We start from the raw sequence: 230686 nt of genomic DNA, 5'->3' as shown, positions 1-230686 counted from the left end.
GGCGTCGGCGAGGGCGTCCCTTTCGGTCACCTCTCCGAGTTCCTCGACAATTCCGGTGAACATCGGACCAGGTTAATGACTAGTCCCGAGAACCCGCACCCCACTCGTTCCCCGACGCGCTCCCGGGCACCCTCTACGATGCAGGGTATGCAGACCCCCGGACGTCACTGCCGTCTCTTCGCCGTCCTCGCCGCCCTGGGCATCGCCGCCTCCCTGGTTGCCGGCTGCTCGTCGGGCTCCAAGCAGAGCGGCGGCCCACTCCCCGACGCGGCGACTCTGGTCAAGCAGGCCACCGATGCCACCAAGAACGTCAAGAGTGCGCACCTGGTGTTGACGGTGAAAGGCAAGATTCCGGGGTTGTCCCTCAAGACGCTGACCGGTGACCTGACCACGACGCCGAACACCGCGGCGAAAGGAAACGCCACGATCACGCTCGGTGGGTCCGATATCGATGCCGACTTCGTGGTCGCCGACGGAAATCTGTTTGCCACCCTCACCCCGAACAAGTGGAGCGATTTCGGTCCGGCCGCCGATATCTACGACCCGTCGCAGATCCTGAACCCCGACGTCGGCCTGGCCAACGTACTGGCGAACTTCACCGACGCCAAGGCCGAGGGCCGCGACACCATCAACGGCCAGAGCGCCGTCCGCATCAACGGAAAGGTTTCGGCCGCGGCGGTGAATCAGATTGCCCCGCCGTTCAATGCGACGCAACCGGTGCCGGCCACCGTCTGGATCCAGGAAACCGGCGATCACCAGCTGGTGCAGGCCATGTTGGACAAGGGGTCGGGCAATTCCGTCCAGATGACCTTGTCGAATTGGGGCGAGCAGGTCCAGGTCACCAAGCCTCAGGTCAGCTGATGACGATGCGGGCAGGACGCCGAGTCGCAATCAGCGCGGGCAGCCTCGCGGTGCTGCTGGGTGCCCTCGACACCTATGTCGTCGTCACCATCATGCGCGACATCATGAATGACGTCGGCATCCCGGTTAACCAGCTGCAGCGGATCACCTGGATCGTCACGATGTACCTGCTGGGCTACATCGCCGCGATGCCGCTGCTGGGCCGGGCTTCCGATCGGTTCGGCCGCAAGCTGCTGCTGCAGGTCAGCCTGGCGCTGTTCATGGTGGGTTCGGTGGTCACCGCTCTGGCCGGGCACTGGGGCGATTTCCACCTGCTGATCGCCGGCCGGACGATACAGGGTTTGGCCAGCGGCGCGCTGTTGCCGGTCACGCTTGCTCTGGGCGCCGATTTGTGGGCGCAGCGCACCCGCGCCGGCGTGCTGGGCGGCATCGGTGCCGCACAGGAACTCGGCAGCGTGCTGGGCCCGTTGTACGGCATCTTCATCGTCTGGCTGTTCCGCGAGTGGCAATACGTGTTCTGGATCAACGTCCCGCTGACCCTGATCGCCATGGCGATGATCCATTTCAGCCTGCCGTCGCACGACCGCAGCGCCAATCCCGAGAAGGTCGACATCGTCGGTGGTGTGCTGCTGGCGATCGCGCTGGGGCTTGCGGTCATCGGGCTGTACAACCCCGAACCCGACGGCAAACAGGTGCTACCGAGCTATGGCTTGCCCTTGGTGATCGGCGCGATCGTTACCGCGGTGGTTTTTGTGATCTGGGAGCGCTTTGCGCGCACCCGGCTGATCGAACCCGCCGGGGTGCACTTCCGGCCGTTCCTTTCGGCGCTGGGTGCTTCCGTCGCGGCCGGCGCGGCGCTGATGGTGACCCTGGTCGATGTCGAACTGTTCGGTCAGGGCGTGCTGCAGATGGACCAGACTCAAGCGGCCGGGCTGCTGCTGTGGTTCCTGATCGCCCTGCCGATAGGGGCGCTGGCGGGCGGCTGGATCGCCACCAGGGCGGGCGACCGTGCGACGACGTTCGTCGGACTGCTCATCGCGGCGTATGGCTACTGGCTTATTTCGCACTGGCGAGTCGGCTTGCTCGACCAAAAGCACAACATCTTCGGATGGGTAACCCTGCCGGCAATGCGCGCCGACCTGCTGGTCGCGGGGCTGGGACTGGGCCTGGTGATCGGGCCGTTGTCGTCGGCCACCCTGCGGGTTGTCCCGGCCGCCCAGCACGGCATCGCCTCGGCGGCGGTGGTGGTGGCCCGGATGACCGGCATGCTGATCGGCGTGGCCGCGCTGAGCGCCTGGGGCTTGTACCGGTTCAACCAGATCCTGGCCGGCCTGTCGGCCGCGATCCCGCCCAACGCCACCCTGCTGGAACGCCTGGCCGCGCAGGGACACATGTACGTGCATGCGTTCGCGTTGATGTACGGCGACATATTCAAGGTCACCGCCGTCGTCTGTGTGGCGGGAGCGCTGCTGGGTCTCCTGGTCAGCGGCCGCAAGGAGCATGCGGACGAACCGGAAGTCCCCGAGCAACAGGCCGTCGCGCCTCAAAGCGCCTAGCGCGCCACCAGGCTGAGCAGCAGATCCGGGCCCACCTGCTCGACGCTGTCGAACTGCCACCGCAACGCGTGCGCGATGCTGGACACCCCCACGTCGTCGACCGCGCTGACGGGGCCGCCCAGCAGGATCGGCGCGACATAGGCCAGGATCCGGTTGATCGCCCCGGCCCGCAAGAAGGCACCCGCCAGCGTGGGGCCACCCTCCAGCATCACGTCGGTGCGGTCCGACAGTGCCCTGAGCACCTCCACGGGCTCATGGGTGCGGATCACCATGGTGCGCGAATCGTCGTTGAGAACTTTTGCTTCCGGCGGCACGTCACGCATGCCCACCACCACACGCAGCGGTTGGCGCTCGGCCAGCGAACCGTCGGGCAATCGGGCGGTCAGGGCCGGATCGTCGGCCAAAACGGTGCCGGTGCCGACGATGATCGCGTCGGCGATGGCCCGGCGGCGATGCAGGTCGGCGCGCGCCGCCTCGCTCGAGATCCATTGGCTGGATCCGTCCGCGGCGGCGCTGCGGCCATCGATACTGGTGGCGTATTTCCACGTCACATGCGGCAACCCGGTCCGCTGCTTGTGCAGCCACTCCCGCAGCGGTCCCGCCATCACCTCGTTGGCGAGGATGCCGGATCGCACCTGCACACCGGCCGCTTTGAGCCGTCCCGACCCGCCGCCGGCGATCGCGTTTGGGTCATCGACGGCGTAGATCACCGTGCCCACCCTGGCTTCGATGAGGGCGTTCACGCAGGGCGGCGTCTTGCCGAAATGGTTGCACGGCTCGAGGGTGACCACCGCGATGCCGCCCGCCGCTAACCGACCGGCCCGGCGCAGCGCCATCACCTCGGCGTGGTCACCGCCGGCGGGCTGGGTGGCGCCCACCCCAACGACGCGGCCGTCGGGGTCCACGATCACGGCGCCGACCGGCGGGTTCGGATAAGTGCTGCCCTTGACCCGGTTGGCTTGCTCGATGGCCAGCCGCATCGCGGCATCGACGCTGTTGACCGACTGCGGCTGGTCCTGCGGCTGGTTCATGGGCGTAGATGCGCTGACGCGGCACCGGCCTGGCGCCGGAGTGCCTCCACCGCGGCCTGCGGGTCGGCCGCACCGTAGACCGCCGATCCGGCGACAAAACAGTCGACACCGGCCTCGGCGGCCTGTTCGATCGTGTCCTCGTTGATACCGCCGTCGATCTCCACCAGGATCGTCAACTCACCCGCATCGACCATCTTGCGCACGGTACGCACCTTGCTGAGCACCTCGGGGATGAAACTCTGGCCACCGAAGCCGGGCTCGACCGACATCACCAGGAAAGTATCGAAGTGCCGCAGGACCTCGAGATAGGGCTCCAGCGGTGTCCCCGGCTTGATGCTGAGCCCCGCTTTGGCACCCGCGGCGCGGATGTCGCGAGCCACCGCGATCGGATTGTCGGTCGCCTCGGCGTGGAAGGTGACGTTGTAGGCGCCCGCTTCGGCGTACGGCGGTGCCCACCGGTCGGGGTTGTCGATCATCAGGTGACAGTCCATCGGGATGCTGGTGGCGGCCAGCAGGCTCTGCACCACCGGCAGGCCGATCGTCAAGTTCGGCACGAAGTGGCCGTCCATCACGTCGACGTGCAACCAGTCGGCACCCGGCACCGCGGCCGCTTCGTTGGCCAGCCGGGCGAAATCGGCGGCCAGGATCGACGGCGCAATCAACGGACCCCCCGTGCTGCGAGCCATGAGCGACAGACTACTGGCGGCGCAGCGCGGCGGCGAACATGGCGTCGGTGCCGTGGCGGTGCGGCCAAAGTTGTACCTGGGGACCATCGCCAAGACCTTCGACGACCGGCTCGAACAACGGCCGGGTATCCAGCGCGGACACCGGATGACGGCGCAGCGCGTCGGCGATGACCCCGACGGTTTCGGCCAGGTGCGGCGAGCAGGTGGCATAGAGCACCACGCCGCCGGGCCGCGTCAGCGCGATCGCGGCCGCCAGCAGCTCACGTTGCAGCTTGACCAGCGCCCCCACATCGGCCGGCTGACGCCGCCAGCGGGCTTCCGGCCGACGACGCAAGGCACCCAGCCCGGTACAGGGAGCGTCGAGGAGCACCCGGTCGAAGATTGGCTGCAGATCGGTGTGCCGCCCGTCGATCCGCAACACGTCGACCCTCAGCCCCCGGGTGTTGTCGGCTACCAGGTCCGCGCGGTGCGGCGACGGCTCGACCGCGGTGATCCGGGCCCCGGATCGCGCGCCTAGCGCGGCCAGCAGCGCGGTCTTGCCGCCCGGCCCGGCACACAGGTCCAGCCAACGTCCGGTGTCGCCGTCGACCGGGGCCAGCGTCAGCGCCCGCGCCACCAATTGGCTGCCCTCGTCCTGGACCAGGGCCCGGCCCTCGCGCACCGGCGCCAGCCGTGCGGGGTCACCGCCCGGCAGGTACACCGCGTACGGCGAATACCGGCCGACGGTGCCGTGCACGGCGTGCGCCAATTCGGTGGCGGTCAGCGCCCCGGGGCGCGCCGCCAGATGCACCTGCGGCCGTTGGTCGTCGCTGGCCAGCAACGCGTCAAGTTCTGTGGCCGCCGCGCCCAGCGCGTCGGCGAAGGCCTGGGCGATCCAGCGTGGGTGGGCGTGCACGAACGCGGTGTGCCCGATCGGATCTCGCGCCGGGTCGGGGGCCAACTCGTCCACCCAGGAGCGCTCGTCTCGCGCGGCGACGGTGCGCAGCACGCCGTTGACGAAACCCGCTCGCGCCGAGTCGAATTCGATGCCGGCCGCATCGACGGTGGTGGACACCGCGGCGTGGGCGCCGACCCGGGTGCGCAGCAGCTGGTAAACGCCGAGCCGGAGCAGGTCGAGCAGGGCCGGATCGATCGCCCCCGGCGAGCGTCCGGCGGCCGCACCGATGACCGCGTCCAGTAGGCCCCGGGTGCGGCAGGCGCCGTAGGCCAGCTCGGTGGCGAACGCGGCGTCGCGGCCGGTGATACCGCGTTCACGCAGCAGGGCGGGCAGCACCAGGTTTACGAAGGCGTCGCGCTCGGTGACCGCCCGCAGCGCGTCGAACGCCGCGCGACGCGCCGGGTCCAGCCGTTTGCGGCGCGGCTCGTATGACTTACGGGTCATGACGCCCGTGCGTCGGGGCCGAGGCGGGCACCACGCGCCCAGTCCGCAGCGTTCATCGGTTTCTTTCCGGGCGGCTGAATCTGGCCCAGCCGCACCGGTTCCGAGCCGGTACCGATCCATACGCTCCGGCGGTCGACGTGAATACCGCCGGGCGGCAAGCGTTCTGGTGACCCCGAATCGAGCTGTACCGGTCCGAGTTTGACCCGCAGGTCACCGATGAGCGTCCAGGCGCCCGGGTTGGGCGTGACCGCACGGATCCGGCGTTCGACGACCGGCGCCGGCAGGTCCCAGCGCACCCGGGCCCGCTCCACCGTGATTTTCGGCGCAATACTGATCCCCTCCGCCGGTTGCGGTCGAGGCGTCAATGTTCCGTCGGCAATGCCGTCCAGCGTGGTCGCCAGCAGCGCCGCCCCCGAAATCGCCAGTCGCTCAAGCAGATCGCCGGCGGTATCGGCCGGGTGGATCGTCTCGGTGACGACTCCGTACACCGGTCCGGAGTCCAAACTCGGCTCGATCAGGAACGTGGTGGCTCCGGTGATCGTGTCCCCCGCGGCGATCGCGGCCTGTACCGGTGCCGCGCCGCGCCAAGCCGGCAGCAGCGAGAAATGCAGGTTCACCCAGCCACGCGGGGGCACGGCGAGCAGCGGGTCGCCGAGCAGCGCGCCGTAAGCCACCACCGCACAGCATTCCGGCGCCAACTCCGACAGTTCGGCGACGAACTCTGGCGAGTTCGGCCGCGCGGGCCGCAACAAGGGAATGCCGCGGTCGAGCGCCTCGCGGGCCACCGGCGACGGCTGCGGCTTGCCCTGCCGGCCGGAGGCGGCGTCGGGCCGGCTCAGCACCGCGATCACCTCGTGGCGGGGGGAGTCGAACAGGCGACGCAGGGCGGGCAGCGCGGGCTCGGGGGTGCCGGCGAAGATGAGACGCACCGACCCAGTCTAGGAACGTGACACGCACCACATGCCCAACCGAGCCCGCACGATGGACATGTACAGTTGCAAATGCATACTGTTTTCAGTGGGCATTTTCTAACTCAGCCGAAGGCCGGACCCGAACTTCCCACGCGCCGACGACGACGAGGTCGAGTAGCGCAGCCCCTTTCCCCCACATCTGTAGGAGATCCGATGACTCTCGACACGTCGATCCGCGAAGATCAAACGCTCGCCGCCACGCATCGCGCGATGTGGGCGCTGGGCGACTACGCCCTGATGGCCGAGGAGGTGATGGCCCCGCTCGGCCCAATCCTGGTCGCCGCCACGGGCATTGGACCGGGCGTTCGGGTGCTCGACGTCGCCGCCGGCTCGGGCAACATCTCGCTTCCCGCCGCCAAGACCGGGGCGACGGTTGTTTCCACCGACCTGACACCGGAACTGCTGCAGCGGTCGGCGGCCAGGGCCACCGAGCTGGGGTTGACACTGGACTACCAGGAAGCCAACGCGCAAGCCCTGCCGTTTGGCAACGACGAGTTCGACACCGTCATCTCGGCGATCGGTGTGATGTTCGCGCCGGATCACCAATGCGCGGCCGACGAGTTGGTGCGGGTCTGCCGCCCGGGCGGGACGATCGGCGTTATCAGCTGGACATCGGAAGGATTCTTCGGCAGGATGCTGGCCACCATCAGGCCATACCGGCCAAGCCTGTCGGCGGCGCTGCCCCCCTCGGCGCTGTGGGGACGGGAGGCCTACGTCAGCGGGCTGCTGGGCGATCGAGTCACCGGCGTCACGATGGAGCGCGGACTGCTCGAGGTCAACCGGTTCGACACCGCCCAGGCCGTGCACGACTACTTCAAGGAACATTACGGCCCGACGATCGAAGCCTACGCAAACATCGGTGACAACTCGGTGTTGGCAGCAGAGCTCGACAGACAGCTCGTCGAACTCGCCGAGGAATACCTGATGGGCGGCGTCATGCAATGGGAGTACCTGCTTCTCACCGCGCAAAAGCGATGAGTCAGACCCCCTGATCTCAGTGAGTCCGGCCCAGTTCTGAGTTCAGGGACGCCGAGCCCGTGCCGGGCCGCCGCATCGGCTTGGCACGGGCTCGTTCCGCGATCGGCGAGCTTTAGATGGCGTCCACCTCGACGTGCGCGTCCGGCTCACCGCCGGCGACGGTGAACGCCGTCAGGGCACGCACCAAACCGTGACGTTCCGGCCGGGGCATCTTTTCCACGATGCGCGCGATCTCGGCGCGCCGGTGGGCGGTGACCTGCCGGACGACGTCTCGTCCGCGCTTGGTCAGCGCCGCGAGCAATTCGCGCCGAGACGTCGGGTGCGGTAGGCGGTCGATCAACCCGGCGCTGACCAGCCGGTCGACCATGCGTCCGGTGGCCGACGGCTGCACACCCAGCAGGGTTGCCAGCGTGGCCAGGTTCACCGGACCGCGGTTGGACAGGATCACCAGGGTTCGGAATTGCGGGATGGTGATGTTTTCGTCGACTTGGGCAATCGAGTGAGCCGAGATCGCTACCAGCAATCGGGACGCTGTTAATAAAGCATCGGTGATCGCGTCCAGTGATTCGCTGGCTGCCGTCGCATTCTCCACCGCCATAATTTGGGCCCCCTTCCCCGGACCTCGTCCCGGCCGTGAACTTCGTCGTCGCACAACACGGGATATAGCTAGGAAAGTGTAACAGCCACAATGGTAGACATTGATTATTTCCTACGTATACTGTCGTCCAGCGGGCATGATCGGAACGGGTTAGTCGCAATTTCCTGCCCCGCGCCGCCGACGACGACGTCGAAGTTAAAAGCCCCTCTTTTTAACTTGTGCAGGAGATCTGATGGCTATCGACACGCCCATCAGCGAGCGCCAGGCACCGGCGACCACGCATCGGGACATGTGGGCGCTCGGCGACTACGCGGTCATCGCCGATGAGGTCCTGGCGCCTCTCGGTCCAATCCTGGTCTCCACCAGCGGTATTCGTCCCGGCGACCGCGTGCTTGACGTGGCCGCCGGCTCGGGCAACGTGGCGATCCACGCGGCGATGGCGGGCGCCCATGTCATTGCCAGCGACCTGACACCGGAACTGTTGCGCCGAGCCCAAGGCAGGGCCGCGGCGGCGGGTCTCGAGCTCGGCTGGCGGGAAGCCAACGCCGAAGCCCTACCGTTCGGCGCCGCCGAGTTCGACGCGGTCCTCTCGGCGATCGGAGTGATGTTCGCGCCGCGTCAGCAGCGCGCTGCCGACGAGCTGGCCCGGGTGTGTCGTCGCGGTGGCAAGATTGCCGCGATCAGCTGGACACCCGAAGGCTTCTATGGCCAGATGTTGTCCACCATCAGGCCGTACCGTCCGACCTTGCCGGCGGGAGCACCCCCGGAGGTGTGGTGGGGACGCGAAGACCACGTGACTGACCTGTTTCGCGACCACGTCACCGACGTGCGCACTCAGCGCGGCTCGTTGCGGGTGGACCGATTCGGCTCCGCCGAACAGTGCCGCGACTATTTCAAGAGCTACTACGGCCCGGTCATCAATGCCTACCGCAACATCGCCGACGACGCGGAGCTCGTTACCACACTCGACGCCGACCTGGCCGAACTCAGCCGTAAGTACCTGAAGGACGGCGTCATGGAGTGGGAATACCTGATTTTCACGGCTCGGAAGGCGTGATAACAGCGGTCAGCCCCCGGTCAGCCAATGTGCAGCGGGTCGACCTGTACCCGGACCGGCTGGTGGGCTTGCCGGGCACTGAGCACACCGATGCCGCGCCGCAGGCTTGCAGCCAGCTGAAGGCCCTGCTCACGGCGGACCCGCACCAACATCCTGGTCACCCGCGTATCGGCGGGCGTGCCGGCCGGGCGGCGGACGCCCGGCGGCAGATCCACCGGGCCAAGCAGCTCCGCGCCGTCGGGCAACCGGGCCTCCTCCAACAGAGCGGTCACGTTGCCGGCGGGGCCATCTAGGGTTGCAACGTGCACACTCGGCGGCAGGCCGACCTCGGTGCGCGCCACCAGGTCGGCCTCCGCGTGACCCGCCGGATCCCACCGGATCAGCGATTGCACCGTCGGGATCGACGATTCCGCGACCACGGTCACCACGCCGCCCTGGCCGCGCGCCCGCACCAGCGCGGCCGCGCTCATCCAGCGCCACAGGGTGTCCTCGGCCGCCCGTAGGTCTTGTCGGCCCAACAGCGCCCACGTATCCAGCAGCAGCGCCGCCCCGTACCCTCCCGACGCGCGGGGTTCAGCCCCCGGCGTGGCGACCACAAGCGCCGGGCGGGCGGCGACCTCGGCCACAATGGCGTCGCCCGCCGAGGTAACCACGGCCGTACCCGGGAACGCCCTGCCGAGCTCTTCGGCAGTGCGTCGGGCCCCGACGACCACGGCACGCACGGCATCCGAACCGCAGCGCGCGCACCGTATCGTCGGATCCACGCGGCCGCACCAGCGGCAGAGCATGCCGGGCGCGCCGCGGTCCACCATCGACAACGGACCCGTGCAGCGCCTGCAGCGGGCGATCGCGCGGCAGCGCCCGCAGGCCAGCGAAGGAATGTACCCGCGCCGGGGCACCTGCACCAGCACCGGCGCCCCGGCCTCTAGCGCCGAGCGGGCGGCGCGCAGCGCGATGGACGGCAGTCGCGCCGTGCGGGCCGCCGGGTCGCGTTCGTCGGCGTATCCGCTGTCGTCGAGGGCGACCACCCGCGGGGTGCGGGCGCGCACCACCTGCCGAACCGCGACTATGTCGTGCGCCCAGCCGCTGCGCACCAGAGCGTGCGCTTCGGCGGTCCGGGCGTAGCCTCCGATCAGCACCGCGCACCGGGCTTGATGGGCGCGCAGCATGGCCACCTCCCGGGCGTGCGGATAGGGGGCCCGCGGCTCGGCCAGGCTGTCGTCGGCATCAGACCAGACCATGACCAGGCCCAGGTCACTCAGCGGCGCGAACACCGCACTGCGGGTGCCGATCACCAGCCGCGCGCTCCCCCGCAACGCCGCCAGCCAACGCCGATACCGCGCGGCCGGCCCCAGGCCCGCCGACAGTGCCACCACGCTCGGCTCGTCGAAACAGGTCGTCGCGGCCTGCCACAGCGTCTCCAGATCCCGCTGATCGGGCACGATCGCCAATGCGGTGCGCCCCGCCCGTACGGTTTGCGCGGCGGCCTCGGCGAATCGGTCCGCCCACCGCTCGCCCGGCAGCGCCTGCCAGACGGCCCGGGCCGCCCGCGCCTCGGCCAGCGCGGTCAGGAACTGACCACCGCGGCCGTAAACCTCCCAGCCGGACGGGTCGACCGGCGCTGGAAGCGACGGGACCGACCGGTCTGGAGCCGCCGTGATTTCCCGCTCCACTTTGGCGTGCCGCGGCGGCACGGCCAGGCGCAACACGTCCGGGCGGGTCCCCGCGTAGCGCGCCGCCACCGCGTCCACCAGTCGGCGGATTTCCGGGGTGAGCACAGGTTCGGCGGACACGACGCGATCCAGCCAGCCGAGCTTTCCGGGGTGATCGGTGTCGTGGCGGCGCTCCAGCACAAACCCCTCGACCAGCCGGCCATGGAACCGCACCCGCACCCGAACCCCCGGCTGGGCATCGTCGGACTGCTCGGGGGACACCAAGTAGTCGAACTCGCGATCCAGGTGCGGCACGGACAGCATCGGCAGCACCCGCGCGATCGGTTCGACTTCGATAGGGGATGGACCGCGAGATACGCTGCTAGACAACATGTTTGCTTCCAGGACGTCGAGTGTGAAAGCGCACCGTACCCGAGGCCGCCGACGATTAGCCTTCGGCGGCCTCGGGCTCGGTAACGGGGACCCCGTTCGTGTCCTCGCGGCCGAAGAAGAATCCGGCCGTGATCAGGATTTCGGCGGCGGCGTACGACCACCAGATCGGCACCGCCAGCGCCTCGTTGCCCAGGATGAACCGGCTGATCGCGATCATCGAGTCCGACGCCGCGAAACACAGCGCGCCCACGGCGGTCCATATCGTCGGCAGCCGCGCCAGCAGCGCGGTGCATACCATCGCGGACAGGACGACGATGTAGACCGTCACCGGGATCGTCAGGTTGTCCCGGCCCAGGTGGGGCCAGAACAACGCGAGCAGCGACGCGGATGCCAAGCACATCAGGACGACAGCAGCGATGCGCGCGCCAGACGGCACCGACCTTACCGCGTGGGGCAGCAGTGCGCCCAGAAAACACAAGTGCGCCAACAGGAATGAGGCCAGGCCCAAGACGAACGACTGTGTCCACCATGGGATCGCCAACAGCCAGTCGCCGCTGGCCGACAACAACAGCGCAAGCACCAGCCACAGCCGCTCGCGAACAATCGGGTGCGCCATCGCGGCCAATGCCAGCAGCACCGCCATGGAGGCCTTGAACGGCGGCTGCAGAACCCAGTGCCCGGTCAGCTCCGTCCCCGGCGGCGAGCGCAACGCGATCACGGTCAGGTACACGCCGTAGGCGAGTCCCGCCCAACAGGCGACCACCCAACCACCGGCCACCAAGCGGGGTGCGTACGGTACCTCCATGCCCAGTTTGGACAACACCGCCGACGAGAAACCCGCTATCGACCCCATCCTGCTGAAGGTACTGGATGCGGTTCCGTTTCGGCTATCCACCGAGGACGGAATCGACGCGGTGCGCCAGCGGTTGCGCGACCTGCCGAGGCGGTCGGTGCACCCCGAGTTGCGGGTCGAGGACCGATCGATCGACGGGCCCGCCGGCGCCATCGGCATCCGAATCTATTGGCCACCAACCGATTCCGGTCGAACCAAGCCGCCGGTGCTGCTGTATTTCCACGGCGGCGGCTTCGTCATGGGTGACCTCGACACCCACGACGGCTCCGCCCGCCAGCATGCCGTCGGCGCGGACGCCCTAGTGGTATCCGTCGACTACCGGCTCGCGCCCGAGCACCCCTACCCCGCTGCCATCGAAGACGCTTGGGCCGCAACGCTATGGGTCGCGCAACACGGCCGCGAGATGGGAGCGGACCCCACCCGGTTGGCCGTCGCCGGGGATTCGGCGGGCGGCACGATCGCCGCGGTGATCGCTCAGCGAGCCCGTGACTGTGCCGGACCGCCAATCGCGTACCAGCTGTTGTGGTATCCCTCCACGATGTGGGACCAATCGCTGCCATCGTTCACCGAGAACGCCACCGCGCTGATCCTTGACACCAAGGCCATTGCCGCGTTCTCCCGTTGGTACGCGGGCGAAATCGACTTGTCCGATCCGCCGGCGGGCATGGCGCCGGGCCGGGCGGGGAACCTGGCCGACCTGCCGCCCGCCTACATCGGCGTGGCGGGTCACGACCCGCTGCGCGACGATGGCATCCGGTACGGCGAGCTGCTGGCCGCCGCCGGCGTTCCCGTCGAGCTGCACAACGCCGAGACGATGGTGCACGGCTACGTCGGCTACGCCGGCGTGGTGCCCGCGGCCACCGCCGCGCTGGATCGCGGGCTGGCGGCATTGCGTGCCGCGCTACACGGGCAGCGGCACGGTGCGTACGGTGTGCCCATGACGGACCAGCCCACCGCCCGCCCCGGCATCGATCCCGTCCTCAAGACGTTGCTCGATACCTTTCCGCTGACCTTCACCGCGGCCGACGGCGTGGAGGTCGCACGCGCGCGCCTCCGCCAGCTGAAGCCGCCCCCGGAGATGCTGCCGGACCTGCGGGTCGAGGAACGGACCGTGGGGCACGGCGAGCTCACCGACATTCCGGTCCGGATCTACTGGCCGCCTTCCCCCGCCGACACCGGCGTGCCCGTGGTCGTCTTTTACCACGGCGGCGGCTGGTCGCTGGGCGACCTGGACACCCACGACCCGGTCGCCCGCGCGCACGCCGTCGGCGCGGAGGCCATCGTGGTGTCCGTCGACTACCGGCTCGCCCCCGAGCATCCGTACCCGGCCGGGATCGAGGACAGCTGGGCGGCGTTGCGCTGGGTCGGCGAGAACGCTGCCGAACTGGGCGGTGACCCGAACCGGATCGCCGTCGCAGGTGATTCCGCCGGCGGCAACATCGCGGCGGTCATGACGCTGTTGGCCCGCGACACCGGTGGACCGGAATTGGCCTTCCAGTTGCTGTGGTACCCGTCGGTCACGGGTGACCTGTCGCTGCCGTCGTTCACAGAGAACGCCAACGCGCCAATCCTGGACCGCGACGTCATCGACGCGTTCCTGGGCTGGTACGTGCCGGGCATCGACATCACCGACGACCCCGCGACGCTGCCTGCCACCCTGTGCCCGATCAACGCCGCCGACCTGTCGGGTCTGCCGCCGGCTTTCATCGGCACCGCGGAACACGACCCGCTGCGCGATGACGGAGCCCGCTACGCCGAACTGCTGGGCGCCGCCGGGGTTCCGGCAGAGCTGAGCAACGAGCCGAGCATGGTGCACGGCTACGTCAACTTCGCCCTGGTGGTGCCCGCCGCCGCCGAGGCCACCAACCGCGGCTTGGCGGCCCTGCGGAAGGCATTGCACTCCTAAGGGTCGCGCCCGGCCGGCCTGAATCGTCGCCCGCGGCCGTCCGGGCCGGACGTCTGATGTATGATGTGGTGTATGAAGCGGACCAACATCTACCTCGACGAGGAGCAGACGGCAAGCCTGGACAAGTTGGCCGCACAAGAAGGCGTCTCGCGCGCCGAGTTGATCCGTCGACTGCTGAACCGCACCCTCGCCAGCACCGACAGCGATCTGGCGTCGGACCTCAAGGCGATCAACGATTCCTTCGGTACGCTCCGCGACCTGGAGCCGCCAGTGCGCCGCTCCGGTAGCCGCGAGGAGCACCTCGCTCGGGTGTGGCGCGCTACCTCATGATCCTTGTCGACTCCGATGTGCTGATCGCGCATTTGCGGGGTGTCGCCGCGGCTCGCGATTGGCTTGTCAGCGCTCGGGAGGACGGACCCCTGGCGATCAGCGTGGTCTCGATCGCCGAACTCATTGGCGGCATGCGGACCGTCGAACGACGCGAGGTGTGGCGCCTGCTTGCATCGTTTCGGGCGGAGCCGGTGACCGAGATCATCGCGCGCCGCGCCGGCGACATGATGCGCCGATATCGCCTCAGCCACAACCGGATTGGACTTGGCGACTATCTCATCGCCGCTACGGCCGACGTCGAGGGCCTGCAATTGGCAACGCTCAACGTGCGGCATTTCCCTATGTTGCGGCCTTTACAACCACCGTTTGCGACGACGCCGGGGACATGACAGTCGGCGGTCGCACGGTCACTGCGAGTTGGCGTCAACAAATGCGGCCACGTGATCGACGAATCGTTGGAGATCGACCAGGTTTTCGAGTCGGCCGATGACGATGTCGTCCGAAACCTGGATATATTCGTGCACGAGGACGTTTCGAAATCCGATGGCCTTGCGCATCGCGTCCGCGAGATCGGCGGCGAGAACTCCGTGACTCCCGAGCAGCCGCATCACGTCGCCATTGTCCGACGGAGGTCCCCAGCCTTGCGTCGAGCAAATATGCTGCCCGATATCGATGCAGGCCTCGATTGCCGTAACGAAGGTGTATTTGACGCCGCGCAGCCAGATCGGATCAGCTCGGCGAATGGGGTCGGCCAGGGATTCGCGCCGCAAGATCGCCAAGTCGTCGGTAATAGCACGAAGCAGCCTAAGGATACGAGTCTCATCGACCATGGCGCACCGCGTCCGTGAACTCTCGGTGAGCCCGGTTGATCCGTGGCAGTTCGTCGAGGTAGATCTTGCGGGTTGTCGCCTCCCAAACCACGCGGGCCTCCCGATCGGTCTCGAAGAGGAGCGACCCGTGCAGCGCAATCCGGCCCGCTATCTCGAGGGGAGCGTCATCGAGCACAAGCAGGTCGACGCCCGATGGCAGCAGTATCTCGAACGCTTGCGGCGCTCGCCCACCGAAGTACGCGGCAATGTCGATGTCGGACGTTGGTCGCGCAGTGCCTGTTGCTCGGCTGCCGTGCAGATAGGCGAACACAGCGCCTCGACGCTGCAACGCCTCGATGGCCTCGGTGGTCCGCGTCGCGACGTCGGTCATGTGCGAAATTCTCTCATCACCGGAGGAACAGCGGCGGTCCTGGCGCACCTGGTGCCGATGGCCCGACGGCCTTCCCGGCTGAGCCGACGCTACGTCCGGCGGCAATACGCGCTGGGCGCAACGCCATACCAGCGTTTGAACGCGTGCGAGAACGTCGAGACCTCGGTGTAGCCCAGCCGGGTGGACACTTCCTCCACGGTCAGCCCGACGTTGCGCAGCAAGTCGACGGCCACCGCCGAGCGCGCTTCGTTCAGCAACGCCCGAAAAGACGTGCCTTCCTCGGCAAGGCGGCGCCGCAGCGTCCGCGGATGAACGGCCAGCTCGGCGGCAACGTCGGGCAGCGTTGGGAAGCAACCGGAGTCGCGGAATAGCTTGGTGCGTACCAGCGCGGTGATGCCCCGGCGTTGCTCGTTGCGCTGCATCAGCACGTCGCACTGCGCGATGCACATCTCCAACGTGTGGCGATCGGCTTGCGGCAACGGCTCGTCGAACATCGCGCGGGGGAAGTGCAGTCGGTTGTGCGCGCGACCGAATGCGACGTCATGCACCGGCACGAGCTCAAGCAGCGGGCGCAGCAGTTCCTCGTCGATCGCAAGTTCCGCCGATACCTGATCGGCATACTTCTCGGCCACCGGCAGCGTGAAACTTGTTGTGGTCGCCATGATTCCGGCTATGTCGCGCTCGATGAAAAAACCCCGCACATCGGCAGGCAGGTGGCTGGCGTCCAGTTCGACCAGGCAGTCGTCGGCGGTCTCGAACAACGTGATGCCGACGTGCATGGTGGTCAGCGCGAAATAGCGCATGGCGATGGTGAGCAATTCGCGAAGGGTGGCACACGACATCACGGCAAACCCGAACAACCCGAAGTGGGTGAGCGTGAACCGACTGCCCACGTCGATCCCGATACCGGGGTCGATCGGCAGCCGGTTCAGCAGCCTGCGCACGGCCACGATCTCGTCGGACGCACTGACCAAGACATCGGGGTCGTCGAGGTCGGCCGGCACGATCGAGGTGCCCGTCAGCACATCGCTGGTCGAGACTCCGCGCTCATTGGCCACCTCGCACAGCACCCGGGTGGCATACACCGGATGCCTCACCTCGGCCTGCGGCAGCAGATGCTCCATGGGCTGTCCCAAACTCCCAACTCTGTGTCCCATTGTCTCATTACCGGCCACCCGCGTCATCCATACAGTGGAGGCATGGCCACTCTGACCGCCGGGCGGCCCCGCAGCGGACCGGCCAGACGGCTGAGCACCTGGACGATGACACGGGAAGCCCTCACCATCGGATTCGACGCCGGCGACGGCTTCCTGGGCCGGCTGCGCGGCACTGATATCGCCCGATTTCGTTGTGGTGGAAGGCGTTTCGTCTCGATCAGCCATCCCGACTACGTCGACCATGTGCTGTACGAGGGGCGGCTGAAATACGTCAAGTCCGACGAGTACGGGCCGATCCGGGCCACCGCCGGCCTCAACCTGCTCACCGACGAGGGCGATTCGTGGGCCAGCCACCGCGGCGTACTGAACCCGAGCTTCGCCCGGCGCCACCTCATCGGGCTCGTCGACCTGATGATCGACCCGATCACGGATGTCACCGCCGGACTGGTGGCCGGCACCCGGTTCGACATGCACGCCACGATGGTCGAGGCGACGCTGCGCGTCGTCGCCAATGCCCTGTTCAGCCAGGACTTCGGGGCGTTGATCGACAGCATGAACGACCTCGCGACGCGCGGACTGCGGCGTGCGGAAAAACTGGAGCGACTTGGGCTGTGGGGCCTGATGCCGCAGCCGGTTTACGACGCGCTGGTCTGGTGCACCTACGCGGGTGTGCACCTGCCACCGCCGCTACGCGAAATGCAGGAGATCACGCTGACGCTCGACCGTGCGGTCAACTCGGTGATCGATCAACGGCTGGCGCGGCCCATCGATACCGCTGACCTGCTCAACGTGTTGCTGCACGCCGACGGCGGAACATGGCCACGCCAGCGGGTCCGCGACGAGGCGCTGACCTTCATGCTTGCCGGCCATGAAACCACCGCCAACGCCATGTCCTGGTTCTGGTATCTGCTAGCGCTGCACCCCCAGGCTCGTGATCGCATGCTCGCCGAGGTGGACGAGGCGCTGGGGGCGCGCCGCCCGACCGTCGACGACCTGGGCAGGTTGCCGTGGACCACCGCCTGCCTGCGGGAGTCGCAGCGTTACTTCTCGTCGGTGTGGGTGCTGGCGCGCGAGGCCATCGACGACGATGTCATCGGAGGTCCATCGACGGCTCACCACATTCGTCGCGGCACCACCGTCGTCATCCCGATCCACCACATCCATCACGACCCCCGCTGGTGGCCCGAGCCGGAACGATTCGATCCCGGCCGGTTCTTGCACGGCGCCAAGGACCGTCCCCGCTCGGCGTATCTGCCGTTCGGAGGCGGTCGGCGCGTCTGCATCGGACAAAGCTTCGCACTCATGGAAATGGTGCTGATGGCGGCAATCATGAGTCAGCACTTCACCTTCGACCTCGCGCTCGACCACCCCGTCGAACTGGAGGCGACATTGACCCTGCGGCCCAAGCACGGACTGCACCTGATAGCGAAGAACCGCAGATGAGCAGTGATTACCACACACTGATCGTCGGTGCCGGATTCTCCGGCATCGGCGCCGCGATCAAGCTAGACCAGGCGGGATTCGGGGACTACCTCGTCGTCGAAGCCGGCGACGGTGTTGGTGGCACCTGGCACTGGAACACCTATCCCGGTATCGCCGTGGACATTCCGTCGTTCTCCTATCAGTTCTCCTTCGAGCAGAGTCCGCATTGGTCGCGGACCTACGCGCCCGGGCACGAATTGAAGGCCTACGCCGAACACTGCGTCGACAAGTACGGCATCCGATCGCGAATCCGGTTGGGCACCAAGGTGCTAAGCGCCGAGTTCGACGACGAGCAGAGTCTGTGGCGCGTGCACACGGACCCCGGTGGCGACATCACCGCCAGGTTCCTGATCAGCGCGTGTGGCGTCCTCACGGTGCCGAACCTGCCCGACATCGACGGAGTGGACTCGTTCGACGGCGTCACCATGCACACCGCGCGCTGGGATCACGCCCAGGACCTGACCGGCAAGCGCGTCGGGATCATCGGCACGGGCGCTTCGGCCGTCCAGATCATTCCGGAGATCGCGCCAATTGTTAAGCGCCTCACCGTGTTTCAGCGAACCCCGATCTGGTGCTTCCCCAAGCTCGACGCCCCACTGCCCAAGGCCGCTCGCTGGGCGATGCGGATTCCGGGCGGCAAGGCCGTCCAGCGGCTGCTCAGCCAGGCCTTCGTGGAGGCCACCTTCCCGATCGCGGCGCACTACTTCACGGCGTTTCCGCTGGCCAGGCGAATGGAGTCGGCGGGACGGGCCTATCTGCGTCAGCAGGTCCACGACCCGGTGGTGCGCGAGCAGCTCACCCCGCGCTATGCGGTGGGCTGTAAGCGGCCCGGCTTCCACAACACCTACCTGGCGACTTTCAATCGGGGCAACGTGCACCTCGTCACCGAGCCGATCGACAAGATCACCCCCACCGCGGTGGCCACCAGCGACGGCACCAACCACGAGATCGACGTACTGATATTGGCGACCGGCTTCAAGGTGATGGACACCGACAACGTCCCCACCTATGCCGTCACCGGAAGCGGTGGCCGGTCCCTGAGCCGTTTCTGGGACGAGCATCGACTGCAGGCATATGAGGGCGTCAGCGTTCCCGGTTACCCGAACTTTTTCACCGTGTTCGGTCCGTACGGCTACGTCGGCTCGTCGTATTTCGCGCTCATCGAGACCCAAACCCACCACATCGTGCGATGCCTGAAACGGGCCCGGCGTACTGGTGCAACCCGGGTCGAGGTGACCGAGGAAGCCAACGCCCGCTATTTCGCCGAGATGATGCGCCGCCGCTACCGCCAGGTCTTCTGGCAGGACAGCTGCCGCCTCGCCAACAGCTACTACTTCGACAAGAACGGCGACGTCCCGTTGCGCCCCACCACGACGGTCGAGGCCTATTGGCGCAGTCGGCGTTTCGATCTCGACGACTACCGCTTCAGCTCATAGCGCGAGCAGCCCGGCGCGAGCAGACGCAAAAGCACCCCATTTCGGGCCGAAATGGGGGCTTTTGTGTCTGCTCGCCGGGAACTAGACCGAAGTTGCGACGGGTTCTGACGCGGAAGTGTGATGTGACCTGACGTTTCGGGTGTTGAAGCCCTGGTGTTTGTAGTCAGAATACTGGTGTGTTGTGTTGATGATCGTCGCGGTAGGTCGGTTACGATGCTTGGTATGCCGCGCAACATGGGGAAAGTCCACGTAGTCAGAGTCAAGAAGACTCATGTGGATAAGCAGGGGCGGCGGCGTGACTACGAATCGGTGTATCTGCGCCGCACGTTTCGCGACGGCGCCAAAGTGCGGAACGAGACGGTGGCCAACCTGTCGATGCTGCCGGCGGCCTCGATCACCGCGCTGGAGGCGACGCTGAAGGGGCAGGCCCTGATCCCGGCGGGCAGCGAGTTCACCAAGACCCGCTCGCTGCCGCACGGGCATGTGGCCGCGGTGTCGGCGATGGCGCATCGGCTCGGGTTTCCCGCGCTGCTGGGCCCGGCCTGCCGGTCACGCGATGTGGTGTTCGCGTTGATCATCTCGCGGGTGATCCGCCCAGCGTCAAGCTGTCCACCCTGTCACGGTGGCCCGATACCACGTTGGGTGTCGATCTGGACGTGGCGGGGGCGTCGACCGACGAGATCTACGCGGCGATGGACTGGCTGGCGCACCGCCAAGATGCGATCGAGCGCAAACTGGCCGCCAAACACCTGAGCCCGCAAGCAAACCCGCATCGGATGGCGTTGTTTGACCTGACCAGTTCGTGGGTGACCGGGCGGTGTTGTGAGCTGGCCGCGCACGGGTATTCCCGCGACGGCAAGAAGGGCTGCGCGCAGATCGAGTACGGGTGCTCACCGACCCCGGCGGACGGCCGGTGGCGGTGCGGGTGGTGCGCGGGGATACCGCCGACCCGGTCGCGTTCACCGAGATCGTCGCCGAACTGCCCGCCACCTTCGGCCTCACCGACCTGGTGCTGGTGGGTGATCGCGGCATGATCACCTCCGCGCGCATCGGCATGCTGCGCGAACTCAACGACAACCCGACGCCCCAACCGATTTCGGGTGGATCACCGCGCTGCGGGCACCGGCGATCGCCAAACTCGCCCGTGACGACGGGCCACTGCAGATGACCCTGTTCGACACCCAGGACCTGGCCGAGATCGTCCACCCCGACTACCCCGACGAACGGCTCATCGCCTGCCGCAACCCCGCTCTGGCGGCCGAGCGTGCCCGCAAACGCCGCGATCTACTGGACGCCACCGACAAAGAGCTCGCCCGGATCAAGGACCGGGTGGACCGCGGCACCTTGTCCGGCGCCGCCGAGATCGGCAAAGCCCTCGGCAAAGTCAGCGGAAAATACAAGGTGGACAAGCACTTTGTCACCACCATCACCGACACCAGCTTCACCTTCGCACGCAACCAGGCGGCCATCGACGCCGAAGCCGCCCTGGATGGCATCTACGTGCTACGCACCAGCGTTGACCCCGACACCCTCGATGCGGCCGGCGTCGTCGCCGGCTACAAGAACCTGGCCAATATCGAACGCGACTTTCGCATCATCAAAGCCGACGACCTGGATCTGCGACCCATCTATCACCGTCTCGATCAGCGCGTGCGCGCGCGTGCTGATCTGCCTGCTGGCCTGCTACCTCGTCTGGCACCTACGCAGGCCTGGGCGCCGCTGACCTTCACCGACGAAACACCACCGGCGCGCGACAACCCGGTCGCGCCCGCGCAACGCTCCGCCGCCGCCAACGCGAAAGCCTCGACAAAACACGACGCCGACGGCAACCCGCTACGCAGCTTCCGCGGCCTGCTCGACCATCTCGGCACCCTCACCCGCGACCGCATCCGCTACCACGACACCGACATCGAAATCGACAAACTCACCGAACCCACCCCCGACCAACGCCGCGCCTTCGACCTCATCGACACCACCATTCCCCTCACCATCGCCGCGTAGCCAGAACAAACACCCACCCGAACCGGCAAAACCCCAGGTAAACCCAAGAAATCACCTAACCCAACAGTCGCAACTTCGGACTAGATGGCGCGCTTGAGGTCGTCGACCTTGTTCAGCTGCTCCCACGGCAGTTCGACGTCGGTGCGGCCGAAATGGCCGTAGGCGGCGGTCTGGGCGTAGATCGGCCGCAGCAGGTTAAGGTCGCGGATGATCGCACCGGGCCGCAGGTCGAACACCTCACCGATGGCCTTCTCGATCTTGATTGGGTCCTCCGTCTCGGTCCCGAAGGTCTCGACGAACAGGCCGACCGGCGCGGCTTTGCCGATGGCGTAAGCCACCTGCACCTCGACCCGTTCCGCCAGCCCCGCGGCGACCACGTTCTTGGCCACCCAGCGCATCGCGTAGGCCGCCGAGCGGTCCACCTTGGACGGATCCTTGCCGGAGAAGGCGCCGCCGCCGTGACGGGCCCAGCCGCCATAGGTGTCGACGATGATCTTGCGGCCGGTGAGCCCCGCGTCACCCATCGGCCCGCCCAGGACGAACTTCCCGGTCGGGTTCACCAGCACCCGCACCGACGAGGCATCCAGGGTCTCGTGGGCCAGATCGTCGAGCACCGTGTTGAGAACCTTTTCCCGGATGTCGGGGTCCAGCGTTTTGTCCAGGTCGATATCGGCCGCGTGCTGGGTGGAGACGACCACGGTGTCCAGCCGCACCGGGATGTTGTCCTCGTAGGCGATGGTGACTTGTGTCTTACCGTCGGGACGCAGGTAGGGCAGCACCCCGTTCTTGCGGACCTCGGTCAGCCGCCGCGACAGTCGGTGGGCCAGCGCGATGGGCAGCGGCATCAGCTCCGGGGTGTCGTTGATCGCGTAGCCGAACATCAGGCCCTGGTCACCGGCGCCCTGAGAGTCCAGCGGATCGGCCGCGCCCTCGACGCGCGCCTCGTGGGCGGTGTCGACGCCCTGGGCGATGTCGGGCGACTGCGCCCCGATGCCGATGTTCACCCCGCACGAGGCGCCGTCGAAACCCTTCTCCGAGGAGTCGTAGCCGATCTCCAGGATGCGCTTGCGCACGGTGTTGGTGATGTCGGCGAACGCCGCCTTTGCCGACGTCGTCACCTCACCCACCACGTGCACCTGCCCGGTGGTCACCAGTGTCTCGACCGCGACACGTGAGCGGGGATCCTCCGCCAGCAGCGCGTCAAGGACCGAGTCGCTGATCGCGTCACAGATCTTGTCGGGATGTCCCTCTGTCACCGACTCACTGGTGAACAGCCGACCCTTTTCGCTCACTACACTTCATCCTTCCAATAATTAGTTAACCGAATTATAGCCTCGGGCAACAATCTCGGCACGTCCACTCAGGCCAGCGATCGCCCAGCACCTGCCCAGGAGCCGTACAGACCCGGGACCGCTGATCCGCTACCCGCTCCCCCCATCGAGGAACGCGACGATTGCATCAACGATACGGCTCGCCATCAGCGTCTTCGAGCCATGCTGCAACGCCGACTCGGTGCCGTCGGACGCCAGCAGCCAGCCATCGTTGCTGTCCACCTCGAAGGCCCTCCCATCGCCCACGGCGTTGACGACCAACAGGTCGCAGCCCTTGCTGCGCAGCTTCGCCCGGGCGTGGAACAGCACATCGCCGTTGGCGTCGCCCGTCTCGGCGGCAAACCCCACAATGGCCCGCATGTTGGGCAGCTGCCCGTGGGCACGCGCTTGGACCGCCCGGGCCAGCACGTCGTCGTTGCGGACGAGCTCGATCGTCGGTTCCGCTGAGTCTTGGGAGCCCTTCTTGATCTTCGCGACGGCGACCTGGGCGGGCCGAAAGTCGGCGACGGCCGCCGCCATTACCAGCACGTGGGCCTCGGGGGCGTGCTTGGACACCGCTTCGGCGAGCTGCTGTGCCGAGCTGACACGCACCACGTGGACGCCGGCGGGGTCGATGAGCCCGGCGGTGTGTCCAGCGATCAGCGTGACGTCCGCGCCGCGCTGGGCCGCGACTCGGGCGACCGCGTAGCCCTGCTTGCCGGAGCTGCGGTTGCCGATGAAGCGCACCGGATCGATCGGTTCGCGGGTGCCCCCGGCGGTCACCAGCAGCTTGCGGCCGGCAAGGTCGTAGGGCAGCGCGTCGTGCCGCTCCAGGAGCAGGTGGGCAAGCGTGGTGATCTCCTCGGCCTCGGGCAATCTGCCGGCCCCGCTGTCGGTGCCGGTGAGCCGCCCTGACGCGGGCTCGAGGACCACCGCCCCGCGGCGGCGCAGCGTGGCCACATTGTCGACGGTGGCCGGATGCAACCACATCTCGGTGTGCATCGCGGGGGCAAACATCACCGGACATCGGACCGTGAGCAGGGTTGCGGTCAGCAGATCGTCGGCCCGGCCGGCCACGGCCCGGGCCAGCAGGTCGGCAGTGGCCGGCGCCACCACGACCAGGTCGGCCTGTTGGCCCAGGTGAACATGGGGCACTTCGGGAACGTCGTCAAAGACGCCGGTGCGCACCGGCTGGCCGGAGAGCGCCTCAAAGGTGGCGGCCCCGACGAAGCGCAACGCGGATTCGGTAGGGATCACCCGGACCTGGTGGCCTGCCTCGGCGAGCTGACGGACGACCGTGCACGCCTTGTACGCGGCGATGCCTCCGGAGACGCCGACTATGACCTGTTTGGGGATCCGCTTGCCGTCCACAGCGCGCCCGGCCCTGCCGTTACTCGCCCTCGGTGTGTTCGAGCAGATCGGCGTGGATCTCGCGCAGCGCGATGGACAGCGGCTTTTCCTGCAGCCCGGGCTCGACCAGCGGGCCCACGTATTCGAGGATGCCCTCGCCTAGCTGGTTGTAGTAGTCGTTGATCTGGCGGGCCCGCTTGGCCGCGTAGATGACCAGGGCGTACTTGCTCGAGACGCGGTCCAGCAACTCGTCGATGGGCGGGTTGGTGATGCCCAGTGGGGTGTCGTAGGCGCCTGCTCCACCTGTTGCAGGATCGAATTGATCGACGACGGGGACGGCGGTCAGCGACGCGTCGGGCTGCGGGATGCTCACTTAAGACAATCTCCTGGCGGCGTAGAGCGGTTGAAAGCGACTGAGAACTTGAGGAGTCACAGCGCCGGTCACGAGGGGCCGGGCGCCGTTCCCACCAGCAACGATACCAATTCGGCGCACGCAGACTCCAATCGGCGATTCACCACGACCTCGTCGAAGTCGTCCTGAGCGGCCAGTTCGACGCGCGCGGTGTCGAGGCGGCGGCGAATAACCTCGGGCGTCTCCGTCCCGCGGCCGATCAGCCTGGCCTTGAGGTCCTCCCAGCTCGGGGGGGCCAGAAACACGGTGATGGCTTCGGGCATTGCCTTCTTGACCGCCCTGGCTCCGGCCAGATCCACCTCGATCAGCACCGGAATACCGGCCGCGACGGCGTCCCGCACCGGCTGCGCCAGGGTACCCGATCGGTGCAGCCCGCCGTGGATCTCGGCCCACTCCAGCAGGGCACCCTGGTCGATCAGTTCCTGGAAACGAGCGGCGCTGACGAAGTGGTAGTCGACGCCGTCGACCTCGTCCGGCCGCGGCGCCCGCGTCGTGGCCGAGACGCTGAAGTGCAGGTTAGGGATCCGGTCCCGCAGGCACCGCACCACGGTCGACTTGCCGACCGCCGAGGGACCGGACAGCACCACCACACGTCCGGCAGCCGCTGGCCGACGGCGTGCCGCATGGTGGTGGTCCGGCCCCCCGCCGGCGCTCACAGGCCCTTCGGCCTGCATTGTCGGCTCGCGGGTCGGCGAGTTAGGCGGAGCCGAATTTTTCCAGCAGGGCCTTGCGCTGACGGTCGCCGAGGCCACGCAGCCGGCGGGTCGGCGCGATTTCCAGCTCGGTCATGATTTCCTGCGCCTTGACCTTGCCCACCTTCGGCAACGCCTCAAGCAGCGCAGACACCTTCATCTTGCCCAAGACGTCGTCGCTCTCGGCGTCCTTGAGCACCTGGGTGAGGTTGGTGCCGCCGCGCTTGAGCCGATCTTTGAGCTCTGCTCTCGCTCGACGTGCGGCAGCAGCCTTCTCCAACGCGGCCGCGCGCTGCTCGTCGGTCAACTGGGGAAGGGCCACGATTCCTCCGTCTCTCATCGATGGCGATCGATCGTTTCGTGTCTTGGCCGGGTACTCCAGCCAGCGCAGACGACCGTACTCACGCTTCCTGACGAAATCTAACCCAGCCCCCTGGTTTCTGCGATAAATGCCCAGCGTGGACCCCGCATGCGGCTCGGCCAACGGGCCGCCGAGTGGTACCGACGGCGGCTGGATATGGCGCCGTGTGGACGACGAAAAGTTTAGCTCGTGGACACGGATTACCCTGTCTAACAGGGGTTTTCGGCTCGCGGCTGGAGCTCGGCTCGGAGGTGCCGGGCCGCTGCCGGTGGCGGCGGCGGGCATCCGCGTATCGTCGTGACGCGGACCACGCATTTTTCATCGCGTGTCGCGCGTGTCGCGCTATTCGGCAGCGCCGTGCCGGTTGCGGCCGATGACGCAGGTGGAGATGCAATGCGGTCCCTTTGCCGTCGTGTCTTTGATGAGCACCGAGGCCGCCCGTGAGTTGACGCTGCAGCCCGCCAGCGTCGCGGTGGCAGTCGTCAGGGTCGCAATGACGGGTGGTAGCTATTCCCGAACTGTGTGCTGATCGAATTCCGTCTACCCCGCGGCCAGGTAGGCGACGGCGTCAAGCATCCGTTGGCCCGCCGCCCGTAGCTCCGATACGGCGGGGCCTGCCCGCAACACCTCGCGCGACGCCGCTGGCAACAGCTGGCCCGGCGCAGCCCCGCCCAGGCCACCAAGCGCCTCAGGGCGCCCACCCTGCGCCCCGACCCCGGGCACCAACACTGGTCCGTTCAAGGCGCCGAGATCGGGCGGCTGAAAGGCCGTCGCACCCACCACCACGCCGACGGATCCGGGCTCTCCCGGACCAGTGGTCTGGCCGGCAGTCCGGTTGATCACCGCGGCCTGGTCGACGATCTGCTGGGCGACGCTGCGGTCGTCGAAGCGGGCCTGCTGCACGGTCGCACCCTCCGGGTTGGAGGTTGCCGCCAACACGAACACCCCCCGGTCATGTGCCACCGCGGTCTCGATCAGCGGCCGCAGCGACCCGAACCCCAGATAGGGCGAGGCGGTCACCGCGTCGGCGGCCAGCGGTGAATCACCCGCCCAGGCGGCGGCGTACGCCGCCATCGTCGAGCCGATGTCCCCGCGCTTGGCATCGGCCAGCACCAGCACGCCGGCGGCGCGCAGCGCGGCCATGGTGCGTTCCAGCACCGCATACCCGGCGGCGCCGTAGGACTCGAAGAAGGCCACCTGAGGCTTGACGACGGCGAAACCGGCATACGCCTCGATGCAGATGTCGCAGAAGGCGGCCAGCCCGTCCGGCGTGACCGGCAGGTCCCAGGCCCGCAGCAGCTCGGGGTGCGGGTCGATGCCCAGACACAGCGGCCCGCGGCGGGCTTTCGCATCGGCCAGCCGAACGCCGAACCCGGTCACGGCTCCCCTCGATCGGCCGGGCCCCGCGCACCGATGGCGCTGTGCAACTCCTGCAGCGACCGCACCCCGATGTCGCCGCGGATTCCCGCCTCGATGCCCTGGACCGCCGCCGACGCTCCCTGGACCGTCGTCACGCAGGGGATGTTGACGGCCACCGCGGCCGAGCGGATCTCGTAGCCGTCTATGCGTGGGCCGGAGTTGCCGTATGGCGTATTGATCACCATGTCGACCTCACCGGCCCGAATCGCGTCGACCGCGGAAGCCGCGGGGCGACCCGGCTGCGGGGGCTCGAAGTGCTTGCGAACCTCGTCACAGGGAATTCCATTGCGGCGCAACATCTCCGCGGTGCCCTCCGTGGCCAGAACCTTGAACCCGAGGTCGGCCAGCCGCTTGACGGGAAACACCAATGATCGCTTGTCGCGGTTGGCGACCGACACGAACACAGTGCCCCGGGCCGGCAGCGAGCCATAAGCGGCGGTCTGGCTCTTGGCGAACGCACTGCCGAAATCACGGTCGATGCCCATGACCTCGCCGGTCGATTTCATCTCCGGGCCAAGCAGGGAATCGATGGCCGCCCCGTCGGCGCCGCGGAAGCGGTGAAACGGCAACACCGCCTCCTTGACCGCGATCGGGGCGTGAGGCGCCGCACTGGCGCCGTCCCCGGACGCTGCCAGCATTCCCTCTTCCCGCAGCTGAGAAATCTTGGTGCCCAACATGATCCGGGCGCATGCCTTGGCAAGCGGGATCGCGGTGGCCTTCGAGACGAAGGGCACCGTGCGGCTGGCCCGCGGGTTGGCCTCCAAGACGTAGAGCACGTCGTCCTTCAGCGCGTATTGCACGTTGAGCAGGCCCACCACGCCGATGCCATGGGCGATCGCCTCCGTCGCCCGGCGGACCTTCTCGATGTCACTGCGGCCCAGCGTCACCGGCGGCAGCGCGCAGGCCGAGTCGCCGGAATGGATGCCGGCCTCCTCGATGTGCTCCATGATGCCGCCGATGTAGATCTCGGCGCCGTCGCACAACGCGTCGACGTCGATCTCCACCGCGTCCTCGAGAAAACGGTCGACGAGCACGGGGTGTTCGGGGGATAGCTCGGTGGCGCGGGTGATGTAGCCCTTCAGCGTCTCCTCGTCGTAGACGATCTCCATGCCACGACCGCCGAGCACATATGACGGCCGCACCAGCACCGGATAGCCGATGTCCGCGGCGATGCGGCGCGCCTGCTCGAACGTCGTTGCCGTGCCGTACTTCGGCGCCGGCAGTCCGGCGGCGCTCAGCACGTCGCCGAAGGCGCCGCGGTCCTCGGCCAGGTCGATGGCCTCGGGCGAGGTGCCCACGATCGGGACGCCGGCATCGGCAAGGCGCTGCGCCAGTCCGAGCGGGGTCTGGCCGCCGAGTTGCACGATGACTCCCGCGACGCCCGGTCCCGTGCCCGCTGATTGCGCTTCGGCGCGGAACACCTCGAGGACATCCTCGAACGTCAGCGGCTCGAAGTACAGCCGGTCGGCGGTGTCGTAGTCGGTGGACACCGTCTCCGGGTTGCAGTTGACCATGACGGTCTCGAAACCGGCCTGGCTCAACGTGGTTGCCGCGTGCACGCAGCTGTAGTCGAATTCGATGCCCTGCCCGATCCGGTTGGGGCCGGACCCCAGGATCAGCACTTTGGGCTTCTCGGTCTGCGGAGCCACCTCGGTCTCGGCCGCGGGGTCGAGTTCGTAGCTGCTGTAGTGATAGGGCGTCTTGGCCTCGAACTCGGCCGCACAGGTGTCCACCGTCTTGTACACCGGGTGAATGCCGAGTCGTTCCCGCAGCGATCGCACACCGTCTTCGCCGGCCAATTCCGGTCTTAAAGCCGCGATCTGGCGGTCCGACAGTCCGCTGTGCTTGCCGCGCCGAAGCAGGTCGGCGTCCAGTACCGGGGCGGCGACCAGCTCGGCACGCAGCCTGACCAGCTCGTCGATCTGTGCGACGAACCACGGGTCAATGCCGGTCACCTCGGCGACCCGTTCCACCGACGCGCTCAGCCGCAGCGCCAGCTCGATGTCGTAGAGCCGGCCTTCGCTCGGGGTCTGCAGCCGCCCGAGGACCTCCTGGACCCCGCCCTCGGGGTCAGGGGCCGTCCAGAACCCGGCACGAGTGGTCTCCAGGGACCGCATCACCTTGCCGAGCGCCTCGACGAAGTTGCGGCCCAACGACATTGCCTCGCCGACGGATTTCATCGTGGTGGTCAGCGTGGGATCGGCGCCGGGGAATTTCTCGAACGCGAAACGCGGCGCCTTGACCACGACGTAGTCGAGCGTGGGCTCGAAGCAGGCCGGCGTTTGCATGGTGATGTCGTTGACGATCTCGTCCAGGGTGTAGCCGATGGCCAGCTTGGCGGCGATCTTGGCGATCGGAAAGCCGGTGGCCTTGGATGCCAGCGCACTTGACCGCGACACCCGCGGGTTCATCTCGACGACAATGAGCCGCCCGGTTTTCGGATGTACCGCGAACTGGATGTTGCAGCCGCCGGTGTCCACCCCAACCTCACGCAGGATCGCCATGGCGAGGTCGCGCATCCGCTGGTATTCCCGGTCGGTCAGCGTCATGGCCGGCGCAACGGTGACCGAGTCGCCGGTGTGTACGCCCATCGGGTCGATGTTCTCGATCGAGCACACCACCACCACGTTGTCGTGGCGGTCACGCATCAGCTCGAGTTCGAATTCCTTCCAGCCGAAGATCGATTCCTCGATCAGCACGTTGGCGCTGGGGCTGGCGGCCAGCCCGGCGCCGGCCATCCGGTCGACCTCCGCGGCCGAGCGCGCCATGCCCGAGCCCAGTCCGCCCATGGTGAAGCTGGGCCTCACCACCACCGGAAGGCCCAGTTCGGCGACCGTTTCGCGCACCTCGTCCATGGTGAAACACACTCGGCTGCGGGCGGATTCACCGCCGACCTTGGCGACGATGTCCTTGAACCGCTGCCTGTCCTCGCCGCGCTGGATGGCGTCGAAATCCGCGCCGATCAGCTCGACGCCGTACTTTCCCAGGGTCCCGTTCTGGTACAGCGCGACCGCGGTATTCAGCGCCGTCTGCCCACCCAGTGTGCCCAGCAAAGCGTCGATCCTGTTGCCGCGCTCGGCCTGCTGGGCGATCACCCGCTCCACGAACGCCGGCGTGATGGGCTCGACATAGGTGTGGTCGGCGAATTCCGGGTCGGTCATGATCGTGGCCGGGTTGGAGTTGACCAGGCTGACCTGAAGTCCCTCCGCGCGTAGCACCCGGCATGCCTGGGTGCCGGAGTAGTCGAACTCGCAGGCCTGCCCGATGACGATCGGCCCCGAGCCGATCACCAGCACGTGGTTGAGGTCGGTGCGACGGGGCACTAGCGACCCCGCGCCATCAGGTCGACGAACTGGTCGAACAGGTACTCCGCGTCGTGGGGGCCCGCCGCGGCCTCCGGGTGGTATTGCACCGAAAATGCCCGCCCGTCAGCGAGTTTGACGCCTTCGACGACCCCGTCGTTGGCGCAGGTGTGGCTGACGACGGCCGGGCCGAACGGCGTGTCGAAGCGCTGGCCGGCCTCCCCGTCCAGGGCGAAGCCATGGTTCTGTGCGGTCACCGCGACCCGCCCGGTCGCGTGGTCGATGACCGGGACGTTAATTCCGCGGTGACCGAACACCATCTTGTAGGTCGACAGGCCCAGCGCCCGGCCCAGGATCTGATTGCCGAAACAGATGCCGAACAATGGAATTCCGGCGCTCAGCACCTCCCGGGTGAGCGCGACGACGTGGTCGGCGGTGGCCGGGTCGCCGGGGCCGTTGGACAAGAACACGCCGTGTGGCTTGATGTCGGCGATCTGCTCGAAGGTCGCCGACGCCGGCAGGACGTGGCTGCGGATGCCGCGGCGGGCGAAGTTGCGCGGTGTGTTGGTCTTGATCCCGAGATCCAGGGCCGCCACCGTAAATCGTTGTGGCCCCTCGGGTTCGACGACATATGCCTGCGCAGTGCTGACCTCGCCGGCCAAATCGGCGCCCAGCATCGACTGCTGGGACCGCACCCGCTCGAGCAACGTTGCTGGGTCGGCCAGCGCCGCCCCGGAGAACACGCCCGCCTTCATCGAGCCGCGGCTGCGCAGGTGGCGCACCACGGCCCGGGTGTCGATGCCGGCGATCCCCACGATGTGCTGACGGATGAGTTCACCCTCCAGCGTTCCGGTGGCACGCCAGCTGGAGGCCCGCGGCGACGGATCACGCACCGCGTAGCCGGCGACCCAGATCCGCTCACCCCGGCTCTCGGCGTCCTCGCCGTTCCAGCCGGTGTTGCCGATCTGCGGCGCCGTGGCCACCACGATCTGGCGGTGATAACTGGGATCGGTCAGCGTCTCCTGGTAGCCGGACATGCCCGTGGAAAACACGGCTTCGCCGAGCGTCTGGCCGATCGCGCCGAACGGCGTCCCGGTGAAGACGCGGCCGTCCTCAAGCACCAGTAGCGCCTTGCTCACGCAGCCTCCTGAAGCCAACCGTCGTATTCGTCGCGGTCGTTCGCCCGAAACCCGGTGTCGATCTCCACGCCGGACGGCAGCCGCCATCGGATCGCGAGTAGCCCGCTGCGGGCCACCACCTTGCCGGCGATGCCGCGTTCCATGCGGATGGCGGAGATCGACTCCTCGGGAATCCAAATCGGCTGAGCCCGCACGCGTTCCACCATGATTCCCTCGGGATAGCGGATGAGCACCGCCCTGCTACGGTACCCAAGGTCGCCCGCGGTGACCCGATCGTTCCATTCCGGCGACAGCGTGCAACCACAGTAGAGTCCGCGGGTGGTGGCACTGGCCGAGCCGAGGGTGTCGGGCACGTCGGGCAACGCGCCGATCAGCTCCTCCTGCCGCTGCGCCCGACGCCGCCCACCGCGCATCATCAGCCGGATCAGCACCGCGATCACCGCCACCAGCGCCGCCGCGTAGATCAGCGATCCCACCAGCGTGCCGGAGTTCATGCCGGGCACTTCCCATCCCGTGCGGTGACCTTCCCGCGCAGCAGGGTCGCGGTCACGGTGGCGGGCAGGGTCATCGACTCGTACGGGGTGTTGGCCGACCGGCTCGCCAATTCGGTCCCGGCGACCGTCCAGGTGGCGTCGGGGTCCACCACCGCCAGGTTGGCCGGCTCCCCCACGTCCAGCGGCCGGCCATGATCGGGCAATCCCACGATGCGCGCCGGGTTTTCGCTCATCACCCGGGCGACATCGCGCCAGGTCAACAGGCCCGGCACCACCATCGTCTGCACCACCACCGACAACGCGGTCTGCAACCCCAGCATGCCGGGGCGCGCCGCACAGAATTCGACGCATTTTTCGTGTTCGGCGTGCGGGGCGTGATCGGTGGCCACACAGTCGATGATCCCTTCGGCCAGCGCTTGCCGCAGCGCAATCGCGTCGGCGGCCTCGCGTAGCGGCGGGTTGACCCGGTTCACCCCGTCATAGCCGACCAGCCGGCTGTCGTCGAGCAGCAGGTGGTGCGGGGTGACCTCGGCGGTAATCGAAATACCTTGCCCCTTAGCCCATTTCAGGATCTCGACGGTGCCCGCGGCCGACGCGTGGCAGATATGCACCCGGGCGCCGGCATCGCGGGCGAGCAGCGCGTCACGGGCGACGATCGATTCCTCGGCGGCCCTTGGCCATCCCGCGAGCCCCAGCCTGGCGGCCGTGGGCCCCTCGTGCGCGACGGCCCCGACGGTCAGCCTGGGCTCCTCGGCGTGCTGGGCGATCAGCACCCCCAGTCCGGTGGCGTATTCCAGGGCGCGGCGCATCACCAACGGGTCGTGCACGCAGACGCCGTCGTCGGAGAACATGCGCACCTGGGCGGCGCCGGCGTTCATCATGCCCATCTCGGTGAGCTCGGTTCCGGCCAGTCCGACGGTGACCGCGCCGACCGGGTGCACGTCGACCAGGCCGACCTGCTGGCCGCGGTGCCAGACGTGGTCGGTGACCACCGGGCTGTCGGCCACCGGGTTGGTGTTGGGCATCGCGAACACCGCAGTGTAGCCGCCCAAAGCCGCTGCCGCCGAACCTGTTTCGATGTCCTCGGCGTATTCGCGGCCGGGTTCGCGCAGGTGGGCGTGCAGGTCGACGAACCCCGGCAGCAGCACGTGTCCGGTGGCGTCGATCACGTCGGCAGTGTCGGGGATGGCGAGCGCGGGGCCAATGTTGGCGATCTGGCCCTCATAGCCGGGACTGTCGACGAGCACGTCGACCCGCTCCCCCTCGCCGTACAACCGCACACCGCGGATCAACACCGTCATGCCGCAACCTCTTCAGCGCCGATGAGCACATGGAACAACACCGCCATGCGCACATGGACGCCGTTGGAAACCTGTTGTAGCACAGCAGATTGCGACGAGTCGGCGACCGAGGATGCGATCTCCATGCCGCGCACCATCGGACCTGGGTGCAGCACCACGGCATGGCCGGGAAGCATCGCCTGACGCCGATCGGAAAGCCCGTAACGAACTGAGTACTCGCGCACCGACGGGAAGAACCCACCGTTCATCCGCTCGGCCTGCACCCGCAGCATCAGCACAGCGTCGGCGGCGGGCAATTCGGCGTCGAGGTCGTAGGAGACGGTGGCCGGCCAGCGGGCCACCCCGACCGGCAGCAGTGTCGGCGGCGCCACCAGCACCACCTCGGCACCCAGGGTGTCCAGCAGCATGACGTTGGAGCGCGCGACGCGGCTGTGCAGGATGTCGCCGACGATGACGATGCGCCGGCCTTCGATGCCGCCGAGCCGTTGCCGGATGGTCAGCGCGTCCAGCAGCGCCTGGGTCGGGTGCTCATGGGTGCCGTCACCGGCGTTGATCACCGACGGGCCGTGGTCTTTCACACACGTCCATTCGGCGAGCAGGTGCGCGGCCCCGGACGCGGGATGCCGGATGATCAGCGCGTCAGCGCCCGCCGCGCGCAGCGTCAGCGCGGTATCGCGCAGCGACTCTCCTTTGCCGACCGACGATCCGGCGGCGCTGACGTTGACGACGTCGGCGCTCATCCACTTGCCGGCCACCTCGAACGACACCCGGGTGCGGGTGGAGTTCTCGTAGAACATCGTGACGACGGTGCGACCGCGCAGCGTCGGCAGTTTCTTGATCTCGCGACCCACCAACGCCTGCGCGAAGCGGTCGGCGTCGTCGAGGATGGCGGTTGCGTCGTCGCGGCTCAAATCGCCGGCAGCCAGCAGATGCCGCGTCATCGGGAGATCACCACGCCGTCGCGGCCGTCGTGCTCGCGCAGCCGCACCTGCACGCTCTCGCTGCGCGAGGTCGGCACGTTCTTGCCTACATAGTCGGCGCGCAATGGCAGTTCCCGGTGGCCGCGGTCGACCAGGACCGCCAATTGCACGGCCCGCGGCCGGCCCACGTCGCGCAGCGCGTCCAGGGCCGAGCGCACCGACCGCCCGGAGTACAGCACGTCGTCGACGAGGATCACCAGCGCGTCGTCGATCCCGCCGACCGGGATCGAGGTCGTCTCCAGGGGCCGCGGCGGCTTGATCATCAGATCGTCGCGGTACAGGGTGATGTCCAGCGCGCCATGGCCGACCTGGATGCCGCTGTATTCGCCGATATTGGTTGCCAGGCGATTCGCCAGGGTCACGCCGCGCGTCGGAATGCCCAGCAGCACGACCCGCGGCGCATCCGGCCCGTCCAGCGCGGTCTTCTCGATGATCTGGTGCGCAATGCGAGAAATGGTGCGGCTGACGTCGGCCGCGGACATCAACTCCCTGCCGGTGGCAGCACCCATGCGAGACATGCTTTGTTGACGGACCTCCTTCTCCGCCTCTCGGGACGGGTCGTTAAAGGATGTCGGTTGCCCGGCAGCGTAGCACTTGCTCGCCGCCGGGCTGGCAGTGCGGTCGCCGTGTCGGAAAGACGTGCTATAGTCGAACACATGTTCGATATAGGTGGGCTTGCGGCCGTCGATTCCCACGACGACGAGGCGGCCCTGGTTGCGCGGATCGCCGAGCTGGAGCGGGTGAAATCGGCCGCCGCCGCAGGTCAGGCGCGCGCCGCTGTGGCGCTGGATGCGCGGCGTCGCTCCAATGAGGCCAACGCCGGAGTGCCTGCGGCCCAGCGCGGCCGTGGGCTGGCCAGTGAGATCGCACTGGCGCGGCAAGATTCCCCGGCTCGAGGCGGCAGGCATCTCGGATTCGCGAAGGCGCTGGTATACGAGATGCCGCACACGCTTGCCGCGCTCGAAGTTGGGCGGTTGTCGGAATGGCGGGCGACGCTGATCGTCCGGGAGTCGGCTTGCTTGGACGTCGACGATCGCCGCGCGCTGGACGCCGAGCTATGCGCCGACGGGTCGAAGCTGGCCGGGATGGGTGACGCGCGGATCGCCGCGGCGGCCCGGGCAATCGCCTACCGGCTCAACGCCCAGGCCGTGGTCGACCGGGCCGCGAAGGCCGAATCCGAACGCACGGTCACAATTCGGCCGGCCCCCGACACGATGACCTGGGTGACGGCGCTACTTCCGATGGCCCAAGGTGTGTCGGTGTACGCGGCCCTCAAGCGGGCCGCCGACGCCACGTTCGATGGCCGCACACGTGGCCAGGTGATGGCCGACACGTTGATCGAACGCGTTACCGGCCGGCCAGCCGATGTCGCTCAACCGGTGGCGGTCAACCTGGTCCTCTCCGACGAAACGCTGCTGGGTGGCAGCGACGCGACCGCTGTGGTCGACGGGTATGGCCCGATCCCGGCCGCCGTGGCCCGCAACCTGGTGAGCGACGCGGTCGCCGATGCCCGGTCGCGGGCCACGCTGCGCCGGCTCTACCGTCATCCGCGCTCGGGCGCCTTGGTGGCTATGGAGTCGCGGACGCGCCGCTTCCCGAAGGGCCTGGCGGCATTCATCGGGTTGCGTGATCAGGGCTGTCGCACCCCCTACTGCGACGCCCCAATCCGCCACCGTGACCACGCCAAGCCGCATCATCGCGGCGGTCCGACGACCGCGGCAAACGGGCTTGGATCGTGCGAGCGATGCAACTACGTCAAGGAGTCACCCGGCTGGCGCGTCAGCACCGCCACAGACGAAAGCGGACGGCACACAGCCGAATTCACGACACCCACCGGTATGTGCTACCACTCCACGGCGCCGCCATTACCCGGGCCGTTCGAGATATACGTCAGTGATGTCGAGACCAGGATCGGCGTCGCGCTCGCCGAACTTCACGCGGCCTAAGCTGGCGAGCATGACAGGCATCGATTTCGGTGCGCCGGAAACTCGACGGCACGGAGGTCGAGATGGCGTTCTGGTACGTCCGCGCGCAACGGCGTTAGTCGGCGGGGTCACGGCCCTGGCGACCCTCGTGCGCCCAGGCGAGGAGATCCGGCGGGGCCAGCCGGTTGATGCGATCGTAGTAGCGCCGGTAGACGGCGTCGGTGAAACATTCGCGCCATTCTCCGTGGCCACCGCCCCGGAAGAAGCGCTCATCGCTGCGCCAGATGCCTTCGGTGGAATTGGGGGCGAATTCGGTTGCGCGAGCCCGCATTGCGCCCAGCGTGGCGTGCTGCGCCAGCTCCGCGGCGCGATCGTGACCGATGGCAAAGCCGAGCGCCGCGGCCAGGCGGACCAGCTCGCCCGTGAGGTCGCGCTGGTAGTCGCCGAAGTGGAACATGGCCACGTTGGGCAGGTGGCGTCGGTCCCAGAACGTGCCGAAGTGGTGGAGGATGTTGGCGAGCGAGCCCATCGGCCTGGCGGGTGGCAGGAATCCCTGAGGCGGCATCGCCGGCCCCTCCATCCAGTCCCGGAACGCGCCGGCCAGGCTGCGGCGGGGGGGAACCTCGGCAAAGGCGGCGTGCAGGCTCCGCATCCGGTCCAGGTTCATGTTGTCCCATTGGTGCAGCTCCGACATCGCGGCATCGCGCGGATCACGTCCCACGCCTATGTAGGTGACGCGATCGTCGAGCAGCAGGCCGTCCAGTGGCGTGTGGGTCTTGATGAACCGGCGGTGATCCTGCGCGTTAAGCGTGGCGACGACCTCCTCGATCGGCCGCATGTTCGCGTCGAGCCACGGCGACACCGTCGACAGTGGCCCCGGCAAGTCCGGCCCGTCGAAGACGAGCAGAGACACCAGGCGCTGGGTCCAGGTCACGCCGCACTTCGACGGCGCGGAGATGACGATGTCGCCCTCCCTCAACTGACACGCGTCCCAACGCAGGCTGTCGCTCATCCACGAGCGGTACACCACGCGGTGGCTCACCCCGGCACCCCTTCGCTGGCGGGTTCGTGACCCCGGCGGCCCTCGTGAGCCCAGGCGAGAAGGTCCGGCCCGGCCAGTTCGGCCGCGCGGCCGGGGTATCGCCGGTGCTCGGCCTCGGTGAAGATCTGGCGCCACTCCCCGCGACCACCGGCTCGGAAGAAGGGATCGTTTTTGGTCCGCTCCTTCCCAGGCCGGACGCCGTGGGGGGCTTCGGGGGCGAGTTCCGCGGCGCGAGCCCGCATGGCGTCTAGCGTGGCGTGCCGGGCCAGCGCCTCGGCACGATCGCGACCCAGGTCGACACTGAGGGCCGCGGCGAGACGGACGAGTTCGCCCACCAGGTCCACCCGGTAGTCGGCGTAGTGGAACATCGCGACGTTGGGCAGGTGGCGGCGGGACCAGACCGAGCCGTAGTGATGCAGGATCGTCGCCAACGACGCGATTCCCTGGGTGGGCCTGATCGGCCCCTCCATCCATTTGCGGAGCACGTCGAGCGGGCTGTATTCGCCGACGAAGTCGAGACCCGGCGGGGCGAATCGCTCGCCGCGCGGCCCCGCGGCCTCGTGCAGGGCCCGCATCCGGTCCCGGTCCAAGAGCATCGAAACCGCGGCATCGCGCGGATCGCGGCCCACCCCGATGTAGGTGACGCGATCGTCGAGCACCAGGCCGTCGAGCGGCGTGTGGGTCTTGATGAATCGGCGGTGTTGCTGGGCGTCGAGGGCGGCGACGACTTCCTCGATGGGCGCGGCGGTCAGATCGAGCCACGGCGAGATCAGCTGCATCGGCCCCGGCAGGTGAGGGCCATCGAAGACGAGCAGGGACACCAGCCGCTGTGTCCAGGTGGTGCCGCATTTCGGCGGCGCGGAGATGACGATGTCACCCTCGCGCAAGGCCAGCGCGTCCCACCGCAGGTTGTCGCTCATCCACGAGCGGTACTCGACCCGGCCAGCGGCTGAGGAGTTCATGGCCGTCGGATGATGTCGAACAGCATCCCCTCGACGGTGACGCCCGGCGCGAACGCGAACGCCACACCCGTCGAGATGGCCTTCGTCGACTCTGCCTGCCGCACCATCATTTCCAGCACAAAGATCAGCGATACGCTGAGCATGTTGCCGAAGCCCGCCAGCACGTCCCAGCTGCGCGCCGCCCGTTCCGGGGGGATCGCCAGCGACCGCAGCGATTCCTCGATGATTCTGGGGCCGCCCGGATGGATCGCCCACAGGTCGATGTCAGACTTTTGTAATCCGTTGTCATGCAGCATCTCTGTCACGACCGGATCGACACCGGCGTAGATATATTCGGGAAGGTTCTCGGACAGCTCGCAGGTGATGCCGTTGTGGTTGACGCCCAGCACGATGCCGTCCTCGGCGTCGTCGAGCAGCCGGCTGAAACTACTGCGGATCACCACCTTGCCCGGCTCGAGTTTCTCGTGAACCCGGCCGGCGCCGATCACCATCGCCGCGCACCCGTCGCCGAACAGGCTGTGCGTGACGACATCGTTGACGTCGTCGGCGAAAACCGCGTTCACCGAACATAACTCGATGCCCACCACCATCGCCTTCATGCCCGGGTAGGCACGAACATAGCTCGTGGCCAGGCGGATGGCGTTCATCGCGGCCGCGCATCCCATGAAGTTGATCACGACACGCGAGATCGACCGCGACAGGCCGAGTTCCTTGACGATCGCCAGATCCACACCCGGAGCGATGAATCCGGTGCTGGTCACGAACACCAGCAACCCGACCTCGTCCACCCCGTACGGAAGGCCGGCCAGCGCACGCCCGCCCACCTCGACCGCCAGCGGAACCGCGTGCCGGTAGTACAGGTTCATTCGATCGCGGATCGTTCCCCGGTTCCGCCGGAACGTGTCGAACTCGGGATCGAGCGGGTCAACCGCCATCCGGCGGGTGGTGATCCGCGTCTTTCGATAAATCCGCGGAATCCGTTGCCGCTGCCCGGGATCGCGGAACAACGAGGCGACCCGGGCAGCGGCATCGGCCTGATCGACAACGCGGCGCGGCGCACCCGTCGCAATGCTTTCAATCACCGCCACTGTGGTGGGCGGGGCCGGCGGCAACTGGGTGAGGTCGTAGTGCGGCTCATCGCCGGCCGGGCACAGGGCGCCGCCCTCAAAAGGGGTGTTCATACCGACCCGATTCCCACGAACCCCGAAAGCACGTAATTGACAATCGATTTCCACGCTGCGGGCGAGCAATGTTCGCGGATGAAGCCCCAATTCCGCTCTTTGGCCTGGCGGGAAGGCGACAACAGATACGTCCGACACAGCTTGGGCAGCCGATCGGCGACGAAACTCTTTGCGGGAAGCCACTCGACGCCGAATTTCGCCGCCTCTTCCCGCAACACGTCCTCGGTAACGATATTGGCGAATCCGCTGCGCTGAAACGGCAGCACGTGGTGGACCCGGTGCGAACTCAGGCCGGCCGACAGGAAGCAATCGACGTAGCGGTTCCCCACCACGATCAGGTCGTTGGAGTGCTCGAGTTGATCGATGCCCCAGTCGGCGCCGACGGCGCCCTGATCGGTGCCGTCCTCGAACTCATGGCTCGCGACGACCATGAAGGTGCTGACCCACAGTGTCGCGACGAATTGCAGTGCCCAGGCCCAGAAGTCACCGGCGAGCACGAAGGCAACCAGCTCGCCCACCAGGAGCAGGTGCACGCCCGACGACCCGAGAAAGTGACCAAGCGCCCCACGCCAGCTTCCATAGGTCTTCTCGACGCCCACCTTGCGCGTGATTCGCCAAACGTCGACGATCCGGATGGCCATGCCGCTGAGCATGTGGCCGAACTTGTGAACGGTATGCACGGGAACCCGATACAACCGCGGCAGCCGCATCATCATCGTGAACACGTTCTTCTTGATGTCGACATCGCTGTGGGTATACGGATGGTGCAGCAGGGCGTGCCCGTCGGCGGTGACCAAGGCCAGCGCCACATAGTTCAGGTCGAAGGCGTTGTCGAGCACCCTGTTGATCCCCCGCTGCCGGCGGTGCAACGCGTAATGACCAAACCCCGCCAGGGAACTGCGCAGCAGGACCATCGCGATCACGAAGACCGGCAGCGGCATCCACCGGGATTCGGCGAGCCGCACACCCTGAACCGCGAGATAGCCAATGGCCAGCAGCGCGGCGACGATGTTGAAGAGCGTGTCCATGCGCTTGATCCGCGCGGCCAGCGCCGGCTCGTTCAGTCGCGCCTTGACCCGGTGCAGCAGGTCGTTGTCGTCGTCGAATCGGTACGCGGGCGTGTCCCGCCAGCTGTTGAAGCCGTCTTTGAAAAGGAAAGGCGGTGCGTTGTGTTTGGGATGGATGTCCCGCGGTGTTGCGTCGCGGCCCAACGCGTACCGGCGCTGCAGGATTCGTTCGATCTTCGCCGGGTCGCGATGGTAGGACCCGACGATGGTGGTGATGTCACGGTTTCTGGTGCGTCCGATGAAGAAGGCGCCGCCGGGATGCCTGGTGATCCAGTCACTCAGGTCGTACGCCCGTCCGTTGTAGACCCATACGTCTGACACCGGTGGTCCACCGGGAGGAGCGGGGCGTGGACTCCAATCGCGCTCCTGGACTTCCGGGAGGTCGTTAGTCATTGGCAGCTCCAGGTGTGATCGGGTGAGGTCCGGCGCTCCGTCCGGACCGGGCCCAATGGTGGGGCGGCACCCTTGGCGAATTCTCAACGGATTTCGCCGGACGAGAACCGGCCACGAGGCTGCTCCCGGCCCCCCGTGCATCTGGGCCGGCTCTCGATCCGAAGTTCGCCGCCTGCCTACCCGGGATTGGGGATGTTGACGGGCTGTCCCCACGCCGACAGGGTGATCGTGACGTGGCCCTGGTCCTTGTCGACCACCATCCGCACCAGGTTCGGGTCGGGTCCGCGCGAAGGCGCCCCGGGCGTAGCGGTTGGGCTGGCACCCGCTGCGTTCACGTCAACGATGTACAGGGCGATCGGGAGGGTTCCCCCGCCCTTGCCCAACCCAGGCACCACGGGATCGATCACCGCCGCGTCGATGGTTCCGGTCACCTTGACGGCGGCAACGCCGTTGATGGTTTCGTTGCCGGCCACCTGCGGGCTTTGCACCTTGCCGACAACAGCGCCCAATCCCTTGTCCTTGGACAGCACGACGCCGGGGTCGTAGATCCTCTGCGCCGGTCCCATGGGGGTGTACGTGCCGTCGTCGTTCTTGGTGTACATGGTCTTGTTGGTGACCACGAACTGCTTGGCGACCGCCGGGGTGTTGGGCTGCAACCTGACGTTGGCGTTGCCGACCGCCCGTCCGCCCTGGTCCTGCGGCTGGTTGGTCACGTCGGCGTCAACGCTCTCCATCGGGAGGGTGGTGATGTTGTCGGTCGACAGCACGACGTGAAGCGAATGCAGGGCCGTGGTCGCCTTGGAGCAGTCCTGCACGAGTTGCGCGGCTTGTGACGACGGCGCGCCCGACGTCGGGCTCGCCGGGGAGGAAGTCCCAGATGCCCCGGGCGTCTGGGATGTCGCCGTTGACGATTTTTTCCCGCACCCGGTGACGAACATTGCGAACAGCGCTGCCGCGATCAGGATCGCGACAGGCACCGGGTGCCGGCGGCGGGAGACAGGCCGGTGGGAGGTGTGCGGTGGTGAGATCAAGCCATGCATGGCCAACCTTTGGGTGAGTTATCCAACCGGTGGTGAGGGGCAGCCGCTGGCTGCCCTCGTGGCACGACGTGGACGAAGCTGGCCAAGCCAAGCCCCGTTCCATGGTTGCGGGTCTCGGTGACTGCTCACCCGCACCCTGGATCACGAGCAACGACAGCACCGTCCAACGCCGTCGCTGCCCCTCACAGCATGTTCCCCAGATCGCCTTCGCCGGAGAGCGCGACAGTAACACGCGACACCGTGCGCAAGAAGCCCTTTCGCGCAACCAGCGAACCTGCCGGTGAGCAACGGGAGGCTAACCTGAATCGGGTGAGGCTCGAAGGCAATCAGGCGGGCATCCGCGAGGTCTGCGACGCCGGCCTGCTCGCAGGCGCGGTGACGGTGGTCTGGCAGCGCGGAGAAGTGTTGCAGGTCAACGAGATCGGATACCGAGACGTCGACGCGGGCCTGCCCATGCAACGAGACACGCTTTTTCGCATCGCGTCGATGACCAAGCCGGTCACGGTGGCGGCGGCCATGAGCCTGGTCGACGAGGGCAAGCTGGCGCTGCACGATCCGATTGCGCGCTGGGCGCCGGAGCTGGCGGACGCGCGGGTGCTGGACGACCCCGGCGGCCCGCTGGAGGAGACGCATCCCGCGCGGCGGGCCATCCTGGTCGAGGATCTGCTCACCCACACCAGCGGCCTGGCCTACAGCTTTTCGGCGTCCGGGCCGATCTCGCGGGCGTACATGCGGCTGCCGTTCGGCCAGGGCCCCGACGCCTGGCTGGCCGAACTTGGCGCCCTCCCGCTGGTGCACCAGCCCGGCGACCGGGTGACCTATAGCCACGCCATCGACGTGCTGGGCGTCATCGTGGCCCGCATCGAGGACAAGCCGTTCCATCAGGTCCTCGACGAGCGGGTGCTAGGTCCGGCAGGCATGACCGACACCGGCTTCTTCGTGTCGGGCGACGCGCGGCAACGCGCGGCCACCATGTACCGGCTCGACGACGAGGACCGGCTGCGCCACGACGTGATGGGCCCGCCCCACGTCACGCCGCCGTCGTTCTGCAACGCCGGCGGCGGGTTGTGGTCGACCGCCGACGATTACCTGCGGTTCGTGCGGATGCTGCTGGGCGACGGGTCTGTTGACGGTGTTCGGGTGTTGTCGCCGGAGTCGGCGCGGCTGATGCGCACCGACCGGCTGACCGGCGAGCAGAAGCGGCACAACTTCCTGGGGGCACCGTTCTGGGTCGGCCGTGGGTTCGGGTTCAACCTGTCGGTGGTGACCGATCCGGCGAAGTCCGCACCGTTGTTCGGGCCGGGCGGGCTCGGAACATTCAGCTGGCCCGGCGCGTATGGGACGTGGTGGCAGGCCGATCCGGCGGCGGACCTGATCCTGCTGTATCTGATCCAGCATTGTCCCGACCTGTCCGTGGACGCCGCCACCGCCGTCGCGGGTAACCCGGGGTTGGCGAAACTGCGGACGGCACAACCGAAGTTCGTGCGCCGCACCTATCGCGCGCTTGGGCTGTAGCCGTGGGACGGCGCCACCATGATCGGCCACCCACCTGACCACATGACCGGGCCGCGGCTGCTGCTGCACCCACCCAGGCTCGACGACGCCGACGCGCTCTACGCGACGGTGGCCCGCGATCCCGAGGTCACGCGGTATCTGCTGTGGACCCCGCACCCCGACGTCGCGGAAACACGGCGGGTGATCACCGAGCTTTTCAATATCTCTGACGAGGAGCGGACCTGGCTCATCGCGCCGCGCGACGGCGACGACGTCGTCGGCCTCATCAGCTGCCGGCGTCGGGCACGCCACTCCGTCGAACTTGGTTACTGCCTGGGCCGGACGTGGTGGGGCATGGGCTTCATGTCCGAAGCGCTCACCCTACTGCTGGCCGAGCTGGCCGCCGACACCGAGGTGTACCGGGTCTGGGCGACCTGCCACGTCGACAACGAGCGGTCTGCTCACCTGCTGCAGCGGTCCGGATTCGCGTTGGAGGGCCGGCTCAACCGCTACGCCGTCTACCCGACCATGGGTCCCGACCCTGTGACAGCCTGCTCTACGCCAAGATCCTGCGGTAGTCCTCGGTGATCGTCACGTGGTCGACGTCGGCATCACACCCGAACCGTCAACCGCAGAGCCCGAATCCGTCGGATCAGAGGACGCCGAAAACTCACCGATCCGCGCCTGACAACCTCGCGGATGGCCCTCCGAAGTCGCCTGCCGGAAACTCGTGTGCATGGCGGGGCTGGGGTGATTCTCGATGCGGCTCGCGTGCAATACCACGCCAGCCGCCTCGGCGAACTACTCCGAAAAGTGTTGGAATCGTGCAATTATGGGCATGGTCACATCTTGGGACGGTCAAGAACTTGCCAGGGCGGAGGTCCGCGATGTCGTATCTAATCGCCACGCCGGACGTAGTGACGACAGCAGCGGCACATGTGGCGGATATCGGCTCGTCGATCAGGGCGGCGAACCTGGTGGCGTTGGCTCCCACCAGCACGCTGATGGCTGCCGCTGGTGACGAAGTATCGGCGGCGATTGCATCGCTGTTTTCCGGCCACGCCCAGGAATACCAGGCGATCGGTGCGCGGGCGGCGGTGTTTCATGAGCAATTTGTGCAGGCACTGAGTGCCGCCAGCGGGGCGTATGCGGCCGCGGAGGCGGCCAATGCCAGCCCGCTGCAGACCCTCGCCGAGAACGTTCTGGGTGTGATCAATGCGCCCACGAACCTCGTGCTGGGGCGTCCGTTGATCGGCGACGGGACCAACGGGACGCCCGGCACCGGGCAAGCCGGTGGGGCCGGCGGGATCCTGTGGGGCAATGGCGGCGCGGGTGGGTCGGGTGCGCCGGGCCGGACGGGAGGGCCCGGCGGCAATGCCGGGTTGATCGGTAACGGTGGAGTCGGCGGCGCCGGCGGCATCGGAGGCGGGGCCGGCGGCACCGGCGGCACGGGCGGGTGGTTGCTGGGCAATGGCGGGGCCGGCGGTGTGGGAGGGGTCGGCACAGGAACCATCGCCGGCGGGACCGGTGGGTTCGGCGGTCGGGCCTTGTCCGTGTTCGGCAGCCCGGGCGCCACCGGCGCCCCGGGGGGCCACGAAAACGTGCTGTACCTGTCTCAACAACAGGCGCTCGCGCTGTTCATGGCTGCACCAGACGCGAATTTCCTGTTGATCGGCACGGACGGCACGAATCTGAGCAAAATCCTGGCCGACCCGCTTGGCACCCCGAACTTCCACGCGCTGATGCAGCAAAGCGTCACCTCCGCGTCCACCATCGTCGGGCACACCACCATCTCCAACCCCTCGTGGACGACCATGCAGACCGGAGTGTGGAGCGAGACGGCTGGCGTGACCAACAACGTCTTCACCCCCTGGACGTACGACACATGGCCGACCGTGTACAACTTCCTCGAGAACACCTATGGCGACCAAGTCGACACCACGGTCATCGCTAACTGGCAAGTCATAACCCAAATCGCCGGCGCCGGCTCGAACCCCGCCGACCACATCGAATTCGTTCCGCAGGTCGCCGGCGACACGAACTGGATAGCGACACAGAACCTGGTCGGGCAGAAGTCTCAGGCCGCGATTCTGGCCGCCGATCCAAACAAAGGCAACCTCATCTTCTCGTACTTCGTGGGTGTCGATAACAACGCGCACATGTACGGCGGCGATTCGCCGCAGGTGCAGCTGGCCATTCGGAACATGGACTATAACCTTGGTTCCCAGACCGCAGGCGGTGGCGGCCTGTTGGGAGCGGTATACGACTGGGAGACCATGCACCCCGGCGAGCAATTTTCCACGCTCGTGGTCACCGACCATGGTGAAATCGGGCCCAACGAGTTCGGCCGCGGTCACGGCTTCCAATCACCCCGTGAGACAGCGACATTCCTCATCTTCGATCAGGCCTACAACGATGCGAGAGATGGGTATATCAACAACTCATGGCAAATCGTCAGTACGACGCCAACAATTATGGATCAATTCGGTATTCCGCCGATGCCGTATATGCAGGGTGCGCCCCTGACGGACCCCAGCTTCAACAGCACCTACGTTGATCCCGGCGCCAACCTGTTCACTGTGCTCAGCGCCGATTTCGCCGCACAGGGTTATCCCGATCCCGTGACCAACGCGAGGCTGGTGTCGCGCACGATCGCGGCCACGATTCCCTACCTGGTGTACGAGCAGGTGAACGGCATCGTCGATGCGGTGCCCAGCTTCTTACAGGTACCGGTCTCGTGGATCGGCGCCGGCGTCTACCAGGCGGTCAATATCCCCGCGCAGATCTGGATCCGGCTCACCGGCGTGACCGGCAACCAAATCATCCCGCCGGTATTCAACCCATTCCTCACCTAGGAGCGTGCCGGGGTCCGGCGGTGCCCGACCCCGGGTGAGGTGTTCATTCTGCGCTGAGCGCGACGAGTCGCGATATCGCGGCGCCGTGGATGCAGTTTGGGCACCCTGGATGCAGACTCGTGCGTCAGACGCCCGGGAAACGACGGGCCGCTCAGCTGATCGCTAGGCTCGGGCGCATGCCAAAACCGATCGTCCTGATCAGCGGCGCGGGTATCGCGGGGCCCGCCCTCGCGTACTGGCTCAGCCGGAGCGGCCACGACGTGGTCGTGGTCGAGATCGCCGACGGCATCCGCCCGGGCGGCCAGACCGTCGACCTGCGGGGCGCGGGGCGGGCGGTGGTCGAGCGCATGGGGCTGCTGGACCAGATGCGTGACCGGAGCCTGGACCAGCGCGGTATCGCCTGGGTGGACGCCGACGGACGGCGTCGCGCCGAGATGCCGGTTACGGCCTTTCACGGCAACGGCGTGGTCAGCCGACTGGAGATCCTGCGCGGCGACCTGGCCGATGTGCTGTACCAGGCGAGCGCCGCCGACGCCGACTACCGGTTCGGCACTCGGATCACGGAGCTGGTGCAGGAAGACGGCGAAGTCGTGGCGACGTTGTCCGACGGCACCGCGTTGCGCGCCGATCTCGTGGTGGGCGCGGACGGGCCGCATTCGACCGTGCGACGGCTGGTCTTCGGGCCCGAGGAGAGCTTCGTGCGGCCGCTGGGCGGCTACAACGCCTGGTTCAGCGCGCCCGATACCGTCGGCCTGGACGGCTGGTATCTGATGTACCAGGCGCCCGGCGGTCTGAACGCGTCCATGCGCCCGTCGCATGACCCGGCGATCGCCAAGGCGGGATTGGCGTTTCGCTCGGAACCACTGAGCTACGACCGCGGTGACCTCGACGCCCAGCGCGATCTGCTGGCCGCCCGATTCGCCGGTGCCGGTTGGCATTCCGATGCGCTGGTCGCCACCGCTCGCGAGGCCGACGACTTCTACTTCGACGCGTTCACCCAGGTTCACATGGAGGGCTGGTCGTCCGGGCGCGTCACGCTGGTCGGGGACGCCGGCTACTGCGCGTCCCCGCTCAGCGGCATGGGCACCAGCCTGGCTCTGGTCGGCGCCTACGTGTTGGCCGGTGAGTTGACTGCGGGGCAGCCGGCGGCCGCTTTGGACCGCTACCAGACGGTGATGCGGCCCTACGTGGACCGCTGCCAGAAGCTGCCCAACGGCATCGACGGCTATCTGCCCAAGTCCGCCACCGACATCCGCGTCAACGCGCTGGTGATGAAGTACATGCAGCGCTGGCCGTTTCGGCCGTTCGCCGAACGGAAGTGGTTCACCACGGCCGACGCCGTCGAGCTGCCCGACTACCCGGCTTCGCGTCCCAGCGCCCGCCGGGAGTAGGGGTCACCCGGTCAGGCAACCAGCCGAGCCAGGGTGCGCCACCGGCGATGGCGATGCCGAAACATCAGCCGGATGAAGGCGCGCGTTGGCAAACCCCGCAACCCGTCGTCGGTTTCCACCTCGTCGGTGTACCGACAGCTGTGCTCATCGATGGGGGTGAACGTCAGCCGGTGGTTCCAGGTGCGGACCGGTCCCCCGTGTTCGTTTGTGTAGATCTCGGTGTCGTCCAGCTCCTTCACGGTCAAATGATGTTTCCAGGCGGGGACGAACCCGAACCACCACAGTCGGGTCGAACCTTGCGTGCCGACATCGATGTGATCGGGGAAGTTGAGGCTTCGCATTTGGATGACCGGCGAAAGGAGGTATTTCAGCACGTCCGGCTTGCGCGCCAACGCGCACGCCGCCTGCGCCGAGATGGGCAGCTCCGTGGTTAGGGTTACCTTACTCACTCGCCCATCATGATCGAGGCCGCGCGGAGCCCGCAACAGGTCGGTGTCCAGAAGCGCCAGGTCCGTCCGTGCTCCCAATTCCTAGCCTTTGATGGTCGCCATGAAATCGTCGAACTCGTCGTCGGTGAGGTCGGCGCCGCCACCGAGACTCGGGGCCTGCCTTGGCCAGTTCGGCGCCGAGGTCAGCTGTTGTGGGGGTCAGCCAGGATGCGGGCAGCTCTTGTGCCTCGATGGACGGCGCCTCGAGGCCTTTCAGCTGCCCTTTCGGGTCCGACCGACCGGCACCCGCCGCTCGCACTCTGTGATTGATCAAATGTGCAACCCCCGCGGGTTCTGGCACGTGATCAAGATTGAACCGATGCCCGACATCGTCGACGACACGGAAACGACCGCTCCTGAGATCGACAGCCTCCAACCTCCCGGTTACCACCACATCGGCTGCGGTGATGTCGGTGGCGGCAGGTTGCCAGACCTCGGCACGCAACTTCGCCGTGGCAATCGTGACGGGCTGTCGACCACGTCTGGTCAGCTCCACCGCGGGCGCCGAACTCAGCAGGGCGGCGACGACCTTCCTCGTGCTCTCCGCGATCAGGTCCGTCATCCAGGGTGGGCGGATGTTGGCTGCGACGCCGTCGATGATCTCCCAAAATCTCGCATCGATCTCAGCGGACGCCGTCAGGTCGAGATCCAGTTCGTCAACCGGTCCGCGCGCGAACTGCAATCGGGTGCTGCCGGCCGCAAGACCAACCAGTCGCATCGAAGTGATGGAGGTAACCGCCTCGGCCGTGCGACCCGAGCCAGGACTTGCTAGGAGGTCACGACCGATTCGCAGGGTCAACTCTTGGAGTCCCTCTACGAGGTTGGCCAGTGTTGCGAGCGATACTTCACCGGCTGGCATATCGCTACCGATCAGCCGTAATTCGAACTCGTGCGCCATCCTCTCGTCCACCTCCTCTTTCGCCCTTTCTCACTATCCCAGCTTCTGGCCCGCTGCGACCTCAGTCAGCTAACTGCGGGTGTTAGTAACCGCGCAACGACGTTCCTCACAGGCCGTCGAAGAAGTCTTCGTCGAGTCGCAAGAGTTCGACCTTTTGCACAGTCTGAACACCAACCCCATACCGCACCAACAGCTCGGCCAGCCGCCCGCCGTCGATGAGCTCGATCCGGGCGTTGATCCGCTCCGCCTCCTCGCGGGCGCCGCGGGAGAACGATGACGTGGTGATGTAGACGCCTCGATCGCCCTGCTTGCCTAGCAGGGCACCGGCGAACTCATGGATCTTCGGACGGCCAATCGTTTGGTCAACCGCATACCGCTTCGCCTGCACGTAGATGCGATCGAGCCCGAGCGGGTCCTGGCTGATGATTCCGTCGACGCCGGCATCGCCGGAAGCGCTCGTCCGTTCGGCCGCACCGGCTCGCCCGTAGCCCATCGCCTCCAGGAGCCTGATCACCAGGTCTTCAAATCCGGTGGGCGACAGCGCGAGTGCCTTCTTAAGGATTTCGCCCTCAACTGCTGCCCGGTTCTCAGCGAGTGCGGCGTCGATGAGATCCTCCGGCGAGACTTGCTCCTCTCCCGCGAGACGGTTCTTGTGTGCCGCCTCGGTTGACTGTTTGGCATTCATTCGCTCGCGAAAAGCGATGTACGACGGGAACTCCCGCAAGATCTTCACGTCGACGCGATCGGGATGCGAGTTCAGGACTTGACGGCCCGCGTCACTGAGTTGGACGTGGCCGCGGGTGGGGCGGTCGAGCAGCCCTGCTTGTGACATGTGGGTGAGCGACCAGTTCACTCTGTCGTACATCGTCTTCTGGCGGCCGCTCGGCAACATCTGGGCCCGCTCGTCATCCGACAGACCGAACTCATCCGACATGGCCGCGATGACATCCTTGGTCGACTTGGCTTGTCCGTCAGCGAGATACGCGAGAATGGGCCGCATCAGGGTCTGGAAGTCAGGGATCGTCATGACAGGCCACTCCCGCAAACTAGATGAGCTGCTTGTTGTCCTGGACCAACAATCCGGCATCGGCGAGCTGATGGTCGATCAGCACACGTGCGCACTGCTCGGCGGCACGTCGGTCTTTCGGGTCGTTGCTCGCAGCCGATAAGCGTAAATGGCGGGTCGGGGCTTACCAGGCTTATTCGCCGCGCTCCGTGTGGAGCCGCCGCGCACCAACTGCTGCAGGTCCGGCCACGAGCAAACTCGCGGGTCCAGCAAGCAACTTCGGGATCACACCGCTGGTGGCTCAATCCTCTCGATCGTGGTCATCCGGTCGATGGACCGGTCGAAGGACGCGACCTTGCCAATCCCGGTGCTCTCGGCGCAGGCGACGAGGTACGCCTCCGCGAAGGCGATCCGTTCGCTCTCGTAGACCTCGATCGTGCGCAGGAGAAGGGCCGAGTCCACGCAGAGCATCGAGTCGAAGCCGACGAGCGACCGCATCGCTTGAGCAATCTGGTCGCGGGGCGTTTCGTAGAACGATTCCAACGCGTACACCGTTTCGGCGACGACCAGGTCGGTCAGGAGTAACTCAGGCTCGGCTTCGAGGTAGGCAGTCGCGCGTGCGGCCATCTCCGGCGGGTGGCCCGTCAGGTGTCGGACGAGGACGTTCGTGTCGACGAACGCGCTCAACGCCGACCCGCAGCCCGATTCGTCCTGGTGCGGCGGATCACCTCGTCCCAGGCGACATTGCGTTTGGCCGCCGGTATGCGGATCGTGCCGGCCAGGGCGAGGAAGTCCGGTGTGCGGGCAAGCACCGCTCGGTTGCCCGCGATCCGGAAGACGACCTGATCCCCCTCCGTCAACCCAAGCGCATCACGCACCGCTTTGGGGACCGTCACCTGCCCTTTCGACGTCATCTTGGCCGCAGCATCCATCGGGGCGCCTTACTTTCAGAAAAAAGCAAGGATACCTCCGGCGATACGTTGGCCCGAGTGCCTGCTGCACCCGTACCCTCACAAGCTGTGGAGCTGCTCGTCGCCGCCAACCCCGACGAAGGCTCGCGACTGCCCTACCTGATCCGGGTGCCGGTGGGTGCCGGGCTGGTGTTCGCCACGTCGGACGTATGGCCGCGAACCAAGGCGTTGTACTGCCACCGGCTCGACATCGCCGAGTGGCCCGCCGACCCCGTCCTGGTCGACCGGGTCGAGCTGCGCAGCTGCAGCCGCCGGGGCGCGGCTATCGACGTGGTCGCCGCGCGCTCCCGAGAGAACCGATCGCAACTGGTGCACACCATGGCCCGCGGCCGCCAGGTGGTGTTCTGGCAGAGCCCCAAAACGCGAAGGCAGTCCCGGCCCGGTGTGCGGACCCCCACCGCTCGAGCCGCCGGCATCCCTGAGCTCGACATCGTCGTCGACGCCCACGAACGCTACCCGTACACCTTCGCCGACAAGCCCGCGACGACAACGCGTGAAGCACTCCCCTGTGGTGACTACGGGCTGAAAGTAGCTGGGCAACTCGTCGCAGCGGTCGAGCGAAAGGCGCTGTCGGACTTGGCCTCCGGTGTGCTGACCGGCCGGCTGAAGTACCAACTCACCGAGCTCGCCGCGCTGCCGCGGGCCGCCGTCGTCGTCGAGGACCGCTATTCGGAGATCTTCGCGCTTACCTACGCCCGGCCGGCAGCAGTGGCCGATGGACTGGCCGAATTACAGATCAGCTTTCCCAGCGTGCCGATTGTCTTTTGCCAGACCCGCAAGCTGGCCCAGGAGTACACCTACCGCTACCTCGCCGCGGCGCACGCGTGGTCCGTTGACAACGACGACGCCGCAACGGTTTTCGAGTCGGCTCCGCAAGCCGAGCCCAACAGCGCCGAGCTGCGCGCGTGGGCGAAAACAGTAGGCCTGCCGGTGTCCGACCGCGGGCGGCTGCGCCCGGAGATTCTGCAGGCCTGGCGGGCCGCGCATCACCGGTGACTAACCGCACCTCGCGGTCGTTGAGAGGTCCCTAACGCAGGGAGCCGGGCGGCGCGAGCCACCGCGACGGCTGACCCGTGATCGACGCGATGATGCCATAGTCGTGGTCGTCGTGCAGGATCGGCAACTGGGCGCCTCGGCGGCGGCCGCGATCACAAGGTCGACCGGCTTGACACCGAGGTGGTGGCCGGCCGCCGCCAGTTCGACCTGCACTTCGCGCGCCCGAGCCAGCACGCGGCGGCCGATCGGGCACTGGAGCAGCTGCCGAGGTGGCGTGACTGCAGGATGACGCGATCGCGGTTACGCGCACTCCGGAGCAACTCGAGACATATGACGTCACAGGTGGCGACGAGCCCTCTGCGGGCCGACTCGTCGAACACCTCGAGGAGACGCGCATCATTGCGGGACTTGCTCCAGGCACTCGTATCGACGAGGTGAGCTTGAATGAGGGGGAAGTCAGCGACGAGCGGATCGGCGCCCTGCCGCGTCGGTGACGTCGAAATCGCGCAAAGTAAATTCTTCCAAGGCTGCCCGCCTTACAACGGCCTTACAACGGCTGCCATTGCCGCGTTGATTGTTTCGGTTATTCCGCGAGTACCGAGAATCAACCGAGCCTTATGCCGCCCCTGCATCTCGTTTGCTCATTCACGATATCGCCTTGGACGTTTACAATGCATCGCTCGACAATGCGATTTGATGTCTGCGCTTAAGGCCGGGCCGCGGCGCGGTAGCCAGCGAGCCAACGCCCGGCATACGTCGACAACGATACCGCCGCAACGCTTTCCGATACGTCTAACGGTAAGGGTTGCCGGTGTTCGGTCGGGTGCGCACGATGCGCATCAATGTTGAGCTACAGCAGCTCAACGAGCCCGGCCGGTGCCGCATCGGCCAGGACCGCGTCGAAAGTAAGCAGCCGGCCACCGTATCTTGCGGCCAATGCAATCAGATGACGGTCCGTAACAATACGGTGAGTCGAAACAGCCGCGCGATCGCCACCCTCGCCCACCACCAACGGCACGTCGTCGGGCCAAAACGCGTGGCCCGGAAGCCTCCTCAGCGCCTCCAGTTGTGCGATAGCGGTCGCCGGTGTCGTCGACACCTGCATCAGCCTGCGATTGCTCGAAATGCGAACGAATCCCAGTTCGGTGATCGGCGTTGTGGCCCATCCACTCGACGAAGACCGCGTGAACCATTCCCGCGCCGCCACGTGGTGAGCGTGGTTGCGCCAGCTCAACGCGATCAGCACATTCACGTCGAGCAGTGCGGTCACACATCTTCCTCGAGTGCGCGGGCGACATCTTCGTCGGTGATGACCGGTGCATCCGATGGAACGTCGAAGACCGGAAACCCGTCGATCTCGACCATTCCGACCGGCCGCAGCGACCTACGCGCCAGCTCAGAAATCACCGCGCCGACCGACCGGCCCTCCGCCCGTGCGATGTCACGCGCATCTTCGAGGACATCGTCATCAATTTGCAAAGTGGTGCGCATGGCATCATGGTAGCGCCGGAGGTCACGCGTCTTCGGCAACAGCCCCCACGACGCGGTCGCCATTCAAGGTGGATGCATCCCGCGGTACCTCGAAGGCCGGCAGCGCTTTACCTGCCGCGGTGACGGCATTCCGCTGGGCTTCCAGCCGCTTCAGCGCCTCCTGGGTGAACACCGACAATCCGAGTTCGTGGTTGTAGCCGTGGATCTCTTTGACGTCGAGCTGGGCCAGGAAGTAGACGATCTCCTTGGAGACCACCTGACCCGGGACCAGCACCGGGAAGCCCGGCGGGTACGGCACCACAAAAGTGGTGGACACCAACGTCTTTCCCTCGGCGAGCCGCCGTCCGGCCATGCCGATCAGCACGTACTCGCGATCCGCCTCTTCGTAGCCGGCGTAGAAGGCCGACCGCATGTCGCCGAACACGCAGGCGTCTTCCGGGCGGAACGCAACGTCGAACTCGCTGAAGTCGGGCAGGTGCGGCAGGTCCTGGGTGATCTCCTCAACACGGCGCTGGTGCAGGGCCCAGTCGGCCGCGCTGGCCGCATTCTTGGTCCGATCGAAGTCGGTGGCAACCCGGCGCAGCACGTCGAGCAGATAGTGCACGCTCGACCAGGTGACGCCGATGGTGAAGATCAACAGCACGCTGTTGATCGACGTCTTGTTGATCTGGATGCCGAACCGCTCCATCAGGATCTTTTCGCGGAAGTCGTATCCGTTCATTCCGGTCGCCCCGATGAACAGGGTGACCCGCGTCGCGTCCAGCACGAACTGATCGGACCGCCACGCCTCGTTCCACTCGGCCAGGGCACCCTGCCTGACCTGACGGTACGAGCTGACGGCCGAGGCCCGGAACTCCTCGGGCACCAAATCGGACTCGTCAAGGATGCGGAACCACTTGCTGATCAACTTGTCTTTGCGGACGCGGTGGCGGAAGACCAGCGCCATGTCGTAGACCTGCCGGACCAGTTGGAATCCCTCGATGTCGACCTGCCGGCGCGCCAGGTCCAGCGACGCGAGAAGTTGCTGGTTCGGCGACGTCGAGGTGTGGGTCAAAAACGCCTCACCGAACGCGTCGCGGGCAAGCGCGTTGAAATCCTGGTCGCGGACGTGGATCATCGACGCCTGCCGCAGCGCCGACAGCGACTTGTGGGTGGAGTGCGTCGCGTACACCCGCACCCGCGCGCGGCTGGGGTCGGGCAGCAGCCGGCGGTCGAGCCACTCCGAGCGGTCGACCCCTTCCATCGATGCGGCCCAATCGCGGTATTCCTCGGCGTATTCCGGGGACGCCAACATCTTCTCGAGATGCTCGGCGGCCACCATCGCGGTCCGCTGCCGGGCCCACGGCACGGCGGTGGCAAACGCGTACCACGCCTCGTCCCACAAAAAGCAGATGTCCGGCTTGATCGCCAGCACCTCCTCCATCACCCGCCGCGGGTTGTAGACGACGCCGTCGAAGGTGCAGTTGGTCAGCAGCAGCATGCGCACCTTGTGCAGCTGCCCGGCCGCGTCCAGGTCCAGCAGCGCCTTCTTGATCGTGCGCAGCGATACCGCCCCGTAGATCGCGAACTGGGGCAACGGATAAGCATCCAGGTACAACGGGTAGGCGCCGGCCAGCACCAGGCCGTAGTGGTGCGACTTGTGGCAGTTGCGGTCGATCAGGACGATGTCGCCCGGCCGGGTCAGCGACTGCACAACGATCTTGTTCGCGGTTGACGTGCCGTTGGTGACGAAGTAGGTGTGGTCGGCGTTCCAGGTGACCGCGGCCTTGTCCATCGCCTTCTTGATGTTGCCGTGCGGGTCCAGCAGCGAGTCCAGGCCACCGGAGGTGGTCGAGGTCTCGGCCATGAAGATGTTGCGGCCGTAGAACTCCCCCATGTCCTGCAGCGATTTGGAGTTGAAGATGCTGGCGCCACGCGCCACGGGAAGAGCGTGAAATTGGCCGACCGGCGCCGCCGCATACGCGCGCAAGGCGTCGAAAAATGGTGTGGCGAACCGGTTCCGGAGCCCGGCGAGCACCGTGCTGTGCAGGTCGGTGACGTCGTTGAGCCGGTAGAACGTGCGGTCGTAGACGTCGGGCTCGTCGCCGTCGCCGGCCGCGATCGACTCGTCGGTGAGCAGATACAGGTCGATGTGCGGGCGCAGCTCCCTGATCCACTCACCGCATTCGATCCAGTCGTGGGCGCCCTCGATGGAGACCACGTCCTCGTTGGCGCCCAGCAACGTGTTCATCAGCGGCAGCCGGTCACGGGACCGCAGCGGCAGGTCGTGGCGGATGATCGCGGCCTGGATCTCGCCGTTGAGCGCGACGGCGGTGATGGCGTCCTCGACGCTGGGGGCCACCAGGAGCTCGAACTGGACATCGTCGGACGGGTTGTGCAGCGCCCGAAGCTGTTCGCACAGGCAGTCGGGAGCCGTGGCGGGCGCATCGTCGGCGAGCAGCACGGTGTAGAACTGCTGCTGTTTGGCCTGGGCCACCAGCTCCTGGTCGGCCAACGGCGCAGAAGTGTCGAAAAGCGCTGTGCGGTCGCCATATTCACTCAGCAGGCGGACGGCCAGCGACACCTCCTCGGTGAGCCGCACCGTGGACTTGCTCTCCAGGTGTGCCCGGAACGCCGCCAGATTCTCCGCGCCGGGATACAGCCAGTACCGCTCGTAGGCGCCGATGCGGTCCATCAGCCGCTTCACCTTGGCCATGTCGTGGGCGGTGTCCAGCCCGGCGAGGTCGACCTCGGCGAGGTGACGGCATGCGTCGTCGAGCAGATTCCACGTGTCGATGCGGGTGTACGAAGGATTGGCGACTGCCGCCAGCGCGGAGACGCGAAGCCGTCGCGGGCGGGCCTTGTCTCGAGTCATGTCGTCACCTTCTTCTGGTGCGGGTGGCCACCGTCAGTGCGGCTCATAATTATCGCGCGCGAGACGGAATCCGGGGCCCTGGACGGTGTCGGAATCACGCGACATGTCCGGCGCGCTGCCTTGGCGCATGCTGACACCCGCCATGCAGGGCGTCGGGCGGGGCGCGCTACCACGGTATGGTCGCGGATTTCGCATACGGCGAAGGTGGTGTTGTCCGACATCCCAATGCCACAGTAGATGTTTGCAGACGGCGATTGTAAGCACTCATCCATGTTGAGGAGTCGAGTTATCTCCCGCCGTCCCTGCCGCGTTGTTCTTCGTCGGAATCGACGGGGCTGGTGAGTCCTACGCCGTGTGCGTGATCGACCAAGCAGGCAAGGTCGTGGCTCGCTTCACCATCGACCATTCCGCGGACGGGATCGCCACCCTGATTCGACGATTAGCGAAATACGCTGCGGCGGAGGATATTCCGATCGCAATCGAACGCCCGAGCGGGCGGCTGGTGGACCTGCTGCTGGAGGCTGGACACTCGGTCGTGCCAATCAGCCCGAACGCGATCAAGACCTGGCGTAAGTGCGCGGTCCTCTCCGACGCCGAGGCCGACGCCGCCGACGCGGAAGTCATCGCCGAATACCTGCGGCTGCGCCACCTGGGCCCAGCCTTACTGATGCGGATCGAGGCGCCCCAGCCGGCGGACATCCCGAAAGCAATGAGCCATCGCGGACCCGTTGGCTACGGCAATCCGTTCATCCCGTTCTGGCCTAACAGCTGCCCAGCGGTACCGCCGCCGCCGCCGTTGCCCGTGGTCGTGCTGATCCCGGCGTTGCCGCCGTTACCTCCGTTGCCGATCAGCCATGCGTTGCCGCCGCTGCCGCCGTCACCGCCGACGCTACCCGATGTGATCCCACCCCGACCGCCAGCCCCGCCGTCACCGCCGTCACCGATTAACCCGGCCTTGCCGCCGGCACCGCCGGCCCCACCGAAGGTGGCGCCGGTGGTGCTGGAATGCCCGGCGGTCCCCCCGGCCCCGCCGCTGCCCCCGGTGCCGAAGAACATGCCGGCGTTGCCGCCCGCCCCGCCGGCCCCGCCATTGCCACCGAACAAAGACTGGGCGCTCCCCCCGGCCCCGCCGCTGCCCCCGGTGCCGAAGAACATGGCGGCGTTGCCGCCCGCCCCGCCGGCCCCACCGGTCCCGTCAGTGCCAATGCCCCACCCGCCGGCGCCGCCGGCACCGCCGTTGCCGAGGAGCATGCCGGCGTTGCCACCGGCCCCTCCGTCTCCGGCGGTACCGCCGGAGACACCGAACCCGCCGGTGCCACCGGCACCGCCCGCGCCGAACAGCATGCCGCCGGCCCCACCAGCCCCACCGGTAGCGCCAAACCCGCCAGTGCCACCGGCACCGCCCGCGCCGAACAGCATGCCGCCGGCCCCACCAGCCCCACCGGTAGCGCCAAACCCGCCAGTGCCACCGGCACCGCCCGCGCCGAACAGCATGCCGGCGCCACCAGCCCCGCCGACCCCACCGGTGGGGCCGGGCCCGCCGTTGCCACCCGTCCCGCCCACGCCAAGCAGCCCGCCGACGCCACCTGCCCCACCGGCCCCACCGATGTCGAGGCTGCTGCGCCCGCCCATGCCGCCGGCGCCGCCGTTGCCGAACAGCCCGCCGGCCCCGCCGTTTCCGCCGGCCCCGCCGTTTCCAGAGGTTGAGTTGCCGCCGGCGCCACCGGCCCCGCCGTTGCCGAACAGCCCGGCGGCCCCGCCGTTCCCGCCTTCTTGGCCGGACCCGCCGGACCCGCCCGCCCCGCCATTGCCGATCAATATCCCGCCGTCCCCGCCGTTTGCTCCAGTTCCCGGGGCCCCGTTGGCGCCGTTGCCGATCAGCGGGCGCCCCACCAGTGCAAGGGTGGGCGCATTCACCGCGTTCAGCAGATTCTGCTCGGCGTTAACGGCCTCGGCGATGGCATACGAGCCCGCACCTGCGGTCAATGCCTGCACGAACTGGTCATGAAACGTCGCCGCTTGGGCGCTCAGCGCCTGATACCCCTGAGCGTGCGCGCCGAACAACGCCGCGATAGCCGCCGATACCTCATCGGCGCCCGCGGCAAGCACCGTCGTCGTGGGGGTTAGCGCGGCCGCGTTGGCGGCGCCGACCGTCGAACCAATCCTCGCCAAATCCATAGCTGCCGCCGCCACTAGCCCGGATTTTTCGCGAAACTGTGCGTGACACGGTGTTGAGTTAGCGAAAGTGCCTGTCCTGCAATGGATAATGAGGTTTCTTCAAGTCGTCAGTATCCAGCGGGGAGGCACTTTCTAAGTGAACGGTAGCGCAGCGGGTCCGCGGGTGAAAGTATCAGCCGACGGTGCCGGTGTCGTGTCGCATGCCGGGGTGGGCATGCTGCGGGAGGTCGCCGATCTGACCGGGCTGTCGTCGCAGGTCACAGCCGTGTTGGCCGATACCTACCGGGGGCCGTGGATGCATGCACCCGGGGTGGTGTTCGCTGATCTGGCCGCGGCGGTGGCCGACGGCGCGGACTGCATCGATTCGGTCGGCGCATTGTGGGGTGACCGCCAGCAGGCGTTCGGGCCGGTGGCCTCGACGAGCACGCTGTGGCGGTTGGTTGATGAGCGCATCGACGCCGCGCATCTGCCGGGGATTCGGGCGGCCCGCGCGCATGCCCGCGCCCAGGCGTGGGCGGCCGGGGCGGCCCCCGAGCACGGTGGGTGGCTGCACCTGGATGTCGATGCCACCATCTGCGTTGATCATTCCGACAACAAGGAAAACGCGGCAGCGACCTGGAAGAAAACCTTCGGATTCCACCCGCTGCTGGTGTTTTTGGACCGTCCCGACATCGCCGCCGGGGAGGCCTTGGCCGGGTTGCTGCGCGCAGGCAACGCCGGCTCGAACACCACCGCCGACCACATCACCGTTCTTGAGCAGGCGCTGGAATCGCTACCGGCGGCCTACCGTCCCGACCCGGACAACCCCGACGGGCCGGCGGTGTTGATCCGCTCGGATTCGGCCGGGGCCACCTACGGGTTCGCCGCGGCCTGCCGTACCGCGCACGTGGGGTTCTCCTTGGGCGCGGTCATCGACTCCCGCGTGCAAAACGCTGTCGAGATCCTCAACGACGCCGATGCCTGGTATCCGGCCATCGACACCGACGGCGCCATCCGCGACGGCGCCTGGGTCGCCGAGGCCACCGATCTGGTGGATCTGTCGGCTTGGCCGGCCGGCACGCGGTTGGTCCTACGCAAGGAGCGCCCGCACCCCGGCGCCCAGTTGCGGTTCACCGATTCTGACGGCCACCGGGTCACCGGGTTTCTCACCGACACCGCCGACGGGGCCATCCCCGGCCAGCTGGCCGGCCTGGAGTTGCGCCACCGCCAACACGCCCGGGTGGAAGACCGCATCCGCCAAGCCAAAGCCACCGGCCTGCGGAATCTACCGTTCAGTGCTTTTGACGCCAATGCCGCCTGGCTTGAAATCGTCCTGGCAGCCACCGATCTGATCGCCTGGACCAAACTGATCGGCTTCACCGAGGACCCGGACCTGGCGCGCTGCGAGATCGCCGCCTTCCGCTACCGGGTGCTGCACGTGGCCGCCCGCATCACCCGCGGCGCCCGCCAGGTTCGCCTGCGCATCGACGCCACCTGGCGCTGGGCCAAGGCCATCACCGCCGCCTGGATTCGCATCCGCGCCGCCTTCACCTAACCACCCGACCTCCCTGACCCGACCAGACGAAAGACCCCGGCCCCCAGGAAGCCCGCCCACCGGCACGACAGCCGGCGACCTGTCGCACCCACCTGCCAGAATCGGCGTCACCAGCCGGCCAGAACCCCGCTCACACCCCACCCATCAAGCAGCGCGAAAAATCGAGGCTAGTTCTGGCGCCGCAATCACAAACGACATCTGACATCCCTCTCAACACGACACAACGCATACCGACTGCCGATTGCCTAGTCACCAACGGGAAGTGCGGCACGCCGCATCATCTCGTGATCCGGGGCCAACATATCCCAGGTTTCCACCGACTGCTCCGCTTTTCGCTCGCCCGCCACCACTAATCGATTTCCCGAACTCCGGGGACTTTGATAGCGGTTCGGTGGACATGATCGTCATTACGCACAACGAATACGACAGACTCGGCGGTTTCGTGGTCGAATGCGCCATTCGGCGCATGTGGGGAGGCCGTTGATTTGGCGGCACTGCTTGCCAGCTTCGATCATTCCCGCGGCGCAACGGGCGCATCGCCGTCTGCCCGTCGCACCGTGTTTGACATTGCGGGCGGGGCTGCCGCAGATCGAGGTCATCGACTCGATGCTGTTAGTCGACCACAGCGTGCAGACCCGGGCTGGCGGCGCACCGACGCGCGGCACGGTGCGCGTGTCGTTGCGGCTTTCGCGCGGGCTGGCCACCGCCACGGAGGGTACAGTCGAGCTCAGTGGCCAAACGCCAGCAGCGCCGTCCCGGCCTCCGGTGCCGGATGCGCGGGTCTCGAGGTCGCCCGTCATCTCGCGCCGCCTGCGGAGCCGGTCCCGGTGCACCGGGAAGGCGAGTTCGTTGTCGCCACGGTCATCGCGTATTCAAATCTGTTGCCCACCTTGGATATTGCGGCCAAAACCATCTGGGCCGCGGAGCCGCACTGACCGCGGCTCGGCCACCGTGGTAGGGCCGCAATGGGCTCGGCGCTGCTGTGTATCACCGAGGCCTGCAACAGACCATTCCGTCAAGCACTCACCACCTTCGCCGACAACAGCCGCCACGAAAGCCTCTGAGCGGCAAACATCTACAACGCGGCACGAAGGCAAAGACCACATGCTGTACACATCCTGGCGCTAGCCTGGACGCGCGGTCATCTGGCGCTGCCGGCAAGACCGCATCCCCTATGACCCGACCACCACGGTGCCGCGGGCAAATTCACCCTAACCGCATCTCCCTCTCTGGCAGGGTTAGTTGAGACAGCATGGTTCGAAAATATCTGACCAGGTATTGAGCGGCGTGCCTCAGCTAGTTTGAGCGCGTGGCCGGTGGTGGTGCCTCAGCTAGTTTGAGCGCGTAGCCGGGGAGGCTTGCCTGATGTGGAGGGCAAGATCGACATGGCCGCGAGACGGCAGGTAACAAACAAACTGCAGGCCCAGTACCGCAGAGCCTTGAGGGCAGACAAGAGCAAGATCTTGGATCGGGTGGTGGCTACTACGGGGATGGGCCGCTCGACAGCTCGCCGGATGCTGACCGGCCCGGGATTGCCGGACCCGGCAGTGCCGGCCGATGGGCGCAGGCTGCGGCCGCGTGGCTTCAGCGACGATGCCAGGGCGCTGCTGGAGCACGTGTGGGCGTTGATGGGCATGCCGTGCGGCAAGTACCTGGTTGTGATGCTCGGGTTGTGGCTGCCGCTACTTTCCGAGGCCGGTGATCTTGACCGGCCGTTTGCCACCGAGCGGGCATTGGCTGAGTTGAAAGCGATGAGCGCGGCGACCGTGGACCGCTACCTCAAACCCGCCCGGGACCGGATGCGCATCAAGGGCATCACGACGACCAAACCCTCACCGCTGCTGCGTAACTCGATCACTATCCGAACCTGCGCTGAGGAGGCGCCAGAGGCGCCGGGGGTGATTGAGGCCGACACCGTGGCGCACTGCGGTCCGACACTGATCGGCGAGTTCTGTCGACCGTCACGTAATTCCCCAGGGCTGCCGTCACGGAATTCCCCAGGTGCGGGCCTCGATGGTATGTGTACCGTGCCCGCGGTGGCGTTGTCTAGCTGACGCTGCGTCCGGGCCGTTTGCGGGGCCGGTAGCTGGGTCCGTCCATGAGGATCTGGTAGCTGCTGTTGATGATCCTGTCGAGTAGCGATTCGGCGACGACCGGGTTCGGGAATAGGCCGTACCAGTCGTTGGGGGCGCGGTTGGAGGTCAAGATCAGCGGCTTGCCGCTGACCGCGCGTTCGTTGATTAGCTCGTAGAGGTCGTCGGCGTGCATGGTCGTGTGCTCGCGCATCGCAAAATCATCAAGAATCAACACGAGCGGTTTGGTGTATTCGCGGATGCGTTGGCTAACTGCGGTCGGCGTGCCCGCCGGCGAGGTCGGCGAGCATCCGAGAGGTTTTGGCGAAACGGACGTCGCCGCCGCGTCGGGCTACAGCATGCCCGAGTGCTTGTGCCACATGGGTTTTGCCTACCCCAACGGGTCCGTAGAGGATGACCGACTCGCCGGCGTCGAGCCAGCGCAGCGCGGCCAGGTCGCGCAGTATGGCGGCGGGCAGTTTCGGGTTGGCGGAGAAGTCGAAGGATTCGAAGGTGGCTTGTTCTTCGAACTTCGCGCGGCGGATGCGCCGTGTCAGGGCGGCCGATTCGCGGCGGGCGATCTCGTCCTCGCACAGTGCTTGCAGGAATTCGAGGTGCCCGAAGTCGCCGTTGCGGGTCTGGGCTAGCCGGGCGTCGAGGGTGTCAAGCATGCCCGACAGTTTCAGAGTGCGCAGCGCGTTGCGCAGCGCGGGGTCACAAATACCCATGAAGTCGTGTTCTCCTTGTGAAATAGCTTATGTGGGTTGTGATTCGGTCAGATTCCGGGACCCGGGTGACTTTCAGCCGACTCCGCCGGTGTCGCCGGTGGCGAACTGGTCGGGGCCACGCAGGAACGCCGCGGTAGTGGCGGCGGCGCCGGTGGCCGGTTCGGCGGTGGTGGCGTCGTGTTCGGTGCCGGCGGCCAGGATGCCCTTGATGGTCCGATACGCCGGGTCGCCGACGGCGATCGCGCAGGCGCAGGCGGCTTCGAGCCGATCACAGCCGTGCTTGTCGCGCAGCCCGAGCACTCCTTGCGCCGAGCGCAGGTGGTGGATCGCGTTGTCGCGCATGAATTCGGCGATCACCGCTTCGCAGGCGGGGCCGACCTGGGCGGCGGTGTGCCGACACCAGGTGGGGTTTTCATCGCGAAGGCGACCTTCTCCGGCGGGTAGTGGGAGAAGTCGGTGGAGCGCCCGAGGCCCGCCGCACATGGGTGGCGACGACCTCGTTGTGGGCAAAGATCTGCACGATGTCACCGGCGGTGCGGGCGTGCAGGCGCCGCCCGATCAGCCGCCATGGCACGCTGTAGAGGGCCTTGCCGACCTTGAGGTGCGTATCGACCCCCACGGTGCCGATAGACCAGGTGGTGAGTTCGAACGCGTGGCGCGGCAACGGTTTCAACGTATCGGCCTCGATCGCTTCGAACACCCGCAGCGGCTGGCCGCCGTCGAGGGCCCGTGAATGTCGTAGCCCGGCCACCTCCCGGCTCCACCGGGCCGCCTCGCCCTGCATCTGAGCCAGCGAGGTGAACTCGCGGCCCCGCCAGAACGAATCCCGCACATACGGCATCGGCCGCTCGACACGAGGTTTGTCCTTGGGCTTGAACGCCCGGGCCGGGTCGATCAAGCAGTCGTAGTGGGCGGCCAGCTCGGCGTAGGTGCGGTTGATCTTCGGGTCATATAGGTCGGGCTTGTCCACCCCGGTCTTGAGGTTGTCGCACACCAGCCGGGCCGGAATACCATTGAAGAATTCGAATGCCTCGACATGGCAAGTGCACCAGGTGGTTTGGTCCATCCTGACCACAGGGCGAACGAACAGGTGCCGCGAGCACGACAGCACCATGACAAACGCCCACACTGCGACTCGCTTGGCTGTGGCCGGGTTCAGCCACATTCCTAACCGGCCGTAGTCGATCTGCGCTTCGCTGCCCGGCGGCACTTCGCCGCGCGGCACGCTCACCCGAGCACGAGCCACCTCATCGGCGAAATTCATTGCCACCCAACGCCGCACAGAGGACTCCGACACGTCGACCTGATGGTCGTCACGTAGCCGCTGCGCGATCGTGGCGACCGTAACATCGGCGTGCAGCCAGTCCTGATCCGGTCGCTATGCCGGTCGATCAACGGCCACGTCGATGCCCGCGCGCCGCGATCATCCAGTCCGGGAAACCACTGCGCGATCCGCGCCGCCCACTGCTCGGCGCTCAGCGGTTCTCCGCCTGGGCCAATGCCCTCGGCGACCGCCGGGGCCAGATACTTGCGGATCGTCTTACGATCCATCCCCAGCGACTGCCACAACTGCACCTGTGAGCGACCAGCCTGCCAATGCGTGTACAACTCGATCAGATCGAACATCTCGATATCTCTCCTCGCCATCAGTGCCCCTTCGTCCGCCGTACTCCGACGGATCAAGAGCGAACATGTGTGCGAGGCCCACACCCGGCAGACACACCGCCCAGGGTGGGGAATTACCTGACAGCCAGGGTGGGGAATTCCGTGACGGACAACCCCTCAAACCTGGGGAATTGCGTGACCGCTGACAAGTTCGCCCGCACTCTGACGATGACTGATCTGGTGACCGGTTGGACCGAGAACTGCTCGATCCGCAACAATGCGTCGAAGTGGATCATGGAGGGCATCGAGCAGCTGCAGGGGTGCTTCCCATTCGCGATGGTGATTTTCGACTCAGACTGCGGTTCAGAGTTCATCAATCATGACGTCGCTGCCTGGCTGCAGGCCCGCGACATCGCCCAGACCCGCTCACGGCCATACCAGAAGAACGACCAGGCCCATGTGGAGTCCAAGAACAACCACGTGGTACGCAAACACGCGTTCTACTGGCGCTATGACACCGCGCAAGAGCTCGAGTTGCTCAACCGGTTGTGGCAGCTGGTGTCGTTGCGTCTGAACTTCTTCACCCCGACAAGAAGGCCGTCGGGTACACCACCACCGCACAGGGCCGCCGCACACGGATCTATGACAAGCCGGCCACCCCGTGGCAACGCTTACAGGCATCAGGAGTGCTTGACACCCAACACCTTTCGGCTATAGCCGCCCGCATCAAGGGAATCAACCCCGCCGAGCTGACCCGGCAGATCAACGCCATCCAGATGCAGCTGCTCGACCTGACCAAGGACAAGACCGAGACCCTGGCCGCCGACCGTCACCTCGACCTGCAAGCATTGCAACCGTCAATCAGCCGATTGGCCAAGACGAAGTAATGCAAGCCCCCCACGCGCTCACAATGCCTGAGGCACCAGCCACTACTTCGCGCTCACTTTTGTGTGAGGCACCTCGTTGAGGGCAAGTAAGGATTGCAACGAACAATGACCGCGACTTTGACCGAGGTCCGGACCTGTAGCACCGATGATGAAGGAGTGGGAACCTATTCGACCGTTGGGCCACGGGCGGATCGTCCCCGGCGGCGCACCTTCACCCCGGAGTACAAGGCGGCCATCGTGGCTGAGTACGACGCAATGACCGAGCCGGGTGCGCGGGGTGCGCTGCTTCGGCGTGAGGGCCTGTACTCGTCGCACATCGTGGAGTGGCGGCGAGCGCGCGACGCGGGCGCGTTGGACGGGCTTGCCCGGTCAGGCGGTCGGGGCAGCAAGGACCGCGACAAGGCTGAGATCGAACGACTACGCAAGCGGGCCGAACGGGCCGAGGCCGAGCTCGAACGCACCAGGGCCGCACTGGATCTGGCGGGAAAAGCACACGCGCTCTTGGAGACGCTCTCCGAGAGCACGGGCACGCGGCCCGGGTCGAAGAAGTGATCGCACAGTTGCTGCCCGAGGTGGAGCGGCTAACCTCCACCGCGCAGGCGTGCGCGCTTTTGGGCAAGCCACGCGCGAGCCTGTACCGACAACGCAACCGCTCTGCTGGCCCACGCCGCAAACCCGGGCCGGCGGGACCGCCGCCCAACGCGCTCGACGCCGTTGGGCGCACGCAGATCCTCACGGTGTTGTGCCAGCCGCACTTTGCTGACAAGGCGGTCGCGCAGGTGTGGGCCGAGCTGCTCGACGAGGGCGTCTACCTGTGCTCGCAGTCCACGATGTACCGGATTGATCCTGCGTGCGCACAACATGACCCGCGAACGGCGGCGGGTAGCCACACACCCGCCGCGGGTCAAACCCGAGCTGGTCGCCCACCAACCCAACGACGTGTGGTCGTGGGACATCACCAAGCTGGCGGGGCCGGTGCGCGCGGAGTTCTACCAGCTCTATGTGATGCTGGACATCTTCAGCCGCTACCCCGTCGGCTGGCGCGTGGAACACCACGAGGACGCCGACATCGCCCAGGACTGGATGGCCGAGCTGACCGCGCTACACGGGCGGCCCGGCGCGATCCACGCCGACCGGGGCTCGGCGATGACGTCGAAGAACGTCGCCCAGCTGCTAATCGACCTCGGCGTGGCGCGCAGCCACTCGCGCCCACGGGTGTCAAACGACAACCCGTTCAGCGAATCCCAGTTCAAAACGCTGAAGTACCGCAACGATTTTCCCGAACGGTTCGACTCGATCGAGCACGCCCGCACCTGGTGCAAAGACTTCTTCGACTACCTGCGCCACGAGCACCGCCATTCCGCGCTCGGCCTGCACACACCGGCCTCGGTGTACTTCGGCACCGCAGCCCACATCCAAGCCGCACGCGCCCGGGTCATGGCCGAAGCCTACGCCGCCAACCCCAACCGGTTTAGCAGCCCACCACAGCCCCCGAAACTACCAACCGCCGCATGGATCAACCCACCGACCCCACAACCGAAAATAGTGTCCACATAGTGAGACGCTGTCTCAAACACCTTGACAGCTACCGCCCGCTACCTGAGGTTGATAGAGGGAATGTCATGCCGGCACACCAGCTTTCGGACAGCTAACAGTGTGACGCACCGCGCTCATCGCGCGATCATTTTGCCCAGGTCGATCCCGGCCGGGTCAGTCGTCGGCCTCGTCGTCGCTGTCGATGATCCGCCGATTGCCGCGAGTACTCCGATTGCTCCGGTTTCCGAGGGGACTCTCCCCCCAACGCAGCATCGGCAACTGCGGAAGCTCCCAGCGGCGCCCCGGCAGATCGGTGACATCGCTGAGCGATCTGACGACGCCCTGGGTCAGGCCCATGATGGCGGCCATCACCGGCAACAGCGGCTGCAGCGGCTTTGCCGCCGTGCGAACGGTGCTGATCCGGCGCGCCAGGATCAGGCGTTCGATCGAGTGATACAGCCAGGCGCCGACGCCGAGTGCGTAGATCGCCAGCACCGACGCGACGATGGCCCACCCGAACGCGGCGCACACCACGGCACCGAGCACCACCGTCGCAGCCAGCCAGGCGGCGATCACGACACGCAGCTCGAGCCGGGTCATGATGCGTTGCCTCGCACGGCCTGGGCCGCCGCACGGATCTGCGGCGTCACCAGCATGACCTGGCCCAGCACACCGTTGACGAAGCCCGGCGAGTCGTCGGTGGACAGCTCCTTGGCCAGCTCGACGGCCTCGTCGACGGCAACCGGCCCCGGCACATCGTCGGCGTGCAGCAGCTCCCACACCGCGACCCGCAGAATGGCGCGGTCCACCGCGGGCAGCCGGTCCAGCGTCCAGCCCTGCAGGTGCGAGGCGATCAGGTCGTCGATGTGCGCGGCGTCCTCAGCGACCCCTTTGGCCACCGCGACGGTATACGGGTGCAGCGGCGCCACGTCCGGCTTGGCTTCGGCCAGTGTGGTGCGGACGTCGACCACCTCGGCCGGGCTCATGCCTCGGGCCTCGGCTTCGAACAACAGGTCCACGGCGCGCTTGCGGGCCTGATGGCGTCCCTTGACCGGCTTGGACATGGTCATGCACGGCCCAGGTAGCTGCCGTCGCGTGAATCCACCTTCAGCTTGTCCCCGGTGTTGATGAACAGCGGCACCTGGATCTGCGCGCCGGTCTGCAGGGTGGCCGGCTTGGTGCCCGCGCTGGACCGGTCGCCCTGCAGACCCGGCTCGGTGTGGGTCACCTCGAGTTCGACGGTCACCGGCAGCTCGATGTACAGTGGCGCGCCGTTGTGGAACGCCACCTGCACCGGCATGCCCTCCAGCAGGAACCGCGCGGCGTCGCCGACCAGGGACTCCGGCAGCGGGTGCTGCTCGTAGTCCTCGCTGTCCATGAACACGAAGTCCGAGCCGTCGCGGTACAAGAACGTGGTGTCGCGCCGGTCGACGGTGGCGGTGTCCACCTTCACCCCGGCGTTGTACGTCTTGTCGACGACCTTTCCCGACAGCACGTTCTTGAGCTTGGTACGCACGAACGCCGGCCCTTTGCCGGGTTTGACGTGCTGGAACTCGATGATCGTCCACAGCTGCCCGTCGATTACCAGGACAAGTCCGTTTTTGAAGTCAGCAGTGGTCGCCACGGTCTCCTAAATCTCCTACAGGATGGCCAGTTCCTTCGAGAACCGGGTCAACAATTCCGCGGTCTGCCCGGTGGTTTTCGAGGCCCCATTGGCTACCGCCAGAGTGTCCTCGATGCGGACACCGCCGCGGCCGGGTAAATAGACGCCGGGCTCCACCGTCACGACGGAGCCCGCAAGTAGTGTACCGGCGGATGTCGCTCCGATGCCCGGCGCTTCATGTATCTGCAGGCCAACGCCGTGTCCCAGGCCGTGGCCGAAGTTCTCGCCGTAGCCCGCGTCGGTGATCAGCTGGCGCGCCGCGGCGTCCACGTCGCACAGCTCGGCACCCGGCCGCAGCGCCTCACGCCCGGCCCGTTGCGCCTCGGCGACCAGTTCATAGATCTCCAGCTGCCAGTCGGCGGCCTTGCCCAGCACGAACGTACGCGTCATGTCGGAGTGATAGCCGGCAACCAGCGCACCGAAGTCGATCTTGACGAAGTCCCCGGTTTGCAGCACCGCGTCGGTCGGCCGGTGGTGCGGGATCGCCGAATTCGGGCCGGCGGCCACGATAGTCTCGAACGACACCCCGTCGGCGCCGTGGTCGAGCATCAAGGACTCCAGCTCACGGCCCACCTCGCGTTCGGTCCGGCCCGGCCGCAGGCCGCCCCGCGCCACCAGGTCGGTGAGCGCGGCGTCGGCCGCCTCACACGCCAGCCGCAGCAACGCCAACTCACCGGCGTCTTTGACCTCACGCAACGCCTCGACCGTCCCGGACGCCCGCACCAGCTCGCTGTCCTGGCCTGCCAGCGCGGCCGACAGCGCGTCGAGGCCGTCGACGGTGACCACATGGCTCTCGAAGCCGAGCTTGCGCACGCCGGCCGCGGCCGCCCGGCCGGCCAGGCAACGGCCGCAGGCTCGTTCGATGGCGACCTCGAGCCCTGGTGCTTGCTGCGCGGCCTGGGTGCGGTACCGGCCGTCGGTGGCCAAAATGGCCTCGCGTTCGTCGGCGAACACCAGCAACGCGCCGTTGGACCCGGTGAAACCGGATAGATAGCGAACGTTTATCAGGTCCGTGACCAGCATCGCGTCCAGCCCGGAGTTACCGATTTGCGCTTTGAGATTGTCTCGACGCTGGGAATGTGTCACGCCCCTTGACGCTACTCGCTACGCTTTTCCCTCATGACTAACTGGATGCTGCGCGGACTGGCGTTCGCTGCCGCGATGGTCGTTGTCCGTTTGTTTCAGGGGGCGCTGATCAATGCGTGGCAGACGCAGGCCGGGTTAATCAGCGTGGTGCTGCTGTTGATCTTCGTTCTCGGGGTGATCGTGTGGGGTGTGCTCGACGGCCGCGCCGACGCTTCGGCGAACCCGGATCCGGACCGCCGGCAAGATCTGGCGATGACCTGGCTGCTGGCCGGCCTGGTGGCCGGGGCGATCAGCGGCGCTGTGTCCCTGCTCATTTCGCTGTTCTACAAGGGGATCTACGTGGGTGGGCTGATCAACGAGCTCACCACGTTCGCGGCCTTCACCGCGCTCGTGGTTTTCCTGCCCGCGATCGTCGGGGTTTCTATCGGCCGGTGGCAGGTGGACCGGCAGCTCGCGAAGGTGCCGGTCAGACACCACGGGCTCGCTGCTGAGCACGAACGGGCCGACACCGACGTGTTCACCGCCGTCCGCGGCGGCGAGGCCGCCGCGGCCCAGCACGAGGAACGGACCGCGGCGGTGGCCACGGCCGAGCGTGAGGCAACCACCGAGACGATCCCCACGGCCGAGCCCGAGGCACCGACCGAGGTGATCCGCACGACGGATGCCGAGCAGACAAAGCCCGACACACCGAAGAAGGACTAAGCCTCGAAAGCCCCGGCCAGGTAGCGCAGGGCGAGCAGGTAGCCGTCGATCCCCAGCCCCGCGATGACGCCCGTCGCGACCGGGCTGATGTAGGAATGACGCCGAAACTCCTCGCGCGCATACACATTGGAGATGTGTACCTCGATCAGGGGTGCGCTCAATTCGGCACACGCGTCGCGCAGCGCCACCGATGTGTGCGTCAGGCCACCGGCATTGAGGATCACGGGTTCGCGGGCATCGGCGGCCAGATGGATCCAATCCAGCAGTTGGGCTTCGCTGTCGCTTTGCCGCACAACAGCTTTCAGTCCGAGTAAGGCGGCCTCACGGGCTATCAGAGCCGCCAGCTGCTCGTGCGTGGTGCTGCCGTAGACCGCGGGCTCGCGCCGGCCCAGCCTACCCAGGTTGGGGCCGTTGATGACATGCACCTGTGTCATGAGGCATCGAGTCCGGTGTAGGCGGCCGCCAGCAGCGATGGGTCCGGTCCCACCAACCGGCCGGGCTTGGCCAGCCCGTCGAGGACCACGAACCGCAGCACGCCGGCGCGGGTTTTCTTGTCTGCGGCCATGATTTCCAGCAGCTGCGGCAGCGCGTCGGCGTCGTAGCTGACCGGCAGGCCGAGCGAGGTCAGGATGGTCCGATGTCGCCGCGCGGTGGCGTCGTCGAGCCGCCCGGCGAGCCTGGCGAGCTCGGCGGCGAACACCAGTCCCACCGACACCGCGGCGCCGTGGCGCCACTGGTACCGCTCCCGACGCTCGATCGCGTGCCCCAAAGTGTGGCCATAGTTGAGAATTTCGCGCAGCTCCGATTCCTTCTCGTCGGCGGCGACGACCTCGGCCTTGACGGTGACCGCGCGCCGGATTAGCTCGGGCAGCACGTCACCGCTCGGGTCCAGCGCCGCCTGCGGGTCGGCCTCGATGAGGTCCAGGATCACCGGGTCGGCGATGAACCCCGCCTTGACCACCTCGGCCATCCCGGAGACGATCTCGTTGCGCGGCAACGTTTCCAGCGTCACCAGGTCGGCCAGGACGGCGAGGGGCTGGTGAAACGCGCCGACCAGGTTTTTGCCCGCGTCGGTGTTGATGCCGGTCTTGCCGCCGACGGCCGCGTCGACCATGCCGAGCAGCGTGGTGGGCACGTGCACGATCTCCACCCCGCGCAGCCAGGTGGCCGCCGCGAAACCGGCGACGTCGGTGGCGGCCCCGCCGCCGAGGCTGACCAGGGCGTCCTTGCGGCCAATTCCGATGCGGCCCAACACTTCCCAGATGAATCCGACGACGGGCAGGTCCTTGCCGGCCTCGGCGTCGGGGATTTCGATGCGGTGTGCGTCGACACCTTTGCCGGCCAAGTGGCTTCGGATCGCCTCGGCGGTCTGCGTCAGCACCGGCTGATGGAGGATCGCGACCTTGTGCCGGCTGGCAAGCAGTTCATCCAGCTCGTTCAAGAGTCCCCTGCCGATCACCACCGGGTACGGCGGATCGACGGCGACCTGCACGGTGACCGGTGCGGTGATATCCGTCATTTGGCGGCCTGGGCGGGGGTGGGGGTCTGCAGCCGCGACACGATGTAGCGCACCACCGCCCCCGGGTTGCGGCGGTTGGTGTCGACCCGCATGGTCGCCACCCGCCGGTACAGCGGCACCCGTTTGGACATCAAAGCGCGGTATTTCTCGGCGCGGTCGGGGCCGGCCAGCAGCGGCCGCACGGTGTTGCCGCCGGTGCGGCGCACCCCCTCTGCCGCACTGATTTCCAGGTAGATGACGGTGTGGCCGGCCAGCGCCGCGCGCACCCCGGGGCTGGTGACCGCGCCACCACCGAGCGACAGGATGCCGTCGTGGTCGGCCAATGCCGCCCGCACCACGCGCTCCTCGATGCGGCGGAACTCCGTTTCCCCGTCGGTGGCGAAGATATCGGCGATGCTGCGTCCGGTCTGCTGCTCGATCGCCACGTCGGTGTCGAGCAGGCTGACCCCGAGCGCCTTGGACAGCCTGCGGCCGATGGTGGACTTGCCGGAGCCCGGCAGGCCGACGAGTACGGCTTTGGGTGCCATTATGCGGTGCCCCGGCCCGCCGGCGTTTCCCGGGCGGCGACCGCGCGCTGATAGGCCTCGATGTTGCGGCGGGTCTCGGCCAGCGAATCGCCGCCGAACTTCTCCAGCGCCGCGCGGGCCAGCACCAGGGCCACCATCGTCTCGACCACGACCCCGGCGGCCGGCACCGCGCACACGTCGGAGCGCTGGTGGATGGCGACGGCCTGGTCACCGGTCGCCATGTCGACGGTGGCCAGCGCGCGAGGCACGGTGGAGATCGGCTTCATCGCCGCGCGCACCCGCAGCGGCTGCCCGTTGGTCATGCCGCCTTCGAGACCTCCGGCCCGGTTCGTCGAGCGCACCACGCCGTCGGGCCCGGGGTACATCTCGTCGTGGGCGCGGCTGCCGCGGCGGCGCGCCGTCTCGAAACCGTCGCCGATCTCCACACCCTTGATCGCCTGGACGCCCATGACGGCGGCGGCCAGCTGGCTGTCGAGCCGGTTGTCGCCGCTGGTGAAGGAGCCCAGCCCCACCGGCAGGCCCATCGCCACGACCTCGACGACGCCGCCCAGCGTGTCGCCGTCCTTCTTGGCCGCCTCGATCTCGGCGATCATGGCTTGTTCGGCGGCCTTGTCGAAGGCGCGAACGGGGCTGGCGTCGATTTTGGGGAGGTCCTCGGGTTGTGGCGGTGGACCGTCGTAGGGGGCCGAGGGGCCGATCGCGATGACGTGGGAGAGCACCTCGACGCCCAGCGCCTGCTTGAGGAAGTGCCGCGCGATGGTTCCGGCGGCGACGCGCGCGGCGGTCTCGCGGGCGCTGGCCCGCTCCAGCACGGGCCGGGCGTCGTCGAACCCGTATTTGAGCATGCCCGCGTAGTCGGCGTGGCCCGGTCGCGGCCGGGTGAGCGGGGCATTGCGCGCTGAATGTTCGAGCTCGGCCGGGTCGACCGGGTCGGCGGCCATCACGGTCTCCCACTTGGGCCACTCGGTGTTGCCGATCTCGACGGCGATGGGCCCGCCCAGCGTGACGCCGTGGCGTATCCCGGACAGCACCGTCACCGCGTCGCGCTCGAACGCCATGCGGGCGCCGCGGCCGTAGCCCAGCCGGCGGCGGGCCAGCTGAGCGGAGATGTCGGCGGAGGTGACGTGCACGCCGGCGACCATGCCTTCGACCACGGCCACCAGCGCACGCCCGTGCGACTCCCCGGCGGTGATCCAGCGCAACACCCGACCATCTTCCCATGGCGGCCATGATCGCCGTGCCAGCGCGGTCAGGCATGGCTATATCGTCGGCGTATGTCTAGACGTACAACGATCGACATCGATGACGTACTGCTGGCCCGAGCGCAGGCCGCGCTCGGTACCACCGGCCTCAAGGACACGGTCGATGCCGCCTTGCGGGCGGCGGTGCGGCAGTCGGCACGCGCTCGGCTCGCGGCGCGAATCGCCTCGGGTGTGGGTATCGATCGGTCCGAAGCACTGCTCGCGCAGACGCGCTGCGCGCGGTGACGTTGTACTGCGTCGACATGAGCGCGTGACATCGCGCGGCGAGGCCTGAAGTCGCGAACCGATGGCTGGCGGCCCTGTCCGGGGATCGGGTCGGCATCTGCGACCAAGTGCGGTTGGAAGTTCTCTACTCGGCGAGGTCCGCCACCGACTACGACGCGCTCGCCGACGAACTCGACGGGTTAGCCCGGATCCCGATCGACGCCGAAACCTTCGCTCGCGCATACCAAGTCCAGCGTGAACTCGCCCATGTCGGCGGTCTGCGTCATCGCAGCGTGAAGATCGCGGACCTGATCATCGCCGCGGCGGCCGAACTCTCGGGCACCGTCGAGTGGCATTACGACGAGGACTTTGACCGGATCGCGGCGATCACCGGCCAGCGCACGGAGTGGATTGTGCCGCGCGGAACCGTTCCTGATTGGTGAGCAGGAGGAGTCCTGTGCGGCCCGAACGGTGTTGGCCGCTGATGGTGGGTGTTCTCTGGTGGACCGGCATGCCTCGTCGTCGTTGTGGGCGTGGCGGTGAGCCAGAACTGCGGCACCGTCGTGTGGTTCCCGGTGGCTGGTCAGGTCTGGCCGGTGGAGTGCCCGCACGCATCCGCTGTTGGGTGCGGGGTCCTGCCGGCCGACGCCTGATCGGATTGCCGAGTCCACGTCTGCCGATCGCGGCCGCCGCACCGTGATGCACGGTCACAGCGGCCGGGTTGGAAGTCTGCTGTTGTAAGGGTTTACGCCAATGCTGGCGGCCCCACAGGCTGGTGTAGGCCGGATCGACACCGATTACTGCGATGCCGCGGCGGGTGGCCATCGAGGTGAGCCGGTCCCGGAAACGCCGAGTCGGGATACCCGCGACGGCGCGCCGCAGCCGCTTCCCACGCTGCCCGCGGCCCAGTGTTTCGCGTCCGGTGGCGCGGGCATCGGTGAAATCGAGGTTCTCCACCGCGACTGCGCTGCAGTTGTGGTGCACGGCAAGGTCGAGCAGCGCGGTAATCGCGGCTCTAACCCGCCCATCGCGGCGCGTAGCGGGTAAACCGGCGGTGTCGACGGGAATCGTGACGGGTGCACCGACCGGGTTGCCTGAGCAGTCCAGGACACACGCGGCGAGGTGATCGGCGTTGAGGTCCACCAGCACCGGCCCGGCGCGCAGCTCCTCGAGCGTGGGCGCCGGGCGTGGTGGTCCAGGAGGCGTCCAGATACCAGCGGCCTTTCGCCGGGTTGAAGGTGATGTCATAACGAACCGCCCGCCGGCCGGCCACCCGATCAGCCCACTCCTGGCAGCGATGGCCGAACGCCACCGGTGCGGCGATGTGCAGATGCGTACCGAACCGGTCCACCAGGGCGGCCGGGACTTTGATCCGCAACTGGCCCGACTCGTCGACGCGGATCGTCTCATTACCCGCGGCCTTGCCCGTCTCGCCGTCGGCGGTCAGGAACATGCGGGCGGCGGTCCAGCGGTCCCGCCACTGCTGCTCGCTCATCTCGGCCGCGTCGAGATGTTGGCGGTGTGCCACAACCTGTTACCGCCGACGGTGATCGACGGGCGGCCCGCCGCCAGGTCCGCCTCGGCCACCGCCAGCCGCGTCCGCAGTGTGGCCAGCCGGCGGGTCTTGGAGAACCGCTGCGCCGCACTGGCATATCCACGCACCGGGCGCCGGGACTGGCGGCGCGGACCGCCAACCACGTCGGCTGGGGCGGCGACCTCACCCGGGCGCAGCGCACACCGGGATTCCAGCACGCCGATCGCGGCCCGCACATCGGTGACCTCAGCGGTTAGGGCTCGCATGCCGAGCTGGTACTGGTCTTCGACGGCGCGGGTGATCGCACCGGCCCACCGCGACGACGCCACCACCGTGATCGCCTGCTTACGCTCGGCCCGCCACCGGCCGTGCTGCTTGCGATCCATGCGGCCCAACGTGATCCGGTGCGCGAGCTCGCGGCGATACACCGAACCCAAAAACACCCCGATCGCACCCAGCGCCGCGGCTTCCTCCCCGGTCAGGTGCAGCCGGGTGCGCACCCGAACACCAGCCGGGCCCGCAGCCACCACCGGATCCCCGATCCGACGCAACTGCTTACCCACGCCGCATCACCAGTTCCAATGCCGCATCAGGTCTTTCACCGAGAACCGCAGCTCCACGCCGTGCTCGTCGGCCATCGCCCGCACGTCGGCCTCAGTAAGGTTCAGGCCGTCTTTGAGCGCGTAGAACATCGACTGCTCGACGTGCCGCATGAACAGCGGGTGCGCAGCACACCAGCGTCGGACCTGTCGTTGGGCGGCGTCGCGTCGCCGCTTCTTCTTCGGCGGCATCGACTTGTAGGCGTGCGCGCGGTGCGCGTTCTGCGCGGTCTTATACCCGTATCCTTGAGCGTCATCCACGATGCCGCCGGTCGCTGCGTCGACGATGACGTATCGCCTCTTGAACCGGTCCGACAGTGCAGCACTGACGACAACCTTCACCGATCCCGCAGCGGGCAGGTCACTCATGTGCCGCATCATCCACCCGGCCACCGACAAGCGCGGCCGGCCCGATATCGCGCTGCGCGCAGCCGACCGCTTTGAGCGCACGGTTTCGCGCACCGCGGCGGCCATACAGTCGCGCACAGAACGAGGTCAGCACCTCCACCATGTCGCGCACCAGATCGTCGTCTACCTCACCGGCGTCGAGCACCACCAGCCGGCGACCGTGCGCCGAAAGCGCCGCTTCCACCAGTTCAGTGTTCATCCGGCCCAGCCGATCCCGATGCTCGACCACCACAACGGTCACCTTCGGGTCGGCCAACAATCGCCTGACTTTCGCCCGCGACCCATTCATCCCGGACCCGACCTCGGCCTCCACCCGCACCACCGTCCCGCCCGCCTCAGCGGCCCAGGCTGTCAGCCGAGCGACCTGACGATCCAAGTCCGACTTCTGATCATGCGACGACACCCGCGCGTACAGACCGAACGCGGCCGCCGGCGCCGATCCTGCAGGCGCATCCGGTGACACCAGCACCGTGCGCTCATTCACCCGCACCGCCGGAACCGGCAACGTCCCCTCCCGAAACCACCGGTACACCGTCTGTGGATGCACACCCTGAGCACGCGCCCACTCCGTCAAATTCACACCACCAGCGTACTCACTCGAACGTTCATACGCTCACTATCGCTCAGTATCTCGCAAGCAGTTCTAAACCCTGAAACGGGCGTTGATTGCGTCGCGAGATCGGCTGACGCGCATTGACTTTCCCAAAGGGCGTGGCCGGAGTGTCCGGCCGGCGCCGGCGGGTTCCAGGCGGGACCGTCACGGCCTCACGCGAAGCTGCCGGCTCGCTCGTTCGCGATCGCGTCCAGCACCTCCCGCACTGGCCACGTCGAATCAGGTCCAAGGGCCGTCAGTTTCCCAGGCTGGGGTTCGTCCCGACGAGCCAGCGCTCAGCGGCCTCGGTTGTATAGAGGCGTACCAGGAGCAACTCGGCCAAGCGCCGCTGCGAGCCGAAGTCACGGCTCAGCGCGGTGAGCTTTTCCGCCATCGACACAGGCACGATTCGACGTCAACGCCACGCAATGCGTTGCGCGGCCATTTCTTCGTAGCTGAACACTCGCAGTCCTGATGATGCCCGTCACACGAACACCAGCCCCACCGCACCCACCGTGGCCAGGCACATCGACGGGCCGTGCGGCACCGTGGCGGCGCCGCCGATTAACCGGGCAACCACGCCGCACAGCGCGGTCAGCAGCGGCGCGGCCAGCGCCGCCAGCAGCCACACCTCGACGCCGAAGCACCCGGTGAGCCCGCCCAGGCCGATGGCCAGCTTTACGTCGCCGGCTCCCATCGCCGCCGGCGCCACCAGGTGCACCAGCAGGTACACCCCGGTCAGCGCGGCCGCGCCGGCCAGTGCCGGCACGCAAAGGCCGGTGCAGGCGGCCACCAGCAGGATCACAACAGCGCCGGGCAGCGTCAGCGCGTTGGGCAATCGGCGCTGCCGGAGGTCGTAGATGCTCAGTGCCGCGAGCCAGACCGAGACCAGCCCGGCTATACCAATCCACATGCGCGGCAGGCTAATCCAATGCCGCCACCATCGCCGCTCGCGGAGCGGGTAGCCCTGTGAATTGTTCGACTTGCGCAAACGCCTGGTGCAGCAGCATCTGCAGGCCGCTGACCACCCGGCCTCCGGTCGCGGTCACGGCGGCGGCCAGCGGGGTGGGCCAGGGGTCGTAGATGGCGTCCAGCAGCACCGGGATCCCGGCGAAGATGCCGGCATACCGAGACGCCACGTCGGCGGGGATCGTGCTGATCAACACCGCCCCGGCCGCCACCTCGTCCGCCAGCCCGGGGCTATCGAGACCGCAGAACCGCGTCGCCACCCCCACTCGGGTTCCGAGGTCCACCAATCGAGCCGCCTTCTCCGGGTTGCGGGCCACCACGGTGATCCCGGCGACGCCGAGTTCGGCCAGCCCGACGACCGCCGCCGGCGCGGTGCCGCCCGACCCGAGCACCACCGCGCGTCCCGAAACCACACCGAGGGCCCCGGTCACGCCGTCGATGTCGGTGTTGTCGGCCCGCCACCCATCCGGGGTGCGCACCAGGGTGTTGGCCGACCCGACCAGTTCGGCGCGCGGGGTCCGCTCGTCGGCGAACCGCAGGGCGGCGAACTTGCCCGGCATGGTCACCGACGCGCCGACCCACTCCGGCCCGAACCCGCCGACCACGGCCGGCAGCTCCTCGGCGCCGCATTCGATGCGTTCGTAGGTCCAGTCATCCAGGCCCAGTGCGCGGTAGGCCGCCAGGTGCAGTTGCGGGGAACGGGAATGCGCGATCGGCGAGCCCAGGACGGCCGCCTTTCTACCGCGCGGAGTCGAGGACACCGTTGTGCTTGGCCAGCTCGATATTGGCCAGATGCTGCTGATAGTCCCTGGTGAACAGCGTCGTCCCCTGGGCGTCGATGGTGACGAAGTACAGCCAGTCCCCCGGCTCGGGATGCTCGGCGGCGCGCAGCGCGTCGACCCCGGGCGAGCAGATCGCGGTGGCCGGCAGCCCATGGGCGACGTAGGTGTTCCAGGGCGTCCGCTGGGCCCGATCGGCGTCGCTGGTGGCCACCTCCCGGCGGTCCAGCGGATAGTTCACGGTCGAATCGAACTCCAGCGTGCGGTGCTCGTGCAGGCGGTTGTAGATCACCTGCGCCACCTTCGGGAAGTCCTGCGGGTTGGCTTCCTGCTGGACCAGCGACGCCACCACCAGGATGTCGTAGGGCGAGACGCCCATGGATTGCGCGGTGTCCACCAACCCGGACTTCATGTACTCGACCGCGCCGGCGCGGATCAGGTTCGCCAGGATGCTCTGCGCCGACGCCGACGGATCGACGTTGAACGTCCCCGGTGCGATGAGGCCCTCGATCCGGCGGTGGTCGTTGGCCAGCTCGGTCACCGGCTCAACCGCCCAGGGCGGCACCGCCAACGTCGCGGGGGTGCTGGTGCTCGCCACCTTGCGCAGGTCGTCGACCGAAACGCAACGCCGGTTGCCGTCGAGATCCACACAGGTGGCCCGCGATATCAGGGAGAATATGCCGGGATTCACCTTGTTGGTCTTCATGTCGGTGGTGTCGTCGAGCTGACGCCCTTCCGGGATGACCAGCTTTCCCACCCGGTTGTTCGGGTCGGACAGCCGCGCGACCGCGGCGGCCGCCGGGATTTCGGTTCGCATCCGGTAGAAGCCGGGTTGGATGGACGAGATCACCTCGTTGCCATGCGCGGCGTCGACGAACGCCCGCACGGTCTTGACCACCCCCTGGTTGTGCAGGGTCTCCCCGACCGCGGTGGTCGAGTCGCCGTCGTGCACCTGAATCACGATGTCGCGCTTGCCGTTGCCCGTGTAGTCCTCACCGTGCCCGAACACCGTCGGCCAGAGTCTGGCGCCCACGAAGACGGCCGCCACCACGGCCACGCCGAGCAGCCCGAGTGCCGCCCGGGCCGCGAAGCGCCGCCGCCGACGGCGCCGTTGTGCCCGGCGCTGCCTGGCCCGATCGATGCGGCTCATCCGGTGCCGGGCCGGCCCGACGGCCTCAGGCTCGGCCCGTCGGCGCCGCCCGCCGTCAACCATCGGTGGCCCCTCGAGCCGCCGCCGCGCGGCGCTGATCGAGCCAGCCCTGCAGGATCGCCACCGCCGCGGCCTGGTCGATCACCGCGCGTTGCTCCTTGGCCCGCACACCCGCCGCGCGCAGCGATCGCTGCGCGCTCACGGTGGTCAGCCGCTCGTCGGCAAGCCGGACCGGTGTGGGAGCAATCCGCTCTGCCAGCGCCTCGGCCAGCTCGATCGCGTCTTGCGCCGACGGGCCGATGCGGTCGGCCAGGGTGCGCGGCAGTCCGACGATCACCTCGACGGCCTCCATGTCGGAGGCCAACGCGGCCAGCCTGCGCAGATGCTTGCCGGACCGGTCGCGTCGCACGGTTTCCAGCGGGGTGGCGAGGATGCCGTCCGGATCGCTGGACGCCACCCCGATGCGCACCTTGCCGACGTCGATGCCGAGGCTTCTTCCGCGTCTAGGTCCCCGCTGTTTCGGATCCACTCAACCGACCCGCGCTATCACGGCGATCTCGGAGCGGACCGCATCGAGCGCGGCGTCGATACCCGTCGGATCCTTTCCCGATCCCTGCGCCAGGTCCGCCTTGCCACCGCCCCGGCCGTCGAGAGCCGCGGAAAGCTGCTTGATCAGGTCGTCGGCGCGAATCCCGAGATCCTGGGCGGCCGGATTGGCCGCGACCGCGTACGGCACGGTTTTGCCTTCCGAACTCGACGAGATCAGCGCGACCACCGCGGGATCGCTACCGAGCTTGCCGCGAATGTCGCCGACCAGCGACCGCAGGTCGGCGGCCGTCATCCCGCCCGCCATTCGCTGCGCCACCACGCGGACGTTACCGATGTGCTGCGCTCCCGCGGCGGCGTTCACCGCGGCCGCCCGAGCGCTCGCCAGCCGGGCGCGTTCGAGTTCCTTCTCCGCGGCCCGCAGGCGCTCCACCAGATTGGCCACCCGCGCGGGCACCTCGTCGGACGGCACCTTCAGCGATGACGCCAGCCCGGCCATCAGCGCGCGTTCCTTGGCCAGGTGACGGAACGAGTCCAGCCCGACGTAGGCCTCCACCCGGCGCACCCCGGAGCCGATCGACGATTCGCCCAGGATCGTCACCGGGCCGATCTGCGCCGTGTTACTCACATGGGTGCCGCCGCACAGCTCCAGGGAGAAGGGTCCGCCCATCTCCACCACCCGCACCTGGTCGGGGTAGCTCTCGCCGAACAGCGCCATCGCGCCCATCGCCTTGGCCCTGTCGAGCTGCTCGGTGAAGGTGTGCACCTCGAAGTCGGCCTGTACCGCCTCGTTGGTCACCTCCTCGATCCGGGTGCGCTGGTCCTCGGTCAGCGGCCCCTGCCAGTTGAAGTCGAACCGCAGATAGCCCGGCCGGTTCAGCGACCCGGCCTGAACCGCGTTGGGCCCCAACACTTGTCGCAACGCAGCGTGCACCATGTGAGTGCCCGAGTGCCCTTGCGTGGCGCCCCGGCGCCACTGCGGGTTCACCGCCGCGACCACGGTGTCGCCCTCGACGAATTCCCCGGACTCCACGTTGACCCGGTGCACGTGGAGGGTTTTGGCGATCTTCTGCACGTCGGTGACCGCCGCCCGCGCGCTCCCGCCGGCGCCGGTCCCGCTGATGGTGCCCTCGTCGGCGATCTGCCCGCCCGACTCGGCGTAGAGCGGGGTGCGGTCCAGCACAAGCTCGACACGGTCGGCTCCGTCGGTACCGTGCGCGACCACCGGGACCCGCTTGCCGTCGACGAAGATGCCCAAAATCCTTGCCTCGGAGGTCAACTCGTCGAAACCGGTGAACTCGGTGGGGCCGGCGTCGACCAGCTCGCGGTATGCGCTCAGGTCGGCGTGTGCGTGCTTGCGCGCGGCGGCGTCGGCCTTGGCGCGACGGCGCTGCGCGGCCATCAGCTCCCGGAAGCCGAGTTCGTCGACCTGCAGGCCGGCCTCCGCGGCCATCTCGAGCGTGAGCTCGATCGGGAAGCCGTAGGTGTCGTGCAGGGTGAAGGCGTCCGAACCGGAAACCACCGTGGCGCCCGCCGCCTTGGTGGCCCCGGCCACCTCCTCGAACAGCTTCGAACCCGACGCCAGCGTGCGGTTAAACGCGGTCTCCTCGGCAACCGCGATGCGCCTGATCCGGTCGAAATCGGCGACGAGTTCGGGATACGACGGGCCCATCGCGTCACGCACCGTGGCCATCAGGTCACCCACGATCGGGCCCTCGATGCCCAGCAGCTTGGCCGAGCGGATCACCCGGCGCAGCAGCCGGCGCAGCACGTAACCGCGTCCGTCGTTGCCGGGGCTGACGCCGTCGCCGATCAGGATCGCCGCCGTGCGGCTGTGGTCGGCAATGACGCGGTAGCGGACGTCGTCTTCGTGGTTGCCGACGTCATACGGGCGCGGGGCGGCGGCTGCCACGGTGTCGATGACCGGCCTGAGCAGGTCGGTTTCGTAGACGTTGTGCACGCCCTGGAGCACGAACGCGACCCGTTCGACGCCCATGCCGGTGTCGATGTTCTTGCGCGGCAACGGCCCAAGGATCTCGAAGTCGGTCTTGCCGGTGCCCTCGCCGCGTTCGCTCTGCATGAACACCAGGTTCCACAGCTCGACGTAGCGGTCCTCGTTGGCTATCGGGCCGCCGCCCACGCCGAACTCTTCCCCGCGGTCGTAGTAGATCTCCGATGACGGCCCGCACGGCCCGGGGATGCCCATCGACCAGTAGTTGTCTGCCATGCCGCGGCGCTGGATCCGGTCGGCCGGCAGGCCGGCGATCTCCTGCCACAGCCGCACGGCCTCGTCGTCGTCGAAATAGACCGTCGTCCAGATTCTTTCGGGGTCCAGGCCGTAGCCGCCGTCCTCGAGGCTGTTGGTCAGCAGGGTCCACGCCAGCTCGATGGCCCCGCGCTTGAAGTAGTCGCCGAAGGAGAAGTTGCCGGCCATCTGGAAGAAGGTGTTGTGCCGGGTGGTGACACCCACCTCGTCGATGTCGGGGGTCCGGATGCACTTCTGGATACTGGTGGCCGTCGCGTACGGCGGCGTGCGCTGGCCCAGGAAGAACGGGACGAACTGGACCATGCCGGCGTTGACGAACAACAGGTTGGGGTCGTCGAGGATCACCGAGGCGCTCGGCACCTCGGTGTGGCCCGCCTTCACGAAATGATCAAGGAACCGCTTCCTGATCTCGTGTGTTTGCACTGTTCGCTTTCCTTAGTTTCCTGGCTTGTCGTAATTCGAAGTCAATTCCCAGCCTATTCGCCGGGCTGCTGGAAGGCTGTCCAAAGGCGTGAACTTAACCCGCTACGAAACTCAAACGCACCAACCGCCGCGGATTATCCCGGTTGAGGTCGACCAGAACGACGCTTTGCCAGGTGCCCAGCAGCGGTTCGCCGCCGGCGACCGGCACCGTCACCGACGGCGCGACGATGGCCGGCAACACATGATCGGCACCGTGACCGTGGGAGCCGTGCGCGTGCCGGTAGCGGTCGTCGCGCGGCAACAGCCGCTCCAGGGCGTCGACAAGGTCCTCGTCGGAACCGGCGCCGGTCTCGATGATCGCGACCCCCGCCGTCGCGTGCGGGACGAACACGTTGCACAGGCCGTCACCGTGCGTCGCGCAGAACGCGCGCACCGCATCGGTGAGATCGACGATGCGGCGACGCGCGGTGTCCACGTCCAGCACATCGGTATCCACCCGCCCAGCCTACGGTGGGGTGGCTGCGAGTTCCCAGGACCGGCCTATTGATTGTGACGGCGAACACCCTATCGCGAGGGCCGACCGATGCGGGATCGATGCGCCGAGATATTCGGCGGGCCGGCAAGTGTCGAAGAATGGGAGATCGCGGCGCTGCATCGCGACCACCGCTCGGCCGAGGGCGCGGGTGCGCGGGCGACCTGGGTCACAGTGCCGCCGGACCGGGTAGACCAAGGCGTCGACTACTACAAGTCGTCCGTGCTGCCCCGGCTAGCGGGCGCCGACGGGTTCCGCAGCGCCAGCCTGATGGCCGACCGCGGGTCCGGACGTGCCGTGTCTTGCACGACGTTCGACACCCGGGACGCGATGGAACGCAACCGGGATCAGATAGCAGCGCTCAAGGCCGCGTCGATGCCGGATTCGGGCACCGAGGAACTCGGCGATTGCGAGTTCGAGCTGGCGCTGGCGCACCTGAGGGTGCCCGAGCTGGTGTAATCGAATCTCCTGCGGTACCGGCCGAGTCAGGCTTTCGGCCGGTGCCGTTTCTTGCGTTCTTGCGACCATTGCCACGGCTATCCAGTAGGAGGAAGGTATTTGGTGAACCGGTGGCGCCACCGGGGCGCTGCCCCGACATGAGGAGGGGGTTGGTCGTGTACGCACGCTCTACAACCATCCAGGCGGAACCGCTGTCGGTCGATATCGGAATTGCGCATGTCCGCGATGTGGTCATGCCCGCGCTCCAGGGGATCGAGGGGTATGTCGGGCTGTCGCTATTGGTCGACCGGCAGTCCGGCACCTGCATCGCCACCAGTGCCTGGGACACCCTGCAGGCGATGCGCGCCAGCGCCGAGCGGGTGGCTCCCATCCGTGACCGGGCCGCGATGATGTTCTCCGGCAACGCGCGCGTCGAAGAATGGGAAATCGCCTTGCTGCATAGGGACCACCGGTCGCACGAGGGGGCATGCGTGCGGGCCACCTGGCTCAAGGTGGTGCCGGATCAAATCGAGCGATCCCTCAACTTCTACCGGATGTCCGTGCTTCCCGAGCTGGAGGCTCTCGACGGGTTCTGCAGCGCCAGCCTGATGGTGGACCATCCGGCATGCCGGCGTGCGGTGTCGTGCTCGACGTTCGACAGCATGGACGCGATGGCGCGAAACCGGGACCGCGCGACCGAGTTGCGCAGCAGGCGCGTGCGGGAGTTGGGGGCCGAGGTGCTCGACGTGGCCGAATTCGAGCTGTCGATCGCCCACCTGCGGGTGCCCGAGCTGGTCTAAGCCCGGCGACGATGCGCGCCGCGAAGCGGCGGGAGATGGCGGTGCCGCCCGCTCGGGGAGAGCCGGGCTGTCAACCCTCTTGCCGGGCCAAGATCAACGGAGGAAGGTAGTGGGTGCACCGGTGGCGCCGCCGGGGCGCCGCCCTGACAGGTGAGGGGGTGGATCGTGTACGCACGCTCTACCACGATTCAGGCGAATCCCACGGACATCGATGCGGGGATTGCACACGTTCGCGATGTCGTCCTGCCCGCACTTCAGCAAGTTGACGGGTGTGTGGGCGTATCGCTGCTGGTCGACCGGCAATCGGGCAGGTGTATCGCCACCAGCGCCTGGGAATCCGAGGAGGCGATGCGCGCAAGCGCCGACCGGGTTCGGCCGATACGGGACCGGGCCGCGGAGATGTTCGGGGGCACGCCAACCGTCGAAGAGTGGGAGCTCGGGGTGCTGCACCGCGACCACCCGTCACGCGAGGGCGCATGCGCGCGGGCCACATGGGTCAAGGGCGACCCGGCTCTGGCGGACCAGAACATCGAGTACTACAAGACGTCCGTGCTGCCTGAGTTGGAAGCCCTCGAGGGATTCTGCAGCGCCAGCCTGATGATCGACCGTGCGTCGGGTCGCGCCGTGTCCTGCGCGGCGTTCGACAGCCGCGAAGCGATGGAGCGGAACAGGGAGCAATCGGGCGCGCTCAAGCGGGCGAAAATCCAGGAAGCGGGCGTCGAGGAACTCGACGAGTGCGAGTTTGACCTGGCCCTCGCTCACCTGCGGGCACCCGAGCTGGTCTGACCGGGATCGAGGCGATGGACCGGCCGACGGGCCGTCGGCCGGCAATGCCTTATCTTCACTGTCGTCCCCGTTTCTTGCGGATGATGGCCCGCAGCCGTTCCAGCCGTCCGACGATCTCCCGCTCGCCGCCGCGACCGGTGGGCCGGTAGTAGTCCACGTCTACCAGCTCATCCGGCGGATACTGTTGCGCCACAACGCCATCCGGGTCGTCGTGGGAGTACTTGTAGCCCCGCGCGTGGCCCAGCGCCGCGGCACCCGAATAGTGCCCGTCGCGCAGGTGAGCCGGCACCAGCCCGGCCTTGCCCGCCTTGATGTCGGCCATCGCCGCGCCGAGGGCCGTCGTGACGGCGTTCGACTTCGGCGCGGTGGCCAGGTGGACGGTGGCATGCGCCAGCGTCAGCTGAGCCTCGGGCATGCCGATCAGCTGTACGGTCTGGGCGGCGGCGACGGCGGTCTGCAGCGCGGTGGGATCGGCCATGCCGATGTCCTCGCTGGCCAGGATCATCAGCCGGCGCGCGATGAACCGCGGATCCTCGCCGGCGACGAGCATGCGGGCCAGGTAATGCAGCGCGGCGTCGACGTCGGAGCCGCGCACCGATTTGATGAACGCGCTGATGACGTCGTAGTGCTGGTCGCCGTCGCGGTCGTAGCGGACCGCGGCCCTGTCCAGGGACTGCTCGATGGTCTCGACGCTGACGTGTTCGCCGGCTTCGGACGCAACCTCCAGCGCGGTCAGGGCCCGGCGGGCGTCGCCGGCCGCCAATTGCACCAGCAGGTCGACGGCCTCCGGTTTCACCTCGACCCGCCCGCCCAGGCCGCGGGGGTCAACGATGGCGCGCTGCACCACCGTGCGGACGTCGTCGGCCGTCAGCGGCCGCAGCTGCAGGATCAACGATCGCGACAACAGTGGGGCCACCACCGAAAAGGACGGGTTCTCGGTGGTGGCCGCCACCAGCAACACCACCCGGTTCTCCACCGCCGAAAGCAGGGCGTCCTGTTGGGTCTTGGAAAACCGGTGCACTTCGTCGATGAACAGCACCGTCTGCTCACGCGCGAGGAGCGCTTGCCTCGCGATGTCTATCACCGCGCGAACTTCCTTGACGCCGGCCGACAATGCCGATAGCGCCTCGAAACGGCGGCCGGTCGCCCGCGAGATCAGCGCGGCCAGCGTCGTCTTGCCGCTTCCGGGTGGGCCGTAGAGGATGACCGACGCCACGCCCGAGCCCTCGACCAGGCGGCGCAGCGGAGAACCGGGTGCCAGCAGGTGATCCTGCCCTACCACTTCGTCCAGCGATGCCGGACGCATCCGCACCGCCAGCGGTGCCGCCGCGGACACGCCCAGATCAGGGCCGGTCTTCGGTGCGCCGGGCAGGTCGAACAGACCGTCGGACACGGCTTCAGGCATACCACGCGGCCCGGACACGCGCGCCCATCCGCGCGCCGTGGCCCGATATTTGTTAAGTTCCGGTTTGCTTAGTTCTGCGCGCGTACCGACTAAAAACTAGGACGGCCATGAGCCAGCCCCCGGAGTACCCAGGCAATCCAGCCGACGCCCAAGGCGGCAACCAAGCCCCCCAGGGCTACCCGCCTCCCCGTCATGGCGCGCCTCCCCCGCCGCCTCCCCCGCCCCCGGGCTATGGCCCACCGCCCGGCGGCTACCCCCCACCCCCCGGCCCACCTCCGGGGGGCTACGCGCCGCCCGGTTACACCCCGCCTCCCCCGCCCCCCGGTTATGGCCCACCGCCCGGCGGCTACCCGCCGCAGCCGGGATTCGGCGCCCCGCCGACGCCCGGGTTCAACGTGGGGGACGCGATCAGTTGGGCGTGGAGCCGGTTCACCCAGAACGCGGCGACACTCATCGTTCCGGTCCTGGCATATGTGCTGGTGATAGCCGCCGTGATCGGTGTGATGATCGGACTGGTCACCGTCTTCTCGAGCACTTCGACCACCACCTATACCGACGCCTATGGCAACACCTATGAATCGGTGCACGGGTCCATTGGCCCCGTGGGGGTCATCGTCATGGTCCTTGGCTACCTCGCCCTGTTCGTCGTGGCGGTCTACATGCACGCCGGGATTACGACGGGCTGCCTTGACATTGCCGACGGAAGGCCGGTGACTATCGGGACGTTTTTCAGGCCGCGCAATCTGGGCCTGGTGCTCGTCACGGCGCTGCTGCTCGTCATCGGCACCACGATCGGGACCGTTTTGTGCGTCATCCCCGGGCTCATCTTCGGCTTCCTGGCCCAGTTCGCCATCGCATTCGCCGTCGACCGATCCACGTCGCCCGTCGACTCCATCAAGGCCAGCTTCACGACGGCCAGGTCGAACATCGGCGGCACCCTGCTGTCGTGGCTGGTGCAGTATGCGGCGGTGCTGATCGGCGAATTGCTGTGCTTTGTCGGCATGCTGGTTGGCATTCCGGTCGCCGCGCTCATCCAGATCTACACCTACCGCAAGCTGTCGGGCGGCCAGGTCGTCGAGCTGGCCCAGCCCGCCCCACCGGTCGGCATCCCGCCGGGACCACCGCCGCCGCCACCACCACCGGGCCCGCAGATGGCGTAACTCGCCGCCGACAATTCGGAGCGCTGCGACCCGCTGACTCTTGTGATGAGATCAGCGGTAATGAGTATCAAAGTTGCGCTGGAGCACCGCACCAGCTACTCCTTTGACCGGCTGGTCCGGGTGTATCCGCACATCGTGCGGCTGCGCCCGGCGCCGCACTCACGCACGCCCATCGAGGCCTACTCGCTGCGCATCGAGCCCGCCGACCACTTCATCAACTGGCAGCAGGACGCGGTGGGCAACTTCCTGGCCCGGCTGGTCTTTCCGAACCCGATGCGCCAGTTGACCATTACGGTCGGGCTCATCGCCGACCTCAAGGTGATCAACCCATTCGACTTCTTCGTCGAGGACTGGGCTGAGACCTGGCAGCCCACCGGGTTGACCTACCCCAAGGAGCTGGCCGACGACCTGGAACCGTACCTGCGGCCCGTCGACGAGAACGGCCCGGACTCTGGGCCCGGCGAGCTCGTGCGGGCATGGGTGCGCAACTTCACGGTGCCCGATAACACGCGCACCATCGACTTCCTGGTCGCGCTCAATCGCGCCATCAACGCCGACGTCGGCTACAGCGTGCGCATGGAGCCCGGCGTCCAGACTCCGGATTTCACCCTGCGCACCGGCGTCGGCTCGTGCCGGGATTCGGCGTGGCTGCTGGTGTCGATCCTGCGCCAGCTGGGGCTGGCCGCCCGGTTCGTGTCCGGGTACCTGGTGCAGCTGGCATCCGACGTCGAGGCGCTCGACGGGCCGTCCGGGCCCGCCGCCGACTTCACCGACCTGCACGCGTGGGCCGAGGCGTACATCCCCGGTGCGGGCTGGATCGGGCTGGACCCGACGTCGGGGCTGCTCGCCGGGGAGGGACACATCCCGCTGGCGGCCACGCCGCACCCGGGGACTGCGGCACCCATCAGCGGCGGCACCGATATCTGCAACACGGTGCTGGAATTCTCCAACACCGTCACCCGCGTCCACGAAGACCCGCGCGTCACGTTGCCCTACACCGATGCGGCGTGGGCGACGATCTGCGAGGTTGGGCGGCGTGTCGACGAGCGGCTGGCCGCCGGGGACGTCCGGCTGACGGTCGGCGGCGAGCCGACGTTTGTGTCGGTGGACAACCAGGTGGCCGAGGAGTGGCGCACGGCCGCCGACGGTCCACACAAGCGCCAGCGGGCGTCCGACCTAGCCGCCCGGTTGAAGGCCAAGTGGGCTCCGCACGGGCTGATCCAGCGCGGGCAGGGCAGGTGGTATCCGGGAGAGCCGTTGCCGCGCTGGCAGATTGCGCTGTACTGGCGCACCGACGGCCGCCCGCTGTGGAACGACGACACGCTGCTGGCCGACCCTTGGCGCACTGGACCCGCCGGTGCCCCCGTCGACAACACGGCGGCCCACCGGGTGCTCGCCGGGATCGCCGACGGCCTGGGGTTGCCGCGCTCGCAGGTGCGCCCGGCCTACGAGGACCCGCTGGCCCGGCTGGCGGCCGGCGTGCGTTTGCCTCATGGCGACCCGGTGGAATCGGCGAACGATCTCGTCGGCGAAACACCCGCCGGCCGCGCGGCGCTGCTGGCGCGCCTCGACGAATCCATCACGGACCCAGCAGCTTTCGTGCTGCCGCTGCACCGCCGCGACGACGGCAGCGGCTGGGCCAGCGCGGACTGGCGGCTGCGCCGCGGCCGGATCGTGTTGCTCGAGGGTGATTCACCGGCCGGTCTGCGACTGCCGCTGGATTCGATCAGCTGGCGACCGGCACGGGCATCGTTTCACGTCGACCCGGTGAGCGTGGGCTATACGCTGGCCGCGGGACCCGACGCGCTTGAGGCGGTGGACGCGGTGCTGGAGGACCCCGCGACCGCGCCGACGACCGCGCTGGTCGCCGAGGTTCGCGATGGGCTGCTGTACATGTTCATCCCGCCCACCGAGGCGCTCGAACACTTCGTCGACCTCATCGGCCGCGTCGAGGCTGCGGCCGCGCAGGCCGGCTGTCCGGTCGTGATCGAGGGCTACGGCCCGCCGGCCGACCCGCGGCTGAAGTCGACGACCATCACGCCCGACCCCGGCGTCATCGAGGTCAACATCGCACCCACCGCGAGTTTCGAAGAGCAGAAGCAACAACTGGAAACCCTCTATGCGCAGGCTCGGCTGGCCCGACTGTCGACGGAGTCGTTCGACGTCGACGGCACACACGGCGGCACCGGCGGGGGCAACCACATCACGCTCGGCGGCGTCACGCCCGCGGACTCGCCACTGCTGCGGCGCCCGGACCTGCTGGTGTCGCTGCTGACCTACTGGCAGCGGCACCCGTCGCTGTCCTATCTGTTCGCCGGGCGGTTCGTCGGCACCACGTCGCAGGCGCCGCGGGTCGACGAGGGCCGCGACGAGGCGCTCTACGAGCTGGAGATCGCGTTCGCCGAGATCGCCCGGCTGTCTGGATCTTCTGGGGAGGGCCGCCCCCGACCCTGGGTGACCGACCGCGCGCTGCGCCACCTGCTCACCGACATCACCGGCAACACCCATCGCGCCGAGTTCTGCATCGACAAGCTCTACAGCCCCGAAGGCCCGCGCGGCAGGCTCGGCCTGCTGGAGCTGCGCGCGTTCGAGATGCCGCCACACCTGCGCATGGCGATGGTGCAGTCGCTGCTGGTGCGTTCCCTGGTGGCGTGGTTCTGGGACGAGCCGCTGCGCGCACCGTTGATCCGGCACGGCGACAATTTGCACGGGCGATACCTGTTGCCGCACTTCCTAATTCATGACATCGCCGAGGTGGCCGCCGACCTGCGCGCGCACGGCATCGCCTTCGAGACCAGCTGGCTGGACCCGTTCACCGAATTCCGCTTTCCGCGCATCGGCACCGCGGTCTTCGACGGGGTGGAGATCGAGCTACGCGGAGCGATCGAGCCGTGGAACACCCTCGGCGAGGAGTCCACCGCCACCGGCACCGCCCGCTACGTCGACTCCTCGGTCGAGCGCCTCCAGGTTCGCATCATCGGCGCCGACCGCCACCGCTACGTGGTGACCTGCAACGGCCACCCGGTGCCGTTGTTGGCCACCGACAACCCCGACATCCACGTCGGCGGGGTGCGGTTCAAGGCCTGGCAGCCGCCCAGCGCGCTGCACCCGACGATCACCACCGACGGCCCGTTGCAGTTCGAGCTGATCGACCTCACCGCCGGAACGTCGCGCGGCGGCTGCACCTACCACGTCGCCCATCCCGGCGGGCGCGCCTACGACGAGCCACCCGTCAACGCCGTCGAGGCCGAGGCCCGCCGCGCCCGCCGCTTCGAGGCCACCGGCTTCACGCCGGGCAGGCTCGACCTGTCCGACATCCGGGAGAAGCAGGCCCGGATATTCACCGACATCGGCGCGCCGGGCATTCTCGACCTGCGACGCGTGCGTACCGTTCTGCAGTGATGGCACTCCTTACCAGCGGATCCTCGGCGGCCGGCACCGGCCGCTACGACGTCGACCGGCTGCTGGCCGGATACCGGGCCGCGCGCGCCCAGGAAGCGCTGTTCGACCTGCGTGACGGCCCGGGAATCGGCTACGACGAATTCGTCGACGAAGACGGTGACGTGCGGCCGGCCTGGAGCGAGCTGGCCGACGCGATCGCGGAGCGGGGCCGGGCCGGGCTGGACCGGTTGCGCTCGGTGGTGCACGGCCTGATCGACCACGACGGCATCACCTACACCGGGGTCGATGCCAGCCGGGACCCCTCCGCCGACGGGCATGGCGTGGAGCCCGGGCCCTGGATCCTGGACACGTTGCCGGTCGTGGTCTCCGCGGCCGATTGGGAGGTGCTGGAGGCCGGGCTGGTACAGCGCTCGCGCCTGCTCGATGCCGTACTCGCCGACCTGTACGGGCCCCGCAGCCTGCTGACGGAGGGCATCCTGCCGCCCGAGCTGCTGTTCGCCCATCGCGGCTATGTGCGGGCCGCCAACGGAGTCGAGGTGCCCGGGCATCACCAGCTGTTCATGCACGCCTGTGACGTCAGCCGGCTGTCGGACGGCGGCTTTCAGGTCAACGCCGACTGGACGCAGGCGCCCTCGGGCGCCGGCTACGCGCTGGCCGACCGGCGCGTTGTCGCGCACGCGATTCCCGACCTCTACGAGCGGATCGGGCCGCGCCCGACGACGCCGTTCGCCCAGGCGCTGCGGCTGGCACTGATCGACGCGGCACCCGACGTCGCCCAAGACCCGGTGGTGGTCGTGCTCAGCCCGGGCATCTACTCGGAGACCGCCTTCGATCAGGCGTATCTGGCGACGCTGCTGGGCTTCCCGCTGGTGGAAAGCGCGGATCTGGTGGTACGCGACGGCAAGCTGTGGATGCGCTCGCTGGGCACGCTGAAACGCGTCGACGTCGTCTTGCGCAGGGTCGACGCGGACTACGCGGACCCGCTGGACCTGCGCGCGGACTCCCGGCTCGGCGTCGTCGGTTTGGTGGAGGCACAACACCGCGGGACGGTGACCGTCGTCAACACGCTGGGCAGCGGCATCCTGGAAAGCGCTGGCCTGTTGCGATTCCTGCCCGAGCTGGCCGAGCGCCTGCTCGGCGAAGAACCGCTGCTGCGCACCGCGCCGGTGTACTGGGGCGGCATCGCCAGCGAACGGGCACACCTGCTAGCCAACCTCTCGTCGCTGTTGATCAAGCCCGCCATCGGCGGGGAAACCCTTGTCGGGCCGACACTTTCGTCCGCGCAGCTGGCCGAACTGGCCGCGCGCATCGAAACCATGCCCTGGCAGTGGGTCGGCCAGGAACTGCCGCAGTTCTCGTCCGCACCCACCGACCATGCCCCCTCCGATCAGGCCCCCGTGTTGTCGTCGGCCGGCGTCGGCATGCGGTTGTTCACCGTTGCCCAACGCGGCGGCTATGCGCCGATGATCGGCGGCCTCGGCTACGTGCTGGCGCCCGGACCCGCGGCATATACATTGAAAACCGTTGCGGCTAAGGATGTTTGGGTGCGTCCGACGGAACGTGCGCGGGCCGAGGCGGTGACGCTGCACGTTGTGGAGCCATCGGTTGCACCGCCGGTGAAGACGGGCGCGGGGACCTGGGGCGTCAGCTCGCCGCGTGTGCTGTCCGACCTGTTCTGGATGGGGCGCTATGGCGAGCGCGCGGAGAACATGGCGCGGCTGCTGATCGTCGCCCGCGAGCGCTACCACGTCTTCCGCCACTATCAGCACACCGAGGAAAGCGAGTGCGTGCCGGTGCTGATGGCCGCACTGGGCCGAATCACCGGGACCGACACCGGAACCGCCCATGACCACGGCGAGATGATCGCCGTCGCTCCCTCGATGCTGTGGGCAATGACCGTGGACCCGAATCGGCCGGGATCCCTGGTTCAATCGGTGGAGGGGCTGGCGCTGGCCGCCCGGGCGGTGCGCGACCAGTTGTCCAACGACACCTGGATGGTGCTGGCCGACGTGGAGCGCGCGGTCGCGCACAAGACCGACCCGCCGGAGTCGCTGGCGGAGGCCGACGCCCTGCTCGCGTCGGCCCAGGCGCAGACCTTGGCCGGGATGCTGACCCTGTCCGGGGTGGCCAGCGAGTCGATGGTGCAGGACGTCGGCTGGACGATGATGGACATCGGCAAACGCATCGAGCGCGGCCTCTGGCTCACCGTCTTGCTGCAGGCCACGCTCACCGACGTGCGCAGCGCCGCCGCCGAGCAATCCATCATCGAATCCACCCTGGTGGCGTGCGAGTCCTCGGTCATCTACCGGCGCCGCACCGCGGGCCAGGTCAGCATCGCGGCCGTGACCGAGCTGATGCTGTTCGACGCGCAGAACCCGCGGTCTTTGGCGTATCAGCTGGAACGGCTGCGGGCCGACCTGCGGGACCTGCCCGGCTCGTCGGGGTCGTCGCGTCCGGAGCGGATGGCGGACGAGATCAACACCCGCCTGCGCCGATCCTCCCCCGCCGAGCTGGAAGAGGTCGACGCCGACGGGCGCCGCGCGGAGTTGGCGGATCTGCTCGCGGCGATCCACACCGCGCTGCGTGACCTGGCCGATGTCCTCACCGCGACGCAGCTGGCGCTGCCCGGCGGCATGCAACCGCTGTGGGGCCCCGAGGAACGTCGGGTGATGCCGGCCTAGCCGGCTTACGGGGAACCGGCGCCGCCGGCGCCGCCGTCGCCGCCGAAACCACCGACCCGTCCCCAGGGGCCCATCCCCGCGGCGCCCGGATCGCCGTCGCCGCCGGGGTTGCCGCTAGAGCCGACGCCGCCGGTCCCGCCGGTGCCACCCGTGCCGCCTGTGCCACCGATGGAGCCATCGTGGTCGTCACTGCCGCCGAGGCCGCCGACCCCTCCTTCGCCGCCCTGGCCGCCGGCGCCACCCGTGCCGAGCGAGTTGAAACCTCCCGTGCCACCTTGGCCGCCTTGGCCGCCCTCGCCGCCGTCCCCGGGGTTGGTGGGGCTCATCCAGCCGTCGCCGCCGTTGCCGCCGACGCCGCCTTGACCACCCTCAGCGGCGGCGCGACCGGCGAATTTGGTGCTGCCGCCTTGGCCGCCGACGCCGCCGGTGCCGCCGGTGCCGCCTAGGCCGCCGCTACCACCGGTGCCGCCAGTGCCGATCGCGCCGCCGGCACCGCCGGTCCCGCCATTGCCACCGTAGCCACCCGGGGTGGCGACGTTGGTTCCGTCGTCGCTATGGCCGAGGCCGCCGGCGCCGCCGGTTCCGCCTTGGCCGCCGCGGCCACCGCTGCCGTTGGTGCCGCCGTCGGTGGCCGCGCCACCGTCGCCGCCGGCGCCGCCTTGTCCACCCGGGCCACCGGTGAAGCCGAAATCGAACGGGTTCTCAGCGTCGGCGCCGTTACCGCCTTGGCCACCTTGGCCGCCGGTGCCGCCGACTCCGCCGGTGCCGCCACGGCCCACCGCGCCGCCGTCGGTCCCGACGCCACCCACACCGGCGGCGCCGCCGGTGCCGCCCTGCCCGCCCGCCGCGCCGCCGCCCGGACTGGTGCTGGTGCCGGTGTTGGCGCCACCGGCCCCGCCGGTGCCGCCCTGACCGCCCACGCCCCCTTGGCCGCCGGCCCCGCCGCCGACCCCACCGATGCCGGCGCCACCGGCCCCGCCCTGGCCGCCGGCCCCACCCATGCCGCCCGGGGAACCCTGGGTGGGCGCGGTCGGGTCGTCGTGACCAACCAAGCCGGTGGCGCCCATCCCGCCGGTGCCGCCGGTCCCGCCCACCCCGCCGGCGCCGTTGGCGCCGGTGTGGCCGGCGGACCCGAACAATCCACCGGCGCCGCCGTCACCGCCGGCCCCGGCGCTGCCGCCGACTCCACCGGTACCACCCGCCCCAGCGGGTGCATCGATGTGCACGCCCGCGCCACCGGTTCCCCCGATCCCGCCAGCGCCGCCAACGCCGCCGACACCGCCAGCACCGCCAGCGCCAAACAGCCCACCGGCGCCTAACGGCCCCGCATGGGCTCCGCCGACGCCGCCGGCCCCGCCAGCCCCGCCGGCAAACCCCGTACCGCCGGCAATGCCCGTGCTGCCCGCGATGCCCGCGCCCCCGATGCCACCGTCGCCGCCAGCGCCCCCGGCCCCGCCAGACCAACCCACCAATGCCCTACTGACTCCGCCGGCACCGCCAGCCCCGCCAGCGCCGCCGGCCATGCCCGTCGCGCCGGCCCCGCCGGCCCCGCCGCGCCCGCCGGCCCCGCCATTGCCGCCCAGCAGCCCGCCGGCCCCGCCGGCCCCGCCGGCCCCGCCGGCCTGGCCCGCGGCACCCGCGCCGCCAGCACCACCGGCCCCGCCCGAGCCAAACAGGCCGGCGGACCCTCCGTGCCCGCCAACCCGACCGGTCGCGCCGGACCCACCGTTGCCGCCGTTGCCAATCAGGATGCCGCCGGGTCCGCCGGCCTGCCCCGTCCCCGGCGCCCCGTTGGCGCCGTTGCCGATCAGCGGGCGGCCCAACAACGCCAGGGTGGGCGCATTGATCGCGTTGAGCAGGTTCTGCTCGACGTTAACGGCCTCCGCGCTGGCGTACGCGTTCGCGCCGGCAGCCAACACCCGCACAAACTGGTCATGGAAAGCCACCGACTGCGCGCTGAGCGCCTGAAAGTCCCGCGCATAGCTGCCAAACAGCCGCGCGATCGCCGCCGACACTTCGTCGCTACCGGCGGCCAGTATCTCCGTCGTCGAGGCGGCCGCCGCCGAGTTAGCCGCCCTGATCGTCGACGCGATCCCGGTCAACTCGGCCGACGCTGCCGTCAACGCCTCGGGCGCAGCGATCACAAATGACGACACCTGCGGCTCCCATCACATCACTCGGGCCGGCCGCTGATCGGCGCGCCCCAACCGGCAAGGCCAGGCTATGTAATCCGAATATCGGCTTCTAGCAGAAGATTTCGAACGGAATCTTGCGCAATCCGCAACTACGCGCCGGGTGCCGCGGACCCGCTCGCGGCGGCGGCCACCTCGTCGACGACGGTGTGGATGAACCGCATCTTGTCCAACACGGCGACCGGCAGCACGAACGGGTAGAGGTCGTCGTGGCCCATCGAGCGGTTCACCATGTTCAGTGACCACGACAGCGGCAGCCACGTATCGATGATGGCGGGAAAAGCGCTGGGGCCCAACGCCGGCCGATCGAAGGTCGCCGACGCCGGTGCCAGGCCACACCAGGCGCAAGTGTCCAGGGCGTCGCGGATGTGTAAGTAGTGGGCGAACGTCTCGGCCCAGTCCTCGCTCGCGTGCATGGTCGCATACGACGACACGAATCGCTGCGGCCAATCCTCGGGCGGCCCGTCGCGGTAGTGCCGCTCCAGCGCGTCGGAGTAGTCGGCGAAGGGGTCGCCGAACAGCTCGTTGAACCTGGCCAGGTAGTCGCTGGACGGGGCGATCAGCCGGTAAAAGTAGTAGTGCCCGATCTCGTGGCGGAAATGCCCCAGCAGCGTCCGGTACGGCTCGTCCATCTCGACGCGCAACTGCTCGCGGTGGACGTCGTCGCCCTCGGCCAAATCCAGTGTGATGACACCGTTTTCGTGGCCGGTCAGCACGTCCTCATGCGCGCTGGACAGCAGGCGGAATCCCAGTCCGTAGCCCGGGTCCTGGTCGCGTCCGACGATCGGCAGCTTCAGCTCGTGCAGCTCGGCGACCAGGCGCCGCTTGGCCGCCTCGGCCCGGGCGAACGCCGCCAGGCCGGCGCTATCGGCATCGTTGGGCCGCTGCAGCGTCAACGCGCATGACGTGCACAGTCCGCCCGGCTGACCCACCGGGACCAGCCAGTTGCATTCGGCGAGATGAAGATTGGCGCATAGTTGAAAGTCGCCAGCGGCCACGGCGCCGGCGTGCTCGCCGCCACCGATCACCAGCAGGGCCATCTGGTCCAGGGAGAATCCCAGCGCGCTGCCGCAGGCCAGGCACGCCGAGTTCTCGAACGTCAGGCGCTGGCCACAGGTGGGGCAGTGGAAGTCACGCATGCAAGAAGTCGCCGTCAAGAGGGCCTGAGTAGGGCACGACGTCGACACCCACGTCGATCACGCTGTGCTCCGAGTTGGTGTAGATGATGCCGCGCAGCGGCGGCACGTCCGCGTAGTCGCGGCCACGCCCCACGGCGATGTACCGCTGGTCGACCAGCTGGTCATTGGTGGGATCAAGCCCCAGCCACTCGAACTGACCGGGCTCTTGCGGCGTCCACACCGTGGCCCAGGCGTGGGTGGCGTCGATGCCGATCATCCGATCCTTTCCGGGTGGCGGGTCGGTGGCCAGATAACCGGACACGTAGCAGGCCGCCAAACCGTTGGCTCGCAGGCAGGCGATGGCCAGCCGCGCAAAGTCTTGACATACCCCCTCCCGCGCCGCCAGAACCTCGTTGACCCCGGTGGAAATGGTCGTGGACCCCGAGCGGTAGGTGAAGTCGGTGTAGATCCGCGACGCGAGATCGCGCAGCACCTCGACCAACGGTCGCCCGGGCACGAAGCTGGGGGCCGCGTACTGACGCACTTCGTCGGTGATCTCAGGCGGGTTCAGGTCCAGGGTGAACTCGGTCGCCAATACTCCCTTCAGGCCGGCCGGGCGGGCCGCCTCCCACGGCTCCAAGGCCGGCCCGCTGGTGTAGAGCCCGGGGGCCGGCGGATCCACGTCGACGACGGAGTCGCTGGTGACCGTCAGGGTGCGATGCGGCGCGGTGACATGGAAATAGGAGCTGATGTTGCCGTAACTGTCGCGGCTGGTGGAAATGTCGGCGGGCGTCGGGTCGATCGTCAATCGGTGGGCGATACAACGCTGCCGCAGCGAGTCGCGGGGCGTGAGAAACCCGCGGCCGTAGGAGCTTGTCACGGTGTCGGAGTAGCGGTATTCGGTGCGGTGCGTGACGCGAAAGCGGTGAGTGGCCGGGGCATCGGGCACGTCGTCGAACGGCAACGACAACCTCCTGATGTCTATTGCGGTACCAAGCGCACCTTATCCGGCGCACAATCGACGCGTGGCCACGTGGGACGACGTCGCCCGCATCGTTGGTGAGCTGCCGCTGACCGTGGAGCGGTCACCGCACGACTGGCGGGTCGGCAAGAAAGTGATCGCATGGGAGCGGCCGCTGCGCAAATCCGACCGTGAAGCCCTGGCGGCGCGCGGGATGGAGCCGCCGACCGGCGACATCCTCGGCGTCCGGGTGTCCGATGAGGGCGTCAAATTCGCGCTGATCGCCGACGAGCCCGGGGTGTATTTCACCACGCCGCACTTCGAGGGCTACCCGGCGGTGCTGGTCAAACTGGCCGAGATTGACGTCATCGAGCTCGAGGAGCTGGTCACCGAGGCCTGGCTGACCCAGGCGCCGAAGAAGCTGGTCCAGGAGTTTCTCGCCGGGTCACCGTGACCGGCGAGCAGACGCACAAGACCCCAATTTCGGCACGAAATGGGGTGCTCCTGACCTATCCGTGGGTTGATGGGTTGGAAGTTTCTTCTTGCTCCCTTCCGCGATAGTTGCTCGTTGGCGCTGCCTGCGTGGGAGGTGTCCATGTGGAGCCCCCCGAGCGCAGCGAGGCGGAACGACATGGACACCGACGCGCGGGTGGCGCAGAATCGGCGACGTTGCGGAAGGGGCCCGCCAGGGGTGCCCTGGTGGGGTGTTAGCCGCGGCCGGGCAGTGTGGGGCGGTGGCCGCCGAGGGCGAGCATGGCCAGCGCGATCAGTGCGGCGGGGTTGTGAAACCCGAACGCGACGCGGGTCAGGACCCGGATTTTGGTGTTGGTGGATTCGATCAGTCCCTGGGACAGGCCGTGGTCGAGGGCGGCGTCGATGGCCTGGCGGTGGCGCACGATGCGGCCGGCCAGCTCGACGAATACCGGGATGCGGCAGCGCCGCGCCCAGGAGATCCACCGGTCCAGGGCCTGTTTGCCTTCCTCGCCCTTGACCGAAAACACGTGCCGTAGGCCCTCTTTGAGCAGATAGGCACGGTATAGCCGGGGATCGGTCTTGGCGATCCAGGCCAGTTTGGCGGTTTGACGTTCGCTGAGGTCTTCGGGGTTTTTCCACAGCGCATAGCGGGCACCCTTGAGCCGCCGTGCCCGCTCATGACCCGGCCGCGGCGCGGTGTTCTTGGCGGGCCGGCCACGGCCCCATTTGGCCTCGGTACGCGCCAGCGTCCGCGCGTCATTCCAGGCCCGGCGCCGCTCGGCGTCCAGGGCCTCGGTGGCCCAGGCCACCACGTGAAACGGATCGGCGCAACGGATCGCGGCCGGGCAACGCTCGGCGACGACGTCGGCGATCCAGTCCGCCGCATCGGCGGACACATGGGTGATCTGCGCGGCCCGGTCGGCACCCAGCGCGTCGAAGAAGCGCCGCAGGGTGGCGGTGTCGCGTCGGGCGCGGCCCAGATCAGGTGGCCGCTGTCGTGGTCGACCACCACCGTCAAATACTTGTGGTGGCGTTTGTAGGCAATCTCGTCAATGCCGATACGACGCAGATTGGCGAACCGATCGACGGTCTTTTCGGTGTCGGCCCACACCCGGGCCACGACTGCCCCCACGGTGCGCCAGGCGATTCGCATCAGTTCGCACACCGCGGTTTTCGAGCAGGCCACCGCCAGCCAGGCCACCGTGTCATCAAAGGCAAACGTGTCCAGCATGGTGACGCGCCCACGGCACCATCACCACGGTCGGCCCATGGGCGGGGCAATTCACCCGCGGCGCCTCGGCCTCCAAAAACACCCGGATCGTGCCCAAGTCCAAGCCCCGCCACCGCCGCGGTCCCTCACCCCGGTCATACCAGGGCGCCTTGCGTTGACAGCGGCCACAGCGGCCCGACATACCGCTGCGCGAGCGCACCCGCGCCACCACCAACTCCGCGCCATCGCCGTCTTCAGCGAACTCGATGTCCTCGATTACCGTGCGGCGGTCGACACCAAGCAGCGCACGCCATAGCCTCACATTGCGCACGTCGTTGCTGGCTCCTTTGGTTTCGGACCCTTCACAAGCCAGAAACCTTAAGCCACAACGGCGTGCGCCCCTACTTCGCTGCTATCCACCCACGGAACTGTCAGAAGAGCCCGAAATTGGGGCTTTTACGTCTGCTCGCGAGCCTTGGCGTCTATTCCGGACTCCTTGCGCTGCTGGGCGGTGATCGGCGCGGGCGCATCGGTCAGCGGGTCGACGCCGCCGCCGGTCTTGGGGAACGCGATCACCTCGCGGATCGAGTCCATCCCGGCCAGCAGCGCGACGGCCCGGTCCCATCCGAACGCGATCCCGCCGTGCGGAGGCGCGCCAAACATGAACGCCTCCAACAGAAATCCGAACTTCTCCTCCGCCTCGGCCTGGTCCAGACCCATCACCGCGAACACCCGCTCCTGGATGTCGCGGCGGTGGATACGCACCGACCCGCCGCCGATCTCGTGGCCGTTGCAGACGATGTCGTACGCGTCGGCCAGCACGCTGCCGGGATCGGATTCGATGCGGTCCGCCCACTCTGGCTTCGGCGCGGTGAACGCGTGGTGCACCGCGGTCCACGCCCCCGACCCGACCGCGACGTCACCGGCGGCCGTCGCCTCCTCGGCCGGCTCGAACAGCGGCGGGTCCACCACCCAGACGAACGACCACGCATCCGGGTCGATCATGTCAAGCCGACGGGCGATCTCGATGCGGGCCGCGCCCAGCAACGCCCGCGAGGACTTCGGCGGACCCGCCGAGAAGAAGATGCAGTCCCCGGGCTGGGCCCCGACATGCGCGGCCAGGCCGGCGCGTTCGCCGTCGGTGAGGTTCTTGGCCACGGGGCCACCCAGAGTGCCGTCGTCATCCACCAGGACGTAGGCCAGTCCCCGGTGCCCGCGCTGTTTGGCCCACTCCTGCCAGCCGTCCAGCGTGCGCCGCGGCTGCGACGCCCCGCCGGGCATCACCACCGCGCCGACATACGGCGCCTGGAACACACGAAATGTGGTGTCCTTGAAGAACTCCGCGCATTCGACGAGCTCGAGGCCGAACCGCATGTCGGGCTTGTCGGTCCCGAATCGGCGCATGGCTTCGGCGTAGCCGATCCGCGGGATCGGCGTCGGGATCTCATAGCCGATCAGCGCCCACAGCTCGGTCAGGATCTCTTCGGAAATCGCGATGATGTCCTCGGCGTCGACGAAGCTCATCTCGATGTCGAGCTGGGTGAATTCGGGCTGGCGGTCGGCGCGGAAATCCTCGTCGCGGTAGCACCGGGCGATCTGGTAGTAGCGCTCCATCCCGGCCACCATGAGCAGCTGCTTGAACAGCTGCGGGCTCTGCGGCAGCGCGTAGAACGAACCGGGGTGCAGCCGGGCCGGCACCAGAAAGTCGCGCGCGCCTTCCGGCGTCGAGCGGGTGATCGTCGGCGTCTCGATCTCGACGAAGTTGTGGCGCTCCAGCACCGCCCGTGCGGCGGCATTTACCCTGGAACGCAAGCGAATTGCCGACGCGGGGCCGTCGCGGCGCAGGTCGAGGTAGCGGTACTTCAACCGCAATTCCTCCCCCGCGGGCTCGTCCAGCTGGAACGGCAGCGGCGCACACTCACCGAGCACGGTCAGCGACGCGGCGTTGACCTCGATGTCGCCGGTGGCGATCTCGGGGTTGGCGTTGCCCTCGGGACGGATCTCGACGACGCCGGCCACCGCGACACAAAACTCGGCGCGCAGCCGGTGCGCCTGCGCCAGCACGCCGGGCTCCCGAAATACGACCTGCGACACGCCGGAGGCGTCCCGCAGGTCGATGAAGATGACGCCACCGTGGTCTCGGCGGCGGGCCACCCAGCCGGCCAACGTCACCCGCTGCCCGGCGTCGCCCTTCCGTAGCGAACCCGCGGCGTGGCTGCGCAGCACAAACACTCCCCATCTACCCGGTTTGGACGACTGCTCAGTGTAGAGGGGCCCGCCGGCGGCATCCGCCATGCAGGGTAGTTTCGGGTTATCTCAACCACGATTGCGCTAGTCGGTCCCGGTGCCGTCGGAACGACGGTCGCCGCGCTTTTGCACAAGGCGGGGCATTCGGTACTGCTGTGCGGGCGCACCCGTCGCGACAGCATCGAACTGCGGCCCGACGGCGAGGATCCCATCGTGGTACCCGGCCCGGTGCACACCGATCCCGACGAGGTCAATGGCCCGGTCGACGCGCTGATCCTGGCGGTCAAGGCCACCCAGAACGACGATGCCCACGGCTGGCTGACCCGCCTGTGCGGCGATCACACCGTCGTCGCCGTCCTGCAAAACGGTGTGGAGCAGGTCGAGCAGGTGCTGCCGCACTGCCCGTCCTCACCGGTGGTCCCCGGCTTGGTGTGGTATTCGGCCGAGACCCAGCCCGAGGGGTGGGTGCGCCTGCGCGGGGAGCCCGCGCTGGTGCTGCCCGGCGGACCGGCGGCGGCCACGATCGCCGAACTGCTGGGCGGCGCCGGCTGCCGGGTGACCTGCGACCCTGACTTCATCACCGCGGCCTGGCGCAAGCTGCTCGTCAACGCGCTGGCCGGGTTCATGGTGCTGGCCGGGCGGCGGTCCGGGATGTTCCGGCGCGACGACGTCGCCGCGCTATCCCGGCGGTATCTCGCCGAATGCCTGGCGGTGGCGCGCGCCGAAGGTGCCCGGCTCGGCGACGACGCGGTCGAGGAGATGGTTGCCGGTTTCCGTTCGGTCCCGGAAGACATGGGGACCTCGATGCTGGCCGACCGGGAAAGCCACCGGCGGCTGGAATGGGACCTGCGCAACGGCGTGATCGTCCGCAAGGCCCGCACCCACGGGTTGGCCACTCCGATCAGCGATGTGGTGGTGCCGCTGCTGGCGGCCGCCAGCGACGGTCCCGGCTAGGGGCGGCGCTGCCCGGCTACTGTCTAGGGTCATGTTCCCCTGCGAGCGCGTCGACCTCAGCTTCGTCGAAACCGCGCCATACCGCTTCCGCAACGCCGTCGAGCTCGCGATCACGCCGGAGCAGCTGTTCGAGGTGCTCTCCGATGCCGAGGCCTGGCCACGCTGGGCCAAGGTGATCACCAAGGTGACCTGGACCAGTCCGGAGCCGCACGGTGTGGGCACGACCCGCACCGTCGACATGCGCGGGGGCATCGTCGGCAACGAAGAGTTCCTCGCCTGGGAACCCTTCACCCGCATGGCATTCCGGTTCAATGAATGCTCGACTCAAGCCGTCGCCGCCTTCGCCGAAGACTACCGTGTCGAGGTCATCCCCGGTGGTTGCCGGCTGACCTGGACCATGGCGCAGAAGGCCGCCGGCCCGCCGCGGCTGGTGATGTTCCTGGTTCGGCCGCTGTTGAACCTGGCCTTGCGGCGGTTTCTGACGAACCTGCGCCGCTACACCGACGCCCGGTTCACGGCGCCACAACAGCGTTAGGCTGGGCCATGACCTTCAACGAAGGTATGCGGATCGACACCAGCACCACCTCGACGTCCGGTGGTGGGGGTGGGCGGATCGCCATCGGCGGCGGTATCGGTGGCCTGCTGATCGTGGTGGTGGCGATGCTCCTCGGCGTCGATCCCGGCGGCGTCTTGAGCCAGCAGCAGGTGAGCACCCGCGACGACATAGCCCCCGGTTTCGATCTGAACAAGTGCAAGACCGGGGCCGACGCCAACAGGTACGTGCAGTGCCGCGTGGTGGCCACCGGCAACTCCCTGGACGCGGTGTGGAAGCAGCTGATGCCGAGCTACACCCGGCCGCATATGCGGCTGTTCAGCGGCCAGGTGAACACCGCCTGCGGGCCCGCCACCAGCGCGGTCGGTCCGTTCTATTGCCCGGTGGACAAGACGGCCTACTTCGACACCGACTTCTTCCAGGTGTTGGTGGACCAATTCGGTTCCAGCGGTGGACCATTCGCGCAGGAGTACGTGGTGGCTCATGAATACGGCCATCACGTGCAGAACCTGCAGGGCCTGCTCGGACGCGCGCAGCAGGGCGCGCAGGGTGCGGCGGGCAATGGGGTGCGCACCGAATTGCAGGCCGACTGCTACGCCGGGGTGTGGGCACATTACGCGTCGACCGTCAGGCAGGAAAGCACCGGTGCTCCGTTCCTGGAGCCGTTGAGCGACAAGGACATTCAAGACGCGCTGTCGGCCGCCGCGTCGGTGGGCGACGACCGCATCCAACGGGAGTCGACCGGACGCATCAATCCCGAGTCGTGGACCCATGGCTCGTCGGCGCAACGGCAGAAATGGTTCACCGTGGGCTATCAAACCGGCGACCCGAACCAGTGCGATACCTTCGCCGCCGCAGACCTTGGGTGACCGACTCAATCCGTGTCCCCGATTGGAGGACACCCGTTCCAGACGCCGAGCCGTATCGCCGGCCCGTCGGCGACGCCGAGGTCGAACTCGTCGCGGCGCTGCCGAGCGGTTCGCCGTGCTGCTGTGTAGCGGCCTGATCTACCATCCGGGAACGGAATTTCGCTGGCGCCCGGAAGCTCCCCGCCGTCTCTGACTGCGCGCGTGACGCGTTACCAGGGCCGCGTCGAGCACGTGACGCCGCTGCCACCTTGTTGTGACACCACCACCTGCCCGTCGACGGCGATCTCGCAGTGGAATTCCGGATTGACCCGCAGGCCGCCGCTCGCGGTGACGATCGCCCACTGGTTCGGGTTGGCCAGCGTGGTCGTGTAGACCAGCGGCTCGCCGCCCGTGATCGGGGTGTGCACGGTGATCATGTACTTCGACGAGTCGGCGTTGAAAACGGCCTGGCTCGGTGGATCGGTGTTCATGTACTGGATGTTGGCCGTTAGGTCGCTGGTGGTAGTCACCGTGTAGGTCACCTGATGGCCGGCCGGGTCAGCGTGTGAGATCGCGGGTGCGGTCGCGTATACCGCCGCCGCAATGACTGCCACCCCTGACACTGAGACCGCGCTCGCTACCGTTCGCACGTTCGTCATGTCGAAAACGCTACCGCATTCATTGCCGCGGTATTTGACGCAAAACTCCTTACGATACATGTGTGCCCACAGCTTTCGTGTTGTCCGGCGGCGCCAGCCTTGGCGCCATTCACGTGGGGATGCTGCTCGCCCTGGCCGATGAGGGGATAACACCGGACCTGATCGTCGGCACGTCCGTGGGCGCGGTCAACGGCGGGTGGATCGCGTCGCGTCCCGATGCCGCCGGAATCCGCGGGCTGGCCGACCTGTGGCTGTCCCTGTCCCGGAAAGACATATTTCCCGCCCACCCGATCGCGGGCCTCATGGGCATGCTGGGCCGTCGCACACACCTCGTGCCCAACACGGGTTTGCGGCGGCTGCTGGCCGACAAGCTGGAATTCGCCCGACTCGAGGACGCGCCGATCCCACTGCATGTGGTGGCCACCGACGTGATCTCGGGCACCGATGTTCTGCTGTCGTCAGGAAACGCGGTCGACGCGATCGCGGCCAGCGCCGCCATCCCCGGCATCTTCCCCCCGGTGAACATCGCCGGGCGTGATCTCGTGGACGGGGGCGTCGTGAACAACACCCCGGTGTCGCATGCCGTGGCGCTGGGCGCCGACCGAGTCTGGGTACTGCCGACCGGCTACTCGTGCGACCTGCCCGCCTCACCCAAGACCGCGGCGAACATGGCATTGCACGCCATGACTGTCGCCGTCAACCATCGCCTGGCCGTCGACGTCGAGCGCTTCGAGAAAGCCGTTGACCTGCGCGTTATCCGGCCGCTGTGTCCGGTCGCCATCTCCGGGGCCGACTTCTCGCACGCGGCGACGCTCATCGAGCGCTCGCACGCCGCCACCCGCGAGTGGCTGTCGGAAAGGCCGCCAGCCACCGGGCAGGCTGCATTGCTCGAACCACACCGCCACTAGCCGGCACAGGCGGCGTGTTTACCGGTAGGTTGCCGGGCTCCGGTATCAAGCATGCATGAGCGACGTCAGCCCGGGCATCAGCCGCCGCAGGTTGCTGACGACGGGCGCGACGGGGCTCGTCGGGGCGGGTGTCGGAGTGGGCGGGGCTGGCGGCCGAAATCAGAAGGTACCGCGATGCCAAGTCCCACGCCGCGGTTCGGGTCAACCACGCTCGCCTGACCGACCTGACCCCCGACACCGAGTACGTGTACACCGCAGTGCGCGACGGCGCCAACCGGAGCTGGGGACGGTACGACGGCCGAAAGCCATTGCGCTTCACTAGTTTCGGCGATAACCAGGCTGGACGGCGGGTGTCGGCGCATTCGATCCGGCGATCGGGCGCAAGCCGCCGATATGTGTGACGGAGGACGCGCCATGGTCGGCGTTTCGCGACCGCGAGGACCCTTACGGCTTCGCGGCTTTCGATGTCGATCCGGGCGGGCGGCAATACGTCGATCGCGGCGACGTATTACGCGGTGACCGGACCGTACGGGCAGTTACGGCGATCGACCAGTTGACCCTGACCAAGCCGCGCCCCTAGCTCCGTGAGCGAGCGCGCGCAAATGCACGCGTTTCCGGCGTGTTGCCGTGCAAGCATGCGCGCTCGCGGTTAGAAAAGGGTCGCCTGGACGGGTCCCGACACCAGCGCCTCCGCGGCGGCGTGCTGTACCGCACTGTGCGTACCCGTCAGCCGGTACTTTGCGATCAGCGGCGCCGCCCGTTGCCGCAGCATCTCGCGGTAGCTGGGAGGCAGATATGCTCCGCGCCGGTACAACTCGCGGTACTTGCCGACGAGTTCGGGATGCGCGCCAGCCAGCCAGGCCATGAACCAGCCGCGCGTCGAGCCGCGCAGGTGCAGGCCGAAAACCGTCACGCCGGTGGCGCCCGCGGCGGCGATCTGGCCGAGCAGCCCGTCGAGGTGTTCGACGGAGTCGGTGAGGTATGGCAGGACCGGCGCGACCATCGCATGACAGTCCAGACCGGCGTCGCGGATCGCGGAGATGAGCCCCAGCCGCGCCTGCGGTGTAGGCGTGCCGGGTTCGACGTCCCGGTGCAGGTGCGGGTCAGCCACCGCCAGCGACACCGCCACCGATGCCGGAACCCGTTGGGCCGCATCGGCGATGAGTGGCAGGTCACGGCGCAGCAGTGTGCCCTTGGTCAGGATGGAGAATGGCGTACCGGATCCGGCGAGCGCGCCGATGATGCCCGGCATCAGTGCGTAGCGGCCCTCGGCGCGCTGGTACGGGTCGGTGTTGGTGCCCAGGGCCACGGTCTCGCGCTGCCACGACGGACGCCGCAGCTCGCGGTGCAGGACTTCGGCGACGTTGGTCTTGACCACGACCTGAGTGTCGAAGTCGTTGCCTGGATTGAAGTCCAGGTATTCGTGGGTCGGGCGGGCGAAACAATAGCGACAACCGTGCGAGCAGCCGCGGTAGCCGTTGACCGTGTAGCGAAATGGCAGCACGGCCGCGTCGGGCACCTTGTTCAACGCGGACTTGCACAGCACCTCGTGGAAGGTGATGCCCGCGAAATGCGGCACGCGCACGCTTCGGACGAAGCCGATCCGCTGCAATCCGGGTAGGGCGCCGTCATCGACGGGCACCCCGTTGACCGCCACGCCCTGGCTTGCCCAGCGCATCCTTCTATTCGAACAATTGTGCTATGCCGAGTCAAGCAGGCGCGACAACTCACGGGTCGGGGGCGTCGTCTTCGTGGTCCGTAAGTAGTTTTTCGGGGTGGTGGTAGCTGTTGGTCCTCGGCTGTCCGTGGTCGAGGTGCGGCGGTGGGATCCATTCGGTGGTGCCGTCTTTGCGTTTTCGGGTGGTCCAGCCTTGTTCGGCCAGTGGGTGATGCCCGCCGCAGGCGAAGGTCAGGTCGTTGACGTCGGTGGTATGGCAGTGGGCGCAGGGGGTGCAGTGGTGCACCTCGCAGTAGTAGCCGGACACGTCGCATCCCGGCGCGGTGCACCCGCGGTCCTTGGCGTACAACACAATTCGTTGCCCGGGGGAGGCCAGGCGTGTGGTGTGATACAGCGCCAGGGCCTTGCCCTGGTCGAAGATCGCCAAGTAGTGGTGGGCGTGGCGGGCCAGGCGGATCACATCGGACATGGGCAGCATGCCGCCGGCGCCGGTGCGCCCCTTGCCGGCGGCGGCCTCGAGGTCGTTGAGCGTGGTGGTCACGATGATGCTGGCCGGCAACCCGTTGTGCTGGCCCAGCTTTCCGGAGGCCAGCAGCGCGCGCAGCGCGGCGTTGAGACCATCGTGGTTGCGCTGCGCGGTGCTGCGGGTGTCGTGCCGCACGGCCTGTTCCGACGGCGCGCCGTCGATGACCGGCGTCTCATCGGTGGGGTTGCACATGCCCGGGGCGGCCAGCCTGGCCAGCACCGCCTCCACGGTGGCCCGCGCCTCGGGCGTCAGATAGCCACTGATCCGTGACATCCCGTCGACATCGTGCTTGCCCACCACCAGCGCGCGCCGGCGCGCCCGATCCTCCTCGGAGAAGTCGCCGTCGGGGTTAAGGCAGTCCATCAACCGCGCGGCCAGCCTGGCCACCTGGTCGGGGCGAAACTGGGTGGCCAACCGGGCCAGATGGGCCTCGGCCTGGTCTTGGGTCTCCACATCAACACCGACCGGCAGGCGGCGAACGAAATCACGGATCACCCGAACATGCCCGTCACCGATCCGGCCCGCCCGCTGCGCCGCCGCGGTCGCGGTCAGCCGCGGCGCCAACGGCTGACCGGTCAACGCCCGCCGCTCGCCCAGATCGGCAGCCTCGGCCACCCGCCGGCTGGCCTCACCCCGGGTGACACCCAACCGGCTGGCCAACACCGACCCCAGCTTGCCGCCCAACTCCTCCTCGCCGGCCCGCTCGGCGAGCTGATTGATCAACCCATGCCGAGCCACCGGCAGCCGACGCGCCTCGTCTTCGAGTTTCTCCAGAAACCCCAACCGCTCCGGGGTGGTCAACACATCAAACGACAAGCCGCACAAGCGGTCCACATCATGATCGAGCGCGTCGCAGACCTCAACGATCTCCTCACGCGTGCTCGAACCCATACCCCAATGCTATGAGCCGCCACCGACAGAAACCGATCCGCTAAAACCACTGAAACTACAGTGACACACGGGATTTCGCAATTGCGATCACGAACTCGGCTCTTCCGCCTCGAGATCCGTCCCCAACCGCACCGACGTGCTCGGCGAGCAGCCGATAGGCCGATCACCCCGCAACAACATCACGTCATCGAACCGGGCCCTGCCGCTGCCGACCTCCCAACGCCCCACACCGATCCTCGCGGCACACCCGCCCCAAACCCGCTCAAACGCGCCGAAACAAGGCCGTCAAACCAATCACCGCCCCAGCCGTTCGTCGCAGCGGCTAACCGGCCACATCGGTCACGCGAGTCTCCGCGGGTTGAGGTGTTCGTTATGCCCGCCTCGCCGCGACAAATCCTCTGCCTGCCTTAGCTTGTCGCTACGAGGCGGGCAAACCGTGCACCGGCTCGACCCAGGGATTCGTGGGGCCGATGTGACGACCATGGCCAAACCACGGCCGATCCAGTGACTAAATCAGTTGGCACCCCAGTGAGGCCAGCCGCCGGCGGGGCCGCCAACCGCTCCGGGATGGTCAACACATCGAACGACAAGCCGAATAACCGGTCCACGTCGTAGGCGAGCCCGTCGAAGACCTTAACGATCCCCCACAGGCACTCGAACCCATGGCTACACACCCATGAGTGGCCGTCGACTAAACCGGCGCGGTGGCTACCGATTCAGCCGCGAAATCACCTCGGCGACAAGCGAACCCATAGGCACCGACACCTGCTTGCCGGTCGCGAGATCCTTCACCCCGACCGCGCCGGACTCGATGTCGCGGTCTCCCGCGACCAGCACCAGCCGGGCACCGGAGCGGTCGGCGGCGCGCATCGCGCCCTTGAGCCCGCGGTCGCCGTAGGCCAGATCGACGCGGACACCAGAAGCCCGCAGCTCCGCGGCGAGCACCGCCAGCCGCAGCCTGGCCGTCTCGCTGAGCGGCACGCCGAACACGTCGCATCGGGTGGTCTCCCCCACGCTCTTGCCCTCGGCCCGCAGCGCCAGCATGGTTCGGTCCACCCCGAGCCCAAACCCGATGCCCGACAGGTCTTGTCCGCCGAGCTGACGCATCAGGCCGTCGTACCGACCCCCGCCGCCAATTCCGGACTGCGCCCCGAGCCCGTCATGCACGAACTCGAAGGTGGTCTTCGTGTAGTAGTCCAGCCCGCGCACCATCCGCGGGTTGATGACATAGGGCACCCCGAGCGCGTCCAGATGCGCCAGCACCGTGTCGAAGTGCTGCTTGGCGACGTCGGACAGGTGGTCGAGCAGTACCGGCGCGTCGGCCGTCATCGCCCGCACCTTGGGTCGCTTGTCGTCGAGCACCCGCAACGGGTTGAGCTGTGCGCGCCGTCGGGTTTCCTCGTCGAGGTCAAGCGCAAACAGGAACTCCTGCAACAGTTCCCGGTATTGCGGACGGCAGCTGTCGTCGCCCAGCGAGGTGATTTCCAGCCGAAACCCGTTGAGCCCCAAGGAGCGGAAGCCGGCGTCGGCAACCGCGATCACCTCGGCGTCCAGCGCCGGGTCATCCACGCCGATCGCCTCGACGCCGACCTGCTGCAACTGGCGATACCGGCCCGCCTGCGGGCGCTCGTAGCGGAAAAACGGTCCTGCGTAACACAGCTTCACCGGCAGCGCGCCGCGGTCCAGGCCATGTTCGATCACCGCGCGCACCACCCCGGCCGTGCCCTCGGGCCGCAGCGTCACCGAGCGGTGGCCACGGTCGGCGAAGGTGTACATTTCCTTGGCCACGACGTCGGTGGATTCACCCACCCCGCGGGCGAACAGCGCAGTGTCCTCGAAGATGGGCAGCTCGATGTGGCCGTATCCGGCCCGGCGGGCGGCCGCGAGCAGCCCATCCCGCACGGCGACAAACTGCGCCGAGTCCGGCGGGAGGTAGTCGGGTACGCCTTTGGGCGCCAAGAACTCCGTCACGGGCTCAAGCCTTCGAGGAACGGGTTGAAACGACGCTCGGCGCCGATGGTGGTCGAGTTGCCATGCCCGGGCAGTACCACGGTCTTGTCGTCGAGCACCAACAATTTGTCGACGATGGAGCGCAGCAGGTCGCGACCGCTGCCACCGAAAAGGTCGGAACGGCCTATCGAACGCTCGAACAGCGTGTCGCCGGAGAACACCACGTCGGCGTCGTTCTTGGCCGCCTGGAGCACCCGGAAGCACACCGATCCGCGAGTGTGCCCTGGTGTGTGGTCGACGTTGACGGAGATCCCTCCGAGGTCGATCTTGTCGCCGTCACGATCCAGCTCGACGACCTGTTTGGGCTCGCGGAAAAACGCACCCGTAATGAGCTGCGCCATCCGCGGCCCCATGCCGTAGATCGGGTCTTTCAGCATGAACCGGTCCTTGGGATGGATGTAGGTCGGACAGCCGAAGGTATCCGAGACCTTCTGCGCCGACCACATGTGGTCGATGTGCCCATGGGTGATCAGCACGGCGGCCGGGGTCAGCCGGTGCTTGTCCAGGATCTGCCGCAGTGGGCCCATCGCACGCTGGCCCGGGTCGACGATGATGGCGTCGCCGCCAGGCCGCTCTGCCAGCACGTAACAGTTGCACTGCAGCAACCCGGCGGGAAATCCGGTGATCAACACGGTTCCCAGTTTCCCAGCTGCCCACCCAGCTTGCCGCACCGGGCGTCCATGGGAAGATATCGGCCGTGCCGACCAATGCTCAGCGACGTGCCACAGCCAAACGCAAACTCGAGCGGCAGCTAGAGCGCCGCGCCAAGCAAGCCCGAAGGCGCCGCATCCTGGTGATCGCGGGTGGCTCTATCGCCGCGGTGGCCGTGATCGCCGCGGTGGTGGTCACCGTGGTCATCGACAAGGATGACCATAAGAGCAAGCCGGGGGCGTCGGCGAGCAGCTCGGCCCCGGCCACTGCGCCGCAAACCCCGCCCGTCCCGCCGCTGCCGCCGTTCCATCCGTCGGCCAACGTGGGCGCCAACTGCCAGTACCCGCCGTCGCCGGACAAGGCCGTCAAGCCGGTCAAGCCGCCGCGGACCGGCAAGGTGCCGACCGAACCGGCTCAGGTGAGCGTCAGCATGGTGACCAACCAGGGCAACATCGGTCTCATGCTGGCCAACAACGAATCCCCGTGCACGGTAAACAGTTTCGCCAGCCTAGCCAACCAGGGATTTTTCAACAACACCAAATGCCACCGGCTGACCACCACCCCCACGCTGAGCGTCCTGCAATGCGGCGATCCGAAGGGCGACGGCACCGGCGGTCCCGGCTACCAGTTCGCCAACGAGTACCCCACCGACCAGTACCCGCCCAACGACCCCAAGTTGCAACAGCCCGTCCTGTATCCGCGCGGCACGCTGGCCATGGCCAACGCCGGGCCGAACACCAACAGCAGCCAGTTCTTCATGGTCTACCGCGACTCGCAGCTGCCGCCGGAATACACGGTGTTCGGCACCATTCAGGCCGACGGGCTGGCCACGCTTGACAAGATCGCCCAGGCGGGCGTCGCCGGCGGCGGTCAGGACGGCCCGCCCGCGGCCGAAGTCACCCTCAAGTCCGTGTTGCTGGACTGAGGTCCGGCCGAAAAGACGCGAAAGCCCCCATTTCGGCACGAAGATGGGGGCTTTCGCGGCTGCTCGGCCGAAAAGTTAGGCCGCGGACGTTACCCGGTAGACGTCGTAGACGCCTTCGACGTTGCGCACCACGTTGAGTAGGTGCCCCAGATGCTTGGGGTCGCCCATCTCGAAGGTGAATCGGCTGATCGCCACCCGGTCACCCGAGGTGGTGACGGACGCGGACAGGATGTTCACCTTCTCGTCGGCCAGCACCCGCGTCACGTCCGACAGCAGCCGGTGCCGGTCGAGCGCCTCGACCTGGATCGCCACCAGGAACACCGACGACGGCGACGGCGCCCACAGCACCTCGATGATGCGCTCGGCCTGCTGCTGCAGGGAGGCGGCGTTGGTGCAGTCGGTGCGGTGCACGCTGACCCCGCCTCCGCGGGTGACGAACCCCATGATCTGGTCGCCGGGCACCGGCGTGCAGCACTTGGCCAGCTTGGTCAGCACACCCGGAGCGCCGGGGACCGAGACCCCGACGTCGTCGGTGCTGCGCGAGCGGCGCACCATGGTCGTCGGCGTGGAGCGCTCGGCGAGCTCCTCTTCGGCCTGGTCGATCCCGCCGAGTTCGGCCACCAGCCGCTGGAAGACGTGCCGTGCCGACACGTGTCCCTCGCCGATCGCGGTGTAGAGCGCCGACACGTCGGCGTAGTGCAGCTCGCGGGCCACCGCGGCCATGGACTCGCCATTCACCAAGCGCTGCAACGGAAGTCCGCCGCGGCGCACCTCGCGGGCCATCGCGTCCTTGCCGGCTTCCAGCGCCTCCTCACGCCGCTCCTTGGCGAACCACTGCCGGATCTTCGTCTTGGCGCGCGGCGATACCACGAATTGCTGCCAGTCCCGTGACGGCCCGGCGTTGGGCGCCTTGGACGTGAAAACCTCGACGACTTCCCCGTTTTCCAGCTTGCGTTCCAGCGCTACCAGGCGCCCGTTGACGCGGGCGCCGATGCAGCGATGACCGACCTCGGTGTGCACCGCGTAGGCGAAGTCCACCGGCGTCGAACCCGTCGGCAGCGTGATGACATCACCCTTGGGCGTGAACACGAAGATCTCTTGCACCGCAAGGTCGTAACGCAACGACTCCAGGAACTCGCCGGGGTCCGCGGCCTCCCGTTGCCAGTCGAGCAGCTGGCGCATCCACGCCATGTCGTCGATCTCGGCGGCGGCGTGCGGATGCAGAACGCCGTTGCGGCCCTTGGCCTCTTTGTAGCGCCAGTGCGCGGCGATGCCGTATTCGGCGGTGCGGTGCATGTCCCGGGTGCGGATCTGCACCTCCAGCGGTTTGCCCTCCGGCCCGACCACCGTGGTGTGCAGCGACTGGTACACGCCGTATCGGGGCTGGGCGATGTAGTCCTTGAACCGCCCCGCCATCGGCTGCCACAGCGAGTGCACCACGCCCACAGCGGCATAGCAGTCGCGGATCTCGTCGCACAGGATGCGGATGCCGACCAGGTCGTGGATGTCGTCGAAGTCGCGACCCTTGACGATCATCTTCTGATAGATCGACCAGTAGTGCTTGGGCCGGCCCTCCACCGTCGCCTTGATCTTCGAAGCGGTCAGGGTGGCGATGATCTCGGCACGGACCTTGGCCAGGTAGGTGTCCCGGGACGGCGCGCGGCCGGCGACCAGCCGCACGATCTCCTCGTACTTCTTGGGGTGCAGGATCGCGAACGACAGGTCCTCGAGCTCCCACTTGACACTGGCCATGCCCAGCCGATGCGCAAGGGGCGCAATAACTTCCAAGGTCTCGCGGGCCTTGCGGGCCTGCTTCTCCGGCGGCAGGAAGCGCATGGTGCGCATGTTGTGCAGCCGGTCGGCCACCTTGATCACCAGCACCCGTGGATCGCGGGCCATCGCGGTGATCATCTTGCGGATGGTCTCGCCCTCGGCGGCGCTGCCCAGCACCACCCGATCCAGCTTGGTCACCCCGTCGACGAGATGGCCGACCTCCTCGCCGAATTCTTCGGAGAGCGCCTCCAGCGTGTAGCCGGTGTCCTCGACCGTGTCGTGCAGCAACGCGGCCACCAAAGTGGTGGTATCCATGCCCAACTCGGCCAAGATGTTGGCGACGGCCAGCGGGTGCGTGATGTAGGGGTCACCGGATTGCCGCAACTGGCTGGCGTGGCGCTGGTCGGCGACCTCGAAGGCGCGCTGCAGTATGGAGAGGTCCGCTTTGGGATAGATCTCCCGGTGCACCGCCACCAGTGGCTCGAGCACGGGATTGAGGGCGCCGCTGCGAGCGGTCATCCGTCGGGCTAGCCGGGCCCGGACCCGACGGGACGCGCTGCTGGTGGTCTTGAGGGTGGTCTCTACCGGGGGCTCGGGCGCATCGGGGACCAGCGCCGATTGCAGGCGCTCAGGCGCTTGCGCCGTGAGCTGGTCCTCGGCCACATTCGTCACCTCCGACCTAGAGGATAGCCCTCACTGGCGGCTCAGGCTGTGCACCGGCAGCGGCTCAAGCGCCGCCCGACCGCTCAACCCCGCGAGTTCCACCACCACCGCAGCCCCCGTCACGTCAGCGCCGCTGCGCTCGAGCAGGCGCTGCGCCGCGACGAGGGTGCCGCCGGTTGCCAACACGTCGTCGATGATCACGACGCGGCGGCCCGTCACCTCGATGCCCTCGGCGACAACCTCCAGGGTGGCGGCGCCGTACTCCCCGCGGTAGTCCTCGCTGAACACCGGCGCTGGCAGCTTGCCGCCCTTGCGAATTGCCAGCACACCGACGCCGAGCCGGGTGGCGACGGCCGCTGCCACGAGAAACCCGCGGCCGTCGACGCCGGCCACCAGGTCGACTCCGGACGCCCTGTCGGCCAGCGCTCCGGTTACCGCGGCCAGCCCTCGCCGGTCGGCGAATAACGGGGTGAGGTCCTTGAACTGGACGCCCGGAACCGGAAAGTCGGCCACGTCCCGGGTCAGCGACGCGACCAGGTCGGCCACCGCTGCCGGGCTCGGGCAGGACTCGCCGAAAGCCGCCAGGCGCCCGGCCCCGAGGTGGCGGAGGCGCTTCCGTCGTGACTTGAAGGAGAGCCCCTGTGACCGCTCACCCAAGGCACGGATCCTATCGCAGACAGCACGAAGCACACGTGACAATACGCTCCCAAAGGTGCGCATTTCGTCGTGGAAACCTGTCAATTGCCTGCCGATGGGTGCGACGGCGTTGTGCGCCCGGTATTCACCGAGAACAGAGGTGATATCGTGGGATATCATTACATGGAGGCCTGATGAGTGGCGTACTGATCCGCGACATACCGGACGATGTGTTAGCCGCGCTGGACCGGCTTGCCGCGCGACTGGGACTCTCCCGAACCGAATACATACGCCGCCGGCTGGCACAAGATGCACGCACAGTGAGAACGACCGTTACCGCCGAGGACTGGCGCAGGTTCGCAGACACCCATAGCGACCTCGCCAATCCCGCGGTGACGGACCGAGCGTGGGAATGACCGAGCAAACCTGGCTCATCGACAAATCTGCCCTGGTACGCGTTCCGAACAGCCCTGACGTCAACGAGTGGAACACCAGGATCGAGCGCGGCCTTGTCCGCATCACCAACCTGACGCGGCTCGAGGTCGGCTACTCAGCGCGCACCGCTGCCCAGGCACGCCGTGACGTGCGCGAATCTCCGCTGGCCGCAATGCCTGTCGAGTATTTGACTCCGGCAATCGAGGACCGTGCCCTCGAAGTGCAACTGCTGCTCGCTGATGTCGGCAAGCACCGGGGGCCTTCCATCCCTGATCTGCTCATAGCCGCCACGGCGGAGCTCCTCGGCCTCACCGTGCTGCACGCGGACAAAGATTTTGAGATCATCGGCGAACTTACTGGCCAACCGACTCAGCGCCTCAATGTCGCCGACGTGAGCTAGGCGCGACTCAAGCTGTGCACCGGCAAGGGCGCGATGGCCGCGCGACCCCCTAGGCCGGTGAGTTCGACGACCACTGCCGCAGCGGTGACGTCGGCCCCGGTCCGCGCGAGCAACCGGGTCGCCGCGCCGAGGGTGCCACCGGTGGCCAACACGTCGTCGACGATCACGACGCTGCGTCCGGCCAGCTCGATGCTGTCGGCGGGAATCTCCATGCTGGCGGCGCCGTACTCCCTGGTGTAGTTCTCGCTGAGCACCGGCGGCGGCAGCTTGCCGGCCTTGCGGATGGACAGCACGCCGGTACCGAGCCGTGCGGCGATGGCCGCGGCCACCAACGACCCCCGGGATTCGATGCCGGCCACCAGGTCCGCGCTGGCCGCGACGTCAGCGAGCGCGTCGATGACCGCCGACATCGCCTCGCGGTCGGCGAACAGCGGGGTGAGGTCTTTGAACTGGATTCCCGGCGTAGGGAAGTCGGCCACATCGCGGGTCAGCGACGCGATGACGTCGGCCACGAGGACCGTTCCCCTGGCGGTCGTCATTGCGTCAACGCCCATCGGTCCATGTTCCAACCCACCCCCCATCGCGTGGGATTTCTGCCCACGGCATACATCTTCTTGGACGTCAACAATGTCCGCTGCTGCCGGTACAACGGCAGCGTCGGCATCTCCGCCCAGAGTACCGGTGCGCCCTCGGCGAGCAACCTGACACGCTCAGCGGGGTCGGCAGAAACTGCCAGCGCGCCGATGATGCCGTCGACCTGGGGGTTCGAGTAGCCCGACAGGTTGTTTCCGTTGCCGCTGTGCAGGTCATAGGCATCCATCGCCGACGATCCACTCGACCCGCTTCCGGTGGACCCACCCGTGCTGGCCAGCAGCACGTCGATCTTTCCGTCCCGCAGCGCCTGCGGCCCGGATGTGTCCAAAGTCACATCGGTGACCGTGATGCCGGCCGGGGCGCAGGACTTGGCGATCGTCCCGACGGTGGCGGCCAGCCGCGCGTTGGGCCCCCGGTAGCCGATCCGCACCGTCAGCGGCGCGCCTCCCAGCGCGTCGCGCGCGGCGGCGGGATCCCCCCCGTTGAACGGGCCGGCCTCGGCGGCGCCGTCGGATTCCGCGATGGCATCCTCGGTCGCCGGGGATAGGCGTGAGTTGGCGATCGCGACCCCGGCATCGCGCGCGATCGCCTCCCGTGGCGTACACAGCGCGACCGCGCGGCGGTTACGGGCCTGCGCCAGCGCGCCCTGTGGCGCGAAGATCAGCTGCTCGATTCCCGCCGACGGCGAATCGCTGCGCTGATAGTTGTCGGGGGTGACCAGCGCTCCCGACGACCCGGCCGCGACGTCCACGACGTCAACGCTGCGGTTATTGACCCGGTCTTGGATATCGGCCCCCTGGGGCCGGACGGTGACCCGCTTGGTGATCGCCCGGGCGCCCCACCAACGGTCATTGGCGACGAGCACCACCGCGCCTCCGTCGAGGAGGGATTCGATCTTGTAGGGGCCCGAGGACGGGAACCGTTTGAGGTCGATACCGGGCTTGAGGTCCCAGGTCGTATTCCACAGCCGCGCAACCTGTTCCGCCACTGCCGGATCGTTGTTCAGCAGCGCCGTGGTGACATCGGCGTTGAGCTGATCGGCGATGACGTGCGACGGCATCAGCGACGTCGCGGTGAACAGCTGGGTGTAGTCGACGAATCCCCGGTCCGGGATGAACGACACGCGGGCCTTCTTCTGCCCCGGCACGCAATCGATGTTGGCGATGTCGAGGTAGCCGGCCTGAGTGGCGGCGTCGAAGCCGGGGAATCGCCCGGATTGCGCGGCCCAGGCCAGCACCAGGTCGTCGCAGGTTATCGGTTTGCCGTCGGAGTAGACGGCGTTGTCGGCAATCTGATAGTCCAGGACCAGGGGCGCCCCGCTCACCACCGAAATCGTCCCGAAATCATGGTCGGCGACGACCTGTCCGTCGGGCCCGTGATAACTGAAGCCGGTCAGGGTGCGGGCGAAAGCCTGCGCTCCGGCGGACGCGGCGCCGACGACGGTGTTGGTGTTGTACGTGGTCAGCGCGCCGTCGACCACGTAGTCGATCTGGCCGGCGGGGCTCCCGGAACACCCGGTCAGCGTGGAGGCCGCCGTGACCGTCGCCGCCAAAGTCGCGACGGCCCCCCGAAAACTGGCACGGCGCATGATTCGCCGGCACCAGGTGACCATGGTGACTACCGCCGACCGGCGTTCCGCTTGCCGCTCGGGCGCCGGGTACCGGTCGGACGCACCGGCCGCGCTCCCGGCGCCGGCTTGTTCGTCGCCGCCGGCTTACGGGGAGCCTTCTCGGCTGGGCGAGCGGCCTCCTTGGCCTCCTCGGGCTCCGCAGCGTCGGCTTTCGAGCCAGGGTTGCGCCGTCGGACCACCCGGCGGGTGTGGTTGCGCACCAGCTCGGTGTGTTCGCGCAGGCTGACCAGCAGTGGGGTGGCGAAGAAGATCGACGAGTAGGTGCCGACCAGGATGCCGATCAGCTGCACCAGCGCCAGGTCCTTCAGCGTGCCGACGCCCAGCAGCCACACCGCCACCACCATCAGCGCCGCCACCGGCAACACCGAGATCAGGCTGGTGTTGATCGAGCGCATGAACGTCTGGTTGACCGCCAGGTTGGCCTGCTCGGCGAAGGTCCGGCGGGTGGTGTGCTGGAAGCCGTGGGTGTTCTCCTCCACCTTGTCGAACACGATGACGGTGTCGTAGAGGGAGAAGCCAAGGATCGTCAGCAGGCCGATGACAGTGGCGGGGTGACCTCAAAGCCCACCAGCGAGTACACCCCGGCCGTGACCGTGAGGTCGAAGCACATGGCCGCCAGCGCCGACAGCGCCATGTAGCGCTCGTAGCGCACGGTGATGTACAGGCTGACCAGCGCCAGGAACACCGCCAGCGCGATCAGCGCCTTGTTGGTGATCTGATCGCCCCAGGTCTCCGATACGGCCGAGTCGCTGATGGCCTTCTTGCTGGGTTTGCCGTCGGCGCCTTTGGGCTGGAAGGTGTCGAACAGCGCGTTGCGCAGCTTCTCCGTCTGCTCGTTGGACAAGGTTTCCGAACGAATCTGCACCGTCTCCGAGGAGCCCCTGCCGACGATTACCACGGATTCGGGATTCCTGCCCAGCGTCTTGCTGAAGACGTCACGAACCTGGGAAACCTTTACCGCGCTTGTCCCGCCCGCGGCGGGCATGGACACCGTGGTGCCGCCCTTGAAGTCGATCCCAAAGGTGAAGCCGCGCAGGATAATGCTGACGATGGCGACCGTGACGATCGCGCCGCTGATGCCGTACCACAGGCGGCGACGCCCCACGACCTCGAACGCGCCGGTGCCGGTGTAGAGCCGGGACAAGAAGTTGTGGCGTGGCAGCTCGCCGGGGACGCCTTCGGCGTCGGTCGGCTCCACGGCACTTGCGCCGACCTCGACGGCTTCGGTGTCGGTGTCGGTCTTGACTTTGGACGCCATCGCGTTATCCCCGTCCCGTCTTGGCGGAGCCCGAGCGAGCCGCCACGGCCCGGCGCTCGCGCGCGACCCGCTGAACAGCCCCCAGGCCGTTGTAGGCCGGCTTTGCCATCCGCGAAGACTTCGACGCCAGGTACACCAGCGGCCAGGTCACCAGGAACACCACAACGAGGTCGAGGATCGTGGTGAGGCCCAAGGTGAACGCGAATCCCTTCACCTGACCGATCGCCAGGAAGTACAGCACGGCAGCGGCCAGGAAGGTGACGGCGTTGCCCGACACGATCGTCTTGCGGGCCCGCGCCCAGCCGCGCGGCACCGCCGACCGGAACGAACGGCCTTCGCGGATCTCGTCTTTGATGCGTTCGAAGAACACCACGAACGAGTCGGCGGTGGTCCCGATGCCGATGATCAGACCCGCAATGCCCGCCAGATCCAGGGTGTAGTTGATATATCGGCCCAACAGCACCAGGATCGCGAAAACCATTGAGCCGGAAGCGACTAGCGACAACGCGGTGAGCAATCCCAGCACCCGGTAGTACAGCAACGAATACACCAGCACCAGGAGCAGGCCGATCGCGCCCGCGATCAGGCCCGCCCGCAGCGATGTCAAACCCAATGTCGCCGAAACCGTTTGGGCTTCCGACGATTCGAAGGACAGCGGTAGCGACCCGTATTTCAGGACGTTGGCCAGCTGGCGCGCGGTTGCCGCGGTGAACGGCGGATCGCCACCGCTGATCTGGGTCCGCCCGCCGGGGATCGCCTCGTTGATGACGGGTGCGCTGACAACCTGCGAGTCCAGGGTGAAGGCGGTCTGGGTGCCAACGTGGGCGGCGGTGTAGTCGGCCCAGACATTTGCCGCCGCGCTCTTGAATTGCAGGTCGACGACGTAGCCGACGCTGCGCTGGTCCATGCCCGAGGTGGCGTCTTGGATCTGGTCACCGCTGATGATCGACGGCGCCAGCAGGTAGGCGGTCTTGTGGTCGGTCGAGCAGGTCACCAGCGGCAGCTTCGGATCGTCGTTGCCGGCCAGGATGTCCTCTTTGTCGCAGCGCGTGGCCTGGAATTGCAGGGCCACCATCTGGATGTACTGGCTGGTGTTCTGCCGCCACTTCTTCTCCTGCGCGATGCGCTCGGCGAGGTCCTTGCGCGGGTCCGGGGGCGCGGGCTGATCGGTGGGCGGCGCCTCTCCGGGGGCTGGGCCGGGCGCCGGGGCCGGGCTGGGTGTCGGCGTCGGCTCCTGCGGGTAGGGCCGCGGCTGAGCCGGGGGCTGCCCGCCCGGCTGGGCGGGGGGCGCCGGTTGGCCAGGCGGCGGCGCCGGAGGGGCGCCAGGCGGGGTCCCGGCGGGCGACGGGGGCTGGGGCTTGGCTTCTTCGGGAGCCTTTTGCGCGGGCATCGAGTTGAGCACCGGCCGGATGTAGAGCCGTGCCGTCTGCCCCAGGTTGCGGGCCTCGTTGCCGTCGTTTCCGGGCACGGTGATGACCAGGTTGTCCCCGTCGACTACGACCTCCGAGCCGGAGACTCCAAGCCCGTTGACCCGCGCGCTGATGATCTGCTGCGCCTGGGCCAACGCCTCCCGACTGGGTGCCGAGCCGTCCGGCGTCCGCGCGGTCAGCGTGACGCGGGTTCCGCCCTGCAGGTCGATGCCGAGCTTGGGGGCCGCCTTCTTGTTGCCGGTCAAAAAAACCAGCAGGTAGACCCCGACGAGTAGGAGCAGGAACACCGACAGGTAGCGGGCAGGATGCACCGGCGCCGAAGACGATGCCACGTTCCTCATATCTCCTCGAGAATCGGTTCTTGCCCCCGACAGAGCCTACGTGTCGCGTTCGGATGCCGTTCGCGCACGCGGTTAGGAATCCTTGGCCACACGGCTCTCGTCGTCCGCGTCGTTCGGATCGGCGTCATCCACCGCATCGGCGGCGTCGTCGAAGTCCTCGTCGACGTCGGGCGAAATCCGGTCGCGAATCGCCAGCTTCATCCACCTGGTCACCACGCCGGGCGCGATCTCCAGGTCGACGGTGTCTTCGGCGATGTCGACGATCGTGGCCTGCAGGCCCGACGTGGTGTGCACCCGGTCACCGGGCTGCAACGACTCGTGCAGGTCGATCGTGGCTTGCAGCGCGCGCTTCTGGCGGCGCGACGCGAAGTACATGAACCCGCCCATGATGAGCAGGAACGGCAGGAACAAAACGAAACTATCCATCAACGAGCCTGTCTTTCGTGTCGGTATTGCTCGGCATTTAGGCGGTCGGTGCCGGGCCGACCCGGGAGGTCGCCCCCCTCGTGATGGGTCCAGTCTGCCAGTCCCGCAGGTCGCAAACCGACCGGCACCGCGCCCGGCCGCCGTGACCGCCGGCGATGTCGGTGACACGCCCGCCCACCTGCCGGCGGTTCATCGCGGTGAGGGTTGCCAGTCGAGGTCGAACGCGTTGCCGATGGCTTCAGCCAGGGCCGGCTCCTGCGACGCGAAGAGGTAGCCAATGTGACGACCAAGGTCAGACACCGGGATCGTTTGGATGTTGTCGCAACTGACCACCGATGGTTGATCGAGCCCGTTCACCGCGCCTACCGGGACCTCGGTTGCCAGCCCACGGCTGGTCGTCGTAATTGGCGCGACAGTGACGTTGGCCAGGTGTGGACGCACGACCTCGCGGGTGAGAATCAGGACGGGTCTGGCCTTGTCAAGCTGGGCGACGTGGATAGGTCGCATCAGTCGATGTCGAGGGCGGTACCAGCAGAGTGGCCAGCCAGCGCATCGAGATCGCTCGGCGCTGACATAGCGGCCGCGAGAATCTCCGCGTCCCGTTCGGCGAGACGACGGCGACGTTCCCGTTCCAGCGCCCTGAGCACGACGGCCGCACGGCTACGGGCATGCCGCCCCCTGACCTCGTCGTCGATGAAGGCGACGATCTCGTCGGGCAGGCGGACCGCAATCTGGGTACTCATTTCACGGATGGTACCACTTTGGTATGCTCCCGAGCGCCGAATACACCTACCGTCGGCTCGCAGGGTGGCGAGTTTGCCGGGAGGCCAATGTCATTTGTGATCGCAACACCGCAATGGGCTCGGGCCAACGGCTACGCCTTATCCGCCCGGGTCTCCCCCGCAAGCGGGCAGCACCCCCACCTCGGGCCGTCGGGGCCCCGCATCGTCGCCGGGCTAGGCTTTATCCGCGACGTGACCAGCCCGCGGTGAGGAGGATCTGTGGCCAGCCTCGAGCAGAGTCGCCACCTCATCACCGAAATCCCCGGTCCCGCATCGCTGGAACTGAACAAACGCCGGGTCGCGGCGGTGTCGCGGGGCGTCGCCGTCACCCTGCCGGTGTTCGTGGCGCGCGCCGGCGGCGGCATCCTCGAGGACGTCGACGGAAACCGCCTCATCGACCTGGGATCCGGCATTGCCGTCACCACGATCGGCAACTCGTCGCCGCGCGTCGTGGAGGCGGTGCGCGCGCAGGTGGCCGACTTCACCCACACCTGCTTCATGGTGACGCCGTACGAGCGGTACGTCGCCGTCGCCGAACAGCTCAATCGGATTACCCCCGGCTCCGGGGAGAAGCGATCGGTGCTGTTCAACTCCGGCGCCGAGGCGGTCGAGAGCTCCATCAAGGTCGCGCGGTCCTACACCCGCAAGCCCGCCGTCGTCGCCTTCGATCACGCGTACCACGGCCGCACCAACCTGACGATGGCGCTGACCGCCAAATCCATGCCCTACAAGAGCGGCTTCGGTCCGTTCGCGCCGGAGATTTACCGCGCGCCGCTGTCCTACCCGTATCGGGACGGCCTGCTCGACAAGGAACTGGCCACCGACGGTGAGCTGGCCGCCGCGCGTGCCATCAACGTCATCGACAAACAGGTCGGCGCGGACAACCTGGCCGCCGTGATCATCGAGCCGATCCAGGGCGAGGGCGGGTTCATCGTTCCCGCCGAGGGTTTCCTACCGGCCCTGCTGGACTGGTGCCGCAAGAACGACGTGGTGTTCATCGCCGACGAGGTGCAAACCGGGTTCGCGCGCACCGGGGCCATGTTCGCCTGCGAGCACGAGGGCATCGAGCCCGACGTGATCTGCACCGCAAAGGCCATTGCCGACGGACTGCCGCTGTCGGCGATCACCGGACGGGCCGAGATCATGGACGCCCCGCACGTCGGCGGCCTGGGCGGCACCTTCGGCGGCAACCCGGTCGCCTGTGCGGCGGCGTTGGCCACCATCGCGACCATCGAGAGCGACGGCCTGATCGAGCGGGCCCGGCGGATCGGACGGCTGATCACCGACCGGCTGACGCGGCTGCAGGCCGGCGACGATCGGATCGGCGATGTGCGCGGCCGCGGCGCCATGATCGCCATCGAGCTGGTGAAATCCGGAACCGCCGACCCCGACGCGGAGCTGACCGAGAAGCTAGCCGCCGCGGCCCACGCCGCCGGCGTCGTCGTCCTGACGTGCGGCATGTTCGGCAACATCATCCGGCTGCTGCCGCCGCTGACCATCGGCGACGACCTGCTGACCGAAGGTCTCGACATCCTGTGCGGCCTCCTGGGCGAACTGTGACGACTACGGTGGTGCAACTCACAGCCGTCTGACAGCGGTCTGCCATTGAGGAATATCATTACTTTCGCTAACGTTCTATCCAGTGGCGCAGCGTCGCGCAGTTAGCTCCCAAACTCTCGGTCATTGCGAAGGGCTCTGACATGTCGACAATCACCCGTGAAGAGCGGCTCGCCCGCCGCATCGAGGACCTCTACGCCAACGACCCGCAGTTCGCCGCCGCCAAGCCCGACCCGGCCGTCGCCGAAGCGGTCGAGCAACCCGGCACGCGACTGCGCCAAATCATCCACACCGTGATGGAGGGCTACGCCGATCGGCCGGCGCTCGGCCAGCGCGCGGTCCAGCTCGTCACCGACCCGGGCACCGGCCGCACCACGCTGGCGCCGCTGCCGGGCTTCGACACCATCACCTACCGCGAGCTGGCCGACCGCGTCCGGGAGTTGGCAACCGCGCTGTCCGAGGGGGTGCGGCCCGGCGACCGGGTTTGCGTGCTGGGGTTCACCGGCGTCGACTACACCACCGTCGACTTGGCGCTGGTCGAGCTGGGCGCGGTGTCGGTTCCGCTGCAGACCAGCGCGGCCGCCGCCCAGCTGCGGCCCATCGTCGCCGAGACCGAGCCAACGTTGATCGCCGCCAGCATCGGCAACCTCGCCGACGCCGTCGAGTTGGTGCTGGCCGGTCACCCGCCCGCGCGGTTGGTCGTGTTCGACTACCACCCCGAGGTCGACGAGCAGCGTGAGGCCGTCGAGTCGGCCCGCGCGCGCTTGGCCGACAGCCCGGTGATCGTCGAGGCCCTTGCCGACGTGATCGAGCGCGGCAGGGCGATGCCCGCTGAGCCGGCCGTCGCGGCCGACCCAGCCGCCAACGCGCTGTCCCTGCTGATCTACACCTCCGGTAGCACCGGCGCACCTAAGGGCGCCATGTACCCCGAGAGCAAGGTAATCAATTTCTGGCGCAAGTCCAGCGCCTGGTTCGACGGCGGCGACGAGCCGTCGATCACGCTCAACTTCATGCCGATGAGCCACATCATGGGCCGCCAGGTCTTGTACGGAACGCTCGGCAACGGCGGCACCGCCTACTTCGCTGCCAAGAGCGACCTCTCGACGCTGTTCGAGGACCTCGCGCAGGTGCGCCCCACCGAGCTGAGCTTCGTGCCGCGCGTCTGGGACATGCTGTTCGGCGCGTTCCAGAGCGAGGTCGACCGGCGATCGCTCGGTGGCTCAGCCGATCCAGCGGCGCTCGCAGCGCAGGTCAAGGCCGAGCTGCGAGAGAACCTGCTCGGCGGACGGTCCGTGGTGGCGTTGACCGGATCCGCGCCGATCTCCGACGAGATGAAGGCGTGGGTCGAATCCATGCTGCAGGACGTGCATTTGGTGGAGGGCTACGGGTCCACCGAGGCCGGCATGGTCTTGATTGACGGCCAGATCCAGCGCCCCGCCGTGATCGACTACAAGTTGGTCGACGTGCCCGACCTGGGCTACTTCCTGACCGACCGGCCTCATCCGCGTGGCGAACTGCTGGTCAAGACGCAGAGCATGTTCCCCGGTTACTACAAGCGGCCGCAAGTCACCGCCGACGTGTTCGACCCCGACGGCTTCTACCGCACCGGCGACGTGATGGCCCAGGTCGGCCCCGACGAGTTCGTCTACCTCGACCGCCGCAACAACGTGGTCAAGCTGTCCCAGGGCGAGTTCGTCACCGTGTCGAAGCTCGAACCGTTGTTCGGCGACAGCCCGCTGGTTCGGCAGGTCTACGTGTACGGCAACAGCGCCCGGGCGTATTTGCTCGCGGTGATCGTCCCCACCGAGGAGGCGCTCTCTCGCTTCGAGGATGCGGAGCTGAAGGCGCGGATCAGCCAGTCCCTGCAGGACATCGCCAAGACGGCCGGGCTGCAGTCCTACGAGATCCCGCGCGACTTCATCATCGAGACGACGCCGTGGACGCTGGAGAACGGCCTGCTCACCGGCATCCGCAAGCTGGCGCGGCCGCAGCTGAAGAAACACTACGGCGAGCGGCTGGAGCAGCTCTACGCCGACCTGGCCGATGGCCAGGCCAACGAGCTGCGCGCGCTGCGGCAGGCCGGCGCCCAGGCGCCGGTGCTGCAGACCGTGTGTCGCGCCGCGGGCGCGCTGCTGGGCAGCGCGGCCGGCGACGCGCAGCCGGTGGATCACTTCACCGACCTGGGCGGCGACTCGCTTTCGGCGCTGTCCTTCGCCAACCTGCTGCACGAGATCTTCGGCGTCGAGGTGCCGGTCGGCGTCATCGTCAGCCCGGCCAGCGACCTGCAGGCCCTGGCCGCCTACATCGAGGCCGGGCGCCACGGTGCTCGGCGACCTACCTTCGCGTCGGTGCACGGCCGCGACGCGACCGAGGTGCACGCCAGTGACCTCACGCTGGACAAGTTCATCGACGCCGCCACCTTGGCCGGGGCCGCGAGCCTGCCCGGCCCCAGCGCCCAGGTGCGGACCGTGCTGCTGACCGGCGCCACCGGCTTTTTGGGTCGCTACCTGGCCCTGGAATGGCTGCAGCGGATGGATCTGGTCGACGGCACGCTGATCTGCCTGGTGCGGGCGAAATCCAACGAGGACGCTCGGGCCCGGGTGGACAAGGTCTTCGATGGTGGCGACCCCGACCTGCTGGCGCACTACCGGGAGCTGGCCGCCGATCACCTGGAGGTGCTCGCCGGGGACAAGGGCGAGGCCGGCCTCGGGCTGGACCGGCAGACCTGGCAGCGGCTGGCCGACACCGTCGACCTGATCGTCGACCCCGCCGCCCTGGTCAACCACGTGCTGCCCTACGGCCAGCTGTTCGGCCCCAACGCGCTGGGCACCGCCGAGCTGATCCGGCTGGCGCTGACCAGCAAGCAGAAGCCGTACACCTACACCTCGACGATCGCCGTGGGCGAGCAGATCGCGCCGGGGAAGTTCACCGAGGACGCCGACATCCGGGTCGTCAGTCACACCCGCACGATCGACGAGAGCTACGCCAACGGCTACGCCACCAGCAAGTGGGCCGGCGAGGTGCTGCTGCGTGAGGCGCACGACCTGTGCGGCCTGCCGGTCGCGGTGTTCCGCTGCGACATGATCCTGGCCGACACCACCTGGGCCGGTCAGCTCAACGTGCCGGACATGTTCACCCGGATGATCCTGAGCCTGGTGGCCACCGGCATCGCGCCCGCCTCGTTCTACCAGCTGGGCGCCGACGGCAACCGGCAACGCGCCCACTACGACGGCCTGCCCGTCGAGTTCATCGCCGAGGCGGTTTCCACGTTGGGTGCACAAAGCGGCGACGGCTTTGCCACCTACCACGTGATGAACCCCTACGACGACGGCATCGGGTTCGACGAATTCGTCGACTGGCTGGTCTGCGCGGGCTGTTCGATACAGCGGATCGGCGACTACGGCGAATGGCTGCGGCGCTTCGAGACCGCCCTGCGCGCCCTGCCGGAACGGCAACGCCACGCCTCGTCGCTGCCGCTGCTGCACAACTACCGGCAACCGCAGCAGCCGGTGTGCGGGTCCGCCGCGCCCGCGGACCGGTTCCGCGCGGCGGTCCAGGAGGCGAAAATCGGTCCGGACAAAGACATTCCGCACATCTCGGCGGCGATCATCACCAAGTACGTCAGCGACCTGCGGCTGCTCGGACTGCTCTGACCGCTTGTTCGCGACGGACCCACTTATTGCTGCGGATGCGGCCAGCGCAGATATGCGTCGGCCGAGCCGGCCGCGGCGCCTTCACGACGGCGGAAACGCTAAGGAGGCCCACCCTGCGGCGGCGGGAAGCCTTCCACCCGCGGCCGGGTGAGCGCGTTCGAGGACACGTCAGGCGATGACGGGTCTTCCGAGGACGGGTACGGCCCGGCGGCCGGCGCCGCTCCCACGGGTGCGCGAGGCTCTCGGGCCTCCCCGGGTGGCACATCTCGCGCCAGCCGGACGGCCGTGCGGGCCAACACGACCCCACCGACGAAGACGATCAGCGCACCCAGGCCACTGAAATACGAAACCTCGAGCAGTGCCCGTTTGCGGTCCGTGGCAGCAACCGGATCGCCGATGCCCCCGATCCGCAGCATCGGAGCGACCTGCTCACCGACCACGAACCAAGCGCCGGCGAGGACCGCCAGCCAGCCGCCGAACATCGCGGTGACCCGATTTCTGAAGACGATCAGTAACAGACCGCCCACCGCGGTGGCGACACCGGGGAGCACCTCGAGCCAGCCCCGGGCCGTGGTCCACGTCCACACCCGGTCGGGCGTATAGGCGAAATCGAAATGGGGACCGACGAACGGTATGAGCGCACCCCAGGCACCGAGGATGGCCAGCAGTAATCCGCTGACCGCACCGCGCGAGCGCGGCATCCGCAACCCACCGATCCGGTCCTTTTCCGCGTGCTTCATGACTGACCTCATCAGACCCTCGCTAGGCGCCGGGCTTTGCCGGCATGTGGTTTGTGTACCCGACGGTGCCGGGATGTAACCCGTTACTGGCGTGGTTGGCCGGCGGCAGGCAGTCACCTCACCGTGGGGACATGTGCGGAATCTCGCAAGCGGCCCACTTTGTCGGTGGATGTGTGCTATACGACGTGTGTCGCATAACAGCTTGGAGGACTCTGATGACGTTTGTGATCGCAACCCCGGAGATGCTGACGACGGCCGCCCAAAACGTCGCGAACATCGGCACCTCGCTGAGTGCGGCCAACGCGGCCGCAGCAGCGTCTACCACGGGGGTGCTGGCGGCCGGCGCTGACGAGGTGTCGGTGGCTGTTACGTCGCTGTTCAGTGCTTACGCCACGCAGTATCAGTCGCTGAGCGCTCAGGCCGCGCAGCTGCATCAGAGTTTTGTGCAAACGTTGACCGCCGCCGGCGGGGCGTATGCGAGCGCGGAGGCGGCCAATGCCTCGCCGTTGCAGACGTTGGAGCAGGATCTGCTGGGTGCGATCAACGCGCCCGCCCAGGCGCTGTTCGGGCGACCGTTTATCGGCAACGGCGCGAATGGGACGGCGGCGAATCCCAACGGCGGTGCCGGTGGGATCTTGTTCGGCAACGGCGGAAACGGTTTCTCCCAAACGACCGCCGGGGTGGCCGGTGGTGCGGGTGGCTCTGCGGGCCTGATCGGCAACGGCGGCAAAGGCGGGACCGGCGGGGCTGGTGCGGCCGGCGGTGCCGGCGGCAACGGCGGTTGGCTGGTAGGCCACGGCGGTGCGGGTGGCGCTGGGGGTGCGACGAACGTCGGTGGCCAGACAGGTGGTGCGGGTGGGGCCGGCGGCAACGCCGAATTGTTCGGCCGCGGCGGCAACGGTGGCGATGGTGGTAACGCGTCCACTGGAGCTGGCGGGGCCGGCGGAGCCGGCGGCGCCAGCGGTTTGCTGTTCGGCGTGGGCGGCGACGGCGGCACTGGCGGATTTGGCGAGCTCGCCGGCGGTCACGGCGGCCCCGGCGGCATCGGACGCGGTCTATTCCTCGGCCTAGGCGGTGACGGCGGTGACGGTGGATCGAGCAACACCAGCGGCGGTGCCGGCGGTGCCGGCGGCGCCGCAGGGGGGCTATTCGTCAGCCTGGGCGGTGACGGCGGCAACGGTGGTGGCGGTATCGATGCCGGGTCCAGCGGTGGTGACGCTGGCGCCGGTGGTGATGGCGGCACCGTGTTCGGCTACGCCCAGGGTGGTTTGGGCGGCGTCGGCGGCTTCGCCGCTAGCACCGGCGGCGCGGGCGGCCAGGGCGGTACGGGCGCTGCGATCATAGGCGCGGGCATTGGCGGTACCGGCAACCTGGGTGGGTACGCAGACGCCAACGGCGGCGCGGGCGGCAACGGCGGCGCGGGCGGCCAGGGTGCCGCGATTATCGGCTTGGGCGTCGGCGGTCTGGGCAGCTTCGGTGGCAACGCCAACGGCGCGGCCGGCCAGGGCGGCCTGGGTGGCCAGGGCGGCCAGGGCGCCGCCCTGATAGGTGTGGGCACCGGCGGCGCTGGCGGTGACGGCGGCACGGCTGCCGGTGGAATTGGCGGCAACGGCGGTGACGGCGGCGACGGTGGCGGTCTCCTCGCCATCGGCGCCGGCGGGGACGGCGGCAACGCCGGCGGCGGCACTCTGGCTGCCAACGGCGGCAACGGCGGCAACGCCGGCTTGATTGCCAACGGCTCCTTCGTCCCGTCGCTTGTCGGCTTCGGCGGCAACGGCGGCGACGGCATCAACGGTGGGAACGGCGGTACTGGCGGCACCGGTGGCATCTACATTGGCCCCAACGGGACCAACGGATCGCCCTAGCCGGGGCTGGGTTATCCACGCCGAACAGACGCAAAATCGCCAATTTCGTGCCGAAATTGGGCGATTTTGCGTCTGTTCGGCGCGCGTGAGCTAGTCGAAGAGGCCCGGTTGACTCGCCCCGGCCGGCGGGCTCATGCCCAGGTGGGTCCAGGCCAGCGCGGTGGCCACTCGCCCGCGCGGCGTACGGGCGACCATGCCGGCGCGCACCAAGAACGGCTCGCACACCTCCTCCACGGTCGCGGCCTCCTCCCCCACCGCCACCGCCAGCGTCGACACCCCGACGGGCCCGCCGCCGAAGCTGCGGGTCAGCGCCGACAACACCGCCCGGTCCAGGCGGTCCAGGCCCAGCTCGTCGACGTCGTAGACCTCCAGCGCGGACTTGGCGACGTCGCGGGTGATGACGCCGTCGGCGCGCACCTCGGCGAAGTCCCGAACCCGGCGCAGCAGCCGGTTGGCGATCCGCGGCGTTCCCCGCGAGCGGCGCGCGATCTCGGCGCCGGCCTCGGCGCCCAGCTCGATGCCCAATATTCCGGCCGAGCGCGCCAGCACCCGCTCCAGCTCGGCGGGCTCGTAGAAGTCCATATGCGCGGTGAAGCCGAACCGGTCGCGCAGCGGACCGGTCAACGCGCCCGACCGGGTGGTCGCCCCCACCAGGGTGAACGGCGCGACCTCCAGCGGAATCGACGTCGCCCCCGGACCCTTGCCGACCACCACGTCGACCCGGAAGTCCTCCATCGCCAGGTAGAGCATCTCCTCGGCGGGCCGGGCGATGCGGTGGATCTCGTCGATAAACAGCACATCGTGATCGACCAGGTTGGACAGCATCGCGGCCAGGTCGCCGGCGCGTTCCAGCGCGGGCCCGGACGTCACCCGCAGCGACGACCCCAGCTCGGCGGCGATGATCATCGCCAGCGACGTCTTGCCCAGCCCCGGCGGGCCGGACAGCAGGATGTGATCCGGCGTCCCGCCCCGGTTCTTGGCCCCCTCGATCACCAGCTGCAGCTGCTCGCGGACCCGCGGCTGGCCGATGAACTCCCGCAACGAGCGGGGCCGCAGGCTGACGTCGACGTCGCCCTCGCCGACAGTCAGCGCGGGCGAGACGTCGCGGTCTGACACGTCGTCGCTCATCGGGCCTTGCCCAGCAGCGACAGCGCGGCGCGCAGGGCACTCGACGTCGACACGTCCTTATCCCCGGCCAGCACCTTATCGGTGGCCTCCTCGGCCTGCTTGGCCGCAAATCCGAGGCCGACGAGGGCCTCGACCACCGGGCTGCGCACGGCGTGGCCGTTGACCGCGGGCGCCCCGGCGGACGCCGCGGTTGGTCCCACCTTGTCCCGCAGCTCCAGCACCATGCGCTCGGCACCGCGTTTGCCGATGCCGGGCACCCGGGTCAGGGCGGCGACGTCGCCGTCGGCCAGCGCCTGGCGCAGCGCCGCGGCGTCGTGGACCGCCAGGGTCGCCATCGCCAGCCGGGGGCCCACGCCCGAGACCGACAGCAGCGTCAGGAACAGGTCGCGGGTCTCCCCGTCGGGGAAGCCATACAACGTCATCGAATCCTCGCGCACGATCATCGCGGTGATGAGGCGCGCCTCGGTCCCCTGCCGCAGCGTCGCCAGCGTCGACGGCGTCGCATTCACCCGGTAGCCGACACCGGCGGCCTCGATCACCACGTGATCGAGCGCCACCTCGAGCACCTCGCCGCGGACCGAGGCGATCATCGCGCCGCCCTCAGCTTTTCCGCATAGGCGCGACGCTGCCGCGCGGCGTGCGCTTCGGCCTCGGCCATCCGGGCGATCATCGGCGCCCGCCAACAGTGGCAGATCGCCAGTGCCAGCGCGTCGGCCGCGTCGGGCGGTGTCGGTTTGGCCTGCAGCGCAAGGATTTTGGTGACCATCGTGGTGACCTGGGCCTTGTCGGCGGCGCCGTTGCCGGTGACCGCGGCCTTGACCTCGCTGGGGGTATGGAAGTGCACGTCGACGCCGCGCTTCGCCGCCGCCAGGGCGACCACGCCGCCGGCTTGCGCGGTGCCCATCACGGTCGTCACGTTCAGCTGTGAGAACACCCGCTCGATGGCCAGCACGTCCGGGTGATGCGTGTCCAGCCAGTGGTCGACGGCGTCGCTGATCGCCAGCAGTCGCTGCGACACCGGCGCATCCGACGGGGTGCGCACCACGTCGACATCCAGCGCGGTGATCCGCCGTCCGCGCCCGCTCGCGACAAGCGCCAGCCCACACCGCGTCAATCCTGGATCGACACCCATCACCCGCACCGCACGCTCCCGCCTCTTCAATACCGGGGTCCGAACAGCTGTTCGATACCCTACCGGGCGGGACCGACAACGGCGGGTAGGACACGCCACGGCCACCGCCTCGTCGAAATGGTAAATTTCGTGCCATGCGAACGACCATCGACAGCGCGGGGCGCCTCGTGATCCCCAAGCGGATTCGCGACCGCCTTGGGCTGCACGGAAACGAGCAGGTCGAGGTCACCGAACGCGATGGGCGCATCGAGATCGAGCCGGCGCCGACCGGTGTCGAGCTCGTCCGGGAAGGTTCGGTCCTCGTCGCACGGCCGCAACGTCCCCTGCCTCCGCTGACCGACGACATCGTTCGCGAAACGCTCGATCGCGTCCGGCGGTGATCGCACCGGATACCAGCGTCCTCGTAGCCGGATTCGCGACGTGGCACGACGGGCACGAGTCGGCGGTGCGCGCGCTCAACCGTGGCGTTCATCTGATCGCGCACGCGGCGCTGGAAACCTATTCTGTCTTGACGCGTCTGCCACCGCCGCATCGCGTTGAGCCAGTCGCCGTTCACACCTACTTGGCGGATCTCACTTCCAGCGACTACCTCACGCTCGACGCGCGCTCGCATCGTGGCCTAATCGACCACCTCGCCGGGCACGGCGTTACCGGTGGCGCCACCTACGACGCGCTGGTCGGGCTAACGGCAAAGGCGGCTGGGGCAACGCTCTTGACTCGAGACGTGCGAGCGATCACCACATACGAGCGGCTGCGACTGGATTTCGCGTTGCTGACCTGAGGAATTGCAACCGGCTGTTAGGTTAAACCGCACGCTTAATCAACCGCGCTGGCAGGGAGGTTGCGTGGGAACACTGCTGGTCGTCATCGCGGCGGCGCTGTTCATCGCGTCCGTCGTCGTTCTTTTCGTGGCGCTGCGGCGGCCCAAGCCGCCAAAGCCCGGCGTGGCGCGCCAGGATCCGCTGTCGTTCGACGCGATGCCGCAGTTCGGGCCGCGCTCGCTGGGACCCGGCGCGATCGTCAGCTACGGCGGCACCGACTACGTGGTCCGCGGGTCGGTCACCTACCGCGAGGGCCCGTTCGTCTGGTGGGAGCATCTGCTGGAGGGCGGCGACCGGCCGCTCTGGTTCAGCGTCGAGGAGGACGACGGGCGCCTGGAGCTGGCGATGTGGGTGAAGCGCACGGATCTTGCGCTGGAACCCGACGGCCAGCACGTGGTCGACGGGGTCACGTTTCGGGTGTCCGAGCGCGGCCACGCCGGGTACACCACCGAAGGCACCACGGGCCTGCCGGCGGGCGGCGAGATGGATTATGCCGACTACGCCAGCGCCGACGGGTCCGCGCTGCTGTCCTTCGAGCGCTGGGCGCCGGACATGCCGTGGGAGACATCGACGGGCAAGTCCGTGGCCACCGGCGAGCTCATCGTCTATCCCGCGCCCCCTGCCCCGGCGTAGCACCCCAGTGCCGCTTCACCAGCTCACCGTGGCGCCGGCGGACGTGTCCGGAGCACGGCTTGGGCTCGCGCTCAACGCGCCCGAACCGCAGCCACTGGCCGGCCACCGGCTGCGCCACCCCGGCGGCGGTGTGCTGCTGCTCGGCGTCCTCGGCGCCTCACATGTCGTCACCGTCGAGCACACCGCCGGGCGCTTCTCCGAGCAGGTGTCTTGTACCGACGGAGTCCACCTACCCGCGCACACCGACGCCCCCGGCTACCACCTCGAGTCCCGGACCGACACGCACGACGAGGCGACGTTCCGCCGGCTCGCCCGTGATCTTCGGGAACGTTGCGCGGCCGAAACCGGGTGGCTGGGCGGGACGTTTCCCGGCGATGACGCCGCGCTCACCGCGCTCGCCGCCGAGCCCGACGGCTCGGGCTGGCGCTGGTGGACCTGGCACCTATATCCGGCCCCTTCCGGCTCCGGCGGGACCGTGGTCCACACGGCCAGCCGGTGGCATCCATGAGCCGCAACCGCCTGCTCCTGGCTGCCGGCGCGCTGGCCGTCGCGGCCACGGCGTGCTTGATCTTCGGATTGGTGTTGCTGCACAAGGACATTGGCTCGTATATCGAGTCCCACTATCGCGAGTACTCCCGCGACGCGGACGGAACGCGCTACGCCTGCACCGGATCACCCAAGCAGGTGGCCGACACGCTCGCCGGCTATGCGGCCCCCGCGGCGCGCGCGGCCAGCGGCGACGACCAATACCTGCGCTACAGCGGCAACATCGTGATCGTCGGCCCGGACGGCAGCCATCCCTGCAGCATCCGAATCGAAGACCTGGGCGCCCGCTACAGCCACGGCGGATTCATCTTCCTCGGCCCCGGCTTTACCCCCGGATCCCCGGCGGGCGGCGGCGGGGGGAGCCCGGGCGGCCCGGGTGGGACCAAGTAGCGCGTCACAGTTAAGGAGACAACCGTGTACCTCGCCCTCGATTTCGGCACCGTCAACCTCGACCCGATCGTCCATGGCGTCGTCGCCGTCATCCTGTACTTCCTGGTCGGGGTCGTCGTCCTGATCGCCGGCTTCCTGATGGTCGACGTGCTCACCCCGGGAAATCTGCGCCGGCTGGTCTTCATCGACCGGCGCCCGAACGCCGTCGTCCTCGCCTCGGCGATGTATGTCGCGCTCGCGATCGTCATCATCACCGCGATCGCCAGCAGCTACAGCCAGCTCGGGCAGGGACTCCTCGGCGTGGCCGTATACGGAAGCGTCGGCGTCCTCATGCAGGGGGCGGCACTGCTCATCCTGGAAATCGCGGTGCCGGGCCGCTTCCGGGACCACGTCAACGAACCGCGGCTGCATCCCGGCGCGTTCGCCACCGCCACCATGCTGGTGGCCATCGCGGGAGTGATCGCCGCGGCCATCTCATGACGTCCACCGACACCCGACCGCAGGCGTCGGTCCGGTGGCGGGCCGTGCTGCTGGCCGCCGTCGCCGCGTGCGCGGCGTCCGGCATCATCTACGAACTCGCGCTGCTGACGCTGTCGGCGAGTTTGAACGGCGGCGGCGTCGTCGCCATGTCGCTGATCGTCGCGGGCTACATCGCCGCGCTGGGCGCGGGCGCCCTGCTGGTCAAGCCGCTGCTGGCGCACGCGGCCATCACCTTCATCGCCGTTGAGGTGCTGCTGGGCATTGTCGGCGGCTTGTCCGTGGCGGCGCTGTACGTGGTGTTCGCGTTCATCGACGACGAGTCGCTGTGGGTGCTGGTGCTGAGCACGGCGCTGATCGGGGGCCTGGTCGGCGCCGAGCTGCCGCTGCTGATGACGCTGCTGCAACGTGGCCGGGTGGCCCCTGGTGGCGACCCAGCCGCCGATACCGGCCGGACGCTGGCCAACCTCAACGCGGCCGACTATCTCGGCGCGCTGGTCGGCGGGCTGGTCTGGCCTTTTGTGCTGCTGCCGCAGCTGGGGATGATCCGCGGCGCGGCGGCCACCGGGATCGTCAACCTGGTGGCCGCGGGGGTCGTGTCGATCTTCCTGCTGCGACACGTCGTTTCGGCGCGGCAGCTGGTGACGGCGCTGACCGCGCTGGCCGCGGCGTTAGGGCTGCTGGCCACGCTGCTGGTGCGTTCGCACGACATCGAGACCACCAGCCGGCAACGCCTCTACGCCGACCCGATCATCGCCTACCGGCACTCTGCCTACCAGGAAATCGTCGTGACCCGCCGCGGCAGTGATATGCGCCTCTACCTCGACGGGGGTTTGCAGTTCTCCACCCGCGACGAATACCGCTACACCGAAAGCTTGGTCTACCCGGCGCTGGGCGGTGATTTCAAAGGCGCCGGCTCGGTGCTGGTGCTCGGCGGCGGCGACGGGCTGGCCGCCCGGGAACTGTTGCGCCAGAACGGCATTCAGCAAATCGTGCAGGTGGAGCTCGACCCGGCCGTCATCGAGCTGGCACGCACCACCCTGCGCGCGGCCAATGCCGGCTCGCTGGACGACCCGCGCGTGCGCGTGGTGATCGACGACGCGATGCGCTGGCTGCGGACGGCCTCCGGTCGCTTCGACGCCGTCATCGTCGACCTGCCCGACCCCGACACACCCGTGCTGGGTCGGCTGTATTCCACCGAGTTCTACGAGCTGGTGTCCCGCGCGTTGGCGCCCGGCGGGCTCATGGCCGTGCAGGCGGGCAGCCCGTTGTCGACGCCCGCCGCGTTTTGGCGGACCGTCTCGTCGATCCGCGCCGCCGGCTACGCGGTCACCCCCTACCACGTGTATGTGCCCACCTTCGGCGACTGGGGTTTCGCCCTGGCCCGCCGCGGGTCCGCCGCGCCGACCCCCACCGTGCCGCGTGATGCGCCGCCGCTGCGTTTCCTCGACCAGCGCGTGCTCGACGCCGCCACCACGTTCTCGGGCGACATCCGGCCCCGTCCGCTCGAGCCCTCCACGCTGGACAATCCGCGCATCGTCGACGACATGCGCCACGGGTACGACTAGTCCTACATGCGCATGCCATGCGCATCTACGGTTGAGGAGTGCCGGTTGCGATTCAGATCAAGGACGTCCCCGAAGAAGTGCGCGACGCCATCGCCGCACGTGCCGCGGCACGCGGCCAGACCACCCAGGTCTACCTGCGCGCACTTCTGCAGCGAGAGTTCCGCGCCGAGCGCAACAAGCAGCTACTCGAGAGCCTTGCCGGGCATCGCAGCCTCGACCTCAGTGGCGAGGAGGTGGTTCGGGAGGTTCGGCGTGGGCGCGAGGACGACGATTGATCGTCATCGACGCGAACGTCATAGTCATGGCGTTGGCCAGCCAGGCAGGGCAGGGCGACTCCGCACGTACCGCGATTATCGCCGACGACGATTGGATCGCTCCCGCGCACATGCCCCTGGAGGTGCTGCGCACTTTGCGCAAAGCCGTCCTCGGTGATCACCTGACCGTCGACGACGCCGAGGCGGCGTTCCGGGCGCTCATCGCGATGCGGGTCTGCACAAACCGAGCGTGAAACAACGCCACCTGCGCACTGACCGCCTGATACTCCGCGGCATGCGTGCCGAACAACGCCGCAATCGCCGCCGACACCTCATCACCGGCCGCCGGCAACACCGCCGTCGTCACCGCCGCCGCCGAATTAGCCGCGTTAATCGTCCAACCGATCCGTGCCACATCGGCCGCCCCAGCGGCCAGCAACTCCGGCGTCACCACCACAAACGACATCGGCCAACTCCCCAAGTCTCACGACGACTCGACCCGCGGCTGGCGAACTCACCAGGAGTCCGAAAGCGATCTCCGGCTGCCCGTCGTACATGTATCTGACCAGCGACTACACTCCGTCCGCCAATCATCCCGCGGCCTCACCCCCCACACACGGGCAAAATGTCCAATCCGTGCACGAATACGCGTTCAAAGTGCACAGTCGGCGCGACCCAGAGATGCTCCACCGCGCCAAGACGATCCGACCGACAAGCGACCACCACCGTACGACGATGATCTGCCATGGCAGCCGAAACGGTAAAATCTCTGCCATGCTTACAACCATCGATGCCGCGGGCCGTCTTGTATCGCTGTTGACTCGTGACGTGCGGGCGGTCAAGAGGTACGAGCAGTTGCGAGTGGAGTTCGAGATAGTCACCTGACCGCGGGAACCGTGCGGCTGGGCGTCATACGCTCTAGAATCGTTGTATGACGATGATCAGCTTTCGCGCGGACGACGCGGACGCGGCCGAAGCCGAGCGGTGGGCGCGGCGCCTGCACATCGACCGATCAGAGTTCCTTCGCGATGCGTTGCGCCGCCGCCTGGCCGAGCTCGCCGCCGACCAAGAGGCGCACGCCTACGCCGAGCAACCGTTGACAGACGCCGAGCAAGCCCTGGCCCAGATCGCCGACTGGGGACCCGCCGAAGACTGGGCCGACTGGGCCGATGCGCCGCGGTGAACTCTGGTTCGCCGCAACCCCCGGCGGCGACCGGCCCGTGCTCATCCTCACCCGAGATCCGGTCGCAGACCGGATCGGCGCCGTCGTCGTCGCAGCACTGACCCGCACCCGCCGAGGACTGGTCTCCGAGCTGGCACTAACCGTCTCCGACGACCGCGTGCCCAGCGACTGCGTGGTCAACTTCGACAACATCCACACCCTGCCGCGTTCCGCGTTTCGACGCCGCATCACCCGCTTATCCCCGGCACGGCTCCACCAGGTCTGCCACACCCTGCGCGCCAGCACCGGCTGCTGACGTTCCAGACCCAACCGCCCGGACCGGATCAGGGGATACCGCTGGCCCCGCCCGAGCCACCGGGGCGCCAAGGTGGCCGCCCGAGGGGGGATCACGGCACCCCGGCTGGCCCCACCGCCGTTGCCGCCGAGGCCGTTGTTGCCGGTGCCGCCCCGTGCCGCCGAATTGGCCGCGTTGATCGTTGAACCGATCCGCGCCACATCCGCGGCAGCCGCAGCCACCAACTCCGGCGCCACCACCACAAACGACATCCGCAACCTCCCAGGGTCTGTAGACGCCTCAATCCTTTGACTGGCGAAGCCGCCAGGAGGCGGATAGCGATCTCAGGCTGGCCGTTGCCCTGGTGCATGACCAGCGATTTCGCTTTGCGCGCCGATGATCACACGGCCATCACCACAGCACACGGGCAAGATCTCCAATGCGCGAAGGACCACTTGTGCAAACTGCATACCGGTCGTGCCGGGTGTTCACCCCCGCTCGCCAGATAGGAATAAAAACATAAAAACAGTATACTGGGTTTATGAAAACCACGCTCGACCTGCCTGACGAACTGATGCGCGCCATCAAGGTTCGCGCGGCGCAGCAGGACCGCAAGATCAAAGACGTCGTGGCCGAACTGCTCAGATCCGGTCTCTCCCAGGCGGACAGCGGGCCTGCGGCCCGAACACCGCGGCGCGTGCGGCTTCCCCTGGTGCAGTGTGGCGGCACGGCCACCCGTGAACGAGAGATGACACCGCAGCGTGTGGCCGCGGCCTTGCTCGACCAGGAGGCCGAGTGGTCATCCGGGCACGACGATGCTGCTCTGTGACACCAACATCTGGCTCGCGTTGGCCTTGTCGGGACACGGGCACCACAGTGCCGCGCGCGCGTGGCTGGACACGATCGATGCGCCCGCAGCCATCCATTTTTGCCGCGCAACCCAACAGTCGCTCCTGCGGCTGCTAACCAATCGGACCGTTCTGGGCGCATATGGCAGCCCACCACTGACCAACCGCGACGCATGGGCGGCCTATGCGGCGTTCCTCGACGACGACCGCATCGTGATGGCCGGTCGGGAACCCGATGGCTTGGAGGCCCAATGGAGAAGGTTCGCAGATCGCCAGTCGCCGGCACCCAAGGTCTGGATGGATGCCTACCTGGCCGCATTCGCGTTTACCGGCGGATTCGAGTTGGTGACGACTGACGCCGACTTCACCCAGTACAGCGGACTCGTTGTGCGGCTCCTGACCGAGTGACCGCGGTCGCCGACCGCGTGGATGCCGAACGCCCAACGCGAGCGAAGACGTGGCCGCGATTGTCACCCGGCGGCCCCGCGGGCGGCGGCCTGCTCCAACGGTCCGGTGTCGACCGCCTCACCGGACAGCGATGATGGCCAAACCGTGGTGTATTCCTGCGAAATCGGCTTCGTTGCGGGTAATGAGCGGCATTCCGAGCGCGACGGCTACCGCCGCAATGAGGAGATCGAATCGGCGCGGCTTCGGGTCTCGGCCAACGGCTCGAACCGTGGCGCACAATGCTCCGTAGATCCTTGCGGCGCCGGTATCGAAGGGAATCGGATCAAAGGTATTGATGATCCAGTGATAGCGCTGCTCGCGAGCGGCGTTGAGCAGCGGATCGGCGGTGTGCAAGCCGTAGGATAGCTCGGCAAGCGTGATGGTGCTGACCGCGGCCGCGGACGCATGCGCGGCAACGGCATTGGCCGGGTAGTCGATCACAACGGACGTGTCGAGTAGCGCCCGCTCGTGCAGGGTCATGTGGCGGCGCGCCACTTGTCGGTGTCGCTGTCGTCGATGGCACTGGCGAGGTCTTCGAGCTCATGAACGAACCGTTCCGCATCCCAGCGCGGAAGTTCGCTGATGCCTGCGGCGATCTGCGCCACCGGAACGAAGCGCGGCGGTCGATCGGGTCCGGAGTCCTTGTGCGGGATGAGGTCTGCCACCGGGACACCGTTTCGGGTAACGGTAAAGCGCTCACCCTGTTGCACCCGGCGCATGATCGCGCCGCTGTCGTTTCTCAGTTCCCGTTGACTCACCGGCGTCGCCATAGCACTAACGTAGCACAAAAGCGCTACGCGCGTGTTAAACGCCAAGCCAGGGTTGCCGGAGCTGTCAAATTGACGTCCTCCCCGCACTGGAATGCCGGGATTCCTCGTGCTGACCGGCTGTCTCGATAGACGATCATGCGGCGATCGCCGTGGGCTGGTCGGTGGTGAAGGTTCGCGCCGAGCGGCTCTGTCGCTTCAAGGCCCCGCGGGCGTTGATACGCGCCACTGATCGCCGATCAACGGACGACCCGTCAACAACCGCACCGGCCCATTGACCGCATCCAACACCGCCCGCTCCACCGCCCCCAACGGCGACACATTCGCCGCCTCCGCGGCCGCATACGCCCCCCCAGCCGAGGTCAAGGCCCGCACAAACTGTGCATGAAACCCCGCCGCCTGCGCACTGACCGCTTGATACTCCGCCGCGAACGTGCCGAACAGCCCCGCAATCGCCGCCGACACCTCATCACCGGCCGCCGGCAACACCGACGTCGTCCACGCCGCCGCGGCGCTATTAGCCGCACCCACCGACCGGCCAATGCCCGCCAAATCCGACACCGCCGCCGCCAAATTCTCCGGTGTAGCAATCACAAACGACATCGGACACCTCCAGCCAGCAAATGCCATAGCGACCCGGGGATCCTCCCGCACCAACGCATCACCGGCAGCGCACAACCATGCGCGATCGTCGCACCCACACCACCACATGCATACGGGCAAAACGCCCAACGATCGCCAACACCACGATGCACATTGCACATAGCCAGAAGGCGGGCCCACACCACGAGCACACGCGGACGCCCACCGGACGTAGTTCCCCGGTAGAAGATTTCGACGGCATCCGAACTTCGACCCGCCGCCGATTTCATCGGCCCTGTGCGCCGACAACCTCGATCCGGCAAGTCGGCCCGTGCGTGCGGGCGAGCCGTGCGTCGAGGGTCAATAGCGTCGCATCAAACGCCTCGGCAAGCGCGACGTAGAACGCATCCCATCCACGGACTGAATCCCGCAGCTGCCATGCCCGCTCCAGCAGCCACCGGTGCCCGAAACGCTCGCCCGGCCAGTCCCGCAGATCGGCGACGGCCTGCCCGGCGGCCGTCCCGTCCAACCGCCCCCGCAGGTACTGGGCGCGAATCACCCCCATCACCTCGACATCGATGACATGTGGGGCCGCCTGATCGGCGTCGGCGGCCAGACGCGCCGCGATCTCAGCTGCCCGCGGCGTGTCAGCTACGACCTCGAACAGACACGACGCGTCAACGACCAGCATCCGGCCACTCACCGCGCCACTCATCCAAGGTCGCCAGCACCTCGGCGGTGGACACCGTCGAGGGTCGGCGCCCAATCCGGGCTAGCCACTGCGCGACCGACGGCCGCGCAGCCAACCGGGCCGCTTCACGGCGCAGCAACTCCGGGACCGTGATCCCCTCCTCGGCGGCACGGCGCACTAAGCCCGCATACACCTCGTCGTCGATGTCACGAATCTGGACCGTCTTAGGCACTTTTGCATGTTATCATGCAATTTCGCATGCAGCCCAACGCATCGCGTTTTGGGCCGGCTCGTCACTCCTCGTCGAGCGCCGCCAGCACCTCGTCGGACACGTCGACGTTGGTCCACACGTTCTGCACGTCGTCGCTGTCTTCCAGCGCGTCGACGAGCCTGAACACCTTGCGGGCGCCGTCGAGGTCGACGGGCACGCTGACCGAGGGCTGGAAGCTGGCCTCGGCCGACTCGTAGTCGATGCCGGCGTCTTGCAACGCGGTGCGCACGGCGACCAGGTCCCCGGGCTCGGAGACGATTTCGAAGCTGTCGCCGAGGTCATTGACGTCCTCGGCGCCGGCGTCGAGCACCGCCGTCAACACGTCGTCCTCGGTCAGGCCGTTCTTTTCCAGGGTGACCACGCCCTTGCGGGAGAACAGGTAGGCCACCGACCCCGGATCGGCCATGGCGCCGCCGTTGCGCGTCATCGCCACCCGGACCTCGCTGGCGGCCCGGTTGCGGTTGTCGGTCAGGCACTCGATCAGCACCGCCACACCGTTGGGCGCGTAACCCTCGTAGGTGATGGTCTGCCAGTCGGCGCCGCCGGCCTCCTCGCCGGCACCACGCTTGCGGGCCTTCTCGATGTTGTCGTTGGGTACCGAACTCTTCTTGGCCTTCTGGATCGCGTCGTAGAGCGTCGGGTTGCCCGCCGGGTCACCGCCACCGACACGGGCCGCGACCTCGATGTTCTTGATCAGCCGGGCGAACATCTTGCCGCGGCGCGCGTCGATGACGGCCTTCTTGTGCTTGGTGGTGGCCCACTTGGAATGCCCACTCATCGGGGTGTCATACCTCTTCTTGTTGCTCGACAAGTTCGCCAGACGAGTCTACGTGGGTCGCGACGGTGCGTGTCTGTACGGCGACACGCCGCAATTGGTGTGCGATTGCGCACGCTCGCGCGCACGGGGCTTCAGTGCCGACCGTTGACGATGTCGACGAACAACCGGTGGATGCGCCGGTCCCCGGTCATCTCCGGGTGAAACGCCGTCGCCAGCACGACGCCCTGCCGCACCGCGACGATGTGGCCCGCGGCCCGCGCTAGCACCTGCACGCCGTCACCGGCGCGCTCGACCCATGGCGCCCGGATGAACACCGCCCGCACCGGGCCGTCGAGACCCGCGAACGCGATATCGCCTTCAAACGAGTCTACCTGGCGTCCAAAAGCGTTGCGCCGCACCGTCATATCGATCGCGCGCAACGGCAGCGCCGCGCGCCCGTTGGCCCCGGCGTCGAGGATCTCGCTAGCCAGCAGGATCATCCCGGCACACGCGCCGTAGGCCGGAAGCCCGTCGGCCAGCCGTGCCCGCAGCGGCTCTAGCAGGTCGAACTCCAGTAGCAGGTGGCTCATGGTGGTGGACTCCCCACCCGGGATGACCAACGCGTCCACCGAGTCGAGCTCGTCGCGGCGCCGGACGGTCATTGGATCGGCTCCGGATTCGCGCAGCGCTGCCAGGTGCTCCCGGGTGTCGCCTTGCAGCGCCAAGACGCCGACCCTTGGCGGGCTCATGGCCGGTACCCGCGCTTGTAGCGCGTCAGCCCCTCCTGCATGACCGCCGCTACCATCTCGCCGGACTGGGTAAAGATCTTGCCTTGGGTGAGCGCGCGGCCGCCGCAGGCCGAGGGCGAGGACTGGTCGTAGAGCAACCACTCGTCGGCCCGGAACGCCCGCATGAACCACATCGCGTGGTCCAGCGACGCCACCTGCAGATGTTCCCGCACGTCGAGGTGATTGACCTGCGCGGATCCCAGCAGTGTCAGGTCGCTCATGTAGGCCAGCGCACAGATGTGCAGCACCGGATCGTCGGGCAACCGCTCCCGGTGGCGAAACCACACCTGCTGCTGTGCGGCCTTGCCGGGCAGGAGCCGCAGGCGCTCCCGCGGCACGATGCAGACGTCCCACTCCTCGAACTGCCGGAACCCGGCGTCATCGAACACCTTGATCGAGTTCAGCCCCGGCAGGCCATCGGGTGGCGGCGCGGCCGGCATGGGGTCCTGGTGGTTGATGCCCTCCTGCTGGGTCTGGAACGACGCCCCCATGCTGAAGATGATCTCCCCGTGCTGGATGGCGTTGACCCGCCTGGTGGTGAAGGATCCGCCGTCGCGGGTGCGCTCGACCAGAAAAACCGTGCGCTCCCTGGCATCTCCGGGCCGCAGGAAGTAACCGTGCAGCGAGTGGACGAGGTAGCGCGGGTCGACGGTGCGCACCGCCGACACCAGCGACTGGCCGGCCACATGACCGCCGAAGGTGCGCTGCAGGAAACCCGACTCCGGGCTAAACACGCTACCGCGGTAGATGTTCACCTCGAGTTGTTCGAGATCAAGAATCTCCTCGATCGCCACGAAAGATTCTTACCAGCCGCGCTGGGCCAGGCGATGCGGCGCCGCGATCTCCTCCACGTTGATGCCCACCATCGGCTCGCCCAGCCCGCGCGACACCTTGGCCAGCACATCCGGGTCGTCGTAGAACGTGGTGGCCTTGACGATCGCGGCGGCACGGTGCGAAGGGGCGCCGGACTTGAAGATGCCCGAGCCCACGAAGACGCCCTCGGCGCCGAGCTGCATCATCATCGCCGCGTCGGCGGGTGTGGCGATGCCGCCGGCGGTGAACAGCGTGACCGGCAGCTTGCCGGCCCGGGCGACCTCGGCGACCAGCTCGTAGGGCGCCTGCAATTCCTTTGCCGCCACGAACAATTCGTCCTCGGACAGCGATGTCAGCCGGCGGATCTCGCCGCTGATGGCCCGCATGTGCGTGGTCGCGTTGGAGACGTCACCGGTGCCCGCCTCGCCCTTGGACCGGATCATGGCCGCACCCTCGCTGATGCGCCGCAGCGCTTCGCCCAGATTGGTTGCCCCGCACACGAACGGCACGGTGAACTTCCACTTGTCGATGTGGTGGTGGTAGTCGGCGGGGGTCAACACCTCGGACTCGTCGATGTAGTCCACGCCGAGGCTCTGCAGGATCTGCGCCTCGACGAAATGCCCGATCCGCACCTTGGCCATCACCGGGATGGTGACCGCGTTGATGATGCCCTCGATCATGTCGGGATCGCTCATCCGCGACACCCCGCCATGGGCCCGGATGTCGGCGGGCACCCGTTCCAGGGCCATCACCGCCACGGCGCCGGCGCCCTCCGCGATGCGGGCCTGCTCCGGGGTGACGACGTCCATGATGACGCCGCCCTTGAGCATCTCGGCCATGCCGCGCTTGACGCGGGCGGTGCCGGTCTGGCCGGAGGCCGACCCGGTCGACTCGGTGTCCACTGCTCTCCCTCGCTGTTTGGCTGCCCCCACCAGTCTAGTGGTGACCGACGGCCGAGTTTTCCGGCTCCGACGCTGTCGCCTCGTCGGCGAAAGTTTCACGGAAACCCGAAGATTGTGCCCGACGTGTCATAGGGTCTCTTGCTACCGGAGCGCTTGGACGTAGCGATGAGTTTCACCGTGTTGCCACCGGAATTGAATTCGGCGCGCATGTTCGCCGGTGCGGGCCCGGGCCCGATCCTGGCCGCGGCGGCCGCCTGGGACGGGCTGGCCGAAGAGTTGGAGGCCGCGGCGGGCTCGTTTGCGGCGGTGGCCTCGGGGCTGACGAGTGGGGCCTGGCAGGGTTCGGCATCGCTGGCCATGATGCGCGCGGCCGGCCCGTACCTGAGATGGCTAAGCACGGCGGCGGGTCACGCCGAGCTGACGGCCGTCCAGGCCCGGCTGGCGGCGAGCACATTTGAGGCGGCCCGCGCGGCCATCGTGAACCCGGCGATGATCGCGGCCAACCGAACTCGGCTGGTGTCGCTGGTGGCATCCAACCTGCTGGGCCAGAACTCCCCGGCGATCGCGGCCGCAGAGGCCGAATACGAGCAGATGTGGGCCCAGGACGTGGCCGCGATGTGCGGCTACCATGCCGGCGCGTCGGCGGCGGTCACACCGCTGGCGCCTTTTCAGGAGGGTTTGCAGCAGCTCCTGGCGAACCTGCCAGTCAGCGTGGATCTGACCACCGCCACCTTCAACGTGGGCACGGGAAACACCGGCGTCAACAACATCGGCAACGGCAACACCGGCAACGGAAACATCGGCGCCGGCAACTACGGCGACGGCAACGTCGGGATCGGAAACGTCGGCAACGGAAACGTCGGCATCGGGAACATTGGCAACTGGAACGTCGGCATCGGCAACACCGGCAACCGAATCTTCGGCTACGGGAACCCCGGTAGCGGCAACGTCGGCGTCCTGCTCATCGACGCGAACCAGGTCGGCGCCGGCGTCCCGGCGGAAGTCGCGTTGATCATGGGCGGCACGGGACTCAGCCCGCTACCTAAGCCCGGCGACGTGGAGTTGATTGAGCAGTTCATCACTCCCCATCACCCCTCGTACGTCGCGAAGTTCCTGGTAGTGCCCTCGAAGTTTTTTCCATTCACCGGGCTGGACAGCCTGACCCTCGACGCGTCCGTGGCCCAGGGCGTCGAGCGGCTGAACACCGCGATCATGGCGCAATACGCGGCGGGAAACCACACCATCGTCCTGGGCGCCTCCCAGAGCGCCGCGATAGCCACCCTCGAAATGCGCTACCTGCAGACCCTGCCGGCCGGCCTGCGCCCGGGCCCGGACGAGCTGTCCTTCGTGCTGTTCGGCAATCCCGACCGGCCCGACGGCGGCCTGCTGGCGCGTCTGCCCGGTTTCTCCATCCCGCCGTTGGGTTTCACGTGGTACGGCGCGACTCCCGCCGACGCCTACCCCACCGTCGATTACGCCGTCCAATACGACGGCGTCGCCGACTTCCCCCGCTACCCCCTGAATCTCCTGGCAACCGCCAACGCCATCGCGGGCTTCTTCTTTGTGCACCCCGCGTACGACACCCTGACGCCCGCCCAGATCGCGTCCGGTGTCGTCCAGCCGGCGTCTGCCGACAGCCTGACCACCTACATACTCATCCCCAGCGACGACTTGCCGCTGCTGCTGCCGCTGCGCGCCATCCCCTTTGTGGGAAACCCACTGGCCGAGCTGATCCAGCCGGATCTGCGGGTGCTCATCGAGCTGGGCTACGACCGCACCGGCTATCAGGATGTGCCCACGCCGTTCGGCCTGTTCCCGAACGTCGATCCGGCTGCGGTCGTGGCCGATCTGCAGCTGGGCGCCGTGCAAGGGGTCAACAACGCACTGGCCGAGCTGGGGTTACCGCCACCGCCGGTCCTTGCGTGTCAGCGGATCGACTGAGGGATACCGACGTCGTGGGCGGTCGCCGAGTCGTCCGCCAGCCGGTTGGCCTGCGACAACAGCTCGCCGAGTTGCAACGGGTACACCACCTGCCCGGCCGCGACCAGCCGCGCGATGTCGTCCGCGTCGCACCAGCGCGCCCCGTGGATGTAGCGGCGTTCCAGCTCGGTCCGCCCGGCGACGGACGGCTCGAACCGGCGCGTGCGGTGAACCAGGTAGAACTCCTCGCTGTCGATCATCGAGCCGTTGAACTCAAAGACCTCGTCGCGCCGCCAGATGGGTCCGACCATCTCGTCCGGCCCGACCCGCAGACCGGTTTCCTCGGCCAGCTCGCGTGCCGCGGCCTCGGCCAACCGCTCGCCGTGGCACACCTCGCCGCCGACGGTGAACCACCATTTCGGCGCGTCGCCGCCGACGGCCGGGTCCGAACCGCACAGCAACAGCACGGCGCCGCTCTCGTCGAGCAGCACCACCCGCGCCGAGGTGCGGTGGTTGCGCACGCCTTCGTGCGACAATGCGTGCGGTTTCTCGACGATCTCGAAATATGTTGGCAGCGCCGCGGTTCCGCCGAGGCGCAGCGCGCGCACCAGGCGTCGCTCGGCCAGCGCCAGGGTGTCGCGAACCGCGTCGTTGTGGAATCGGCGGGCCAGCAGCACGCGGGCCTCGGCGTCGGCCAACTCGGCGATCAGGGCCGCCGGCAGCGACGCCGGATCGACGGTCGCCAGCGCGGCGGAGAGCTCGTTTTCGCACGCCTCGCGCGCGTGCCGGGGCGCGCGCTCGGCGGCGTCGGCCAGCGCCACCAACCGCCTGCCCTCGGCGCTGGCCTTCGACGCACCGCCGTAGGCGTCGATCGCGACGGCGCGCGCCACCACCGCGCGCCGCGCCAGCGCGGCGTCCAGCGCCTGCCACGACAGGTCATAGCGGACGTTCAACCGGTTCAACCGGTTGGCCGTCTGATATCCCCAGGCGCCGACCAGGGTGACCAGCAGCACAACCAGCGCCGCAACGACCACCAGCAACCACGTCACTAGCTGGCCACCTGAACCTTGGCGCCCGTCCCGGCGACCGTCTCGTAGACCCGCATGATCTGGTTGGCCACCACCGACCAGTCGTAGCGGCGCACCGCCTCGGCGCCGGCCGCCACGTAACGCCGCCGCAGGGCGGCGTCGTGCAGCACCGCGATCAGCGCATCGGCCAACGCGGCGCTGTCGTCAACCGGCACCAGGCGGCCGACGTCACCGTCGCGCAGCACCCGCCGGAACGCATCCAGGTCGCTGGCCACCACGGGGGTGCCGGCGGCCATCGCCTCGACCAGGACGATGCCGAAGCTTTCGCCGCCGGTGTTGGGCGCGCAGTAGACGTCGGCGCTGCGCATCGCCGACGCCTTCGCGTCGTCGTCGACCTGGCCGAGAAAGCGGAGGTGCTCGACCAATCCGCTTGCCTGGGCCCGCAATTGGTCCTCGTCGCCGCGGCCGACGATCAGCAGCTGCACGTCGGGAAAACGCTCCACCACCGCGGGCAGCGCGTCGAGCAGGACCGCCATCCCCTTGCGCGGCTCGTCGTAACGGCCCAGGAACAGCACCGTCCTGCCCGGCCGCGGATACCCCGCCAGCCGCGGCGCCGACGCCAGCGCATCGACGTCGACCCCGTTGGGAATCTCGACCGCGTCCGAACCCAGCGCCTCCATCTGCCAGCGCCGGGCCAGGTCCGACACCGCGATCCGGCCGACGATCTTCTCGTGCCAGGGCCGCAGTACACCCTGGAAGACCGACAGGGTCAGCGATTTGGTGGTCGAGGTGTGAAACGTCGCCACGATCGGCCCCTCGGCCACCCGCAGGGCCCACATCGACAGGCTGGGCGCATTCGGTTCGTGCAGGTGCAGCACGTCAAAGTCGCCCTCCGCGAGCCAGCGTCGGACCCTGCCGTGTACCGCCGGACTGAACTGCAGCCGCGACACCGAACCGTTGTAGGGAATCGGGAACGCCCTGCCCGCCGAGACGACGTAGGAGGGCAGCGGGAGGTCCGGCGCGGCCGGCGCCAGCACGCTGACGTCATGCCCGCGGGCCCGCATCACCTCGGCCAGCTGCAACACGTGCGACTGCACCCCGCCCGGCACGTCGAGCGAGTACGGACAGACCATCCCGATCCGCATCAGGCCTCTTCCAGCCTCGCCCGCCGTTCGTCGGGAAGGTCGGCCAGCCACTGCGGCTGCAGCATGTGCCAGTCGGCCGGGTGGGCGGCGATGTTGTGCGCGAACCGGTCGGCCAGCGCCTGGGTGATGGCGCCGACGTCGCCGCTGCCGCAGCCGAGAGCCGGATGCACCGAAAACCCCCAGCCCTTGCCGCTATTCCAGCAGTGCACCGGGAGCAGCGCCGCCCCGGTCTCGATCGCGAGCTTCGCCGGCCCCGCGGGCATCCGGGTGGGTTCGCCGAAGAACTCGACCTCAACGCCGGTGCGGGTGAGGTCGCGCTCGGCCATCAGGCACACCACCCGGTTGGCCCGCAGCCGCTCGCACAGCACCTCGAAGGGTGGTCGCGAGCCGCCGGACGCCGCCAGCACCTCGAAACCGAGGCTCTCGCGGTAGGCGATGAAACGCCGGTACAGCGATTCGGGTTTGAGCCGCTCGGCGACCGTGGTGAAGGTGCCGTGGCGCTGCACCAGCCACACCCCGGCGACATCCCAGTTGCCGCTGTGCGGCAACGCCAGCACCGCGCCCCGCCCGGCATCCAACGCCTCGGCCACCAAATGCAGGTCGATGCCACCGGCATCGACCTGATTTGCCACCGCCCGGTGGTTCATCGTCGGGAGCCGAAAGACCTCCCGCCAGTAGCGGGCATAGGACGCCAGCGAGGCCCGCATCAGCGCGTCCGGCACATCGGCGGGCCGCACACCGATGACGCGGGCCAGGTTCTTGCGCAGCTGCTCAGGCCCGCCGTGGCGGGCCGCGTAGCGCGCCCCGGCGTCGAACGCGTTGCGCGCGGCGAATTCTGGCATCGCCCGCACCGCCATCCAGCCGGCCGCGTACGCCCAGTCGGTCGCCGTACCGGTGAACAGGCGGCGCGGGGCCTCGGTCACTTTCCAGCCCGCCAAAGTGGAGATCACGGCTCGCTCTTTCCCTGAGCAGCGACGCGATCGGTGGCGCCGGGCGAGGCGCGCACCGTGTGCAACCGCTGCGCGCAGGTGATCACGCTGGCCACCGCCAGCAGCCACATCCCCACGGGCAGCGCGGGCGGCCAGGCAACGAACGGAAAGTCCGACACGCCGGCGCCGGTCAACACGATGATCAACCGCTCCGGCCGTTCGATGAACCCGCCGCCGCCGCGCAGCCCGCTGGCTTCGGCCCGGGCCTTGATGTAGGAAATCACCTGCGAGGTGACCAGGCAGATCAGGGTGGCCACTGCCAGCAGCCTGTCGTGCATGTGAAATGCGATCCACCACAGCAGCCCGCAGAACACCGCGCCGTCGCTGATGCGGTCGCAGGCAGCGTCCAGCACGGCGCCGAAGCGGGTGCCGCCGCCGCGCTCCCGGGCCATCGCCCCGTCGAGCATGTCGAACAGCACGAAGAACCAGACCACGCACGCACCGGCGAACAGCTCGCCCATCGGGAAAAGCGTCAGCGCCCCCGCCACCGAGGCGGTAGTGCCCAGGATGGTGACCGCGTCCGGCGTGAGACCCACCCGCAGCAACGCCCTGGCCACCGGACTGGTGACCCGCGCGAACGCCGCCCGGGACAGGAACGGCAGTTTGCTCATGGTTGCCTCATGGCTGGCGAGCCCACTCGGTGGCCAGCAGCCGGCGAGTGTCGCGCAGCAACTGCGGGATCACCTTGGAACCGCCGATGATGGTGATGAAGTTCGCGTCGCCGCCCCACCGCGGCACGACATGGACGTGCAGGTGCTCGGCCAGCGACCCGCCCGCCGACGTCCCCAGGTTCAGTCCGACGTTGAAGCCGTGCGGCCGCGACACGCTCTTGATGACGCGAATTGCCTTCTGGGTGAACGCCATCAGCTCGGCGCTCTCCGGGCCGGTGAGATCTTCCAGTTCGGACACCCGCCGGTAGGGCACCACCATCAGGTGCCCGGGGTTATACGGGTAGAGGTTGAGCACGGCGTAGACGAGTTCGCCGCGCGCCACCACCAGGCCCTCTTCATCCGACAACTGCGGAATGTCGGTGAACGGCTGCTCGGCGCCGGCGGTGTCGCGCTTCAGCGGCGCCTCGGCGAGGTAGTTCATCCGGTACGGCGTCCACAACCGCTGCAGCTGGTCGTCCTGGCCGACGCCGCGGTCGAGGATGGTGTCGTCAGCGCGATCGGCGTGTTGCTCGTCAGCCACGGCCGGCCACTTTCACCAACTCGGCTGTCGGAGCGGCATTTTCGCGGTCGGCGATCCACTTGACGATGGCCGCGATCGCGTCGTCACGGGCCACCCCGTTGAGCTGGGTACGGTCACCGAACCGGAAACTCACCGCGCCGGCCTGCGCGTCGCGGTCGCCGGCCAGCAACATGAAAGGCACCTTCTGGTTGGTGTGGTGCACGATCTTCTTGGCCATCCGATCGTCGCTGCCGTCCACCTCTACCCGCACCCCGTGCGACTTCAGTCGCGCGGCAACCTCTTCCAGGTAGGCCACATGCTCGTCGGCGACCGGGATGCCGACCACCTGGACGGGCGCCAGCCACGCCGGGAACGCCCCCGCGTAGTGCTCGGTAAGGATGCCGAAAAACCGCTCGATCGACCCGAACAGGGCGCGGTGGATCATCACCGGGCGCTGGCGGGTCCCGTCGGCGGCGGTGTACTCCAGCTCGAAACGCTCCGGGAAGTTGAAGTCCAGCTGGATGGTCGACATCTGCCAGGTGCGGCCCAGCGCGTCCTTGACCTGCACCGAGATCTTCGGCCCGTAGAACGCCGCGCCACCAGGATCCGGCACCAGCTCCAGGCCCGATTCGGCGCCCACCTCGGCCAGCACGTTGGTGGCGTCCTCCCAGGCCTCCTCGGAGCCGACGAACTTCTCCGGGTCTTTGGTGGACAGTTCGAGATAGAAGTCGGCCAGCCCGTAGTCGCCGAGCAGGTCGAGCACGAACCGCAGCAGCGACCGCAGCTCGTCGCGCATCTGGTCGCGGCCGCAGAAAATGTGCGCGTCGTCCATGGTCAGCCCGCGCACCCGGGTCAGCCCATGCACCACGCCGGACTTCTCGTAGCGGTAGACCGTGCCGAACTCGAAGAGCCGCAACGGCAATTCGCGATAGGACCGGCCGCGCGCCCGAAAAATCAGGCAGTGCATTGGGCAGTTCATCGGCTTGAGGTAGTAGTCCTGGCCGGGTTTGCGCAGCGAGCCGTCCGCGTTGTACTCCGCGTCGATGTGCATCGGCGGGAACATGCCGTCGGCATACCAATCCAGGTGTCCCGAGGTGTGGAACAGCTGGGCCTTGGTGATGTGCGGGCTGTTGACGAACTGGTAGCCGGCGAGCGCGTGCTTGCGCCGCGAGTAGTCCTCGAGTTCCCGACGCACGATGCCGCCCTTGGGGTGGAAAACCGCCAGGCCGGAACCGATTTCGTCGGGAAAGCTGAACAGGTCCAGCTCCACGCCGAGCTTGCGGTGGTCGCGGCGCTGGGCTTCGGCGATCACCTCCAGGTGTCGCTCGAGCGCCTCCTGCGTCTCCCAGGCGGTGCCGTAGATCCGCTGCAGGCTGGCGTTGTTCTGGTCGCCCCGCCAGTAGGCGGCCGAGCTGCGGGTGAGCTTGAACGCCGGGATATGCCTGGTGGTCGGGATGTGCGGTCCGCGGCACAGGTCGCTCCAAACCCGCTCGCGGGTCCGGGGATTGAGGTTGTCGTAGGCGGTGAGCTCGTCGCCCCCGACCTCCATGATCTCGGCGTCACCGGACTTGTCGTCGACCAGCTCGAGTTTGTAGGGCTCGTCGGCCAGCTCCTCGCGGGCCCGCTCCGTGCACTCGTAGACCCGCCGGTCGAACAACTGTCCGTCCTTGACGATCTGGCGCATCCGCTTTTCCAGCGCCGCCAGGTCCTCGGGCGTGAACGGTTCTGCCACGTCGAAGTCGTAGTAGAAACCGTCGGTGATCGGTGGCCCGATCCCCAGCTTGGCCTCCGGGAACAGGTCTTGGACGGCCTGGGCCAAAACGTGGGCGGTCGAATGGCGGATCACGCTGCGACCGTCCTCGGTGTTGGCGGCCACCGGGGTGACCTCCGTGTCGACGTCGGGCACCCAGCTCAAGTCGCGCAGCTTGCCGTCGGCGTCGCGCACCACCACGATCGCGTCGGGTGCACCGCGCCCCGGCAACCCCGCCTCGCCGACCGCGGCCGCCGCGGTGGTCCCCGCAGGAACCCGGATCGGGGCTTGCGGCGGCCGCAAACCCGACGCTGGGGGTGCCACCCGCTCGCGCGGGGCCGGGTGCCGCGGGTCGCCGCCGTCGGCTACTCGGGTGCGGTGTGCGGGGGCGCTCATCGGGTTGGTCTCCAAGGCTAGGTGTGTCGGAGGGACGCGACCATGCTATCGGGGCGGACGCCGACGACCGTAAGCCGATCAACCGGGTGGGGGTTGGGTTTCCGGCCGGCCGGGGGGCAAACCGGCCCGCCCGGCGACGATGCGGTCCGCGCGGCGGACCGAGGAGGAGGCGGGCAATCCGGCCCGCCCGGCGCTTAGCTACCGCACATGGCGTCAGGCCGCACGCCGATGTGGCACGTCTGGTTGCTCCGGCTGGTGATCGGCCACCGCGGGCCGGCGGGGACGGGAGCTCGCCGGCGGTCCGTCAATGCGGGCCGCCGCTGGTCCAGGCTTGCGCCCGCGGCGCGTCGTAACGCCCATCGAGTGCAGCCGGTCGCGCAGCTTCACCAGTGTGAACCGCTTGTTCTCGACGTCATAGAAGAACCGCAAGGTGCGGACCGGAAGGTATCCGACCAGCAGGATGAGTATCGTCAGCAGCGCCGGATGGCTGCTGACGTTGTGCGCTTTGGTCGTCCTGAGATAGCGGGTCGCGTATCGGTAGAAGTCGCCCGCCCGGCATTCCACCCGTCGTCCGGATACGCCGGCAACCAGCGTGGGCTCGTAGGCGATCTCGAAATTGTTCTTGAACAGCGTGACCGCGAGGTCGATGTCTTCGTGCAGTCGATCGTCTAAATCCAGCCGCGTGAGGTGACGGACCGCCTGCCACGCCCGGGTGCGGATCGCCATGTTGGCCCCGAGCAGGAACCGTTGATCAGTGGCCCGGCGGTGCAGCCTCGCGCGCACGGCGCGGTCAAGCCGGAAAACGGGTTCTTGCCACGGCATGTCGTAATACCGGACCGGGCCCGTCAATGCATCGACGGCGCGGTCCTGGAAGCGGCGGCGAATCGTCTCGACCCAGTCGGTGGGGATGACCGAATCGGCGTCGATCCGGCCGATGATGTCGCTGCGCACCGCGTCGAATCCACGGTTCCGCGTCGGAGCGATGCCTTGATACTCATCTTGATCGAGCAGTCGTAGGTCGACATGCGGGTTGTGCAAGTGGAATCGGCGCACGATCGCCGCGGTGTTGTCCGTCGACCTGTTGTTGACGACGATTATCTCGTCCGGCATCGATGTTTGCCGGATGCATGATTCCAGGCAGGCGCCAATGAAATGTTCCTCGTTGTAGGCGGGGATGACGATCGCGACCGACGGTGACGCCAATCCGGCGGACTGAGGTCGATGGCCGGCACCCGGGAGGGTCTGCGTCATTGCCGCGCTCGTGTGCCGACCGTACGGCGGGGGTCGCTGCGGGGTGCCGCGACGGCCGTCGCCGCCGATGCGGGCCCGCGCCATCGAGATGAGACCCCGGGTATCAAGAGCCCCGGGTTGCGCGGGTGCACCACATTGTCGTTCCGATCGATAATCTATAGTAATACAACTATCGCTTGATACAATAGTATGTTTACAAAACGATTGTCTATAGCAATTTGTGGCGACATCGACGTTGGCTCGGATGCTGTTGCGCCGCCTCGGGGCTGGCCGCACGCACTACGTGTCAGCTACCCACCAGACCAGCGCCCGACGACGATTTAGCCGTGTTGGCCGGACATGCCGTCGGCGCCGAGTTGGCCCTTGGCGCCGGGTATGCCGTTGAAGGAGGTCCCGGTGCCGCCAGCGCCGCCGGCGCCGAACCCGCCGCCGGCACCGCCCGCGCCGCCGACGCCGCCGGCGCCGGCGGTTCCATTGGTGCCCGCCTGGCCGATCAGCAGCCCCGCCGAACCGCCCGTGCCGCCGATGCCGCTGCCGCCGCCGTTGCCGCCGGTACCGCCGGCACCGCCATTGCCGCCCGTGCCGCCGTCTCCGCCGAGGCCTACGAACCCTGCATCGGCGGCGGCTTTACCACCATCGCCCCCGGCGGCACCCACACCGCCGACCCCGCCGATGCCGCCCGCGCCGCCGGCGCCGGCGGTACCGCCGTCACCGCCGTTGCCGATCAGCAACCCACCGGCCCCACCATTGCCGCCGGGGCCGCCGCTGCCGCCGGACCCGCCGATGCCGCCGGCGCCGCCGGCGCCGCCGTTGCCGCCCATCCCACCGTCCACATTGCCATTGGAGTTACTAGCCGCGCCACCCGAGCCGCCGTTGCCGCCCGGGCCGCCGGTGGCGCCTGCGCCACCCGCACCGCCGATGCCGCCGGCGCCGCCGGCGCCGCCGTTGCCGAACAGCAAGCCGGCGTGACCGCCGTGACCGCCCGCACCGCCGGTGCCGCCGCCGCCCCCCGACGCCCCCGGCCCGCCGCCACCGCCGGTGCCGCCGCCGCCGCCGCCGGCGACACCATTGCTGCTCGCAGCGGACCCGCCCGGACCTCCCGCGCCACCGGCACCGCCGGAGGCCAGCGCAATGGTGCCGTTGCCGCCGGCGCCCCCGGCGGCACCGCCGTCGACGGTGGTGGCCGATCCGCCGGCGCCGCCGTTACCGCCGTTGCCGCCGGCGCCGCCGGCGCCGCCGGCGCCGCCGGTAGCTTTTCCAGAACCGCTTACAACCGACGCGGCCCCGCCGGCGCCGCCGGTGCCGCCAGTGGCGCCCAGGCCGCCATAGGCGCCATCGCCGCCGTTGGCGCCGAACGCGTTCGCATTGGCGACCTGATCACTGGTGCCGGCGGTGCCGGTGGCGGCGGTGCCGCTGATGGTGGGGTTGACACCGTTTGCCCCGGCCAGGCCGGTGCCGCCGGGGCCGCCCGCCCCGCCGTCGCCGAACAGGATGGCGGTGCCGCCGTTACCCCCATGCCCGGGATTGCCGCCGTTGATGCCCGCCACCGCGGCCCCACCCATACCGCCGACGCCACCATTGCCATACAGCCAACCGCCGTTGCCGCCGGTGCCGCCGGCCGCGCCGGCACCACCGGCGCCGCCCGCCCCGCCGTTGCCGATCAACCCCGCGCTGCCGCCGTTGCCGCCCACCTGGCCGGGCAGGCCGTCGCCGCCGCGGCCGCCGTTGCCGAACAGCAGCCCGCCGGCCCCGCCGTCCTGCCCCGGGCCACCGGCGGCGCCATCGCCGATCAACGGGCGCCCCAGCACCGCCTGGGCGGGGGCATTGACGGCATTGAGCAGGTTCTGCTCGGCGTTGGTGGCCTCGGCCTGCAGATAGGAACCGGCGCCCGCGTTCAGCACTGCCACGAACTGGGCGTGAAACGCGCCCGCCTGGGCGCTCAGCGCCTGGTAGGCCTGGGCGTGTCCGCTGAACAGCGCCGCGACCGCCGTCGACACCTCGTCGGCTGCCGCGGCCAGCACACTCGTCGTGGGGGCCAACGCCGCCGCGTTCGCGGCGCCCACCGCCGAGCCGATGCCGGCCAGATCCGCGGCGGCCGCCGCCAACATCTCCGGTGCCGCAATCACAAAGGACATCGTCGTCCTCCCATCAATCCAGGACGCGGCTGACGCCCGGTCGTCGTCGATGCTCGAAACGATGAGAGCCTATCGCGATCGTGCCAGGTGCAGCCGAGCACACTTCTTTACGAAGTGTAAGAGCTTGCGCGTATTCGCGTTCGGCTCTGCGGGTTTCGACTATGCCGGTAGTGCCCGCGACCTGCCATTCATTGTGGGCGTCGACGAGCACCGAGCCGGCCGGGCGCTGCAGAGCGGCCGGGTTGGGACAGACGTCGACGACGCCGGTGCGGCGCTTAACCTCTTTCCCCGCCGAGACTGAACGATCCGGATGCCGGTGCGAGGGTTTGTGCGGCCACCTCAACGACCGCACGCCCGTGGCAAGCTGGCCTCGTGGACTTGAATGCGCTCGCCGATCTGCCGCTGACGTATCCGGAGGTGGGCGCGACCGCATCCGGCCTGTTGCCCCCGGGCTACGGCCACCTCAGTGAGGCGACCCAAATCGGCACGGGCCTAGAGCGTTTCGAGCAGGCCGCCGACGCCGTCATGCACTGGGGCATGCAGCGCGGCGCCGGTTTGCGGGTGCAGGCCAGCTCCGACGTCGCCGTGGTCTCCGCGGTGGTGGTGGTCAGGATGATGGGTTTCCTGCATGCGCCGTGCCGCGTGGTGTACGTCATCGACGAACCCGATGTGCGCGGATTCGCCTATGGCACCCTGCCCGGCCATCCCGAGTCCGGCGAGGAACGGTTCGCCGTGCGCCACGACCCGGCCACCTCCGCGGTGTACGCGGAGGTGGCGGCGTTCTCCCGACCGGCAACCTGGTGGAGCAAGGCCGGCGGCCCGCTGGTGTCGATAACCCAGCGCATCGTTGCCAAGCGCTACCTGCGCGGGGTGTGACGGGTTGGGTCAGCGGCGCCCGATGCTGCCGGTGTGCACGCCCTGCGCCAGGCGCGCCAGCGCGACCGCGCCCACCAGCAAACCGAAGTCGCGCAGCGCGACGTCGTAAGAGCCGGGTCCGGTGACCAGGTCGAGAATGATCCCGGCCAGCCACGCCGCGACGACCCAGGCGCCGAACCGGGGCGCGACCGCCACCAGCACGCCGGCCACGACCTCGATCACCCCCACCAGGTACATGCACTGGTCCGCGGTGCCCGGAACCAGCTCGTCGATCCAGCCGGCCAGGTACATGCTCCAGTGATGCGGATGGGTCAGCAGATTGAAGAACTTGTCCAACCCGAACGCGATCGGCGCGATCGTGAATACCGTGCGAAGCAACACATACGCGGAGTACGCGGGGTCCTTCAACTGTTCCGCGAGGGCGGGCGTGGCGGCGGATTGTCGGGTACTCATGGCTTCCTCCCGTAATCTAACAGACAATAATCTGAACGTTAGAATCCGCAGTCTGTAACGTCAAGTGTTTTATCTGTTAGAAAAGGGGCGCTGACATGGACCTGGAGCACGCCGCCGCCGGGATCGGGGCACTCGCCCATCCGGTGCGTCACCAGCTCTACCAATTCGTGTGCTCACAACCGGCGCCGGTGAGCCGCGACCAGGCGGCCGAGGCCGTCGGCATCCCCCACCACCAGGCGAAATTCCACTTGGACCGGCTCACCGCCGAGGGCCTGCTGGATAGCGAGTATGCGCGCCTGACGGGGCGGTCCGGCCCCGGCGCCGGGCGACCGTCCAAGCTGTATCACAGGGCCGGCCGCGACATCGCCGTCAGCCTTCCGCAGCGCGAGTACGAGCTTGCCGGGCGGCTGATGGCGGCGGCCATCGCGCGGTCGGCCGCCACCGGCGAGCCCGTCGTCGAGGTGCTCAACCGGATCGCCCACGACTACGGCCAGAGCATCGGCGCCAGCAAGCGGCCGCCCGCGGATGCCGCGGCGGCACTGGACATGGCGCTGGCCGTGCTCAGCGAGTACGGCTACGAGCCCCGTCGTACCGATGGCGAGGTCGAGCTGGCCAACTGCCCATTCCACGCCTTGGCCCAGGAACAGACCGAGTTGGCCTGCACCATGAACCACGCGCTGATCACCGGGGTTGCCGACGCGCTGGGGCCGCATGGCCCGGAAGCCCGGCTACGGCCCGGGCCGGCCCGATGCTGCGTGGTGCTCAACCGCCGCGCCGAGTAGGCCCCGCGATGCGACGGTCGTCGGCGACGATCGGCGCGGCCAGCTCCTTGCGGGCGGCGGTCACCGCGGCGGCCAGCCGGCCACCGGCGACCCCGCCCATCGGGGCGTTGACGACCGGTGCCCGCAGGCCGAAGCTCCGCGACCAACGGGTCGATAGCATCCCTAGTGCGCGGCGCCGGGCTGGGATTTCAGGACGGTCAGCATGACCACCGAATCCTCGACCGCGTGCACGGCGTGCCGTTCGGGCGGAATCGCGACGTAGTCACCGGTCTTGCCGTCCCATGCGTCGGAGCCGGTGGTCAGGCGCACGTGGCCCTGCAGCACCTGCAGGGTCGCCTCACCCGGGCTGCCGTGTTCGGACAGATCGTGGCCGGCGAGCAGGGCCAGCACGGTCTGCCGAAGCTCGTGCGTGTGACCGCCGTGGATGGTGTGCGCGGCCCGGCCGCTGTGCGACCCATGGGCCTCGGCCAACTTTTCGGAAGCCAGGCTGGTCAACGAGATGGATTCCATCGGTGAGTCCTTATCAGCAGTTTGTATCCGCAATTAGCCGTTCAGTACGAGTATCCCCGCCACCACCAGCGCGACGACCTTGACTCCCTCCAATCCGACATAGGCGTAGTGGGCGCGGGAGCGCGGCGCAACCAGCCCGGCGAGCACCTCATCGGAACGGCGGGTCAACCGTGGGCGCACCGCGATCAGTTGCACGGCCAACGCGGCGAACACGACGGCAAACGCCACGCCCACCCGCGCCGGCGTCGGACCGGCCACCAGTATCGCCAGGATCACCATGGCGAGGGCGACCTCGACGGTGTTGAGCGCGCGGAAGACCAGGCGCCCGATGCCGAGACCGAGCTGCACCGTCACGTTCGGGGCCCGGAATTTGAGCGGTGCTTCCAGGAACGAAATGGCCAGCACCATACCGAGCCACACGAAGGTGGCGGCGGCGACGATCGCCGATCCGGTGCTCACTTCGCGGCCCGTTCTCCGACGATGTGGGCCAGGCATAGGTCCGGTTCGACGAAGGCCGCCAGCCGGTCGACGGTGACCGGCGCCGTCCAGGTCTCCAGGGCTCCTTGCATGAGTCCAAGGTGGACCGCATACACCGCGCCCGCTTGGGTTTCGGCGAGTTCCAGGAATGGGCAAGGGCGCAGGCCGATCTGTTGTTCGCCCCCGGACGCCCGGCGCCCGGGCGCTAAGCCGAGCCCGTCGAGAGCCTCGACCAGGCGATCGATCGCCTCGTCGGCGTCGGCAAGCGACATCAGGCAGTCGCTGGCCCGTGCGACCACGGTCAACGCGCGTCCCCTCACGGTCGCCGAATGGTCACAACCGCTGGTGGCCCCCGGATTGGTCGTCGACCATGTGGTGACCGCGCCCATGGCGCTGTTGCAACCGCGACGAGTGATCGCCGACGACAGGCTGTGCGGCGCGCGGAGATTCGCCAAGAGCCTGCTCTCACGTCGAGCCGCCCGTAAACGAATCCTTTTGATGCGCAGCATGTTTCGTAAGCACCGCGAGCGGTTGGCCGCCGTGGCCATCGATGCGCACAAAGCGTGCGCGCACGACATCGTCATCGGACGACGAGCACCGAGCACTCGGGATGGCGGAAAAGTGGATGCCCGTAGGGCCCAACGACCCGCGCGAGCAGGCCGGCCTCGGCACCACTGATCACCGCGAGCTGTACCCGAGCGTCGTTGTCCGTCAGGAAGCGAGCGATGTCGGCCTTGGTGTTGATCGGATAGACCCGCACGTCGGGATGGCGCAAGTGCCAATCGTGGACCCGGCGTTCGAACTCACCGTCCGGGGATTCGGTAAGTTCCTCCGGCCGCCCCCCGAGCACCAGCATGGGCGCCTGACGCAGCTTCGCTTCCCGGGCAGCGTATTCGAGCACGGCCTCATTGGACGGTGCGTCGGTCATCCGGACCACGATCCAGTTGACGTCGGGCACGGGCGTCTCCGGCGGCCGGTCCGTTCTCGTCCGGACCACCGCCACCGGGCAGTGCGCCTTTTCCGCGAGTTCGGTTGCCGCCGAACCCAAGATGGACCGGGCGTAGCGGCCGATGCCCACGGAGCCGACGCAGATCAGCTCGGCGTCGCGGGAGGCCTCCACGAGCACGGGGCCGGCCGGCCCACGGGGAATCTCGGTTTCGACCTTGACGGGCCTTCCGCTGAGCTCGACAGCGAATTGTGCTTCCCGAAGCGATGTTTCGGCATGCCCGAGGTCACGGTCATAGTCATCGGGGGACGGATGCGTCGGCTTGATGACCGATTCGAGGCGCAGCGGCACGGCTCGGCTGATGGCCTCGTCGATTGCCCAGAGCGCGGCCGTGATCGCCGCCTGTGAGCCATCGATACCAACGATGACCGGTTTCATCGTCCGCTCTCCTCTCCCGGGCCGAATCACCCTGCGTTGGAATGCTGGGCGAGCCGGTAAACATCCATCAGCCGGGTGAGATCGCTCGCGGTGATGATGCCGACCAGCCCGCCCTCGTCGATAACCAGGGCGCGGCTGCGCGGACCGGCCGCCGCCATCCGTTCCAGCAGCGCGCTCAGCGGCTCCTGCGGTGTCGCCGTCGGCACCGCGCGCAACGGTAGCGCAATGTCGCGCACGTTGGTGGTGCCGCGCCGGCCGGGCGCGACGTCGCGCAGCTGCGTCAGCGTGACCAGCCCGACGATCGATCCATCCCGCTCGGCAACCGGGTATGCCGAGTGACGGTCGCCGAGCACATAGCGCTGGATGAAATCCTCGACGCTGATCCATCCCGGAGCGGTGTGCGGCTGGGCGGTCATCGCCTCGGCGACGCGCACGCCGGCGAAGATCTGTCGGGTCGAGATCCGCATTTCCTCCTCGTGCGCGGCCGCGAAGATGAACCAGCCGATGAAGGCCAACCAGACGCCGCCGACGAGGGCGCCGGCGACAAACTCGGCCAATCCCAACGCGATCAGGATGATCGCGAGCACGCGCCCGGCACGCGCGGCGCCGATCCCGGCGCGTGCGCTATCGCCGTAACGGCGCCACAGATAGGCCCGGACCAGCCGGCCACCGTCCAAGGGGGCGCCGGGCAGCAGATTGAACACGCCCAGCAGCATGTTGATGGTGGCCAACCACCACGCGACGCTGACCACGACGGTGGCGGCGCGCACGGTCGCGAGCGCCACGGCCAGCCCGGCGAACGATGCGGACAGCGCAAGGCTGGTGGCCGGGCCCGCGAACGCGATTCGGAAGGCGGCCCTTGGTGTCTTCGCCTCGCCGCCAAGGGTGGTTACCCCGCCGAACAGCCAGAGCGTCACGCTTCCGACGGCCACCCCCGAGCGGCGGGCGACGACGGCGTGCGCGAGCTCATGAGCCAGCAGCGACGCCAGCAGCACCACGGCACCGCACGCTCCTGCCAGCCAATACACCAGTGGTGGATAGCCTTTGACGGTGCCGGGCAGCGCCGTCGCCAGGCTCCACGTGAACAGCCACAGGATGACCAGCACGCTCCAGTGGACTTTCACGTCAAACCCGGCGATCCGCCCCAGTGGGATCGCGTCGCGCACCGCAAACCTCCCGAAACCTCAAGGGCGGACCGGGCCTTGGAAGCGCCGGTCCGCCGACGTCACCCGCTGGGCTAAGCCAGAACCGGGGGCGCGCAAATCGCCTTGACGAACTGCACGATGGCGTGCTCGGGCAGGTGCCGGGCGATGTCGGCCTCGGTGACGATGCCGACCAGACGGTGCTCTTCTAGGACCGGAAGGCGGCGGACCTGATGCTCTTCCATCACGTTGAGCATCTCCGTGATGCTTGCGTCCGCGTCGACGTAGTAGGTGCGGTCCCGGGCCAGCTCCCCCGCCGTGGTGGTGTTCGGATCCAGGCCCGCCGCGAGGGCCTTGACCACGATGTCGCGGTCGGTGAGCATCCCGTGCAGCCGGTCGTCGTCACCGCAGATCGGCAGCGCGCCGATGTCGTGCTCACGCATGTGTTCGGCAGCTGCGGTTAACGTCTCGTGCTCGCCAACACAGGTCACACCGGCATTCATGATGTCGCGTGCCGACAAAGTTTGGGTCATTGCAGTCTCCTCACCTCGATTTCCCGCCTGTTGCCGAACGTAAGGCGATGCGGGGGCGGGCACTAGGGTCGTTCGGCCTTCGGCGCGCGGACCAATGGACACGCTCAGAACTCGCAGGTGCGGCCGGCGCAGCCGCCGCTGAACGTGGGGTCCACCGAGAGCAGCGGCTGTGCGGGCGCAACGTAGCTGAGCACCTGCCCCGGCCGGCTGCCGTAGCGGTAGACCGTGATGCCTTTGACCTTCGCCCGCCACGCGGCGAGGTAGATCGCGCGGACATCGTCGACGGTCGCGTCGGCCGGGAGGTTGACGGTCTTGGACACCGCGGCGTCGACGTGGCGCTGCACGGCGGCCTGCATCCGCAGGTGCCACTCCGGCGTGATTTCCGCCGCGATCGGGAACGCGGCCCGCACCTCGGCCGGCAGGTGCGGGTAGCCGCGCACCCCGCCGCGTTGTCCGATCTCGGCGATCAGGTCGTCGCGATAGAACCCCCGGTCGCGGGCGAGCCGGTCGAAGCACGGGTTGACCTCCAGGAGGCGCCGCCCGATAACCGAGCGGGTGTAGGCGATGGCGAACATCGGCTCGATCCCCGCGGTGGTTCCCGCGATGAGCGAGATCGTGCCGGTCGGCGCGATCGAGGTGAGTTGGGCATGGCGCCGCGGCGCCGAGCCGGCGAATCGGCTGTTGTCGAAGGCGGGAAACGGCCCGCGGTCCTCGGCCAACCGCATCGACGCGGCGTGCGCCGCCTGCTGGAGGCTGCGGGCGATGCGGCCGGCCAGGCGAACCCCGCGTTCGCTGTCGTAGGGAATGCCCAGGCCGGCCAGCATCTCCGCCAGGCCCATGACGCCCAGCCCGATCTTGCGGGTGGCCCGGGTGGCCGCGTCGAGTTCCGGGATCGGATACCGGCTGACGTCGATAACGTCGTCGAGGAAGCGCACGGCCAACTCCGCAACCTCGGCGAGCCGGTCCCAATCGACGGAACCACCGCTGACCATCCGGGCAAGGTTGACCGAGCCGAGGTTGCACGACTCGTAGGGCAGCAGCGGAACCTCCCCGCACGGGTTGGTCGCCTCGATCCGGCCGCGGGCCGGTGTCGGGTTGGCGCGGTTGATGGTGTCGAGGAACACCAATCCGGGGTCCCCGCATCGGTGGGCGGCCTCGCAGATCGTGGCGAACAGGTCGGCGGCCGCCACCCGTGCGACGGTCTTGTGGGTTCGCGGGTTGATCAGTCGGTGCGTGCCGTCGCGCTCGACGGCGCGCAGGAACGCGTCGCCGACCCCGACCGACAGATTGAAATGCGTGAGCTCGCCCGGCGAGTCGGCCTTGGTGGTGACGAAGTCGTAGATGTCGGGGTGCGACACGTCCAGCACCGCCATGGACGCGCTGCGCCGGCGACCACCCAGCGCGATGACGCCGGCCGCGGTGTCGAAGAGCCCAAGAAACGACATCGGCCCGCTGGCCGTGCCCCCGGTGCCGGCCACTCGATCCCCCGCGGGCCGCAGGTGGGTGAACGTGTAACCGGTGCCGCCTCCGGCCTGATGAATCTCGGCGCTATGGGCGAGCGTGGTGAAGATCGAGCGCAGCGAATCTTCGACCGGCAGCACGAAACACCCGGCGAGCAGGCCCATTTCGGTGCCGGCGTTCATCAACGTCGGCGAGTTCGGTAGGAACTCCAGGCGCCGAAGCACCGTCGAGAACCGCTGCGCCCACATCGCCGACGAACCCCGCCGATAGCCGTCTTCGGCCGCCGCGACACAGTGTGCGACCCGGTCCATCATTTCGCCGGTCGATTCCTTCGGCCGGCCCTGGTCGTCGCGCAGCAGATAACGTTCGGCGAGCACGGTCACCGCGGCCACGCTCAACTTCAGCTCGTCGCGCACCCCTATCAGGCCTTTGGCCGCGCGCACTTCGGCATGGTGCTGGCGGTAGACGATGTACGCGCGGGCAACGTCATCCAGGCCGGCGGCCACGAGCTGCGCCTCGACCAGGTCCTGGATCTGCTCGACCGTCGGAACCTCGCCGCGGGGCCGGCGCGCCAGCGCGTCGGCGACCGACCTCGCGACCGCGCCGGGCGCGCCCGGGTCCGGGTGCCCGGTCTCGCGCGCGGCCCTGGCGACCGCGGCCTCGATGCGGGCCACCTCGAAGGGCACCAGGCGCCCGTCGCGGCGCCGGACGCTCGCCGGCCACTTGAGCCGCGCTGGCGTGCTCATCACTCGAGTATCCGTCGTGACCCACGCCGAGTGAGGACTTCGGTCCCTACCGCTGCACCGGCCCGCGTGGTCGGATTGAAGACGTGGTGATAACCCAATCGGAAAACCTCAGGAGAAGACAATGACCACCCTTCCCGTTTCACGACGGCCCCGTTCGCTGTTCCCCGAGTTCTCGGAGTTCTTCTCGGCGTTTCCGTCGTTCGCCGGCGTCCGCCCGCTCTTCGACACGCGGCTGATGCGCTTGGAAGACGAGATGACCGACGGCCGCTACGAAGTTCGCGCCGAGATTCCCGGCATCGACCCCGCCAAGGACGTCGACATCACCGTCCACAACGGGCAGCTCACCATCAAGGCCGAACGCAGTGAGAAAAAGGAATTCGACGGCCGATCGGAATTCTCCTACGGCTCGTTTGTCCGCACGGTGTCGCTGCCGGCCGGTGCCAACGAAGACGACATCAAGGCCACCTACGACAAGGGCATCCTGGCTGTCTCCGTGGGCGTTTCGGAATCCGCACCCGCAGAGAAGCACGTTCAGATAACCACCAATTAACGCGGATCAAGACGGGCCCGGGCATCGTAGGCCCGGGTCCGTGTTGCACCGGGCGGCCGCGACGGCACCGACGGCGACCGCTCGGCCCGTCGTTTGAATCCCCGCAACAATCCCCGCGTGCCCAGGGCGAGCAACGGCCTGGCCAGTTCCGTCGCGATGGCCGCGGCCAAGGGTCGCCTCGAGCAACAGCCACCTCAAGCTTGGGAAGTCCGGCACTGCCCGTTGGGGACCAACGGCACTATCGACGCTCGCGCCGCGCGGCGAATAGTGATGCCGATCGGCGCGGATCGGAGGTGACCGGCGGTGGAACAGCTCACCACCATGGAGGCCAGTTTCCTGGAGGCAGAGGATGCCGACAGGCACGTGAGTCTGGCGATCGGCGCGCTGGCCATCATCGACGGGCCGATTCCGGGGAGGGAGGAGCTGCTCGCGGCGCTGTCGGAACGGGTGCGGGCGGTCCCCCGATTCACCCAGGTGGTGCGCAAGCACCCGCTCGAATACGCGGCGCCGCACTGGGTCGACGACGCCAACTTCGACATCACCCATCACGTGCGTTGGGCGGCCCTGCCGCAACCCGGCGATGACGCCGTGGTGTTCCGGATCATCGCCGACCTCATGGAACACAGACTGGATCGTGATCACCCGTTGTGGGAGTGCTGGGTCATCGAGGGCCTGCCGGACGGGCGGTGGGCGGCCCTGATCAAGATCCATCACTGCATCGCCGACGGGATAGCCGCGATGCGGATGCTGGCGAATATCGCCGACGCGTGGCCCGCCGAGACGTACGCCAGCGAGATCCGCGCCGCCAAACAGGCGCCGTCGCCCATCGCCGGGCGGTCGGGGCTCAGCCTCAACCCGCTGACCTGGGCCGGCGGGATCTGGCGCGCATCGGTGGCCACCACCGGTGCGGCCGCGCACGCCGCCAGGGGCGCAGCCGAATTCGTCGCCGGTCTACTCACGCCGGCGGCGGGATCCTCGCTGTACGGGTCGGTGTCCAACATGCGGCGTTACAGCGCGGCGCGGGTGTCGCTCAAAGATGTCGACATCGTGTGCCAGGTCTTCGGCGTAACGCTCAACGATGTGGCGCTCGCGGCGATCACCGACAGTTTCCGCGGCGTGCTGATGCGTCGCGGTGAGAAGCCCCGACGCAACTCGCTGCCCACGTTGATCCCGGTATCGGTGCGATCACCGGATGCCATGAACCGCACCGACATTCGCGTCTCGGCGATGCTTCCGTCCTTGCCGGTCGAGCTGGACGACCCGGTGAAACGGTTGCGGCTGGTCCACGCCCGCCTGGCCAGGCTGAAAAGCAGCGGCGAGCGACAAGCCGCGAGTGCCTTTGTCACGCTGACCAATTACGTGCCGTTCGCCGTGAGCGCGTGGACGGTTCGACTGCTGACGCGGTTGCCGCAGCGCAGCGTTGTCACACTGGCGACCAACGTGCCGGGCCCCCGTCACCGGCTGCACGTCTTGGGCCGTCCGGTGGAACAGCTGCTGCCGATACCGCCGATCGCCATGCACCTGCGCACCGTCGTCAGCATGCTCAGCTACGTCGATGAACTGGTGTTCGGCATCACCGCCGACTATGACGCCACGCCCGACGTCGACGAGCTTGCCCGCGGTATCGAACTCGGGGTCGCGCGCCTGCTATCCCGCGCCCTGGCACGACAGCAGACGGGCGCCAAGCAAGGCGGGCGGGCCGCAAGCGTCTGACAGCTCCTCATCCCAACGACTCTCGCCTGAGGGCGTCGCCCGTCATACGGTTGATGAAAAGCCTCGAAGGTACCGAAAAGAAGAACAGCGAAGAGGGATGACATGCGATCAGAACGGTTTCGGTGGTTGGTGGACGCGGCAGGTCCGATCGCCTCGGTGTATTTCGATGACTCGCACGACACCTTTGAGGCCGGCGAGCGACTCGCGGCGGAATGGCGCGACATCCGCAAGCGTCTCGAGGACCTCGGCGCGAAGGCGGAACTCGTCGGCAAGCTCGAGGACGCGGTGCTCAATCATCGACCGGCCGTGGGTAAGCGCGGCCGCGCCCTCATTGCGACCAGCGAGCAGGTGCTGGTCAACGAGTATCTGATCAGCCCACCACCGGCCACGGTGATTCGCCTGTCGGACTACCCGTACCTGGTGCCGCTGATCGACCTCGAGATGCGCCAACCGACGTATGTGTTCGCCGCGGTCGATCACGCCGGCGCCGACGTCACGCTGTTCCAGGGCGACACCGTCAGCTCCACGAGCATCGACGGCGGCGGCTACCCGGTGCACAAACCGGTCACCGCGGGCTGGAGCGGCTACGGCGACTTCCAGCACACCACCGACGAAGCCATTCGCATGAATTGCCGCGCGGTCGCCGACCATCTCACCCGACTGGTGGACGAGGCGGACCCCGAGGTGGTTTTCGTGTCCGGCGAGGTCCGGTCACGCACCGACCTGGTTTCGGTGCTGCCGCAGCGGGTGGCGGAGCGGGTGTCGGAATTACACGCCGGGGCGCGCAAGAGCGGCATCGACGAGAACCAGATCCGCGATCTGACGGCGGCGGAGTTCGCCCGGCGGCGGTACGCCGAGATGAGTGGCATCGCCGAACGGTTCGAAGCGGAAATCGGGCGCGGATCAGGGTTGGCGGCCGAGGGGGTCGCGGCCGTGTGCGCGGCGCTGCGTGACGGCGACGTCGACACGCTGATCGTCGGAAGGCTGGGCGACGCCACGGTGGTCACCGGTAAAGCGCGTACGGCGGTCGCGCCGGATGCCGATGTGTTGTCCGAATTCGGGGAACCGGTGGAGCGGGTGGCAAGGGCCGATGAGGCGTTGCCGTTCGCCGCGATTGCCGTTGGCGCCGCACTGGTTCGCGCCGACGACCAGATCGCACCCGCCGACGGGATCGGCGCGTTGCTGCGCTATGTCGCCACCGACCGGCTGGTCGGCCAGCGTTCCTAGGCGACCGCTCGCCGGGCCGTCGGCAAAAAGGACTTGTGACCATACCGTCGGGCCACGGCGTGGACCACACTGGACTAATGAGGCAATTCAACGATCGCGTCGACGCCGGACGGCAACTTTCGCAGCGTCTGGGCTACTTGCGCGGTCAAGACGTGGTGGTCCTGGGTTTGCCGCGAGGCGGCGTCCCGGTGGCATTCGAAGTTGCCAAGGCGCTGCGGGCGCCTCTCGATGTGCTTCTGGTGCGCAAGCTCGGGGTGCCGTTCCACCCGGAGCTCGCCTTCGGTGCCATCGGCGAGGGCGGTGTGCGGGTGCTCAACGACGCCGTGGTGCGCGAGGTTGGCCTCAGCGACCGGGACATCGCTGCCGTCGAAACCAAGCAGTGGGCCGAGCTGCAGCGGCGGTCCGAGCGCTTCCGCGGCGACCATGACCGGATTTCGCTCAAGGGCCGCATCGCGGTGATCGTCGACGACGGCGTCGCGACCGGGGCGACCGCGCAGGCCGCCTGCGAGGTCGCCCGCGCCGAGGGTGCGAGCAGGGTGGTGCTGGCCGTTCCGATCGGAGCGACCGACATCGCCGAGCGGTTCGCCACCTATGCGGACGAGGTGGTGTGCGTGGAAACACCGGTGCTCTACTTCGCCGTGGGCCAGGGGTACCGCAACTTCACGCAGACCTCCGACGACGAGGTGGTGGCACTTCTCGACCGCGCCCGCACCGCTTCGCTGGAAGCGGTCGCCGACGCCAACCCGGGCGACCCGCCGCTGCGCGACGAGGAAGTCCGGGTGAGCGCCGGGCCGGTAACGGTGGCCGGGCACCTCAGCGTTCCCGAGCGCCCGACGGGGATCGTCGTGTTCGCCCATGGCAGCGGCAGCAGCCGGCACAGCCCGCGCAATCGATATGTGGCCGAGGTGCTGGGCGGCGCCGGGCTCGCCACCCTGATGTTCGACCTGCTGACGCCCGACGAAGAACGCAACCGCGCCAACGTCTTTGACATCGGGTTGCTCGCCCGTCGACTGGTCGACGTCACGCACTGGGTGGCCGGCCAACCCGACACGGCCGCATTGCCGGTCGGTTATTTCGGCGCCAGCACCGGTGCGGGCGCGGCCCTGGCCGCGGCGGCGCATCCCGGCGTCAAGGTAGCCGCGGTGGTGTCCCGCGGCGGACGACCCGATCTCGCGGGCGAGGCGCTTCGCGAGGTGCACGCCCCGACCCTCTTGATAGTGGGTGGACGCGACGAGCTGGTCCTCGAGCTCAATCGGCGTGCGCAGGCTGCGATTCCGGCCGAATGCCAGCTCACCGTGGTCCCCGGCGCCACCCACCTATTCGAAGAACCCGGCACGCTCGAGCAAGTGGCGGTGCTGGCCCGCGAGTGGTTCGTCAAGCACCTCGGTCACCCGCAGCACTAGGTCTCCGACAGGCCATGTCGGTCAGTGCTTGCGGGCATCGGGCCGTCCCGCATACGGCGGATTTGCGAATCGAAGCCTGGGCACCGACCCGCGACGGTTGCATCCGGCAGGCGGTGCTGGCCGTCGTCGAGAGCTTCCTTGACCTGGGGTCGGCGCGGGCCGACCACACCCGCCTGCGCCGGCTGACCGCCGATCGCGACGACGATCTGCTGGTCGCGGTTCTCGAGGAGGTCATCTATCTGCTGGAGACCGCCGGCGAAGCGCCCGTCGATGTCGAGCTGGCCGACGTCGGGGGTGGTCTCGACGCCACATTCGCGATGGCCGACGCGAGTACCCTGGTTCAGGTGGGTGCCGTGCCTAAGGCGGTGTCTCTCAACGAGCTTCGGTTCTGTCGCGACCGACACGGCTGGCGGTGTTCGGTAACGCTCGATGTGTGAATGGTGGGCTGGCGCATGAAGATCGTCGAGGAGACCCCATACCGGTTCCGCATCGAACGAGAGGGCGCGATGCGGGTGCCCGGGATCGTGTTCGCGTCCAGGTCGTTGCTGCCTCACGACCCAGGTGACATGACCCTGGCGCAAGTGGTCAATGTGGCGACGCTGCCGGGGATCGTCCGGGCCTCGTACGCAATGCCCGACATGCACTGGGGATACGGATTCCCGATCGGCGGCGTGGCGGCGACCGATGTTGACGACGGCGGGGTCGTCTCCCCCGGTGGCGTTGGCTTCGATATTTCTTGTGGCGTAAGGCTTTTGGTTGGCCGAGGGCTGGACCGCGACGGCCTGCAACCGCGGCTGCAGGCGGTAATGGACCGGCTCGATCGCGCGATACCGCGCGGCCTGGGCACCAAGGGTGTGTGGCGGCTGCCCAACCGCGACACGCTCCGGCAGGTGCTGACCGGTGGCGCGCGGTTCGCGGTGGAACAGGGACACGGTGTGGCAGCCGACCTGGAGCGCTGCGAAGACGGCGGCGTGATGGCCGGCGCGGACGCGGCCGAGGTCAGCGACCGGGCCGTCGAACGCGGGCTTGGCCAGATCGGCAGCCTCGGTTCGGGCAACCACTTCTTGGAAGTCCAGGCGGTCGACCGCGTGTACGACGCGGACGCGGGCGCGCAGATGGGTCTGGCCGAGGGCACGGTCTGCGTGATGATCCACTCCGGTTCGCGTGGCCTGGGCCACCAGATCTGCACCGACCATATCCGGCAGATGGAAAAAGCCATGGGCCGCTATGGCATTGCGGTGCCGGACCGCCAATTGGCGTGTGTGCCGGTGCACTGCGCCGACGGCCAGGCATACCTCGCGGCGATGGCCGCGGCGGCAAATTACGGGCGTGCCAATCGCCAATTGCTCACCGAGGCAACGCGTCGCGTGTTCGAGGAGGTGGCCGGGGCGGACCTGGACCTGCTCTACGACGTGTCGCACAACCTGGCCAAGATCGAGGTGCACCCCGTCGAAGGCCGGCTCCGCTCGGTGTGCGTGCACCGCAAGGGCGCGACCCGCTCACTGCCGCCGCATCACCCGGACCTACCCTCGGACCTGGCGACGGTTGGCCAGCCCGTCCTGATACCGGGGACGATGGGCACCGCGTCGTATGTGCTTGCCGGGGTGGCCGATAACCCCGCCTTCTTTTCCACCGCGCATGGCGCCGGGCGTGTGCAGAGTCGCCACCAGGCCGCCCGCCACACCAGCGGCGAAGCGATCCGCGCCAGCCTGGCGAAACGCGGCATCCTCGTCCGCGGCACCTCGCGCAGGGGCCTGGCCGAGGAAAAGCCGGAGGCTTACAAGGACATCGACGAGGTCATCGAAGCCAGCGATCATGGCGGCCTGGCACGCAAAGTCGCTCGCCTCGTTCCGTTGGGCTGCGTCAAAGGCTGAAGATCAGCTCGCCGGTGTGATGAGCCCGTAGTGTCCGTCGTAGCGGTGATACACCACGCATCCCCGGTCTCGGGACGCGTCAACGAAGAACAGGAAAGGCAACCCGAGCAACCCCATGCGCTGGATGGCCTGCTCGACAGCCAGGCGCGGGGCCGGCTGCGGGCTGATGGTCAACGGCACTTCGAAGGGCGCCAGCTTCTCCACGGGCTCCGGATTGACCTGTGCGAGACGGTATTCCGTGGCACCTCCGCGATACAGCACGCTGTCCTGCCTCGTACCCTGTTCGGTGAACAGGTGGAAGTCATAGTCGAGCGCTTCCATCTCGGACGCGGCTTCGTCGACGGTGCAGGTTGGCAGGCTGAACGACTTGTGCCGGATGATTCGGCGATCCTCCTCGGGTCGCAGGAAGTAGGTCGGCCGGTGGGTGGGCTCGGAGGAGTGCCGCCATTCGTGCGGACCGAGCCTGGGGATGCCGCCTCGTTTGGCTTCCCAGTGTTCGGCGACGCGTTCCAGCCGATGGCGCAGCCGCGCCTCGAGTCGGTCGATCGCTTCGCGCGCGGTGACGCCTTCGACCTGCGCCCGCACCAGCCGCCCGTTGATGTCGAGATTCGCCTGCGCGATCACCCGGCGGGGAACGGCCGGGTCGGCGTGTTCACTCAGCTTGACGTGCGCGCGCAGCACCGGCAGACGGGTGAGACGGCCAAGCTCGCCAATCTTGCTCCGCGCGTAGTCTTCTGCGCCGGCCAACCGTCCACGTGTCGTCACCTCGGCGTCGAGAACGGCCGGTAAGTCGGATCTCTGCCTCATGATTCGTTGGTACGCCGCCGTGGACCGCCGCCATAGGGCCGAAGGTCACCGCACACACGCCGGTGGCGGCGGTGTTCAGTGGTGCAGACCCGTGACCGGCTCGTGGGTGCTGGCTTCGATGTCAGACGATGTCAGGGCGAACAGTTGATTGGCCAGATCCGTCAGCGCCCGGGCGATCGCGAGTTCGTCGCCGATCTGGGCCACCGGCTCGTCGGCCGGATCGAGCCGTGCCAAACCAACGCCGACAATCGACTTGCCCGCCCAGGACAGTCGTGCCTTCGCCCGGGTGCGCTCTTCGTGTTCTTCGATCAGCACGTCGATTTGGCAGGTCTTGGTGTCGTTGTCTGTCATCACAGCCTCCTTGTCCTTCTTGGCGGGCTTTCACGGGCACCCGTCTATGTGATCACAGCACTCGGTCGCGCGATAGGGGCGGAAGTCACGACCCGCGGGAACGTCCGTCTCAGCCGAAAACGTCGTTGAGGGTACGTTGTGAGTTCGAGCGGGATTGTCGATCGGGCGATGCCGCAGGACGGCGCCACCCGGGTCGTGTTCCCCGGCCTCGGCTCCTGCTGAAACCATAGCGAAATCACTTGTGTCACTGTGGTTTCAGTGGTTTGTGGGCGGCGTTTCTTGTCGGTGGCCTGCGATAGTTTCGCGGTATGGATCGCGAGGCAATCACCGCGGCGTTCGACGCACTCGATGCCGCGGTCGACGGCGTGGTCGGGCTGAGATTCGATGCGTTGAGCACCCGGGAGTGGCTGGCGCTGCTGGAACGCTGCGAAAAGGTGCGCCGCCGGCTGCCGGTGCCCGAGCATCAGTTGATCAACAACCTGGCCCGCCAAGCCACTGCCGAAGAATTGGGCGCCAAGCTCTCGCATGCGATCGCCGACTAGACACTGACCAGCCGCGCCGAAGCCTCCCGACGCATCAACGAGGCCGCCGACCTCGGGCCGCGCCGCGGGCTCACCGGCGAACCCCTACCGCCGATGCTGGCTGCGACGGCCGCCGCGCAGAAAGCCGGGAAACTCGGCGCCGGCCACATCGCGGTGATCCGCCGCGTCCACCACCGGCTGCCCGGCTGGGTCGACGCGGCCACCCGCGAGCGCGCCCAAGCCGACCTGGCGCGCCAGGGCAGCCAATATCGACCCGAACAATCCCCCGCAAGCGGGCGGTACCCCCACGCCGGGCTGGCCGACACCATCGCCGACTGCCTCAACCCCGATGGCACCTACCGCGACGAGGACCGGGCGCGGCGGCGCGGGCTGAGGTTGGGTAACCAACAGTCCGACGGCATGTCGGAGCTGCGCGGGATGATCACCCCCGAGTTGCGCGCCACCCTGGAGGCGGTGTTGGCCAAACTGGCCGCCCCCGGCATGTGCAACCCCGACAGCGACACCCCCTGTGTGGACGGCACCCCCAGCCAAACCGCCATCGACACCGACACCCGCACGGCAAACCAGCGCAACCACGACGGCCTCAACGCCGCCCTGCGCGCCATGCTGGGCCTCCAGAGATTTGGGCCAGCACAACGGGCTACCAGCGTCGATCATCGTGCCCACCACCCTGGCCGAGCTGGAAGCCGCCGCCGGCACCGCACTCACCGGCGGCGGCAGCATCCTGCCGATGAGCGACGTGATCCGCCTGGCCCGCCACGCGAGGCACTATCTGGCCATCTTCGACCAGGGCAAAGCCCTGGCGCTCTATCACACCAAACGCCTGACCTCACCCGGGGCAACGAATTGTCCTGTACGCCAAGGACCGCGGCTGCTCAGCGCCGGGCTGCGACGTCAAGGGCTACAACGCCGAAGTCCATCACTGCACCCCCTACGCCCAGTGCCGCACCACCAACGTCAACGACCCGACCTTCGCCTGCGGCGGCCATCACCCACTAGCCGAACAAGGCTGGACCACCCGCAAACGCGCCAACGGCGACACCGAATGGATACCACCGCCCCACCTAGACCGCAGCCAACCTAGAACGAACACCTTCCACCACCCCGAAAAACTGCTACACAACGAAGACGACGAAGACAGCGAGGGTCAGCTACAGATCGACTAACGCGATCTCGGGCGACTCGACCAGATCCCTTAGCTGGCAAAGGAAGTGGGCCACCTGAGCGCCATCGGCGACCCGGTGGTCGAACACGCATGTCAGCGTCATCGTCGGCCGCACGACAACCTCATCGGCAACGGCCACCGGCCGCGGCTTGATCGCCCCCATCCCCAGGATCGCCGCTTCGGGATGGTTGATCACCGGCACGCCCTCGTCCACCCCGAGCGCCCCGAAGTTCGACACGGTGAACGTCGAGCCCCGCAGCTCCGCCGGCGTGAGGGTGCCATCGCGAGCGCCGCTAGTCAATTCGGCTGCCCGACAAGCCAGTTCGCTGGTCGACTTGGCTTGCGCGTCGCTGATCACCGGGACCAGCAGCCCCCGCTTGGTCGCCACCGCGAAGCCCAGATGCACGCTGTGATGGACGTGCACCTGGGGTCCCTCAGCCGAGTCGACCCAGGTTGCGTTGAGAATCGCGTTGTGGGTCAACGCGATTACCAACAGCCGCAATGTCAGCACGAACGGCGTGATCCTCGCCTCGCCGTTACCAATGAGCACACCGAGCCGATCGCACACCCGCAGCAGGTTGGTGCAGTCGACCTGGACGCTGGCCTGTGCATCTGGAATCTGGCCGTGCGACAGCGCCATCCGTTCCGCCATATGTGCTTGGACCCCACGGATCGGCAGCACGTCGTACGTCGCGCCGGGCCGCTTGTCCCCCGCGCCCGCCGCCGCCAACACGGCCTCCCGACTGACCAGGCCGTCCGGGCCGGGGGGCACTTCGGTCAGGTCGACGTGAAGCTCCGCGGCCAACTTCCGCACGGCCGGTTTGGCTTTGGGACGTGCCGCTGCGGCCCTTCTGCTCCGGTCGAATGCGTCGTCCGCCCCGTATCCCACGAATGCCCTGGCGTGCGTCGAGGATTCACCGTTCGGCGCCGCACCTGCCGTTGAGTCCCCCGCGGCTGGCTGCGTGTCGATCCGCACCAACATCGCACCTACCTTGAGCACATCCCCTACCGCGCCGCCTATCTCGACGACCCGGCCGGCGTATGGGCTGGGAATTTCCACCTCAGCCTTGGCGGTCTCCACCGAGCACAGCGTCTGGTTGAGCTCGACATGGTCGCCGACGACGACGTTCCAGCACGTCACGGTCACTTCTTCCAGGCCCTCACCGAGGTCGGGGATCGTAAACGCTTGGATGCGCCCTTTCACCACGTCCGGGTTCACGGCTGCCCCAGCACCCGCTCGACACAGTCCAGCAGCCGGTCCGGCCCCGGCAGCCACAGCTTCTCCAACCGCGCCGGTGGGTAGGGAGTGTCAAAACCACAGGCGCGCAAAACCGGCGCCTCCAGCTCGTAGAACATCTCCTCCTGGATGCGAGCGGCCAACCCGGCGCCGTAACCCAGGCTTCGCGGGCCCTCGTGCATCACCACGCAACGCCCGGTCCGCCGGATCGACGCGGCGACGGTGTCGAAGTCCAACGGGACCAACGACCGCAGGTCGATGACCTCTAGGCTGCAACCACGTTGCCGCTCAGCCGTTTCCGCGGCAGCCAGGGCGGTGGCCACCAAGCCGCCGTAGGTCACCACGGTGACATCGCCCCCGGCGCGGCGCACCGCCGCTTGCCCGATCGGCGGTTCCGGCTGGGCGGTGTCGACCACCCCGCGACCCCAGTAACGGCGTTTCGGCTCCAGGAACATCACCGGGTCGGGGCAGGCAATCGCATGCCGCAGCAGCCAGTACGCGTCCGACGGCCCGGACGGCACCACGACCTTCAGGCCGGCCGTGTGCGCCCAGTAGGACTCGGTGGAGTCCGAATGATGTTCGGCCGCACCGATCCCGCCGAACGACGGGATTCGGACGGTGACCTGCATGTTCACCTCGCCGCGCGTGCGGCTCCGGTATTTCGCCAGATGGCTGACCACCTGATCGAACGCTGGGTAGGTGAAGCCGTCGAACTGGATTTCGGGCACGGGGACGAAGCCGCGCAGCGCCAGCCCCACCGCGATGCCGACAATCGCAGATTCCGCTAGCGGCGTGTCGAAGCACCGGTCCTCGCCGAACGTCGCGGCCAATCCCTCGGTTACCCGGAACACCCCACCCAGCACCCCGACGTCCTCGCCGAAAACCAGGACGCGGTCGTCGGCGGCCATCGCGTCATGCAGGGCGCGGTTGAGCGCCTGGACCATGGTCAACGGTTGCGGTTGCGGCGATTCGGCCAGCGGCAATGCGACCGATAGCGTTTCGTTCGTGCGGGCCGGACGATCCGCGATCTGAGTCATGCCCGCCTCCCTACCCGATCCGATCCAGTTCGGCCCGCAGCTGCTGGCGCTGCGCTTCCAGCCCCGGCGTGATTTCGGCATATACCGTGGTGAACACGTCATCGATGGCGAAATCGGGCGCATCGAACACCGCGTCGCGTAGTTCGGCGCACATCCGCTTCGACCGGGCGGCGACCCGTTCCTCGAGGTGTTCCGACCACAGACCCTGACCCTGCAGGTAGGCCCGGTAACGCGGAATCGGATCCAGCGCGAGCCAGCGGTCCACGTCCTGCTGAGTTCGGTACCGGGTGGGGTCGTCGGACGTGGTGTGCGGGCCGAGCCGGTAGGTGAGCGCCTCGATCAGGCTCGGGCCATCGCCGGCTCGGGCCCGCTCCGCGGCCTCGGCCATCACCGCGTAGCACGCCAGCACGTCGTTGCCGTCCACCCGGATACCGGGCATGCCGTACCCAATCGCCTTGTGCGCGATGGACGGCGCCGCGGTCTGCTTGCGTACGGGCACCGAAATCGCCCACTGGTTGTTCTGCACGTAGAACACGCACGGCGTGGCGAACACGCCCGCGAGGTTCAGCGCCTCGTGCACGTCGCCCTCGCTGGTGGCGCCGTCGCCGAGGAATGCCACCGTGACGGAGTCTTCGCCGAGCCGTTGTGCGGCCATCGCCGCCCCGACGGCATGCAGGGTATGGGTACCTACCGGAACCGATATCGGGGCACAGCACTTCTTGGTGAATTCCAGCCCGCCGTTCCAGGTTCCGCGCCACGCGGCCCCGACATGCCCGGGCGGGATGCCGCGCACCACATAGACACCCAATTCCCGGTATTGGGGAAATAACCAGTCAGTCTTACGCAGGCAGGCCGCCGCACCGACCTGCGCCGCCTCCTGGCCGCGGCAGGGCGTGAACAGCGCCAACTGGCCCTGACGCTGCAGGTTGACGAACTCGGTGTCGAGCTCGCGGGTGACCACCATCGTCTCGTAGAGCCAGCACAGCGTCTCCGCGGGAAGGTCACGGCTATAGCGGTGTTCGGCCGTGGGCGTCCCATCCGGGCTGACAAGCCGCACCGGCTCCAGGTCGACAGTCATCGCGATCTCAGGACTATCCGCCATACCGCCTCCTGCGCTCGGAGCCAGCGGGCCGCAGCAAACTACCGACCGCAAATTCTCACGGGCCGGGGTCGACGACTACCGGCCCAATCCGCTCGGCTCGCCGCGCTACGGGCGTAGTCACCATTATGCCCTCGACGGCGAAGACTCCGGGCTGATTGCGGGTCGCGTGCCCGTGTCGCAACCATCGCAGCTGGTCGCGCCGGTGGCGTTAGCGCAGCCACCCGCCGGGCGGTGCCCACCCCAAACCAGCAACGTCACCCGGGCGTGGATTCCCCCGCCCGGCGCACCATCATTTCCGCGTGCCGCAGCACCGGGGAGTCGACCATTTGCCCCTCGAACGCGAACACCCCACGCTCGTTGCGCGCCGCGGCCAAGACCCGTCGCGCCCAGGCCAGCTTCTCGTCGTCGGGTCGATAAGCCTCTCGGACCACGGGGATCTGGCTGGGATGGATGCACACGGTCACGTCGAAGCCCACCGTCGCGGCGTCGGTCGCCTCCTCCCGCAACCCCTCGACGTCACGGATGTCCAGATGCACGGCGTCGAGCGCGAGCCGGCCGAACGCGGACGCCGCCAGCAGGATCGTCGACCGCACGTGCCGCGGAGCATCGCGATAGGCGCCGTCGGTCCGACGGCTGGAGCTGCCGCCCAGGGTGGCGATCAGGTCCTCGGCACCCCACATCATCCCCACAGTGTTCCCGGCGGCGGCGATCTCAGCGGCGGACAGGGCACCGCGCGCGGTCTCCACCAGCGCGATGACATCGCGCGGGGCGAGTGCCGCCACCTGCGCGGCCGACTCGGCCTTGGGCAGCATCACCGTCGTGTACCCGGTGCCCGCCAGTGCCTCCAGGTCGCGGGCCTGCTCCTCGGTGCCGGACGCGTTGATCCGCACCACGGTGCGCGCGGGGTCCAGCGGGGTGGACTGCAGCGCCTTGCGCGCGGCGGGTTTTTCGGGCGGCGCCACGCCGTCCTCCAGGTCCAGGATCACCACGTCGGCGGCCGCGGCCGCCTTGGCGAAGCGCTCGGGGCGGTCGGCCGGGCAGAACAGCCAGCCCGGACCGGCGGCACCCAGGCTCATCGCGTCTCCTGACCGGGCTGCCTCTGCACCAGCGTCGTGCGCACCGCGCGCGCCACCACATCGCCGTGCTGGTTCCGTGCGGTGTGCTCGAGGGTGACGATGCCTTCACCGGGACGGCTTTTCGACTCCCGTTTGCCCGTGCAGACGGTCTCGGCGTACAGGGTGTCGCCGTGGAAGACGGGCTTGGGGAACGACACCTCGGAAAAACCGAGGTTGGCCACGATGGTGCCCAGTGTCAGCTGTGCGACCGAGAGCCCGACCAGGGTCGAGAGGGTGAACATCGAATTCACCAGCCGCTCGCCGCGAAAGCCCGGCTGCTCGGCGGCCCACGCCGCGTCGAGATGCAGCGATTGGGTGTTCATCGTCAGCGTGGTGAACAGCACGTTGTCGGCCTCGGTGACGGTTCGTCCGGGACGGTGCAGGTAGGTCGTGCCGATCTCGAATTCCTCGAACCACAAGCCCCTTTGGACAACGGATTTGCCGGCCTGTCCGCTCATGAGAGCCCCAGCGACCGCGCGATCAGCATCAGCTGCACCTCGGTGGTCCCCTCACCGATCTCGAGCACTTTGCTGTCGCGGTAGTGACGCGCCACCGGATACTCGTTCATGAAGCCGTAGCCGCCGTGGATTTGGGTGGCGTCGCGGGCATTGTCCATCGCCGCTTCCGACGAGATCATCTTCGCGATCGCGGCCTCCTTCTTGAACGGCTTGCCTGCCAACATCCTTGCGGCCGCTTCGTAGTACGCGGTGCGGGCGACGTGCGCACGCGCCTCCATCCGCGCGATCTTGAAGCTGATCGCCTGGTAGGAACCGATCGGCTGGCCGAACGACTGGCGTTCCTTGGCGTACTTGACGCTCTCGTCCACGCAGCCCTGCGCCGCCCCGGTTGCCAACGCGGCGATGGCGATCCGGCCCTCGTCCAGGATGGACAAGAAGTTCGCGTAGCCGGTCCCGCGCGCGCCCAGCAGGTTCTCCCGTGGGACGCGCGCGTCGTCGAAGGTAAGCGGGTGGGTATCCGACGCGTTCCAGCCGACCTTGTTGTAGACGGGTTCCACGATGAATCCCGGTGTGCCGCTGGGCACAATGATGGTCGAGATCTCATTCCTGCCATCCGCGAGAGATCCGGTCACGGCGGTGACGGTGACCAGCGACGTGATGTCGGTGCCCGAATTGGTGATGAACTGCTTGGAGCCGTTGATGATCCACTCGTCACCCTCGAGGCGGGCCGTGGTGCGCGTGCTGCCGGCATCCGAACCCGCCCCCGGCTCGGTGAGCCCGAAACCGGCCAGCGCCCGGCCGGCGGTGAGGTCCGGCAGCCACTTGTGCTTCTGTTCCTCGGTGCCGAACCGGTAGATCGGCATCGCGCCCAGGCCCACCGCGGCCTCCAGCGTGATCGCCACCGACTGGTCGACCTTGCCGAGCTCTTCCAGGGCCAGCGCCAGCGCGAAGTAGTCGCCGCCCATGCCGCCGTACTCCTCGGCGAAGGGCAGGCCGAACAGCCCCATCTCACCCATCTTGGCGACGACTTCGTACGGGAAGCTGTGCTCCTCATCGTGTTTGGCCGATACCGGCGCGACCACCGTGCGCGCGAAATCGGCCACGGTGGCGCGGAGATCCTCGTATTCCTTGGGTAGCGTCCCTGCGGTAATAGTTGTCATGATCCTCTAATCGTTGATCCTGGCCAGTACCTGGTCCAGCGTCACCTGATCGCCTACGGACACCAGTACCTCCACTTGTCCCGAGACCGGCGCGGTGAGCGAATGTTCCATCTTCATCGCTTCGACGATCACCACCGCGTCACCTTCGGAAACCTGGGAGCCCGAGGCGACCTTCAGGGCGATCACAGTGCCGGGCATCGGGCTGACGACTTCGGCCTCACGCGCGCCCACGTCGCGGTGAATCTTGTGCTCCTCGGCCTCTCGCAGGTGCCAGGTTCCCCGCTCGTCGGCGATCCACAGATGCCGCTCGGCCTCCGCCCAGCGATATTCCCGGCGCAGCCCGTCGAGCGTCGCGCTCATCTGCTGCTGCGTCACTTGCGCACTCGCAGCATGAATCTCACCGTCACCGACCTGTACCCGGGCGGCCTCGGGCAGCCCCCACACCGATACCGTCTCGGTGCGCTGCGGGGTCCGCACCTCGGTGCGGACCGGCGCCGAGCGGTTGCCGACCCGCCACCCGGTCGGCTCTGCCCACAGGTCGCCCTGGGCCCGTCGGGCCCTGAAAGCAAGAGCCCACTGGCGAAAGAGGCCGCCCGCGGCGAGCACGTCATCGGGCGCCGGCAGCGGCGCGAAGTCCGCCAGTCGCTCATCCAGCAGCGCGGTGTCCAGGTCTCCGGCACGCACCCGCTCGTCGGCGAGTAGGAACCGGAGGAACTCGACATTGGTGTGCACGCCCAGGACGGCGGTCTGGGATAGCGCTCGGTCGAGCCGAGCCAGCGCCTGCTCGCGGTCGGCTCCATGCGCGATGACCTTGCTCAGCATTGGGTCGTAGTCGCTACCGACCACCGTCCCCGATAGCAGCGACGAGTCCACTCGCACACCGGCGCCGGACGGTTCAACCACCCGCAGCACCCGGCCGCCAGTGGGCAGAAATCCCCGCGCGGGATCCTCCGCGTACACCCGGGCCTCGATCGCGTGTCCCGTGAACTCGATGTCATCCTGGGCGAACGCCAGCTTCTCACCCGCGGCCACCCGGAGCTGCCACTCGACCAGGTCCAGGCCGGTGATTGCTTCGGTGACAGGATGTTCCACCTGCAGCCGGGTGTTCATCTCCATGAAGAAGAACTCATCGGCCCGGTCGGCGGAGACGATGAACTCCACCGTGCCGGCCCCCACGTAGTCGACGCTACGAGCGGTGTCACACGCCGCCGCTCCGATCCGCGCGCGTGTCTCGGCGTCGAGCAGCGGCGACGGCGCCTCCTCGATGACCTTCTGGTGGCGCCGCTGCAGACTGCATTCACGCTCACCGAGATGCACCACGTTGCCGTGTGTGTCGGCGAGAACCTGGACCTCGATATGCCTGGGCCGCAGTATAAATCGCTCAAGGAACACGGTGTCGTCGCCGAAGGCGGACGCGGCCTCCCGACGGGCGCCCTGCAGTGCCTCGCGCATCCGTGCCGGGTCTTCCACCAACCGCATGCCCTTGCCACCGCCCCCAGCGGACGGCTTGATCAGCACCGGATAGCCGACCTCGGCGGCCGCGGCGACGACCTCGTCGTCCGTCAGCCCGGGCTTGGCCACCCCCGGCACCACCGGCACGTCGAAGGCGGCGACCGCGTTCTTGGCGGCGATCTTGTCCCCCATTACCTCGATGGCCCGTGCCGGCGGGCCGATGAACGCCACCCCGGAGTGCTCACAGGCCACCGCGAAATCGGCGTTCTCGGAAAGAAACCCGTATCCCGGATGGATCGCCTGAGAGCCGGTGCGTGCCGCAGCGTCCAGCACCTTCTCGATATCGAGGTAGCTTTCGCGTGCCGGGGCCGGTCCCAACCGGACCGCCGTGTCGGCCTCGAGGACATGGCGGGCGCCGGCGTCGGGATCGCTGTAAACGGCGACCGACCGGATGCCCAGCCGGCGCAGGGTCCGGATCACCCGCACAGCGATCTCGCCGCGGTTGGCCACTAATACGGTGTCAAACATCACTCACATCCGGAAGACGCCATAGGAGACCGGTTCCAGCGGAGCATTAGCACATGCCGAAAGTGCTAGCCCGACAACAGTTCTCGTATCAGCCGGGTCGATGATGCCGTCATCCCATAGGCGCGCCGTCGAGTAATAGGGATTGCCCTGGTCCTCGTACTGCGCGCGGATGGGCACCTTAAAGTTCTCCTCTTCCTCGGCCGACCAAGGTGTGCCGGCGGCGGCCAGCTGCTCTCCGCGCACCGTGGCCAGCACCGACGCAGCCTGCTCGCCGCCCATTACCGAGATCCGCGCATTCGGCCACATCCACAGAAAGCGGGGCGAGTACGCACGCCCGCACATCGAATAGTTGCCCGCGCCATAGGATCCGCCGATCACGACGGTGAGCTTGGGTACCCGGGCGCAGGCCACGGCGGTGACCATCTTGGCGCCATGCTTGGCGATGCCGCCGGCCTCGTAGTCGCGGCCGACCATGAAACCGGCGATATTCTGCAAAAACAGCAAAGGGATCTTGCGCTTGTCACACAGTTCGATGAAATGCGCTCCCTTGAGCGCGGATTCGCTGAACAACACACCGTTGTTGGCGACGATCCCGACCGGGTGGCCGTGGATGCGCGCGAACGCGGTCACCAGCGTCTTGCCGTATTTGGCCTTGAATTCCTTGAATTCGCTACCGTCGACCAGGCGCACAATGACCTCGTGCACGTCGTAGGGCACCCGCGGATCCGGCGGCACCACGTCGTAAAGCTCGGTCCGCGGGTGCTTGGGCTCGGCCGAACGACCAACCTCCCACTGCGCGGGCCCACGCGGGCCGAAGGTGGCCGCGATCGCGCGGACGATCCGCAGCGCGTCCTCGTCGTCGTCGGCAAGATGGTCGGTGACACCGGAGACCCGCGAGTGCAGGTCGCCGCCCCCGAGTTCCTCCGCCGAGACGACCTCGCCGGTGGCGGCCTTGACCAGTGGCGGACCGCCGAGGAAGATCGTGCCCTGCTCGCGGACGATGACGGCCTCGTCGCTCATCGCGGGAACGTAGGCGCCGCCCGCCGTGCACGAGCCGAGCACCGCGGCCACCTGCGGAATGCCCTTGGCGCTCATGGTCGCCTGGTTGTAGAAGATTCGCCCAAAGTGCTCGCGGTCCGGGAATACCTCGTCTTGGCGCGGCAGGAATGCGCCGCCGGAGTCAACCAGGTAGATGCAGGGCAGCAGATTCTGCAGGGCGATCTCCTGCGCCCGCAGGTGCTTTTTGACCGTCATCGGATAGTAGGTGCCGCCCTTCACGGTCGCGTCGTTGGCGACGATCACACATTCCCGCCCGGACACCCGGCCTATTCCGGTGATGATCCCGGCGCCCGGCGACTCGTCGCCGTACATGCCGTCCGCGGCCAGCGGCGAAAGCTCCAGAAACGGGCTGCCCGGATCGAGCAGACGATCCACCCGTTCCCGGGGCAACAGCTTGCCGCGGCTGACGTGGCGTTCCCGCGCGCGCTGGCTGCCACCCTGGGCCGCTACCGCAAGCTTCGCGTTCAAGTCCGCCACCAGCCGGCGGTGCTCGTCGGCGAATGACGGCGCGGGGGCGATAGTCACTGTCTGACCAAATCCTCGAGCACAAGCGGTGGTTGGGTCCTCGCGACGACTTCTTCGACCGAGACGCCTGGGGCGGTCTCGATCAGGTGCAAGCCGTCGTCGCGGACGTCGATGACCGCGAGCTCGGTGACGATGCGGTTGACGCAGCTCACGCCGGTCAACGGCAGCGTGCACCGATCGAGGATCTTGGGGCTGCCGTCCTTGGCGGTGTGCTCCATCATCACGATCACCTTGCGGGCGCCGTGCACGAGGTCCATTGCGCCGCCCATGCCCTTGACCATCTTGCCCGGGATCATCCAGTTGGCCAGGTCCCCGGTGGCCGAAACCTGCATAGCCCCAAGCACTGCCACGTCCAGGTGTCCGCCGCGGATGATGCCGAAGGAGGTCGATGAGCTGAAGAAGGCGGCACCCGGCACGATGGTGACGGTCTCCTTGCCGGCATTGATCAGATCGGCGTCGAGGTCCTCGCGCCGGGGGTAGGGACCGACGCCGAGGATCCCGTTCTCCGAGTGCAAGACAACATGAACGCCGTCGGGCAGGTGATTGGGGATCAGGGTGGGCATTCCGATGCCGAGGTTGACGTATTGGCCGTCGTCGAACTCGGCGGCCACCCGCGCGGCCATGTCGTCCCTGCTCCACGTCATCTGGCGCCACTCCTCCTCATCGCTACGTCCCCCGCAAGCGGGCGGTACCCCCACTGCATCGTCGTCGGCGCGGTCATATGGCGCCACTCCTCCTCATCGCACGGTCTCCCTCTCGATCCGCTTCACCGGATTGGGCACGTGCACGATCCGATGCACGAACACGCCCGGCGTGTGCACGGCGGCGGGATCGATCTCGCCGGGTTCGACGAGGTGTTCGACTTCGGCGATCGTAATCCGTCCTGCACCAGCACATTCCGGGTTGAAGTTGGCGGCGGCCTCCCGGTAAACCAGGTTGCCGTGCCGGTCACCCTTCCAGGCGTGCACCAGGGCGAAGTCGGTGCGAATCGCCCGTTCGAGGACGTAGGTGACACCGTCGAACTCGCGGGTCTCCTTCGCCGGCGATACCACCGCCACCTCACCCGACGCGTCGTAGCGCCATGGCAGCCCGCCGTCGGCGATCTGGGTGCCTACCCCGGCAGGCGTATAGAACGCAGGTATCCCCATCGCAGCGGCGCGCAACCGCTCCGCGAGCGTGCCTTGCGGGGTCAACTCCACCTCGAGTTCGCCGGACAGGAATTGGCGGGCGAACTCCTTGTTCTCGCCCACGTATGACGAGATAGTGCGGCGAATTCGCTTGTGCTGCAAAAGAAGCCCCAGCCCGATCCCGTCGATGCCGCAGTTGTTCGACACCGTTTCCAGGTCCGTGACCCCGCTGTCGGCGAGGGCGGCGATCAGCGCCTCGGGGATACCGCAGAGCCCGAAACCGCCGACCGCCAGGGAAGCCCCGTCGGGTATGTCCGCGACCGCCTCCGCGGCGGTAGCCACCACCTTGTCCATTGCCGCAGAGCCTCCTTGCCGCAGCCGGAATGCCACAAACTCGAGTTAATGGTGAATAACTCATGCTATGTTAGTGACGATTAACCGAAGTGTCCAGGACCGGTCGTGGAGGGAGGTTCGTCATGACTGCGTCCGCCCCGGACGGCCAGCCCGCTCGGCCCGACGCCCCGAATCGTCGCAGCCGGTTGAAGTCCGACCGGCGTACACAACTCCTGTCGGCCGCCGAGCGTCTGTTTGCCGAGCGCGGATTCCTCGCGGTGCGGCTCGAGGACATCGGCGCCGCCGCCGGCGTCAGCGGTCCGGCCATCTACCGGCACTTCCCCAACAAGGAATCGCTGCTGGTGGAGTTGCTGGTCGGGATCAGCGCCCGGCTACTGGCCGGTGCTCGCGAGGTGACGGCCCGGGGCCCGGACGCCGCCACCGCGCTGGACGGCCTCATCGATTTCCACCTCGACTTTGCGCTGGGCGAACCGGACCTCATCCGTATCCAGGACCGCGACCTTGCGCACCTGCCCGCGGTGGCCGAGCGGCAGGTACGCAAGGCGCAGCGGCAGTACGTGGAGGTCTGGGTGGGCGTGCTGCGCGAGCTCGACCCCCACCTGGCCGAGGCCGACGCCCGATTGATGGCGCACGCGGTGTTCGGCCTGCTGAACTCGACACCCCACAGCATGAAGTCTGCCGCGACGGTGCGGTCCCGCGCCATCATGCGGGCGATGACCGTCGCGGCGCTAGCGGCCGACGATCGGTGCCAGTAACAGCGCCTCGATGCCCTCGGCCATCAGTCGGGTTCGCGACGCAGCGGCCAAATCCGGTACAACACCTTCAAATTCGTCACGATAACCACCCGCAGCCACCGCCAGCGTGACACGCCCACCGCTGATGCGGTCCAGCGTGGCGACTTGCTTGGCCAGCAGCACCGGGTCACGCATCGGCAAGACGAGGATCCCGGTGGCGAGCCGCACCACGGAGGTTTTAGCAGCGATCGCCGCGAGCATCATCAGCGGCTCGAAGTAGTCCGGGGGCGACGACCACGCCTCGCGCCAAACCGCTGCGTACTCAGATGGTCGTTACCCGCGACCTCGTGATAGCCAAGTTCCTCGGCCTCCACCGCGATCCGGATCACCTCGTCGGCGGTTGCGAAAGGAATTGGATATGCCATGCCCGCAAGACATGTCGGCACGTCGAAACCGAATTTCACCCATGCCCACCCTTTTCTTCAGCAATTGTTGAAGAACATGCTACGCCCGGCGCACCCATACGTCAACGCTTGTTGAAGAAGGGCGCCACCCTAGGCGTCAACCCGGCGCATCCCTGGCAGGCGGAGCGCCGCAGCGGCACCGCTGCGCAAAGCCCGGGTACCCTGCATCCCATGAGGTGGACATGAGCGATCCACGTCGACCCGAGAGTTACAGCCCACCGTTTCCGGGGTCGAGACCGATCGACCCGGCCTACGCCGACCAAGCGCCCTACGCGTCGACGTACGGCGGTTACGTTCCTCAATGGGGACCTCACTCGAGGCCGGAATGGGCGCCGAACCCGCACGAGACGAACCCAACGAAGAAGTTGCCACCCCAGTACTGGTCCCAGGACCAGCCACCACCCGGCGGAGCACCCCCGGCAGGGCTGGCTCCCCCGCCGCCACCAGGCCCCAAATCACCGCGCTGGCTGTGGGTGGTCGCGGCCGCGGCGGTGCTGCTCGCGGTCGCGTTGGTGATCGCGCTGGTGATCGCAAACGGCTCGGTCAAGGAGCAGACCGCCGTTCCGCCGTTGCCCGCGATGCCGGGGCCGAGTTCGACCACGCCGACCCCGACGACGGCAACGACGTCACCCTCACCCTCGGCCGCGCCGGCGCCGCCGACCACCAGCGGCTCCGCGGCGCCCAGCGAGACGACGAGCCCGGCGGGGATGCAAACCGTCGTCTACAACGTCACCGGCGAGGGGCGGGCGATCAGCGTCACGTACGTGGATACCGGCGACGTCATTCAGACCGAGTTCAATGTGGAGCTGCCGTGGAGTAAAGAGGTCAGCCTGTCAAGGTCGGCCCTTCGTCCGGCAAGCGTCACGATCGTCAACATCGGCCACAACGTCACCTGCTCGGTCACCGTGGCTGGAGTTCAGGCACGCCAGCGCACCGGGGTTGGCATCACGATCTGCGACGCCGCGCGTTAGGTGGGTTCGGCCGCGGTGCCGCCATGCCGCGGCACCCGCACCCGCAGCATGGCCAGCAGTCCCGCAATCAGCACCAGACAGATCCCTCCCAAGCCAGCGCGCACGGCGCCGAACACGTCGACGAAGACGGAAAACAACCACGGCGCCACAAACGCCACCGCCCGACCCGTCATCGTGTACAGGCCGAACGCGACCCCTTCCTTCCCAGGCGACGCCATGCGCAACAACAGCGCGCGCGCCGACGACTGCGATGGCCCAATGAACAGGCACAACAACAGACCACACACCCAGAAGGCCCGCGAGCCGTGCAGCGTGATCAACGCGAGCGCAATAGTGATGATCGCCACGAGCGACCCGACGATCACCGGTTTGGATCCGATCCGGTGGTCGACGAACCCGCCCACCAGCGCCCCCAGCGCGGCCACGACGCTGGCGACCACACCGAAGATCAGGACGTCGGCCTGCGCGAGGCCGTACACGTTGACGCCGAGCACCGCGCCGAACGCGAACATCGCCGCCAGCCCGTCCCGGAAGATCGCGCTCGCGCCCAAGAAGTAGACCAGGTTGCGGTCACGGCGCCACTCTCCGGTGACGTCCGTCCACAACGCGCGATAGCCACCGAGCAGGCCCGCCGTCGGACGGGACACGTCACCACTCTCGGGCAGCCGGTGTGCGATCGACAGTAGAGGCAGGGCGAACAAGGCCAGCCACCCTGCGGCCACCAACATCGCCACCCGCACGTTGACTCCGTCATGGACAGTCAGCTGCAGCAACCCGCGCTCCGGGCCGGTTCCGGACATGAAACCGACATAGATCAACAACAGCAGCAGGACGCTGCCGACATAGCCCGATGCCCAGCCGAAGCCCGAGATCCGGCCCGCCGACCTGGGCGTGGAGAGCTGGCGCAGCATCGCGTTGTACGGGACGCTGGCCAGATCACCGCTTGCCGCCGTGGCCGCCAACAACGCCAGGCCGGGCAACAGATAGCTCGGGTCGTCGCGAATCAGGCTCATCATGCTGGTCAGCGCCACCGCAAGGCCGGTCAACACGCCTAGGGCTATCCGCCGGCGGTGCGGGGACTCCACCCACACGCCGACGACGGGCGCCAGCACCGCGATGGTCAGCCCGGCGATCGCCCCCGCGCGACCCAACCAACTCGCCGGTGAGGTAGCGCCGGGCAGGGCCGACCCCACGCTGCTGGTCAGATAGACGGAGAACACGAAGGTCGTCACGATCGCGCCCAGACCGGTGGATCCGCAATCCCACATGGCCCACGCCGCTACCCGCAGCGGCGTCGGCGTGGGTCCTGCTCGCCCGTTCGCGACCCCGCGCCCAGCCGGTAAATTTGCAGGCCCGTACTCGCCCTTCTGCGGATCTACCGGCTGAGCGAATTGGCGATCGTGGTCAGCTGAACCCAATCCCGGGTCACTCATGCCCGGCACTCTAACGGGATTGCGCCCGGCTGCGCCGCGCGTGCGATCGCTCGGGGCGGATGCTCAGCGACCCGCCGCGCCCTGTCTACGATTGGCGCATGCCGATACCCGCTCCCAGCCCCGACGCGCGTGCCGTTGTCACTGGAGCCTCGCAAAACATCGGCGAGGCCCTGGCCACCGAACTTGCCGCGCGCGGGCACAGCCTGATCGTCACCGCGCGACGCGAGGACGTGCTGACCGAGCTGGCCGGCCGCCTGGCCGACAAGTACCGCGTCGCCGTCGAGGTGCGGCCCGCCGATCTCGCCGACCCATCCGAACGCGCGAAGCTGTGCGACGAACTGGCCGCGCGGCCCATCTCGATCCTGTGCGCCAACGCCGGCACGGCGACTTTCGGCCCGGTCGCGTCGCTCGACCCGGCGGGCGAAAAAGCCCAGGTGCAGCTGAATGCCGTAGCGGTGCACGATCTTGCGCTCGCGGTGCTGCCGGGCATGATCGAACGCAAGGCCGGCGGCATATTGATTTCTGGTTCGGCGGCCGGCAATTCGCCGATTCCCTACAACGCCACCTACGCCGCGACCAAGGCCTTCGCGAACACCTTCAGCGAATCGCTGCGCGGTGAACTGCGCCGCTCCGGTGTGCACGTCACGCTGCTGGCCCCGGGTCCGGTACGCACGGAACTGCCCGACGCCGACGAGGCGTCGCTCGTCGAAAGGCTAGTGCCGGACTTCTTGTGGATATCCACGGAGCACACCGCCCGGGTATCGCTAGATGCCTTGGAGCGCAACAAGATGCGCGTGGTGCCCGGCCTGACATCGAAGGCCATGTCGGTGGCTAGCCAGTACGCGCCGCGCGCCATCGTCGCGCCGATCGTCGGCAGCTTCTACAAGAAGCTCGGCGGGTAGCCGTCACTTCCGGCGGCGGCGGCCGGTGCCGAAGATGCTGCGGGTGATTTCGCGCGCGGTCGTGTTGAGGACGCTCTTGACCGTCGGATCGTGCAAGATCTGCTCCCACATACCGGGGCCTCGCGGCTCGGCCGGTACGGGCATCGGCGGGAGCTCCAGATCGTCCGGCCACGGCAGGGGGTCGTATTTCCCACGGGGCGGCGGGGCCTGCGGTGGTGGTTCCGGTGGCGGATTGAGCTTGGCGCTGAGCATCTCGTGGGCCGACTCCCGATCGATCGTCTGGCCGTATGCGGCCTGCAGCGGGCTGGCCTTGGCCGCGGCGCCGACCGCGTCGACGCCGATAGCGCCCATCAGCGACCGGGGTACTCGCATGCGGGTCCACGCGACCGGCGTCGGGGCGCCCTTCTCCGAGAGGACGGTGACGATGGCCTCACCGATACCCAGCGACGTCAGCGCCGACTCCAGGTCGTAGACATCGGTTTTGGGATAGGTGCGGACGGTCTTGGACAACGCCTTTTGATCGTCGGGGGTGAACGCCCGCAATGCGTGCTGGATTCTGGCACCCAGCTGGGACAGCACTTCGTTGGGTAGATCCGTGGGCAACTGCGTGCAGAAGAACACCCCGACACCCTTGGAGCGAATCAGCTTGACCGTCTGCTCGACCTGTTCGAGGAATGCCTTGGAGGCATCGGCGAACAACAGGTGCGCCTCGTCGAAGAAGAACACCAGCTTGGGTTTGTCCAGGTCACCCACCTCGGGCAGGAACGTGAACAGATCGGCCAGCACCCACATCAAGAACGTGGAAAACAGCACCGGGCGCAGCGACTGGCCGCTGAACTCGAGCAGCGAGATGATGCCACGCCCCTGACTGTCGACCCGCAGCAGGTCCTCGGGCCGAAGCTCCGGCTCGCCGAAGAAGGTGTCAGCCCCCTCGGCCTCCAGATTGACCAATGCCCTCAGGATGACACCGGCAGTCGTGGGGGACACCGCCCCAAGGGATTTCAGCTCGGCCTTGCCCTCATCACTGGTCAGGTGGCTGATGACAGCTCGCAGGTCCTTCAGGTCCAGCAGCGGTAGCCCGCGCTGGTCGGCCCAATGGAAGATCAGCCCGAGCGTAGATTCCTGGGTAGCGTTGAGCCCCAAGACCTTTGCCAGCAGAATGGGGCCGAAGCTGGAAATGGTCGCCCGCACCGGCACGCCGGCCCCACTGGTGCCCAGCGACAAGAACTCGACCGGGAATGCCGTCGGCGTCCAATTGTCCCCGGTATCCTTCGCGCGCTCCGCGGTCTTGTCGTTGGGCTCCCCCGCCCGGGCCAGGCCGGACAAGTCGCCCTTGACGTCGGCCATGAGCACCGCGACACCTGCCACGCTGAGCTGCTCGGCGATCAGCTGCAGCGTCTTGGTCTTGCCGGTGCCGGTGGCCCCGGCCACCAGGCCGTGCCGGTTGATGGTGGCCAGCGGAATGCGGATCTGCGCGGCGGGATCGGCCGCGTCGTCGACGACGACGGAGCCCAGTTCCAGGGCCTTGCCGTCGACCGCGTAGCCGGCCGAGATCCGCGTCGCCGATTCCGTGCTCATCGTGCCGCGCCTTCCCAATAGTTACCCCATGCAGTACGGCAGAACTTCACACTACTTGCCAGGGGAGAAGGGGCAGGGCCGACGTGGGCTTTAGTCTGGGCGCTGTGCGCGACGCATTGGTGTGGATCGACTGCGAGATGACCGGCCTGGATCTGGCATCGGACAAGCTGATCGAAATCGCCGCCCTGGTCACCGACGCCGATCTGAACATTCTCGGCGACGGAATCGACGTGGTGATCCACGCCGAGGACGCCGCGCTGTCGTCGATGATCGACGTGGTCGCCGAAATGCATTCGCGCTCGGGACTGATCGGCGAGGTGAAGGCGTCCACCGTCGACCTGGCAACGGCCGAGACGATGGTGCTCGACTACATCGGCGAACACGTCAAGCAGCCCAAGACGGCGCCGCTGGCGGGCAACTCCATCGCCACCGACCGTGCGTTCATCGCGCGCGACATGCCCGCCTTGGACTCATTCCTGCACTACCGGATGATCGACGTCAGCTCGATCAAGGAACTCTGCCGCCGCTGGTACCCGCGCATCTACTTCGGCCAACCGACCAAGGGACTCACCCACCGGGCGCTGGCTGACATCCACGAATCCATTCGCGAACTTCAGTTCTACCGACGCACCGCCTTCGTGCCCCTGCCGGGGCCCTCTACCAGCGAAATCGCGGCAGTGGTCGCCGAACTTGACGGCGACGGGGGCGCGCCGGAAACAATCGATTCGGCCGACGAGCACCCGAGCGGTTAATATCGACGTCGCCGCTCGTTGGTTCCCGCGGGGGCCGGCTTGGCGGCGATGGTGAGTGTAGTTCAGTTGGTAGAGCACCAGGTTGTGATCCTGGGTGTCGCGGGTTCGAGTCCCGTCACTCACCCCGAAGGTGACGATCTTCGTCGAGATTGTGGCCATGGTCGTTGTTGGTGCCGGAAGCACGACGCTCACGGCAATTTCGGCGCCGCCGCGTCAGCGGTCCCCGCTGCTCACGCGTTGGCGTTACCGGCGCGCCACTGGTCCCAGGGGATGTTCCAGTCCCCGAGGCCGTCGATGCCGGACAGTGTGCCCCCCACGGTGTTGACCACCTCGACGACGTCGCCGCTCTTGATGTGGTCGTAGAACCACTCCGCGTTGCTGGGGCTCACATTCAGACACCCGTGGCTGGTGTTGGTGTGGCCCTGAGCACCCACCGACCACGGCGCGGAGTGCACGAACACACCGCTGTAGGAAATCTGTGTGGCCCAGTCGACGTCGGTGCGATATCCGTTGGGCGAGTTGACGGGTACGCCATAGGTCGACGAGTCCATGATGATGTGCTTGAACCGCGCGCCGACGATGTAGACGCCGTTGGCCGTCGGGGTGCTGTCCTTGCCCATCGACGTCGGCATCGTCTTGACCACTTCGCCGTTGATCCGCACGGTCAGCATCTTGGTGTTGTCGTCGGCGGTCGCGATGACCTCATCGCCGATGGTGAAGTGCGTCTTGACGTTGTCCTCGCCGAACATTCCTTCGCCCAAGTCGACACCGTAGGTGTTGACCGCCACGTCAACCGCCGTACCCGGCTTCCAGAAATGCTCTGGGCGCCAACGCACTTCGCGGTTGTTCAGCCAGTAGAAGGCGCCCTCGACAGGCGGGTTGGTAGTGATGGTGATGGCCTTCTCGGCCGCGACACGGTTCGCGATGTTCTCGTCGAACCGGATCGCCACCGGCTCGCCGATGCCCACGACCTCGCCGTCACCGGGATTGACGTACGGCATCGTCAGGTGCGCGGGCGAGCTGGTCTGGAAGGTCATCTGCCGGCTGGCCGCACCACCGAGCCCGAGCGCCTTCACGTTGAGCGTGTAGCGCCGGTTGTAGCCGAGCGGTTCGGTGGTCGCCCAGTGCAGGCCGTCCGGGCTGAGTTGACCGCTGATCGCCCTGCCGTTGTCGTTGACCATGGTGACCGCACCGAGCACACCGTCGGCGACGGTCACCGACACCGGTGCGTCCACGGTGACGCCGACGGCACCGTCAGTCACCGAAGTGGTCAGCTTGGGGACCAGCAGATCGGCGAATGGCGTGCCCTTGTCGACGATGACCTTCACCGGTGCCGGCGCGCCACCGCCGCCGCACGCCACGGCGAACACAGCAACCGGGATCATGATCGTAGCCAGCCACGATCGACGTCTGCGCAAAGGCGTCATCAAGTGACCTTCCACGTAGATCTTGCCCATTTTGGTCACCGCTGACCCTGGATTGTTCCTAGCATTGTAGTGCGTCGCCGCCCCACATCGGGCATTTGTGAGGGTGTGGACGCGGTTTCAGCGCCACTCGCCCCGGACCGGACTGGCGGGCCGGAGATACCATGAGGTGGGATTTCGCTCTGCGACGAAACGCCTGTTATTGTCGCAAACGCGGTCTCCGGCCGACCAAGGCGCCGTTAGCTCAGTTGGTAGAGCAGCTGACTCTTAATCAGCGGGTCCGGGGTTCGAAACCCTGACGGCGCACCAAGCCCGAAACCACTTGCGCTGGAAGGTGGCTCGGCCGGACGAGACTCAGCGATTTCTGATTCGGTGGATCACCACCACGACGACGACGGACCCGACCCCCACCAGCGACACCGTCACCACGGGTTTCCTGACGAAGGCGATCACCCGGGCCTTGACGTCGTCGGCGAGGCGGCGGGGATTGGCCCGCTCAGCAAGGGAATCGACGGTCGCCGCCAACCGGTCACGGGCGAGGTCGATCTCCTGCTTGATGGTGTCGGGGTCGCGGTCCACCACGTGTCTGTCCTCCAAGTCGCCCACAATCTCCGCTGCTGCGCTTGCCCGCACTACCCTAGATCAGTGACCAAGACCACGCGGCTGGCGCCCGGCGACAAAGCGCCTGCTTTCAGCCTGCCCGACGCCGACGGCAACAAGGTGTCCCTGGCCGACTACAAGGGACGGCGGGTCATTGTGTACTTCTACCCGGCCGCCTCGACACCGGGATGCACGAAAGAGGCTTGCGATTTTCGCGACAACCTGCGTGATCTCAGCGCCGCCGGCCTCGACGTCGTCGGCGTCTCTCCTGACCCGCCCGCGAAACTGGCCAAATTCCGCGACGCCGAGGGACTGACGTTTCCGCTGTTGTCCGATCCCCACCGCACCGTGTTGACGGCCTGGGGCGCCTACGGCGAGAAGCAGATGTACGGCAAGACCGTTCGGGGGGTGATCCGATCCACCTTCGTCGTCGACGAAAAGGGCAAGATCGCCGTCGCGCAGTACAACGTCAAGGCCACCGGCCACGTCGCCAAACTTCGACGCGACCTGTCGGTGTGATCAGCCTGGTAAACAGCCCAGGTTTGCCAGCAGCAGCGCCTCAGCAACCGCGGCGCGTTCCAGCACCCCCAGATGCAGGCTCTCGTTGACGCTGTGCGCCTGGGTTCCGGGATCCTCCACCCCGGTGACGAGGATCTTGGCCTGCGGGAACGCTGCGGCGAACTCGGCGATGAACGGGATCGAGCCACCCATCCCCATGTCGATCGGGTCCGTACCCCACGCCTGCCGGAACGCCGCGCGCGCGGCGTCGTATACCGGTCCGGTGGCCTCGATCGAGTACGGCTGCCCGATCTCGCCGCGGGTGACCGTGACTTGTGCGCCCCACGGGGCATGTCGCCGCAGATGCGCCTGAAGCGCATCCAGGTGCGCGACCGCGTCGCCACCGGGAGCGACCCGGATGCTCACCTTCGCCCGGGCCCGCGGGATCAGCGTGTTCGATGCCGCCGCAACGGATGTGGTGTCGATGCCGATCACGGTGATCGCCGGCTTGGCCCACAGCCGCTGCGGCACCGAACCCGAACCGATCTCGGACACCCCGTCCAGTAGACCCGACTCGGCGCGCACCCGCTCGGCGGGGTAATCGAGCGTCGCGGCGGTGCCTACGTGCAAGCCGGCCACGGCGACGTTGCCGTCGTCGTCGTGCAGGCTGGCCAGCAGCCGCACCAGCACGCTCAGCGCGTCGGGAACCACACCGCCCCATATCCCGGAATGCAGCCCGTGGTCGAGCGTGGCGACCTCGACCACGCAGTCGGCCATTCCGCGCAGCGACACCGTCAGCGCCGGGATGTCGGCACTCCAGTTGTCCGAGTCGGCGATGACGATCACGTCGGCGGCCAGCGCGTCGCGGTGGGCGGCGAGCAACCGGCCAAGCGATGGAGAGCCGGATTCTTCCTCGCCCTCGACGAAGACCGTCACGCCCACCGGCGGTCGACCGCCGTGTGCCCGGAAGGCCGCCAAATGCGTTGCGATGCCGGCTTTGTCATCGGCGCTGCCCCGGCCGTACAGCCGCCCGTCGCGCTCGGTCGGCTCGAAGGGCGGCGACGCCCACTGACCGGGGTCGCCTTCGGGCTGGACGTCGTGGTGGGCATACAGCAGCACGGTGGGCGCGCCCGGTGGCGCCGGATGCTGCGCGATGACCGCCGGGGCACCGCCCTCGCTGACGATACGCACATCGCCAAAACCCGCCTGCGACAACAGATCCGCCACCGCCCGCGCACAGCGATGCACCTCGTCGCGGCGGCTCGGGTCGGCCCACACCGATTCGATTCGCACCAAGTCCTCGAGATCGCGCCGCACCGACGGCAGCACCTCTCGGACGCGCTCCTCTACCGCGCGAGCAGACGCAGAGTCGCATGAATACTGGCCTGCGCGTGCGATTTTGTGTCTGCTCGCGCTCAAGGGGACTCCGACTCCAAAATGGCCACCGCGGCCGCGGTATCCCCTTCGTGGGTCAGCGACACGTGGATCGTCACGTCGGCCAGATGCTTGGCGATGGCGCCGGTCAACCGCACCCGGGGTCGCCCCCACATGTCGGTGACCACCTCGATATCGCGGTGGATATCCTCCGGCAACACGGGCCGCTGGGCGAACCGCGACCCCGACCAGGCCTTGATCACCGCCTCCTTAGCGGCCCACCGGGCCGCCAGGTGACGGGCCGCCGACGAACTCTTGTCCGAGGCGTCGCGGCGCTCACCCGGGGTGAAGGTTGCGGAGAACACCGTTCCCGGCTGGTCGACCTGCTCGGCGAACTCAGGAATGGAGACGAGATCGATCCCCACTCCAACGATTCCCATGGGTCGCCAGGCTAACGGATAGGCCAAGCCCGGCGACGATGCGGTCCGCGCAGCGGACCGAGGAGGAGCCGGGCAATCCGGCCAAGTCAGCCGATATAGGCCTGGCCGTCGCCCAGCCGGGCGGCCGGATTCAGCAGCATCGCCGCTTCTTGCGGCCGCTCCGGCGCGTCGTGACCGAAGCGCCGGTCGGCGGGCCGCTCGTACATCGGCGCTCCGCCGGCGATAGCCGAAGCCAGCCGACGCTGACCGGCCACCAGGCGTGCGTCGGCGCGCCGCTGGTACTCCGCACGCTGTTCGGGCTTCAGCGACGCGACGAACGCCTGCGGATGAACCAGCGCCACCAGCCCGGACACGTGGCCGAACCCGAGGCTGGTCAGCAGCCCGGCTTTGAGCGGGAACTTCTCGCCGAGCCGCAACGTCTCACGCACCCACACGAAGTGTGCGGAGCCGGCCAATTCGTCGTCGACGCAATCCAGGCTGCGGTTGGGCGGGATCACCCCGTCGCGCAGCATCTGGCACAGCCCCATCGTCTGGAAGACCGCGGCGCCGCCCTTGGCGTGGCCGGTGAGGCTCTTCTGGGACACCACGAACAGCGGGGCGCCCGGCGAGCGGCCCAGCGAGTCGGCGAGCCGCTCGTGCAGCTCGGTCTCGTTGGGATCGTTGGCCAGCGTCGAGGTGTCGTGCTTGGAGACCACCGCGATGTCGTCCGCGGATACCCCCAGCTTGGCCAGCGCGCGCGCCAACGGAGAGTCCTTGCCGCCGCGGCCGGCCCCCAGCGCGCCCAGGCCCGGGGCGGGGATCGACGTGTGCACACCGTCGCCGAACGACTGCGCAAAGGCCACCACGGCCAACACCGGTAAACCCATCTTGAGCGCCAGGTCTCCGCGGGCCAGCAGGATCGTGCCGCCACCTTGGGCTTCGACGAAGCCCAGCCGGCGCCGGTCGTTGGGCCGGGAGAACTTCGAGTCGCTGATGCCCCTGCCCCGCATCATCTCGGTGTCGGCGGTCGCGGCCATGTCACCGAAGCCGATGATGGCCTCCAGCGTCAGGTCATCCAGACCGCCGGCCACCACCAGCTCGGCCTTGCCCAGCCGGATCTTGTCGACGCCCTCCTCCACCGACACCGCCGCGGTGGCGCACGCGGCAACCGGGTGGATCATCGCGCCGTAACTGCCGACATAGGACTGAACCACATGCGCGGCAACGACATTCGGCAGCACTTCCTGCAGGATGTCGTTCGGCTTGTTCCGGCCCAGCAGGTTGCCGTGGTACATGGTCTGCATCGAGGTCATGCCGCCCATGCCGGTGCCCTGGGTGCTGGCCACCAAGCTCGGGTGCACGTAGCGCATCACCTCGGCCGGGCTGAACCCGGCGGATAGGAACGCATCGACGGTGGTGATGATGTTCCACAGCGCCACCCGGTCGATCGAGGTGGCCATGTCCTGGCTGATTCCCCACACCGTCGGGTCGAATCCGGTTGGGATCTGCGCCCCGACGGTCCGCGACAGCTTGGTCTTGCGCGGCACCCGGATCTCGGTGCCGGCCTTGCGGATAACCTGCCAGTCGGTGGAGTCGGGCACCGGCCGGACGACCGTGTGTTCCGGGTCGAACTGCACGAACGCGCGGGCGTCGGCCTCCGACGACACGACGAACGCAAAGTCCTTGTCCAGGAATACCGATACCAGCAACGGGGACGCGTGGTCCGGGTCGATCGCGCCGTCATCAACAAACTCGCGAATGCCAACGCGCTCAATTACGGCGTCGTGGTAACGCTCAACCAGCTCCGCTTCGTCGACCAGGTCGCCGGATTCGGTGTCATACCAACCCGGTTGGGGGTCGTCTTCCCAACGGATCAACCCGGTGGTCCAGGCGAGCTCCAATACGCCGGCCGCCGACAGTTCGTTTTCGACCTCCATTTCGAACCGGGTCCGTGACGAACCGTACGGGCCGATCTCGGCCCCGCCGACGATCACCACCAGGTCGGTCGGGTCGACGTCGAGGTCGTCCCACTCCGGTGGCGGTGCCGGGGTAAAGCCACGCGGCGGCGACGGCAGCGCGCGAATGGTGCCCTCGGTCTCGGCCTCCGCCTGCGCCTCTTGTGGAGCGGCCTTCGCGGCATGCTCCTCGCGCGCCGTGGCGGCCAGGTCGGCCATGTCCAGGTTTGCCTCGGCCAGCCCGCCGGTCAGGTCGGCCGTGATGGGGGCGCTGGCCGCGGCCACCTTGGACTCCACATCGCACAGGCCGAGCAGCATCGCCGCCATCTCGTCGGTTGAGTACGTGGTGACGCCCGCATCCTCGACGGCACTGACGATGGCGTCGTTGTGGCCCATCAGCCCGGTGCCCCGGGTCCAGCCGATCAAGGCGTGGGCAAGGCTGACGCGCGCCGCCCACGAAGACTCGGCGTGCCAGCGGCTCACCACCGCGTCCAGCGCCGACTTGGCTTCGCCGTAGGCGCCGTCGCCGCCGAACATTCCGCGGTTGGGCGAACCGGGCAGCACCACGTGCAGCCGCGACGCGATGTCACGCTCGGCGCCAATTCTGGACAGCCCGCCGATCAGCCGCTGCACGGCCCACAGCAGCACCTTCATCTCCATCTCGGCGCGCGAACCGGCCTCCGACAGATCGCCGGCGACACGCGGTGCCGCGAACGGGAAGAGCAGCGTCGGGGTCTGCGCGTCCTTGATGTGAATCGACTGCGGCCCAAGGCTTTCAGTCTGCTCATTGCCGATCCATTCGATCAGCGCGTCGATGTCGGAGTAGGACGCCATGTTCGCCGCGACCACCCACAGCGTCGCGCCATAGCGGGCGTGGTCACGGTACAAGGTGCGGTAGAAGGCCAACCGTTCGTCGTCGAGCTTCGAGGTGGTCGCGATGACGGTGGCGCCACCGTCGAGCAGGCGCGCGGCCACCGACGCGGCGATCGAGCCTTTCGAAGCGCCTGTCACCACGGCGACTTCGCTGCTGTAGGGGCCGGGGTCGGGGGTTTCGGCCCCGGCGGCGATCCGGCCGTACAGCGACGCGTGGATCTGACGGCCCGCCGCCAGCGACTTGCCCTGCCACCACGTGGCCTGGGTCGCGACGACGTGACCGGCGCCCTCGAAACGCTCCGACAGACGCAACCAGTTGGCGTCGATCTCGCCCTCGTCGGTCAGCCACAGCCTGACCAGATCCTCGCGGGCGCTGGCCCACCGGTCGTCGAAGACGACGGCCTTCTTGGCGTCGAACACCGGCGCCACCAAACGTGGCCAGTCCGCACCCAATTCGGCGGTAACCAGGTCGATGAGCTCGGCGTCGGTGGCGGCCGGCGGTGCAGTGACCGGATCGTCCAGCCCCAGCTGGCCCAGCACCAGGCGAGCCGCCGAGGCCAGCACGCCGTCGCGGCCGGTGATCTGATCGGTGAATTCGCTCAGTGCGGCCGCGTCGACGGTCGCGCCGCTGCCACCGCCCGCGGACGGGAGGGTCACCGAAACGCCCCGGCGTGCGGCGACCGACGCCACCGCGGCATCGATGACCTTGTCGACCGAAGCGGCATCGGCCACCGCGCCCTCGTGCAGGTGCCCCAGGGCGCCGCCACGAACGCTGGTGCCCTCGCGCGTTCCCAGCGCGACCTCGACCGTGACGTGCTTGGCCCAACCGTCGCCGAGCTCCCAGGTCTTCTTGACCCGCTCCGCAATGGCGGCCGGCCGCTTGCCCGACGGCCCGAGAACCGTCCGCAGCTGATCGTTGATCGCGTCGGAAAGCACTGGGCCGTAAGGCTTATAGGTGCGGGCAAGCTTAGTAACCTGCGAGCGCAGCCCGGCCAGGTCGGCCTCGGCGGCGCCATCGATAGCACCCAGGTTCAGCTCGGAACCCAGGTCTACCAACAGCTGGTTGCGTCGCGACGACGCACCGTCGGTGATGGATTCGATCGAGTCCGGCTCCTCGATCTGGTCGATGCGCATCTTGGCCGAAAGCGCGATCAGCGCCAGGGTGGCATCGGCCGCGTCGAATGCAATGTCGTCGGGGCGGGGGCCCGCCGAAGGCGCCACCGGCGCGGGCGCTACCGCAGCGGCTTGCGACGCCGCCTGCACAACAGGCTCCTCGTCCTCCGGCTCCGGCTCGGGATCGGTGTCGGTCGCGAACAGCACCGCGGCGTCGCGCTCGGCGTTGAGCACTTCCACTGTGCTGTGGGCATATTCGGGCAGCTTCAGGGTGTTGGTCGCCAGGCCCGCGACCGTCGGCGACGACTTCACGCCGATCTCGACGAACCGCTCAACCCCCAGGCCGCCGGCCGCCTCCTCGATGAACAGCAGGTCCTGCGTCTCGATCCAGCGCACCGGGCTGGCGAACTGCCACGCCAATAGCTCGATCAACACCACGCGTGCCATCTCGTTGCGGCGCTCGGCAAGCCAGGTGTCGTAGTCGGCGAGGATCTGGTCGAGCGGCTCGGCGGGCACCAGGTCGCGGATTTCCTGGATGAAGTCGCGATCCAGCGTGAATGGGCGCGGCACCAGGTTGGGGATGTAGCGCCCGATGATCACGTCGGGATCTTTGTCGCGCGGCATGACTCGGTCCAGCGAGCGGCGAAACTCCGCCACCCCGACCCGCAGCACCCGCGAGTGGAACGGAACGTCGATGCCGGGCACCAGGATGAACGAGCGCCGGCCACCGGTGATCTCGCGCCGCCGCTCCACCTCGGCCTCCAGCGCCTCCAGACCCCGAACCGTGCCGGCGATCGCGTATTGCGAGCCGCGCAGGTTGAAGTTCACGATCTCCAAAAACTCGCCGGTGCTTTCGGCGATCCCGGCCACGAACGCAGGCACTTCGTCGTCCGGAAGGTCGATCTGGGAGGGCCGGATCGCCGCCAACCGGTAGTTGGAGCGACCCAGCTCGTCGCGGGGCACGATGTCGTGCATCTTCGACCCGCGGTGAAACACCGTCTCCAGCAAGGCTTCCAGCTCGTACACGCCCGTGACACAAGCCAGCGCGGTGTACTCGCCGACCGAATGGCCGCAGGCGATGGCGCCCTCGACGAACGCACCCTGCTCGCGCATCTCGGCGACCTGGGCCGCCGCCACCGTCGCCATCGCGACCTGAGTGAACTGCGTCAGGTACAGCACCCCGTCGGGGTGGTGGTAGTGCACGCCGCTGGCGATGATGCTGGTCGGGTTGTCGCGCACCACGTGCAGCACCGAGAACCCCAGCGTGTCACGGGTGAACTTGTCCGCCTTGTCCCACACCCTGCGGGCCGCCTTGGAGCGGGCACGCACGTCCATACCCATGCCCTTGTGCTGGATACCCTGGCCGGGGAACGCGTAGACCGTCTTGGGCGCGGCCAGGCGGGCCGACGCCGACATCACCAGATCCGATCCGATGCGTGCGGTTACCTCCAAAACCTCTGCGCCCCGGTCGATCCCGACACGCTCGACGCGGAAGTCCACCTCGTCACCGGGACGCACCATGCCCAGGAACCGCGCAGTCCAGCCCACCAGCCGGGCCGGCGGGCGGGCCTGCCCGTCGGTGGCGGTGACCGCGTGCTGCGCCGCGGCCGACAGCCACATGCCGTGCACGATGGGCCCACCTCCACTATCAGGCCCCGCCAGCCCCGCCAGTAGGGCGGCGGCCCGATCGGTGTGAATGGGGTTGTGGTCGCCGGACACCACCGCGAACGGGCGCATGTCGACCGGCGCCGTGAGAGTGACGTCACGGCGGCGGCGACGCGGGGTGTCGGTGGCGTTCTCGGATATCGCACCACCCGCCCGGACCGGGTCGGTGAGTTCGGCGGCGCCGGTGCGCCCAAGGATGACGAACCGTTCCTCGAGGGTCGCGATCACCGCGGCGTCGGGCCCGGTGATCGTCACCGCGACCGAGACGACGCGGCCCATGTCGGTATCAATGGCGTTGGAAGCCGTTGCGGTGACGTCCAATTGGGCCGGAACGGTAGGTAGCTGACCGACCACCCGGGCGGCGTGATCCAGGTGCACCAGGCTGAGCAGGCCCTCCACCACGGGCTCACCGCGATCGGTCACCGTCGAGCCGATCACCGCGAAAACCGCGGGCCAGCAAGGACCGACAAGCGCGTCGGGCACGGTGGTGAGGCTGGGCGCCAGCGGCTCGCCGAAGGTGGCCGTGACACCGGTGTGGTCGGCGACCCGCTCGGGGTCCCAGTCCACCGTCAGCGTGGCGGTCCCGTCGTTCACCGCGGGCAGCGACTCGGGCCCGTCGACACCGGCGGCGATGGCGAGCACCGAGCGCATCGCGGTGGCGGCGTCAGCCGCGGAGACCACCGGAGTACCACCGTCAATCGTGTTGGGGGGCAAGGTGAAACGGATGTCGACCCAGGTGCCCGACACCGGCACCCGCAGCACGACGTCGTCGTCGTCGTCGGTCTGCAGCCGGGCTCCAGTGGACGAGTGTGTGGCAATCCGGTTTTCGTTCACCTGCCAGTCGGCCGGATCGGCGATTCGGTGGACCGGGTTGGTCGTGGTGCGGCCCGCCCACAGCACGTCGGGTGCGTCGAGCACGACGGCCAGCGGCCCGGTGACGTCGGTGCGCCCCTGCCGGCGGGCGGTGACGTCCTGCGGCCGCCCGTCCGTGGCAAGTATCTCGTCGATGGCGGCCTGTTCGAAACGGTCCAGCAGCTCACCGACGGGTTCGTCCATCCGGGTGATGCCGGCGACCGACGCCGTACCGGGGATGATGCACACCGCATCGGCGTCGTAGCGGGCGTCGTGCGCCTGCCACAGCGAGTCGCTGCGCCACCAGCGCCGCACGTCCTTGTCGATCACCGGCACGAAGTTGACCGGCTTGCCCATCGTCTTGCACAGCGTGATGAAGAAGGGCACGTCCGCGGGGTGTAGTTGGACGGTCTCGGCGTCGGGGTAGCGCGCGAGCAGGGTGGCGATGGCCTGATCGGGGTTCTCCAGCAGCGCGGGGTCGGCAAACAGCGTCTCGATCGGGCCGAAATCCTTTGGGTGCAAACGAGCTTCGGCGCGCTGCAGCATCTGCGCGAACCGGTCACGCCAGGTGTCGGCCAGCCACGGGCTGCCCGGTGAGGCCGTGACATCCCCTTTCATGGTGGAGTTGCCGTCGCCGATGGTCAGCTCGAGGTAGCGCTGCAGCCACTGCCGGTAGGTCATCTCGGACACGTCGCCGAAGTACGGCTTGGCGGTGTTGGCCATCGCCGCGATGATCTCGTCGCGGCGCTGTCCGACCGCCTCGGCGTCGCCGGCGACCTCGTCGAGCAGCCGTCCGCAGCGGGAGGCGGTGTTGTCGATCTCGTGGATGTCGGCGCCGAGCTGGCTGCGGCTGGAAGCCATGCCGCCCTGGGCTTTTCCGGCGCTGATCCATTGGTCGGTGCCTTGGGTCTCGACCAGCATCCGCTTGACCGAGGGCGACGTGGTGGACTCGAGCGTCGCCATCGCCGCGGTGCCCACCAGAACGCCGTCGATCGGCATCAACGGGAATCCGTACGCCTGCGCCCAGCGCCCGGACAGGTACTCGGCGGCCCGCTCCGGGGTGCCGATGCCGCCGCCGACGCACACGGTGATGTTGGCGCGCGACCGCAACTCCGAGTAGGTGGCCAGCAGCAAGTCGTCGAGGTCTTCCCAGGAATGGTGGCCACCGGCGCGCCCGCCCTCGACGTGCATGATGACCGGCCTGGTGGGCACCTCGGTCGCGATGCGGATCACCGAGCGGATCTGCTCGATGGTTCCGGGCTTGAATACCACGTGGCTGATGCCGATGCCGTCCAGCTCGTCGATGAGCTCGACGGCTTCCTCGAGATCGGGGATGCCGGCGCTGATCACCACGCCGTCGATCGCCGCACCGGACTGGCGGGCCTTCTGCACCAATCGCTTGCCACCGACCTGGAGCTTCCACAAGTAGGGGTCGAGGAAGAGTGCGTTGAATTGGTAGGTGCGGCCGGGCTCGAGCAGTCCGGACAGCTCCTCGATGCGCTTGTGGAAGATCTCCTCGGTGACCTGTCCGCCGCCGGCCAGCTCGGCCCAGTGTCCGGCATTGGCCGCGGCGGCGACGATCTTGGCGTCGACGGTGGTCGGCGTCATGCCGGCCAGCAGGATGGGTGACCGACCGGTGAGCCGGGTGAACTTCGTCGACAGCTTGACACGGCCGTCGGGCAGGCGAACCACGGTGGGCGCGTAGCTCGACCAGGGGCGGGCCACCTCTGGGGTGGCGCCGACGGTGAACAGGTTGCGCTGGCCGCCGCGGGTCGCCGCGGGCACGATGCCCACCCCAAGTCCGCGGATTACCGGCGCGGTCAGCCGGGTCAGGATGTCCCCGGGACCCAGGTCGAGAATCCAGCGTGCGCCGGCCTCGTGGACGCGGGTGATCTCGTCCACCCAGTCGACCCGGCTCACCAAAATGGACTCGGCCAGTTTCCGGGCCAACTCGACGTCCAGGCCCACCTTCTCGGCCCAGCCGCCGACGATGTCGATACCGTCGGCCAGCCGCGGGGTGTGGAAGCCGACCTCCACCTTCACCGGGTCGAAGGCGGGCGCGAAGACATCACCGCCACGGATCTTGTTCTTCCGGTCGGCTTCTTCCTTCTCGGAGATCTGCCGGCAATAGAGTTCGAACCGCGAGAGCTCGTCCGGCGTGCCGGTGATGACGACCGCACGCCGACCGTTGCGGATGGACAACACCGGGGGCAGCACCGTGCGAACGTCCTGGGCGAAGTCCTCGAGCAGCCGCCGGATGCGCTCCGGGTCGGCGTTGGTGACCGAGACCATCGGCGGCCGATCGCCGAGGATACAGATTCCGCGCCGGCGAGCCACCAGCGTTCCGGCGGCACCGATCAGCTGCGCGAGCGCCAGCAGCTCCACATCACGCGCTCCCCCGGCTTTGAGCGCCTCGACCGCCAGCACGCCCTGTGAGTGTCCGGCGAGCGCCACCGGCGGGGTGGCCTTGAAGTCCATACCTTGGCGCGCGAGGGCGCGCGTGGCCGCGATCTGGGTGAGCAGCACGCCGGGTATCGACACCGCGGCCGACGTGAGGTGCTTGTCAGACGGGACCGGATCCTCGGCCGCCAGCGCACGGGCCCATTGCAGCGGCGCGAAACCGATCGGACGCACCACGACCAGCTCGCTTGCGACCGGCTCGAGCAGCAGCTCCACCTCGCCAACCAACGTCGCCAACTCGGATTCGATCCCGGCCCCGGATACCAACTCCTCGAGAGTCTCCAGCCAGGCGCTGCCCTGGCCACCGAACGCGACAGCGAACGGCTCTCCGGTCGTCAGGCGATCGACCAGAGCATGGGTGTCCGCCGCAAGCGGATGGTGCCCGCGGTCGCTGCCGTTGCCGTCAGCGGACACCCGGTCGTGCTCGTGGATCGTCACCTCAAAATCTCCCTGTATGCGCGTCTGTACGTCTCAGTTCATCCGGCCGGGCAACCGACGCCCGCGCCGGCCTAGTTGATTCCGCAGCGAATCGCAGCCGAAAAGCGCCGACCGGTGTGTTCTCGCGGGGCCGGCTCGTGGGTCGAGCGGCGCCGCGGACCGCAACGGCCCCAATAAGAGTCTCATAAGAATCGGTACACTTTTTGGACGTCGATCGGTTACTGGCGAGTTCTACGCACGGGTAACCGTGTCGTGGGTAACACCCGGTTTAACCGCTGGCTCGGGTGTCGCGGACAAACGTCCTGCATGCAGGTGGTTACGGTCGAGTAGCTATAACAGCGCTGATCAAGGCAGTATTGTTACCAAATCGTTATGTTAAATATTGACGCTCCGGCGGGCGCGTGAGGCTGCGTCGGCTGCGGCATCGCCCGATCGCTGGCGTTGGCGGCTGCGCGCGGCGGGCGAACGAGTGTTTGCTGGAGCCTAAGCCCACTGCCCGAATTGGGGCTTGAGGATTTCGTTGATGTCCACCCCGACCCCACCGACGGAGCGCTTGTCGATCTCGACCTGATGCAAATGGGCGGCCGGGTGGGTGTAGCCCTTGGGCGAGCCCCAGTTGTGCTGCCAGAAGTACGCGCCCAGGCCGTCCTTCACCGCCCAATCGATCGTTTTCGAGTTGGCGTACACGCCGGTCCGCTGGTGTCCGATCACCGATTCCCAGGACCGCAAGTACGGAACTATTTGGTTCTTGTACTGCTCATACGACGGATCGTCGTCGATCGACGCATAGATGGGAGCGCTGGGCGGACCCCCGGCCGCGGCGTGCAACTGCGCGCCTCGTTTGGCATGCTGCACCCCGGCGGCGGCACCGCCCAGCCAGTCCGAGGTGCTCCCCTTTCCGTACTGATAACAAGAAACGATCTTGAGCCCACTTCCGGCGAGGTCACGCGCCTCGGTGAGCTGGATCGGCTTCCCGAGCATCCAGGCGCCGCCGGGCCGCCGGTCCGACACGTACCGGATCGCTCCCACGGCGCCCGCGGCCCTGATCTGGCTGGCGGGAATGACTCCGGCCGCATAGTCCAGCAAGGTGCCGAGTGAACCCGCCGATGCCGGTGCGGCACGCAACGACCCGGCCGCGACGCCAAGGCCCAGCACGGCCGGGGTCGCCGCGGCGAACCTGAGCACGTCACGCCGAGATACCGACACATGCCACAGGGTACGACAAAAACACCAGCTGATACACTGGCCTCAGTAATCACATATACGTCACATTGTCACAACGGTCACACCTGCCGGCATCGTTTCGCCGGTACGCCTCTGCGCGGCTGTGTTGCCCCAGCCGGCGGCTAAATCTTTATTGTCACTATAAAATTTATAAAATTTATAATGTCAGACCCGGGAGGCCGCAGGTCCGGTCAAGGGGGTTTTCATGGATCACGATCAGCTCGACCTCACCCGGCGTGCCCTGAAACTGGCGCGCGACAAGGCGACCGATCTGGCGCCCCGGCAGTACACCGTCGACGCGCGCGAGTACACCTCGCCGGAAAGACACGACGCGACAAAGCCCTGCTGATCTCCAGCCCGCAACTGGTCGGCTATGCCTCGGAGCTGCCCAGGCCAGACACGTACTGCACCAAAACGGTGATGGGGCGATCCGTCGTGTTGACCCGTGCGTCGGATGGTTCGGTCAAGGCGTTCGACAACGTCTGCCTGCACCGGCAGTCGCAGGTGGTGTCGGGATGTGGCACCGCCAAGCGGTTTACCTGCCCGTACCACGCGTGGACCTACGACAACACCGGTCGGCTGGCCGGCCTGCCCGGCCGCGAGGGGTGCTCGCCCTCGGCCGCGGGCTGGACGTCGCCGGGCACCAACCGAAACGGGTAACTGCGCCAGTCACTGTTCACGGCGTGCCGGCCCTCAGCGATTTTCGGGCAACTGCAGGGTGAGTTCGACCGGGCAGCACAGCGTGCCGTGCTGATTGGTTACCTCGATCTGGATGTCGACAAGGTTGCGGGGCGGATCGACCGAGGTGTCACGGCGCTTGGCCACCGCCCGGCCCCGGCCCACCATGGTGTCGCCGGCATAGATCGAGCCGGCTAACCGCATCGAGCGGCGCACCACGCGACTGCCCGGCCCGGCCCAGTCGGTCGCGATCCGGTCCGCGAACCCCGCGACGTGCATGGTGTTGACGAAAATCGTTGGGTGTCCCTGACTTTGGGCATAGGCGGAATCGAAATGGCCCGGGAAATAGCCCAGGTCGCGCCGGCGTTTTCCACGACCCGCTGGTAGCTGATGTGGTCGACCACCTCCGGAAGCTCGACGGGGACCCCGATCTGGTTCCAGTCCAGGTCCCCGCCGCTCATGACGGCGCCCCAGGGGTGAAGCGGAACAAGGTATTTCGGCTGACGGCCACGACCGCGCCGTCCTGACGGCGGAAGGTTTCCTGGGTCTGGACGAAATGACCGACGCCAAGCCGGGTCTGCTTTTCCGATGACACCGACAGCAGCTCTTCGACGACGGTCAGCAGATCACCCTCGACGATGGGCCGAAAAAACTCAACGTCGTTGGCCGCATTGATGAAGGTGGTGCCCGGCAGCGGCACCCGCAGGGCGATCGACGCCATCGGCGGCCCGCCCGCCGGCTGCTCGTCCGGCTTCCACGGCGGCGGTATCAGCCATCCCATCAACAGCGCCGGCGGCGCTAGCAGGCCTCCCCATGTATGCCGAGCAAACTCGGCGTCCCAGTACGAACGATTTCCGTCATGAACCATCGCGGCAAACAATTGGATGCGCGCGCCACTGACCGGCGTCGCCGCGGTTCGCGGTTCGCTCGCCACGCCGACCATGCGCAACGCATCCTGATACGTACCGAAGGCCAGTTGGTAGCCCCGCTGCGAGCCAGGGTCGGAGTCCACGTATCGGTACCGCCTACATGACGGCCGAATGCCGGCTGGGCACCGAATCCCATTCCAGATCGCGGGAGGTGAAATGCCAGCCGCCGCGCTCGTAGATCAGTTCATCGGTGTATGTCCCGGTGGCCCTCAGGCTGAGGTCGCCATACGTGGAGACCGCGAAAAGCAAAGCGACACAACGCTGGGTCGCGTGCACGCCGTCGATGGTGATCTCGTGATCGACGGTGACCAAGCGCTGCCCATCGCCACCGTCGAATGCCAGGCGCAGATCGGTGAACACCTCATGGTCACGGATGAACCTGGCACCGGAATGCCGGAACGTGGCGATCCAACTGTCGCGCTCGCCGGCCGAGTAGACGCGGTTGTGCCGGGCGTTCAGATCCAGGATGGCAGCGCGGCCCGTCGCGGCCTGAAGCATTTGCTGTTCCTGATAACTCATGGGCATCCGGTAACACTAACGTAGCCTAGCGGCTAACGACATAGCCATGACCTTCGCGATCCCAGGCGCCCGGACTCAAGCCCCTGGCGCGCAACAAGTCCTTGCGTATCCGCCCGATTCAATTCTTCGGGAGTTCATCGACTGTCTCGACGAATCTCGGCACACAGAAGTAGGGCATGCGGGCGGCGCAGAAGTCGAGCAACTCCGGGCAAGCCAGCGCGGCCCCGGGGCGCAACGTCACGATCAGCAGGATGTCGTCCTCGCCCAATTCGCTGGGCACCCTGATCGCCGCCGCCTCGAGTACCGCCGGATGGCGCATGACGACGGTCTCCACTTCGACCGAGGAGACGTTCTCGCCGCGCCGGCGCAGCGAATCTTTGACGCGGTCCACATACGTCAGTTGCCGGTCGTCATCGAGCGTGCCCAGGTCGCGGGTGCGAAACCATTCGGGGTGGCGCTCCACCCGTAATCCGCCGCCCACGTAGCCTTCGCTCATCACGTACGGATACCGGGGCCGGCAGGCGATCTCCCCGACCGTTCCGGCCGGTACGGGATCGCCGTCGGCATCGACGATGCGCACCTCGAAGTTGGGGTTGGGCCGACCAGATGTTCCCGGAACCCCTTCATCGGCAACGCCTTTGACGGCGATGGGAAAAGCCTCGGTCATCCCGTACATCGTGACGATGCGACAGCCATACCGCTTCTCGATGTCGCGGTAGGACGTTGCGTCGACGGGCGCCGCGGAGATGAACCGCAGCGGCAACTGCGCGTCGCGCGGATCCGCGGGCAGGTTCTGCAGCATCGAAACCATCGCCCATGCGCCGGCGATGCCGATGGCGCGGTGGGCGCGCACGTCGTCCCACACCGCGTCGGATGGAAGGCCTCCGCCAGCACGGTTGTTCCGCCGACCAGCATCGGCGCCAGCACGGTGGGCGCCGCGCTCAGGTGGAACAGGGGCATGGCGGACCACACCACCTCGCCGGGACCGAATTCCCAGGCCGAAGCGACCGTCGCGGCCACCGTAAACAGGTAGTGCCAGGTCGTGGCAACCGCTTTGGACGGCCCGGTAGTGCCCGACGTGAAGAACAGGGACCCCAGCTCGTCGGGCCCCGTGGGGTTGTCGGGCCCGTCGCCACCCCGGGCGAGCGTGCTGCTCAGCGAATCATCTTGCACCAGAACGTCAGTCGCCGCATCCAGCTGGCCGGCAATCTCCTCGACGCGCGGCCGTCGCTCGGCGTCGGTGACCACCACTTTGGCCCGGGCCACCCGGAGGTTGTGCAGCAAAAAGTCACCCTTGTCCGCGGCGTTCACGGCCGCGCTCAGCGCGCCGATTCGCGCCTCGCCCAGCCAGAAGTAGACCCACTCCGGGCACGTCGCCGTGTACAACGCCACGCAGTCGCCGGAGCCGACTCCCAGTTCGGCCAGCATGCGCGCCGCCGCGCGGGACCGCTGCCGCATCTGCTCGAAAGTCACGTCGGCGCCGGCGATCGACATCATCACACAGTCCGGGTACTGCTCGGCGCGACGATCCAGCACCGCGGGAACGGTAAAACGGTCGACGCCGAAATCGGTGGGACCCGGGGGCCCGCTCATTGGGCTGCCAGTCAAGCTTTGGCGGCCGCCGGGTCGGGCTGACCGTCGGCGGTGTATCCGAAGTCTGCGGGCGAGGGTTGCGGGCCTGGGTAGAAGCGATGCGCCCAGCGACGCAGGGCGGCATAATCGTGTGCCTCTTCGGGCGCCAGGTTCGGCCTTTCCAGGTATTTCATGTTCTCCCAGGTGAAGAAGTCCTGTTTGATGACCTCTTGCTGCAGCGCCAGGAACTTGGCGGCTCGGCCAGTGGGCACGTCGCCGGTGTCGCCGGGCTCGCGCACCGAAGCCTGGGCATAGAAGTAGTCGGTGTAGTCCTCGTCGACCGGTGTCTGCCCGGTGACCTGGACGGTGGCCACCAGCTCGCTGGGGAAGCGAACCAGTCCCAGTCCTAGTGAGTAGTTGTCGTAGACAATCTTGGCGTCGACCGGTCCGTTCGGCGTCAACCAGGTCGACGCGCGGCCGCCGCCGAAATGGGCGTTGACGGTGGCGTGCAGGTGGTAGCCCGAAACCTCGAACGATGCCGTGGTCGCGGGGCTGGCGGCCTTGTGCACGTACTGAACGTGATACGGGTCGGCGGCGTTCTCGACGATCATTTGCGGGTGCACCTTGACCCGATTGAGCATTTGGGTGTGCGGGTGCAGCGGGTAGTATTCGCCGGTCTCCAGCTCGGGCAGCACCGGTGGCTGCCAGTACGGCGCGCGGCCGTGACGCTCGTGCCAGGCCAGGATGAAGCCGTACCACTGGATGCTCGGGTAGGCACGGATGCGGACGTTGGTCTTGCAGCCGATCTTGCTGTAGGGGATCAGGGCATTGGTGCCATCACCGCGCCAGTGCCAGCCGTGCCAGGGACAGACGATTTCCTCACCTTCCACGGCACCGCCGACGCCCAGGTTGGCGCCGAGGTGTTGACAGTAGGCGTCCAGCACGTGCACCCGGCCCGAGGCGGTGCGAAACAGAACCAGCTCCTCACCGAAGTAGTGCGCTCGCTTGACCTGACCCGCGGCGAGGTCGGATGCGAAGGCGACGATGAACCAGCCCGTCGGGAAACGGTACGTCGACAGCGCGATGCCGGCCTGCCCGAACTCGCCTTCCGACGGATCCATGGCTGAGCTCTCCGTTCCCCGGTCGACCATCGAGACGTTCGCCCGCAATTGTTATTGTTACTATTTTAATGATTACACGTCAACCGTTGGCCGGAGGACAGGTGCCGATGACGGCTGCCACAGTGGATCTCTCCGATTTCGCCTTGTGGCGCAATGGTTTTCCCGACGAGCTGTTTGCCGACTTGCCGCGCACCAGGCCGCTCTTCCGGCACGACCTCACCCCCAGGGTCGTCGGCGCCGCGCCGAGAGTGAACCACACGACGGCCCGTCGGCGCGTCCCGTCGCAGGATTCACAATCGCCGACGATGCGGCGTCGCCCAACCCGTTGGCCTCGCACAGGGTCTCATCGACGGTCACGCTGCATTGCCCTCCTACAAACCCTTCGGACGGGTCCCAATCACCTCGATGACCGCCAGGCGAGCGAGTTCGTCCTCGGTGAGCCCGCATCTTTCGCGCAGTATCTCCCCATTGTGTTCGCCGAGCGTCGGAGGCGGGCGCATCAGCCACCTGTCCTGGCCGGCCAGCTTGGCGAACGGCGGAGTGGGATACAGGCCGACGCCGGTGCGGGGGTGGTCCAGCGCCTCGAAGAACCCTCGATCGCGCAGTTGCGGGTCCTCGGTCACCAGCGACGGCGAGACGACGGGCGCCACCGGGATACCCGCGCCGGCCAGGCGCTCCACCGTCGATTCAAGGGGCTGCCCGGCGAACCAGTCCCCCAGGTGACCGTCGATCTCGTCGGCGCGCTCCCGCCGCCCGGCGACGGTCGACATGCCCTCGTCGCACCAAGAGGGCCGATCCATCACCACAACCAGCGCCTGCCACTGCCGGTCGTCATGCACCGCGACCGCGATCCACTCGTCGTCCGGGCCGGCGCAGCGGTAGATGTTCTGGATGGCCAGGCCATGACCGCGGTTGCCCCGCCGGCCTAGCGTTATCCCGAACACCTCGTGCTCGATCGGCTGAATTGCGGTGACGTTCAACACTGTTTCGACCATCGGCAGCTCGACCAGCTGGCCCGATCCGGTGCGCTCGGCGAACTGCAACGCGGCCAGCACGGCGAACGCGGCGTGCACCCCGGCCAGCGGATCACAGGCACCGCGCGGCGGCACCGGCGGAGCGTCGGGTAGTCCGGTCACCCAGGCCAGGCCGCCGATCTGCTCCATGGTGGGCGCGAATCCGACACGCTCGCGCCACGGACCTTCCAGCCCGAACGCGGGCATCCGGGCGACGACGAGTTTCGGGTTCACCTCCAGCAGCACGTCGGCGGTGAGCCCGAAGTGGTCCATCACTCGCGGCGAGAAGTTCTCGATGACCACGTCGGCACCAGCGGCCAGAGAAAGGAACAACCGGCGTCCCTCGCCAGAGCCCAAATCCAGTGTGACCGAACGCTTGTTGGTGTTCATCGCGTGGAACACCCAGCCGTACTCCCACCAGTCGTCCACGTCGGTGCGCATGCCGCCGGAGTAGCGGATGCCGTCGGGCCGCTGGATCGACTCCACCTTGACGACGTCGGCGCCGAACGCGGCGAGCAGGTGGGTGGCGGCCGGCCCGGCCCAGAACGCGGTCAGGTCGAGGATGCGAACGCCCTGTAGCGGCAACCCCGGCGGCGCGGGCTCCCGTTCGGGTTGGCTTTTCCGCCAGGGGGACTCGTCGTTGGCCTCACCCGGCGCTGCCGTGCCGCGCACCGGGGCCGGCGCGCACCGCGACATCAACCACGGTGGGCGTGGCTGACGAAAGCCCGCGGGGTTGCGGACGAACACCGCGCGCTCGGTCACGTAGTCCATGTCCGGGATCGTCGCGCCATTGCCCAACGCCGCGATCGGCAGCCGGAAGAGCTCGCCCAGCGCGACGATCTCGTCGACGGTCCGTGCGGCCATCCAGGGCCCGATCAGCTCGCGGATGAGGTCGCGGTATTCCCAGCGGCCGATCTGGAAACGCAGCTGGGGAATCTCCGCTAACCGTGGGCATTCGACCATCGCGGCGAAGTCGAGCCACTGCTGACCGGTGACCATGGTGATCCCGACGTAACCGTCCCTGGCCGGCTCGATCGAGGGGACCTCGAGGGTGCGGCGGACCGGAGGGACCCGCAGCAGCTGAGAGTGCAGCCATTCGCTGCTCTGCATCAGGGTCATCGCCTCGAGCATGGACAGGTCCAGATGTTCGCCCGGGCCGCCGTGCTCGACGCGGCGGCGCACGGCCAGCGCACCGAACGCGGCGAACGCCCCGCCCATGTACTCCCCCAGGTCGCCGCCGATCGAGATGGGCGGCCCGGCGGGGTCACCTCGGAAGCCAGGCGAGCCCGCCCATGCCTGCAGCGTGAACTCGGTGGCTGCGCGATCGGCATAGGGACCGGTCCAGCCGAAGTCGGAGATGGTGACGACGATCACCCGCGGCGAGTCGGTCAGCAACCGCTGCGGATCGACCCCGAGTTGCGCCGCCCGCGACCGTCCGGCGGTGACGATCACGACGTCGGCCGCGGCGAGTTCGGCACGACATCGCTGCGAATCCAGCGAGCAGGTCAGGCTGCGCTTACCCGCGTTGAGGTAGCAGTACAACGGCGAGGGTTGACCCTGCGGAATCCGCGAACAGGTGGCGGAGAACCGCCGCAACGAATCTCCGTGCAGCGGTTCGATTTTGCGCACCTGGGCGCCGGCATCGACCAAGAGCTTGCCGCAGTAGCCGCCGGCTATCCGGTCGCTGATCTCGACGACACGTAATCCGTCCAGCGGCGTCGGCCGGCTCTCGGACCCGCGACTCACCCGGCTATTTATACCATTACTGCTAAAATAATCGGATGACCGCCCTGGGAGTTGGCCCCGACGCCCGTCGCCGATTGTCGGCGCCGAGGATCGCCGAAATCGTAGCCGACGAACTGCGTCGCCAGATCATCGACGGCGAGCTTGCCGACGGCGATCTCTTGCCACGCCAGGAGGTGCTCGTCGAACAGTTCAACGTCAGCCTGGTCTCGCTGCGGGAAGCGCTGCGGATCTTGGAAACCGAGGGCTTGGTCTCGGTCCGGCGGGGCAACCGCGGCGGCGCCGTCGTGCACGCACCGGCGAAGGCCAGTGCCGCCTACATGCTCGGCCTGCTGTTGCAGAGCGAGGCCGTCGCCGTCGCCGACCTGGGCGCGGCGTTGCGGGAGCTCGAGCCCGCCTGCGCCGCGCTGGCGGCCCAACGGCCCGACCGCGCGAACACCCTGGTGCCGGAACTCAAGCAGGTCAACGAATCCATGGCCGAGCACCTCGACGACGGTCGGCTCTTCACCGAAATCGGCCGTCAATTCCACGATCTCGTCGTCCGCGGCTGCGGCAACCACACCATCATCGCGGTCGTCGGCAGCCTGGAGTCGCTGTGGACCAGCCATGAGCGGCAGTGGGCCGACGAGAGCTCGGCGCGCGGCACCTACCCGTCGCTGGCCAAGCGGCGCGCCGTGCTCAACACGCACATCAAGCTGGCCGAGACAATCGCGGACGGTGACGTCGACCGGGCCCGCCGGATCGCGGCCCGCCACCTCGCCGACACCCAGACCTACGTGTTGTCCGGCAAACCCGATCAGCGGATCTATGCGCTGTCGCCGCAAGCATTGTCACGTCCGCGGGATATCCGGCACCCTTGAACGCCAGAAGCGCGCTGGTCACCGGCGGCAGCGGCGGGATTGGAAAAGCGTGCGGCCGCAAGCTGTGCGAGCTCGGCTATGACGTGGTGCTGCTGGCGCGGCGCGCGGGTCCGTTGCGGGCGGCGGCCGATGAGATCGGCGCGCGCCACATCGTGGCCGACGCGTCCGACCCGGCCGGATTCTCCGCTGCGCTAACCCCACTCGAGGCGGTCGACCTCGTGGTTCATGCGGCGGGTACGCTCGGCGGAACCTACGCCCGCAAGCAGACATTCGAGCAGTGGCGAACGATCCTGTCGGCCAACCTCGACTCCTGCTTTGTGGTGACCTCCGCGGTGCTGCCCCGGATGCGGGCGGGTTCCCGGCTGGTGTTCATCTCGTCGTCCGCGGCACACGAGCCGATGATGGCCCGCACCGCCTACTCCGCGTCGAAGGCGGGCATGAACGCGTTCGCCCGCGCACTGGCGCTCGAAGTCGACCGTGACGGCATCAGCGTTCATCTCGTGACGCCGGGGCCGGTGGAAACCGAGATGCTGCAAGACGTTCCGTTCGAGATGCACGCGATCCAGGTGTCGGACATCGCCGAGGCGGTCGCCTGGCTGGACACCGTCGACCCCTCGGTCGACCTGCCGGAGATCCGGCTGAGCGCCGTGCAACGCGGTCCCTTCGCACGGCCGCCGATTGTGCCTACCGAAGCCCGCCGCCGGCGCCAGGGAACGCCTTGATCACCGATTCGCCGAACTCGTGCAAGGAATCCGGGACGGCGAAATCGGCGAACCACACGTAGAAGCGCTCGACCCGCTGGGCGGCCAGGCCCGCGAAGTGCGCAACCAACTCGTCGGCGTCGCCGCAGACCAGCCCCGACCCCAGGTAGCCGAACCGCCGGGTGCTCAGCTCGCGCACGGCCCTGGGATCGCCGCCCGACCGGACGAAGCCCACCATCTGCTGGACCGAGACCCGTGCGGTTCCCGCCGCGGCGGCCAGCCGGGGTAGCCGGTCGATGTGGTTCGCCTGCAGGTTCCACCAATCCGCGTATTTACGAACAAGTTCCATCATCCTGCGTCCGCTGCCACCGAGGACCAGCGGTATCAGATGCGCCGGCCGGGGAACCTGCCCGTGCTCCCCGTCGCCCCAATACTGCTTGATCAAGGCCAGGTGGCGCGCCAATTGCTCGACCCGGGCAATCGGATCCGGCTGGCCGACATCGAATCTGGTGAACTCGCCGGGCCAAGATCCCGCTCCGAGGCCGAGGTCGAACCTGCCCTCGGACGCCACCGACAGCGTGACAGCCTGCTTGGCGAGCACGGCCGGATGCCGAAACGCGTCGCAGAGCACGAGATGGCCGATCCGCAGCCGCTTCGTCTTGGCCGCCACCCAGGTGGCGATGCCCATTGCCTCCCAAATGCTTTCATCGGGCAGCCCGGGCGCCTCGAGGTGATCGATGAACGCCATTCCGTCGAAGCCATTGGCCTCGGCGTGGCGCGCACGCTCCGCGATGTCGGCCACCGACAACCGCACCTGGGGCAGGAACAGATACCACTCGACCATGCATCGATAGTTTACTATCTTAATTATGTTAGAGGTCTTATGGACGTCGGTCTGACTTCGGAGCAGCTGGCGCTGCGCGACAGCGTGCGCGACACCCTGCGTGCCGAGTGTCCGCCCGACGCCGCCCGCCAAGCGATGACCGATCCGGGGCGGTGGCGCACTCTGTGGAAGACTGTCGTGGACCTCGGCTGGACGGAACTCGCGGCACCCGACTTGACCGGCGACTACGGACCGGTCGAGCTGGCGGTGGTCCTCGAGGAATGTGGCGCCGCGATCGCGCCCATCCCCTTGTTGAGCAGCGTCGGCCTGGCAGCGGGTGTCGCGCGTGCCTGCGGCTCCGGGCTTGAGTCGGTGCTCGCCGACATCGCCGGGGGTGTCGTTGCCACCCTGGCGGTCCATCCGCCGGGGAGTCGGCTGCCGGGAGCCCCGATGACGCTGCGGGAGGGACGCTTGCGCGGACGCGCGGTCGCGGTCCCCAACCTGTCTCGTGCCGAGCTGATCGTCACTTTGGCCACGTCCGGCGACGGACCGGTGGCCGCGGTGGCACGCTTTGGCGACGGTGTGACCGTCCTGGCGACTGAGTCCACCGACCCCGCGCAACCCGTGGCCGACGTCGAGATCGACACCAAACCCGTGGCCACCGCGCCCATCGACGGCATCGAGTCGGCCTTGACGGCGCCGATGATCGCCGCCGCCGCCGACCTGGTGGGAGTGGCCCGCGCCGCCCTGTTCCGCTCGGTCGAGCATGCCAAGTCGCGGCGCCAGTTCGGCACACCGATCGGCGCATTCCAAGGGATCAAACACGCCCTGGCGGATAACTACGTGGGCCTGGAGCGCGCCCGCAGCCTCACCTACGCGGCGGCGGCCCGTCCCGATGCGTGGACCGCCGCGGCATTGGCCAAGGCTGCGGCCGGTGACGCGGCGGCCAACTGTGCGCGTACCGCGGTCCAAGTGCACGGGGCGCTGGCGCAGACCTGGGAGCACGACATCCACCTCTACGTCCGGCACGCCTGGCAGGGCGCCGCGTTGCTGGGCGACTGTCGAGCGCTCTACCACGCCGTGGGCCGCCGGTTCGTGGGAGGCGCGGCATGACGACGGCGGTCCCCGTTATCGAGGAGTTCGGCGCGTGGTTGACCGACTTTCTGCCCACCGACTATTACCAGCAATACCCCCGGTACCGTTGGGATCTCGCGCTGCGGCGAGAGTATCAGCGGATGGCTTTCGAGGCCGGCTGGCTACAGCCCACCTGGCCGCCCGAGCACGGGGGCCGATCACTCGGCTTGCGCGACGCGATGGAAATCCGGCTCGAGGCAGCGATGCGGTCGGCGCCCAAACTTCCCAACATCGCCGGTCCCAACGTCGTCGCACCCGGCATCCGCCAGTTCGGGACGCCCGCGCAGATCGACCGCCTGCTGGTCCCCCTGCTCCGCGGCGACGAATGGTGGGCCCTGGGCATGTCGGAGCCCGAGGCCGGCTCGGATTTCGCTAGCCTGCGTACCCGCGCCGAGCGCGACGGGGATGTCTTCCGCGTCAACGGGCACAAGATCTGGACCACCCAGGCGCACCTCTCGCGGTGGTGCACCCTGTATGCCCGCACCGATCCGGACGCGCCGAAGCACCGCGGCATCTCCTGCCTGATCCTGGACCTGCGCTCGCACGGTGTGCGGATCGAACCCATCCGGATGGCGTCGGCGTCCGACGAAACGTTCTGCGAGGTTTTCCTCGACGACGTCGAGATTCCGCTGGAGAACCTCTTGGGGCCACTGGGCGGCGGCTGGAACGTAGCGTTGTCGTCGTTGCACCATGAGCGCCAGATGATCTGGATTATGAATTGGGTCGAGATCAACCGCGGGCTCGACTCCGTGCGCGGCGGTCATGCCCGCGACCGCGAGGACATCTACACCGAGCTCGGCTCGCTGCTCGCCGACGCGGAAGCGCTACGGGCCACCGGATACCGCGCCCTGGCCAACGAGCTCGCCGGCCGGCCCAGTCCGGAGGCCGCCATCCTGAAGCTGATGGGATCGGTTACACTGCAACGTGTTTGGGAACTAAGTGCCGTCGCAGCGGGCCCCGGTTCGGCCGGCAACCCGGACCTGCTCTTCGAACGTCAGGACGCACTGGCCGCGACGATCTACGGGGGAACATCCGAGGTTCAGCGCAACATCATCGCCGAGCGGCTGCTCGGACTGCCGAAGGGATGACGACGATGGACTACGAGCTCGGCGAGGACGCTGGTGAACTGCGAACGCACTTGCGGCAATTGATATCCGATCACATTCCCGAGGGCTTTCTGGGCGCCTGCACCGGCGATCCGCAGGATCTCGCCACCACCGAGGCGTTCTGCAAGCTGCTGGCGGCCGAGGGGCTGCTGGCATTGGCGTGGCCGAAAGAGCATGGGGGCGGGGGAGGTTCGATCTGGCAGCAGACCGTGCTGCGCGAGGAAATGTGGGCCCATCACGAGCCGCGTGGTCCGCAGTACATGGGGATCAACTGGGTCGGGCCGGCGCTGATGCGTTACGGGACACCCGAGCAGAAGGCCAAGCATCTGTCGGCCATCGCCGCCGGCGACGTGATCTGGTGCCAAGGCTTTTCCGAGCCGGAGGCCGGAACCGATCTCGCCGCGTTGCGCACCCGCGCGGTACCGGACGGCCCGGATGGCAAAGGCTGGCGCATCACCGGCCAAAAGGTGTGGACGTCGTATGCCCAGATGGCATCCTGGTGCGTGCTGGCCGCGTGCACCCATCCCGACGCCCCAAAACACAAGCGGCTCACGCTGTTTCTGCTTCCCATGGACCGGGCCGGTTTCACCGTGCGGCCGATCCCGTCGATGCTGGGGCCCCATCACCTCAACGAGATGTTCCTCGACGGGGTGCGGGCATTCCCCGACGACGTGCTGGGCGAGCCCGGCGACGGGTGGCGGGTGATGCGTGAAGCGCTGGCATTCGAGCGGGTCGGCATCGCGCGGTACGCCCGCTGCGAATCGCTGCTCGACCGGATGCGCGCCGCGCTCGGCGACGACTGGGACCAACTGCCCGAATCGATTCGCGCCAGCTGGGTGCGGGCGCTCGTCGACCTGCGAGTCGCCCGACTGCTGGCCTATCGGGCGGTGTCGGTGCAGGACGATGCGGCGGCGGATGCGGCGGCCAGCGCCGCCCGCATCGCCACCACCACCTGCGATCAGCAGGTCGCCGAGCTGCTCTTCGACGTGCTGGGCCCGGCCGCGCTGGACAGCGGCGCGACGGCACCGCTACACGGGGCGATCGAAGACCATTGGCGTTATGCACAGGCGGCCACCGTGGCATCGGGCACCATCGAGGTGCAGCGCATGCTGGTGGCACGGGACGTCTTGGGAGATCACCGGCGATGAACACCGAACTGCCACAAGACGTTACCGACTTCGCCGCGGTCGCCGCCAAGCGGCTTGCCCGGTTGGGCGGGCCACCGGCGGCCGTGCGCGCCGAAACCGACGACGGCGTTCGGCGCGCAGCACGCGCCGCACTGAGCGAGCTCGGCGCGTTCGAGCTCGATGTCCGGTCGTCCTCCGGCGACGTGCTGGCCGCCGCGGTGCTCTGCCAGGCGGCCGGCGCAACGGCTCTGCCCTATCCGCTCGTCGAGGAGCTGCTGGCGATCGACGGCGCCCGGCTGGCCCTGGTGAATCCCGACGCGCCGCGCATCGACCACGGCGATCTGCCCGGCGACTGGATCGCCGCCGACCTCGACGCCAACCGCTACCAGCCGCACCCCGCGTCGCGCACCAACGCCAAGCTGGGACCGTTCCTGGTGCCGGCCACCGTGAGCGCACCCAACGGAACCGTGCCCGCCGCGGACGTTAGCCTTCATCTCGTGCTGGGGTCGTGGCGGATTCTGGGCGCGATGCAGCAGTCGCTGCGGATCGTCACCGAGCACGTGCGAGCCCGGGTTCAATTCGGCAAGCCGCTGGCGGAATTCCAGGCCGTCAGGTTCGCCGTCGCGGATGCCTCCGTCGCGCTGCGCGGCCTGCATGAACTCGCCAAGTTCACCGTGTGCCGGCCGGAATCGACAGCGGCGCAGGTTCGTTCGGCCGACGCACTCGTTTTACGGCTGAAGGCCGCCGACACCGCGCGGGAGGTACTGCGCACCGCTCACCAGCTGCTCGGCGCGCTCGGCTTTTGCGACGAGTCCGATATCAGCGTGCTCGACCGGCACACCCAACCGCTGATCCGGTTGCCGCTGGGTACCGAGGGACTGGCGCTGCGGCTGATACCCGGCGTGCCCGACGGCTCCCTCGAGACGCTGTTCACTGGACCAGTATCGGCATGAACGACGAGGGCATCCCGTTCGGTACCAAACTGCGGGAGCTCGCCGAACAGCGACGCGACGACACCGCGGTGACCATCGTCGCGCTCGACGGCACCGCGCAGTCGCTGACCTTCGGTAAACTCGACGCCCGCGCCAACCAGTGGGGACGGGCGCTGGCCGCCAACGGCGCTGAAACGGGTTCCCTGGTGGCACTTGCGATCCCGAATTCGCGACACCTCGTGTTGGCCACATTGGGATGCTGGAAGATCGGCGCGGTGCCCATCCCCATGCACTGGGACCTGCCCGAATGGGAGCGGGACCGGGTGCGCGCGGTGATCGATCCCGTCGTGGTCGTCGACGAAAACAGCCGGTGGGAGCTGGATGTGCGCGCGGCCGCCCAGTCCGAAAGTCCACTGCCCGAAGCGGTTTCCCCAACGGCCCATGGAATCTGCAGCAGCGGTTCGACCGGCGTGCCCAAGGTGATCCTCAACCTGGCGCCCTCGCTCTGGACGCCTCAGCACGGCGAACCATTCTTGTCGGCCTGGACACCGGTAGCCCGGCCGCAGACCATCATGGTGCCCGCGCCGATGTATCACACCAACGGCTTCGCCACCTTCCTCTTCCTGCTGGCCGGTGACCATTTGGTGGTGCTCGAAAAGTTCGACGCGGCACTGGTTTTGGACGTGATCGAGCGGTATCGGATCACCAACTTCACGGCCACCCCCACGATGCTGGCGCGCATCGCCGCCCGGCCGGACATCCGGCGGCGTGACTTGTCCAGCATCGTCTTCGTCCTGCAGGGCGCCGCCGTGATGCCGCCGTCGCTGCTGCACACCTGGTTCGAACTGCTGAGCCCCGAGCAGATGGTGACGGCGTACGGCATGACCGAAAACCTCGGGCTTACGGCGTTGCGCGGCGACGAGTGGCTGACTCATCCTGGCAGCGTCGGCCGCGGCTTCCGGGACACCGAGATCCGGATTCTGGACGCCGACGCGCGTCCGCTGGGCCCCGGCGAGCAGGGCGAGGTCTACCTGCGCGCGCCGATGAGCGCGGGATACCGCTATCTGGGTGGGGCGCCGCCGCTGCCCTCGACCGACGACGGCTTCCGTTCCGCCGGCGACATCGGCCACCTGGACTCCGACGGCTACCTGTACATCGTCGACCGCCGCGTCGACATGATCATCACCGGCGGCGCCAACGTCTTTCCGGCCGAGGTCGAGTCCGCGCTTGCCGGGCACCCCGATATTGCTGACGTTGTGGTGATCGGAATCTCCGACCCACGCTGGGGGCGCCGGGTGCACGCCGTGGTTCAACTCGCGGCGTCGCTGACCGAGCAGCAGGTGATCGAGTACGCCAAGGACCGGCTCGCCCCCTACAAGGTTCCGAAGACGGTCGAATTCGTCGACGCCATTCCGCGTACCGCCGCGACCAAGGTGAACCGGTCGGCGATGATCGCGGCTCGGGGCGGGTAGACCGTGAGGAGCTTGGCATCCCGATGGATCCCCGCGCCGAGCCTGCGGCTACGGCGCGAAATCGTGGGTAACACACGATCCACACGCAGAATCGATGCCGTCAGCGCAGGCTCGACCCGCACCTGGTGAGCCGGACCCCTGATTGCGCGCCAGCAATAAACCGGTGAGTCCGACCGGTCACCTGGAACGATGCGCCCCGTGACCTTCGGCACACGGAACGGAGACCTGGGCGATGGAAGCTGCACTCGCCGTTCATGCCAAGGACCGACCCGCTATGGACGTCGCGCGGGCGGTTATGCGGCCGTCGACCGGGTTGACCACGTGACGCGTCCAGTGCGCCTTGTCCCACCCGAACCCCGGTAACCGGACAGTAGAAGAGCATGGTTGCCATCGAGGTCCGTGGCCTCGGGGTATCCGCGGTAACCTCATTCTCGAAGCGTTGTCACAGCGCACCGAAAGAGGAGAATTCGCCCATGGCCGGCCCTAGCGACGATGGAGCTGAAGTGACCCGCGCCGAGCGCTTTATCAAGACGGCGGTCGAAATCCTCGGCGAAACCGGACGCACCGACTTCACGGTGCAGGAAGTCGTCGCGCGCTCGAAGACCTCGCTGCGGGCGTTCTACCAGCATTTCAGCAGCAAAGACGAATTGCTGCTGGCGCTGTTCGACAGAACCATGGCGCGCACCGCGCAGGCCTGGCGCGCCGAGACCACCGGCCTGGACAGCACCGCCGCGCTGAAGCTGGTCATCGATCGCATTAGCGCGCAGCCGGAGTCGACCACACAGGACAGCCTCAATCGGGCGTTGAGTCTGTACAACCAGCACCTCGCCGAGACCCGGCCGCGCGAATACGCCCGTGTGCTCTCTCCCTTGCATCAGCTGATCCGCGACATCGTGGGGCAAGGCATCACCGAGGGTGTCTTCAACCCGGGCCTCGATGTCGGGGCCGCGGCGGCGATCGTGATGCAGACGGTGGTGGGTGCGCTCCGGTTGCACTGGCTGGGCGCCGAATTGAACGGCACACCGATAGACGCCGGACAGCTTTACGACTTCTGCAGCCGCGCCCTCGGCATCCGAGACAGCGACGACCAGTCGGTCGTGCCCTCCCTGGCCGAGCTGTTCGCCCAAATCGGCATGCGCCCGACAACCCACAATGGCGCGTTCGCCATGACGATGCCGGTCAGCCCGCATGTGGTCAACACTTCCGGCGCGCTTCAGGGCGGCTTGATAGCCACACTCGTGGACGTGGCGGGGGGCCACTTCGGACTGGAGTATCTCGAGCCTGGCACCACGATGACGACCGCCGACCTATTCGTCCGCTACCTGCGGCCGATCCGCCAGGGGTCGGCACTCGCGGTGCCCCGGATGTTGCGATCCGGCCGCCGGGCGATGGTCATGCAGGTCGACATATACGGCGACGGCGACGAACTTGCCGCCACCGCGACCGTGAATTTCGCCATTATCAACGGGGCCTAGCCCCCGTATACGTTCTTGTACAGAAGTGGTAACGTCATTACCAGCTACTGAGACCGAGGCTTCTGCGAGGAGATCGCCATGCCGTCACGCGAGCTTCCCTTTCCGGTGTTCGACGCCGACAACCACATGTACGAACCGCAAGAAGCGCTCACCAAGTTCCTCCCGGACAACCGCAGGCACGTCATCGACTACGTGCAGGTGCGCGGCCGCACCAAGATCGTGGTTCGCGGCCACATCAGCGAATACATCCCCAACCCGACGTTCGAGGTGGTCGCCCGGCCGGGTGCACAAGAGGAATACTTCCGCCACGGCAGCGGCGGCAAGAGCTACCGCGAAGTGATGGGTGAGCCGATGAAGGCGATTCCCGCCTTCCGCGAGCCGGGCCCGCGCCTGGAGGTCATGGACGAGCTGGGCATCGACTACGCCCTGATGTTCCCCACGCTGGCCAGCCTGGTCGAAGAGCGGATGAAGGACGACCCGGAGATGACCCACGACGTCATCCATGCGCTCAACCAATGGATGCACGAGACCTGGTCGTTCAACTACAAGGAGCGCATCTTCGCTACCCCGGTGATCACCTTGCCGATCGTCGACCGTGCGCTCGAAGAACTCCAATGGTGTCTGGAGCGGGGCGCCCGCACCGTGCTGGTCCGCCCGGCGCCGGTTCCCGGCTATCGCGGCAGCCGGTCCTTCGGTTTCGAGGAGTTCGACCCGTTCTGGCAGGCCTGTATCAGGGCCGAGATCCCGGTCTCGATGCACGCCTCCGACAGCGGCTACTCCGAGCTGCTCAACGTGTGGGAGCCCGGCGACGAATTCCTGCCGTTCAAGCCGACCGCCTTCCGGAGCCTGGCGATGGGCCATCGGCCGATCGAAGATGCGATGGGAGCGTTGGTCTGCCACGGCGCGCTGTCGCGCAACCCGGAGCTGCGGATCCTCTCGATCGAGAACGGCGCCGACTGGGTGCCGCACCTGTTCAAGGGCTTGAAGGGCGTCTACAAGAAGATGCCGCACGCGTTCAGCGAGGATCCGATCGAGGCGTTCAAGCGCTGCGTGTACATCAGCCCGTTCTGGGAGGACCGGTTCACCGAGATCGTCACGATGGTGGGCACCGACCGGGTGGTCTTCGGATCCGACTGGCCGCACCCCGAAGGCCTGAAAGACCCCATCACCTTCGTCGACGAACTTTCTGAATTCGACTGCGAAGACGTCGAAAAGATCATGGGTGGCAACATGATGAAGGTGATGAAGGTTTCCAAGCCGGTGTCAAAGCCGGTCAGCGCGTAATCGGGCGAGCCTCACCGTTCTCTTAGCCTGCGATGTGTAGACAGACCGCCCTGTCCGTTATAGAAATGAGACACAAACGCGACGAGTCCGTCTCCAGACAATAAGACACGCATCCATTGCGGCGCACTAGACGTCCGTCGATTTGAAGCGCACCATGAGCTTGGCCACCACAAGACTATCGTCTCCACACCTGATGTTGAGCACCCAGCTGGTCTCCGAACTCGGCGACGCACGCAGCACGTTGCGGGCTACAGCACAGCGCTGCGACGCGGCGGTGATCGTCTACGCGGGCGGTGAGGTCGACGCCTGTAATGAACGAACCTGGCGACGGCTGTTGAGCGAGGTCGCCATCATCGTCACCGCACCCGGTTCGTTGGTGATCGATGTCACCGGGCTGGACTTCATGGCGTGCTGTGCGTTCGCGGCGCTGGCCGATGAGGCGGACCGGTGCCGCCGTCGGGGCGTCGGCCTGTGCCTGGTGAGCCGCCACCCGGGTGTCGCCCGGATCGTCCACGCCTGCGGATTCCGCGACCGGCTGCCTGTTTACCCGACCGCGGACGCTGCCCTGGCGGCCGCCTTCTAGACCGGCCCAAACCAGGAGTTTAAGATTCCGTGCTCCGCACGCGAACGTTGCTAACGTAGTCGGTGTTGCGTAGCTAATGCGTCAGCACACTCCGAATTTGTTTGCGACAGCGGTCCGCAGGAGGTACGGCCAAGTGGCGGCCGAGATGGACTGGGAAAAAACGGTCGGCGCGGCCGAAGATGTCCGGCGCGTCTTTGAGAACGTCCCCACAATGATGGTCGGCCTGCAGGGGCCTGACCATCGTTTTGTGGCGGCAAACGCCGCCTATCGCAAGCTGAGTCCCACACCCACCCCTATTGGGCGATCCGCGCGGGAAGTCTATCCCGAACTCGAAAGTCAATTCATTTACGACATGTTCGATCGGGTGTATCAAACCGGCGAGCCGCAATCTGGAAAAGAATGGCGGCTGCACGCCGACTATGACGGCTCCGGGATACAAGAACGATTTTTCGACTTTCTTGTCACGCCGCGCCGCGGGCCGGACGGGTCCATCGAGGGGGTGCAGCTCGTCTTCGACGACGTCACGACCCGTGTACGGGAACGACAGGCCGCCGAGGCGCAGGTGCAGGAGCTGTCCGAGCGGTACCAGCACGTCCGCGATTCGGCCACCGTGATGCAGCAGGCACTGTTGGCCCCGTCCGTCCCCGTGGTGCCCGGCGCCCACATTGCCGCGAAGTACCTCGTCGCCGCCGAGGACACCGCAGCCGGCGGCGACTGGTTCGATGCGGTCCCCCTCGGGGATCGACTGGTGCTTGTCGTCGGTGACGTCGTCGGGCACGGCGTCGCGGCCGCGGCGGTGATGTCACAGTTACGCACCGCGCTGCGGATGCAGATTTCGGCGGGGCGCGCTGTCGTCGAAGCGCTCGAGGCGTTGGACCACTTTCACAAGCAGGTGCCCGGATCGAAGTCGGCGACGGTGTGTGTCGGCTCGCTCGACTTTGACACCGGCGAATTTCAGTACTGCACCGCGGGACATCCACCGCCGCTTCTGGTCACCGCTGACGCACACGCGCGGTATTTGGAACCAACCGGTGCTGGCCCGCTCGGCAGCGGCCGCGGTTTTCCGGTGCGAACCGAAACGCTCGACGTGGGCGACATGATCCTGCTCTACACCGACGGCCTCATCGAACGCCCGGGCAAGCCACTGGCGGCCAGCACCACGGAATTCGCCGACCTGGCAGCACATCTCGTCGGTGGCCGCGGCTTTCCCATGGACAACGCGGGCCGTCCCATCGACCGCATCTGTTCGCAGACACTCGAATTGCTGCTGCGCTCCACCGGTTACAGCGACGACGTCACCCTGCTTGCGGTGCAACGTCAGACGCCAACGCCACCGCTGCAGACGGAAGTGGATGCGACGATTCATGCCGCACGCGTGATTCGCGCCAGGATTCGAACTTGGCTGTCGGACATCGGTGCCGACGCTGGCGATGTGTCGGATATCGTGCATGCGATCTCGGAGTTCGTCGAGAATGCCGTCGAGCATGCCTATACGGCCGAGGTTCCCGACGGCATTGTCGTCGAAGCAACGCTGGCTGGCGATGGCAACCTGCGGGCGTCCGTGATCGACCATGGGCAATGGAAGGATCACCGCGAGGGTGCGCAGGGCCGCGGGCGTGGGCTTGCGATGGCCGAAGCCTTGGTCTCCGAGGTGCACGTCACGCATGGGACCGATGGGACAACTGCCTCACTGACGCATCGCCTCTCACGACCCGCCGAGTTCGTCACCGACACGTTGGTCAGCCGCTCGGTCGACCAGCCGGCGATCGACTGCGAATTCATCTGCTCAGTCAGCGACCCTGGCCGCGTCGTCGTGAGCGGTGACGTCGATTCCGGCAGCGCACCGACGCTGGACCGCCAGCTAGCCCTCGAAAGCCGTTCCGGCATAGCGTCTTTGACGATCGACCTGAGCGCCGTCACGCAGCTGGGATCGGCGGGCGTGAGCGCGCTGGCCGACGCGTGCGACCGGGCTCGCCGGCAGGGGTGCGAATGTGTTCTGCTCGCGCCACCCGGCAGCCCGGCCCACCACGTCCTGTCACTGGTCCAGCTACCCGTCATCAGTAGCGTCACGGAGAACCTCGTTTCGGAAGGTTGAGCGCGCCTTGCTGTGCCGTACCTGATTGAACGGCATCCCACGGTCCGCGGCGTATTCCCGTGGGAAGTTCAACACCCGATCGCCGATGACGTTGCGCGCCATCTCGGTGGTGCCGCCGCCGATGGCGACCGACTGCCGGGCCAGGTAGCGCAGCCCGGTCTGCAGGCCTTGGCCGAACTCCCCGACGACGCCGGCCGCTGCGGCGATCGAGAGCGCGGTATCCATCTCGCACGTCACGGTCTCGGCGTGGAAGAGCCTGATGAGCGTTCCGCCGGCCGGC

201 protein-coding genes, 2 tRNA genes and 27 pseudogenes (2 of these 230 only partly in view) are annotated in these 230686 nt (G+C 67.9%); 90 read left to right on the top strand and 140 right to left on the bottom strand.

Going from position 1 to position 230686, the window contains the following annotated elements:
• Positions 1 to 63: the 5' end (the start) of a riboflavin synthase gene (locus G6N24_RS06260; protein WP_085158783.1), read on the bottom strand. It extends 543 nt beyond the left edge of the window; only the first 63 of its 606 coding nucleotides appear in the window; the start codon lies at positions 61 to 63; its stop codon lies off the left edge, out of view.
• Between the two features lie 84 nt (positions 64 to 147).
• Between G6N24_RS06260 and G6N24_RS06255 the strand changes: the two genes are divergently transcribed.
• Both G6N24_RS06255 and G6N24_RS06250 read left to right on the top strand, forming a co-directional pair.
• Entirely contained in the window at positions 148 to 861 is a 714-nt protein-coding gene (locus G6N24_RS06255; protein ID WP_085158781.1) for an LppX_LprAFG lipoprotein, read from the top strand.
• A 5-nt stretch (positions 862 to 866) separates the two neighbouring features.
• On the top strand, positions 867 to 2417 hold the full coding sequence (locus G6N24_RS06250) for an MFS transporter (protein ID WP_139822285.1): 1551 nt from the start codon (positions 867 to 869) through the stop codon (positions 2415 to 2417).
• Here G6N24_RS06250 and ribD read toward each other — a convergent pair.
• From ribD to fmt, 4 genes are read right to left on the bottom strand one after another with little or no spacing between them, the layout of a single operon-like run.
• A complete protein-coding gene (ribD, locus tag G6N24_RS06245; RefSeq protein WP_085158777.1) occupies positions 2414 to 3448 on the bottom strand; it encodes a bifunctional diaminohydroxyphosphoribosylaminopyrimidine deaminase/5-amino-6-(5-phosphoribosylamino)uracil reductase RibD in 1035 nt (344 codons plus the stop codon). The genes G6N24_RS06250 and ribD overlap by 4 nt on opposite strands.
• The gene (rpe, locus tag G6N24_RS06240; protein WP_139822284.1) at positions 3445 to 4143 is read right to left on the bottom strand and encodes a ribulose-phosphate 3-epimerase; all 699 of its coding nucleotides are present in this window, start codon (positions 4141 to 4143) and stop codon (positions 3445 to 3447) included. Before rpe ends, ribD begins: the two co-directional genes overlap by 4 nt.
• 1 nt (position 4144) lies before the next feature.
• On the bottom strand, positions 4145 to 5515 hold the full coding sequence (locus G6N24_RS06235) for an RsmB/NOP family class I SAM-dependent RNA methyltransferase (protein ID WP_085158773.1): 1371 nt from the start codon (positions 5513 to 5515) through the stop codon (positions 4145 to 4147).
• Positions 5512 to 6444 (bottom strand): methionyl-tRNA formyltransferase, encoded by a 933-nt coding sequence (gene fmt / locus G6N24_RS06230; RefSeq protein ID WP_085158771.1) that lies wholly within the window; start codon positions 6442 to 6444, stop codon positions 5512 to 5514. The genes G6N24_RS06235 and fmt overlap by 4 nt, the downstream gene beginning before the upstream one ends.
• Before the next feature lie 195 nt (positions 6445 to 6639).
• Between fmt and G6N24_RS06225 the strand changes: the two genes are divergently transcribed.
• A complete protein-coding gene (locus G6N24_RS06225; protein ID WP_085158769.1) occupies positions 6640 to 7464 on the top strand; it encodes a class I SAM-dependent methyltransferase in 825 nt (274 codons plus the stop codon).
• A 112-nt stretch (positions 7465 to 7576) separates the two neighbouring features.
• Here G6N24_RS06225 and G6N24_RS06220 read toward each other — a convergent pair whose 3' ends face one another.
• Entirely contained in the window at positions 7577 to 8062 is a 486-nt protein-coding gene (locus G6N24_RS06220; protein WP_085158767.1) for a MarR family transcriptional regulator, read from the bottom strand.
• Positions 8063 to 8294: 232 nt separating this feature from the next.
• On the opposite strand from G6N24_RS06220, the gene G6N24_RS06215 reads away from it, so the two are divergent.
• Positions 8295 to 9119, top strand: a complete 825-nt coding sequence (locus G6N24_RS06215) for a class I SAM-dependent methyltransferase (protein WP_085158765.1) — start codon at positions 8295 to 8297, stop codon at positions 9117 to 9119.
• 20 nt (positions 9120 to 9139) lie between these two features.
• On the opposite strand, the gene G6N24_RS06210 is transcribed toward G6N24_RS06215, so the two are convergent.
• A complete protein-coding gene (locus G6N24_RS06210; RefSeq protein WP_179963472.1) occupies positions 9140 to 11164 on the bottom strand; it encodes a primosomal protein N' in 2025 nt (674 codons plus the stop codon).
• Positions 11165 to 11219: 55 nt separating this feature from the next.
• A complete protein-coding gene (locus tag G6N24_RS06205; RefSeq protein ID WP_085158833.1) occupies positions 11220 to 11969 on the bottom strand; it encodes a lysoplasmalogenase in 750 nt (249 codons plus the stop codon).
• Between G6N24_RS06205 and G6N24_RS06200 the strand changes: the two are divergent.
• From G6N24_RS06200 to G6N24_RS06185, 4 genes and pseudogenes are all read left to right on the top strand, one after another.
• A pseudogene (locus G6N24_RS06200) lies at positions 11968 to 12927 on the top strand (alpha/beta hydrolase); the annotation flags it as partial. The gene G6N24_RS06205 and the pseudogene G6N24_RS06200 overlap by 2 nt on opposite strands.
• A gap of 27 nt (positions 12928 to 12954) precedes the next feature.
• A complete protein-coding gene (locus G6N24_RS06195; RefSeq protein WP_085158831.1) occupies positions 12955 to 13923 on the top strand; it encodes an alpha/beta hydrolase in 969 nt (322 codons plus the stop codon).
• 72 nt (positions 13924 to 13995) lie between these two features.
• A complete protein-coding gene (locus tag G6N24_RS06190) occupies positions 13996 to 14253 on the top strand; it encodes a ribbon-helix-helix domain-containing protein (RefSeq protein WP_085158828.1) in 258 nt (85 codons plus the stop codon).
• Positions 14250 to 14642 (top strand): type II toxin-antitoxin system VapC family toxin, encoded by a 393-nt coding sequence (locus G6N24_RS06185; RefSeq protein ID WP_085158826.1) that lies wholly within the window; start codon positions 14250 to 14252, stop codon positions 14640 to 14642. The genes G6N24_RS06190 and G6N24_RS06185 overlap by 4 nt, the downstream gene beginning before the upstream one ends.
• Positions 14643 to 14660: 18 nt before the next feature.
• Here G6N24_RS06185 and hepT read toward each other — a convergent pair whose 3' ends face one another.
• From hepT to G6N24_RS06170, 3 genes are all read right to left on the bottom strand, one after another.
• Entirely contained in the window at positions 14661 to 15032 is a 372-nt protein-coding gene (hepT, locus tag G6N24_RS06180; protein WP_197743111.1) for a type VII toxin-antitoxin system HepT family RNase toxin, read from the bottom strand.
• Between the two features lie 40 nt (positions 15033 to 15072).
• The gene (locus tag G6N24_RS06175) at positions 15073 to 15453 is read right to left on the bottom strand and encodes a nucleotidyltransferase domain-containing protein (RefSeq protein ID WP_085158761.1); all 381 of its coding nucleotides are present in this window, start codon (positions 15451 to 15453) and stop codon (positions 15073 to 15075) included.
• An 89-nt stretch (positions 15454 to 15542) separates the two neighbouring features.
• The gene (locus G6N24_RS06170; RefSeq protein ID WP_085158759.1) at positions 15543 to 16577 is read right to left on the bottom strand and encodes a helix-turn-helix transcriptional regulator; all 1035 of its coding nucleotides are present in this window, start codon (positions 16575 to 16577) and stop codon (positions 15543 to 15545) included.
• Positions 16578 to 16652: 75 nt separating this feature from the next.
• On the opposite strand from G6N24_RS06170, the gene G6N24_RS06165 reads away from it, so the two are divergent.
• From G6N24_RS06165 to G6N24_RS26055, 3 genes and pseudogenes are all read left to right on the top strand, one after another.
• Positions 16653 to 18053: a cytochrome P450 gene (locus G6N24_RS06165; RefSeq protein WP_085158757.1), complete on the top strand. Its 1401-nt coding sequence runs from the start codon at positions 16653 to 16655 to the stop codon at positions 18051 to 18053.
• Complete coding sequence (locus tag G6N24_RS06160; protein ID WP_085158755.1) at positions 18050 to 19528, top strand: flavin-containing monooxygenase; 1479 nt, start codon at positions 18050 to 18052, stop codon at positions 19526 to 19528. Before G6N24_RS06165 ends, G6N24_RS06160 begins: the two co-directional genes overlap by 4 nt.
• A gap of 222 nt (positions 19529 to 19750) precedes the next feature.
• A pseudogene (locus tag G6N24_RS26055) lies at positions 19751 to 21529 on the top strand (IS1634 family transposase).
• Between the two features lie 80 nt (positions 21530 to 21609).
• Here G6N24_RS26055 and metK read toward each other — a convergent pair.
• The 12 genes from metK to pyrR form a co-directional block, all read right to left on the bottom strand.
• Positions 21610 to 22821: a methionine adenosyltransferase gene (metK, locus tag G6N24_RS06150; protein WP_085159771.1), complete on the bottom strand. Its 1212-nt coding sequence runs from the start codon at positions 22819 to 22821 to the stop codon at positions 21610 to 21612.
• Positions 22822 to 22950: 129 nt separating this feature from the next.
• Positions 22951 to 24210, bottom strand: a complete 1260-nt coding sequence (gene coaBC, locus G6N24_RS06145) for a bifunctional phosphopantothenoylcysteine decarboxylase/phosphopantothenate--cysteine ligase CoaBC (RefSeq protein ID WP_085159773.1) — start codon at positions 24208 to 24210, stop codon at positions 22951 to 22953.
• 19 nt (positions 24211 to 24229) lie between these two features.
• On the bottom strand, positions 24230 to 24562 hold the full coding sequence (gene rpoZ / locus G6N24_RS06140; RefSeq protein WP_085159775.1) for a DNA-directed RNA polymerase subunit omega: 333 nt from the start codon (positions 24560 to 24562) through the stop codon (positions 24230 to 24232).
• A 68-nt stretch (positions 24563 to 24630) separates the two neighbouring features.
• Positions 24631 to 25257, bottom strand: coding sequence for a guanylate kinase (gene gmk, locus G6N24_RS06135; protein ID WP_139822357.1), 627 nt, complete (start codon positions 25255 to 25257; stop codon positions 24631 to 24633).
• A gap of 40 nt (positions 25258 to 25297) precedes the next feature.
• Positions 25298 to 25615 carry an integration host factor, actinobacterial type gene (mihF, locus tag G6N24_RS06130; RefSeq protein ID WP_085159779.1) on the bottom strand — a complete coding sequence of 106 codons (318 nt, stop codon included), beginning with the start codon at positions 25613 to 25615 and terminating at the stop codon, positions 25298 to 25300.
• 579 nt (positions 25616 to 26194) lie between these two features.
• Positions 26195 to 27034, bottom strand: coding sequence for an orotidine-5'-phosphate decarboxylase (gene pyrF / locus G6N24_RS06125; RefSeq protein WP_085159783.1), 840 nt, complete (start codon positions 27032 to 27034; stop codon positions 26195 to 26197).
• A complete protein-coding gene (gene carB, locus G6N24_RS06120; protein WP_085159785.1) occupies positions 27031 to 30396 on the bottom strand; it encodes a carbamoyl-phosphate synthase large subunit in 3366 nt (1121 codons plus the stop codon). The genes pyrF and carB overlap by 4 nt, the downstream gene beginning before the upstream one ends.
• Complete coding sequence (gene carA, locus G6N24_RS06115) at positions 30396 to 31514, bottom strand: glutamine-hydrolyzing carbamoyl-phosphate synthase small subunit (protein WP_085159788.1); 1119 nt, start codon at positions 31512 to 31514, stop codon at positions 30396 to 30398. The genes carB and carA overlap by 1 nt, the downstream gene beginning before the upstream one ends.
• The gene (locus G6N24_RS06110; protein WP_085159790.1) at positions 31511 to 32008 is read right to left on the bottom strand and encodes a PH-like domain-containing protein; all 498 of its coding nucleotides are present in this window, start codon (positions 32006 to 32008) and stop codon (positions 31511 to 31513) included. The genes carA and G6N24_RS06110 overlap by 4 nt, the downstream gene beginning before the upstream one ends.
• A complete protein-coding gene (locus tag G6N24_RS06105) occupies positions 32005 to 33309 on the bottom strand; it encodes a dihydroorotase (RefSeq protein WP_085159792.1) in 1305 nt (434 codons plus the stop codon). Before G6N24_RS06105 ends, G6N24_RS06110 begins: the two co-directional genes overlap by 4 nt.
• Positions 33306 to 34250 (bottom strand): aspartate carbamoyltransferase catalytic subunit, encoded by a 945-nt coding sequence (locus G6N24_RS06100; protein WP_085159794.1) that lies wholly within the window; start codon positions 34248 to 34250, stop codon positions 33306 to 33308. The genes G6N24_RS06105 and G6N24_RS06100 overlap by 4 nt, the downstream gene beginning before the upstream one ends.
• Positions 34247 to 34807 (bottom strand): bifunctional pyr operon transcriptional regulator/uracil phosphoribosyltransferase PyrR, encoded by a 561-nt coding sequence (gene pyrR, locus G6N24_RS06095; protein ID WP_372514469.1) that lies wholly within the window; start codon positions 34805 to 34807, stop codon positions 34247 to 34249. The genes G6N24_RS06100 and pyrR overlap by 4 nt, the downstream gene beginning before the upstream one ends.
• A 138-nt stretch (positions 34808 to 34945) precedes the next feature.
• Between pyrR and G6N24_RS06090 the strand changes: the two genes are divergently transcribed.
• Both G6N24_RS06090 and G6N24_RS06085 read left to right on the top strand, forming a co-directional pair.
• Positions 34946 to 36235, top strand: coding sequence for an HNH endonuclease (locus tag G6N24_RS06090; protein WP_085159796.1), 1290 nt, complete (start codon positions 34946 to 34948; stop codon positions 36233 to 36235).
• Positions 36236 to 36261: 26 nt separating this feature from the next.
• Positions 36262 to 36333 (top strand): annotated as a pseudogene (locus G6N24_RS06085) (class I SAM-dependent methyltransferase); the annotation flags it as partial.
• Here the strand turns inward: G6N24_RS06085 and G6N24_RS06080 are convergent.
• The 5 genes from G6N24_RS06080 to G6N24_RS06060 form a co-directional block, all read right to left on the bottom strand.
• Positions 36330 to 37226: a sulfotransferase domain-containing protein gene (locus G6N24_RS06080; RefSeq protein ID WP_085159828.1), complete on the bottom strand. Its 897-nt coding sequence runs from the start codon at positions 37224 to 37226 to the stop codon at positions 36330 to 36332. The pseudogene G6N24_RS06085 and the gene G6N24_RS06080 sit on opposite strands and share 4 nt — an antisense overlap.
• A 26-nt stretch (positions 37227 to 37252) precedes the next feature.
• Positions 37253 to 38218 (bottom strand): sulfotransferase domain-containing protein, encoded by a 966-nt coding sequence (locus G6N24_RS06075; protein WP_085159798.1) that lies wholly within the window; start codon positions 38216 to 38218, stop codon positions 37253 to 37255.
• Entirely contained in the window at positions 38215 to 39399 is a 1185-nt protein-coding gene (locus G6N24_RS06070; protein WP_085159800.1) for a type III polyketide synthase, read from the bottom strand. Before G6N24_RS06070 ends, G6N24_RS06075 begins: the two co-directional genes overlap by 4 nt.
• On the bottom strand, positions 39396 to 40859 hold the full coding sequence (locus G6N24_RS06065; RefSeq protein ID WP_139822359.1) for a fatty acid desaturase: 1464 nt from the start codon (positions 40857 to 40859) through the stop codon (positions 39396 to 39398). Before G6N24_RS06065 ends, G6N24_RS06070 begins: the two co-directional genes overlap by 4 nt.
• A 176-nt stretch (positions 40860 to 41035) precedes the next feature.
• A complete protein-coding gene (locus tag G6N24_RS06060) occupies positions 41036 to 41899 on the bottom strand; it encodes an LppX_LprAFG lipoprotein (RefSeq protein ID WP_085159804.1) in 864 nt (287 codons plus the stop codon).
• Between the two features lie 309 nt (positions 41900 to 42208).
• Between G6N24_RS06060 and G6N24_RS06055 the strand changes: the two genes are divergently transcribed.
• The 4 genes and pseudogenes from G6N24_RS06055 to G6N24_RS06040 all read left to right on the top strand — a co-directional run bounded on the left by G6N24_RS06055 (position 42209) and on the right by G6N24_RS06040 (position 47639).
• Complete coding sequence (locus tag G6N24_RS06055) at positions 42209 to 43414, top strand: serine hydrolase domain-containing protein (protein WP_085159830.1); 1206 nt, start codon at positions 42209 to 42211, stop codon at positions 43412 to 43414.
• A gap of 18 nt (positions 43415 to 43432) precedes the next feature.
• Positions 43433 to 43971 (top strand): annotated as a pseudogene (locus G6N24_RS06050) (GNAT family N-acetyltransferase).
• 309 nt (positions 43972 to 44280) lie between these two features.
• A complete protein-coding gene (locus G6N24_RS25300) occupies positions 44281 to 46248 on the top strand; it encodes a PE domain-containing protein (protein WP_085159806.1) in 1968 nt (655 codons plus the stop codon).
• A gap of 176 nt (positions 46249 to 46424) precedes the next feature.
• Positions 46425 to 47639, top strand: a complete 1215-nt coding sequence (locus G6N24_RS06040) for an FAD-dependent monooxygenase (RefSeq protein ID WP_085159808.1) — start codon at positions 46425 to 46427, stop codon at positions 47637 to 47639.
• A gap of 11 nt (positions 47640 to 47650) precedes the next feature.
• Here G6N24_RS06040 and G6N24_RS06035 read toward each other — a convergent pair whose 3' ends face one another.
• The gene (locus G6N24_RS06035) at positions 47651 to 48088 is read right to left on the bottom strand and encodes an SRPBCC family protein (protein ID WP_085159832.1); all 438 of its coding nucleotides are present in this window, start codon (positions 48086 to 48088) and stop codon (positions 47651 to 47653) included.
• A 358-nt stretch (positions 48089 to 48446) separates the two neighbouring features.
• Here G6N24_RS06035 and G6N24_RS06030 point away from each other — a divergent pair, with 358 nt between their 5' ends.
• Positions 48447 to 48899, top strand: coding sequence for a hypothetical protein (locus G6N24_RS06030; RefSeq protein ID WP_139822360.1), 453 nt, complete (start codon positions 48447 to 48449; stop codon positions 48897 to 48899).
• A gap of 232 nt (positions 48900 to 49131) precedes the next feature.
• On the opposite strand, the gene G6N24_RS06025 is transcribed toward G6N24_RS06030, so the two are convergent.
• The 3 genes from G6N24_RS06025 to G6N24_RS06015 form a co-directional block, all read right to left on the bottom strand.
• Positions 49132 to 50052 (bottom strand): restriction endonuclease, encoded by a 921-nt coding sequence (locus G6N24_RS06025; RefSeq protein WP_085159812.1) that lies wholly within the window; start codon positions 50050 to 50052, stop codon positions 49132 to 49134.
• 264 nt (positions 50053 to 50316) lie between these two features.
• Positions 50317 to 50718 carry a PIN domain-containing protein gene (locus G6N24_RS06020; protein ID WP_085159815.1) on the bottom strand — a complete coding sequence of 134 codons (402 nt, stop codon included), beginning with the start codon at positions 50716 to 50718 and terminating at the stop codon, positions 50317 to 50319.
• Positions 50715 to 50927 (bottom strand): AbrB/MazE/SpoVT family DNA-binding domain-containing protein, encoded by a 213-nt coding sequence (locus G6N24_RS06015; RefSeq protein ID WP_331253225.1) that lies wholly within the window; start codon positions 50925 to 50927, stop codon positions 50715 to 50717. The genes G6N24_RS06020 and G6N24_RS06015 overlap by 4 nt, the downstream gene beginning before the upstream one ends.
• Positions 50928 to 51050: 123 nt before the next feature.
• Between G6N24_RS06015 and G6N24_RS06010 the strand changes: the two genes are divergently transcribed.
• Positions 51051 to 51998, top strand: a complete 948-nt coding sequence (locus G6N24_RS06010) for an ERCC4 domain-containing protein (protein ID WP_085159820.1) — start codon at positions 51051 to 51053, stop codon at positions 51996 to 51998.
• Between the two features lie 850 nt (positions 51999 to 52848).
• Here G6N24_RS06010 and G6N24_RS06005 read toward each other — a convergent pair.
• The 3 genes from G6N24_RS06005 to G6N24_RS05995 are packed head-to-tail and all read right to left on the bottom strand — an operon-like array spanning position 52849 to position 56343.
• Entirely contained in the window at positions 52849 to 53268 is a 420-nt protein-coding gene (locus tag G6N24_RS06005) for a type II toxin-antitoxin system VapC family toxin (protein ID WP_085159822.1), read from the bottom strand.
• Positions 53265 to 53489 (bottom strand): antitoxin, encoded by a 225-nt coding sequence (locus G6N24_RS06000; RefSeq protein ID WP_085159834.1) that lies wholly within the window; start codon positions 53487 to 53489, stop codon positions 53265 to 53267. Before G6N24_RS06000 ends, G6N24_RS06005 begins: the two co-directional genes overlap by 4 nt.
• Before the next feature lie 22 nt (positions 53490 to 53511).
• The gene (locus G6N24_RS05995; protein ID WP_085159824.1) at positions 53512 to 56343 is read right to left on the bottom strand and encodes an aminotransferase class I/II-fold pyridoxal phosphate-dependent enzyme; all 2832 of its coding nucleotides are present in this window, start codon (positions 56341 to 56343) and stop codon (positions 53512 to 53514) included.
• 352 nt (positions 56344 to 56695) lie between these two features.
• Between G6N24_RS05995 and G6N24_RS05990 the strand changes: the two are divergent.
• Positions 56696 to 56932 (top strand): annotated as a pseudogene (locus G6N24_RS05990) (IS110 family transposase); the annotation flags it as partial.
• Positions 56933 to 58020: 1088 nt separating this feature from the next.
• Here the strand turns inward: G6N24_RS05990 and G6N24_RS25710 are convergent.
• Positions 58021 to 58521, bottom strand: a pseudogene (locus G6N24_RS25710) (PE family protein); the annotation flags it as partial.
• 136 nt (positions 58522 to 58657) lie between these two features.
• Between G6N24_RS25710 and G6N24_RS05980 the strand changes: the two are divergent.
• Both G6N24_RS05980 and G6N24_RS23845 read left to right on the top strand, forming a co-directional pair.
• Positions 58658 to 60055, top strand: coding sequence for an IS1380 family transposase (locus G6N24_RS05980; protein WP_085159334.1), 1398 nt, complete (start codon positions 58658 to 58660; stop codon positions 60053 to 60055).
• Positions 60056 to 61545: 1490 nt separating this feature from the next.
• Positions 61546 to 61830 (top strand): annotated as a pseudogene (locus G6N24_RS23845) (integrase catalytic domain-containing protein); the annotation flags it as partial.
• 271 nt (positions 61831 to 62101) lie between these two features.
• On the opposite strand, the pseudogene istB reads toward G6N24_RS23845, so the two are convergent.
• A pseudogene (gene istB, locus G6N24_RS05970) lies at positions 62102 to 62855 on the bottom strand (IS21-like element helper ATPase IstB).
• A 72-nt stretch (positions 62856 to 62927) separates the two neighbouring features.
• Positions 62928 to 64481: pseudogene (gene istA, locus G6N24_RS05965) on the bottom strand (IS21 family transposase).
• A gap of 207 nt (positions 64482 to 64688) precedes the next feature.
• Here istA and G6N24_RS05955 point away from each other — a divergent pair.
• The 4 genes from G6N24_RS05955 to G6N24_RS05945 all read left to right on the top strand — a co-directional run bounded on the left by G6N24_RS05955 (position 64689) and on the right by G6N24_RS05945 (position 66904).
• On the top strand, positions 64689 to 65177 hold the full coding sequence (locus G6N24_RS05955; protein WP_232070700.1) for an integrase catalytic domain-containing protein: 489 nt from the start codon (positions 64689 to 64691) through the stop codon (positions 65175 to 65177).
• Positions 65147 to 65347, top strand: coding sequence for a hypothetical protein (locus G6N24_RS24205; RefSeq protein WP_232070699.1), 201 nt, complete (start codon positions 65147 to 65149; stop codon positions 65345 to 65347). Before G6N24_RS05955 ends, G6N24_RS24205 begins: the two co-directional genes overlap by 31 nt.
• A 105-nt stretch (positions 65348 to 65452) precedes the next feature.
• Positions 65453 to 65899 (top strand): transposase, encoded by a 447-nt coding sequence (locus G6N24_RS23840; RefSeq protein ID WP_179963471.1) that lies wholly within the window; start codon positions 65453 to 65455, stop codon positions 65897 to 65899.
• Between the two features lie 288 nt (positions 65900 to 66187).
• Complete coding sequence (locus tag G6N24_RS05945) at positions 66188 to 66904, top strand: DDE-type integrase/transposase/recombinase (RefSeq protein ID WP_232070698.1); 717 nt, start codon at positions 66188 to 66190, stop codon at positions 66902 to 66904.
• A gap of 153 nt (positions 66905 to 67057) precedes the next feature.
• On the opposite strand, the gene G6N24_RS05940 is transcribed toward G6N24_RS05945, so the two are convergent.
• From G6N24_RS05940 to G6N24_RS05925, 4 genes are read right to left on the bottom strand one after another with little or no spacing between them, the layout of a single operon-like run.
• Complete coding sequence (locus tag G6N24_RS05940) at positions 67058 to 67483, bottom strand: antitermination protein NusB (RefSeq protein ID WP_085160004.1); 426 nt, start codon at positions 67481 to 67483, stop codon at positions 67058 to 67060.
• Positions 67480 to 67953, bottom strand: coding sequence for a transcription antitermination factor NusB (gene nusB, locus G6N24_RS05935; RefSeq protein WP_139822370.1), 474 nt, complete (start codon positions 67951 to 67953; stop codon positions 67480 to 67482). Before nusB ends, G6N24_RS05940 begins: the two co-directional genes overlap by 4 nt.
• A complete protein-coding gene (gene efp / locus G6N24_RS05930) occupies positions 67950 to 68507 on the bottom strand; it encodes an elongation factor P (protein WP_085160008.1) in 558 nt (185 codons plus the stop codon). Before efp ends, nusB begins: the two co-directional genes overlap by 4 nt.
• 15 nt (positions 68508 to 68522) lie before the next feature.
• On the bottom strand, positions 68523 to 69632 hold the full coding sequence (locus G6N24_RS05925; protein WP_085160010.1) for a M24 family metallopeptidase: 1110 nt from the start codon (positions 69630 to 69632) through the stop codon (positions 68523 to 68525).
• Between the two features lie 33 nt (positions 69633 to 69665).
• Between G6N24_RS05925 and G6N24_RS05920 the strand changes: the two genes are divergently transcribed.
• The gene (locus tag G6N24_RS05920) at positions 69666 to 70334 is read left to right on the top strand and encodes a B-4DMT family transporter (RefSeq protein ID WP_085160012.1); all 669 of its coding nucleotides are present in this window, start codon (positions 69666 to 69668) and stop codon (positions 70332 to 70334) included.
• Here the strand turns inward: G6N24_RS05920 and aroQ are convergent.
• The 4 genes from aroQ to aroC are packed head-to-tail and all read right to left on the bottom strand — an operon-like array spanning position 70331 to position 73585.
• The gene (gene aroQ, locus G6N24_RS05915; protein WP_085160014.1) at positions 70331 to 70768 is read right to left on the bottom strand and encodes a type II 3-dehydroquinate dehydratase; all 438 of its coding nucleotides are present in this window, start codon (positions 70766 to 70768) and stop codon (positions 70331 to 70333) included. The two genes, G6N24_RS05920 and aroQ, sit on opposite strands and share 4 nt — an antisense overlap.
• Positions 70765 to 71853, bottom strand: a complete 1089-nt coding sequence (gene aroB / locus G6N24_RS05910; RefSeq protein WP_085160016.1) for a 3-dehydroquinate synthase — start codon at positions 71851 to 71853, stop codon at positions 70765 to 70767. The genes aroQ and aroB overlap by 4 nt, the downstream gene beginning before the upstream one ends.
• On the bottom strand, positions 71850 to 72380 hold the full coding sequence (locus G6N24_RS05905; protein WP_085160018.1) for a shikimate kinase: 531 nt from the start codon (positions 72378 to 72380) through the stop codon (positions 71850 to 71852). The genes aroB and G6N24_RS05905 overlap by 4 nt, the downstream gene beginning before the upstream one ends.
• On the bottom strand, positions 72380 to 73585 hold the full coding sequence (gene aroC, locus G6N24_RS05900; RefSeq protein ID WP_085160020.1) for a chorismate synthase: 1206 nt from the start codon (positions 73583 to 73585) through the stop codon (positions 72380 to 72382). Before aroC ends, G6N24_RS05905 begins: the two co-directional genes overlap by 1 nt.
• Positions 73586 to 73636: 51 nt before the next feature.
• On the opposite strand from aroC, the pseudogene G6N24_RS24200 reads away from it, so the two are divergent.
• Together G6N24_RS24200 and G6N24_RS05890 are read left to right on the top strand one after the other, a co-directional pair.
• Positions 73637 to 73771, top strand: a pseudogene (locus tag G6N24_RS24200) (type II toxin-antitoxin system VapB family antitoxin); the annotation flags it as partial.
• 113 nt (positions 73772 to 73884) lie between these two features.
• Positions 73885 to 74289: pseudogene (locus G6N24_RS05890) on the top strand (PIN domain-containing protein).
• Between the two features lie 572 nt (positions 74290 to 74861).
• Here G6N24_RS05890 and G6N24_RS05885 read toward each other — a convergent pair.
• The 11 genes from G6N24_RS05885 to G6N24_RS05835 form a co-directional block, all read right to left on the bottom strand.
• Complete coding sequence (locus G6N24_RS05885; protein WP_163745428.1) at positions 74862 to 75341, bottom strand: hypothetical protein; 480 nt, start codon at positions 75339 to 75341, stop codon at positions 74862 to 74864.
• Complete coding sequence (locus G6N24_RS05880; RefSeq protein ID WP_163745427.1) at positions 75338 to 75943, bottom strand: hypothetical protein; 606 nt, start codon at positions 75941 to 75943, stop codon at positions 75338 to 75340. The genes G6N24_RS05885 and G6N24_RS05880 overlap by 4 nt, the downstream gene beginning before the upstream one ends.
• A 6-nt stretch (positions 75944 to 75949) precedes the next feature.
• The gene (locus G6N24_RS05875; protein WP_163745362.1) at positions 75950 to 76348 is read right to left on the bottom strand and encodes a hypothetical protein; all 399 of its coding nucleotides are present in this window, start codon (positions 76346 to 76348) and stop codon (positions 75950 to 75952) included.
• Positions 76341 to 76967, bottom strand: a complete 627-nt coding sequence (locus G6N24_RS05870; RefSeq protein ID WP_163745426.1) for an IS607 family transposase — start codon at positions 76965 to 76967, stop codon at positions 76341 to 76343. The genes G6N24_RS05875 and G6N24_RS05870 overlap by 8 nt, the downstream gene beginning before the upstream one ends.
• A 268-nt stretch (positions 76968 to 77235) precedes the next feature.
• Positions 77236 to 77385 (bottom strand): hypothetical protein, encoded by a 150-nt coding sequence (locus G6N24_RS05865; protein ID WP_169716071.1) that lies wholly within the window; start codon positions 77383 to 77385, stop codon positions 77236 to 77238.
• 78 nt (positions 77386 to 77463) lie between these two features.
• Positions 77464 to 77892, bottom strand: coding sequence for a prepilin peptidase (locus G6N24_RS05860; protein WP_085159617.1), 429 nt, complete (start codon positions 77890 to 77892; stop codon positions 77464 to 77466).
• 10 nt (positions 77893 to 77902) lie between these two features.
• Entirely contained in the window at positions 77903 to 78709 is an 807-nt protein-coding gene (locus G6N24_RS05855; RefSeq protein WP_085159619.1) for a shikimate dehydrogenase, read from the bottom strand.
• Positions 78687 to 79940, bottom strand: a complete 1254-nt coding sequence (locus tag G6N24_RS05850; RefSeq protein WP_085159621.1) for an endolytic transglycosylase MltG — start codon at positions 79938 to 79940, stop codon at positions 78687 to 78689. The genes G6N24_RS05855 and G6N24_RS05850 overlap by 23 nt, the downstream gene beginning before the upstream one ends.
• A complete protein-coding gene (gene ruvX / locus G6N24_RS05845; RefSeq protein WP_085159623.1) occupies positions 79933 to 80406 on the bottom strand; it encodes a Holliday junction resolvase RuvX in 474 nt (157 codons plus the stop codon). Before ruvX ends, G6N24_RS05850 begins: the two co-directional genes overlap by 8 nt.
• Positions 80407 to 83112 carry an alanine--tRNA ligase gene (gene alaS, locus G6N24_RS05840; RefSeq protein WP_085159625.1) on the bottom strand — a complete coding sequence of 902 codons (2706 nt, stop codon included), beginning with the start codon at positions 83110 to 83112 and terminating at the stop codon, positions 80407 to 80409. It lies immediately after the preceding gene.
• A 94-nt stretch (positions 83113 to 83206) separates the two neighbouring features.
• A complete protein-coding gene (locus tag G6N24_RS05835; protein WP_139822349.1) occupies positions 83207 to 83596 on the bottom strand; it encodes a secondary thiamine-phosphate synthase enzyme YjbQ in 390 nt (129 codons plus the stop codon).
• A 99-nt stretch (positions 83597 to 83695) separates the two neighbouring features.
• Here G6N24_RS05835 and G6N24_RS05830 point away from each other — a divergent pair, with 99 nt between their 5' ends.
• The 3 genes from G6N24_RS05830 to G6N24_RS05820 all read left to right on the top strand — a co-directional run bounded on the left by G6N24_RS05830 (position 83696) and on the right by G6N24_RS05820 (position 85668).
• A complete protein-coding gene (locus G6N24_RS05830; RefSeq protein WP_232070697.1) occupies positions 83696 to 84103 on the top strand; it encodes a hypothetical protein in 408 nt (135 codons plus the stop codon).
• Positions 84104 to 84258: 155 nt separating this feature from the next.
• The gene (locus G6N24_RS05825) at positions 84259 to 84882 is read left to right on the top strand and encodes a hypothetical protein (protein ID WP_085159629.1); all 624 of its coding nucleotides are present in this window, start codon (positions 84259 to 84261) and stop codon (positions 84880 to 84882) included.
• A gap of 165 nt (positions 84883 to 85047) precedes the next feature.
• A complete protein-coding gene (locus tag G6N24_RS05820; RefSeq protein WP_085159639.1) occupies positions 85048 to 85668 on the top strand; it encodes a putative quinol monooxygenase in 621 nt (206 codons plus the stop codon).
• Positions 85669 to 85723: 55 nt separating this feature from the next.
• On the opposite strand, the gene G6N24_RS05815 is transcribed toward G6N24_RS05820, so the two are convergent.
• A complete protein-coding gene (locus G6N24_RS05815; RefSeq protein ID WP_085159631.1) occupies positions 85724 to 87073 on the bottom strand; it encodes a replication-associated recombination protein A in 1350 nt (449 codons plus the stop codon).
• 107 nt (positions 87074 to 87180) lie between these two features.
• Between G6N24_RS05815 and G6N24_RS05810 the strand changes: the two genes are divergently transcribed.
• From G6N24_RS05810 to G6N24_RS05800, 3 genes are read left to right on the top strand one after another with little or no spacing between them, the layout of a single operon-like run.
• On the top strand, positions 87181 to 88233 hold the full coding sequence (locus G6N24_RS05810; protein WP_163745424.1) for a hypothetical protein: 1053 nt from the start codon (positions 87181 to 87183) through the stop codon (positions 88231 to 88233).
• A gap of 60 nt (positions 88234 to 88293) precedes the next feature.
• Positions 88294 to 91635, top strand: a complete 3342-nt coding sequence (locus tag G6N24_RS05805) for a transglutaminase family protein (RefSeq protein ID WP_085159635.1) — start codon at positions 88294 to 88296, stop codon at positions 91633 to 91635.
• Positions 91635 to 94316 (top strand): circularly permuted type 2 ATP-grasp protein, encoded by a 2682-nt coding sequence (locus G6N24_RS05800; protein WP_085159637.1) that lies wholly within the window; start codon positions 91635 to 91637, stop codon positions 94314 to 94316. The genes G6N24_RS05805 and G6N24_RS05800 overlap by 1 nt, the downstream gene beginning before the upstream one ends.
• A 5-nt stretch (positions 94317 to 94321) precedes the next feature.
• On the opposite strand, the gene G6N24_RS05795 is transcribed toward G6N24_RS05800, so the two are convergent.
• From G6N24_RS05795 to G6N24_RS05785, 3 genes are all read right to left on the bottom strand, one after another.
• Complete coding sequence (locus G6N24_RS05795) at positions 94322 to 96472, bottom strand: PE family protein (RefSeq protein ID WP_163745423.1); 2151 nt, start codon at positions 96470 to 96472, stop codon at positions 94322 to 94324.
• Positions 96473 to 96600: 128 nt separating this feature from the next.
• A complete protein-coding gene (locus G6N24_RS05790; protein ID WP_085159336.1) occupies positions 96601 to 97647 on the bottom strand; it encodes a zinc-binding metallopeptidase family protein in 1047 nt (348 codons plus the stop codon).
• The gene (locus tag G6N24_RS05785) at positions 97640 to 98611 is read right to left on the bottom strand and encodes a transglutaminase family protein (protein WP_372514502.1); all 972 of its coding nucleotides are present in this window, start codon (positions 98609 to 98611) and stop codon (positions 97640 to 97642) included. The genes G6N24_RS05790 and G6N24_RS05785 overlap by 8 nt, the downstream gene beginning before the upstream one ends.
• A 40-nt stretch (positions 98612 to 98651) precedes the next feature.
• Between G6N24_RS05785 and G6N24_RS05780 the strand changes: the two genes are divergently transcribed.
• Complete coding sequence (locus G6N24_RS05780; protein ID WP_085159340.1) at positions 98652 to 99041, top strand: MmcQ/YjbR family DNA-binding protein; 390 nt, start codon at positions 98652 to 98654, stop codon at positions 99039 to 99041.
• 253 nt (positions 99042 to 99294) lie between these two features.
• Here G6N24_RS05780 and G6N24_RS05775 read toward each other — a convergent pair.
• Positions 99295 to 100602, bottom strand: a pseudogene (locus G6N24_RS05775) (ISL3 family transposase).
• A gap of 125 nt (positions 100603 to 100727) precedes the next feature.
• On the bottom strand, positions 100728 to 102503 hold the full coding sequence (gene aspS / locus G6N24_RS05770; RefSeq protein ID WP_139822244.1) for an aspartate--tRNA ligase: 1776 nt from the start codon (positions 102501 to 102503) through the stop codon (positions 100728 to 100730).
• Between the two features lie 81 nt (positions 102504 to 102584).
• Here aspS and G6N24_RS05765 point away from each other — a divergent pair, with 81 nt between their 5' ends.
• From G6N24_RS05765 to ypfJ, 3 genes are read left to right on the top strand one after another with little or no spacing between them, the layout of a single operon-like run.
• A complete protein-coding gene (locus G6N24_RS05765) occupies positions 102585 to 103472 on the top strand; it encodes an oxidoreductase (RefSeq protein WP_179963492.1) in 888 nt (295 codons plus the stop codon).
• Between the two features lie 31 nt (positions 103473 to 103503).
• On the top strand, positions 103504 to 104007 hold the full coding sequence (locus tag G6N24_RS05760) for an SRPBCC family protein (protein ID WP_085158085.1): 504 nt from the start codon (positions 103504 to 103506) through the stop codon (positions 104005 to 104007).
• Between the two features lie 8 nt (positions 104008 to 104015).
• Complete coding sequence (gene ypfJ, locus G6N24_RS05755; protein ID WP_085158083.1) at positions 104016 to 104894, top strand: KPN_02809 family neutral zinc metallopeptidase; 879 nt, start codon at positions 104016 to 104018, stop codon at positions 104892 to 104894.
• Between the two features lie 209 nt (positions 104895 to 105103).
• On the opposite strand, the gene G6N24_RS05750 is transcribed toward ypfJ, so the two are convergent.
• Positions 105104 to 105592, bottom strand: a complete 489-nt coding sequence (locus G6N24_RS05750; protein ID WP_179963470.1) for a hypothetical protein — start codon at positions 105590 to 105592, stop codon at positions 105104 to 105106.
• Positions 105593 to 105594: 2 nt separating this feature from the next.
• Between G6N24_RS05750 and G6N24_RS05745 the strand changes: the two genes are divergently transcribed.
• Positions 105595 to 106440, top strand: coding sequence for a patatin-like phospholipase family protein (locus G6N24_RS05745; RefSeq protein WP_085158081.1), 846 nt, complete (start codon positions 105595 to 105597; stop codon positions 106438 to 106440).
• A 349-nt stretch (positions 106441 to 106789) separates the two neighbouring features.
• Positions 106790 to 107020: pseudogene (locus G6N24_RS05740) on the top strand (hypothetical protein); the annotation flags it as partial.
• Between the two features lie 69 nt (positions 107021 to 107089).
• On the opposite strand, the gene G6N24_RS05735 reads toward G6N24_RS05740, so the two are convergent.
• The 4 genes from G6N24_RS05735 to G6N24_RS05720 form a co-directional block, all read right to left on the bottom strand.
• A complete protein-coding gene (locus G6N24_RS05735; protein WP_085158077.1) occupies positions 107090 to 108118 on the bottom strand; it encodes an Rv2578c family radical SAM protein in 1029 nt (342 codons plus the stop codon).
• 49 nt (positions 108119 to 108167) lie between these two features.
• Positions 108168 to 109535 (bottom strand): HNH endonuclease signature motif containing protein, encoded by a 1368-nt coding sequence (locus G6N24_RS05730; protein ID WP_163745422.1) that lies wholly within the window; start codon positions 109533 to 109535, stop codon positions 108168 to 108170.
• Positions 109536 to 110243: 708 nt separating this feature from the next.
• Positions 110244 to 111506: a histidine--tRNA ligase gene (hisS, locus tag G6N24_RS05725; RefSeq protein ID WP_085160464.1), complete on the bottom strand. Its 1263-nt coding sequence runs from the start codon at positions 111504 to 111506 to the stop codon at positions 110244 to 110246.
• A complete protein-coding gene (locus tag G6N24_RS05720) occupies positions 111503 to 112177 on the bottom strand; it encodes an MBL fold metallo-hydrolase (protein WP_085160462.1) in 675 nt (224 codons plus the stop codon). Before G6N24_RS05720 ends, hisS begins: the two co-directional genes overlap by 4 nt.
• A gap of 65 nt (positions 112178 to 112242) precedes the next feature.
• Here G6N24_RS05720 and G6N24_RS05715 point away from each other — a divergent pair, with 65 nt between their 5' ends.
• On the top strand, positions 112243 to 113121 hold the full coding sequence (locus tag G6N24_RS05715) for a peptidylprolyl isomerase (RefSeq protein WP_085160460.1): 879 nt from the start codon (positions 112243 to 112245) through the stop codon (positions 113119 to 113121).
• A gap of 75 nt (positions 113122 to 113196) precedes the next feature.
• Here the strand turns inward: G6N24_RS05715 and G6N24_RS05710 are convergent, their stop codons facing one another.
• Both G6N24_RS05710 and G6N24_RS05705 read right to left on the bottom strand, forming a co-directional pair.
• The gene (locus G6N24_RS05710) at positions 113197 to 115557 is read right to left on the bottom strand and encodes a RelA/SpoT family protein (RefSeq protein WP_085160468.1); all 2361 of its coding nucleotides are present in this window, start codon (positions 115555 to 115557) and stop codon (positions 113197 to 113199) included.
• Positions 115558 to 115587: 30 nt separating this feature from the next.
• Positions 115588 to 116214 (bottom strand): adenine phosphoribosyltransferase, encoded by a 627-nt coding sequence (locus G6N24_RS05705; RefSeq protein WP_232070695.1) that lies wholly within the window; start codon positions 116212 to 116214, stop codon positions 115588 to 115590.
• Positions 116215 to 116387: 173 nt separating this feature from the next.
• On the opposite strand from G6N24_RS05705, the gene vapB reads away from it, so the two are divergent.
• Entirely contained in the window at positions 116388 to 116609 is a 222-nt protein-coding gene (vapB, locus tag G6N24_RS05700) for a type II toxin-antitoxin system VapB family antitoxin (protein WP_085160458.1), read from the top strand.
• On the top strand, positions 116606 to 117028 hold the full coding sequence (locus G6N24_RS05695) for a PIN domain nuclease (RefSeq protein ID WP_085160455.1): 423 nt from the start codon (positions 116606 to 116608) through the stop codon (positions 117026 to 117028). Before vapB ends, G6N24_RS05695 begins: the two co-directional genes overlap by 4 nt.
• Here G6N24_RS05695 and G6N24_RS05690 read toward each other — a convergent pair.
• The 7 genes and pseudogenes from G6N24_RS05690 to G6N24_RS05660 form a co-directional block, all read right to left on the bottom strand.
• Entirely contained in the window at positions 117025 to 117582 is a 558-nt protein-coding gene (locus tag G6N24_RS05690; protein WP_139822396.1) for an adenine phosphoribosyltransferase, read from the bottom strand. The genes G6N24_RS05695 and G6N24_RS05690 overlap by 4 nt on opposite strands.
• Complete coding sequence (locus G6N24_RS05685) at positions 117564 to 119210, bottom strand: ABC transporter substrate-binding protein (protein ID WP_139822397.1); 1647 nt, start codon at positions 119208 to 119210, stop codon at positions 117564 to 117566. Before G6N24_RS05685 ends, G6N24_RS05690 begins: the two co-directional genes overlap by 19 nt.
• A 29-nt stretch (positions 119211 to 119239) precedes the next feature.
• Positions 119240 to 120510: pseudogene (gene secF / locus G6N24_RS05680) on the bottom strand (protein translocase subunit SecF).
• 4 nt (positions 120511 to 120514) lie between these two features.
• Entirely contained in the window at positions 120515 to 122272 is a 1758-nt protein-coding gene (secD, locus tag G6N24_RS05675; protein ID WP_163745421.1) for a protein translocase subunit SecD, read from the bottom strand.
• 81 nt (positions 122273 to 122353) lie between these two features.
• A complete protein-coding gene (yajC, locus tag G6N24_RS05670; protein ID WP_085156726.1) occupies positions 122354 to 122707 on the bottom strand; it encodes a preprotein translocase subunit YajC in 354 nt (117 codons plus the stop codon).
• A 189-nt stretch (positions 122708 to 122896) separates the two neighbouring features.
• Entirely contained in the window at positions 122897 to 123214 is a 318-nt protein-coding gene (locus G6N24_RS05665) for a type II toxin-antitoxin system PemK/MazF family toxin (protein WP_085156729.1), read from the bottom strand.
• The gene (locus tag G6N24_RS05660) at positions 123214 to 123513 is read right to left on the bottom strand and encodes a YlcI/YnfO family protein (RefSeq protein ID WP_139822198.1); all 300 of its coding nucleotides are present in this window, start codon (positions 123511 to 123513) and stop codon (positions 123214 to 123216) included. Before G6N24_RS05660 ends, G6N24_RS05665 begins: the two co-directional genes overlap by 1 nt.
• Positions 123514 to 123708: 195 nt before the next feature.
• Between G6N24_RS05660 and gabT the strand changes: the two genes are divergently transcribed.
• Positions 123709 to 125049 (top strand): 4-aminobutyrate--2-oxoglutarate transaminase, encoded by a 1341-nt coding sequence (gene gabT / locus G6N24_RS05655; protein WP_085156735.1) that lies wholly within the window; start codon positions 123709 to 123711, stop codon positions 125047 to 125049.
• A gap of 140 nt (positions 125050 to 125189) precedes the next feature.
• On the top strand, positions 125190 to 128699 hold the full coding sequence (gene car / locus G6N24_RS05650; RefSeq protein ID WP_085156738.1) for a carboxylic acid reductase: 3510 nt from the start codon (positions 125190 to 125192) through the stop codon (positions 128697 to 128699).
• A 98-nt stretch (positions 128700 to 128797) separates the two neighbouring features.
• Here car and G6N24_RS05645 read toward each other — a convergent pair whose 3' ends face one another.
• Positions 128798 to 129439, bottom strand: coding sequence for a hypothetical protein (locus G6N24_RS05645; protein WP_372514570.1), 642 nt, complete (start codon positions 129437 to 129439; stop codon positions 128798 to 128800).
• Between the two features lie 215 nt (positions 129440 to 129654).
• Here G6N24_RS05645 and G6N24_RS05640 point away from each other — a divergent pair, with 215 nt between their 5' ends.
• Positions 129655 to 131304, top strand: coding sequence for a PE family protein (locus G6N24_RS05640; RefSeq protein WP_085156741.1), 1650 nt, complete (start codon positions 129655 to 129657; stop codon positions 131302 to 131304).
• 90 nt (positions 131305 to 131394) lie between these two features.
• On the opposite strand, the gene ruvB is transcribed toward G6N24_RS05640, so the two are convergent.
• From ruvB to ruvC, 3 genes are read right to left on the bottom strand one after another with little or no spacing between them, the layout of a single operon-like run.
• Positions 131395 to 132432 carry a Holliday junction branch migration DNA helicase RuvB gene (gene ruvB, locus G6N24_RS05635; protein ID WP_085156744.1) on the bottom strand — a complete coding sequence of 346 codons (1038 nt, stop codon included), beginning with the start codon at positions 132430 to 132432 and terminating at the stop codon, positions 131395 to 131397.
• The gene (ruvA, locus tag G6N24_RS05630; RefSeq protein WP_085156747.1) at positions 132429 to 133022 is read right to left on the bottom strand and encodes a Holliday junction branch migration protein RuvA; all 594 of its coding nucleotides are present in this window, start codon (positions 133020 to 133022) and stop codon (positions 132429 to 132431) included. Before ruvA ends, ruvB begins: the two co-directional genes overlap by 4 nt.
• Positions 133019 to 133573, bottom strand: coding sequence for a crossover junction endodeoxyribonuclease RuvC (gene ruvC / locus G6N24_RS05625; RefSeq protein ID WP_085156750.1), 555 nt, complete (start codon positions 133571 to 133573; stop codon positions 133019 to 133021). Before ruvC ends, ruvA begins: the two co-directional genes overlap by 4 nt.
• A gap of 125 nt (positions 133574 to 133698) precedes the next feature.
• On the opposite strand from ruvC, the gene G6N24_RS05620 reads away from it, so the two are divergent.
• From G6N24_RS05620 to G6N24_RS05585, 8 genes are all read left to right on the top strand, one after another.
• The gene (locus G6N24_RS05620; protein ID WP_085156753.1) at positions 133699 to 133944 is read left to right on the top strand and encodes an AbrB/MazE/SpoVT family DNA-binding domain-containing protein; all 246 of its coding nucleotides are present in this window, start codon (positions 133699 to 133701) and stop codon (positions 133942 to 133944) included.
• Positions 133941 to 134345 carry a type II toxin-antitoxin system VapC family toxin gene (locus tag G6N24_RS05615; RefSeq protein ID WP_085156757.1) on the top strand — a complete coding sequence of 135 codons (405 nt, stop codon included), beginning with the start codon at positions 133941 to 133943 and terminating at the stop codon, positions 134343 to 134345. The genes G6N24_RS05620 and G6N24_RS05615 overlap by 4 nt, the downstream gene beginning before the upstream one ends.
• A gap of 64 nt (positions 134346 to 134409) precedes the next feature.
• Positions 134410 to 135018, top strand: coding sequence for a DUF4178 domain-containing protein (locus G6N24_RS05610; RefSeq protein ID WP_085156761.1), 609 nt, complete (start codon positions 134410 to 134412; stop codon positions 135016 to 135018).
• Positions 135019 to 135025: 7 nt separating this feature from the next.
• Positions 135026 to 135526: a DUF2617 family protein gene (locus G6N24_RS05605; RefSeq protein ID WP_085156764.1), complete on the top strand. Its 501-nt coding sequence runs from the start codon at positions 135026 to 135028 to the stop codon at positions 135524 to 135526.
• Positions 135523 to 135954 carry a DUF4247 domain-containing protein gene (locus G6N24_RS05600; RefSeq protein WP_085156767.1) on the top strand — a complete coding sequence of 144 codons (432 nt, stop codon included), beginning with the start codon at positions 135523 to 135525 and terminating at the stop codon, positions 135952 to 135954. Before G6N24_RS05605 ends, G6N24_RS05600 begins: the two co-directional genes overlap by 4 nt.
• 24 nt (positions 135955 to 135978) lie before the next feature.
• Complete coding sequence (locus G6N24_RS05595) at positions 135979 to 136434, top strand: DUF350 domain-containing protein (protein WP_085156770.1); 456 nt, start codon at positions 135979 to 135981, stop codon at positions 136432 to 136434.
• A complete protein-coding gene (locus G6N24_RS05590; protein WP_085156773.1) occupies positions 136431 to 137999 on the top strand; it encodes a polyamine aminopropyltransferase in 1569 nt (522 codons plus the stop codon). Before G6N24_RS05595 ends, G6N24_RS05590 begins: the two co-directional genes overlap by 4 nt.
• A gap of 38 nt (positions 138000 to 138037) precedes the next feature.
• Positions 138038 to 138274: a FitA-like ribbon-helix-helix domain-containing protein gene (locus G6N24_RS05585; protein ID WP_085156776.1), complete on the top strand. Its 237-nt coding sequence runs from the start codon at positions 138038 to 138040 to the stop codon at positions 138272 to 138274.
• Positions 138275 to 138440: 166 nt separating this feature from the next.
• Here the strand turns inward: G6N24_RS05585 and G6N24_RS05580 are convergent.
• Positions 138441 to 138719: pseudogene (locus G6N24_RS05580) on the bottom strand (PE family protein); the annotation flags it as partial.
• Between the two features lie 471 nt (positions 138720 to 139190).
• Between G6N24_RS05580 and G6N24_RS05575 the strand changes: the two are divergent.
• Both G6N24_RS05575 and G6N24_RS05570 read left to right on the top strand, forming a co-directional pair.
• Complete coding sequence (locus tag G6N24_RS05575; protein WP_139822201.1) at positions 139191 to 139436, top strand: ribbon-helix-helix protein, CopG family; 246 nt, start codon at positions 139191 to 139193, stop codon at positions 139434 to 139436.
• Positions 139423 to 139731, top strand: a complete 309-nt coding sequence (locus G6N24_RS05570) for a type II toxin-antitoxin system PemK/MazF family toxin (protein ID WP_085156790.1) — start codon at positions 139423 to 139425, stop codon at positions 139729 to 139731. The genes G6N24_RS05575 and G6N24_RS05570 overlap by 14 nt, the downstream gene beginning before the upstream one ends.
• A 143-nt stretch (positions 139732 to 139874) precedes the next feature.
• Here the strand turns inward: G6N24_RS05570 and G6N24_RS25705 are convergent.
• A pseudogene (locus G6N24_RS25705) lies at positions 139875 to 139982 on the bottom strand (PE domain-containing protein); the annotation flags it as partial.
• A 269-nt stretch (positions 139983 to 140251) separates the two neighbouring features.
• Here G6N24_RS25705 and G6N24_RS05560 point away from each other — a divergent pair.
• Positions 140252 to 140539, top strand: coding sequence for an antitoxin (locus tag G6N24_RS05560; RefSeq protein WP_085156793.1), 288 nt, complete (start codon positions 140252 to 140254; stop codon positions 140537 to 140539).
• The gene (locus tag G6N24_RS05555) at positions 140526 to 140966 is read left to right on the top strand and encodes a type II toxin-antitoxin system VapC family toxin (RefSeq protein WP_085156796.1); all 441 of its coding nucleotides are present in this window, start codon (positions 140526 to 140528) and stop codon (positions 140964 to 140966) included. The genes G6N24_RS05560 and G6N24_RS05555 overlap by 14 nt, the downstream gene beginning before the upstream one ends.
• Before the next feature lie 117 nt (positions 140967 to 141083).
• On the opposite strand, the gene G6N24_RS05550 is transcribed toward G6N24_RS05555, so the two are convergent.
• The 9 genes and pseudogenes from G6N24_RS05550 to pdxS form a co-directional block, all read right to left on the bottom strand.
• Complete coding sequence (locus tag G6N24_RS05550) at positions 141084 to 141485, bottom strand: PIN domain-containing protein (RefSeq protein ID WP_085156799.1); 402 nt, start codon at positions 141483 to 141485, stop codon at positions 141084 to 141086.
• The gene (locus G6N24_RS05545) at positions 141482 to 141775 is read right to left on the bottom strand and encodes a type II toxin-antitoxin system Phd/YefM family antitoxin (protein ID WP_085156802.1); all 294 of its coding nucleotides are present in this window, start codon (positions 141773 to 141775) and stop codon (positions 141482 to 141484) included. Before G6N24_RS05545 ends, G6N24_RS05550 begins: the two co-directional genes overlap by 4 nt.
• Positions 141776 to 142003: 228 nt before the next feature.
• Positions 142004 to 142375 (bottom strand): annotated as a pseudogene (locus G6N24_RS05540) (PE family protein); the annotation flags it as partial.
• 265 nt (positions 142376 to 142640) lie between these two features.
• The gene (locus G6N24_RS05535; RefSeq protein WP_232070693.1) at positions 142641 to 143069 is read right to left on the bottom strand and encodes a type II toxin-antitoxin system VapC family toxin; all 429 of its coding nucleotides are present in this window, start codon (positions 143067 to 143069) and stop codon (positions 142641 to 142643) included.
• Positions 143032 to 143277, bottom strand: a complete 246-nt coding sequence (locus G6N24_RS05530) for a hypothetical protein (RefSeq protein ID WP_085156810.1) — start codon at positions 143275 to 143277, stop codon at positions 143032 to 143034. Before G6N24_RS05530 ends, G6N24_RS05535 begins: the two co-directional genes overlap by 38 nt.
• A 61-nt stretch (positions 143278 to 143338) precedes the next feature.
• The gene (locus G6N24_RS05525; protein WP_085156813.1) at positions 143339 to 144094 is read right to left on the bottom strand and encodes a YebC/PmpR family DNA-binding transcriptional regulator; all 756 of its coding nucleotides are present in this window, start codon (positions 144092 to 144094) and stop codon (positions 143339 to 143341) included.
• Positions 144095 to 144225: 131 nt separating this feature from the next.
• Positions 144226 to 144822, bottom strand: a complete 597-nt coding sequence (pdxT, locus tag G6N24_RS05520; RefSeq protein WP_085156816.1) for a pyridoxal 5'-phosphate synthase glutaminase subunit PdxT — start codon at positions 144820 to 144822, stop codon at positions 144226 to 144228.
• Positions 144819 to 145655, bottom strand: coding sequence for an acyl-CoA thioesterase II (tesB, locus tag G6N24_RS05515; RefSeq protein WP_085156819.1), 837 nt, complete (start codon positions 145653 to 145655; stop codon positions 144819 to 144821). Before tesB ends, pdxT begins: the two co-directional genes overlap by 4 nt.
• Positions 145656 to 145664: 9 nt before the next feature.
• Complete coding sequence (gene pdxS, locus G6N24_RS05510; protein WP_232070772.1) at positions 145665 to 146513, bottom strand: pyridoxal 5'-phosphate synthase lyase subunit PdxS; 849 nt, start codon at positions 146511 to 146513, stop codon at positions 145665 to 145667.
• 228 nt (positions 146514 to 146741) lie between these two features.
• Between pdxS and G6N24_RS05505 the strand changes: the two genes are divergently transcribed.
• Positions 146742 to 148517 (top strand): PE-PPE domain-containing protein, encoded by a 1776-nt coding sequence (locus G6N24_RS05505; protein WP_085156825.1) that lies wholly within the window; start codon positions 146742 to 146744, stop codon positions 148515 to 148517.
• On the opposite strand, the gene G6N24_RS05500 is transcribed toward G6N24_RS05505, so the two are convergent.
• The 9 genes and pseudogenes from G6N24_RS05500 to G6N24_RS05460 form a co-directional block, all read right to left on the bottom strand.
• Positions 148502 to 149545, bottom strand: coding sequence for an NUDIX hydrolase (locus tag G6N24_RS05500; RefSeq protein ID WP_085156827.1), 1044 nt, complete (start codon positions 149543 to 149545; stop codon positions 148502 to 148504). The genes G6N24_RS05505 and G6N24_RS05500 overlap by 16 nt on opposite strands.
• Positions 149545 to 150669: a glycosyltransferase family 4 protein gene (locus G6N24_RS05495; RefSeq protein ID WP_085156830.1), complete on the bottom strand. Its 1125-nt coding sequence runs from the start codon at positions 150667 to 150669 to the stop codon at positions 149545 to 149547. Before G6N24_RS05495 ends, G6N24_RS05500 begins: the two co-directional genes overlap by 1 nt.
• A complete protein-coding gene (locus tag G6N24_RS05490; RefSeq protein ID WP_085156833.1) occupies positions 150669 to 151619 on the bottom strand; it encodes a phosphatidylinositol mannoside acyltransferase in 951 nt (316 codons plus the stop codon). The genes G6N24_RS05495 and G6N24_RS05490 overlap by 1 nt, the downstream gene beginning before the upstream one ends.
• Positions 151616 to 152269, bottom strand: a complete 654-nt coding sequence (gene pgsA / locus G6N24_RS05485; RefSeq protein WP_085156835.1) for a phosphatidylinositol phosphate synthase — start codon at positions 152267 to 152269, stop codon at positions 151616 to 151618. The genes G6N24_RS05490 and pgsA overlap by 4 nt, the downstream gene beginning before the upstream one ends.
• 7 nt (positions 152270 to 152276) lie before the next feature.
• Positions 152277 to 152849, bottom strand: a complete 573-nt coding sequence (locus G6N24_RS05480; protein WP_085156838.1) for an HIT family protein — start codon at positions 152847 to 152849, stop codon at positions 152277 to 152279.
• Positions 152842 to 154974 carry a threonine--tRNA ligase gene (gene thrS, locus G6N24_RS05475; protein ID WP_085156841.1) on the bottom strand — a complete coding sequence of 711 codons (2133 nt, stop codon included), beginning with the start codon at positions 154972 to 154974 and terminating at the stop codon, positions 152842 to 152844. The genes G6N24_RS05480 and thrS overlap by 8 nt, the downstream gene beginning before the upstream one ends.
• A 213-nt stretch (positions 154975 to 155187) precedes the next feature.
• Positions 155188 to 156225, bottom strand: a complete 1038-nt coding sequence (locus tag G6N24_RS05470) for a glycosyltransferase (RefSeq protein WP_163745420.1) — start codon at positions 156223 to 156225, stop codon at positions 155188 to 155190.
• Positions 156226 to 156545: 320 nt separating this feature from the next.
• Positions 156546 to 158360, bottom strand: a complete 1815-nt coding sequence (locus G6N24_RS05465; RefSeq protein WP_163745419.1) for a PE family protein — start codon at positions 158358 to 158360, stop codon at positions 156546 to 156548.
• A 142-nt stretch (positions 158361 to 158502) separates the two neighbouring features.
• Positions 158503 to 158646 (bottom strand): annotated as a pseudogene (locus tag G6N24_RS05460) (transposase); the annotation flags it as partial.
• A gap of 86 nt (positions 158647 to 158732) precedes the next feature.
• Between G6N24_RS05460 and G6N24_RS05455 the strand changes: the two are divergent.
• The gene (locus G6N24_RS05455) at positions 158733 to 159236 is read left to right on the top strand and encodes a DUF1990 family protein (protein ID WP_085158363.1); all 504 of its coding nucleotides are present in this window, start codon (positions 158733 to 158735) and stop codon (positions 159234 to 159236) included.
• Between the two features lie 9 nt (positions 159237 to 159245).
• Here the strand turns inward: G6N24_RS05455 and G6N24_RS05450 are convergent, their stop codons facing one another.
• Positions 159246 to 159689 carry an Rv2617c family stress response/phage resistance protein gene (locus G6N24_RS05450; RefSeq protein WP_085158365.1) on the bottom strand — a complete coding sequence of 148 codons (444 nt, stop codon included), beginning with the start codon at positions 159687 to 159689 and terminating at the stop codon, positions 159246 to 159248.
• Between the two features lie 95 nt (positions 159690 to 159784).
• Between G6N24_RS05450 and G6N24_RS05445 the strand changes: the two genes are divergently transcribed.
• On the top strand, positions 159785 to 160471 hold the full coding sequence (locus G6N24_RS05445; protein ID WP_085158367.1) for a helix-turn-helix transcriptional regulator: 687 nt from the start codon (positions 159785 to 159787) through the stop codon (positions 160469 to 160471).
• A gap of 52 nt (positions 160472 to 160523) precedes the next feature.
• Here G6N24_RS05445 and G6N24_RS05440 read toward each other — a convergent pair.
• The 4 genes and pseudogenes from G6N24_RS05440 to G6N24_RS05425 all read right to left on the bottom strand — a co-directional run.
• Positions 160524 to 160631: pseudogene (locus G6N24_RS05440) on the bottom strand (nitronate monooxygenase); the annotation flags it as partial.
• Positions 160632 to 160633: 2 nt separating this feature from the next.
• A complete protein-coding gene (locus G6N24_RS05435) occupies positions 160634 to 160981 on the bottom strand; it encodes a cupin domain-containing protein (protein ID WP_085158371.1) in 348 nt (115 codons plus the stop codon).
• 33 nt (positions 160982 to 161014) lie between these two features.
• A complete protein-coding gene (locus G6N24_RS05430; RefSeq protein WP_085158373.1) occupies positions 161015 to 161440 on the bottom strand; it encodes a hypothetical protein in 426 nt (141 codons plus the stop codon).
• Positions 161437 to 161721: pseudogene (locus G6N24_RS05425) on the bottom strand (transcriptional regulator); the annotation flags it as partial. The gene G6N24_RS05430 and the pseudogene G6N24_RS05425, both read right to left, overlap by 4 nt.
• A gap of 4 nt (positions 161722 to 161725) precedes the next feature.
• Here G6N24_RS05425 and G6N24_RS24190 point away from each other — a divergent pair.
• Positions 161726 to 162019, top strand: a pseudogene (locus G6N24_RS24190) (SAM-dependent methyltransferase); the annotation flags it as partial.
• 19 nt (positions 162020 to 162038) lie between these two features.
• On the opposite strand, the gene G6N24_RS05420 reads toward G6N24_RS24190, so the two are convergent.
• The 4 genes from G6N24_RS05420 to G6N24_RS05405 all read right to left on the bottom strand — a co-directional run bounded on the left by G6N24_RS05420 (position 162039) and on the right by G6N24_RS05405 (position 166724).
• A complete protein-coding gene (locus G6N24_RS05420) occupies positions 162039 to 162842 on the bottom strand; it encodes a universal stress protein (RefSeq protein ID WP_085158375.1) in 804 nt (267 codons plus the stop codon).
• Positions 162843 to 162868: 26 nt separating this feature from the next.
• Positions 162869 to 164008: a site-2 protease family protein gene (locus G6N24_RS05415; protein ID WP_085158377.1), complete on the bottom strand. Its 1140-nt coding sequence runs from the start codon at positions 164006 to 164008 to the stop codon at positions 162869 to 162871.
• Positions 164009 to 164079: 71 nt separating this feature from the next.
• Positions 164080 to 164517, bottom strand: a complete 438-nt coding sequence (locus tag G6N24_RS05410) for a CBS domain-containing protein (RefSeq protein WP_085158379.1) — start codon at positions 164515 to 164517, stop codon at positions 164080 to 164082.
• Positions 164518 to 164621: 104 nt separating this feature from the next.
• A complete protein-coding gene (locus tag G6N24_RS05405) occupies positions 164622 to 166724 on the bottom strand; it encodes an adenosylcobalamin-dependent ribonucleoside-diphosphate reductase (RefSeq protein ID WP_085158381.1) in 2103 nt (700 codons plus the stop codon).
• Positions 166725 to 166845: 121 nt separating this feature from the next.
• On the opposite strand from G6N24_RS05405, the gene G6N24_RS05400 reads away from it, so the two are divergent.
• From G6N24_RS05400 to rtcB, 6 genes are all read left to right on the top strand, one after another.
• A complete protein-coding gene (locus G6N24_RS05400) occupies positions 166846 to 167274 on the top strand; it encodes an Hsp20/alpha crystallin family protein (protein ID WP_085158383.1) in 429 nt (142 codons plus the stop codon).
• Between the two features lie 303 nt (positions 167275 to 167577).
• The gene (locus tag G6N24_RS05395; protein ID WP_179963469.1) at positions 167578 to 168987 is read left to right on the top strand and encodes a WS/DGAT/MGAT family O-acyltransferase; all 1410 of its coding nucleotides are present in this window, start codon (positions 167578 to 167580) and stop codon (positions 168985 to 168987) included.
• A gap of 102 nt (positions 168988 to 169089) precedes the next feature.
• Positions 169090 to 170214, top strand: a complete 1125-nt coding sequence (locus G6N24_RS05390; protein WP_085158385.1) for an Rv2629 family ribosome hibernation factor — start codon at positions 169090 to 169092, stop codon at positions 170212 to 170214.
• A 77-nt stretch (positions 170215 to 170291) separates the two neighbouring features.
• A complete protein-coding gene (locus G6N24_RS05385; RefSeq protein WP_085158387.1) occupies positions 170292 to 171617 on the top strand; it encodes a phosphoribosyltransferase in 1326 nt (441 codons plus the stop codon).
• A 14-nt stretch (positions 171618 to 171631) separates the two neighbouring features.
• Complete coding sequence (locus G6N24_RS05380; protein ID WP_085158389.1) at positions 171632 to 172054, top strand: archease; 423 nt, start codon at positions 171632 to 171634, stop codon at positions 172052 to 172054.
• A gap of 15 nt (positions 172055 to 172069) precedes the next feature.
• Positions 172070 to 173491 carry an RNA-splicing ligase RtcB gene (gene rtcB, locus G6N24_RS05375; RefSeq protein WP_085158398.1) on the top strand — a complete coding sequence of 474 codons (1422 nt, stop codon included), beginning with the start codon at positions 172070 to 172072 and terminating at the stop codon, positions 173489 to 173491.
• 3 nt (positions 173492 to 173494) lie between these two features.
• Here the strand turns inward: rtcB and G6N24_RS05370 are convergent, their stop codons facing one another.
• On the bottom strand, positions 173495 to 174298 hold the full coding sequence (locus G6N24_RS05370; protein WP_085158391.1) for a ribosome hibernation promotion factor: 804 nt from the start codon (positions 174296 to 174298) through the stop codon (positions 173495 to 173497).
• A gap of 75 nt (positions 174299 to 174373) precedes the next feature.
• Positions 174374 to 174649 carry a DUF1876 domain-containing protein gene (locus G6N24_RS05365; protein WP_085158400.1) on the bottom strand — a complete coding sequence of 92 codons (276 nt, stop codon included), beginning with the start codon at positions 174647 to 174649 and terminating at the stop codon, positions 174374 to 174376.
• 308 nt (positions 174650 to 174957) lie between these two features.
• Here G6N24_RS05365 and G6N24_RS05360 point away from each other — a divergent pair.
• A pseudogene (locus tag G6N24_RS05360) lies at positions 174958 to 176357 on the top strand (HNH endonuclease signature motif containing protein).
• Here the strand turns inward: G6N24_RS05360 and G6N24_RS05355 are convergent.
• From G6N24_RS05355 to G6N24_RS05310, 11 genes and pseudogenes are all read right to left on the bottom strand, one after another.
• Positions 176343 to 177575 (bottom strand): dihydrolipoamide acetyltransferase family protein, encoded by a 1233-nt coding sequence (locus G6N24_RS05355; protein ID WP_372514519.1) that lies wholly within the window; start codon positions 177573 to 177575, stop codon positions 176343 to 176345. The pseudogene G6N24_RS05360 and the gene G6N24_RS05355 sit on opposite strands and share 15 nt — an antisense overlap.
• A complete protein-coding gene (gene bkdB, locus G6N24_RS05350; protein WP_085156677.1) occupies positions 177572 to 178630 on the bottom strand; it encodes a 3-methyl-2-oxobutanoate dehydrogenase subunit beta in 1059 nt (352 codons plus the stop codon). Before bkdB ends, G6N24_RS05355 begins: the two co-directional genes overlap by 4 nt.
• Before the next feature lie 10 nt (positions 178631 to 178640).
• A complete protein-coding gene (gene pdhA, locus G6N24_RS05345; RefSeq protein ID WP_085156674.1) occupies positions 178641 to 179732 on the bottom strand; it encodes a pyruvate dehydrogenase (acetyl-transferring) E1 component subunit alpha in 1092 nt (363 codons plus the stop codon).
• A gap of 254 nt (positions 179733 to 179986) precedes the next feature.
• Positions 179987 to 180808 carry an HpcH/HpaI aldolase/citrate lyase family protein gene (locus G6N24_RS05340; RefSeq protein ID WP_085156671.1) on the bottom strand — a complete coding sequence of 274 codons (822 nt, stop codon included), beginning with the start codon at positions 180806 to 180808 and terminating at the stop codon, positions 179987 to 179989.
• A complete protein-coding gene (locus G6N24_RS05335) occupies positions 180805 to 181305 on the bottom strand; it encodes a MaoC family dehydratase (RefSeq protein ID WP_085156668.1) in 501 nt (166 codons plus the stop codon). Before G6N24_RS05335 ends, G6N24_RS05340 begins: the two co-directional genes overlap by 4 nt.
• Positions 181302 to 182465 carry an acyl-CoA dehydrogenase family protein gene (locus G6N24_RS05330; protein ID WP_139822196.1) on the bottom strand — a complete coding sequence of 388 codons (1164 nt, stop codon included), beginning with the start codon at positions 182463 to 182465 and terminating at the stop codon, positions 181302 to 181304. Before G6N24_RS05330 ends, G6N24_RS05335 begins: the two co-directional genes overlap by 4 nt.
• Before the next feature lie 6 nt (positions 182466 to 182471).
• On the bottom strand, positions 182472 to 184445 hold the full coding sequence (locus G6N24_RS05325; protein ID WP_085156707.1) for an acetyl-CoA carboxylase biotin carboxylase subunit: 1974 nt from the start codon (positions 184443 to 184445) through the stop codon (positions 182472 to 182474).
• Between the two features lie 3 nt (positions 184446 to 184448).
• Positions 184449 to 186029, bottom strand: a complete 1581-nt coding sequence (locus G6N24_RS05320; RefSeq protein ID WP_085156662.1) for a carboxyl transferase domain-containing protein — start codon at positions 186027 to 186029, stop codon at positions 184449 to 184451.
• Positions 186026 to 186673 (bottom strand): CoA transferase subunit B, encoded by a 648-nt coding sequence (locus G6N24_RS05315; RefSeq protein ID WP_085156659.1) that lies wholly within the window; start codon positions 186671 to 186673, stop codon positions 186026 to 186028. Before G6N24_RS05315 ends, G6N24_RS05320 begins: the two co-directional genes overlap by 4 nt.
• Before the next feature lie 3 nt (positions 186674 to 186676).
• Positions 186677 to 186745: pseudogene (locus tag G6N24_RS25700) on the bottom strand (16S rRNA (guanine(966)-N(2))-methyltransferase RsmD); the annotation flags it as partial.
• Positions 186746 to 186766: 21 nt separating this feature from the next.
• The gene (locus tag G6N24_RS05310; RefSeq protein WP_085156655.1) at positions 186767 to 187510 is read right to left on the bottom strand and encodes a CoA transferase subunit A; all 744 of its coding nucleotides are present in this window, start codon (positions 187508 to 187510) and stop codon (positions 186767 to 186769) included.
• A gap of 122 nt (positions 187511 to 187632) precedes the next feature.
• Between G6N24_RS05310 and G6N24_RS05305 the strand changes: the two genes are divergently transcribed.
• Positions 187633 to 188265: an SACE_7040 family transcriptional regulator gene (locus G6N24_RS05305; RefSeq protein ID WP_085156652.1), complete on the top strand. Its 633-nt coding sequence runs from the start codon at positions 187633 to 187635 to the stop codon at positions 188263 to 188265.
• Here the strand turns inward: G6N24_RS05305 and G6N24_RS05300 are convergent.
• On the bottom strand, positions 188239 to 188508 hold the full coding sequence (locus G6N24_RS05300; RefSeq protein ID WP_085156649.1) for an LLM class flavin-dependent oxidoreductase: 270 nt from the start codon (positions 188506 to 188508) through the stop codon (positions 188239 to 188241). The genes G6N24_RS05305 and G6N24_RS05300 overlap by 27 nt on opposite strands.
• 382 nt (positions 188509 to 188890) lie before the next feature.
• Between G6N24_RS05300 and G6N24_RS05295 the strand changes: the two genes are divergently transcribed.
• Positions 188891 to 189679, top strand: a complete 789-nt coding sequence (locus tag G6N24_RS05295) for an MmpS family transport accessory protein (RefSeq protein WP_085156704.1) — start codon at positions 188891 to 188893, stop codon at positions 189677 to 189679.
• Here G6N24_RS05295 and G6N24_RS05290 read toward each other — a convergent pair.
• A complete protein-coding gene (locus G6N24_RS05290; RefSeq protein WP_085156646.1) occupies positions 189676 to 190947 on the bottom strand; it encodes an MFS transporter in 1272 nt (423 codons plus the stop codon). The genes G6N24_RS05295 and G6N24_RS05290 overlap by 4 nt on opposite strands.
• 263 nt (positions 190948 to 191210) lie before the next feature.
• Here G6N24_RS05290 and cmrA point away from each other — a divergent pair, with 263 nt between their 5' ends.
• Positions 191211 to 192014, top strand: a complete 804-nt coding sequence (gene cmrA / locus G6N24_RS05285; RefSeq protein ID WP_085156701.1) for a mycolate reductase — start codon at positions 191211 to 191213, stop codon at positions 192012 to 192014.
• A 3-nt stretch (positions 192015 to 192017) separates the two neighbouring features.
• Here cmrA and G6N24_RS05280 read toward each other — a convergent pair whose 3' ends face one another.
• Entirely contained in the window at positions 192018 to 193592 is a 1575-nt protein-coding gene (locus G6N24_RS05280) for a helicase HerA-like domain-containing protein (protein ID WP_085156643.1), read from the bottom strand.
• Between the two features lie 104 nt (positions 193593 to 193696).
• On the opposite strand from G6N24_RS05280, the gene orn reads away from it, so the two are divergent.
• On the top strand, positions 193697 to 194344 hold the full coding sequence (gene orn / locus G6N24_RS05275) for an oligoribonuclease (protein ID WP_085156640.1): 648 nt from the start codon (positions 193697 to 193699) through the stop codon (positions 194342 to 194344).
• Positions 194345 to 194395: 51 nt separating this feature from the next.
• Positions 194396 to 194468, top strand: a tRNA-His gene (locus tag G6N24_RS05270).
• Positions 194469 to 194574: 106 nt separating this feature from the next.
• On the opposite strand, the gene G6N24_RS05265 is transcribed toward G6N24_RS05270, so the two are convergent.
• A complete protein-coding gene (locus G6N24_RS05265) occupies positions 194575 to 195771 on the bottom strand; it encodes a L,D-transpeptidase (protein ID WP_085156698.1) in 1197 nt (398 codons plus the stop codon).
• Between the two features lie 230 nt (positions 195772 to 196001).
• On the opposite strand from G6N24_RS05265, the gene G6N24_RS05260 reads away from it, so the two are divergent.
• Positions 196002 to 196077: transfer RNA gene (locus G6N24_RS05260), tRNA-Lys, on the top strand.
• 45 nt (positions 196078 to 196122) lie between these two features.
• Here G6N24_RS05260 and G6N24_RS05255 read toward each other — a convergent pair.
• The gene (locus G6N24_RS05255) at positions 196123 to 196350 is read right to left on the bottom strand and encodes a DUF3618 domain-containing protein (protein WP_085156637.1); all 228 of its coding nucleotides are present in this window, start codon (positions 196348 to 196350) and stop codon (positions 196123 to 196125) included.
• 63 nt (positions 196351 to 196413) lie between these two features.
• Here G6N24_RS05255 and bcp point away from each other — a divergent pair, with 63 nt between their 5' ends.
• Positions 196414 to 196887 (top strand): thioredoxin-dependent thiol peroxidase, encoded by a 474-nt coding sequence (gene bcp, locus G6N24_RS05250; RefSeq protein WP_085156634.1) that lies wholly within the window; start codon positions 196414 to 196416, stop codon positions 196885 to 196887.
• Here bcp and G6N24_RS05245 read toward each other — a convergent pair whose 3' ends face one another.
• From G6N24_RS05245 to G6N24_RS05230, 4 genes are all read right to left on the bottom strand, one after another.
• Positions 196888 to 198285 (bottom strand): dipeptidase, encoded by a 1398-nt coding sequence (locus G6N24_RS05245; protein WP_139822195.1) that lies wholly within the window; start codon positions 198283 to 198285, stop codon positions 196888 to 196890.
• Positions 198282 to 198680 (bottom strand): holo-ACP synthase AcpS, encoded by a 399-nt coding sequence (acpS, locus tag G6N24_RS05240; protein WP_085156631.1) that lies wholly within the window; start codon positions 198678 to 198680, stop codon positions 198282 to 198284. Before acpS ends, G6N24_RS05245 begins: the two co-directional genes overlap by 4 nt.
• Before the next feature lie 86 nt (positions 198681 to 198766).
• Entirely contained in the window at positions 198767 to 208015 is a 9249-nt protein-coding gene (locus tag G6N24_RS05235; RefSeq protein ID WP_085156627.1) for a type I polyketide synthase, read from the bottom strand.
• Positions 208016 to 208498: 483 nt separating this feature from the next.
• Complete coding sequence (locus G6N24_RS05230) at positions 208499 to 209221, bottom strand: DUF1906 domain-containing protein (RefSeq protein WP_085156623.1); 723 nt, start codon at positions 209219 to 209221, stop codon at positions 208499 to 208501.
• Between the two features lie 223 nt (positions 209222 to 209444).
• Here G6N24_RS05230 and G6N24_RS05225 point away from each other — a divergent pair.
• Positions 209445 to 209845 (top strand): annotated as a pseudogene (locus G6N24_RS05225) (aromatic ring-hydroxylating oxygenase subunit alpha); the annotation flags it as partial.
• Positions 209846 to 209932: 87 nt separating this feature from the next.
• Here the strand turns inward: G6N24_RS05225 and G6N24_RS05220 are convergent.
• The 5 genes and pseudogenes from G6N24_RS05220 to G6N24_RS05200 all read right to left on the bottom strand — a co-directional run bounded on the left by G6N24_RS05220 (position 209933) and on the right by G6N24_RS05200 (position 214088).
• Positions 209933 to 210378, bottom strand: a pseudogene (locus G6N24_RS05220) (MaoC family dehydratase).
• Positions 210375 to 210860, bottom strand: a complete 486-nt coding sequence (locus tag G6N24_RS05215; RefSeq protein WP_179963491.1) for an FAS1-like dehydratase domain-containing protein — start codon at positions 210858 to 210860, stop codon at positions 210375 to 210377. The pseudogene G6N24_RS05220 and the gene G6N24_RS05215 overlap by 4 nt, the downstream one beginning before the upstream one ends.
• Before the next feature lie 82 nt (positions 210861 to 210942).
• On the bottom strand, positions 210943 to 211371 hold the full coding sequence (locus tag G6N24_RS05210; RefSeq protein WP_085156617.1) for a nuclear transport factor 2 family protein: 429 nt from the start codon (positions 211369 to 211371) through the stop codon (positions 210943 to 210945).
• Positions 211372 to 211390: 19 nt separating this feature from the next.
• Positions 211391 to 212958, bottom strand: a pseudogene (locus G6N24_RS05205) (AMP-binding protein).
• Between the two features lie 11 nt (positions 212959 to 212969).
• Positions 212970 to 214088, bottom strand: a complete 1119-nt coding sequence (locus G6N24_RS05200; protein WP_085156692.1) for a Rieske 2Fe-2S domain-containing protein — start codon at positions 214086 to 214088, stop codon at positions 212970 to 212972.
• Between the two features lie 77 nt (positions 214089 to 214165).
• Here G6N24_RS05200 and G6N24_RS25695 point away from each other — a divergent pair.
• Positions 214166 to 214306, top strand: a pseudogene (locus tag G6N24_RS25695) (cytochrome P450); the annotation flags it as partial.
• Between the two features lie 123 nt (positions 214307 to 214429).
• Here the strand turns inward: G6N24_RS25695 and G6N24_RS05195 are convergent.
• Positions 214430 to 216817 (bottom strand): CaiB/BaiF CoA-transferase family protein, encoded by a 2388-nt coding sequence (locus G6N24_RS05195; protein WP_085156614.1) that lies wholly within the window; start codon positions 216815 to 216817, stop codon positions 214430 to 214432.
• Positions 216818 to 216852: 35 nt separating this feature from the next.
• Between G6N24_RS05195 and G6N24_RS05190 the strand changes: the two genes are divergently transcribed.
• Together G6N24_RS05190 and G6N24_RS05185 are read left to right on the top strand one after the other, a co-directional pair.
• On the top strand, positions 216853 to 217674 hold the full coding sequence (locus tag G6N24_RS05190; RefSeq protein ID WP_085156610.1) for a FadR/GntR family transcriptional regulator: 822 nt from the start codon (positions 216853 to 216855) through the stop codon (positions 217672 to 217674).
• Entirely contained in the window at positions 217671 to 218396 is a 726-nt protein-coding gene (locus G6N24_RS05185) for an SDR family oxidoreductase (RefSeq protein WP_085156607.1), read from the top strand. The genes G6N24_RS05190 and G6N24_RS05185 overlap by 4 nt, the downstream gene beginning before the upstream one ends.
• Here the strand turns inward: G6N24_RS05185 and G6N24_RS05180 are convergent.
• Positions 218359 to 219219: an LLM class flavin-dependent oxidoreductase gene (locus G6N24_RS05180; protein WP_085156604.1), complete on the bottom strand. Its 861-nt coding sequence runs from the start codon at positions 219217 to 219219 to the stop codon at positions 218359 to 218361. The two genes, G6N24_RS05185 and G6N24_RS05180, sit on opposite strands and share 38 nt — an antisense overlap.
• A 39-nt stretch (positions 219220 to 219258) precedes the next feature.
• Between G6N24_RS05180 and G6N24_RS05175 the strand changes: the two genes are divergently transcribed.
• From G6N24_RS05175 to G6N24_RS05135, 9 genes are all read left to right on the top strand, one after another.
• Positions 219259 to 220311, top strand: a complete 1053-nt coding sequence (locus G6N24_RS05175) for an acyl-CoA dehydrogenase family protein (RefSeq protein WP_085156601.1) — start codon at positions 219259 to 219261, stop codon at positions 220309 to 220311.
• Positions 220308 to 221420: an acyl-CoA dehydrogenase family protein gene (locus G6N24_RS05170; protein ID WP_085156598.1), complete on the top strand. Its 1113-nt coding sequence runs from the start codon at positions 220308 to 220310 to the stop codon at positions 221418 to 221420. Before G6N24_RS05175 ends, G6N24_RS05170 begins: the two co-directional genes overlap by 4 nt.
• On the top strand, positions 221417 to 222586 hold the full coding sequence (locus G6N24_RS05165; RefSeq protein ID WP_179963467.1) for an acyl-CoA dehydrogenase family protein: 1170 nt from the start codon (positions 221417 to 221419) through the stop codon (positions 222584 to 222586). Before G6N24_RS05170 ends, G6N24_RS05165 begins: the two co-directional genes overlap by 4 nt.
• Positions 222583 to 223518, top strand: a complete 936-nt coding sequence (locus tag G6N24_RS05160) for an acyl-CoA dehydrogenase family protein (RefSeq protein ID WP_085156595.1) — start codon at positions 222583 to 222585, stop codon at positions 223516 to 223518. The genes G6N24_RS05165 and G6N24_RS05160 overlap by 4 nt, the downstream gene beginning before the upstream one ends.
• A complete protein-coding gene (locus G6N24_RS05155) occupies positions 223515 to 224969 on the top strand; it encodes a class I adenylate-forming enzyme family protein (RefSeq protein WP_085156592.1) in 1455 nt (484 codons plus the stop codon). Before G6N24_RS05160 ends, G6N24_RS05155 begins: the two co-directional genes overlap by 4 nt.
• 473 nt (positions 224970 to 225442) lie before the next feature.
• The gene (locus G6N24_RS05150; RefSeq protein WP_085156588.1) at positions 225443 to 226444 is read left to right on the top strand and encodes a hotdog fold thioesterase; all 1002 of its coding nucleotides are present in this window, start codon (positions 225443 to 225445) and stop codon (positions 226442 to 226444) included.
• Between the two features lie 78 nt (positions 226445 to 226522).
• A complete protein-coding gene (locus G6N24_RS05145) occupies positions 226523 to 227728 on the top strand; it encodes an amidohydrolase family protein (RefSeq protein WP_085156585.1) in 1206 nt (401 codons plus the stop codon).
• 154 nt (positions 227729 to 227882) lie between these two features.
• On the top strand, positions 227883 to 228311 hold the full coding sequence (locus G6N24_RS05140; RefSeq protein ID WP_139822193.1) for an anti-sigma factor antagonist: 429 nt from the start codon (positions 227883 to 227885) through the stop codon (positions 228309 to 228311).
• Between the two features lie 133 nt (positions 228312 to 228444).
• The gene (locus tag G6N24_RS05135) at positions 228445 to 230406 is read left to right on the top strand and encodes a SpoIIE family protein phosphatase (RefSeq protein ID WP_085156580.1); all 1962 of its coding nucleotides are present in this window, start codon (positions 228445 to 228447) and stop codon (positions 230404 to 230406) included.
• On the opposite strand, the gene G6N24_RS05130 is transcribed toward G6N24_RS05135, so the two are convergent.
• A protein-coding gene (locus tag G6N24_RS05130; protein ID WP_085156577.1) for an acyl-CoA dehydrogenase family protein crosses the window boundary here: on the bottom strand, positions 230359 to 230686 show its 3' end. It continues 953 nt past the right edge of the window; 328 of the gene's 1281 nt are visible here — the last part of the coding sequence; its start codon lies beyond the right edge, outside the window — the gene reads right to left on this strand; the stop codon is at positions 230359 to 230361. The two genes, G6N24_RS05135 and G6N24_RS05130, sit on opposite strands and share 48 nt — an antisense overlap.

Origin of the sequence: Mycobacterium lacus (assembly GCF_010731535.1) — a bacterium.
GTDB lineage: Bacteria > Actinomycetota > Actinomycetes > Mycobacteriales > Mycobacteriaceae > Mycobacterium > Mycobacterium lacus.
Note: the sequence above shows the minus strand (reverse complement) of the source record. Positions and strands in the feature narration are given on the sequence as shown.

Excerpts from the sequence above, each read along its gene's own strand:
- G6N24_RS06255 (WP_085158781.1), top strand. The coding sequence starts at position 148 with ATGCAGACCCCCGGACGTCACTGCCGTCTCTTCGCCGTCCTCGCCGCC.
- G6N24_RS06250 (WP_139822285.1), top strand. The coding sequence starts at position 867 with ATGCGGGCAGGACGCCGAGTCGCAATCAGCGCGGGCAGCCTCGCGGTG.
- ribD (WP_085158777.1), bottom strand. The coding sequence starts at position 3,448 with ATGAACCAGCCGCAGGACCAGCCGCAGTCGGTCAACAGCGTCGATGCC.
- G6N24_RS06235 (WP_085158773.1), bottom strand. The coding sequence starts at position 5,515 with ATGACCCGTAAGTCATACGAGCCGCGCCGCAAACGGCTGGACCCGGCG.
- G6N24_RS06225 (WP_085158769.1), top strand. The coding sequence starts at position 6,640 with ATGACTCTCGACACGTCGATCCGCGAAGATCAAACGCTCGCCGCCACG.
- G6N24_RS06220 (WP_085158767.1), bottom strand. The coding sequence starts at position 8,062 with ATGGCGGTGGAGAATGCGACGGCAGCCAGCGAATCACTGGACGCGATC.
- G6N24_RS06215 (WP_085158765.1), top strand. The coding sequence starts at position 8,295 with ATGGCTATCGACACGCCCATCAGCGAGCGCCAGGCACCGGCGACCACG.
- G6N24_RS06210 (WP_179963472.1), bottom strand. The coding sequence starts at position 11,164 with ATGTTGTCTAGCAGCGTATCTCGCGGTCCATCCCCTATCGAAGTCGAA.
- G6N24_RS06205 (WP_085158833.1), bottom strand. The coding sequence starts at position 11,969 with ATGGAGGTACCGTACGCACCCCGCTTGGTGGCCGGTGGTTGGGTGGTC.
- G6N24_RS06195 (WP_085158831.1), top strand. The coding sequence starts at position 12,955 with ATGACGGACCAGCCCACCGCCCGCCCCGGCATCGATCCCGTCCTCAAG.
- G6N24_RS06190 (WP_085158828.1), top strand. The coding sequence starts at position 13,996 with ATGAAGCGGACCAACATCTACCTCGACGAGGAGCAGACGGCAAGCCTG.
- G6N24_RS06185 (WP_085158826.1), top strand. The coding sequence starts at position 14,250 with ATGATCCTTGTCGACTCCGATGTGCTGATCGCGCATTTGCGGGGTGTC.
- G6N24_RS06175 (WP_085158761.1), bottom strand. The coding sequence starts at position 15,453 with ATGACCGACGTCGCGACGCGGACCACCGAGGCCATCGAGGCGTTGCAG.
- G6N24_RS06170 (WP_085158759.1), bottom strand. The coding sequence starts at position 16,577 with ATGGAGCATCTGCTGCCGCAGGCCGAGGTGAGGCATCCGGTGTATGCC.
- G6N24_RS06165 (WP_085158757.1), top strand. The coding sequence starts at position 16,653 with ATGGCCACTCTGACCGCCGGGCGGCCCCGCAGCGGACCGGCCAGACGG.
- G6N24_RS06160 (WP_085158755.1), top strand. The coding sequence starts at position 18,050 with ATGAGCAGTGATTACCACACACTGATCGTCGGTGCCGGATTCTCCGGC.
- G6N24_RS06110 (WP_085159790.1), bottom strand. The coding sequence starts at position 32,008 with ATGAACTCCGGCACGCTGGTGGGATCGCTGATCTACGCGGCGGCGCTG.
- G6N24_RS06105 (WP_085159792.1), bottom strand. The coding sequence starts at position 33,309 with ATGACGGTGTTGATCCGCGGTGTGCGGTTGTACGGCGAGGGGGAGCGG.
- G6N24_RS06100 (WP_085159794.1), bottom strand. The coding sequence starts at position 34,250 with ATGACGCGGCATCTGCTGGCTGCCGGCGATTTGAGCCGCGACGACGCA.
- pyrR (WP_372514469.1), bottom strand. The coding sequence starts at position 34,807 with ATGTCTCGCATGGGTGCTGCCACCGGCAGGGAGTTGATGTCCGCGGCC.
- G6N24_RS06090 (WP_085159796.1), top strand. The coding sequence starts at position 34,946 with ATGTTCGATATAGGTGGGCTTGCGGCCGTCGATTCCCACGACGACGAG.
- G6N24_RS06080 (WP_085159828.1), bottom strand. The coding sequence starts at position 37,226 with ATGAGCGACAGCCTGCGTTGGGACGCGTGTCAGTTGAGGGAGGGCGAC.
- G6N24_RS06075 (WP_085159798.1), bottom strand. The coding sequence starts at position 38,218 with ATGAACTCCTCAGCCGCTGGCCGGGTCGAGTACCGCTCGTGGATGAGC.
- G6N24_RS06070 (WP_085159800.1), bottom strand. The coding sequence starts at position 39,399 with ATGAACACCCCTTTTGAGGGCGGCGCCCTGTGCCCGGCCGGCGATGAG.
- G6N24_RS06065 (WP_139822359.1), bottom strand. The coding sequence starts at position 40,859 with ATGACTAACGACCTCCCGGAAGTCCAGGAGCGCGATTGGAGTCCACGC.
- G6N24_RS06060 (WP_085159804.1), bottom strand. The coding sequence starts at position 41,899 with ATGCATGGCTTGATCTCACCACCGCACACCTCCCACCGGCCTGTCTCC.
- G6N24_RS25300 (WP_085159806.1), top strand. The coding sequence starts at position 44,281 with ATGTCGTATCTAATCGCCACGCCGGACGTAGTGACGACAGCAGCGGCA.
- G6N24_RS06040 (WP_085159808.1), top strand. The coding sequence starts at position 46,425 with ATGCCAAAACCGATCGTCCTGATCAGCGGCGCGGGTATCGCGGGGCCC.
- G6N24_RS06030 (WP_139822360.1), top strand. The coding sequence starts at position 48,447 with ATGCCCGACATCGTCGACGACACGGAAACGACCGCTCCTGAGATCGAC.
- G6N24_RS06025 (WP_085159812.1), bottom strand. The coding sequence starts at position 50,052 with ATGACGATCCCTGACTTCCAGACCCTGATGCGGCCCATTCTCGCGTAT.
- G6N24_RS06000 (WP_085159834.1), bottom strand. The coding sequence starts at position 53,489 with ATGCGCACCACTTTGCAAATTGATGACGATGTCCTCGAAGATGCGCGT.
- G6N24_RS05995 (WP_085159824.1), bottom strand. The coding sequence starts at position 56,343 with ATGACTCGAGACAAGGCCCGCCCGCGACGGCTTCGCGTCTCCGCGCTG.
- G6N24_RS05955 (WP_232070700.1), top strand. The coding sequence starts at position 64,689 with ATGACTGATCTGGTGACCGGTTGGACCGAGAACTGCTCGATCCGCAAC.
- G6N24_RS23840 (WP_179963471.1), top strand. The coding sequence starts at position 65,453 with ATGACCGCGACTTTGACCGAGGTCCGGACCTGTAGCACCGATGATGAA.
- G6N24_RS05940 (WP_085160004.1), bottom strand. The coding sequence starts at position 67,483 with ATGACCCGGCTCGAGCTGCGTGTCGTGATCGCCGCCTGGCTGGCTGCG.
- nusB (WP_139822370.1), bottom strand. The coding sequence starts at position 67,953 with ATGACCATGTCCAAGCCGGTCAAGGGACGCCATCAGGCCCGCAAGCGC.
- G6N24_RS05920 (WP_085160012.1), top strand. The coding sequence starts at position 69,666 with ATGACTAACTGGATGCTGCGCGGACTGGCGTTCGCTGCCGCGATGGTC.
- aroQ (WP_085160014.1), bottom strand. The coding sequence starts at position 70,768 with ATGACACAGGTGCATGTCATCAACGGCCCCAACCTGGGTAGGCTGGGC.
- aroB (WP_085160016.1), bottom strand. The coding sequence starts at position 71,853 with ATGACGGATATCACCGCACCGGTCACCGTGCAGGTCGCCGTCGATCCG.
- G6N24_RS05905 (WP_085160018.1), bottom strand. The coding sequence starts at position 72,380 with ATGGCACCCAAAGCCGTACTCGTCGGCCTGCCGGGCTCCGGCAAGTCC.
- G6N24_RS05885 (WP_163745428.1), bottom strand. The coding sequence starts at position 75,341 with ATGAGCGAGCAGCAGTGGCGGGACCGCTGGACCGCCGCCCGCATGTTC.
- G6N24_RS05875 (WP_163745362.1), bottom strand. The coding sequence starts at position 76,348 with ATGAGTGACCTGCCCGCTGCGGGATCGGTGAAGGTTGTCGTCAGTGCT.
- G6N24_RS05860 (WP_085159617.1), bottom strand. The coding sequence starts at position 77,892 with ATGTGGATTGGTATAGCCGGGCTGGTCTCGGTCTGGCTCGCGGCACTG.
- G6N24_RS05850 (WP_085159621.1), bottom strand. The coding sequence starts at position 79,940 with ATGGTTGACGGCGGGCGGCGCCGACGGGCCGAGCCTGAGGCCGTCGGG.
- G6N24_RS05830 (WP_232070697.1), top strand. The coding sequence starts at position 83,696 with ATGCGGGATCGATGCGCCGAGATATTCGGCGGGCCGGCAAGTGTCGAA.
- G6N24_RS05815 (WP_085159631.1), bottom strand. The coding sequence starts at position 87,073 with ATGCCTGAAGCCGTGTCCGACGGTCTGTTCGACCTGCCCGGCGCACCG.
- G6N24_RS05810 (WP_163745424.1), top strand. The coding sequence starts at position 87,181 with ATGAGCCAGCCCCCGGAGTACCCAGGCAATCCAGCCGACGCCCAAGGC.
- G6N24_RS05805 (WP_085159635.1), top strand. The coding sequence starts at position 88,294 with ATGAGTATCAAAGTTGCGCTGGAGCACCGCACCAGCTACTCCTTTGAC.
- G6N24_RS05800 (WP_085159637.1), top strand. The coding sequence starts at position 91,635 with ATGGCACTCCTTACCAGCGGATCCTCGGCGGCCGGCACCGGCCGCTAC.
- G6N24_RS05790 (WP_085159336.1), bottom strand. The coding sequence starts at position 97,647 with ATGCGTGACTTCCACTGCCCCACCTGTGGCCAGCGCCTGACGTTCGAG.
- G6N24_RS05760 (WP_085158085.1), top strand. The coding sequence starts at position 103,504 with ATGTTCCCCTGCGAGCGCGTCGACCTCAGCTTCGTCGAAACCGCGCCA.
- ypfJ (WP_085158083.1), top strand. The coding sequence starts at position 104,016 with ATGACCTTCAACGAAGGTATGCGGATCGACACCAGCACCACCTCGACG.
- G6N24_RS05750 (WP_179963470.1), bottom strand. The coding sequence starts at position 105,592 with ATGTATCGTAAGGAGTTTTGCGTCAAATACCGCGGCAATGAATGCGGT.
- G6N24_RS05735 (WP_085158077.1), bottom strand. The coding sequence starts at position 108,118 with ATGCGCTGGGCAAGCCAGGGCGTGGCGGTCAACGGGGTGCCCGTCGAT.
- G6N24_RS05730 (WP_163745422.1), bottom strand. The coding sequence starts at position 109,535 with ATGGGTTCGAGCACGCGTGAGGAGATCGTTGAGGTCTGCGACGCGCTC.
- vapB (WP_085160458.1), top strand. The coding sequence starts at position 116,388 with ATGAGTGGCGTACTGATCCGCGACATACCGGACGATGTGTTAGCCGCG.
- G6N24_RS05695 (WP_085160455.1), top strand. The coding sequence starts at position 116,606 with ATGACCGAGCAAACCTGGCTCATCGACAAATCTGCCCTGGTACGCGTT.
- G6N24_RS05690 (WP_139822396.1), bottom strand. The coding sequence starts at position 117,582 with ATGGGCGTTGACGCAATGACGACCGCCAGGGGAACGGTCCTCGTGGCC.
- G6N24_RS05685 (WP_139822397.1), bottom strand. The coding sequence starts at position 119,210 with ATGCGCCGTGCCAGTTTTCGGGGGGCCGTCGCGACTTTGGCGGCGACG.
- yajC (WP_085156726.1), bottom strand. The coding sequence starts at position 122,707 with ATGGATAGTTTCGTTTTGTTCCTGCCGTTCCTGCTCATCATGGGCGGG.
- G6N24_RS05665 (WP_085156729.1), bottom strand. The coding sequence starts at position 123,214 with ATGCGACCTATCCACGTCGCCCAGCTTGACAAGGCCAGACCCGTCCTG.
- car (WP_085156738.1), top strand. The coding sequence starts at position 125,190 with ATGTCGACAATCACCCGTGAAGAGCGGCTCGCCCGCCGCATCGAGGAC.
- G6N24_RS05645 (WP_372514570.1), bottom strand. The coding sequence starts at position 129,439 with ATGAAGCACGCGGAAAAGGACCGGATCGGTGGGTTGCGGATGCCGCGC.
- G6N24_RS05640 (WP_085156741.1), top strand. The coding sequence starts at position 129,655 with ATGACGTTTGTGATCGCAACCCCGGAGATGCTGACGACGGCCGCCCAA.
- ruvB (WP_085156744.1), bottom strand. The coding sequence starts at position 132,432 with ATGAGCGACGACGTGTCAGACCGCGACGTCTCGCCCGCGCTGACTGTC.
- ruvA (WP_085156747.1), bottom strand. The coding sequence starts at position 133,022 with ATGATCGCCTCGGTCCGCGGCGAGGTGCTCGAGGTGGCGCTCGATCAC.
- G6N24_RS05620 (WP_085156753.1), top strand. The coding sequence starts at position 133,699 with ATGCGAACGACCATCGACAGCGCGGGGCGCCTCGTGATCCCCAAGCGG.
- G6N24_RS05600 (WP_085156767.1), top strand. The coding sequence starts at position 135,523 with ATGAGCCGCAACCGCCTGCTCCTGGCTGCCGGCGCGCTGGCCGTCGCG.
- G6N24_RS05590 (WP_085156773.1), top strand. The coding sequence starts at position 136,431 with ATGACGTCCACCGACACCCGACCGCAGGCGTCGGTCCGGTGGCGGGCC.
- G6N24_RS05575 (WP_139822201.1), top strand. The coding sequence starts at position 139,191 with ATGATCAGCTTTCGCGCGGACGACGCGGACGCGGCCGAAGCCGAGCGG.
- G6N24_RS05570 (WP_085156790.1), top strand. The coding sequence starts at position 139,423 with ATGCGCCGCGGTGAACTCTGGTTCGCCGCAACCCCCGGCGGCGACCGG.
- G6N24_RS05560 (WP_085156793.1), top strand. The coding sequence starts at position 140,252 with ATGAAAACCACGCTCGACCTGCCTGACGAACTGATGCGCGCCATCAAG.
- G6N24_RS05555 (WP_085156796.1), top strand. The coding sequence starts at position 140,526 with ATGCTGCTCTGTGACACCAACATCTGGCTCGCGTTGGCCTTGTCGGGA.
- G6N24_RS05550 (WP_085156799.1), bottom strand. The coding sequence starts at position 141,485 with ATGACCCTGCACGAGCGGGCGCTACTCGACACGTCCGTTGTGATCGAC.
- G6N24_RS05545 (WP_085156802.1), bottom strand. The coding sequence starts at position 141,775 with ATGGCGACGCCGGTGAGTCAACGGGAACTGAGAAACGACAGCGGCGCG.
- G6N24_RS05535 (WP_232070693.1), bottom strand. The coding sequence starts at position 143,069 with ATGAGTGGCGCGGTGAGTGGCCGGATGCTGGTCGTTGACGCGTCGTGT.
- G6N24_RS05525 (WP_085156813.1), bottom strand. The coding sequence starts at position 144,094 with ATGAGTGGGCATTCCAAGTGGGCCACCACCAAGCACAAGAAGGCCGTC.
- pdxT (WP_085156816.1), bottom strand. The coding sequence starts at position 144,822 with ATGAGCCCGCCAAGGGTCGGCGTCTTGGCGCTGCAAGGCGACACCCGG.
- pdxS (WP_232070772.1), bottom strand. The coding sequence starts at position 146,513 with ATGGCCGAGATGCTCAAGGGCGGCGTCATCATGGACGTCGTCACCCCG.
- G6N24_RS05505 (WP_085156825.1), top strand. The coding sequence starts at position 146,742 with ATGAGTTTCACCGTGTTGCCACCGGAATTGAATTCGGCGCGCATGTTC.
- G6N24_RS05495 (WP_085156830.1), bottom strand. The coding sequence starts at position 150,669 with ATGCGGATCGGGATGGTCTGTCCGTACTCGCTCGACGTGCCGGGCGGG.
- pgsA (WP_085156835.1), bottom strand. The coding sequence starts at position 152,269 with ATGAGCAAACTGCCGTTCCTGTCCCGGGCGGCGTTCGCGCGGGTCACC.
- thrS (WP_085156841.1), bottom strand. The coding sequence starts at position 154,974 with ATGAGCGCCCCCGCACACCGCACCCGAGTAGCCGACGGCGGCGACCCG.
- G6N24_RS05470 (WP_163745420.1), bottom strand. The coding sequence starts at position 156,225 with ATGACGCAGACCCTCCCGGGTGCCGGCCATCGACCTCAGTCCGCCGGA.
- G6N24_RS05465 (WP_163745419.1), bottom strand. The coding sequence starts at position 158,360 with ATGTCCTTTGTGATTGCGGCACCGGAGATGTTGGCGGCGGCCGCCGCG.
- G6N24_RS05450 (WP_085158365.1), bottom strand. The coding sequence starts at position 159,689 with ATGAGTACCCGACAATCCGCCGCCACGCCCGCCCTCGCGGAACAGTTG.
- G6N24_RS05445 (WP_085158367.1), top strand. The coding sequence starts at position 159,785 with ATGGACCTGGAGCACGCCGCCGCCGGGATCGGGGCACTCGCCCATCCG.
- G6N24_RS05435 (WP_085158371.1), bottom strand. The coding sequence starts at position 160,981 with ATGGAATCCATCTCGTTGACCAGCCTGGCTTCCGAAAAGTTGGCCGAG.
- G6N24_RS05420 (WP_085158375.1), bottom strand. The coding sequence starts at position 162,842 with ATGAAACCGGTCATCGTTGGTATCGATGGCTCACAGGCGGCGATCACG.
- G6N24_RS05410 (WP_085158379.1), bottom strand. The coding sequence starts at position 164,517 with ATGACCCAAACTTTGTCGGCACGCGACATCATGAATGCCGGTGTGACC.
- G6N24_RS05405 (WP_085158381.1), bottom strand. The coding sequence starts at position 166,724 with ATGAGCACGCCAGCGCGGCTCAAGTGGCCGGCGAGCGTCCGGCGCCGC.
- G6N24_RS05400 (WP_085158383.1), top strand. The coding sequence starts at position 166,846 with ATGACCACCCTTCCCGTTTCACGACGGCCCCGTTCGCTGTTCCCCGAG.
- G6N24_RS05390 (WP_085158385.1), top strand. The coding sequence starts at position 169,090 with ATGCGATCAGAACGGTTTCGGTGGTTGGTGGACGCGGCAGGTCCGATC.
- G6N24_RS05385 (WP_085158387.1), top strand. The coding sequence starts at position 170,292 with ATGAGGCAATTCAACGATCGCGTCGACGCCGGACGGCAACTTTCGCAG.
- G6N24_RS05380 (WP_085158389.1), top strand. The coding sequence starts at position 171,632 with ATGTCGGTCAGTGCTTGCGGGCATCGGGCCGTCCCGCATACGGCGGAT.
- rtcB (WP_085158398.1), top strand. The coding sequence starts at position 172,070 with ATGAAGATCGTCGAGGAGACCCCATACCGGTTCCGCATCGAACGAGAG.
- G6N24_RS05370 (WP_085158391.1), bottom strand. The coding sequence starts at position 174,298 with ATGAGGCAGAGATCCGACTTACCGGCCGTTCTCGACGCCGAGGTGACG.
- G6N24_RS05365 (WP_085158400.1), bottom strand. The coding sequence starts at position 174,649 with ATGACAGACAACGACACCAAGACCTGCCAAATCGACGTGCTGATCGAA.
- bkdB (WP_085156677.1), bottom strand. The coding sequence starts at position 178,630 with ATGACTCAGATCGCGGATCGTCCGGCCCGCACGAACGAAACGCTATCG.
- pdhA (WP_085156674.1), bottom strand. The coding sequence starts at position 179,732 with ATGGCGGATAGTCCTGAGATCGCGATGACTGTCGACCTGGAGCCGGTG.
- G6N24_RS05340 (WP_085156671.1), bottom strand. The coding sequence starts at position 180,808 with ATGAGCCTGGGTGCCGCCGGTCCGGGCTGGCTGTTCTGCCCGGCCGAC.
- G6N24_RS05335 (WP_085156668.1), bottom strand. The coding sequence starts at position 181,305 with ATGAGCGGACAGGCCGGCAAATCCGTTGTCCAAAGGGGCTTGTGGTTC.
- G6N24_RS05330 (WP_139822196.1), bottom strand. The coding sequence starts at position 182,465 with ATGACAACTATTACCGCAGGGACGCTACCCAAGGAATACGAGGATCTC.
- G6N24_RS05325 (WP_085156707.1), bottom strand. The coding sequence starts at position 184,445 with ATGTTTGACACCGTATTAGTGGCCAACCGCGGCGAGATCGCTGTGCGG.
- G6N24_RS05315 (WP_085156659.1), bottom strand. The coding sequence starts at position 186,673 with ATGACGTGGAGCAGGGACGACATGGCCGCGCGGGTGGCCGCCGAGTTC.
- G6N24_RS05310 (WP_085156655.1), bottom strand. The coding sequence starts at position 187,510 with ATGGACAAGGTGGTGGCTACCGCCGCGGAGGCGGTCGCGGACATACCC.
- G6N24_RS05305 (WP_085156652.1), top strand. The coding sequence starts at position 187,633 with ATGACTGCGTCCGCCCCGGACGGCCAGCCCGCTCGGCCCGACGCCCCG.
- G6N24_RS05300 (WP_085156649.1), bottom strand. The coding sequence starts at position 188,508 with ATGATGCTCGCGGCGATCGCTGCTAAAACCTCCGTGGTGCGGCTCGCC.
- G6N24_RS05295 (WP_085156704.1), top strand. The coding sequence starts at position 188,891 with ATGAGCGATCCACGTCGACCCGAGAGTTACAGCCCACCGTTTCCGGGG.
- G6N24_RS05290 (WP_085156646.1), bottom strand. The coding sequence starts at position 190,947 with ATGTGGGATTGCGGATCCACCGGTCTGGGCGCGATCGTGACGACCTTC.
- cmrA (WP_085156701.1), top strand. The coding sequence starts at position 191,211 with ATGCCGATACCCGCTCCCAGCCCCGACGCGCGTGCCGTTGTCACTGGA.
- G6N24_RS05280 (WP_085156643.1), bottom strand. The coding sequence starts at position 193,592 with ATGAGCACGGAATCGGCGACGCGGATCTCGGCCGGCTACGCGGTCGAC.
- G6N24_RS05265 (WP_085156698.1), bottom strand. The coding sequence starts at position 195,771 with ATGACGCCTTTGCGCAGACGTCGATCGTGGCTGGCTACGATCATGATC.
- acpS (WP_085156631.1), bottom strand. The coding sequence starts at position 198,680 with ATGGGAATCGTTGGAGTGGGGATCGATCTCGTCTCCATTCCTGAGTTC.
- G6N24_RS05215 (WP_179963491.1), bottom strand. The coding sequence starts at position 210,860 with ATGGTCGGCGTGGCGAGCGAACCGCGAACCGCGGCGACGCCGGTCAGT.
- G6N24_RS05210 (WP_085156617.1), bottom strand. The coding sequence starts at position 211,371 with ATGCCCATGAGTTATCAGGAACAGCAAATGCTTCAGGCCGCGACGGGC.
- G6N24_RS05200 (WP_085156692.1), bottom strand. The coding sequence starts at position 214,088 with ATGGTCGACCGGGGAACGGAGAGCTCAGCCATGGATCCGTCGGAAGGC.
- G6N24_RS05190 (WP_085156610.1), top strand. The coding sequence starts at position 216,853 with ATGACCGCCCTGGGAGTTGGCCCCGACGCCCGTCGCCGATTGTCGGCG.
- G6N24_RS05180 (WP_085156604.1), bottom strand. The coding sequence starts at position 219,219 with ATGGTCGAGTGGTATCTGTTCCTGCCCCAGGTGCGGTTGTCGGTGGCC.
- G6N24_RS05175 (WP_085156601.1), top strand. The coding sequence starts at position 219,259 with ATGGACGTCGGTCTGACTTCGGAGCAGCTGGCGCTGCGCGACAGCGTG.
- G6N24_RS05170 (WP_085156598.1), top strand. The coding sequence starts at position 220,308 with ATGACGACGGCGGTCCCCGTTATCGAGGAGTTCGGCGCGTGGTTGACC.
- G6N24_RS05165 (WP_179963467.1), top strand. The coding sequence starts at position 221,417 with ATGACGACGATGGACTACGAGCTCGGCGAGGACGCTGGTGAACTGCGA.
- G6N24_RS05160 (WP_085156595.1), top strand. The coding sequence starts at position 222,583 with ATGAACACCGAACTGCCACAAGACGTTACCGACTTCGCCGCGGTCGCC.
- G6N24_RS05155 (WP_085156592.1), top strand. The coding sequence starts at position 223,515 with ATGAACGACGAGGGCATCCCGTTCGGTACCAAACTGCGGGAGCTCGCC.
- G6N24_RS05150 (WP_085156588.1), top strand. The coding sequence starts at position 225,443 with ATGGCCGGCCCTAGCGACGATGGAGCTGAAGTGACCCGCGCCGAGCGC.
- G6N24_RS05145 (WP_085156585.1), top strand. The coding sequence starts at position 226,523 with ATGCCGTCACGCGAGCTTCCCTTTCCGGTGTTCGACGCCGACAACCAC.
- G6N24_RS05140 (WP_139822193.1), top strand. The coding sequence starts at position 227,883 with ATGAGCTTGGCCACCACAAGACTATCGTCTCCACACCTGATGTTGAGC.